This is a genomic window from Rhodococcus sp. ACS1, from assembly GCF_002300155.1.
GTDB lineage: Bacteria > Actinomycetota > Actinomycetes > Mycobacteriales > Mycobacteriaceae > Rhodococcus_F > Rhodococcus_F koreensis.
The window spans coordinates 392,836-621,023 of record NZ_NSDZ01000007.1 but is presented as its reverse complement, the minus strand read 5'-3'; the positions used below and the strand labels follow the sequence as shown (position 1 = coordinate 621,023).

Below are 228,188 nucleotides of genomic sequence, written 5' to 3'. Positions count from 1 at the left end.
CGCACACCCTCGTCATCGAGGGCCCGCCCTACCGGCAACGCACCCGTCTGGGCATGGCGTGGTTGACAGTTCAGAAGGCGAGGTCGATGCTCGATGCCACCTTCGGGTGGTCCCATGCTCGTGGCAACGAGGTGGTCCCATCACCCTGACAAGCGACACCAGGATCGCCCGCGGCGCCCTCGGCGGGACCTCCCGCCGACAGAAAACGTCACCGCAACCAGATCATCCGCGGTGAACCGATCCGACTCCCCCCACCCGGTCGCCGGTGCTCGACCAGGAATCGAAATGTGCACCGACATAGGCGCCTTCGCCCATATGGGGGCCAACTCGCGGCGACGGAACTCCCGCCCCCACACCGAGACCACCGAGCCGAGTCCACCGATCGAGCCCTCGGTACCGCCACGCCACCGCGGCAGGATCAGGCGGCCGTTGAGCCGTTGCGTTCGAGCCTCTCGGCGATCCACACCTTGATCAGCGACTGCCGGGTAACCCCGAGACGAGTCGCCTCACGATCCAACTCTGCGATCATCCACGCCGGGAAGTCGACGTTGACACGCCGCTGCTCCTCGCCCGGGCGCCGGGCCCTGGCCGTATCGAGCGCGAACGTCACGTCCTCGCCGGCATCAAAACGCTCGTCGAACTCGTCAGCTCTCATAAAGCGCCACCTCTCCATCACGTGAGCGCCGAACCGAGATGATCCGGGTCCGGTCCGCACGATAGGTCACCACCGCGGACCACCATTTTCCGTCAATCACACCGATCACCAGCCACCTCGGCTCATCCGTAGTTCTCGCGGGCACCTCGAGCCGGTGCGGATCTCGCCACAGTGCCTGCGCCGACAGAAAATCGATGCCGTGCTTGGCCAGGTTCGCTTCGCTCTTGTTCGGATCGAACTCAAACCCAGAAATGTATAGAAACTATACCATTTTGGCTGGATGAATTCCCCGCTTTCCCACGCCAGCTCAGGCCGGAAACTAAAACGTACGACTCGACACCGGCGCCGTCGGAACCAGAGCTGATCCAACGAATGGAGCCTCGATCGATCAGTGACCTCCCCCGGCGCACCCGTCACTTCGCGCTGGAGCGGACCGCGGGGTGGGTCCGGGTCCTGACGTTTCCAGTCGCCTGCCGCCGCCACCGCGGGCGGACTGGTAGACAGACCAGGTGTGGTGGAACGCTCAGATCAGGAGGCCTCGATGCCGCGACCATCATCGTGGGTGAGCACCACGGCGTCCACCCTCGGCGAGGAGCTGGCACGCATCGGTCTGACCGTCCCCACCGACCGACTCGAGGCCCTGCTCACCGACCGAGTCGCCGCCGTAGCGGAACAGATGCGCATCACCGAACGCACCGCCCGCCAGTACTTCGACCACGACACACTGCGCACCCTCGCCCGCGAACTGGCCCTGAGCATCAAAGAAGAGGCACCCGGCGCCGACCTGCTGACACTGCCCCGCACCATACCCATGCCCCTGCCCACCCTCGGTGCGACGATCGCCGCCCTCGTCGAGGCGGCCGCCCTCGCCGGCGTCGACAAGGATCCCCACGAGCCGGCACCAGCGATGGCACTGATCTCCACCCTCGGCGTCCTGACCCGAGAGCACGCCGGCGACCTCCCCACCGTCCGAGTGCCGGAGCCCCTCCTCACGCGAGCGGCGCGGCTCATCGAGAACACCGCCGCCCTCGTACACCACGGCTGCCCACTACCACCAGACGTCGCCGAGGACGTCCGCCCCCACCTGCAGAAAGCACTGCGCGACGACGCCGCCCGGCTCCGGGCACTGATCCCCGACACCGGCCGACGGTCCGGCTCGGGTCTCTGGGCGGTTCCCGACGACCCACCATGACCACCGTGGCCGTCCCGGGGTGCATTCGTGTCGCAGAAACGATCGAATGAGAGACAAGTCGAGCCACCGCACAACCAGGCAATCGACAGACTACGGAGATCGACGCAAGCACAGAGAGCGGCGTTGGCTGTTGCTCGGCTCACGGCCCATGGAGTCGGGCGTTCCCCCCGGCGTCGGGTGTGTTCGTGACAATCACATCGGTCCCACGGCCACCGAGACGTGGAAGTTCCCCGCACCCACGGACCGCTCGAGGGTCGCAATGACGGCAGCCGGATTGTCGTAGGGCCCGTTGAGGTAGAACGGCCGACCATCCCTCCCGAACTCGATCCGACCCGGCCCGTCCCACTCACCCAGGAACGCGGCGGCCTCCTCATCGAAGGCGCCGGCGGGCTCGAAACCGAGCCCCCGCGCATACGCCGCCGCCCCCAGGATCAGTTCGCGGCCGAGTTCGATCGGAATCTCCACCGCAGGACGGTCGAACGCCGCGTAGTACGTGCGGATGGCGGTGGGGATCCTGCCCGCGTCCATGGTTTCGGGGTCACGGGCGTTCTTCACCCCCAGGCAGTGCACGTCGGCCAGGTAGCCCCGCAGCGTCGCCCGACCACGCCGTCCCTCTCGTGCCACCAGCACCTGCGCGAAGCCTTCGGCCTCACCGGCGGGAGCATCCAGCTTCGCCCACTCCGGACGACCCCCGAGGCCCAGCCCGGCACTCCAGCCACAATTGACCCAGCACCCCAGCACCCGGCCCAAGCCTCGGGACACTTCGGCCTCGGCAGCGATTCGTCGCACCACCGGCGTCACCACCGACGGCCGCACACCCAGAGCACGCGCGATCACCTTCGGCGGGACACCCTGCTCCCAACGCCGCCGCACCTGCTCGACCAACTCCACATCGTCCATGGCACCCCATTCTGCTTCACCGATCGGGAAGCTTCCGCGTCTGCACCTATCCGCTCGCGCCGCTGATCGAGCGATCACTGCACCCCACGAGCAGCAGGACCACACCCCCGCATCACGCACGCAGGCCACGGCAGCATCTCCACCATGCCGCCGATACTGCCGTGCCGGTTCCCGGTCCAGGTTCTGCCTGCTCCCGGAGTCCCGATCATGACCGGATCGGGGCCGGATCAGGAACCGGGTGGGCTCGCCGCTGGGGGCGTGCCTGGGAGCTGGACACGGCCCTGTGGGCGTGCCGGGACCCACGCCCGCCAGGAAGAACGGGCAGACGCCAACGCGCGCAGGCCCATACCTGGGCGTGACCTATTCGGTTTCCTTCGGGTGGCCGGGTTCGCAGCGTTCGAGCAGGACCCGGCCCGCGATCTTGGCGCCCTTCTGTGCAGGATCGACAAAGAACCAGATCCGCCCACCATCGGTCACCTTGTACTGGTATCGGGCGTAGTTCTGCCCGTTGTACGTCCCGTAGGCGTAGTCGCCTTTGAGTTGATACAGCCGCCGCGTCTCTACCGTCGGTTCTCGGGTGAGGGTGTCCCACGCATCGACCGTGGCGTTGCGTGCAGTGGCCAGCAGATCGGTCCAGCCCTTCTCCGCGTCACGCGTGGCGAACACGATCTGCCACTCGGCGCGTTTGATTGGGCGGGAAACCGCGCCGCCTTTCCTGCTCACGCGTCGAGATCCGGCGCCGCGACCACCTCAGGGACCTCGAGGTACTCCAGGTCGGAACCGTCGGCGGTCAGGCGCGGGTCGGCGTACGCCTCCGCGGTGGCCTGCCACGCTTCCAGCAAGATCGCGAGTCGGTCGAAGCGGGCCACCGCGATGCAGGCACGGGCAGTGTCCTGGAACGCTGCGACGAACTCGGCGTGCAATGCGGTCGGCAGCATCCCGATCCACGGCAATGCGACGGCGAGGCGGGAGGCGACGCGATCGAGGGCCGCCTCGTCGAGAGAGGCGGCGAAGAGCTGCCCGACGACGCCGAGAGTGCTCAATTCGGCGCGGCTCGTCGACTCTTGGGTCAGCCGCAGAGCCGGGGCATTCCGGCGCGTGAGCACGACCTCACCGTTGTCCTCGAGCGCGCCGAGAACATCATTCGGTGCCCGTAAGAAATCGGAGAACGTGGCGGTGGCGGTCGACTTGCTCATACCCACCATTACATCAGAACTAGTTCAGATATTCCAGAGGTCGGTGATCTCCGGACAGAACCGCTGACAAACTCTGTGTCGAAGACATCAGCGGCGAGAGCGGATCACAGAGTTCAGGCGAGCTCGAGAGCCTCGACGACCGGGTACACAGTCTGATCCAGCTGTTGAAGCACGAGCTGTCAACACATCACTTTGCTCTGCCGACACCTTCAACGCGATGCGACCAGCACGCTCGTCGCTCGCCAGGGGGTCGGCCGCGTCCATGGGCGCCGAGGCCCGGGCATGGACGCAGCTCAGCTCGTTCGTGTCGATCGCTACGATCTCGGCGTGTACTCCTAGCGACTCGCCATACCGGTCGGCCGAGGTGAGTCGGCTCGAAGGCGCCTGCCGTCCACCCATGCCTGCGTACATTTCGACGGGCCAACCCGGATGCTGAAACTACCTACTATCGATTGCACGAGAGGCTTGTGAAATGCCGCGTTTCTACACCGTCGATCGACGGGGAACCCTGCACAAGGGACAAACCCTCGGACTCACCCGGTACGACGATGTGAACCCCTCACATCTGCAACGACACCTCGACGTGCTGTTCCCGGACGGCGTTGCAGCCCACGGTGAAAACAACTTCGTCAACGGGGATGTTCTCTTTCAGGTCACCGACCACTCAATCGAGCTGATCTGGGAAAATGTGCGTCGTGCGCACTATCCGACCGCGCCCTCTCGCTTCCAATCCGCCTTCGCCGTGGACACACTGGAACAAGCCCACGCCTTCCGTACCGCATTCGACCCAGCGGGCACCGCGACCATCTGGCAAGTGGAGACCGCTCACGACGGGTTCCGGGCAAACATGGATCTGCTTCGTACACACGGCACCGCTCTGATGACGTCGTACCACGCCCACTGCTATTGGTCCCAGCAGAGCCCCGACCACGAGGTACCCGTGACGTGGGAGATCCTGCTACCCCCGCCTGTCCACGTAACTGGTCCAGCAGAGTAGTCAGAATCTGTTATCTATCAAGAATTTCACACGAAGGTTCAAAAGTGAGCTGCCGACGCCGAGAACTCGGCAATGTCGACCGAGAGGTCTATCCAGGTGCGCCTGCTCGTTCTTGTTCGCGGCCATAGTTGGTGGCCGGCCGCAGACACGGCCACCCGGGACCGACCACGGATGATCCGGCGTTCGCTCTGCTCGACTCGTTCGACGACTCCATCGACACGACGTGCCAGAACGAGATAGTTTCCCGGTCGTTTCGATGGACTCCGAAGGCCCGCAGGTCAGCGGCGGAAGTTCGACTGCTCGTCGGTCTGCATCGCCACAACCGCGGCGAACGCGGTCAGCAACAACATCATCAGCAACAGCACATTCACGGTGTCTCCCCCTCGTTTCTAGCGTGCGACCGACGAGCCGACCGGACGGCGGTCGGCGAACATGGCCTCGATCCTCGACTTGATCTCCGCGGTGCTCATCGACCCACCACCGCGGGGCGGGCGTGCGGCGATCGGGGTAGTCCGGAGGGTCGAGGCTGTCGGCACTGCGTCCTCTTTCGTCGAAGGTCACCGGCGAGGGGAACAGTCACGGCGTGATACCCGTACCCCGTCACAGATGATGTGAACTGCTTCACATTGACTGGCTCATGAAGTTGTACACCATAACGGAGAACTGCGCCAATCCACCTGTCCGTCAGTATCTTCGGCAACTGCCGACTACTTGCCGGTAGGTACGTCCGGCGGGGCCAGACGATCGACGCCGAGGAAGAAGTCCAGCAAGATCAGCGCCTCGGCGGGGGTACCGCCGCCGCACCGGATCGAGCCCCACCACCTGCGCCAGCTGCTCCGCCGAGATCGGGGCGTCGGCCAGAACGCCGCCGCGGTCCGCAGCACCCACTCCCCCTCCTCCGACGCGGACAACTCGACCAATGCCATGTCGCCCCGTTCCCACTCGGACCTGCACGCCCGCCAGACGCCCCCACTGCCTCCCGGTACGGGGCGGTCGGTGTTCACTCCCGGTATGCCGAATCGGCGAAATGAACGTGCGCCTGCCTGTCGGTTCAGCTCGCGTGCGCGTGCCGACGTTCGGGGAGCTGGGTCAGTCGCTGCTCCCGTTCGTCGAACCGGACGGCGTCCGGGGTGCGCCGACGGGGCGGGGATCGCTCAGATCCTCACCGACCTCGCATCCCTGCCCATCAGCGAGATGCGCGAGCACCACCAGACGCGAACTCGCCCACAGGCCCACCCCAGACCCCGCCCACCGCATCCCCATCCGCCTCAACGACAACCGAATACACTCGCACTCACACCGACGCCCTCGACACCGAACAACCCGAATGGCAAGTTCAGTCGGGGGTGAAGAACGGCTCTATCGACATGAAGATCCACGCCACCATTGCCGCCATCAGCACGAACGCGCACTACCAACGGCACAGCGAACTACCGGGCGGGCCGCCACGAAACCGTCACCAATCCGAACACCACAACCAGCACCGCCCGTGCCGCCCAACTCACCCAATACCCGGCCGGCGGCGGATCCGACCCGAACGACGTAAACGAACCATGCGGATACACCCGAGGTCGCGGAACAACGAAAAAAGTGCTGCCACACCATCACCGCCGGCACATAACAGAAGAACCCACCAGCAGACCCGCACACACGCCCAGCGAAATCCGCCAACCCCGCCCCGACCCCGCCGGTGGTGGTTACCTCGTCCACACCCACCATCATCGGCCGTGCCGACCTCCGGACCGGGTTCAGATGTGTTTGGGCGGTGCAGATTCCGCCGTTGGGGTTGCCCACAAGTCCGACCCGAAATCTCCGTACAGCCCTCGGGTCAGGCCTCCGGTGCTACGCGGCCGCCCTCACCGTCATATCGACGTGGAGTCCAGCGGCCGAGACCATGTTGACCAAAGCATCCAGACTGAACAGGTCGATCTTGCCGCGAATCAGATCCGACACCCGCGGCTGCGTCACACCAAGCCGGGCGGCCGCGTTTTTCTGGGTCCATCCTTCGGTCTCGATGCGCCGAGACAGCGCGATCAGCAGATTCGACCGCAGTCGCATGTTCTCCGCCTCCTGCGGAGTGTCCTCGATGGCATCCCATACGCTGCCATAGATTTCATCGCTCATCAGTGCTCACCATTCCTGTCGTCCGCTATCACCTGCTGGTACCGCTTCGTCGCGAGAGCCAAGTCCGCCGCCGACGTTTTCTGAGTCTTCTTCTGGAAGCAGTGCAGGAAACCACCCGGTCTGCGAATTTCGCCACGTAGATGACGCGGAAAGCTCCCGATCGATCGCGTACCCGTATCTCCTGCACACCAGAACCCACACTCACCATCGGTTTCCAGTCCGTCGGCGCGAGCCCCTGCTGAACGCGGTCGAGTTGATAACCGCACCGACGACGAACCGCAGCGGGGAATCCACGAAGATCCTCCAGCGCGGACCCAGGAACTGGATCTTCTTCCACCACCAATATACAAGATTTTGTATGACTCGGCACCCGGCCAAGCCATTAAACCCGTCACCTCTGCAATGAACCCGCACCGAAGACCGGCGATACCGACTCGGGAGAAAGCCACGTCGGATCGACGGTGACGTAGCGGTCGGACGACACTCTCGGACCATCGACCAAGGCGCCGTACGGCAGCACCCCGGCCACACCGGAGGACATCAACACCAACTCCTCACGCACACGGGTCGCGATCGTGCGGGAGCGGCCCTGCTCCTCCGACATCGGGTACCAGGCGTACAGGAACTCGAACCACTGCCGATCCGACACCGCCCTCGAGGACAGGCGCCGCAGCGTCTCGGTGAACTCGCCTGATCACAGGCCTTGACGCACCAGATGCCATTCAAGCAACAGGGGTGTTACTTGAACGAAAACGCCCCTCATTCAAGTTTCCGTGAGCGCAACCTGCACCGAGAATGAACTTCGCGACCTTCGCTCCGCCGCCCGTGGTCGACAGGTCCACCTCCGACGTCAACGCGAGGAACGAGCGCGGCGCGATCGTCGAGTTCCCCAAGCGACTGCACCAGGTTCTACCATCCCCTCGGCCCTACCAGTAATCCAATCAGATCCAGTTCAGCTCGAGCCGGGAGATTCCAGCCCCGTGTGCTTTCGAAGCGACCAGGTCGAGGTGGCGCACTGCCAGTTCGACCGCAATCGATCCCCAGAATCAGCGCCTCCCGCCGATCCTGCGCCCCCTTCCCGCGACACGGTGACCGGGCTACCACGGCAGGTTTAACCGCCGCCCCAGCGGTCATTACTGAACTGGCGGGCCTCGCCGGGACGCCAGGCGCGAACATGTCCTATTCGGTGCCGCTGCACGTCCGGCACTGTCTGTCGGGCGGCCGCCGCGGCACGTCCGGCACTGCCTCTCGGGCGGCCGCCGCCGGAGGGGCGGCAATGACGGGGATCGGCCGAAGGAAAGGATCGCTCATGCAATATCCACCGTCAAGTGCGGCCAGGGGGCATCGCCCCGATTCGTCCCGGATCGCCGTGGTGGTGGCCGGCGCCGGAGCGCGCGGGGCATACGAGGCAGGCGTGCTGTCGGTCGTCGTGCCATTCCTGCGATCCGCCGGCCACGAACCGGATCTGTTCATCGGGACCAGCGCCGGAGCAATCAATGCGACCCTGTTCGCCGCGGGCGCGCACCTTCCGGCGGACGAGCAAGCCGACACCGCGCTCGCGGTGTGGCGCAGCGTTCAGATCGACGACGTGTTCCGGCCGTTGTTGCGGACCGGGCCCGGCACCATCGCCCGGTGGGCCGGTCAGCTCTGCCGAATACCGGGGATGCGGCTGACGAGCCTGGTCGACACCGCACCGCTGGCCCGGACCGCGCACCGGTTGGTCGATTGGACACAGCTCGCCGCCAACCTCGACGGCGGCAAGGCGTCGCTGGCGGTGGTGACGACCTCCGCCGCGACCAACCGGACGGTGATCTTCGTCGACGGGAACCGTGCCGACCCGCTACCGCCGTCGGACACCACCCGTCCGATCGACTACCTCGGAGTGCGAATCACCGCCGAGCACGTCCGCGCCTCCGCCGCGATTCCTGCATTGTTCCCCGCGGTCGAGGTCTCCACCCCCGACACTGCACGCGGCTGGTACGCGGACGGCGGGATCCGGCTGAACGCTCCCCTCAAACCGGCGTTGTCTCTGGGCTGCGGACGGCTGATCGTGGTCGCGACCCACCCCGCGGTGTACCCCGCATCCCCGGCCACCGGCGGGGAGCAGGGACCACCGGATGTGGACGACATGATGGTGCGGGTGCTGGACGCCGCCCTGGTCGACCGCATGGTCGAAGACCTCCGCACGCTCGGCAAGATCAACGAACTCGTCGCGGACGGACGCCGCACCGGCGCCAGCCAACGCCGCTATGTCGATGTGCCATACCGGTTCTTCGGCCCCGAGGAACGCGGTACCCTCGGCGCCCTCGCCGCAACCTCGTTTGATGACCGATACCGCTGGCCGGGCGGTGCACTGCGCACCATCCGGAACCCGGACCTGCCGTTGCTGGGACGGCTCCTCGGCGGTGACGGGGCCCGCCGAGGAGACCTTCTCAGCTACCTGCTCTTCGACGGCGCCTTTATCGACGCCGCAATCGGCCTCGGACAACGGGATGCGCAACTGCTCCTGGCGGACGGGGACGGCACATCCTGGCTCACAGCGGCTCCGAAGCACGTCGCTCCCGACCGGATCTCGGTGCGCGCCGCGAAACAGGCGCACGGCGAAGCGCTGCGACACTCATCGTGAGCGAGGAGAGCCGCCACTGCGATCACGCTGCCCGGGCACACCACAGCATCGACGCTGGCGGTCTGCACCCGCCCGAACGCGCCGCTCATCGCCAACACCGTCACCGACATCGGTCCTCGACATCGGTCCTCGACGGGTTGTCACGGACCTCCCAGACCCGGGGCCCGGGCGAGAAGAGAAAAAGAGTCGAGAGCGCTGCGCCTCTCGCGGACTTCTCCGAGTTCACCGTGGGCAGGGCCGCGCGGCGGGATCGGAACGGCCGCCACGAAAGTGCGACGGGTGCCCACCTGATGAACCCGTCAGACCGACCGCAGGGATGCGACTCAGTGCAGATCGAGATGCAGCCGCAGAGCCTCGTCGAGCGCGGTACGCGTTCTCGTCGAGAGCTTCCCGACCGGGTCACCGTCGAGACGACGCACCGAAACCGAACGCACCTGTTCCGCTTGAGCCTTCGACTCACGCGGCATACCCGATTCGTCAGGTTCGACGAGAACCTGAAACGCGAACACATGTGCCGTGTTACTCGTCAACGGCACCACAGTGACCACCCCCTGACCGAGCCGCTCCGCCGTCGCGTTGGCGCGATCATTACTGACCACAACAGCGGGTCGACGCTTGGCCGCTTCGCTACCCTGCGCCGGATCAAGATCAACCCAGTGCACCTGACCCCGGCGGATCATTCCTCATCTGCCGAAGTGACGTCCCAGTCGTCGTCGACACCACCCTCGACGAAAGCCGCCGCGTAATCGCGCTCGAGACCCACCTCTCCGAGCATCCGAACCGCGGCTCGAATCCCCGCCGACCGGCCACCCAGACCGTGGTCGCGAACGTACGCGTCGAGGACGCGAGCGTCCTCGTCGGGCAAACTGATCGTGAACCTCGTCGTCATACTGCAATCATACTCCAGTATGAACGGGCAGCCCGAAACCGACGCCGGCATCTCCGGCAACCACCCCTCCGATCACAGCGGGCCCGATCTGCTCGACCACCGGGTCCACGATGCTCGCCGCCGACATCGAGATGGCATCGCAGGCCCGGTCGATCCCCTCATGCGGGATCTCCACCTCCGGGACATCCCGCGCGACCTCGCCGGCTGCATCGATCTCTCTCACCGGTGATCATCGACGTACCCCTGCGCCTGGCGGATCTGACACCGCTGCTCCAGGGTGAGTCCGGCGTTGTACTGCAGGTTCATCTGACCTCCCAGCCCCGTAGATGGGTCCTTCCACCGACGAGCTGTGTCGATCACGCAAAACGACAACACTGGAACGCAACTCACAATTCTGTGCCCGGCCCGACCCGGGGATGGCCTGGCGAGTCGAACCGCACCCGTCGACGACGGGGCCGTCAGACGGTCGGCTCCCACGGGTCGACGCAGCGGACACCGAACGTCTCGACGTACTTGGTATTACGTGTCACCACCGTCATCTCGGCGGCCTGCGCGACGGCGGCGATGAGAGCGTCGCCGAACGGCGCATGCTCTAGCACCCGGTAGGTGGCCAGCACCCGTACGGCCGGCACATCGAACGGCAACACACGGTCGGCGCAGACCGGCAGCACCCGCTCCTCGAACCACCGGCGCAGGACCCCTCCCTGCGCCGGGTCGAAATCGCTCCTTTGCGCTGGGCGGCCACGGCGGCGTCGCGGCGCAGCGGGACCGGGACGATCACTGCGTGCGCGGCCGTGATCGCCCACCGCCAGCTCTCGGCGTGGCTGGCGTTGCCGGTGTCGGCGACCAGGACGTCGCGGTGCCGGCCGAGGATCGCCCCGAGCGCTGCGGCGTCGTCGTAGCGCAGGGGTGAGTCGGCCCCGGCCCGGCCGGCGATGATGTCGGAGCCGGCCGGCTGGCGGGTCAGGAACCGCGCGAGCCTGGACGGCCGGGCGTCGGTGGTCGTGGGGTCGATGCCGGCCAGGCTGGCCGCGTCCTGGCCGGCGGCCGGGGGAACGGCCACGCGATCGGCGAAGCTGGCGCCGACGTCGCCGAGGTCCAGGCACGTGACGGTGGCGGGGCCTCGGTGCTCGGCCAGCGTCTCGGCCAGGCTGATCGACATCGGGGTCTTGCCGACGCCGCCCTTGAGGTTGGCGACGGTGACCACGGCGTCCTCGGGGAGCGGGCGGGCGATCGTGGTCTGCGCGTCGCGCAGTCGCATCTCGAGCGAGTCCGACTTGGGTGCGAGCGCGAGTCCGAGGAGGGCGTTGAGTCGACCACGCACCCCGCGCCGGGCTGGGTCGCTCGCCGCGGGGTCCGCGCGGGGCGCGGACAGCTGCCCGAGCACGTCCAGCGGGCCCGTGACCGGCTCTGTCGGAGCGGCCCGTGCGGGCGCCGCGGGTTGCGGGGCCGCCGCGTAGGCGATCTGCTCGGCCCCAACTACCACCGGCCCGCCGGGCGGGGTGGAGACCGGCTCCGCCACGACTTGTTCGGGTGCCGTCGGCACGGCGATCGGCAGGGGCATGCTCGGGGCGCGTTCCGCGGCCGTCCCGTCCGGTCCGACGGTCAGGAACCGAGTGTCCTTCGCCGTCCGATAGACGACCTCGACGTCGGCGCCCTGGGCCTGCGCCATGTTGTGCAGGAACTCGTGCACGACAGTGGACAGGGTCTTGCTCTCGGTCGCCTCCAGATCCATCGGAGGCACGTCGGCATCCGCCAGGGTGGCCGATGCCGTGGTTTTGGAGGTGATCTCGACATCAACAGTGGGCGTCATCGTCAGCTGACCCCGAAGGCGCCGGCGCCGGCCAGTGCGGTGTCCATGTCGTCGACGACGGCCTCGGCCGTCTCCAGCTCGGCCAGGGCCGTGTCGCGGGCGCCTCCGTCGGGCAGCGCTTCGATGACGACGCGACGCTTGGACGAGGCATCGCGGATTTCCGCGAGCCGCTCGCGGGTCAGCTCCTGCTCCTCGCTGAGCTTGGCCAGCCACGCGGGGACCGAGTCCTTGAAGTAGTCCCGCAGCGCCTTGATCACGGGGTCGTTCGCACCCTTGGCGACGAACGGTCCGCGCAGCGCGGCGACATCCTCGGTGGTCGGGGTGATCGACTGGGAAATGCGGCGGCTCATGGTGTTCCTTTTCGGTGGTGGCGGTTCGGGCAAATGAGGGGTCACGCCGGCGCTGCAACGAGGTCGGGTTCGGGGAGGACGACGACGCCGGTGGGGTCGAAGGTGATGCGGGTCTTCACGCGGCCGGTGCCGACGGTGAGGACGGTCTCGGTGACATCGCCCGTGGCGGTGCGGCGGACGTCGACCGAGTCGACGGTGACGGTGACGAGTTCGCCGTGGTCGTCGTCGACGAGGACGGTCTGGCCGGCCTGGACTGCGGAGGCCGGAATGACGTCCGAGAAGTCGTCATCGCCGGTGGGCGCGCCGTTAACAGTCGGCGACTCGGTGGACGTGTCACTGTCGGTGGCGGCGGTCGCGCCGATGACGATCGGCGCGGGAGCGCGGCCGTGCCTGCGTGCCCGCGTGGCCAGGGCGCGCTCGGACTCGATGAACGAGGCCAGCTCCCGCGAGTAGCAGGTGAACTGCGGGGCCTCGGTGGGCAGGAGGCCGTCGATGATCGCCCTCTCGCTCTCGGCGAGCTGGTTCCACTTGTTGGGGTGGCGGTCGACGTTCGGGGTCCACCACATCTGCGCGTCGACGGGGTTGCCGTCGTCACCGAGCGCGATGCCGCGGCCCTTGACGGAGGTGTCGACCTCGCGGCCGACGGTGGAATCGCCCCACATCATCAGCGCACCGTCCTGCGAGAGGTTGCCGAGGCTGATGCGGGTACCGAAGTTGTCGCGCGCGTTACCCGAGGCACCGCCGAACAAACTGGCGTCGGGGCGCTGCACCCCGAGCAGCAGCCGGATACCCGCCGAACGGGCGAGCACGGCGAGGTCGGCCCACGCCCCGAGCGGGTCGAGTTCCTTGAGCTGTGCGCGGGTCTCGTCGTCGCCGGTCTTGGCCAGGCGCTGCCACTTGCCGGAGAGGATGAAGAACTCGTCGAGCACCGCGATCATCAGCGGCAGCTGCGAGCCCTCGATCTTCATCTGGTGGTTGTAGGCGTTGCGGGCCATCATCTCGGTGTGCAGCGCGCGCACGAACATCGCCGCACGCAGCGCGTCGTAGATGATCGCGCCGCAGCCGGGGTAGCCCTCGAGGCCGTCGAGTTCGATCATCTTCGGATCGACGCCGACGAACGGAACTCCGCGGCGTGCGGCCTCGGTCAGCAGGGTGCGGATCACCGACGTCTTGCCGCCCCCGGTCGGGCCGACGATCAGGCAGTGCGGCTTGTTGGAGCTGGTGGAGACGTCCCAGTACATGATTCGGTCCGCGGCACCGGTCGCATACGGCAGGTGCCGCAGGTTCTCGTCGACCAATGCGAGCGGGTGGTCGACGCGCGAGGGCATCGCGGTGACCAGACGCATCACCAGGTGGCCCTGGTCGGGGTACCAGTCGGTGGTCCAGTTGCGGCCGGACTCGTGCTGCCCAGCCAGGGAGGCGAGGGCTTCCTCGACTTTGAGCTGGAAGCCCCTGGCGCCGGCGTTCATCGACACCCTCGGGTCGGTGAACATCGAGGCCGCATCGAGTGCGGACTGGAGTGTCCGCTGACGGATGGAGCGGGTGTCCGGGGTGATCGACTCTCGGGTGATGACGATGCGGTCGCGGTGCGCCACATGCCGCACCGTGGTCTCGCTCTGTGCGGTGGCGGGGAAGGCGGCCTCGATCGTGCGGGAGAGCTCCTCGAACTGTTTGGGCCGAATGACGGTGCCACGGTGCAATGTGATCCTCGCGCGGCGGATCACACGCCACCCGGACGGAAACGAGACCACGATCTTCGTCGGCAGGTGCCCGGTGGCCTGCCGGACCACCGATTCGAGCATCTGCGACCACCTGTGCATGCGGTGGCGCAGGACGTCGACGATGACGAGCAGGGCAGCGGCGGCAACGAGCAGCACCCGATAGCCGTGCAGCTTCGCCAGCACCTCGGACGACCGTCTCGTTGCCGACGGCCGCCGACACCACACACAGGGAGTACACGGCAACGCCCGCGGCGGCGACGGCGATCGGCGAGAGCGGGGTAAACCGGCGGATGCGCGTCGGCTGACCGTCCGCGCCGACCCGGCCGGCGCGACCGCCGCCGGAATCGCCGAAGGTATCGCGCCACGTCGCGACCAACCAGTCCTCGAGTGGGTCGTGATGTCCGCTCACCGCCTGTGCCTTTCGATCGTTTCGAGCCTGAACGCCGTCCGGGGCGTCGTTGAGCACAGTGACAGAAACCCGCGATTTTCCTCAACGGGGTGTCCCCCTCGTCTGGCGGACCCAGGCCGGGACGACGAATACCCCTCTCGTGCACGATCTGCAGGCCGGATTTCCCGAACCTTCACCGCGTTCGGCTGGCACCCTGACGGGCGCTCTGTTCACCGCCCGCGTGCACGGTGGTTGCATCGGGCCGTCGACCGCTGCGCCGGGTGCTCTGCCGAGTGCTGTTCGGCACGCTCGTTCGAGCGCTGTTCGGCACGCTCGTTCGAGCGCTGTTCGGCACGCTCGTTGGAGCGCTCTACGGGGCGTGCACCGAGTGCTCTACGGGGCACTGTGAGGCGCTGTTTTCAGCGCTCGCGGCAGTGCTCTGTCGAGCGCTTCGCCGCGCGCCTCTGTGGGCGGTTCCGCATGCTCGATCGAGCGGTGTTGTGAGCGCTGCGGAACGCGTGGACACCCGTGGCGGTGAGTGCTCGCCGCGGCACTGCTTCGAGCACCGCGTATAGCGTTCTACATGGGCGCTTTCGAATAGCGTTGGCGCTGAGCGTAATTCTGGATTACACTCCCCCCAAGGAACGCCGGGGGGAGTGACCCCCGGAGGGGGTGGGCGTGGGAGCCGTATTTTCGGGCGGTCGAATCCACCGCCGAAATCCATAGCCGAATCCGGCGCCGTTTTCACCGCGCATCTGAGCGCTTTCTCCACGCACCGGTTCACTGGGTGCTTGATCCGCTCGCTGCGGACCTGCCGCGACAGCCCGTCTGGGCGCAGTCTCCGACGCCGCCGTCTGCACCGCGTGCGCACACCGCCCGACCTCACGCTTGTAGAGCCCGTGTACGTACCCATAGCCTCGACGCTCGACGGCGCCTATACGCGAGCACACCACTGCGCCCCATAGGGTCCTGATCACCGCGCCGACACACGGGCCGCCCCGTCGTGCGAATCACCGCGGGAATCCCCTCACCCGCCTGGTTACCGGCTGACCATCGAGTCGTGCCGGTCGCGGCGCGTCGCTGCTGCGCGCCCGCCGCTGGAAAACGAGATTCCCGATGCCGCACAGCTCCGTTGGCCTGCGTCGATGACCCGATCCCGGCGCGGACACCCCGTTGAGATGAAAAGCGACATCGACTTACGGTCGTGCGCATCCACATTCAGGTGCACCTACCGAACTCAGCGATGGAGTGTGCTCATGTCCCTTTCGTCCGCAGTCGTCGACCTTGCGATTACCCCGCCCGGAAGCGTCGACGTACTCGCCCAACAGACAGAGGTCTCCACGGGCGGGCTGCGCGCGTGGATCGGCGACAACATCATCTTCACGATCCTCGCCCTGATCGCGTGCGTCGTCCTCCTCGGTGGCCTGCGCGGCAACCTGTCGAAGGTCTTCACCGTCGGCGGCCTGTCGCTCGTCGGTATCGCGTTCTTCTCCCTCGCGAGCAGTGAGAGCGCCACGACCGGCATCGGCCGCTGGATTCTGAGCCTCTTCGGCATCGAGGTCTGACCTGCCGTGCCCGATCACCAATCGACGATCGACGGGAGCCGACTGTGATCGACAGCGACGACCTGCTGCACCGGGTGGATCAGCACTACCTCGGCCCGACCGGGTTCACCCTGCCGGTCCGGATTCGGTACGCGGCGCTCGGGCTCGGGGCCGCATTCATGGTCACCGTCTTCGTCGTCGCCCGCGCCGTCGTCCACGTGCCACTGGGGTTCAAGTCCCTCGTCGTGATGATCGTCATCACCATCGCGCTCACCGCGCGGGTGACGAAGTTCGTCAACGCCGATCGCCCGGTCCGTTCGGTGATCCGGGCCGCGTGGAACGACCTGAACGCACCGCGCCCACCGAAGCCCGGCCAGACCGTCACGGTCCGCATTCCCCCCATTTCCCGCGCCGCCGGCAGCGCGCAGGCCCTCACGCCGACCGAAGGTGAGTCCGCCCGATGACTGTGCAGCCCGACAACGAGATCGCCGCACTGTTCGATCCGAACTTCGACGAGCCCGAGCCGGCCATCGTTGCGCCCGGTGCGTTGCCGCCGTCGTGGGCGGCGGCAATGGCAGCGAACCGGGCCGCCCCCACCCCGCACCCGGCGCGGAGCCAGAACCCACCGCACAGGGCACCCGGCGCGGAAAAAAGCGCGGCGGCCGCAGCGACCCGGAGGCGGAGTTCACCCGGCAGGCCGCGGCGGCGAAAAACCGCGCCGACCGTGAACGCAAGGCGATGCGTCTCGCGCTGGTCGGGGTGGAGGGCAACGTCACCCGCACGCGCCGGCATGGTTCGTGCAGCCGCCGGGGCCGTGGAACATGCGTCCGGTCGGCAAACAGCGCCGCTACATCCAGAACGAGGCCCTGGTCGTGGCGAACCTCGCCGAATCCGGTGTGACGGGGCTACACCGGCGGCTGGTGCGCACACCGTGGCCGGTGCGACAGTGGGCGCAGGCGCATGACGGGTGGGCCGATCCGATCCCGGACGTGCCGGGTGCGTTGTCGTGGGCGGACTACCTGCGCGGGCAACAGCACGCGATGCTGTGGGCAACCCGACCCAGAAAGGCCGCTACTGGGGCGTGGAGCTGCCGCCGCGCTCGGTAATGGCTCAGGGGCTCGACACGGTCGGGCAGTGGCTGCTCCCCGTCGTCGACTGGCCACTGCTGGGCAAGTTCGCTCAGCTGGTGCGCAGGTGGGCGCGCGCTGCGTTCCTCGGCGAGCAGAAGGCGATCGCCGATCACCTCGCCACGTCGGCCAGGACGCACCCACCCTGCTGCCGCTGCGGGGCGCGACGTCCTCGTCGTCAACGCCTCCCGCGCCACGGTAGGCGCACATCCGACCTTCACCGAGGTCGAACAGGCGTTCTCCGAGAACGCCGCTGCGCAGCGGCACAGTCGGGCGGTGCCGATCCCCGGGGTCCGCGGCCAGCGTTCGAGCAACGGCTCGATCGGTCCGACGGCGAACGAGAACGGCATCGACGCACTGTGCGAATCCTCGAGAGCCCACCGTCGCTGCGTCCGCGAAACCTTCGACAGGCACCTGTGGTGGGCGCCGGATGTGCACCCCATCATCGAAGGTCGGCTCGACGGCAACCACGTCGCCCTGCGAGCGCAGGCACTCGGGCAGTCAGCGCCGGCTTGCGTCGACCTCGCCCGCAAAGACCGGTGGCCGGTCGGGCCCAGCTGCTCCATACCGCCTGGACACCTCTCAGGCCTCTCAGCTTTGGCGGATCGAATGTTTCTCGGCCGTAAATATCTCGGCCAGAGCTTGTGCGATCTGTGATCACATCCTAAGGTATTGAACGAGACGCACATCACAGCTCAGCCCAGCCAGCCCGAACGGCAGCGGCTTCGGAATCGGAGCATGAGCACCGCCGTCGATACCACTGTCAGCTAGGAGCTCGATATGACAACCAATCCGTTGGACGACGCACCACTGTCCAGCTTCCACAAGAAGCTCGCGGTGTTCTCCTCGGGAGGGCCGTTCCTCGATGGTTACGTGCTGTCCATCATCGGTGTCGCGATGGTGCAGTTCGCCGATCAACTGAGTCTGTCCTCGATCGAACAGGGCCTGGTGGGCGCATCGTCGCTGGTCGGGATCCTGCTCGGTGCCTATGCCGGCGGATGGCTGACCGACAAGTTCGGCCGAGAGATCCTGTTCACGATCGACCTGATCGCCATCATCGTGTTCTCGGTGGCCCAGTTCTTCGTCCAGGACGTGGTCTGGTTGATCATCCTGCGACTGCTGATCGGTATGGCCGTGGGCGCGGACTATCCCATCGCGACTTCGCTGCTCACCGAGTTCACGCCCCGTAAATACCGCGGCCCGTTCCTCGGCGCATTCGTCGCGATGTGGTTCGTCGGCGCGGCAGCTGCCTACGTCGCCGGTGAAATCCTGGCGCAAATCGGAAACGACGATGCATGGCGCTGGATGCTCGCCAGTGCAGCGGTACCGGCGATTTTGATCGTCGTCGCCCGAGTCGGCACACCGGAGTCCCCCCGCTGGCTCATCAGCAAGGGAAGAATCGACGAGGCGAACGAGGTCCTGCGCAAAGTCTTCGGACCGCACGTCAGCATCGCCGACCTGCCCGAGGAAGAGGGATCGAACGTCAGCGTCAAGGATCTGCTGCGATCGGGTTACGGCAAGCGGATGGCCTTCATCACCTTGTTCTGGACATGTTCGATCGTCCCCCTGTTCGCCGTCTATGCCTTTGCCCCCGCCATTCTCGGTGCACTCAAGCTCGAGGGCGACGCAGCGCACTTCGGATCGGCGTTCATCACCGTCCTGTTCCTCGTCGGCTGCGTCGTTGCGCTGCTGCTGGTGAACCGGATGGGCAGGCGGCCTCTCCTCATTCACAGCTTCCTCTGGTCCGGGATCGCCCTGTTGATCCTCGGATTCTTCCCCGAGGCGCCGTCGACGATCATCATGGCCCTGTTCGCGGTGTACGCAGTAGTCATCGGCGGCAGTCAGATCCTGCAGTGGGTGTACCCGAACGAGCTGTTCCCCACCGAGATTCGTGGTTCGGCTGTGGGTATGGCGTCCTCGCTCAGCCGCATCGGAGCGGCCGTCGGAACCTTCCTGGTGCCGCTGTCACTCACCGGACTGGGGATCGGACCCACCATGCTGATCGCCGCAGCTATCACCCTCATCGGCGCAGTTCTCTCGCATTTCATGGCACCTGAGACCCGCGGGCTCACTCTCGCGCAGAGCGCCGGCTTGACCTTCGAGGCCGAAGCCAAGGTAGCTACGCCCTCGAAGACCGCGACGTCGCGCAGCTAGAAGGTAAACCGGTCCTCAGGTCGCACAAGGAGATGTCCCGTGGGCATCGTCAAGAATGACGATCGGAAGTTCAAGCTGCGGAATGCACTCGTACACGCTCCACCTGAATGGCTATGGTGAGAGCTGGGGATTCAAACAGGATTACGCGTTCGAGAAGAAGATCGACCTGTATCAGATGATGGACCTTGCGGTGGAGTGGGGATTGGACGTCCTGCACATCACCTTGGTCGATCTCGACAACGACGTCAGCGCCGAACATCTCGCCGAGGTCAGTGCAGCCGCACGCAGTCGCGACCTCGAACTCGAGCTGAATGTCTCGATCAACGCACCCTGCGATCCGCGTGTGGACGCCTCGGTCGAAGCGGCATTGCACATCGGCCATGCCATCGGTGCGCCACTGCTGAAGTTCAGCTTGGACATCGAGCGTCCCAAACCGATCTACGGTTCCTGCATGCATCCCGACGTGGTCGTTCAGCTGGCGGATCGCCTCCGTGAGTTCCAGAAGAACATTCCACTCATCGAGAAGTACGGAATGAAGATTGCGCTCGAAAATCACTGCGATCTGTTCGCCGACGAGGTCATCTGGGTCGTCGAGCAGTTGCACCACCCCCTGATCGGCGCGTGCCTCGACACCATGAACTCGCTGGTGCTGATGGAGGGTATCGAAGAATGCGTGAAGAAGATGGCACCGTATGCCTACTGCTGTCACTTCTGTGACATCGAAATCGTGGTCGACGCGGACGGTACTCACTCCATTGGCACAGCGATCGGGCAGGGCGACATCGATTGCGTGAAACTGATCCAGGAATTACGTGCGAACGCACCCCAGGCCCTCGACACGATCATCTTCGAGATCGAACTTCCGATGAACGGTCGACCCATCGAGGAAGGACGCGAACTCGAATTGAGGGCCACCAAGGAGAGCATCGACTACATGCGGAACGTATTGAACGTCGGATTGAAGCAATGTGGCGGGGATATCGTGCGTTGGGATGCCCATCTCCGCACCGGTCAGACAGTTACCACCTCCCCTGTTCCATGAGCCGTCCAGGTCATGTGAGCGATGGTGTCGGGTCGGCGTTAACGAGGACGAAACTGAGACTGCCCCCTTGGGGTGGACACCCCGACAATGGATCGTGAGAGTTTCGGGAAGGGATGCCGAGGTGGGACGTCAGTCGCCGCATCCGGAGGAGTTCCGGAGGGATGCTGTCGTGTGATACCGCGCAGCCGACGGTAAAACGCACCTCCGACGGGCGCTGTCACAGCGACAGCCCGAAACCAGTCAAACGCTCCCACAGGCCAGAGCGGCTCGCTACCGTCAGCGGGTGGCCGAGCGCGTGGGACTCGTCGTCTCGGGTGGCGGCGCCCGCGGCGCCTACGAGGCCGGCGCCATCACCTCGCCGCTGCCCCGACTCGGCCGTCCGCCGACGATTCTGGTCGGTACCAGCGCCGGTGCACTGACCGTGACCGGTCTCGCCGCCGATGCCGATCTGGGCCTCGACCAGGCCGCCGAACACGTGGTGTCCCGGTGGAGTTCGGTGGCGCTCGACGACGTGTTCGGAGTGGTCAGCAGCATCGCCGGCGGCGGCCTGCGGTATCTGGGGCAGCTCGCGGGGCTGCACGTGCGACTGTCGAGCCCGTTCGACACCACCCGGATGACCGAGACCATCACCAAGCTGGTGCCGTTCGAGCGGGTGCACGAAAACATCGAGCGGGGGATCGTCGAGGCGGTCGCCGTCGCCGCCACCTCGGTCGCGACCGGCGGCACCGTGGTCTTCGTCGAGAAGCACCCCTCGATCGAGCTGCCCCGGTATGACGCGAACCGCAACATCAGCTACGTGGAGACCGAGCTGCGGCCCGAGCACGTGCTCGCGTCCGCGGCGGTGCCGGGGCTGTTCCGGCCCATCCACATCGGAACCCCGCCGGCGTGGGCCGGCTGGTACGTCGACGGCGGATTGCGGCTGAACATGCCGCTCAAGCCGGCCGTCCAGATGGGCGCCGACCGTCTGGGCATGGTCTCCACCCGGCCCCGCCACTGGCCGACCGGGTTGCCGTCGCAGCAACACACCGGCACCGGCGAACCGGACATTTTCAACGCCGCCGGGGTGATCCTGCGGGCCATGCTCGCCGATCGGATGGTCGAAGACCTGCACCGTCTCGAGTCCCGCAACGCACCAGGCACACGCCGACCCGGGCGGCGCGCCCTTCCGGCCCATCGATGTCGAATTCGCCGGTCCGCCGCTCGAGCGGGCGGATGCGCTCGTCCTGGCGGACGAGGTGTTCCGCCAACGGTATCGCGGGCTGCGGCGGCTGCGGCATCCGCAACTGAGCGTGCTGGCCCGGTTCATCGGCGGCGAGGCCACCGACCGCGGGGGCCTGCTCAGCTTCCTGTTCTTCGACCCGGCATTCACGGTGCCCGCGGCGGCGCTGGGTCGGGCCGACGGTCGGCTCCGACTTCACCGACCCCGAACCACCGGGCGCAACGCGTAGCGTGTGACCCGCGCCCGCCGCCGCGGGGAACCGACCGGATGCTCGAGTGGAGGCCGACCCTCCCGGTAGGTGGTCGGTGTTTTCCGGTCGGTATCCGGTGTCTATCGGATCGGACGTCGCGGTGGCCGAGCATGCCCGCAGGCACGGCTGGCCGTCGACGTTTCGGCATTCCGGGACGGGTGCATCGACGGGCGCGTGGCTCGGACCGGTGAGGAACGCCAGGGCTGAAAGTGGTGGTGGCGGTTCGAGATCAGCTTCTCAGGAGTGCTGTGGTGCGGCGGGCAGGGTGACGACCTGGGCGGCGTAGGTCAGGCCGGCGCCGAACCCGACGAGCAGTGCAGTGTCTCCGGCGTGCGAATCCCCGGTGCGGAGCAAGGTTTCCATGGCGAGCGGCACGGAGGCGGCGGAGGTGTTGCCCGCCTCGACGATGTCCCGTGCGACAACCGTGGCGGGTTTCAGCTTCAGTCGCTTGGTGATCGCTTCGGTGATCCGCAGGTTCGCCTGATGTGGGATGAAGGCATCGACTTGGTCGATCGCGACACCTGCCCGGTCGAGGGCAGATCGGCTGACTTTTTCCATCTCGGACACCGCCCATCGGAATATCGCGGGCCCGTCCATCCTCACGGTGGGCGGTGGGCCCATCGGATTGTCGCGGAACGTCGTCAGCGACGGATGTTGAGTGAGGGCGTGCGCCTGGGATCCGTCCGAACCCCATTCCACCGGTCCGATGCCCGGTTCGTCGGAGGGACCGACCACCACAGCGCCCGCGCCGTCGGAGAAAATGAACGCGGTGGACTTGTCCGTGAAGTCGACAAACTCGCTGAGACGCTCGACGCCGATGACCAGCACATGGCTGGCGGTGCGCCCGCGCACGACATCGGAGGCCAGTGCGAGTGCAAGGCAGAAACCGGCGCACCCGGCGGAGACGTCGAATGCGCTTCCGGTGATCCCTAGCTTGAGTTTCCCCGCTATCTGATTGGTCGGCGTGTCTTCGACTGTGGTGCTTGCCTTTCGGTGCCATCGGCTGTATTACCTAGATATGGCTTCGATCGTGGGGAAGCGGCAGGGCGGGAAGACGTACTACTACCTGGTCGAATCGGCCCGTGTGGACGGCAAGCCGCGGATCGTCTCGCAGCAGTATTTGGGCAGCGCGGACGAGGTGATGGCGAAGCTGACCGGCGCCGAGCAGGGGCAGCCGGTCCGCACCCAGCACAAGGGGTTCGGGGATGTGGCGGCGGCATGGTCGATCCTCGACCGGCTCGGAGTGGCCGAGGTGATCGACGCGGTCGCGCCGCGCCGCTCGGATGCGGCGGTGTCGGTGGGCACCTACCTGGCGTTGGCCACCGTCAACCGGGTGGTGGCACCGCGATCGAAGGCGGCGTTCGCGCAGTGGTGGGCGGGCACCGCGGGCTCCCGGTGGGTCAAGGCGCCCGCCGCCGCGCTCGATCACCGCCGCTTCTGGAAGGCGATGGACCGCCTCGGCGAGGACGAACTCCGCCGGGTCGAGACCGAACTCGGCCGCCGCATGGTCACCGAGTTCGGGCTGGACCTGTCCGGGCTGGCCCTGGACATGACCAACTTCGCCACGTTCATCGACTCGGCCAACGAGGCGGCGCCGATCGCACAACGCGGCAGGGCCAAACAGAAACGCGTGGACCTGCGGCTGGTCGGGCTGGCGTTGGTGATCACCCGCGACGGCGGAGTCCCGATCGTCTCGCACCCGTACCCGGGCGATCGACCCGACGTCACCCAGTTCTCCGACGTCCTCGACGCACTGGTGACCCGCTACCGGGACCTGACCAACACGGTCGACTCGCTGACCGTGGTCTACGACGCCGGCCAGAACTCGACCGCCAACCACGCCCGCGTCGAGGACTCGGGCATCGGCTTCGTGGGCTCGCTGCCCCCGAGTGATCATCCCGAGCTGCTGGCCCTGGGCAAATCCCGCTACATCAGCGTCGACGAGGACCGCTATCCCGGCCTGACCTGTGTCGACACCGAAGTCCGCGCCCTCGGTGTCACCCGGCGGGCCGTGGTGACCCATTCGCCGAACCTGCACGCCAAACAATCCCGCGGATTCGACCAGACCCTGGCCAAGGTCCGCCGACAACTCGCCGAACTGCAGGCCACCCTCGCGCGCGGACGCACGCGCCGCGAGAAGGCCGCCGTGCAGGACGCGATCGACCGGATCTGCCGGCCCCGCTGGGTGCGCGAGGTACTCACCACCACCCTGACTGGGGACACTCCCGGCAGCCTGCGGCTGTCCTGGCGCACCGACACCAAGTCCCGGAAACGACTCGAACACCGGATCTTCGGCAAACGCATCCTGTTCACCAACCGTGAGCACTGGACCGCCGCCGAGGTCGTCGCCGCCTACCGGTCCCAATCCGAAGTCGAATCCGGCTTCCGGCAACTCAAAGATCCCGCCGTCGTCTCGTTCTCCCCGATGCACCACTGGACCGACTCCAAGATCCGCGTCCACGTCTTCTACTGCGTCCTCGCCCTCGCCGTGGCACACCTGATGCGCCGCCAGGCCGAACACGCCGGCCTGCACCTGTCCGTGCGCGCCCTGCTCACCGAACTCGCCGGCATCGAAGAAACCGTGCTGCTCTACCACGACGGCGGCAAGGGACGACCCCGCGCCAGCCGCATGCTCACCGACATGAACGACACCCAACACCGCCTCTACGAGGTGTTCGCACTCGACCGCTACGCCCCCACCCGATGATCCGAGACGACAGTTAGGTAATACAGCCACACCACCCCAAAATCCCTACTGGCCAGCACAAACGCCACCCAGGCGCGAGACAGCGGGGAAACTCCGGCTAGCTGGTGCGCGATCTGCGGGCCGGCTGCGGGCGTCTGGTAGGGGAAGGTCGAGGTTGCCACGATCACGCACCCGATCTGGTCCGGGGGCACCGCGGACGAGCGCAGGGCGTCTCGACCGGCGCGCACGGCCATGTCGATCAAGGTCTCGTCGGGTCCGGCGAAGCGCCGAACCCGAATTCCCGATCGGACCCGAATCCATTCGTCGGTGGAGTCGATCTGACGGCAGATGTCGTCGTTGGTGACCACCCGAGAGGGTCGATACACCCCCAGTCCGAGGATCGAACTGTTTTGGATTTCCTGGCTGTTCGTGATCGGAATTGCCACGGGCGCACTCCGTTGGTCGACCGGCAGCACTCGCCGTCCGCGTCTGCTGGGTGGGTTGTGTCCTCCAGTGTCGTGACCGCCGCCGACGAAGGGCAGCCCCCCTAGGGTGAGGTCGCCACCACCTTGTTTCGCTCCCGTCGGCCCTGATTGGTTTCTTCCGGGTGAGACCGTTCGACGGCACGCACTCGAAAAACAAAAGTACCTATATGGATTCAGGGCGGCCGCGAGCGCGGATACTGCGCGGCGGCGGTCAGGTGAGCACCTATTGATTGACGACCATCACTTCGTCGGACGTCGTGAACACCCACTCGACCCGTCCAGCGGCATGCCGACTACTGGCAAATTCTGCGTGGTGGCCATCGACGACCGTGGCAGACCTTGTTCAACTCGTGCACTGCCATCGCGCTGGAGCCACGACCCCTACCTGCAGTGGCGCGCGGACACCGCCGTGCAATGGCTACCGTGACGACAGCCGCCGGCACCGCGAACAAATCCGCCGGGATCGTCGCCGCTCCCGATCATTGAATGTGCAGACACTTCGCGGTCGCCCACGCATACTGCAGCGCGGCATCGACATGCGCGAGCGCAGCCCGTGCGTCCCGAATCTGAGCCGCGACGACCGCTGCCAAGGCATCCGGATCGGTCGTCGAACCCTGCCCGTCACTCCGCAGACCATGGCGGGCGTCCGGCCAATCCTCGATCTCCGCCCGCACCCGCAGGAGCCGGTCCCGGAGCGCCAACACCAACTTCTCAGTGTCCCGCGCATTCTCCCGGTAGGTGCTCGTCGGATCGGCCATGCCCTTTATCCTCCTCTTCCCCTACCCCGGCCGAGACGATCGTTGGCCAGGTCGTCCAGGTAGCACTCCAGCATGAGTTGATCGACGCCTGTGACGTCGCCGGTGGGGTAAGTGAGGAACCGGATGCAACGGGTCACCGTTTGGGATGTCGCCGTTGGTGTGGATCGAGCTGCGTCCGATGCTCAACCACCAGCGGACGAACCGTCTGGAGTTCGAGAGTCCTCCGCACTGATAATCAGCTGGGCGACCGCGGTGACCTGCCGACGGCATTCGCCGAGCGCCTCCGGGGGTGACCCTGGCGGCGTCAAGCCGGTCGAGGTTACCGGTATCGGCGGTTCGATTCGCCGTCGATCAAGCGGTAGATGACGTACAGGGAGAACCACGTGATGAGCACAGCCGCGAGAACCAGCAACACCTCGAAAACAATGACCACCGTCACATTCTAGAGCGCTGGGCGGCGGCGATACGTGGGAGGCACCGTCTGGGGCACGAAGGACGGCAGCATCGGTTCTCCGGCGTGGAACGGTGTTGTGGGCGGGTGGGCGTTCGGCTCGTTGCGGGGCGGGAGCATATCGATTGCCAGGATGCCGCGCTGGCGGCGTGTTTCGATCCTCACCGGGTCGCATCCTCAAGCGCGGACAAGCGGGGGTGGCGGGAGCGCGGTGGAACGGCAACGCGGCCAGTGCCGGGGGTGCGGGCAACCACGCCGATGTACCGATCTCGTCGAAGTGTGCGGTCAGCGCGCCGCAGTAGGGTTTCGCCAGGTGGCGAGACGATCAGCAATCGGCAGGTTTGCTCCGCCGCCCTCCTCGCAACAGGCGATTCCTCACCATGCATGGAGGCTTGCGCCTCAGTCCGACTGCCGGGACCTACCACCGTTCGCCCAATGGTCGGTTACCGCGGTTTACCGTTACGCTGATCGAGTTCCTGTCAGGCTCAATGGTTTTGGCATCTGGTGTCCGCCTGTTCATCCTGATCGGCATGGTGCTGCTGCTGTTCCGGCCCTTCGCGTACTCCCTGTTTCGCCCTGAGAGAACATCTACCGCCGCAGCGGCTCGTCGGCCTCCGCCTCGACCCCCACCTGCTCGGTCTCCACAAGCGACGCCGGCGCGACCAGGAGCAGGCCTCCGACGGATCCCGCTGCCGGGGCGCCCCCTCACGCGCATGTGCTCCGGAAGACGCGGTGACACAGGGGCACTGGCTGACTCGGCGACCGACTGTCGGTCGTCTCAACTCAGCGACAGGCTGCTGGTGGCGCGGTGTTGGTGTGTGTGCGGGGACGAGGACCACCGGGCGGCGGCCGTGGTGGATCAGGTGCGAGGACGGTCGCCGACTCGGATACCAGTGGCTATGCGCGGGTGCGCGAACGTCAGGTGGACGATCGAGCGTGATGACTCGACGCCCCGGCGGGTTCCCGGACGGTGGTGGTACGGCGGCCGGGTGATCTGGTCGCGGGGGGTGGAGAGACGGCGGGCGGGCGATGTCGTTTTCCGGGGTGGACGTTCCGGCACGGATCGGGTGAGGCTCATCGAGAGGTTGGCCGCCAGGATGTGATAAATCTGTGGCCGGACGAGGCCAGGTGGCCGCAGGACATCGGTGTGGTGGCCCTGCTCGAGGTGACCTCGTCGACACGGGGCGGTTCCTGCTCGAGGTGACCTCGTCGACACGGGGCGGTTCCTGCTCGAGGTTGTCCGGACGTCGGAGGACCCACTAGGTGATGGGCCCTGTCAGCAGGCTGACCGCGCCGTCAACCACCAGGAGGGCGCCGCCCCAATCCACATCATCGCGTTCATGGCTTCCTGCTGGGCCGTGATTCGCGCGCCGGGGTGGGCCCTCGGGTTGCGGATCAGCGGTTCGGTCGGGACACGAGACTCGCGAGGCCTATCGAGGGCTGTCTCCCCCGTCGATGGTGGCCCGCCGGAAGCGCGCAGGATGTCGGTCTGGCTCGACGCCCGCCACTGGCGGGACTGGCCACCGCTGCACCCATTTCCCCCAGTGGGCGCCACCCGACGACGGGCGTTTGCTGCAGCATGATCTCGCTCACAGGATGTGTCGGGCGGTCACACACCCTCACGACGCCGCGGGAGATTCCAGGCCTCCGACTCGCACCGGCTGATCGGCACGAGGCGTCGCCCGTCACTTCTCCTCACACGTCCCGTCGGCGAGGCGCGAACCGGAGTTTCCGTCGCCGTAATGTTCCCGCCGAGCAGCCGCAACAGGGCGGGTGCACGATAACCGCATGCCCCACTCCAACCCGGTTGCCGCGTGGAAAACCCTCCGCCAGGGTAACGAGCGCTTCGTCAGCGGAGTCTCGATCCACCCCGGTCAGGGAATCGCCGACCGCGCGCAGCTCGACGCCGAGCAGCACCTCACCGCGGTGGTGTTCGGATGCGGAGACTCACGTGTCGCTGCGGAGATCATCTTCGACCAGGGACTCGGTGACATGTTCGTCGTCCGAACGGCCGGCCACGTCCTCGACGACGCCGTGCTCGGTTCCATCGAATACGCGGTGCAGGCCCTCGACGCGCCCTTGATCGTCGTGCTGGGTCATGACGGTTGCGGCGCCGTGAAGTCCACGCTCGACGCGCTGGACAAGGGCAAGGTTCCGGACGGCTTCATCCGCAGCATCGTCGAACGGGTGGCGCCGTCGATCATGGTGGGTCGCAAAGAGGGCCTCACCACCGTCGACGAACTCGAAGGCCGCCACGTCGTGGAGACCGGGGCTCTGCTCATGCAGCGTTCGCGCATCATCGCCGATCGCGTCGGAAGTGGTGCCTGCGCTATTGCCGGCGTCACCTACAAGCTGTCCGACGGCCGGATGCACCTGCAGGGAGGGGTCGGAGACATCGGCGAGCTCCGCGACTGACGCGACACACCGAGCCCGCTGATCCGCTGATCCACCGGTCCATCCGGAGACCCGACGCGGTGAACGGAACGCACGGGCAGATCGCGAACCGGCCGATCTCCGCGGCCCCCGAGGTCACCGCGGAGGAGACCCGGAAGGTCCTCGCCAGGACGGCGAGCATTGCGACTCGATCGATTCCCCACGTGCCGACGCATCGGGACACCGCGTGCCCGCTGCGGTGATCGCCCGGGCGCACGCACGACGAAGATCGAGTAGCTCACTTCTGCGGCTGTGGCCCCCTCTCGGCCACCTGACGCACCGCCGCCGCGACCGCCGGCGCGACACCCGCGTCGAACACGCTCGGCACGATGTAGGTGGCATTGAGCTCGGACGGCGACACCCTGTCGGCGATCGCGCGGGCCGCGGCGATCAGCATCTCGTCGGTGATATCGACCGCGTGCGCGTCGAGCAGACCGCGGAACACCCCCGGGGAAGGCGAGGACGTTGTTGATCTGGTTCGGAAAGTCCGACCGGCCGGTGGCCACCACGGCGGCATGTTCGCCGGCGACGACGGGATCGACCTCCGGGACCGGATTGGCGAGTGCGAACACGATCGAGTCGTTGGCCATCGCCGCGATGTCCTCGCCCGTGAGAATGTTCGGCGCGGAGACCCCGATGAACACGTCCGCCCCGACCAGCGCGTCCCGCAGTGATCCCGTCCGAGCCTCCGGATTGGTGTGCTCGGCGATCCAGGTACGAAATTCGTCGGCGGTGTCGTCCGGGGACAGAATTCCCTTCCGCCCGCAACCGATGATGTTCGTGCCGCCCTGGGCGACGAGCAACCGGATGACGGCGTGCCCGGCGGCGCCGACACCCGAGACCACGATCCGAGCCCGGTCGAGCGTCTTGCCGACCACGCGCAGCGCGTTGGTCAGGGCGGCCAGGACCACGATCGCGGTGCCGTGCTGGTCGTCGTGGAACACCGGAATGTCCAACATGTCGCGGAGCCGGGCCTCGATCTCGAAACACCGTGGGGCGGAGATGTCTTCGAGGTTGATCCCGCCGTAGACGGGCGCCAGGGCGCGGACGATCTCGACGATGGCATCCGGGTCCTGGGTGTCCAGGCACACCGGCCAGGCGTCGACACCGCCGAACCGTTTGAACAGTGCCGCCTTGCCCTCCATCACCGGGATCGACGCCGCGGCACCGATGTTGCCCAATCCCAGGACCGCGGACCCGTCGGTGACCACGGCGACGGTGTTGCGTTTGATCGTCAGGCGGCGCACGTCCTCGGGGTGTTCGGCGATCGCGGTACACACCCGGGCGACGCCGGGGGTGTAGGCGCGGGAGAGGTCGTCGCGGTGTGTCAGCGGAACCGTCGGGACCACCTCGAGCTTGCCACCCAGATGCAGCAGGAAGGTGCGGTCACTGACCTTGCCGACGATCACCCCCGGCACCTCGGCGATCGCGGTCGCGATCTGGTCGGCGTGCGCGACGTCCGAGGCGTCACAGGTGAGGTCGATGACCATGTGGTCGGGGTGGCTCTCGGCCACATCGAGCGCCGTCATGGCACCCTTCACCGACGCGATGGCCGCCGCCAACGTGGACGTGGTGCCGGCGCCGACCGGTGCATGGACGCGGACGGTGATCGAATAACCGGGGCTGGGACTGGGCATGGGAACTCCTGATCGAGTGACGAGCAGCAGGCGCCTACAGGGGGCGTGACCCGATCGGCCCGCACGGCCGGCGCTTCCGCCGCAACATCTTCAGTCTGCGCGGCCAGCGCCGATCCGGACAAGACGAGTTCGGCTGATTCCGCGCGCGAAACGCTGCCCCGCGTCGCCGGGCCGCGGAGCAGGATGGAAGACACCCGCGGCGACCAGCCACCAGGCGCGAACACAGAACACCGCCGCTGCGGCGCCCAACCGCGAGAGACAAACCGGAAAGAGCAGGAGCCGTCATGACGGCACACAAGAATCCACCGGTCGGGCCCACCACCGATCACGAACGAATCCGCTGTTGGATCCAGCACCATCACGGGGCGCCCGCAACGACCACCCGGCTCCCGGCCCGCCCCGCGTCGGCGACGACAACGCTGCTGGTCGACTTCGCCGGTCTGCGCCCGGGATCGGGTCTCGAGCACATTCCTGGATGCAATAGTTCGCCCTGTTCGACGCGCAGGCCCTCGCGTTCCGATTCCCCGGCACCGAGGACAGTCTCGCGTTCGAGCTGATACCACGCACCACCGGAAGACCAGCCGGGCGGCACCAGACCACACCCGACCGGCACCGGAATGAGAACTGCCGAAAACATGATGGCCGGGGAATTCGGCGCCGCGCCGATATCGTCGAGTCGGGCCCGCCCCGGCGACGAAGGTGGTTTCGAGCCGGCGCACACCCCGGCACCGTTCCGTGTTTCCCTCTGCAACGTTTCCCTCCGCACCGGCGGCTCGTGCCATAGGCTCAGCCGATGCTGGGACCGATCGTCCTTCCCAAGGCTGTTGCACGAATCAACTACCGGCTGGTGCACAACCCGTTGCAGCTGATCGAGGACGTCGCAATCTCCCAGCTCGACGAGGCCGCACCCACCCGGCTCGCCTACGAACAGTTCCTGATCGGATGCGACCGCACCGCGGCCCATCTCCTCGGCGACCCCGGCGCCACCGCCCGCGCCGCCGCCGTGCACGCGCACACCGCTGCCGTCCGGCTGATCCTCGCCCGGCCGGCATCGAGCCCACCGGGCGGACGTCATCCCCCTCGACTTCCGCCGTGCACGATCCCGCCGCCGACCCTAGCCGTTACTGTCGTCGGGACTTCGTGTCCCGGAACGGAAGGCTCGCCGCGAAACTGTGTGAACCGGTCCCGACCCGGGTACGCGGACAACAGGAAGCAAGGCGCACCGGGCGGGCAGGTGGGAGTAGGTCGAGGAGATGTCCCGCAGGATGGCGAAATACGGTGAGCCGGTGCGGCTCCGCGTCCCGGCGGACTTCGACCAGTTGCCGGTGGTGCGGGCGCTGACACGCACCCTAGCGGTTCGCGCAGACTTCACCCGCGACGAGATCGCCGACATCACCCTCGCCGCCGACGAGGTCTGCACCCAGCTGATCGCCTCGGCTCCGACCTACACTGCACCGTCACCCCCGCCGAATACGGATTACGGATCACGATCGCTGCCCGCGTGGACACCCCGGGGTGCCGAGGCGGCAGGGCATCGGGTGGCACGTCCTCGACACCCTGACCGACTCGCTGTCGGTATCGGAGAACCCCGCCGAAACCGATCCGGCCGGGTGGGACGTGGTCGTCGACTTCGTCAAACACCGCGCAATCGAGATCGGGCTCGCCGAAGACCGCGGTCACCCGGCCCTGACGTGCCCAAGCGCATCCCGGTCGGCAAGCCCCGGTACGTGCACCGGGTGAGGGGTCGTGTGTCGCGCACGGACACACCGCACACGACCCGGACGCAGCCGACGTGCCGGCACACCGTCCGTACCGGTGCCGGAACGACCCGAACACGGTGAATCTCAAGGCGGGGCAGAGCCGAAACGGCGCACCAGCGCAGACCGCGAGAACGCGCCGCGGCAGGACGCCGAGCCGATCGCCGCGCCGGGATCGGTGACGGCAGGGGAAACTCCGCCGGAGACCGTAGGGCGGATCCCGGCGGGGTTTGGGCACCGACTCCCATCGGGGGTCGATCCAGAGTTTTCGGGCCCGGTTTCTCTGTCGGGCTGGGTAAGCGGCGCCGGTGGTCGGCGCTCCGGCTCTGATCAGAGGACTCTGCGCGCGGTGGACGGCGGCGACTGGGCCGGACTCTCGGCGCAGGGAGCCGGGCCGTCTCGCCGCGTCCCTACTTCCGTCGTTCCGTACTCCTCGTTCCCTCGACCTCCAGCTCCTCGCCGTCGCGGAAGACCAGCTGTCCTTCGTCGAGGAGCACCGCCCAGCGGCGCGGAAGAGCCCAATCCCGCCCGTACGGCCGGGTCACCGAGTCGATCACCTCGCCGTGATCTTCGACGATCACCCCGCTCTTCTGCGGCCTTTGATCCGCGGCGAGCGCCGGATCGGGCGAGTGGTGTGTCGTCACCCGAGCGCCCACCGACCACGAGGGCCGTATCGCGGTCTTCTTCTGGGGCTTCATCGGCCCATGGTGGCGCATCACGCCGTCGACTCCCACTCGTTCCACCGTTCGACGTGATTGGTTACCGCAAGTTAATCCGGTGAGAGTATCCGCTTCGCGGGTCTGCTCCGGATCGGCCGACAGTCGCCCCCTGGTCGATCGGCGGTGGGGCGCCTAGCTTTCCAGCCCGTACGGGCCGGCGGCGTCGGTCGGGTCGGTGGGGCTGTTCCTGAAGGCGTAGGCGGCGAGGGTCGCGGCCCCCGCGGCGACCCAGAGGGCGCCGAACCCGAGCACCCGGTACGTCACCGCGCCAGCAGCCGCCCCCACCGCGACCGCAGCCCAGAGCCGCAGGTATCGAACCCATCGATGGGGTCCCCGGCCGAACAGGCGATCGGTCAGGGACCGCGCCGCCTCGGCGAGCAGGCCGCCGATCTCGAGCAGGGTGGCTTCGGCTCCCATGGCCAGGGCGAGGGCGAATCCGATCGGGGGTGCGGTGGTGGTGACCGCGTGGAGGGCGCCGGCCGCCGCGAGGAGAACCGCCGCGAGCAGCAGAACCCGCGGCACCCGCTGGCGTGGCCACATCCGGCCGACCACCGCGGCCAGGACGACACCGACGACGAACCCGGCAAGGATGGCCCCTCCGAGTCCGAGGACGAACCACGAACTGCTGCCGAGGGCGACGCCGGTCCGGGTAGTGGTGGCATCGATCGAGGAGACGAAGAACCCGCCGAGGAGGACGAACCCGAAGGCGTCGACGAACCCGAGGTGCATCGCGACGATCGTCTCCACCGGTCGCCGGGACCGCGGTCGCGCTGTCATCTCTGCATCGGTTGTGCTCATCGGCTCTCTCACCACCGGTAGGTCGCCGGCATCGGACAGGGTGGGGATCGTGGACCAGCGCGGTCGGCCCGGTCCTCCCCTCGGTGGCGAGGCGCCTGCCGCGACACGGTTTTACGGGCGCCCGGGTTTCCGGATGCGGGGCCGGAAGGGGCCCTGCAGCGCGAATTCTAGCAAATTGCTAAGATTCGCAAGTAACGCAACATAGACGGAGTTATTAGGTTGCAGGCGAGGCAACAGACCCGGCGCCGCGGCGAGGGCGACACGCACCTCGCCGCCGCTGGCTCGACCCGGACGACAGGAGGAGCCATGGCCGCGAACTCGCGCCAACCGCTGTACCAGATGAAGGCGGACTTCTTCAAAACGTTGGGGCACCCGGCGCGCATCCGGGTCCTCGAGCTGCTCAGCGAACGCGAACACGCCGTGTCCGAGATGTTGCCCGAGGTGGGCATCGAGCCGGCGAACCTGTCCCAGCAGCTGTCGATCCTGCGCCGGGCCGGTCTGGTCACCGCCCGCCGCGAGGGCCTGTCGGTGTCCTACGCGCTGACCTCGCCGCGCATCGCCGAGCTACTGCGGGTCGCGCGGGGGATCTTGACGGGGGTGGTGGCCGGGCAGGCCGAGGTGCTCGAGGACGTGCCCGAATCTCCTGCCTTGGTGGGTGAAACCGGGGGCTGACGGGGGCTCACCAAGGCAGGAATCCCTCCATTGCATTAGTTGGTTGCGAATTTTCTTAAGTGCTTACATCGTGTGATCGGGTGGCGTGGGAGAACTCGCTTTCGACCGGAAACCGAGAAAGGAGAAGTGGGCGGTGACGAACAATGACGACGGTGGTGCCAGTGGTCCGTCCGACGGCGGTCCGGTCTTGACGGGAGTCAGCGTTGCCGTCGTCGCGGTGTCCACCACCGGCTCGGGCGCGGCCGGGTCGGCGCGGACCCGGTCGCCGTGGGTCGCGATGGAGGATTATGCGGCGCTCATCCGGGAGCGGACCCCGATGCGCGCGCTGTGCCTTCCGGTGACCACGGGCGACCCGCACGTGCTGACCGAGCGCATCCTGGGTCTCCCGACGGGGGTGTCCGCGGTGTTCGTGGTCGGGGTGGGGCACCGGGAGTCCGCGGCGGTGGCGCGTGAGGTGACCGAGCGCGGCGGGCCCGTGGTCCTGACCGAACTGGACGTGCTGACGGCGGCGGTGGCGGCCGCGACGATCACCACCCTGCGCCGCCGCGGCGTCCCGCCACGCGCCGGCCGGGTCGTCATCACCGGCGCGTCGTGGGCGCCGTTGCTGGCGCCGGTGTTGATCGCCTCCGGGGTCGGGGATCTGAGCAGCTGGCACGAGCGCGATGCCGAGGCGTTCCCGCTGCGCCGGTTGATGGACCACAACGATGTCCTGGTCGATCTCGCCGGCTGCGCCCCCGACGGTGCGGCAGTCGGGCGCACGGTGACGGTCCCCGCCGACGGCTTCGTCCATGGCGCGCTGGTGCTGCCGGGGCTGCTCGCCGCGCTGTGTGGGCACGGCGTGCGGACCGTGACGGTCGAGGCGGTGGCCGCATGTGTGCGGGCGTTGGCGCTGATCACCCCCGCCGATCGGATGCTGCCGTCTCTCGATGATCGGCTGCTGGTCTCCGCGGTCGCCCGCCACGTGAGCCGGGCCCTCGGCCATCCCGTCCCGTATCGCGATCCACATCGGTGATCCAGCGCACCGCACCGCACGCAGCACATTCTGTCGGATTCTTGTGAGGAGAACACCCGTGAGCACCCCCACCGCCCCCGGCGCTGCCGGCGCTGCCGGCGCCGGCACTGCCCCGACCGCGCATCCCGCCGTCGTGTCCTGGGTAGACGAGGTCGCCGACCTCACGGCACCGGACGAAGTGGTGTGGTGCGACGGCAGCGCCGACGAATGGGACCGGCTGACCACCCAATTGGTGGACAAGGGCACCTTCGTGCGGCTCGAGCGCAAACCGAACTCCTTCTGGTGCGCCTCCGACCCCGACGACGTGGCCCGGGTCGAGGACCGCACGTTCATCTGCTCCCGGTTCCAGGCCGACGCGGGTCCGACGAACAACTGGATGGACCCGGTCGACATGAAGACGGTGATGACCGAGCATTACCGCGGGGCGATGGCCGGGCGCACGATGTACGTCATCGCGTTCTGCATGGGGCCCCTCGATGCGGCCGAGCCGAAGTTCGGGGTCCAGATCACCGACTCGGAGTACGTGGCGGTGTCGATGCAGATCATGACCCGCTCCGGCACCGCGGTGTGGGACAGGCTCACCGCGGGCACCGAATTCGTCCGATGCCTGCATTCGGTCGGCGCCCCGCTGTACCCGGGGCAGGTGGACGTGCCGTGGCCGTGTGATCACACCAAATACATCTCCCACTTCCCCGAGGAGCGCACCATCTGGAGTTACGGCTCCGGCTACGGCGGCAACGCCCTGCTCGGCAAGAAGTGCTACTCGCTGCGGATCGCGTCGAAGATGGCCAAGGACGAGGGCTGGCTCGCCGAGCACATGCTCATCCTCAAACTCACCTCACCCGAGCAGACGGTGCACTACATCGCGGCGGCGTTCCCGTCGGCCTGCGGCAAGACCAACCTCGCGATGCTCGACCCCACCCTCGAGGGATGGACCGCCGAAACCATCGGCGACGACATCGCCTGGCTGCGGTTCGGCGCCGACGGCCGGCTCTATGCGGTCAACCCGGAGGCCGGGTTCTTCGGTGTCGCCCCCGGCACCGGCGTCCACACCAACCCGCACGCGATGGCCACCATCGAGCGGGGTAACTCGATCTTCACCAACGTCGCCCTCACCGACGACGGCGACATCTGGTGGGAAGGGATGACGGACACGCCGCCGGCGCATCTGACGGACTGGAAACGACGGGACTGGACCCCGACCTCCGGGGAGCCTGCCGCGCACCCGAACTCGCGGTACTGCACCCCGATCGCCCAGTGCCCGACCGTCGCCCCCGAATGGGACGATCCGGCCGGGGTGCCGATCTCGGCGATCCTCTTCGGCGGCCGCCGCGCCACCACCATCCCGCTGGTCACCGAATCATTGAGTTGGCGGCACGGGGTGTTCCTGGCCGCCACCCTGTCGTCGGAGACGACCGCCGCCGCGGCCGGGCGGGTCGGTGTGGTGCGCCGCGACCCGATGGCGATGCTGCCGTTCCTCGGCTACCACGTCGGGGACTACTTCCAGCACTGGCTCGACATCGGCGAGAAGACCAGCCCGGAGCTGTTGCCGAAGATCTTCTACGTCAACTGGTTCCGCCGCGGCGATGACGACGAATTCCTCTGGCCCGGCTTCGGAGAGAACTCCCGGATCCTCGAGTGGGCGCTGGGTCGCATCGAGGGCCACGGACGGGCGGAGGCGACCCCGCTCGGCAATCTGCCCACCCCGGGCGACCTCGACCTGACCGGTCTGAAGTTCGACCACACCAAGATCGCCGCCGCGCTGCGGGTGGACCCCACCGAATGGGTCACCGAACTTCGGCTGATCGACCAGTGGTTCGCCACCATCGGCGGCAACAGGCTGCCCGACGTCCTGCGCGAGGAACTCGCGACCCTCCGGCAGCGGCTCGCCGCGGCCGCGTCCCGCCACGCCGCCACCACCGATCCCCGACTCGACCTAGCGCCCGGAGGCGGGGAATCCCGGTGGTCGCAGCCCCGCTTCTGACACCGTCCACCGGTGCGCGCCCCGGCCGTCGGGCGCGCGGGGGTCAGCCCGAATGCCGTTCGGGCGCAAACCATTGTCCGGTGCCGGCGACGAGCAGGCCGCAGCGCTCACATCCCGGGCAGCGGTCCTCGCCGGCCCGCAGCGCCGACACCCGGCACCACCGCCCACAGTCGGTGCAGCGCAGAATCCGCCCCCGCAGGGCGTGATCGAGGTTACCCGCCTCACCCAACTTTCCATGATGATTACTTGCTAACATTAGCAATTATAGAGGATTTGGCCCGCTGGCCGTCACTACCGAGGAACGTCGATGACCGAACTAACCCCCACCGGCCCCGCCGACGCGACCGGAAGCACCCTCGTGCGGGTGGCACGGTCGGCGACCGCGCTGCTGCCGCGCTGGGGTGAGTGGAAACCCGCGACCGGTGCCCCGGGCGCGGACCTACTCGCCGGGCTGATCGTCGCGCTGGTGGCGCTGCCGCTGGCGTTGGGGTTCGGCATCAGTTCCGGCCTCGGCGCCGCCGCCGGACTGACCACCGCCGTCATCGCCGGGGCGGTGGCGGCCGTGTTCGGCGGGTCCCGCTTCCAGGTGTCGGGCCCGACCGGGGCGATGACCGTCGTGCTGGTGCCGATCGTCGGCCAGTACGGGCCGACCGGGGTCCTCGCGGTCGGGCTGATCGCCGGAATGGTGCTGGTCGTCCTGGCGTTCGCCGGCGTGGGCCGGGCCGTGCGGTACATGCCGGCCCCGGTGATCGAGGGCTTCACCGCCGGGATCGCCGTGGTCATCGCGTTGCAGCAGGTTCCCGCCGCGCTGGGCATCACCGGCGCCGCCGGGGAGAAGGTGTGGCAGAGCGCCGCCGACGCCGTCCATCAGTTCGCGCAGGCCCCCACCCTGCTGACCCCGGCGACCGCACTGGCGGTGGCCGCGGTCATCCTCCTCGGCGGCCGCTCCCTCCCCCGCGTCCCGTTCTCCCTGATCGCGGTCACTGCCGCCACCCTGATCGCGCAACTCTTTCACCTCGACATCGCCCGGATCGGCACCATTCCGGCCGGATTCGCCGCACCCACCCTGAGTTTCCTGCACCTCGGCGAACTGACCTCCCTGATCGCGCCCGCCCTCGCGGTCGCCGCACTGGCCGCACTCGAGTCCCTGCTCTCGGCGACCGCCGCCGACTCGATGGCCGTCGGGGCCCGCCACAACCCGGACCGGGAACTATTCGGGCAGGGGCTGGCGAACATCGCCGCCCCGCTGTTCGGCGGGGTGCCGGCCACCGGGGCGATCGCCCGCACCGCGGTCAACGTGCGCTCCGGCGCCCGCACCCGGCTCGCCGCCCTCACCCACGCACTCCTCCTCGCGGCGATCGTGTATTCGGCGGCCGGGCTCGTCGCGCAGATCCCGCTCGCCGCCCTGGCCGGGGTGCTGCTGGCGACCACGGCGCGGATGGTCGAGACCGCCTCGATCCTGGCGATCACCCGAGCCACCCGCGCCGACACGATCGTCATGGTCGCCACCTTCCTGGTCACCGTCGTCTTCGACCTGGTCACCGCGGTCGCCGTCGGGGTCGGATTCGCCGCCGTCCTCGCCCTCCGCGCGGTCGCGAAATCCGCCCGCATCGAACAGGTCCCGCTCGAAACCGACGACCACCTCGCCGAGGAACACGACCTGCTCCGCGAGCACATCGTCGCGTACCGGATCGACGGCGCCCTGTTCTTCGCCGCCGCCCACCGGTTCCTACTCGAACTCGCCGACGTCTCCGACGTGAAGGTGGTGATCCTGCGGATGTCGCGGATCACCGCCATCGACGCCACCGGCGCGATCGTCCTCAAGGACGTCATCACCAAACTCGAGCACCGGCACATCACCGTGCTGATCTCCGGAGCCAAACCCGAACACCTCCGCCCCCTGAAAGCACTCGGGGTGTTCACCACCACCGACAGCGAGAGCCGGCACCTCTTCGACACCACCCCGCGCCTCTTCGACACCACCCCGCGCGCCATCGCCTACGCCCGCACGCTCGTCCTACCCCAACACCACTACACCTCCACCACGAACGAGGACCGACCATGACCGAGAACCCCGCAGCCACTCCCACCCCCACGCCCACTGCGCGGCAACGCCTCGGCTACGTCCTGGGCAGAACCCTGCCCGCCGAGCTGCACGACTGGGTCGTGGCGGACACCACCGGCCCCGGCGCCACCCGCCGCTACGCCACCCGCTGCCTCATCCCGCTGATCCCGATCCTCGCCGGGCTCCTGCTCATCCCCGGCCCCTGGATCATCCGCACCGGCATGGTCCTGCTGCTGTTCCTGCCGTTCGTGTACTTCCTTCTCGCCCTGAAGAACATCTACCTCCGCCACCGCCTCGTCAGCCACGGCCTCGACCCCCGCCTCCTCAACGCCACCAAACAACGCCGACTCGACCAGGAGCAGGCCTCCTACGAATCCCGCTACCGCTCCGCCCCCTGAACCCGCAAACAACCGGGGCGCACCCCAGATCCTGGGGTCCACCCAGTTCACTACCAACCGATTAATTGCTAATCTTCGTAAGTAGAAAAAATGGAATGGACGATGAACTGGGCGGGGTATGCGCGCCTCCCGGATCGAGCGACGCGGAACCGGGGCTCGGCGAAACCACCCAGGCTGGATCGGCACGCATGTGAGTGGCGGCGCCCCATATCCGTCCGGCGGTGCGCCCGATCACCGGCCACGCCCGCGAGGGAGGAAGGTCATGCCACATTTCCGATACGTCGGCACCCACGAGAGAATCCATCTCGGCGCTGCGACCCGGATGATCAACTACGGCGACATCGTCGCGGCGCGAACCAATCCCGACCCGCGCTACTTCGAGCGGGTGGAACCGGACCAGATCACCGAACGGCTGAGCCACCAAACCATGGGAGCGCCGGAACGCGAATAGGTCCCACGCCTGAACCTTGGGCCGATAGCCTTCTCCCTCGCATCCCCGTGCCCGACCCTCGCCCCCCGGCGCGTCGCCGACGCGACGGCACCGGAACCACCACCCATGCTCGCCGACATCGCCGACCGCAGAAACCAGCCACCACCCCGAACAGAAGCCAGGACCCGATGACAACCCGCACCATCCACGCCGCCGATCTGCAGTGGAACTCACTCGCCCACTGGATTCTCGAGTGGGAAGGCGTCGACAACCCCGAACCGACCCTGAGCGAGTGGAGCACCGAACTCGCCGCCGCGGCCACCGGGATCGACCGCCGAATCAGCTGGAACCCCACCCAGAACACCGCCACCGCCCCCGAAGACGTCGACCTGCCCCAGATCGAACACACCCTCCGCGGCGCCGTACGCCGCCTCGCCCACGGCTGACCCCATCTGGGTGAATAGCGGACTCACGGGCGTCCGGTGGTCGGTGCGGGTCACCCCGGACCTCGCTGCGGCAACTCATTCAGCGCCCCGCAGTCGGTGGCGCGGTGCCTATGTGTTCGGGCACCAGGACCACCGGACGGCGGCCGTGGTGGGTCAGATGCGAGGACACCGACTCCCCCAACGCCCGCTCGAGGACGGACACCAGCCCACCCCGTGAGCTGCCGATAATGATCATCAGGGCGTCATTCGCGTCGGCGATCGTCGCCAACAGGTGCGCCGGGTTGCCCTCGTGGGAGTAGTAGCTCCAATTCCCGGGCAGCGACGCGAGCATGGTGCACGCCTCCGCCCGTTCCCGCTCGACCGTCTCGACGATGCGCCGTTCCCAATCGTCCCGGTCCGGTTCGACCGGAAAATCGTCGAGGTCGACGACGTGGGCGACATGCAGATACGCACGGAGCGGGACCGCGAGGCCCATGGCGAAGGACAGCGCCTGATGGCTGGCGGGATACCGGTCGAACCCCACCACCAGATGGCACGCCGGCTCGGTCGCGGCCGCGGGTCCGTCCACGCGCACCGGTTTCCGCCAGTCCCGCACGCCGTCCCGGTCGGGGTGCTTCTTCTTGATCATCTGCTCCTCCTCACCACCGGCGACCAGGGCAGGCCGGCCTCCTGGAGCGCCGATGGTCACCGCCGCGGCGCCCAGCGCGCTCGCCGCACCGGCAGAGGTACGTCCGGGGTGCTCGATCGCGCACGGGCTCGACTCCCATGGCGGCTGAAGGTGGTGTACCCACAACAGCACCTGGCACCCCCGATCAGCCGAATCACCGCGGAACGCCTACCGTCATCGAGTTTGCAGACGTGAATATGGTCGATCGTCGGCATGATGACGGACGCATCTGGGCACGGTAAGACAGGACCGGACGGTTCTGTCAGCCGCTGCGGGGTGGGGACAGCAGGTGTCCCTGTGTGTAGATCCCGATCAGGTCCCACGGTGGATCGGGGAACCCGAAGCGGCGACGATCCTCGACCGCGGCCGCCGCCAGGACGCACGGCGCGTCTCCGAGCGGATTCCCGACGAACCGGATGGTGACGAACGCCTCGCGGGCGACGAGGGCCAGCCGCTCGGTGCCCCGGCGATGCAGCCACTGCACATGCTCACCGGCAGCGCGGCGTAGCCAGCGGCGCATGGTCGATTCCGGGCGCCCCATCCGCTCGGCGATGCTCCGGAATCCCGGGCCGTTCGCCTTGTGGGCCAGCGCAGTTCCGATCACTTCGGTGGTGTCGGCCCGGCGTACCTGCAGGGCGGTGGGCAGCAGGATGTGCGTGGCGCCGCCGTCGCGGCAGCGCACCCGTTGTGGGCGCACGGTCAGGGTCGTCGCGCCCACCGAGCGGACGGTGCGGGCACGCCCGTGTCCCCACCTGGCCACCGTGCCCCGGTACTGCGGGCATCGCATGGTGCCGGCGTCGAGGAAGGTGTCGGCCTCCTCGGGCCGGCGTATGACGATCACAGCCGATGATTCCGCTCATGGTGGGACCAGTGTCGACGACTACATGCAATCGCACCAGGGGCCAGTTCGTGTTGGTAGCAGCGCTTCTCGCGGCACGCCGTCACCCCGGATGCCGACGAAGTCGCCGCCGTCACCGCGCGGTCGTGTCCGCCCGATCCGGCAGCGCTCATCACGGCTGTTCTCGTTCCTCGGCACGGTGACGATGCAGACGATCGGCCCGCTGCCCGGAGCCCATCCGCATCACGGGTGACAGTTGGTGGCGCCGTGGTCGCAGAGACGCTCAACTCACCCCCAGGCGGGAACGACACCCAGATCCGGCCGCTGCCCGGCACCGGCCATCCCGACCCCGACGACACCGTGAGCACTTCGCAGACCGCGAAGAGGTGGCGAGTGTGCGATCGACGACAACCTCGGGGATGAGAGGCATGTTCAAGCGTCGAAGTCGCTCTTGGAGACACAACCCAGAGACCGCACGGAGGTCGCTCAGGTTCGTCCCAGTTGCTCCCCAGGCTCGTCTTCCTGTGGCGGTGTCGTGAACTCGATGGAGTCGGTGAATGCCTGGAGAAGCGATTCGGCGACGTAGACCCACCTGGGCACGCCATTGTTGACGGCGTCGGCAGCCGACTGCGCCCAGGCGCGGTCGAGAAATCGCAGGCCGGTGTCGCACCTTCCCCAGAAAGTGGCCGTGTTGTGTCGAGGTGAGTTGGCGGACGAGGCGCAATTCCCGGCTGCAATCCCGCCTGGGGCGAAGGTCCGCTGGGTGCCTCACCTGAGTTGACCCCAGCTGGGTTGATCGCCGCACGAATTCTGGTCCCGGCTTGGGATGTCAGTGAATCCCTGCCGCTGACCTGACCCGCGCCGTTGGAGCTCGTTCTCGGTGTGGGGTGGGTTATCGAGCTTCGACGACGCCCATCATGCCGAGGTCTTCGTGGTCGAGGATGTGGCAGTGGTAGACGGTGCGGCCGGGGTAGTCGTCGAACGCCACGCGGACCGTCACCCGGCTGCGGGCGGGAAGGTTGACCACGTCTTGGCGGATGATCTCGGTGACCTCTCGCCCGCCGGTGCGCAGCAGTTGCATCGGCCACACGTGCAGATGCAGCGAGTGATCCATGGGGGAATTGTTGACGAGGGTCCATTCCTCGACGGTGCCCATCCGTACCGTGTGGTCGGTGCGGTCGGGATCGAATTCTCGGCCGTCGATCGTGAACCGCATCCCACCGGCACCCATGCCCACGCCCATTCCCATTCCCACGTCGAGGGTGAACGTCGCGGTGGCGGCGACGGTTTCGCCTCTGAGGTCGCGTGGTGTGGGCTGCGGGGGTAGCGGTGCAGGTTGTGGGCCGGCAATACCCGAGATCTCCAGGGCGGCGAGGATCGTCTCGGTCGCGTCCTGGCCGCGCGGCGGGTTATCGCGCATGTCGGCGTTTCCCATGCCCATCATGTCCATGGCGCCCCGGTCGATGGGCAGCGTCAGCAGCTGCGCAGATCCTGGCGTGGTGGACACCACCAGGTCGGCGCGGTTCCCACCGGCCAGCACGATCTCCTCGACCGGCCGCGGCGCGGTGAAGCGGCCCGAGTCCAGTCCGAGCAACTGCAACTGTTGCCCGTCCAGTCGAAGCCGGAGGTAGCGGCTGACGCAGGCGTTGACGATGCGCCACCGCTCCCGCGTGCCGGGTGCGGCAGTGATGGTCGGACGGTGCTGGCCGTTGACCAACACCAGATTGCCTTCCCGGCCGAGCATCCGGTCCATCATCGAGACGGGAGCGATCCGCCCGGCACCGTCGAGAGTCAGATCGGAGATCACCAGCACCCGCTCCCGGGTGACCGGCATCGGCTCGGTGTCGTCGACGATGATGGCCCCGTACAGGCCGCCGAAGATCTGATCGGCGACGAGGCCGTGGTGGTGCGGGTGGTACCAGTACACCCCGGGCGGGTGCGTGTCGGGCAGCCGGTACTCGTAATCGAAGTCCTGGCCCGGCTCGATCCGCAGGAACGGGTTGTCGCCGTTGCCTGCCGGGGAGACGTGCAGCCCGTGCAGGTGCAGGTTGGTCGGTTCGGTCAAGCGGTTGCGCAGCGTCACCCGGAGCCGGTCACCGGGCCGGATGCGCAGGGTGGGGCCGGGTACGCCGCCGTTGAACCCGAGGACCCCTGCCCGGCCCCCGGCAACCGGGAGGTTCCCCTCGGCCGCCTCGAGGGCGAGCGCGAGTTCTCCGCCGGTGCTCGAGAGCACGCTCGGTTCGGACAGTTCCGCACCCGCCGCCGCGTCGAATCGGGTGCCGCGGCTACCCTGCCAGACCAATCCGAGCGCGCCGGTCAGCACGCCGGCCAGGCCCAGGCCGCCGAGTTGCAGTGCGCGGCGGCGGCTGATCGGTTCCATCAATCGCCGCCGTCGAGCATGCGTCGCCGGTCACGGAACTCCTCGGCGTCGATCTCACCTCGGGCGAAACGCTCCTCGAGGATCTCGCGGGCCCGGCCCTGCGCCGGCGGCGCGGGGTGCCGGCCGGTGCGGTCCGTGATGTGGCTGTCGGGTCGAGATGTTGCGCGATACAACAGCAGTCCTCCGACCACGATCAGCAGCACCAGCCCAGCCACCAGCAAAGCGCCGAACAGCCACACCCAGCTGCCACCCATCCCTCCACAGTTGTCGTAACGCATTTGCCGCCTCATTTACTTCCGGGGCACCTGTTCGGGCAGTGACATGCGCGCCTGCCGCCCTCGTCACAACCAACGATAGGCCGGGGGTCGGGTGCGCACGTGCGACTGACCGATCGGCGTCTCAAGCGCCCGGGTTGGTCACGCCTATACGGCGAGGGCTTCGGCGAGGTCGGCGTGAATCGGCACGGGTGTCATCAGGCCGGCGCGGGTCCGGTATTGCCTTCCGGGTAACAGCCGAGAGCGGACCCCGGGCTGCGACTATGATCCGTACCACCTGGCCAAGGGCTTCTCGGCGGTCGTGTTGGCGCAGGGCGAGCACGAGCATGGCGGCGTGGTTGCGGGTGTGCGGCCACGGGTAGGGCTGGGACAGGATGTGCGCGCGCTCGAGGTGCGACCACCAGAGATGACCGAGGACACGGTCCGCATCATCCGCGAGCAGGGATTCACCGCCGGTGTGCTCGCCGAACGTGCAGGCATCGAGTTCGGCTACATGGCCGCCGAACTCGACACCCTCAACGACGGCTTCGCCACCGGGTGGCAGATGGCACGGCAGGCGGACGGCGCCGCCGATACCCCGGCCCCTCGCTGACGAGGAACCACCCGGAAAACAAGAGAACACCGGGCAGCAACTATCTGCCCGGTGTTCTCGCCCGAGACAGTACAGGAGAAGGACATCATGACCGCAACACAGCAACCGGTGGGCGTTGAGCTGATCGAGGTCGACCCGCGCGGGCGTCGGCGACCTGGTCTTCGTTCTCGCCGATCAGGGTTCGGGGTGCACCATGACTCGTACCTTCCTGACATATTCTCTGGTGTTCATATACCCGGGAGGGCATAGGTGAAACGGTGCTGCGGTCGGCCGTCGCGTCAGCGGAGGAGAATCGTGTCGACCAGCACATACGCGGCGACGACGAAAACGAGATAGGCGAACCAGCGCTGCAGTCGGTCCGTGTCGACCTTGGTGCCGAAATGACCGGCGATCAGGGACCCGGCGATAGCGGTGCCCGCGAACGCGGCGGTGATCACCCAGTCGATGCTCGCCCCGCTCAGGTGCGAGAGCAGGCCGGCCGCCGAGTTCGCGACGATGATGACCAGCGAGGTACCGATCGCGACCGACATCTCCAGGCCGAGCATCAGCACCAGGGCGGGGATGATCAGAAAGCCGCCGCCGACACCGAACAGGCCGGTCAGAAAGCCCACTGTGGCTCCGGCTGGGATGGACCGGGGGGCGCAGCGGCGCCAGTCGATCCCCGAGTCCCCGACCTCGCAGGCGGTGCCGGTGTCCCCCCGGTCCATCAGCATCCGGACCCCGGCGGCGACCATCACGGCGGCGAAACCGACCATGACCACCGCTTGCGGCAGCAGGCGCCCGACCGCGCTGCCGGCGAAGGTGGCGGGAATGCCGCAGGCGGCGAATACCCCGGCCATGCGCCAATTCACCTGGTGCTCGCGAATTTTCGGGATGGCTCCGACGAGAGAAGCGACACCGATCACCAGTAGGGAGATCGGAATGGCCTGTTCGAGGTCGAGACCGAGGCCGAAGACCAGGGCCGGGACGGCGAGGATTGATCCGCCGCCGCCGAGGAGTCCGAGCAGGACACCGATGATCGCCCCGAGCGCGAGTGCGACCGTTATGTCCACATAACTCCTTACGCCACCAACCTATGTGTGCAGGGTCGGGTCTGGTTACCGGTTGCCGCTGTCCCGGGAGAGGGTTTCGATGGCGGCCTGCAACGCGGCGGTGGCGTCGTCGGCGACCGCTCCGAGGCCGGGTTGGTCGGCGACCTGGATCATCACCTGCGGGTTCATCGCGTCGATCAGCACCGTGCCCGGATCGGTGGGGTCGGCGCGGACGACGACGTTGCAGGGCAACAGCAGTCCGATCTGCCGGTCCACGGTGACCGCCCGGTGCGCGAGCGGCGGATTGCAGGCACCGAGGATCAGATAGTCCTCCATGTCTTCACCGAGTTTCGCCTTCAGGGTGGCCTTCATGTCGATCTCGGTGAGGATCCCGAAACCCTGATCGGCCAGGGCTTGACGGGTGCGGTCCACCGCGTCGGCAAATGAGGTGTGCAGGGTGGTCGACAATGCGAGCGTCATGAGCGTGCTCTGCCTTTCTCTCGGAGAAGACCGATGGGATCGGTCGGTTAGCTGCGCCGGTCATCGCCCCGATGGGGCGGGACCCGGCGCAGCGAGGCGCGGTACGCCGAGGCGGTGCAGCAGCAGGCTTGCCGGGCACCATCCCACCGCACCGAACAGCAGCAGGTTGGCGCCGACGAAGGCGGTGAGCAACAGCCACCACGACGAGAACGCCAGTGTGGGCGCGATGCTCGCGAGCACCATGACTCCGGCCAGCAACGGGACCACCCGCTCGACCGTCCAGCTGCGAGCATGGAGTGTGTCGGTCATGGTCGCCTTTCCTGTCGGTTGATCGGTTTCTCAGGCGAGGGCGAGGAAGAGCTTCTCGAGTTCGCCTTCGGTCATCGGTTCCTTGCCCTCGGCGGTGTCGCCGGTGAGGCATTCGCGCAGGCCGGTCGCGACGATCTTGAACCCCGCCTTGTCCAGGGCCCGGGAGACCGCGGCGAGCTGAGTGACGACGTCCTTGCAGTCGCGTCCCTGCTCGATCATGGCGATCACCCCCGCGAGCTGCCCGTGTGCACGGCGGAGCCGATTGAGTACCAACGCAATGCTGTCTTCGTCGCCGACCATGGCGGGTTCCTTTCCTAGACCTCTCACCACTTTACCCCCGGGGGTATCTTCGGGCGGGTAGTGGCGTGTGCGCTTTGGCCCCCAGGTACGTGCCCGTCGACGTACTCCCACCGGCTCGCGCACATCCACGACGGGAACTCCGTCGGGCCCAGCGCACGGCGAATTTCACCGAGGTCTGTCTCACGCATCCTCAACTCCTTGATGCCCTAGGGGGTATATCCCCTTCGCCGACTACTGTACCCCCGGGGGTATGTCGGGACGCAAGCTCCTCTCCTCCAAGGCTGGGGGCAGCGGGGCGCCGAGGGGCCGAGGGGCCGAGGGGCCGAGGGGCCGAGGGACCGAGGGACCGAGGGGCCGAGGGCCGACTGAAAATGGGCGTTGCCGTGGGTGTCTCACGCAGGCGGCCGGACGGGAGCGGGTGGGGAGTTGAACCGGGGATCGGGCCTGAGTCGGGTGGCGACTTCCGCCGTCGAATAACTCCACGGACAGAGGTGCCGAGATCGGATAGATACCCCAGGGGGTACTTGACATACCCTGGGGGGTATATGGCAAGGTTGTTCTTGCCGAGGACGACATCGACCCGATGGAGGAACGCATGATTCTCGAGCAGTACTACATCGAGTGCCTGTCGCACGCGTCATACCTGATCGGTGACGAGAGCACCGGCCGAGCAGTGGTGGTCGATCCGCGCCGGGACATCGGCGAGTACCTGGACGACGCCGGCAAGCACGGGTTGCGCATCGAGGGTGTGATCAACACCCACTTCCACGCGGACTTCGTCTCCGGCCACCTCGAATTGGTCGAGGCAACCGGGGCGTGGATCGGGTTCGGCGAGGCCGCCGAGACCGACTACCCGATCCGCCGCCTACGCGACGGCGAGCAGATCCGCCTCGGCGAGGTCGAGCTTGAGATCCTGTCGACCCCGGGACACACCTGGGAGTCGATCTCGGTGCTGGTGCGCGAGCGGGCGGGAGTGACCCCGACCGCGGTGCTGACCGGCGACTCGTTGTTCATCGGCGACGTGGGCCGGCCGGACCTGGTCAACCTCGGCCACGGATCCACCACCGACCTGGCCCGAGCGATGTACCGCACGGTGCACGAGAAGCTGCTGACCCTGCCCGACCAGGTCACCGTCATGCCCGCCCACGGCGCCGGCTCGTCCTGCGGGAAGAACCTCTCGACCGAGCTGACCTCCACTATCGGGGAGCAGCGCGCCACCAATCCGTCGGTGCAGCCGATGAGCGAGGACGCCTTCGTCGCGCTGGTCACCGAAGGCCAACCCGCGGCGCCGTCCTACTTCTCGGTCGACGCCGCGATGAACAAGCGGGTCCACCCTCTCCTCGCCCAAGACCGGGCCATCCCCGAACTCTCGCCGGAGCGGGTGCGCGCCGAACTCGTCGCCGGCACCCGGCTGGTCGACGCGCGCAGCGTGGACGACTTCGCAGCCGGGCATCTGCACGGCTCGGTCAATGTCGGGTTCGACGGCCGGTTCGCCGAAACCGGCGGGATGGTCGCCGAAGTGGGCGAGAAGCTGGTGCTGATCACCTACCCGGGCGAGGAGCAGGACGCGGCGGTGCGGCTGGCGCGGATCGGCTCGGACGATACGCTCGGTTACCTCACCGTCGGCCGCGACGGACTTTTTCCCGCCGAGCTGGCGGATCTCGTGCAGGTGGCGCGTCGCACTACCGTCGACGAGCTCGACGCGCTGCTCCCCGCCGATGCGGTGACCCTGGTCGACATCCGCAATCCGGGCGAGCGGGAATTCGGGACGATTCCGGGGGCCGTGCCGATTCCGTTGGCACAGTTGCGCACCCGGCTGGAGCAGGTACCCACCGGCAAGCCGATCGTGGTGCACTGCGCCGGTGGCTGGCGGTCGAGTGTGGCCGCGTCGCTGCTGCGGGCGCAGGGCTTCGAGAACGTGTCCGACCTGCTCGGCGGCTACAACGCCTGGGCCGAGGCTCACGTCCCCGCCTGATCGTTCAGGCCACACGCAGTCCCGATCGACAAGGAGCCCAACCGATGGCAACGAAAAATCTCACCCTCGTGGACTTCGAGTACACGATCGCCGACAGCGACATCGTGCTTGTCGACTTCTGGGCCTCCTGGTGCGGACCCTGCCGCGCCTTCGCCCCGGTGTTCGAGAAGTCCTCGGCTATGCATCCAGATATCGTGCACGCGAAGGTCGACACCGAAGCCGAGCACCAACTCGCCGCCATGGCGAACATCCGGTCGATCCCCACCATCGTGGCCTTCCGCGAAGGCGTGCTCGTCTACTCCCAGCCAGGCATGCTGCCTGCGCCCGCCCTCGACGACCTGATTGGCCAGGTGAAGGCCCTCGACATGGCTCGGGTCCACGCGACGGTCGCCGAACGACGCGCAGTTGCCGGCGCCTGACCAGACCCGTTTACCCGAGCCCCGTACTCGTACCCAGGAGGATCCCCGTGTGTTACCCCGTCACCTGCCCGAACTGCGGCAACACCGGCTGGGGCGGCTGCGGCCGACACGTAGACGCTGTCATGCGCTCTGTGCCTACCGCCGATCGCTGCACCTGCGGTCAGGACACCGCCCCGGTCCAGGAACAGCGTCGCACCCTGCGTTCATTCTTCAGCCGCTGACCGCGGGCCGAACGGTCGGCTGGGTGAGTCGCGGCAGAGGTTGTCGTTCTCGATGGTCAGCACGTGCAACGCGCGAGCGAACGTTTCGCTGGTCCAGGCGGCAGCGGTCCCGTTCGTCTCGCAGCGACTGGTTGGTCTTCTGCAGGGCGGCGATCTGCTCGCGGAGCTTGACCTCGTTGTCGGGGACGCCGTCGCGGGTTCGTCGCTGCGTGTAGAAGAGATCCTTGAGGTCGGTGTGCTTGCGGGTCAGCTTGTTTCGTTTCACCCCGGCTTCTTGCGCGAGGCTGACGATGTCGAGCTTGCCGGACGAGCGCAGCGGTGTTCCGGCGAACAGTCGTTGCATGGCCGCGGTGATGGCACGCCGGTCGTCATCGGTCAACGTCGGTCTCCTCGCGGTTCGTGATACGGGTCCGCTCGTGCTGCTCGAGAGCTTGTCCAGGTTGGGCTGCTCGTTGACCGAGGCGTTCGCGCAGCGGCATCGGGGTGGCCGGCTCGACGATTTCTTCGCGGAGCCGGGCGATCTCGCTGCGCAGTGCGGCGATGTGGGTGTCGGTGCGCGCGATGTTCGCGCAGGCCGGATCGCACCGGTCGATCGCCGGGGATTTCGATCGCCCTGCTGGATGGGTACGGTCCGGGTGGCAGAGCGCTTTGGCTGGATCGTAGTTGCAGGCGAGGAACGCCTCCGGGTTGTCGTAGACGTGGAATTGCGGGACGGCGAGCAGTGCGCGCGCCTGCTTGGGTGTCAGGAACATGCCCTCGAATCGGTTCCGGGCTCCGGTGGCGGCGCTGATCAGGCGGCGGGCGGCGGGTCCGGAGACGTGTTCGCCGCGGTGGAGGCGGTCGGCGACGGTGTCGAGGTAGTCGGCCATGGCGCGGGCGGTTTCGATGTCGAGGATCCGGCGTAGTCCGTCGCGGGCTCGTCCGGCGTAGCCGTCGGTGACCGTGGAGGCGCGCAGGTGTCCGTACTGCACCGCGAGCGCGACGCGGCCGCCGGGCAGGCGGGCGATGTGCCAGGCGAGGGTGCGCCGGAAGCGGTTGACGTGAACCGGGTCGTCGGGGATGCGTTCGTCGGGGCGGGTGCGGGCCGTGTAGTCGTTCAGCCATGTGGTGAAGGCCGAGATCCGCGCGTTGGCGCCCTGACAGGTCAGTGCCTCTCCACGCCGCTTCCGGGAGCCCGACGTGGTCGAGGCCCAGGCAGTTTTCACGGGGAACAACAACGGCCCATCCGCCATTCGCTCGAGCACGCGTACCGCGCGGACCACCGGCGCGATCGCGGTCCAGGGCGTGTCCCGGGGAAGCCCACCGACCACATGCTTGCCGTCGCCGTCGCGGGCGCCCTTGAAGTAGTTGCCGTGGATTTGGTAGCCGTGGGGGCGCGGGTCGTCGGGTCCGGGTTCCGGGCAACACCCGACCCGCAGTTCGAGCGCTTCACCGGGTCTCATCCCGGTCAGGTACAAGATGACGATCAGGCAGGCGGTGGACAGTCGGTGCATGAGCTGCGGGGCCTCGTGGAAGGTGATGTGCTCGAGCCACGCTCGCCCGTCCAGGCGCCCCCGAATGGGGCTGTCCAGCGGTGCCTCGCCTGCCACGGGCAGGTGCGGTCCGTAGGCCCGAACGGCGGAGCTGGCCTGCTCCTTGCTGGCGTTCGCACGTCCCGCGAGGTAGGAGACCGCGAGCATCGGGCGAACCGGGATACGGAGTCGGCGTCGTAGGTGTCGGGCAGTCGATGCGGATCGAGGAAGGGATCGGCGTCGTGTACCAGCCGGGGTTCGATGCGTCCGCGGTGGTCATGCGTCGAAGGTCCTGCGGAGCAGCCGGTCGATGGTCGTGCGGTCTGCATCGGTGACCCGGGCGCGGGCGTCGGATCGTTCGACTGCGGTGGTGTGGGTGTCCAACAGCGCGGAGATCCGCTCGAAGTGCTGCTGCCACTGCCGGTCCCATACGGTGGTGTCCAGGACGGCGTGCAGTTCGGTCATCCCGTCGTGCAGGTGGACCAGGCGCGGCAGATGCCGTCGGGTGGCGACCGCGTTCGGGCAGGCCAAGCACAGTAGGAACGACGCGGTGCACGGTAGGCCGGGGTCGTTGTGTGGGCTGTGGGTGAAATCGGCGCAGGCCGCGGTGGCGGTGTCGAGGTCGCCTCGTTGGATGGCAGCCGCGAGTTCGGGATCGTCGGACAACTCGACCAAGGTCTCGGCGTCGGTGCCGAGGACGAGCCGCATCGCACCGAGGAGGTGGGCGTGCTCGGCGGCGTCGGTGAGTCCCTGGGTGATCGTCTCGCCGGCGGCGTCTCGGCTGGCCGGATCCCGCAGCATGTAGACCGTGTCGTGTGTCTGGTGGGCGTTCTGGGCGGGTTCCTTGCGGATCAGCACCTGCACTGTGCGCCGCAACCGGCGCAGGCTCACCGATTCGGTCCCGACCTCCACGTTTTTGGCGATGCCGAACGCGAATTCCTGTCCGCGGCGGGACGGACACGCGGTGCGGTAGAACAGCAGCTGGTCAGTGGGCCGGCCGAGTACCGCCAGGGTCTGCCGGGCCGGTTCGGTGGCTTCGATGACGTTGCGCAGCAGCCGTCCCGGACTGCCCGGGCCGTTGTCGACGAGATTGGCCGCATCGAGGAAGGGGAATGGGTGGTGGACCTGCGTGAGCGCACCGCCTTCGCCGCTGGCCACCTCGGCGGCACCCTCGGCTTCGAGCTGTCGGACTCGTTCGTCACCTACCTCGGCTGGCTCTACCGGTGGGGTGCACCCTTGACCCTGATCGGCGAGAACGAAAACCAGGTCACCGACGCCCGCCGCGAATTGGTCCGCATCGGGATCGACGACCTCACCGGCGCTGCGGTCGGCGAAATCCGCACCCTCGTCGCCGGCACCGAACTGCGCTCCCACCGGGTGGCCGACTTCCCCGGCCTCGCGAAGGCACTACGCGAGAAGGACATCACCGTGCTCGACGTCCGCCAACGCAACGAGCACGCCGAGAGCCACATCGACGGAGCGATCAACATTCCCCTCCACGAACTCCTCGGCCGTATGGGCGAGATACCTACCGGTGAGGTCTGGGTGCACTGCGCCTCCGGCTACCGCGCCTCCGTCGCCGCGTCGATGATCGACCGGCCCGAACGCACCACCCTGCTGATCAACGACGACTACGACAACGCGAAGGACACCGACATCATCAGGCCTTAGGCATCCGAATATCAAGGGGTGCTGAGCGTTTTCGGAAGACCGGAGGCCACTTCCATCTTCACCCGTGGAATCGGGGCTCGGAACGCTGGAAGCAACTCCTGGCGACCACGCCCTGATGCGCGCCGACCATACATACACCGGTGACAACCGTCCCGTGTGCACGTGGGGGCCTGCCTCGGTACATATGGACCTTCGCCGCACTGACCGCCTCGCCCACGCCAGAGCGCGCTACGACCGCCGCCGCGACGCCGGAGACGGGCACGCCGCAGCCCTACGCAACCTGTTCAGCAAATTCCTCGGACAACTACACCACTGCCTGGCCACCTGCCAACGCTACGACCCCAACCACGCCCGGGATCGGTGGCGGTGATGGACGTGGTGCACCCGCGATGCGCGGGAATCGACATCTCCAAGAAGGACGCGAAGGTGTGCGTGCGGATCCAGGGCCGCGGCAACAGACGCACCTCCTCCACGGTGACGACGTGGGGCGCGATGACCAACCAGATCCTCGCCCTGCGCGAGCACCTACTCGAGCGGAAGGTCACCTGCGTGGTGATGGAAGCCACCAGCAACTACTGGCGCCCGTTCTACTACCTGCTCGAGGAACTCCTCGAGGTGATGCTGGTCAACGCCCGTGACGTCAGGACCGTGCCGGGCCGCAAGAGCGATGTCTCCGATGCCGCCTGGCTGGCCGATCTCGGGGCGCACGGGTTGGTCAGGGCCTCGTTCGTGCCACCGGAACCGATTCGTGTGCTGCGCGATCTCACCCGCGCCCGCACCATGATCACCCACGAGCGGACCCGGGAGATCCAACGACTCGAAAAGCTGCTCGAGGACACGGGGATCAAACTGTCTTCCGTCGCCACCGATGTCACCGGGGTCTCCGGGCGGTTGATGCTCGAGGCGCTCATCGACGGCCGTAACGATCCGGTCCAACTTTCCCAGTTGGCCAAGGGACGACTGCGGTCGAAGATTCCGGTGTTGACCGAGGCCCTGACCGGGCATTTCAGCGCCCATCACGCGTTCATGACCCGGCTGTTCCCAGGCCGGATCGACGCCCACACCGCCGACATCGACAAGCTGTCGGCCCGCATCGACGAGGCTATGGCACCTTTTCGGCCGGCCCGGGACCTGCTGATCAGCATCCCGGGCTTCTCGACGACCGTCGCCGAGATATTCATCGCCGAGACCGGCGGTGACATGCGGGTGTTCCCCACCGCCGGGCATCTGGCGTCGTGGGCGGGCGCCGCACCGGGGTCCAACGAGTCGGCCGGTCGGGTGAAATCCACGAAGACCCGGCCCGGAAACCGGTATCTCAAGGGCGCCCTCGCCCGCCGCCGCCCTCGCCGTCTCCCGCTCCAAGGGAACCTATTTCTCGGCGAAGTTTCGGCGCATCGCCGCGCATCGGGGGCCGATGAAGGCAGTCGTGGCGGTGGAGCACGCGATGCTCGTCGCCGCCTGGAACATGCTCACCCACGGTGACTTCTACCGTGATTACGCCGAGGTTTTCGTTAAGCCGAGGGGTCCGGGTTGAGTCTGGTCAGTTGCCTGTTTCTGTTGGATTCTTCGGCTTAACGATTCAGGTTCATCGCAGGCTGTAGAGGGCCTGCAGTGTGTCTTCGGTGAGGTGGTGTTCGGCGGGGTCGCCGGGTGTTGGGGTGGCGGCGTCGATGGCGGCGCGCATCATGTCGATGGTGGCGAATGCGTAGAAGGCCGCGGTTGTCGAGACGTTTTCTGGTAGAGGTCCATGGCCTTGGTTTTGCGCAGCATGTGGCAGTGGATCCTGGCCGGCATTGTGGGGCAGGTTGTTCGGGCGGTCTCTGCGGCTTGTTTGAGGACTGCCGCGATGGTGTCGGCCGATAGGGCGACGGGATGGCCGTCGCGGAAGCTGTAGAACAGCGGACGGGTCGCGGGCTGGCTCGCGGTGTTCGGGTGGAATTCTTTCTGATAGACGCGTAGGTGCTCGATCGTCTTGTCGGTCAGGGGCACGATTCGGGTCTTGTCACGTTTCCCGGTGAGCGTGAGGTGCCCTGGCTTGGTCAGCGACAGGTCGGCCAGTGTGAGAGTGGTGATTTCGCTGACCCGGGCGGCGGTGTCGTAGAGCAGGATCAGGAGCATCCGGTTGCGGCGTGATTTTGCGGTGCGCCCGGTGAATGCGGCCAGGATGGCACGCGTCTGGTTTTCGGTGAGATATTCGATCGGTATTTTCGGGGCTGCAGGCGCCTTGAGGGTTCGTGCCGCCTGGTTCAGTGCCATGAGGCTGACGTCCTCGGCGGCGGCATAGGCGAGAAACGCCTTGACGGCGCTGATCCGCAGGGTGACGGTCCGCGCTGAATATTGTTTGTCGTCGGCGAGCCAGATCATCCAAGCTTTCAGATGTGTTCGGTCGAAGTGATCGAAGCTGACACGTGCGCGGTCGATGTGTTCGTGGTCAGTGAGGAAGGTAAGGAAGCATTCCAAGCTGATCCGATAGGCCTCGACTGTTTTCGGTGAGAGTCTGCGGACTGTGGGCATGTATGTGTGCAGGAAGCCACGCGCGAATGTGTAGAAGTCCGGCGCACCGGTTGTGGTGTTGTGTTTCATTCGAATCCGACCTCCGGGAGCAGCGAGCCGGCGCCATCGGTGAGGTGCCCGTAGGCGTCCATGAAGTCGGGCGAGGTGTGAATGTAGTAGTAGGTCGACTCGACCGTTGCGTGACCCATGTAGGTCGACAGATAAGGCAACATCGCGCCGACGTCGATGCCGTCGGCCATCCATCGTTCGATGTTGGCGTAGGCGAAATAGTGCCGGAAATCGTAGGGCCGGGGACGCTGTCCGCTCGCCGGTCGCGGCAGGCCGGCGCCGTCCCAGATCCGGTTGAACATCACCCCGACCGTAGCGGCGGTGACCGGATGACCGGTCGAGGAGGTGAAGAACGTTTCCCGCCCGGCACCAATAGTCGATCTCGAGGCGTCGTCGCACGCGGCCAGCACGTCGGCGACATCGCTGGTGATCGGCAGTCTGCGGCTGCGTCTGCCTTTGGACCAGATCACGTCGATGTGCCGGCCCGGCAGGTCCACCTGCTCGACCAGCAAGCGGCGGACCTCGCAGGTGCGCAGCCCCGACGAGTGCATCAGAGTGAAGAATGCGCTCGCCTGCCACCGCCACGGCGATGCCGTGTTCAGCCGTACCGCGGCGGTGAAGAACGCGTCGATCTCCTCGGCAGTGAGCAGGTAGGGACGGGCGGGCACGACCGCGGCCTTCCATCTGTCGGAGAGTACGTAGGCGTCTGTGTTCCCATTGGCGCGCAGAAAGCGGCCGAGGTCGCGGATGTATGACATCCACGACCGGTACCGACCTGAGGTGGCCAATTGCGCTGTCACCCAAGCCTCGACGGTCTCCTGGTCGAATGAGGTCCGCGCGTGCTCGGCGCAATAAGAGTCGAACTTCTTCAGATACCAGATCCGCGAGGAACCGTCGAAGCCCATAGCTCTTTTGAACTCGATGTACTCGGCCAACTGCATAGCGAACACGCTGGTGAATCCGTGGCCGTTCATGGCCGTGCGCTTTGCGGCACCGGCAGCACGCACCGGAGCAGCCGTTCGTCATCGATATTCATGTACTGCTTGGTCGATTCCTCGCTGGCGTGACCGAGCACCGCGGCGATGGTAGGCAACGGGGTCGCGGCCCGCAGCATCCGAGACGCGGCGTTATGCCGCAGAAGACGGGTTCCACCCTTGACATCGGTCACCTCGGCAGCGGTGAACACCGCCGCAGTCACCCGGTGGATCGAGGCGTGATCACGAAGCCGAACATGCGGCGCCACCCGGCGCACGAACAGGTGATCGTCTTGTGTTTCGGGCCGCTCGTGCACAACATAGTCGGCGAGCATCGAGGTGAGAACGTCGATCAGCGGGACGGTGAGCGGATTGCCCGTCTTTTGCTGCACGAGCCGGATCGTCTGCCCCTGCCAGTCGATATCGCCCAGTCGCAACGCAATGATGTCGCAAGCCCGAAGCCCGGTCGACAGTGCCAGCAAGGTGATTGCGGCATCGCGAACGCCCACGCCGCCGGACGTGCACGCGGCGATGATCCGCCGATGATCGTCGTCATCGAGGACCGGCACTATCGGATGGGGTCGTTTCACTCCCGCCAGATTGACCGCGTCGATCAGATCTTCCCGGCCCAGGAAGGTCAGGAACGGGCGAAGGTTCGACACCGCACAGAACAGCGACGTTTTCGCCCACCTCGGTGACAACGAACCCAGGAACTCCAAAACGGTGCCACCGTCGGCATCATCGAGATCGACGGTCCCTCTCGATTCGAGAAAGCACAGGTAGCTGCGGGACATCCGGCCATAGGCCTCACGCGTTGCCGCAGCCAAACCGCGTTCAGCCATGTCCGATTCCCACGAATCAGTAAGCACCACAAACTTACCCGATGTCGGCCGCGGACCACCACCGCCGCGACTACGCATCGACAGGTCGACCCGTCCGGTGGTCACGTAGGAGTCGAACAGGGCCACCAGTCGTTGGTAGTCGAACCTGCGTTGCGCGCTGAACCGTCCCGTGCGCGGGCTGGTCGTCATCGACGCGAAGCCGGCACCCAACGCTGGCGTGTAGACATTTGCGCCGCGTCGCCTCGCATATTCGGTGAGCGCCTTGATGGACTTTCCGTACTGCCCTATCGTCGATTCCATGTAGCCGACCGAACGCAACTCGGCAACAACAACCGCACCGATCCTGGTGATCGTCGTATCCATCGCCGTCTCCTTCCCATAGGGGCATGGACACGACAAACGTAAGCCAGGTGAGCATTCGTTAAACCGAAGGAATATTCATAACATCTAAGCAGCTCAGACAGACTCACAATTCCTCGGCTTAACGAGAACCTCGGCATAATCGGAGTGGAAAATTGCCCCATCGAGCCCTGCGGCGCCGCGACAGGCCGCCGCCGCCCGCAACGCATCGGTGACCAACTCGGTACGCATGTGATCGGCGATCGACCACCCCGCCAACCGGCGCGAGCCCAGGTCCAGCACCGTCGCCAGATACAGAAATTCACCGTCACCCACCGGGAGGTAGGTGATGTCGCCGACGTATTTGGTGTTCGGGGCGCTCGCGGTGAAATCCCGCCGAATCAGGTCCGGCACCGCCGCCGCATCCGGGGCGGGGATAGTGGTGCGGACCGGTTTGCGCAGATGCACCCCGACGATCCCGTGCTCACGCATCACCCGCTCGACCCGCTTGTGATTGACCTCGATCCCGGCATCGCGCAGTTCAGCGGTCACCCGCGGGGCACCGTAGGTGCCGTCGGAATCGGCATGGATGGCGCGGATCCGCTCGGCCAGCTCCTGATCGGAGTGGGCGCGGGCGGCCCGGGCCGGTCCGGAGGCCCGCCACCGGTAGAAACCCGAGCGGGAGACCTCGAGAATCTGGCACAGCCACTTCACCGGAAAGGTGTCGCAGTGGTCGTCAACGAATTGGAAGTGGCTGCTCACCAAGACGTCTCGCCCGCGAAATACTTTGCTGCCCTCCGCAGGATCTCCCGCTCGGTTTCGAGCTTCCGGATTTGGGCCTTGAGCTGCCTGTTCTCTTCCTCCAACACGGACTCGGACGATACCTCGCCCGGCGATACCGCCCGCTCCGCCCCGCCGGACCGGAGCTCGGCCGTGGAGGTACCGGTGCGTTTGCGTTCGGCCCGCACCCAGTTGCGCAGGGTCTCGCGGCTGACTCCCAGGTCGTTGCCGATGCCCTCGAACGTGTGGCTCGGATCGGACAGGTACAACGCGACGGCATCGGCCTTGAACTCCGCCGAGTACGCCTTCATGACCATCAGTGACATCTCTTCCTCTGGACCTTCACGATCCAGTGTTCACGATGTCCACACTCGAGGGGGAACCCCCGACTTCGAGTGATCTTCCACAATCGCACGAGACAAGGCCACGCGATGACCTTCGCCCATGATATCGCCTGCACCAGTTCCTGACCGACCCCTCACCATCTTGCAGGAGCCGTCGCGGCGGCCACGATGACTCTCACACCATCGGCGTCGACCGAGATCGGGTGGCGGCGAGGCCTCACCCCCCTCAGGGCCTGCCCTGACGCTCGAGCACAACAGGGCGGCTACTGAGCTGCACCTTTTCCATATCCGTCGGCGCCGAAGCTGAAAGAACGCTGAGAGCCTGTCTCGTGCTGGGAGTTCATCAGTGACACTCGATCACATGAATAGCCTCATGGTGGAACCGGACTGCGTTGCAGTGGTGCGTGTGGTCCGCTGGTGGGGGCGGCACGGGAGTGTGACGAGACGGCACGCCCGCCGGACGAGGTGGCGTTCCTCGTCAGGTCAACGATGCCGAGCGAAGAGACCTCGCTCATGGCGCACGCTTTGATGCCACACCGTACCGTCTACTGCGAGGCGTTGTCGTCTCGGAACCGCGCGGAGGAGTCCTAGATGCTGTTGCGGCTGCCCGGTGTCTACCCGGTGTCTACCCGCCCCAGGCCGACACGGAGCTTCTCGCACGAGCACTGGCATCGGAAGATCTCGGACCGACATCGCAGGTGCTGGACCTGTGCACCGGAATAGGTCGCCTGAGTCTTCAGGCCGCCGCTCTCGGTGCGGGCCACGTGACCGCAGTCGATCTGTCACGCCGTGCAGTCTTTAGCACCTGGATCAATGCCACAATGCACCGGGACTCAATCCGGGTGCTCTACGGAGACCTCACTGCCCCCGTCAAAGGAGAGCAGTTCGACCTGGTGATCTCCAATCCGCCCTATGTCCCCGCCCAAGACGACACACTTCCGAACCGGGGACCGCAACGCGCGTGGGACGCCGGACGGAACGGGCGGGCCCTGCTCGATCGCATCTGTGCCGAGGCCCCCGCGGTCCTCGCCTCAGGCGGAGTCCTGCTGCTCACCCAGTCCTCGCTCAGTGGGATCGAGCAGACCCGGAGCCGACTCGAGGACCAGGGGCTGAGCATCGACATCGCCGCACGCTTCGAGATCCACTTCGGACCGGTCCTGTCATCACGCCGGACCATGCTCGAAACGCGCGGCCTCATCACGACCGGTCAAACCACCGAGGAACTCGTCGTCATCCGGGCGGTCAAATGACGCCGCCCCACACCAACTGTCGTGCCGGCGAACGGACAGAAGCGGCCACCAAGGCAGTGCGCAGCACGCGGCAGTTCCTTCCGCTGACGGCCGCGCAGAAGGCGATCTGGTTCGCCCAACTCCTTTCCCCTGACGTACCTTTCGCCATCGCCCAGTACATAGAACTTCACGGTCACGTGGATCTTCCGCTGCTGACTGCCGCTACCCAACGCGCTCATCGCGAACTCGGCGTCGGGTCGGTCCGACTGGTGACTGGCGACGAGGAGCCCCGACTGCTGGCCACCGAGGCGGTGACCGTGCCCGTTGCGGTCCACGACCTGCGGGACGCGCACAATCCGGTGGAGGCGGCGGCCGAATGGATGCGAGCCGACACCGAAAGTGCGTTCGACATCCACGATGACCACCTGGTGCGCTCATCCATCCTGCGACTTTCCGACGAGAACACCTACTGGTACTCGCGGGCCCACCACATCGCTCTCGACGGCTACGGAGCGATGCAGTTGATCAGCCGGACCGCGGAACTGTACGTCGCGGCCGTTGAGGGGCGTGAACCACCCGAGCGTTCCGCGGTCACTGCCCGCCAACTGCTCGGCGAGGACCTGCGTTACGCGCGGTCCACGCGCCGAGAGCGCGATCGGTCCTTCTGGCTCGGCGAGATCACCGATCTACCGCACCCGGCATCACTCGGCGGTGGAAGCGCCCCACCCGGCGTCGCCTCGCACCGGGTCGGCGCCCCTGTCGCACGCCGTGACGGCGCCCGCTTCAACCAGGGTGGCCTGCGATCGGCGGCGGAGATCATTGCGGCGTTCGCTGCCTTCCTCGCACTCATGACCGGCTCCGACGACATCCTGCTGACCCTGCCGGTTTCCGCGAGAACCTCTGCGCTGCTGCGCCATTCCGCCGGATCGGTGTCGAACGTGCTGCCGCTACGACTTCGGAAGGTCCGAACCGGCACGGTCGAAACACTACTGCGCAACACCCAGGCCGCTCTCACGGCCGCCCTGCGGCGCCAGCGGTACCGCCGGGAGGACATCGGCCGCGACCTCGGTACAGGTTCACACGATCCGGCACAGTTCGGCCCGGTGATCAATCTGATGATGTTCACACAGCAGATCTCCCTCGGCGACGTCGCCGGATCGGTGCACGTGCTCTCCACCGGGCCGACCGCCGACCTGTCGGTCAACATCTACCCCGGATCAGCAGAGTCAGTGCCGCGGATCGACTTCGAAGGCAACAGTGCCGTGTACGGCGAAGCGGAACTGACCGCGCACCACCGACGATTCATGGCGTTCCTGCGCACGTTCACCACCGCAGACCCGTCGACCGCGGTCGCGGACCTGAACCTCTTCCATCCCGGCGAGCGCACCGACTGCGCACCGGCACGAGGCGCCGCAGATCGCCCGCCCACCACACTCGACCAACTGCTCACCACGGCAGCGGTACGGTCACCCGACGCGGTGGCGTTGCGCACCCCGGATCGGGCGCTGACCTACGGGGCACTGGACCGATGGTCCAACCGGGTAGCTCGTGCCCTCATCGCCCGCGGCGCCGGCCCCGAAACCCCCGTCGCGGTCGCCCTCCCGCGGTCCGCCGAATCGATGGTGGCGCTGTGGGCGGTCGCCAAGACCGGCGCCGCATACGTCCCGATCGATCCCTCTCACCCCACCGACCGCATCGCGTTCACACTCGCCGATTCCGGCGCCGCCCTCGGCCTGACGATGCCGCAATCGCAATCGCAATCGCGACCGCGCCTCCCGGAGGCGGTGCACTGGCTGCCACTCGACAACCTGGCGGCCGACGACCAGTGCCGGGCAACGAAATCGGGTCCCATCGGTGACGGCGAACGCACTGCGGCGCTGCACACCGCTCACCCGGCGTATCTCATCTACACCTCCGGCTCCACCGGCACGCCGAAAGGCGTCGTCGTCACCCACACCGGTCTCGCGAACCTCGCGCAGGAAATTCGCGACAAGTACGATGTCACCTCGACCTCCCGCGTCCTGCATCTCGCATCACCAACGTTCGACACCGCCCTCGTCGAAGTGCTGGCGGCCGCCATCCACGGCGCCACCCTTGTGATTGCCCCGGCCACCGCGTTCGGCGGGCAGGAACTCGCCGCATACCTGCGCGAGAACCGTGTGACGCACCTGCTCGCGACACCGTCCGCGCTGGCCACCGTCGACCCGGACGACCTCGACACGGTCGAGTTGGTGCTCGTCGGCGGCGAACCGTGCCCGCCGACGCTCGTTCGACGGTGGGCCGGCGGACGGGCGATGCGCAACGCCTACGGCCCCACCGAAACGACGTGCAGTGTCACCCTCACCGAACCGCTGCAGCCGCAGTCGCCCATCACGCTCGGCCCGCCGATGCGCGGTGTCCGCGCCGCGGTCCTCGACCAGAATCTGCACCCGTTGCCCGCCGGCGCCGCCGGTGAGCTGTACTTGGCCGGGCCCGCCCTGGCCCGCGGCTATCACGAACGACCCGCCCTGACCGCGACGAAATTCGTCGCCGACCCTCTCGGCGAACCCGGCTCCCGCATGTTCCGCAGCGGCGACCAGGCCCGCTGGACGATCGAACACGAACTCGAATTCCTCGGCCGGGCAGACGATCAGGTCAAGATTCGGGGCCTGCGGATCGAACTCGGCGAAATCGACACAGTCCTGTCCGGCGATCCCACTGTAACGTTCGCCGCCACCGTGGTGCACCGGTCACCAGCCGGTGATCCCGTCCTCGCGGCCTACGTCGCCGCCGCGGAGGCGGCCACCGTCGACATTGACGCCCTCCGCGCGCGAGCACACCGATTCCTTCCGAACTACATGGTTCCCGCGGCCATCACGATCGTCGAATCGGTTCCTCTCACCCCGACCGGAAAACTGGATCGCGCGGCGCTGCCGGAGCCCGACCTCGGCGGACCCGTTCCCCACCGAAATCCCGGCACCCCGGCGGAGCGCGATGTCGCCGAGGTGTTCGCCGACGTACTAGAGCGTGTCTGCTATTTGCGGACGCGGTGATGGATGACGAAGGCGGCGAGGAGTACGCCACCGAGATAGGTGGTGGCGTACTTGTCGTAGCGAGTGGCGATGCCACGCCACTGCTTCAGACGCCCGAAGCCCCGCTCGACGGTATTGCGTTCGCGGTACCGGTCCTTATCGAATGCCGGCGGTCGACCCCCGGCCGATCCTTTCGCCTTGCGACGTCGGATCTGGTCGCGGCGTTCGGGGATGGTGTGCGAGATTCTGCGTTCCCGCAGTTTCTTTCGGGTGCTCGGGTGCGAGTACGCCTTGTCGGCCAGCAGCCGGAACGCTTCGGTGTCGTGGACGCGGTGCGCGTCGAGCAGCGGCACCAGGTAGGGGTTGTCACCTGCCTGTCCCGGCGAGAGCAGCAACGTCAACGGGCAGCACAAGGTGTCGGTGAGAGCGTGGATCTTGGTGCTCAAACCGCCGCGGGAGCGGCCGAGTGCGTGGTCGGCGGGTTCGTTGGCCAGATTCTTGTCATTCGACCGAGCCCCCTGTGTGCGCATCGGTCAGGGCGCCGGCGGAGTGCTGGTGGGCGCGGACGATGGTGGAGTCGATCGACAGCAGACGTTCGAGCTGTCCTTCTCGTTCGGGGGCCGCCGCCCGCACCGCGGCGAACATCCGCACGTAGGTGCCGTCGTCCGACCAGCGGCGATGACGCTCCCAGATCGACTGCCACGGGCCGAAGCATTCGGGCAGATCGCGCCACGGTGACCCGGTACGGAATCGCCAGACGATTCCCTCCAGCGTCAACCGATGATCGTTCCACGGACGTCCCCTCCGTCCCGCCAGAGAAGGAAGGACGGGTTCGATCACAGCCCACAGGGCATCGGAAATCTCGTTGGCACGCAACACAGGGACAGTCTCGAGCATCCAACCACCAATATTTGGCAGACACGCTCTAGGCGCAGCCGGGATCGGTGCAGACCACTCCTTCTTCGACCTCGGCGGCGATTCCCTTTCCGCGACAAGGGTAGTGGCACGGATCAATGATCGGTGGGGCACCGGGCTCGGGGTTCGCGACGTCTTCGACGCCCCCACGGTTGCTGCGCTGGCAGCACGGATCGAGGAGCCATCCCCTGACGACGCCCGACCGAGACTCGGTCAGATCGAGCTACCCGAGAAGATCCCGCTCGCCCCAGCCCAGGCCCATATCGACCGAACCGCCACCGCGCCAGCCCTGTACAGTATTCCGTGCACAATCCGGGTCCGTGGCCGGTTCGACCGCGCCGCGTTCGAACAGGCCGTGGGGGACGTGCTCGAACGCCACCGTGCGCTGCGAACCATCTACCCCGACGGACCGGCCGGCCCCTACCAACACCTGCTCGACGTCGCCGACGCCTTTCCCGATCTGACACCGACCCCGCGGGAGGACGCCGCCGTCATCGATGCCGTCCTTGCGGACCCCTTCGATGTTCGCGCCCAACCGCCGCTGCGAATCCGGGTGTTCGAGCACGGCCGGAACGAGCACCTGATCGCCTGCGTGTTCCACCACATCAGCGTCGATGGGTGGTCGTTTGCCACCCTCGCCGGCGACCTCACCCTGGCCTACGCCGCGAGGGCGTCCGGTACGGCGCCGCAGTGGCCGGCTCGTGCGGTGGAGTACGCGGACTACACCGTGTGGCGACACGCCGTGTTGGGGGACGAGCACGACCCCGCCAGCAGCGCGTCGACGCAGATCGACTTCTGGGAAACCGAACTGGCAGGATTGCGCGGCGATCTGCACTTGCCCTGTGACCGCCCACGACCGACGCGCTGGTCCTACCGGGCCGCACGTCTGGCCTTCTCCCTCGACCCCACCGTGCACACCGCACTACTCGCATCAGCGCACATCCATCACGCCACCCTGTTCACGACACTGCGGGCGGCGGTGTCGATCCTGCTCGCCCGAGTGAGCGGCCACACCGACATCGCCATCGGAGCACCGATCGCCGGACGCGGACATCCCCACCTCGATCACGTGGTGGGAATGTTCGTCAACACGGTGGTCCTGCGCACCCGGGTCACACCGAACATGACCTTCCACGAGGTGGTGGCCGCGGCGCGCGAGTGTGAGCTACGGGCCTTCGCGCATACGGAATTGCAATTCGAGCGGCTGGTCGAAATCCTCGACCCCCCGCGGTCGCCGTCTCTGCACCCGTTCTTCCAGGTCGCGCTGTCGCTGGAGAACTTCACCGCCGCCGAGGTCGACATCGACGGAGCAAACATCGAGATCACCCCACGCCCGCTCGACGTCGCCAAGTGCGATCTGCACTTCTACTTCACCGAACGCCGCGATGACACCGGCGCACCAGGCGGCATCGACGCCGAAATCCTGTACTCCACCGAACTCTTCGACGAATCGACGATCACTAACTTCGTGAAAGGACTGCGCGACGTCCTCGCCCGGGCACACCGCGGTACCCGAACATCCCTTAGCCAAACCGATCGACGGGGATACTGAGGTCAAACAGCAGAGGACATCCCATGGACCGGCGTCGATGACCTACTCTGCCGGCAGGGTGAAATGCGCGCCAGCCTCCACGCACCGGCGGCGGCGTCATCCCAGGATGATCAGCACACCGACGAACGTGATTGCACTGAGCGAGGCGACAACACAGATCGTCCACGCCCGGATCGCGTCCCGGTGCCAATCCCGCCCTTCTTGCAGTGACTCGGCTGTGAGCACCCGTGATTGCAGGTCGGATGCCGCCTGATCGGTTCGTTCCGACAGCTGCTTGCGGGACGCCACGTCGGCGGTGATCGCTGCGGCGAAAGACGCGGCGATCACGGTCAGCGTGGCAGCTAGCACCGTGACCGTCCAGAACATATTCATACCGGGTTCTCGACTTTTCCTTGTTTGCTGGGTGTCCTCCGCTGACGCGATCGGTCGACCCTTGTCGGCCCCGCCCCACGGGTGTATCGCTCCGACGGCGCATTGTGTTGCACGCGGCAGCAAAGGCGTGTCCGATCGCGGGAGCGGATCTGGCACCCACGGTCCCGCATGCTAGAACCAGTGACGACGGCCGCCGACGGCGCGGCCGGTGCCGCCGAGCAGCGCGAGGATGATCCCGATGACCAGCAGGATGATCCCGATGGTCGAGAGGATCGAGATGTGCGCCACGAATCCGATCACGAGCAGAATCAGTCCGAGAATGATCACTATCAGCCTCGTTTCGCCAATGTGCGCCATTGGCTGTTCGCCCCGTAATCCTGGATTACCCCGTAGGGGTTGTCGGAAACGACGGTGCAGGCGTCGTCGTTTGCGGGATCGTCCCCAGTGCCGAGCCCCTGGTCTGCTCGCCATCGACCGCTCGACGGACAGAGAGCGGTCATGCTTGTGCTCCGGAAACACCGCCGAGTGAGTCGGAGGTTCGATACACAGGCCCGAGAAGAGTGACAAGAAGCCAAAGCCTCGAACCTTGACAGTGGGAACCCGGGTGCTGGCCCTGAGACGGTTCGGACAAGCCGCGACCGGCGTGATCGTCTAGGGCTACACCGAACTGACCGATACGGCCGAATGCAGGCATGATCCTGAATTCCACCGACCTCTTCGACGAATCGACGGAGGCTCTTTTCGTCGCAAGCCTGCGCGACGTCTTCGCCCGAGGCACACCGGTGGCACATGGACACCGTCGCGGCCGTCCGAGCTGAACCTTCAGTGGTTTCTCAGCGTCGTCCCCGAATACTTGGATCATGTCCACTGTCAGCGGGTTGCCCGCCCATGTACTGTTTGTCCATTTCATCGTGGTGTTGGCGCCGCTGACCGCACTTCTGGTCGTCCTGTGCAGCGTGTGGCCCGCGGCCAGACGTCGATTGGTATGGCTCGCTCTCGCGCTCGCGGCGGTGACCGCAGTTCTGACCCCGCTGACCGCCGACGCCGGCGAGTGGCTCGAGAAACAGGTCGCCCGGTCAGCTTCCGTGCACACCCACACCGAACTCGGCGACACCATGATCTACTTCTCCGTCGCGCTTCTGCTCGCCGCATTGGCCGTCGCCCTGGTCCAGCTTCGCGAACGAAAGTCGGAACCCTCACGGCCGCTCACGCTGATCGTTGCCCTTCTCGCGATCGCGGTGGCAGTGGGAACGGTGGTTCAGGTCTACCGCATCGGCGAGTCCGGGTCGCGTGCCACCTGGGGCGATGTCGCCACCTCGAACGCAGCGCCGTGACACCGTCCCGAACTCGAACCGGCGGATTTCCGCACCGCGACGCCGGAAGGTTCTGGTCCCCCGCTTGCCGCACCCGTTCTTCCGGTCGGTTGTCTGTGAGCAACTTCACCGCCGCACAGTGGACGTGGTGACCCGGCCGGGATCGGCGGCGAACTGGTGTACACGGCCAACTTCTTCGTCTAACTCCACCGCCGGATTCCGTCCCCTCTGCTGCGCACCATCCTTGCCGTGGCCACGCATGAACTCCGACACCGAGTCGGCGGACGCAGTGTCGGTCAGACTGAACACCATGGACCGCCGCAGCCTGCACCCCCAACGCTGGAATGTGCGGGTGCGGTCCACCGCGGCTGCGGTCCTCGCCGTCACGGTGTGCCTGCTTCTGGCCAGCGGTGCACTCCTGTTCGTGTTGTACCGCGCGCTCGAACACTCCGCCCGCGTCGCCGCCGACTCGCGGGCCCACCAGATCATCGAGCAACTCCACACTCAGCCGCCTCAGGAACTCGACGCATCCTTGCTCGCGACCGACGGTCAGATCGGAGCCATCCAGATCCTTGACACCCAGGGAAACGTGCTCGCCACCTCGGTCGGGATTCCGTCATCACCGGTCTTCGCCTCCCCGCTCCCACCTGGTGAGTCCGCTTACCTGGGAAACCTCCACTTCGGGCACGACCGCGATTACTGGGTGGCCGCTATCGGCACCACGTCCCCGAACGGGCCGGTCACCGTGGTCACCGGCGCCGACCGCGAACTGGTCGAAGGTGTCCTGGCCACCGTCGCGGCGCTGCTCGCGATCGGGGCCCCGCTCGTCATCGGGTTCGCCTCCGCCACCACCTACCGACTCATCGGCACTGCCCTTCGCCCCGTGGAGAGGATCCGCGCCCACGTGGCGGCAATCTCCACCGCTCAACTCGACGAACGGGTCCCCGTGCCCGCGGCGCGAGACGAAATCGGCGATCTAGCAGTCACCATGAACAGCATGCTCGCGCGGCTCGAGGCCGGGCACCTTGCTCAGCAACGCTTCGTTAGCGACGCCTCCCACGAACTGCGCAGCCCGCTGGCAACCATCACCGCCGCGCTCGAACTCGCACAGTCCCGGCCCGACCTGATCGACACCGCCCTGGTGGACGAGTCGTTGCTTCCCGAGGCCCGGCGGATGCATGCGTTGCTCGAAGATCTCCTCCTGCTCGCGCGCGCCGACGAAGACTCATTATCCCGAATCCGCGTCGATGTCGATATCGACGATCTGATCCTCGCCGAACGCGCCCGTCTCCGAGGTCGTTCGGCCGTCACAGTCACCGCCACCGTTCACCCCATCCGGGTGGCAGGCGATCCACAGCAGCTGACCCGGCTGGTCCGCAATCTCGTCGACAACGCCGTCCGCCATGCACGCACCCGAATCGCCCTCACATGCCGAAGGGGCGGGGAGGGCGCCGTGATCGAGGTGAGCGACGACGGACCGGGTATCGCCCCGACGGACCGGGCCCGCATCTTCGATCGGTTCGTCCGTCTCGACACTCCTCGAACCCGCGCATCCGGTGGTTCCGGACTCGGGCTCGCCATCGCCGCGGAAATCGTCGCCGCACACCATGGATCGATCGACATCCTCGACCGGGCCGGTGGGGGTGCGCACTTCGTCGTCACGCTCCCAATCGGCGACGATACTTACCCCTCCGCCCGCATCGAATAGCCCACGCCCCGGACCGTTTCGATGCTCGTCGTGCCGAATGGGGCATCGATCTTGCGCCGAAGATAGCCGATGTAGACTTCCACGATGTTGTCGTCACCCTCGTAGTTGGAGTCCCAAACCGATTGCAGAATATCGTGTTTGGTGACGACCGAACCTGCGTGGCGCATCAGGAACTTGAGCACGCTGTGCTCGCGGGGCGTGAGGTGAAGGCGGGTCTCACCGCGGGTGACCCGCCGCGAGGCCGGGTCCAACTCGAGTCCGGCAGCGCTGAGGACCGGGGGCCGCGGCGGTGCCCCCGTCGCACCAGCGCCCGCAACCTCGCCACCAGCACCACGAACGAAAAAGGTTTGACCAAGTAGTCGTCGGCACCGAGGTCGAAGGCATCAGCGAGGTCGTATTCGCCGTCCTTGGCCGACAGCATCAGGACCGGCGTCCACAACTGCCGTTGACGCATCTCCCGGACTACGTCGTATCCGTGTTTGCCGGGCAACATGATGTCGAGGACCACCACGTCGAAGCCGCCACGCGACGCAGCCGCCAACCCGGCGACGCCATCGTGTTCGACCTGCACGGTGCAGCCCTCGGCCGTCAGGCCACGCCGTACCGTCTCGGCCAGACGGGTTTCATCCTCGACCAGCAACACCCGCACCGCAGCCTCCTCCATCGCAACTTCACAACCAGGAGACCAACGGTACGGTGCTCATCGCAATCACCCGCGCTGCCGGACCCGAACGACTACCGGTCAGAGCAAGCAATCTCAAAGCAGTTGCGAAGCCGACGGGACATTGAGCATCGAGATTTCGTCGAAAGAGTTAGTGCCGGAACGACTCCAATGCGGTGAACTCGTCCGTCGACCTGAGCCACCCTCACCCGCTACCACCAGCACTTTCGTCTGCACAGTAGCCATGCTGTTCATGTCCGCACCTGGGTCAGGGCCGCCCCTTGCCCCTGACCTGGGCGAAATCGTTCAAGGCTGCATTGGGCGTCTGCCGAACTCGGCATCCCTGCCAGCGCGAGCACCATCGGTCGCGGTGGAAGGTGCAGCTACGCCGCTCGCCGACGGAGATGGCTCACCATGCGCGCCTGCGCGAATCGACTGTTCTGCTGGCGGAGTATGGACCTTGGCCTCTGCGGCGCCGATCAAGTCTGCGCGACGATGGTTGTGGTGACTGGATGATCCGCGTGAACCCGAGGCGAGATCATGACCGACCACCGGCCGATCGTAGTCGGAGTCGACGGATCGCAGTCGTCCTTGCAGGCCGTGGTGTGCGCGGCGGAGGAAGCTGCGCTGCGGAGGACGCCGCTCACGTTGGCCACCACCGTGTTCGTCCCCGGCGCGCGTGGTGTACCGAGCGCCGGCCTCAAACCTTCGTCACCAAGCTCTGGTTCGCTCCTGCCGTCCGAGTGGCCGTTCGACCGGAACGCTCAGCCGGCGAGGGTCTTGAAGACGTCGTAGACCATCCAGGCCGGCCACAGTAGCCCCTGGACGATCGCGAGGACGTAGTCCCAGAACGCGTCCGCCTGCTGCCAGAACCACACCCAGGCTCCGAAGATGCCCAGGGCGTAGATCGCCCCACCTCCCGCAGCACCGGTGTTGCGATCACTCACAGTCCGATCCCTTCCCCGAGAACGGTCCGCCGGCGACCGCCGACGGTCGCGAAGGATTCCGTCCGTTCTCGGAAATGTCGGAATGAATCCCGATCAACCGGATACCGCCGGGCCGATACCCGGTATATGTGATCTCGCGGGGTGCGATTGCATCCATTGTCTCAGTGTCGTCACCGCCGGTCTGCGGTGCCAGAGCCCTTGGTCACCTCCCGGGCTGCCGCTTTGCTGACGCACGGCTTGCGGAATCGCGGGTCGCGAGCCGCCCGTTCCGAGACACCCAAGTCCTTGGTCGTCGGGCTTGTGACCTTCTCCCCTACGGGGGTCACACGCGGGCCGCAACGATGAGTACCAAAGGCAGAAATTCGGCGCCAGCAACCCCGAGGAGTGCACCATGTCCGGCCACCGCCCGATCGTCGTAGGAATCGACGGCTCACCATCATCGTTGCAGGCTGTTTCGTGGGCGGCCAGGGAAGCCGCGCTCCGCGCCACGCCCCTGTCGCTGATCACGACGGCGTTCGTTCCGGGCACGTACGGAGTCCCGATCGGCATGCCCGCCAGCTTTTTCCAAGACGAAGAACGCGACGGTCAGGAGAGGTTAAACCGTGCGGCGCAGGCCGCCCGTGATGCAGTGCCCGGCCACAACATTGAGATCGTCACCACACTCTGCACCGGAACTCCCGCCGGTGAACTACTTGCACGGTCCGCCGATGCTTCGATGCTCGTGGTCGGTGCCAACCGACGGGGAATCATCGAACGCACCGTCCTGGGATCGGTCAGTTCGGCGGTGGCTACCCACGCCACATGCCCGGTGGCCGTGATCCGCGGAATACCCGATCGCGACATAAACGGCCACCCCAGACCGGTTGTTGTCGGCGTCGACGGTACTCAACACAGCGAACCAGCTATCTCGATGGCCTTCGAGGAAGCAGCTCAGCGGCAGTCGGAACTCGTTGCCGTCCACGCATGGTCCGATATTGTTCTGGAACTCTCCTTGGACGGCGGCACCGATGCCGAGTGGGAGCGGGATGCGGCCAACGAAACCGCGTTGTTGTCCGAGAATCTCGCCGGCTACGCGGATAACTTCCCGGACGTGAAGGTGCGCACCATCGTGGTCAGGGATCGGCCCATCCGACACCTGCGTGAGCAAGCCGAACACGCGCAACTTCTCGTTGTCGGGAGTCGAGGGAGAGGGGGATTTTCCAGTATGCTGCTTGGGTCGACCAGTAGGGCGTTGATGCATTCGGTCGTCTGCCCACTCCTCATCGTTCGATAGCTATATCTGTCGAGACAGCGGGGTGTGATTCGGCCTCGAAACTACCTCCAGGAGGTCCATCGTGGTGGACGACTCCGGTCTCACCTCGAGTCTGATCGAAGCCCAGCTGCCGACGTATGAACAACGCATTCTCCGCACGCAAGTCATATATGCATCTGCCTCGGAGATCTTCTCAGCCATCCGCAGCGTCGACTTCTTCCAGTCGCCTGTGGTCGCGTTGCCGAACCGAGCCCGTATCGCGATCGACGCACTCCGTTCACGCCGGTGTGCACACGTCCCGAGCGGGTCGCAGTTTCGTTTCGACCAACTGCTGGAACCCGACGGCGGGTTCCATCTTCTTGCGGAGGAGCCCGAACACGCGATCGTACTCGGGTTCATCGGACGCTGGTGGGAGAAAGGCTACGGTCGCGTCGAGTGGGAGCCGGAAGACTTCCGCACGTTCTCCCTTCCCGGATATGGTATCGGTGCTTGGAGTTTCACGGCTCTGGCATACGACACTCGTACGTCCATCCTGGCCACCGAGGTCCGAGTCCACGGCACCGATGCAGGGGCGCGGCGGACGTTTCGCAGGTATTGGACGGTCGTGGGTCCATTCGTCACGGCGATGAGCGGGCCGCTACTGCGACTGATCCGTGATGAGGCCGAGGTTGCCTCTGCAGTCATTCGGTAGCCGTCCGGAATTGTTGTTGCAGAGCCTCGGCGAGGGTGTGAATCTCCGGCACGACATCGGGGTCGACAATGATCGTGACCGTCAGGGTGTCTGCGTAGGACAGTGCCGCAAAGGCGGCGCCGATGTTCCCCGCAGTGGCGGTAATCGGCACGATGCTTGTGATCGGGGTTTCAGCGATGGCGAGTTGTCGGGGTGGGCCGGCCAGGTCGGTCAGAAACGAGTTGACGAGTTGCTGACGGTCGAGGAACCACCGAAACAACCGTACGGCGGCCAGGAGCCGAAGGATAGGTCCGATCAACGCCGAGGAGGTACCGCGGGTTCGGGTCTTCTGGGCGCGGGTACGACCTGCAACGATGGTGAGCCGCTCGTCGAAGGTTCCTGCGAGCGGTACGCGGACCGGCATCACACCGACCCGGTTTCCCAGGTGCCCACTTGTCGTCGATCGCCGGGCTGAGACGGGCACCGAAACCACCAACTCCAGGGGGAACTCGTTTCTCTCACGCAGAAGTGCGGCCAAAGCCCCTGTGGCGGCGACTAATAGGACATCGTTGACGGTGGCCCCCAGCCGATGGCCTACTGCCCGCACCTCGTCGAGGTGGACGTCGAGGGACACCACCTTGCGGCGGAAGCCGGTGGCGACATTCAGGGAACACCTCGGTGCACGCCTGCCGCGGCCGCGGCCGAGTTCCGACCAGCCACCCCGCATACGTGCGACGGCGCCCGGTAGTCGGCGCAGCGTGTCGAGGCGTTCGGCAACGCAGTCGTACAGGAGGTCACTCGGTCGGGGCGCCGAAGACGGGGCTGCGACACCGTGTGGCGGCTCCGTCGCGTCCGTGCCGTCGACGAGGCGCGCGAGGACGGCGAGGCCGCCGATTCCGTCGGCCAGGACATGGTGCATCACCATCACCAGACCGATCTGACCACCGACGAGATCGGTGATGATCGCCGACCGCCACAATGGCCGCGTCCACGGCAACGGCCTGGTAACCGCGTCCACAGCGCAGGCGAGGGCAGTGTCACGATCCCCCGGGCTCGGGCAGTGCACCCGGGACACATGGACCCCGACCTCGAATCTGTCGTCGTCGACCCAATACGGTCGGCCCAAGCCCCACGGCGCCCTGACCAGACGCTGCCGCAAGCGTCGAATCTCTTCGATCCGCTGCGTGAACGTGGCCTCGACGGCAGAAATGTCCACGCCGTTCTCAGCGGCCACGAAGAGTATCGCGCCGACATTCAGGGGCACCGGTCCGACATCCGAGACGAGCTCGATCACATCGCCTGGGCCGATGCGATCGACACTGTGATGCCGGGAAGACCGGTGAACGGGTGAGGGGTCAGGCACCATATGCTCCTCATCGACGGTGGGTCGAATTGATTGGTATGTCAACCTCGATGCTTTTCACCGCTGCCAACCGGGTCTTCGGGACCGCCTTCATTCGGTTGCTGCATCGGCGGCGCGTGCCGAGGAGAGAAGGGTCAGTACCCCTCGTTCGATCGAGGTGGAGAGGTCGGTGAGGTCCGGTGTGGTGTCGTAGTCGCCGGTGAGACCGAAGGCGAGATGGTCGCCGTAGCTGAGGATCGCGATCCCGATCCGCAGCCGCAGGGCGATCGGGACATACGGGAAGATCTCCAGGATCATCCGCCCCATCATATGGCGTGTGGCCTTCGGTCCGGGGACATTGGTTGCGACGGCGACGACGCTGTGTTGAGGGAACCGGGTGGCGAGCCGTACGGCCCAGGCCATGGGCATGAAGAGACCGTACTGGGCCACCGCAGTGAACGCCTTGCCCCCTTCGGCCTCCTTACTCGCCTTGTGTGCTGTGAGCCGGTTATGGACGGCGACCAACTGCTCGACCGGGTCTTCGATGTCGACGGGCAGGAAGGGCAGCATGAGCGAGACCTGATTGTGGATCGCCCGTTCCTCGGCGGTGGAGCGGACGGAGACGGGAACAAGCGTACGGACCGTGTGCGGTTCGGGACGCTCGCCCCGATTCACGAGCAGCTGCCGTAGACCGGTGGTGATCGCGGCGAGTGCGACATCGTTCACAGTAACCTGGTACGTGCTGCAGATTTCTCGTACGTCGTGCATCCGGACTCGCGCGGCGCAATAGCGGCGTTGGCGCCCGATCGATCCGATCAGCGAAGTGTCCGTAGACGAGGTCAGCATCTCGGACAGCAAGTGCGTCAGGCCGGTTGCGACGCCGATGCCGGCGGCTGTGAGTCGGCGCGGAACGGCCAATGTCTCGGAGACGAGCCGTAGTTGCCGCGCCGGGGAAAGGAACTCGATTGTCGAGTGTGCGAGGCTCTCGACTCTCTCGAGGCGTGTGCCGCCGGTCGGCACCACTTCGGTGTCGGTGTCGGTGTCGGACTGTGCAGCGCTCGACGTTTCGGCCACGACTTCGTCACACATCGCTTCGAACAGTTTCGTCCCGGTGATTCCATCCGCCATGCAGTGATGAATCTTGGTCAGCACGGCCCAGCGGTCGCAGGTGAGGCCTTCTACGACCCAGCATTCCCACAAGGGGCGGTCGCGGTCGAGTCGGTGTGCCATGACCCGGGCGACGAAGCCGAACAAGTCCTCCTCCTCCCCTGGCTCCGGGAGCGCGACCCTCCGCAGGTGATGACCGAGGTCGAAATGGGGGTCCGGTGACCATGAGGGTGCGCTGAAGTCCAGGGGGACGGTGTGAACCCTGTCTCGGGCGTGCGGGAGCTTCGCGAAACGTGCGGCCACGGTGTCACGAAACTCGTCGTGCCCGGGAACGGGTCCCTCCATGATGGCGAGGGCTCCGATGGTCAGGCTCGCGTGTGGGTCGGAGTCCTCCGTTTCGAGGAAACCCGCGTCCAGGAAGCTCAGGTTGTCGTCCACGTGCCTTCGGCCTCGCCCTTCCCTATCATCGTCTTCTTCTGTCCGGCATCAGCGGTGGTCTCACCCCGGATCTTCGGCCTGCCGCGCCGCGCCGTGTGATGGTTGTCAGCTGACGGGCCATCCTGGGGCTTTCCCGAGGTTCCTCCACTCCCGGTCCCACTGTGACAGACGGTATCTCGCTTCTGCCCAGCGAATTCCCATCAGCACCGCGAGGCAGGCCGTCGCACTGATCGTCCATAGGGCGAGTGCGGCGCCTACGGCCTCCAACCCGTTCTCCGTGCCTGTCTTCGGCGCGTCGGCGAGGTTGCCGTCTGGGTCGATCCAGATGCTGATCGTTTGTCCTGCCTTCGTTTCCGGTCCAGTCTGCACTACTCCGGTGTGTGTGGTGCCATTCGCGGCCCACTGGGCCGGGGCCTGTCCCGTGGCACCCGTTGCCGGGGTGGTATCCGCCAGGTTCACGGTGGCGTCCGCGAGGAGCACTGCCGCTATCTGATGTCGAGTTTCTCGGTCGGCGCGGGACTGGTCATTGAGGCGTGTGTTGGTGGCGGTACCGAAGGCCGCGGCGAGGGGCACCAAGATCAGGATCAGGGCGACGACGAAGAGGACGAGCATGGATTCGAGGCGGTCGCTTCCCCGCATCAGGCGGTTCCCGCTCCACGGCCTCAATCGCCACATTCGCACCACCAGCGTCTGTTCCTCGATCATGACGGCCTCCTGCGATTGCTCCTTCGAGTGTCGCGCCGGACCGGGGTGCAGATGTAGGGCCCAAGGTCATCGCCCTTGTTCGCGCTGTCCTCGATCTTCGGGACGGCGGTCCGCGATCCGATGGTTGGCGAACGTATTGACCATTATTTGCTAGTGCACGGCCTGGCAATCAGAAGCGGACACGGAGTGATGTGCATCAAGGCCGCGCTGGTCGAGCCGAGCGTCATCCCGGGGAAGCCGCCCCGTCCTCGGCTGCCGACGACGATCATCTGGGCGTCGTCGGCCATTTCGAGGAGATGGCGCACCGGGCGGTCTCGAACGAGTTTCTGCCGCACCGAGACGTCAGGGAACCGTTCACACCATCCGCCCACGCTGGTCTCGAGCACTGACTGCTCCAGGGTCTGCTCGACACCGACCGGGAGCGTCGACAGGTCTTGGTCGGACCAGGCGTGCAGTGCGATCAGTTGCGCGTGGTGAAGGGAACTCTCTTCGAACGCCAGACCGAGGGCTCGTTGACTGTTCGGCGATCCGTCGACACCGACGACGACGGGTCCTCTGCCGTCCGCGACTCTCGACCAGCCGTCGATCAGTGCTACCGGGCACTGTGCATGCTGGGCCACGGCTGAACTCACGGAGCCGATCAGCCCGCCGGTGAACTCGCCGAGTCCCCGGCGGCCGAGCACGACCATTATTGCACCGGCGGATCGGTCGACGAGGGAGCCCGGAGCGTACTGGTGGGACACCTCGGCCCGGATGTCGATGCCGGCATCGGTGGATGCCGCGCGTGCGGCCTCGAGCGCTTCTGAAATGGCCCGCTCGGCTCGGGCATGGAGCTCTTCGACGAGACGCGGTCCATCTTTCGTGCCTCGATAGGTGCTGCAGGACAATAATATTAGCGGATCGCCACGAACTGTAGCCTCTCGGGTGGCCCACCGCACCGCATCCAGCGACGATCGGGATCCGTCCACTCCTACAATGATCGCCGGATCGACCATGGGTGACCTCCTCTGCGATGTCCGATCATTGCCTGGGCTTCGATCATGTCAACGGTGTGCCTCGCGTCGTTGGGCTGACAGCTACGTCGTTGGGCTGACAGCTACACTGTGCGGAGGGTTTCCGCCCGCAGCTACTCACCATGCGCGTTGCTCGGAGCCGGCCGCTCGCGAACCAAGACCTCCGATAACGGGCGTCTGGGCGTGGTCGGTGGCGTCGGAGCTCTGGTACTCGCTCCCACCCTGATCAGGACCTGCGGCATCCCCGCCCCCGACGACAGCTCTCGCAACATTGTGCGGGTCGAAGCACGTTCGGTCAGATGGGTGACAGGACAGGTGGCGAGCCCACGATCCGTGCATGCAAGGAGGACGGACGAGAGCGCTTCGCCGCTCCGCAGCCAATCAAGTCGCGAGTCTGCGGATGTGGAGAGCAGCAGGATCGCGGATCGGTCTTCCGATGGGCTTCCGTCGGGTGTGCTCGCGCGGCCGGGCGGAAACTCTCGCGAGAGGTGCACCGCGTGTTGCTGCCGGTCGGATGGGCGCGCCTGTTCCGGCACACCGTCCGGAAACAGTCCACGCCCCGACCACCACCGCAGTTCGGCTTGATAGGTAGGGTCGTCGTGCCGTAAGCCGGTCATTCGGCGTGATGCTTCCTCGAGTGCGGGGCGGCTTCGCTCGCCCAAGTCTTCGAGGTCGACGCCTGTGCCCGCCGTGATGCGCACCAACTGTTCAAGTGTCTCCCGCCACGCGGGCGGCGCATCCAGGGGCAGTCGTTCCGTTCGTCGTCGTTCGATCGCTGCCGCCATTCGGGCGACGAAATCTGTCGGGTTCGGGGCCGGGGCGAAGCCGATTGTCGACAACAGTTGCCGGTTGGATGAGCGCGGCAGTCGTTCGATCAGAGGGCGCCAATGATGTGCCGCGAATGCGTACTCGAGATGATTCAACGCTGCACCGCAGGAGATCACCATCTGACGACCGAAGCCGTCGGTGGCAGGTAACAGTCGGTCGGGATCGCTGTAGAGCCGCAGCTCGGTTGCGCTCATCACCCAATGCCACGGCTGGCTGTTGTGCAGGGATGGGGCACGGCACGCCCGCGCCACAGTTACTTCGACGGTGCGCCGGTCGGGTACCACGGGGGCCGCTCGCGTGTTCACAACGCGCCCGTCGGTCTATCTTGTACTCCGCCGATCATCGTGTCTCCTGCGTCGTCGTAGTTTCGAGTGTTGCGCCCGCTGCCCGATGCCTCTAGGGCCGTAGGTCATCGACACCCCGGGGCGCAACGACCGCACCGGCGCACCTCGGCCGATCACCGAACGAGCACGACCCACACGGTCAGTGCCGTCACAGCGACCGGTGGGGCCAGCCACACCGCCAGCGTGACGGCGAACCGGAACGAACCGGCGACGGCGGCGAGAACCAGCTTGGTGAGCAGGTTCGTTCCGACGGCAACCACTGCAGCCGCCGTCGCGGTGCCGACGGTGATCTCGGCGCCTGCGGCGGACGCAGCGGCGAGCGACGAGGAATGTGCGTCAGCGAATCCGCCGACGGCCGATGCGGCGATCACACCGCCACCACCGAACATGTCGGCGGCGCCCTTCGTCATGATGAGGAGAACGAGCAGGATCCCTGCCAGTGAGAGGGTTGTCGGCACCGAGATCGGGCGGTCGAGCAAGCCCGTCGCCGGCTGTGCCTGCTCGCCGCCGCTGGCCGGCGTCCTGTCGTGCGATCCACGAAGCACGAGAACGGCGGTCTCCGCGACAACCAGTGCGGCGGCTCCACCGAATATCAGTGCCAGTTGTGCCGATACCTCGGCATTGACGACCCAGGTGATGCCGACGACGAGCACGATGGTGGACAGATTCACAATAAGAGCCGCAGGTAGGGCATCAGGCGAATCGTGTTCTCGGCGCGCTGTCCGTGCCATCACGGCGGTGGTCGCAGCGCCGGAGACGAATCCCCCACCGAAGCCGACGATCAGCAGTCCCCACCGGGGGCCGAGGATCCGGGTGGCTACGTAGCCCATCCAGCCGATCAGGCTCAGCATGAGCAGCAGTCGGCCGATCGTCGCGGGGTTCAACGCACCGTAGGGTCCGACGTCGCGGTCCGGAAGTAGTGGTAGGACGAGGAAGGCGATTGCGAGCAGTACGCAGAAGTCCGTGATGTCGCGCTCGTCGATCATGCGCTCCGCGAACTGGTGCATGGGATATTTGACGGACAGAAGGACGAGCACGATCACTCCGAGCGCGACGGCAAGTGACGGATAGTGCCAGGCGAGAGCGCCGAGCAAGAAGGCCACCAGGGCAGCGAACGCGGTGGTGGTCCCGACGTCCGGTCGTGGCGGGATATGGGTGCGCACCCAGTACCACCCTACGATGAGGGCCGCGATCCCCACGAAAGCCGCAGTGACTACTTCGGTGCCGAGATGCGTCGCGATGGCGCCGGCAAGGGCGATGAGCGGAAAGGTACGGGCTCCCGGCAATTCCCACGATCCCGGGTCTTCACCGTCTGGTGGGGTCCGTGCCGTGTGTTCCCGCTCGATTCCCAGCCCGAGCCCGATCAGCAGGGCGGCGGCGTAGCCGTAGGCGTGGAACTCAGCGATGTCCACGACTACCGAATTCCACTGTCCCGTCATGCACCGTTGGCGGCGTCACGGTCAACCTTACTGATCATGACCGGACACCGAGCCCGGTGAAGCATGTCCTGACTCGTCGACCCGAGGACCGCACGACCAAGCGCGCCGTGCCCGTGGCTTCCGACGATGAGAAGCTGCGCGTCCGTACACCAGCGGAGCAATACCTCGCCTGCGCCGCCGCACTCGACGACTTCTCGCACGACCACGTCCGGATATCGTTCGCCCCAACCAGCGAGGCTTTCCGCCAGAACTGCCCGTTCCCGTTGCCAGACTGCGACCTCGTCGGCTTCGTTCTCTGCGGGGTGTGGAAAACCTGACCCCCACGAGTGCACTGCCACCAGCGGCGCGTCGAATCGCGCCGTGAAATCGAAGCCATCGGCTACGGCGGCGACACTGCACCGGCTGCCGTCCACACCGACGACGACCGTGCGACGATCGGGGACCGCGTGTTTTTCGGTTCCCCGCCATACCACGACCGGGGATCGGGAGTGATGAGCAAGTCGCAATGCCGTCGCATTCAGGTATCCCTGCACCGGGCCGGTTGCCGTCGACCCGATCACCACCATCGACGCCGAGTTCGCCAACGGCAGCAGGACGTCGGCCGCCGTCGAGCCGGTCAGCAGGGAGCACTCCACCGATAGCGCATGCCGGTCGGACCTGATGCTGCGCAACGCGCCCGCCAGCAACGTCTCTCCCGCAATGCGATTGTCGTCGTACGACGGCAGAGGACGAGGTTCCGCGTAGAAGGCGGGGGCCCGGGGGAGCACGTGAACCAGGTGCAGCGTCGTTCCCATCTGCTCCGCGACCGCCCCGGCCCAGCGCGCGGCCGCTCTCGCTGCTGCGGTGTTGTCGACTCCGACGACGACCGGCTCGAGAGGAGGTGTCCACGTCGACGTCACGGCTACCGCATCACGTCGCGATGGGCGAACCCGACGAGCGCGATCCCGAGCAACACCACAACCGTCAACGCGGACACCGCTGCTGCCGCAGGCGAGAACCCGTGGCGCAACGGGTCATGGGCGGCATATTGATAGAACGGGGAATATCGTTGCCACGGCGCCAACCACGACACCACGGGACCGAGGCCGTTCAGTACGTATGCCAGGATCGCGACTACGGCAGGAACCGAGCGACTCAGCGCGGGGTGGCCAGTGACGGCGCCGATCGCCAAGGCGAGTGCGCCGAAGACCAGCGCCAGAAGCGCCAGGTGCACCATTGCCGCCGCGACGTTTCCCACCGGAAGATCCATGTCGGCGAGTATCCCCTCCCCGAGCAGAGCGAGGCCCATGACCGCCGAGAGCGCCACCGTGCCCGCGGTGAGGGCACCGAATTTCTCCGTGAGGATTCGCCCGCGACTGAGCGGTGTGGCGAGCAACTGATCGAGCGTTCCCCGCTCCTCCTCTCCGGCAATCGCCGCCGCACCCGCCCCGACCGCATAGATCAGGAGCAGCATCGGGCCCATGAACGACAGCAGTTCGATCTGGATGTATCCGACGGGGGTGGACATGTCGGCACCGGCCATCGCGAAGAGTGCACGGAATGCCTCCGGCATCTGATCGAGGAATTGATTCATCGACGGCTGGTCGCGGACACTCGGCCAGATCGCCACGTACATCGCCACGAGCAGCGCGAGCCCGGCAACCCATGCAGGGAACGCTCGCCGCTGGTCGTACAACGTCTTGGTCAGTACGCTATGCAGCATTTCGGGCCCCGATCTCGTAGAACGCCATGAACGTCTCGTCGAGGTCGGCCTCGGCGCATGCGAAATCAACGATGCGGAATTGCGAGATCCGCCTGATAAGGGCGTCCAGCGCAGACTGGGGGGCGCTGCACGTCAGCGTGGCGCCGTTGATGGTGAGGTCACGGATGCCGGCCAACTCGCGAAAGTCCGATTCCTGAATCGGCGCCGCGAACTCGGCGGTGACGTGGTGCAGCGACTTCTGGCGTAGTTCGTGAAGGCTTTCGACGGCGATGAGGCGACCCTCCCGCAGTACACCGACGCGGTCGGCCACCTGCTGAACTTCACTGAGTATGTGAGATGACAACAAGACTGTTCCGCCGGCCGCGGTGTGCTCACGCATCATTGCATGAAACTCGTGTTGCACGAGTGGATCGAGCCCACCGGTAGGTTCGTCGAGAATAAGCAGCTGTGGGCTGGACATCAGTGCGAGGACCAGTGCGAGCTTCTGGCGGTTTCCTTTCGACATCGTCCGGACGGGCCGATCGAGATCGAGGTCGAGCCGATCGGCGATCACCGTTGCCGCTTTGTCGTCGGGCCGGCCACGCAGGTGCCCGAAGAACGTGATGTGCTGGCGGCTGGTCAGGCGGTCGTAGAGTGCCAATTCGCCCGGGACATAGCCGATCAGGCGATGAACTGCGGGTGCCGACGACCATGGGTCGAGGCCGAAGACTCGCGCCGATCCCGCAGTCGGACGTAGCAACCCCACGAGCAGACGCAGCGTGGTCGACTTCCCGGCGCCGTTGGGGCCGAGATAGCCGAAGATCTCACCCTCGACGATGTTCAGCTCCACCGAGTCCAGGGCCAACAGGGTGCCGAACCGCTTGGTGAGGTCGAGCGTGCGAATGGCGATGCCGCTGGACATGTTCTCAGGCTTGCAGCGCACAGTTGTCGCCAGTAGGGTCTTCCGACCCGAATCGACGGCGATGTCCTGGCAGTGACCATCGGCCCTTACTCCCGTTCGGCGGGTGGCGAATACTGGTTGCACGCACCGATTGTCCGCCCCAGACCCCGGCGGAGCGCGCATCAGTGAGGAGCCGATCATGGACAGCACCCTTCCCGACGAAAACGTCATCCGCATCGCCGTAGACCTCGCCTGCCGTGCACCGTCGGTACACAACAGCCAGCCGTGGCAGTGGACGTACGCCGACGGTCAACTCGACCTCTACACCGAACGCGGCCGGCTTCTGGCGTCGGCGGACCCGTCGGGCCGGCAATTGGTGATCAGTTGCGGTGCGGCGCTGAACCATCTCCAGACCGCAATGACTGGGCTGAGATGGTCCGCGGACATCCAGCGAACCCCCGACGGCCCGCACTCCGCGCACCTGGCGACGATTCGATTCCGCCACGGCGCGCGACCTCAGTCGCACGAATTCGACCTGCTGGCGGCGATCCGGCACCGATATTCCGACCGCAGGCCGTTCGGCCCGGTCAGCGTGAAGACCCCCATGCCTGCCACCTTGCCCGACATGGTGCGCAGCAGGGGCGTCCACTTGACGGTACTGGGGCAGGACGCCCGCCCGGCACTTGCGAAGGCGACCGAAATGACGGCGGCAGCGCGGAAATACGACTCCGCCTACCAGGCCGAGCTCCATTGGTGGGCGGGTCATTCCCTTCGACAGGGTGGTATACCAGTGGATTCCCTCGCGACCGCGCAGAACCGTGACCGCGTCGACATCGGGCGCCGCTTCCCCGCCGGCCGCGACAACGACTCGGCCGCGGAGATCGATCGCTCGACTGTTCTGGTGTTGAGCACCGACACCGACGGTCGCGATGCGTGGCTCCGGGCCGGTGAGGCCCTGTCCTCGGTGCTTCTGGAGGCTACCGTCGGCGGTCTCGCCACGTGTCCGCTGACCCACATGACCGAACTCCATCAGAGCCGGGAAATGATCCGCGAACTGCTCCCCGCCCGCGGCTTTCCGCAAACCCTGATCCGGATAGGTACGACTGAGAAGAAGGTTCCGCCGCGTCAGACACCGCGACGTCCCCTCGAGTCGGTGTTCTCGATCCGCCGCCCACACTCCCGTAGTTGACGAACAGATCGCCCCCACGGACGTTCACACCACTCGCTCGGACGGCGCACCGATCTCCGACAGCACCGCCGAGACCACCGCATCGACAGCGCGGCCCACCGCGGGTGAAAGCCCGCGACCATCATCCAGATCAGCGATTTCCACAGCCAGGATGACCATCCTGCGCGGAAGCCGATCCAGCACCGCACCGAGCCGCACCGCGTCGTTGAGGGAGATTCCGTGTGTGCTGAACATCCCCGCCCGCATTGCGTCGAGTTCGGCCGGAGTGAGCCGGTGTACGACGCCGGGTCGGGGCGGGTCGCAGATGACGGCATCGACGATCACCGTGAGATCCGCGCCGGCCCACAGCTCCAGGAGCGCCACGGGGTCACCTCCGGAGGCGACGGTCTGGACGTCTGGGCCGACCTTCGGAGCCACTGCTCGCGCGACCGTCGGTCCGATTCCGTCGTCGCGGCGAAGATCGTTTCCCAGACCGATCACCACGATCGTCATCGGCCGTCGATCGTCAGTGTCAGGAAGTGTGTGGCGCAGGAGATGCACGGATCGTAGTTGCGGATGGTTCGTTCGCACAGCGCTGTCAGCTCGTTGTCTGCCAGCGTGAGGTTCGCGTCTACCGTGCGCCGTAGGTCGTGCTCGATGGCGGCCTGATTCTGCGAGGTCGGAGGAATGATGGTGGCGGCGCGGATCAGTCCGGTGGGGTCGAACTCGTATCGGTGATACAGCAGCCCGCGGGGCGCCTCGCTGACCCCGTGTCCGACCGTGCGTATCGGTGGCCCGGCGGTAAACGGCCGAGCGGGGCGCTGGTATCGGTCGATGATCCGCAACGCTTCCTCGACGGCGTAGACGACCTCGACGGCGCGGACAACGATGCTGCGAAACGGATTTCGGCACTGCCCGCCCAGCCCTACGGCAGCGGCAGCGTCCGCTGCCGCACCACCGAGCTGACACGAGTTGAGCGAGTACCGAGCCAGCGGTCCGGTGAGATACCGGCGGCCGTCGAGCTCGGCGTGCAACGCGGTCGAGTACGGCACCTGATGCTCGACCATGTGATCCGGGAATTCGTCGGCGGTGCAGTGCAGCCCGGTCGACGACCAGATCTCGCCGTCCTCGATGGCGTAGCGGGAGTCGTGATGCAGTGCGAGGAGGTCGTGCTCGAGTTCGACGTTGGGGAAGGCGAACGACGACACCCATTCCACGGTCGCGACGGCGTGATCGAGTGCCGACCGCAGTTGGTCAGACAGAGAAACCAGCTCGGCCTTCGTGGGCACCCGATAGAATCCGCCGATTCGGACATTGACCGGGTGGATCGGCCTGCCACCGATCGCATCGAGGATCGCGTTTCCCGCCTTCTTGAGCGCCAGTCCCCGCTCGACGGCCTGCCGCTCACGCTGGGCGAGGGCAACCGTATCCGGGAGCCCCAGAAAGTCGGGTGCGTGCAGGAAGTAGATGTGCAGCACGTGGCTCGCGATCCACTCGCCGCAGTACAGCAGTCGCCGCAGATCCATCACCGCGCCGTCGAGCTCGAGTTCGCATGCCTGCTCGATGGCATTGCAGGCGCTCACCTGATAGGCAACCGGGCAGATGCCGCAGATACGCGAGGTGATGTCCGGGGGCTCGAGAAAGTGGCGGCCGCGGAGAAAGCTCTCGAAGAAGCGGGGCGGCTCGTAGATGTTGAGTTCGACGCGTTCTGCTCTCCCCTCGCGCACGGTCACGTCGACGCGGCCCTCGCCCTCGACCCTGGCGAGGGCGCGTACGACCAGTTCCCTACTTCGCGGCGCCACGGTCGTGCCCTTCCGATCCGTAGGCCGCCACGTTGAACGTGGCGAAAATGCGGTCTATGGCGTCCTCGTTCATCCCGCACCTGCGTAGCCACCCGCTCATCGCGGCGAGGTTCGGGTCGGTGGTGGGGCCGAAGCAGCCGTAGCAACCACGGGAGACCGACGGGCACAGCGCACCGCACCCGGAATGGGTGACCGGGCCGAGGCACGGTGTGCCGTCGGCTACCATCACACACGTCAGTCCGCGTCGCTTGCACTCGGTGCACACGGAGGTGTTCGGGATGTTCGGCCGCCGGCCCGCCAGGTACCCGGTGATGACCTCGAGGAGCTGGCGCCGGTCGATCGGGCAACCACGCAGCTCGAAGTCGACGGGGACGTGCGCCGAGATCGCGGTCGAGGTGGCGAGGGTGTCGATGTACTCAGGTCTCGCGTAGACCACCGCCAAGAAGTCGTCGATATCGGCGAAGTTGCGTAGCGCTTGGATGCCGCCAGCCGTCGCGCAGGCCCCGATGGTGACCAGGTACCGGGACTGCGACCGCACCGCGCGGATGCGGTCCCGGTCGGCGATCGTGGTGATCGCCCCCTCGACCAGCGACAGATCGTACGGGCCCGCGGTGATCGTGTCGGACAACTCCAGGAAGTGCGAGATTTCCACGGCCTCGGACAGTGCGAGCAGCTCGTCCTCGCAGTCGAGCAGGGTGAGTTGACAGCCGTCACAGGAGGCGAACTTCCAGACGGCGAGTTTCGGTTTGGTGATCGGTGGTGCGCTCATCACAGCTCCGGTACCCGTAGGAGTGGTTCGGCGGTGGCGTAGTCGACGACGGGACCGTCCCGGCACAGCAGCAGTTCGCCGAGTTGGCAGTGTCCGCAGGCCCCGATGCCGCACTGCATGTTCCGTTCCACGGACACCTGAATGTCGTGCGGACTGACGAGGCGGTCGGTCAGTGCCCGGGCGCAGAACCGCATCATCGGCTCCGGTCCGCACAGCAGTGCGGTGGTGCGTTCGGGGTCGAGGTCCACTCGGTGCAGGGCTTCGGTGACGAAGCCGACGCCGCCCGTCCATCCCGCGATCGGCTGGTCGATCGTCAACTCCACCGCGAGGTCCGTGCGGGCCCGCCATGTCTCGAGTTCGGCACGGTAGAGGATATCCGCCGGGGTGCGGGCGCCGACGACGAGAGTGAGCCGGCGGAGCTTCTCCCTGGTGGCCAGCGCGGCGAGGATTACCGGGCGCAGGGGCGCCAATCCCACTCCCCCGGCGACGATCACGAGGTCGCGATCCGGGCCTCCGGCCATTTTCCAGCCCCGCCCGAAGGGGCCCCGCACACCGATGATCGTGCCGAGCGGGGCATCGTGGAGTGCTCGGCTCACGGCCCCGACATCCCGGATCGTGTGGACCAGGGTTCCGTCCGTGGCCGACGGGTCACCGGACACCGAGATCGCGACCTCGCCGACCCCGTAGGCGTACAGCATCATGAACTGGCCGGGGGTGAACTGCGCGAGCGGCGTCGGAGGTGTGGTGGCCGGGGCGAGTGTCATGGTGACCGAGTCGCGTGTCTCCACCGATCGGGACACGACCCGGTATCTGGTCGGCAGCGCGCGGTCGTCCGCCATTGCGGTCACCGGTCCCCCCGGTTCGCGTAGAGGTCGAGGAGTCGCGCGCGAGTGGACTGCAACCGGGCTATGAGCACCCCGGACATCGCGCGGGTGACGGCATATCCGAAGTCGGGACGGCTGAGCGCCATCTGCTCGAGCGCGGCGATGTCCACCTCTGCAGCGACTGTGGTTACCGTGGCCCGTGCATCGAACTGCCACACCTGCCGGGCGCCGAGCCAGGACCAGCCGAGAACGTCACCACCGTGCAGGGTTTCGAGTGCGACGGTGCCCCGGCCGGGTACCAGGGTGGTCAGGACGACACTTCCGGTGCCGAGCAGCCAGCACCGCGTCGCCGGCTCGTCCTCGCGGAAGACATACTCTCCCTCGGCGAAGCGAACCGGGGTGCTGAGTTCCGCGAGCCGGAGCCGGTGTTCGCGGCTGAGGTGGCCGAGGGCACGTGGCAGCGTCGATATTTCGGCGTTCACGGCTCCTCCCGGTCATCCTTCGGCCGGTACGCCGGCATGATCTCGATCAGCCGCGCGGCCTCTGCGGTGATGTCGATACCGACGGGGCACCAGTCGATGCACCGTCCGCATCCCACACAACCGGAGCTGCCGAACTGGTCGAACCAGGTGCCGAGTTTGTGGGACATCCACTGCCGGTACCGGCTTTCCCCCGATGTCCGGACGTTCCCGCCGTGCACATAGCTGAAGTCGGGTTCGAAGCACGACGACCAGTGCAGCCACCGCTCGGCGTGCTCCCCCGTCAGATCGGTGACGTCCTCACTGGTGGTGCAGAAGCAGGTAGGGCACACCATGGTGCAGTTGCCGCAGGTCAGGCACCGGCTGGCAACGTCCTCCCAGACGTCGGCACCGCGTGCATCGCGGAGCAACGTACGAAGATCGACCTCGGGCATGGCCCGTCCCATCCGGCCGGCTGCGGTGCTCACAGCGTGCCGGGCGTCGTCGACCTCTGCGGTCGCGGCGGCGCGGTGGGCGATCCCGGCCAGAACGTCGGCACCGGACTCTGTGCCGACCTCGACGACGAACCGATGACCGTCGTCGTCGATGCGCTCGGTCAGCGCCAGGTCGTACCCAGGGCCGGCCGCCGGGCCGGTGCCCATCGAGGCGCAGAAACAGACCTCACCGGGCTCGGTGCAATGGGCGGCCACGATGAACAGTCGCCGGAACCTGCGGGCTGTGGCGCTGTCGGAATCGGGGTCCGGACACAGCACCCGGCGCAGGGCCGAGATCGCCGCGAGATCACAGCCGCGGACCCCCACGAATGCGTAGGGCCGCTCGTTGTGGCCCGGTCCGGTGAAGGCACCGTCCCGGTCGAGGGACCACTGCTGCTGCCGGGGCGGATGAAGGAATCGTTTCCACGACTGCGGACCCGCCGAGTGACCGAAGACCGCGGTGTCGTCTCGCCGACGCAGCCGATACGTCCCGGCCCCGGTTGTCACACCCCAGCCGGACGGCAGCTGCACACCGGATTCGAGTTCGACGAGAACGATGGCCGAATCCTCCACGGTGGGACCGACGACGCAATAGCCGCGGGCGCGAAGCACCTCGATCAGGTGGTCGAGGCCGAGACGATTCAAGACACTCGCACCGGTGTTCGCGGTAGGTTGCCCTTCCATGCGCTGACTCCTTTACCGACCCTGCGGGGCCGATTATTCGGTGAGATGGACGCGGCTGTGCGTGGCCGCTTCCACGTCGGCCGCGGTGAGCTCGATCAATTGGTGGGCGAGGTCGGCCAACGCACGTGCCGTGGCCAGTTCGTCCCCGATCTCGGGGATCTCGGTGTCCGCGGGATTCCGGCGTGCGAGCCCGACCCCGACCAGGGTGTGGGTGTCGCGGGTTCGGAGCCGGGCCTGCGCCCGGGTTCTGGAGCCGCCTTCGTCGGCGTCGTGCTCGTCGATGACGATCTCCACAGACCACTTCTTCTCGTTCATGTTCATCGGCCTCCGTTCGGTGCGGACGCAGTGTCGCGTCCTCGACGTGGTTGTCGGGTACGTGGGGGTGCCGCGATCACGAGGCCACGACCACGCTCGTATCGGTTGACTTCGCGCACAACCCGAGAACGGCGCGAAACCCATCTGCTATCGAATCGGTCAAGGCGGCGAGATCGGGGACGGCGTCGGTGTCGGCGTTGATCCCGACACAGCATTGCGTGGTGTAGGACATCAGGGTGACGTTGAACGCCGATCCGAGCGTGGGGCTGAACGCGTAGTAGTGCAGGATCTCCGAGCCGGCAATAAACAGTGGCACCGGAGATCCGACGACGTTCGAGGCGACGAAGTCGACGTGTTTGAGCATGTTTCCGAGTGTCACGGCCGGGAGCAGGTTCAAAGCCCCGGCGATCATCGGAGACAGCGAAATCGCGGGCTCGTGGCGCCAGGTATCGACTGTGGCGTGCACGCGGCGGATCAACTCGGCAGGGTCGCTGACATCGGTGGGTAGCGCAAAGCGCGCCAGGCTGATCCGGTTGCCACCCACCGGGTCCGTCTCGGTGCGCAGGCTGATCGGTAGCGTCATCCGTAGTTCGCTGATCTCGGTGCCGTGAAGTCGGTGATACTTCGCCATTCCCCGGAGGATTGCAGCGAGAAACGCGTCATTGAGCGAGCCGCCGCCGGTCGTGCCTGCCTGAGCGAGTGCCTCTAACGGGACGTCGAGCACCGCACAGTGGCGCCGTGTGCTGCGTTGCGTCATCACAGGCGACAGCGTGGAGAGGACGGGACGCACGAGGCGCATGGTGGAGCCGGCGACGGCAGCCGCCTGACGCCCGGCCTCTCTCGGGGCTCGAACTGCTCGTATACCGTTGCGACCCAGTGCATTCGTTGCCCGATGGGCCACATCCGCCGCCGTGTCCCGGTACCAGGTGAGACGGCCAGGCGAAACGGCCGCTTCACCGTTTGGCGTGGTATCCCGAAGATCAGGACTTGACCTCGGGGTCCCTTCCCGGGCGAAATCTACGATCTCCCGGGCGATCTGCATGCCTCCCACTCCATCGGTGAGGGAGTGATGCACCTTCATCACGAAGGCGGATTTGCCGTCATCCAGTCCGTCGAGGACCGTGAACTCCCAGAGCGGGCGACACTTGTCGAACGCGGTCATCTCGGCGGTCCGGGCGAACCGGAGTACCGCGTCCCACGTTCGGGGTTCGGTGAGGGTGTAGCGGCGCAGGTGCCAGGTCAGATCGAAATCCCGGTCCTCCGCCCACCGCGGCGGGGTCAGGCCCCTGGGATCTTCGATCACTTTCTGCCGGAAGATGGGTACCATCTCGATCGCCCGGCGCATCATGTCGACGAATCGGGTCTGATCCGGGCCACGGTCGAGGAGCGCGACAGCGACGATGGTCGAGCGGAGGATCGGGTCTTCCTCCATTCGCCATGACATGAAATCCGTCTGGGTCATGTATCGCTGGTTGGTCGTGCTCATAGCGGTCAACTCGCCCTTCGATCGGCCCGGGTATCGGCCTCCGGGGAGTCGATCCTTCGGCTCCCTGGCGACGGAGTCACATCGGCATCATGTGCATGGGGGGCAGAATGCCCATGCTGTGCAGCCACATCATGAACATGTGGAACATCTGCATCGCATCCATCACAATTACCTCCTCTCGGTGGTGGGCGTCAGGGTGTTTTCCCTGCGCGGAGAATGCTCAGGCGACTGTTGTATTCCGTCTCGTCTGTATTCCGTCTCGTCGATTTCCCCGCGTGCGAACCGCTCGGCAAGAACCGCTTCGGCGCTGCGAAGTGCAGGCGACGCGCCTGGCGACGCCGGGAAGGAGTGGCTCGTATAGCGGATCACCAAGAAGATCCCGAGAATCAGCAGCCCCCAGAAGAGCGCCATCCCGACGAACATCAGGGCATACCCCCAACCACCGGAATAGTCGTCATACATCACGGTGCGGCCCTCCTACAGACAGTTCGGCGGTGTTCGTCCGGAATGGATCTACCGTCCTTCTGCCTCCAGTGTCCGACTACCGGAGGTGGTCTTCACAGGGTCTTTCGGCCGTTTCATGAGTACCACCGGAGGAATGAACACCACGTATACGGTGTTTGTATACACAAGATGGTGGTGGCGCCAGGCGACCGCTGGAAGGTAGAAGACGTGCATCATGACCAGCTCTCGTGAATCGGCGAAGAGGTCGGCGACCGATAGTGCGGTGGCCCGGGCACAGTTGCCCGCGCCTCGCATGATGCTCGTCGACCCTCGTTTCGGCGGGCTGGCGGGACAGTTCTTCCGGCTCTTCGGGCGGCCCAGCGACGGGGGCGGGGCCCTCGCGCTCTACCTTCACGGCGAGCCTGTGGTCGATATCTGGTCGGGGTGGGCTACCCCGGACACGCGCTGGCAAGCTGACACCGTATCGGTGTCCTTTTCGACCGGAAAGGGCGTTGCAAGCACGGTGCTGCACCGTCTCGTGGACCGCGGACTGATTATTTACGACGCGCCCGTCGCCGAGTACTGGCCCGAGTTCGCGAGCGCCGGAAAAGAGTTGGTAACGGTGCGCGAGCTGTTGACGCACCGAGCCGGGCTGCAACAGGTGCGCGGTCTGGTACCGGGCCCGTCGGCTCTGTTCGATCACGACAGCGTCGTCGGCGCGCTCGCATCCGCGACGCCGGATCGGCGCCGCGCCGTCATGCCGGGCTATCACGCCGTCACGTTCGGTTCGTTGGTTGCGGAGCTCACCACGCGGGCAACCGGGTCGTCGTTCACCGACCTCGTCCGCACCGAAATCGCCGAACCCCTCGGAGTCGGAGAGTTTTGGTTCCAGGTGCCTGCGGAGGAACGTCACCGCATCGCGAAGCTGTTCCCCCGGATCAATCCGTTTGGAGTGCCGTGGGAAACGGCGTCGTTCGCGCTGTCCTGCCTGCCCGTCCTTCGGAACATCGCCAACGCAGGCATGCCGGAAGGATTCGACGAGCTTGTACGAAATCCAGCGATTCACGACTATGTGATGCCCGGATGGAACGGTGTCTTCAGCGCCCGCGCTCTCGCCCGGATGTATGCGGCGATCGCGAACCGCGGCGTTGTGGGTGGTAACCGATTCCTCAGCGAGGAGACTCTCGCGCAAGTCGGTGAGGTACAGACGACGGCGCGAGACTACGTGCTCGGAATTCGGATGAACTGGCGGCTGGGCTATCACTCGGCGTTCGTCGCCAGCCGCAACCAGTCTCCACACGCGTTCGGGCACTACGGGCTCGGTGGGTCAGGCGCGTTCGCCGATCCAGAAACCGGATTGTCGGTCGCATTCGTGACGAACCGGATGGGTGGTGCACTGACCCCGTTCGCCGACCTGCGTCTGGCGAAACTGGGCGCGCAGGCGGAATCGATCGCCCGGCGATTATGAATGCGATGTGGCAGCATGCCCGTCGGCACGGCCGAGTCATCGCGGACGTCAGTTCGTCTGGCGACAGATCATGAGCGGGCAGGCAACGTGATGGAGCAGGTTCTGGCTCGTCGAGCCCATAAGAGCACCGGCCAGTCGGTTGTGGCCGTGGCTGCCGACTACGACGAGTTGGGCGTCGCGAGCATACTCGAGGATCAGCTCCGCCGGGTTTGCCTGCTCGATGATGGTGGTCAATTGCAGATCCGGGAATTTCTCCCGCCAGCCCGCAAGATTTTCTGCCATCAGAACGGATTGTTCTTCCTCGACGACCGCCCAGTTCACCATCTTCAAGGCCGTGTCGCGCCCCGCAATATCACCGGCACCCCAGCCGTGTATCGCCAGGAGTGGGACCTCGAAGGTCGCCGCGAACTCGACGGCCGTGTTGATTGCGAGTGAGCTTAGTTCACTTCCGTCGACCCCGACGACGACGGGACGGTGGTCGGGCACCGTGGACGAGGACTCGGATCGGAACACCACGACGGGACAGTGCGCACGGTTGACCACCTGCATGACCGTGGACCCGGTGACGAGGGACGCCATCGCTCCCGCACCCGTTGATCCCACCACTACCAGCTCGGCATGCGTGCTCAATCCCGCGAGTGCCGGTCCGGCCGGTCCTGGCAGCGTGCTGGTCGACACCGTGACGTCAGGAAACGCGCTCGCCACTCGCCGACCTGCCCGATCCAGGATTTCGTGGGCAGAGCGCTCGACCTCCTCGGCGAACTCGTTCTGATAGAGCAGGGCCGCCTCGCTGTAGTGGTATCCCGGACTCGGCAGGACATGGGCCAGCAGCAATGGAACAGACTTCTGCCGGGCGACCGCCGCCGCCCACACCGCGGCTCGCATCGCACGTTCCGAACCGTCTACACCGACAATGATGGACTGGTGTTGTGCGAGAACGCTCATCCTTCTCAACTCCTTGCTCGGGCGGACGGCCGCGTTGGCGAAGTGTCCATGTTCGGCTGCCGATTGCGCTGGGTCGCACCCCGCTACCGCCACGGTCGCACCGGCGGGAGTGCAGTCACTAGGGGCATTGGTCACCGCACTCACGCTCCAACGGACCGGAAAGTGACGGTAGACCCTACTCGGTGGACGACATCGTTGGTTGAATCCGAAGGACCACGACACCTGGAGTTCGCCATGAATCCCACACCCCACCGTCACCAAAGGGGGCATCCGCCGACGACGGGGGTCCGATCACAGACGGCGACGACCGACGCTCCCCGCTCGAGGGTGCAGTACTCATCGCAGCCTGCGCCGATCATGAGCGAAGACCGAATTGTTTGGCCCGATCCGAGCCCGTTGACCGAATGGTGGACGCGCGTGATGTTCGGCGCACACACGTCGAACTAGCAACACGATTGCCCGGAACATGTTTGTGTACAGTCTTTTTCCTACTCATCCCACCAACCGCCCACTCCCGAGGAGTCAACATGCGAACACTCGTGGTCTACGAGTCGATGTTCGGAAATACCCGACACGTGGCCGAAGCAATCGCCCGAGGTCTCGAGGACGCCGGAACCGTGGCAACGGTCCCGGTTGCCCGAGTCGGCGATGAGGACTTGTCCAGTTACGACCTTGTAATGGTGGGCGGCCCGACGCATGTCCACGGGATGAGTCGCGATTCGACCCGCCACGGGGCGGCAGTGACAGCGCACAAGCCGGACAGCTCTGTCACATTGGAGCCCGATGCAGAAAGCGAGGGACTCCGCGAATGGCTCGACGGACTGCCACCATCGCACGGGAAAGCGGTGGCGTTCGACACCCGTGCCGGCGGTCCTGCCCTCCTGACCGGCAGAGCATCGAAAGGCATCTGCCGGAAACTGCGTCTGCGCGGATTCGATCTCGTCGCCGAGTCCGAGAGCTTCCTCGTCGACAAGGAGTCGCGACTGGAGGAAGGTGAGGAGACGCGTGCCGAGCAATGGGGCCGCACACTCGCCCAGCAGACCAGTTCCTCTCGGAAGTAACGACTCTTGGCCCAGCGCCAACCGCATGGTGGCCCCGCTGAGCCTTCCACGTGTCCATCAACCGGAGGTTGACCTATGTCGACGCCCGCGATCGACCTGCGGCGACATGACGCGGTGATCTTCGACCTCGACAATGTGTTGCCCGACATCTCGACAGCACCGGACCTCCTGTCGCAGGACTCGTTCGACAGCGCCCCCATTCGGTGCGGAAACCTGGACAGCACAGACCTGTTCCACCAGAAAGTCGCACATGGCTCCGTTGTTCCCGTCGACTCCACGGTGACTCTGCTCCGCCAACTGCGGAGCCTCGGGGTGGCGACAGCGGCCTTCTCGTCTCATCGACATGTTCAACAGGTCCTCGACGCCGCAGGGATCGCCGATTTGTTCGCTGTGCGGGCCGACGGTGCATCGCCCGTCGACGCCGCCAATCGACTCGGTATCCGACCTGACGGTGCGGTCATCGTCACGGCATCAGGAGCAACGACAACCGCGGCTCGCAGCGACGGTTTCGGTCTAGTAGTCGGGGTCGGCCGTGACCGCCATGCTGACGAACTGCGAAAATGCGGGGCAGATATGGTCGTGGCCGACGCCTCCGAGATACAGATCCGTGCAGTCGATCCCCGCCTGTCCGAGATTCCCGACGCTCTCACGTCTCGTCACGAGCTCACCGCCCTCCTCCGCGTCCGCCGCCCCGCCGTGTTTCTCGACTTCGACGGCACGCTGTCCGAGATCGTGTCAGATCCGCCGAAGGCCGTCCTCATGGACGGGGTGGCCACCGAGTTGACCAGACTGACGCGTGAATGCCCTGTAGCCGTCATCAGTGGACGCGACCTCGAGGACGTGCAAGCACGGGTCGGCCTGAAGGAGATCTGGTACGCGGGCAGCCACGGATACGAGTTGGCCGGACCGCAGGGGCAGTACTACCAGAACCCTGACGCGCTCGCCGCGGTGCCGGCACTGGCGCAGGCGACTCGCGCGCTCACCAGTCGGCTGCGCGAGGTGCCAGGTGTGGTGATCGAACCCAAGAAGTTCACCGTCGCCGTGCACTACCGCAACGTCGCCACCGACCGGTTGGACGAGGTCCTCGCCACCGTCCGTGACGTCGCCACTTCCGGAGACGTCAGGCTGCGAGTTACCGGTGGCCGCAAAGTCGTCGAACTCCGTCCTGATGTCGACTGGGACAAGGGCCGCGCGCTGAACTGGGTACTCGAGCACCTTCTCGACGCGAAGTCCCTGCTTCCGATCTACGTCGGTGACGACCTCACCGACGAGGACGCATTCGACGCCGTCGCAGATACCGGAGTAGGGATAGTCGTCCGCAGCAGAGAGATCGGGAATCGACGGTCGGCGGCGCGATTCGCCGTGAACGATCCGGTTCAGGTCCGTGAACTGTTGCAGCGGCTCGCCGACCTCCTCGGCCGCGACCCGGAAACCGCTGCCGCGGCCGATACGTGGATGTTGTTCTTCGACGGCTACGACCCGGCGACCGAGAAGCTACGAGAGGCAATCTGCACGTTGGGGAATGGCTACTTCGGCACTCGTGGTTGCGCACCGGAATCAACCGCCGACACGATCCACTACCCAGGTACGTATCTTGCGGGTGTGTACAACCGTCTGCACGACGATCGCGCAGGGATGTCGGTTGTCAACGAAAGCATGGTCAATGCACCGAACTGGCTGACCACCACGTTCCGGGTCGAGGGTGGACCGTGGTTCGACATCGATGCCGTCGAGTTGCTCGAGTATCGTCAATACCTCAATCTTCGTCGCGCCGTGCTCACCCGCCGATTTCGATACCACGACGCCGGCGGTCGAACCACGTCGGTCATCCAACGACGGTTCGTCGCCATGCACCTCCCCCACGTGTGCGCGCTGCAGACGACAATTATCGCGGAGGACTGGTCCGGATCCCTCGAATTTCGTTCGGCTCTCGATGGTTCGGTCCGAAACACTCTCGTCGACCGATACCGAGATCTCGCCGACGATCATCTCGAACTCATCGATTCGGGCGCCTTGGGGGAAGACTCTGTTGTGTTGACGGTGCAAACCAATCAGTCGCGTATTCCTGTGGCCATGGCTGCGCGCACCACACTGTCCTCGCGAGGCCGACGCCACGAGCCCACGTTCCGGCTGCTCGAGGGCGACCACAGAGTCGGGCACGACATCACAGTCGACCTGAAGACCGGTGACTCGGTGACGTTCGAGAAGGTGGTGACGGTCTTCACCGGGCGTGATCACGCGATGTCCGAGCCGGCTGACGAAGCGGCGCGGTGGCTTTCGTGCATCGGCGCGTTCGACGACGTGCTCGATGGTCACGTTCTGGCGTGGGAGCACCTGTGGGACCGTGTCGGAATCACACTCGGAAATTATGAGGACGCTCGGCGCATCACACGGTTTCATCAGATGCAACTCCTGCAGACCGTCTCGCCGAACACCGCCGATCTCGACGTCGGCGTGCCCGCCCGGGGACTTCACGGCGAAGCCTATCGAGGGCACATCTTCTGGGACGAACTGTTCGTCTTCCCGGTCCTGAACCTGCGAGTGCCGGCCTTGACCCGTTCGTTGCTCCGTTACCGATACCGCCGGCTACCGGAGGCGCGCCGGGCGGCGCATGCGGCCGGCTACCGTGGCGCGATGTTCCCGTGGCAGTCGGGTAGCGACGGCCGGGAGGAAAGTCAGCAGGTGCACCTCAACCCGCAGTCCGGCCGCTGGCTCCCGGACCCGAGTTGGCGCCAACATCACATCGGCATCGCGATCGCCTACAACGTATGGCAGTACTACCAGGTCACTGGCGACATCGAGTTTCTCAGTGATTTCGGCGCCGAAATGCTGATAGAGATAGCTCGATTCTTCGCCAGCCTCTCCTCCTATGAGCGATCCCGCGGGCGTTACACGATCCGTGGCGTGATGGGCCCGGACGAGTTTCACTCCGGCTACCCCGAGGCTCCATACGAGGGAGTCGACAACAACGCCTACACCAATGTGATGGCTGTATGGGTAATCCTCCGGGCGATCGAGGCGCTCGACGCGATTCCGGCCGCGAACCGATCCGAACTCGTCGACTCTCGGAGCCTGGATGCGCACGAGTTGGCGCGCTGGGCGGACGTGAGCCGTCGGATGTTCATTCCGTTCCACGATCGAGTCATCAGCCAGTTCGAGGGCTATGAAGCGTTGACGGAACTGGACTGGGACCGCTACCGGGCGCGGTATGCCGATATTCAACGACTCGACCGGATCCTCGAGGCCGAAGGTGATGACGTCAACCGGTACCGCGCCTCGAAGCAGGCCGACGTATTGATGATGTTCTATCTGCTGTCCGCCGACGAATTGCGAGATCTGTTCGAACGACTCGGATATCAGCTCGAGCCGGAAACTATACCGAGAACCATCGACTACTACCTCGCGCGGACCTCACATGGTTCGACGCTGAGCGCCGTCGTGCATTCCTGGGTGCTGGCTCGCGCCAACCGTGACAAAGCCATGGAATTCTTCGACAGGGTTCTTGCGTCCGACATCACCGACATTCAGGGGGGCACGACCTCTGAGGGGATCCATCTGGCGGCCATGGCAGGAAGTATCGACCTACTTCAGCGCTGTTTCACCGGACTGGAAACTCGTGGCGATCGCCTCGTCTTCGGCCCGGAGTGGCCGGAAGCGCTCGGCGTCCTGGAATTTCCGATCGTCTATCGAGGACACCAGTTGTGGCTGACGATCAGCGGCCGGTGTGTTCAGGTCAGCGCGGGCGCGGGAAATCAACGCGCGATCGAGATCGCGTGTCGTGACCAGGTAGTTCGACTGGAACCGGGGTGCACGGTCAGTCTGGGCTAGGGACACGTCCGGTGCGTGCGCCACCGCTCCCGGACCGGTAGTGCACGTCAACTGACCGGCCATCCGGGTGTTCGGCCGAAATCTTTCCATTCCTGATCCCAGTGACGCATCTGGCTTCGCCTGTTCATCCACCGCACCCCCATGTACAGCACGAAGGAGCAGACCGCCGCCACCGACCACGCGGACAATGCTGCGCTCACCGCGATCTCCGCATTCCCCACTCCCGACCGTGGCTCGTCGACCACGTTGCCGTCTCTATCGACCCACACATCGACGGTGTCCCCACGGTGCATGCCAGGCTTGGTGTCCACGACGGTCGAGCGCAGAGCACCGTCCGGTGCAGTCCACTGAGCCGTCGCACGATCTTGCGTTTCCGGGGACCGACTGGGCGCGCGACCGATGATCACCAGTCGCGGATCGTCGATGAGCACAGCAGATTGTGCATGTCTGGTCTGGAGTTCGGAATGCGACTGCTCGTTCAGACCCGTGTATGTCGCGGTGCCGAGGGCGGCCGCGAACGGGACCGCAATCAGGATGAGGGTGATCATGACGACCGCGGCGACAGAGTCGAAGCGATCCGTGGCCCGCATGAGAGGATTCCGACTCCAGGGCGCCAGACGCCACAGCCGCAGAGCCTGATCGGCGTTCATCTCGAGCCTCCTCTGACGTCCCTTCTCGTTCAGAGTCTTACGCTCACGAGGTCAGCGTCCTAGAGCACAAGGTCATTGGCGAGGGCGCAGCATGGACCGTCGTCCGAACAGTCCAGGGCGGCGCAGTCGGAGGCGCGCCGCACCGGCATCGCGTCGGCGATCGCTTTCCTGTGCCCTGCAAAGCGTTTCGGTGATCGCCGCCGATAGCGGCGGGCCTTCGCCGTGTACCGGGAGGCGGCCACAGTCCACGCATTCCATGACAGGGTCTGGCACGAGCACAGCCTCTTCTGAAACGGTGGCCGACCGTCACAGATGTCGCTCCGCCCTAACCGCCGGACCCCAACAACAGTGACCTTCGGCCCTGGAATCCCGCGCGCAGTTGTCGCACCGTTGTGGATGAGGCCGGCGCACGATATCGAAACCACTTCGTCGGCAAGGGAATGAGGGAAGAATGTTCGAGCGTGGCTCCGTAGTATTGCGGCCGCGCGACGACGAGCCCGGGGACTACCTGTATGCGCATCCGGCGGGGCTCGCGCTCGCGGTTGCGTCAGGGGTAGCTACCGCGGGGTTGGTGGTTCTGCTCGGCGCCTGGCTCGCGACTCCCCTCGTAGGCGTCGGTGCTGCGGCGACACTCGTCGCCACCGTCGGTCTGGCGGTGGCGATGTTGATGCCACACCGGCCGCGGCGTCGCGGAATCCGCTCCGTCCGGCCGCACGGTGAAGACCGCACGCTCCGTCAACAAAGAAGCCACTGATGTATCTATTGTTGGCGTAATCTGAGGTCCGGAACGTGACGCAGCCAGGAACTGGAGGTTGCCAGTGATCAGAGTCTTTCTGGTGGACGATCATGAGGTCGTCCGGCGCGGCATCGCCGATCTCCTCACCTCGGATCCGGATCTGACGGTGGTCGGTGAAGCGGCCTCCTATGCGCAGGCGCTGGCGCGGGTGCCGGCGGTGAAACCGGAGGTGGCCGTCCTCGACGTGCGCCTACCCGACGGTAACGGCATCGAGTTGTGCCGGGAACTGCACTCGATGATGCCGGAGCTGCATTGCCTCATCCTGACGTCGTTCACGGACGACCAGGCGATGCTCGACGCGATTCTCGCCGGGGCCAGCGGGTACGTCGTGAAGGACATCCGGGGTATGGAACTGACCCGGGCGGTCCACGACGTCGGTGCAGGGAAATCACTCCTCGACAGTCGCGCTGCCGGCGCACTGATGGCAAGAATTCGGGCAGACGCCCACAATAAGGACGGAATCTTCGGGCATTTGACCAATCAGGAGCGGACGTTGCTCGCCCTGCTCGGTGAAGGGTTGACCAACCGGCAGATCGCCGAACGGATGTTCCTGGCGGAGAAGACCGTCAAGAATTACGTGTCGCGGCTGCTGACCAAACTGGGGGTGGAGCGCAGGACGCAGGCGGCGGTGCTGGCCACGAAGATGCAGTCGCGACCGTCCGACACCTGACGAGGTAAGCCCCGCCCCGACGTGCGCGCCGTAGTAGTTCCGACTCCTCACGATGCCACAAGGTGGGACAATGAATCTCGTGACCGGGCAATCGGATGAGCGCGACCACAGTCCTCTGCTGGGTAGCCTATCCCAACTCCGGCTCCGGGAATTGTTGACCGAGGTGCAGGAGCGTATCGCGCAGATCGTCGATGTCCGCGATCACGTCGACGGACTCCTCGATGCGATGCTGTCGGTCGCGTCGGGGCTCGACCTTGACCGCACGCTTCGCACCATCGTGCACGCCGCGATCAATTTGGTCGATGCCCGGTACGGTGCGCTGGGGGTGCTCGCCCCGGGTGGGGGCTTGAGTGAGTTCGTCTTCGAGGGCATCGACGAGGAGACATGCGAGCGTATCGGTGACCTGCCGCGTGGGCGTGGGGTCCTCGGTTTCCTCATCACGGATCCGAAGCCGGTCCGGTTGGAGGACCTGTCTCATCACGCGGCGTCGGTGGGGTTCCCGGACCACCATCCGCCGATGAAATCGTTTCTGGGAGTGCCTATTCAGATCCGAGATAAGGTGTTCGGGAATCTGTATCTCACGGAGAAGGCGAACGGTGGACAGTTCACCGAGGACGACGAGGTGCTTCTCCGTGCGCTGGCGGCGGCCGCGGGGATCGCGATCGAGAACGCCCGCCTGTACGAGGTGTCCCGGACGCGGCAGGCGTGGCTGGAGGCGACACGGGAGATCGCGACCGAGTTGCTGGCGGGCAGTGACACCGCGGAGGTGCTGCAGGTGATCGCCGACGACGCGCTGGCCCTGACCGCCGCCGACAGTGCCTTTCTCGCGGTGCCGGACGATCCTGACCTCCCGTCGGACGAGGTGACCGAGCTCGTGGTCACCGCGTCGGCCGGGACGGTGCCGGATCGGATCATCGGCCGGGCGATCCCGGTCGAGCGGTCGACGTCCGGTGAGGCGTTCCGGGAGCGGACCCCGCTTCGTGTCACCGCGCTGGCGTTCGATCCCGGGTTCGAGACGGGGGCCCGGTTCGGTCCTGCGCTGGCGCTGCCCCTGCGTGCCGCGCAATCGGTGTCCGGGGTGCTGGTGACACTCCGCACCGCCGACGCGCCGCCGTTCACGGACGACCAGCTGGCGTTGATGTCAGGATTCGCCGACCAGGCGGCGGTCGCACTGCAGCTCGCCAACAGCCAGCGCCGGATGCACGAACTGGACGTGTTGTCCGACCGCGATCGGATCGCCCGCGACCTCCACGACCACGTCATCCAACGGCTCTTCGCGGTCGGTCTGTCGCTGCAGAGCACCCTGCAACGGACCAAATCGCCCGGGGTCAAGCAGCGGCTCGTACAGTCGGTCGACGACCTGCACGACATCGTGCGGGACATCCGCACCGCCATCTTCGACCTGCACGGCGGTTCGGGTGGGATGACCCAGTTCCGGCGGCGGCTGCACGAGATCGTCGCCGAGGTGACCGCGGATTCCGGGCTCCGCACCACCGTGCACTTCTCCGGGCCACTGTCGGTCATCGACTCCACGCTCGCCGAGCATGCGGAGGCGGTTCTGCGTGAGGCGTTGAGCAACGTGGTCCGGCACGCAGGAGCCGACATGGTCACGGTCAGCATCTCTGTGTACGACGATCTCACCATCGAAGTGGCGGACAACGGGACCGGCATTCCGGAAAACGCTCCCCGGAGCGGCTTGGAGAATTTGACTGACAGAGCTCGGGACGTAAACGGGCACTTCACCATCGATACAACACCTGGTGGCGGAACAACCCTCCATTGGTCCGCCCCGCTACCCTGAGTGGGCTCGGGGTGTGCCCGCTCACCAAGCTGGGGACCTTCTCCCCTACGCCGACAACGGGCGCACAGTAACGATAGAGAGGGAGACCCAGACTTCGCGATTTCTGAGGAGAACATCATGACTGCCCGCCGACCGATCGTTGTCGGAACAGATGGTTCGTCCTCGTCCTTGCAGGCAGTCGCATGGGCCGCGCAGGCGGCAGCGCTGCGACGGTGTCCGCTTTCCGTGATCGCGACGACGTTCGTCGCCGGCGCCTACGGTGTCCCGATCGGCATGCCGACGAGCTTCTTCGAGGACGAGGAACGCAACGGCAAGAATCGGCTGGCTGCCGCAGCGGAGGCCGCCACTCGAGCGGTACCTGGTTACTCCCTCGACATTCACACCACCCTCTGTACCGGAACCCCGGCCGGTGAACTTCTCGAGCGATCGAACACGGCAGCGATGATCGTCGTCGGCTCGAGTCGGAGGGGAATCGTCGAGCGCGGCTTCCTGGGATCGGTCAGCTCCGCCGTCGCAGCCCACGCACGGTGCCCGGTAGCGGTGGTCCGCAGCATTCCCGATACCGACGTCACCCAACTCGAGGGGTCTGTCGTGGTCGGAGTGGACGGTTCCGCACACAGTGAGCCCGCCATTTCGATGGCCTTCGAAGAGGCGGCACTGCGGCAGTGCGAACTGGTGGCCGTTCACGCCTGGTCCGACATCGACCTTCCCGTGCACTTCGAAGGCGGGAGCGTTTCCGGGTGGAAACAGATCGTCACCCAGGAAACGGCCCTGCTGTCGGAGAGTCTCGCCGGACGCGCCGAAGATTTCCCGGACGTCAAGGTCCGGACGATGGTCGTCATGGACCGACCAGTACGCAACCTGCGCGAACAGGCCGACAACGCAAGACTTCTCGTCGTGGGTAGCCGCGGACGCGGTGGATTCACCAGCATGCTGTTGGGATCGACGAGCCGGGCCCTGATGCATTCGGTTCGCTGTCCGCTGCTCATCGTGCGATAGTGCCGACGACTGTCAGTGCTCGTCCTCGACTCTCGGGGCGAGCGCGAAATAGTCCTCTTCCTCCTGCGCGAAATGCAGACGCAGGACGGCATATAGCCCGTACAGACACGCAAGAAGATCGTTCCGCTGATCTGGCTGGACTCCACCGTGCGCCTCAGCCGTGCCGAGGTGAGTGTCCAACCGCCGGATGAGTCGGTCGATCTCCGCATGAGCGCGGCTCATCGGAGCAGTCGCTTCGACGGTCCCGAATGCATCGGCCAGCGCCGGATACAGTTGGGTCTCCTCGGCACGTTCATGTGGCAGGACACGCTCCACCAGAACGGTGTGTGCCCTGCGTACCGCTGCGAGAGCGTCGGGTCCGGTTTCGGCGCTCATCTGTTCCGCCGCGTCACGGATCAGAGCCAACGCTCCCCGCAGATCGTCGTGCTCACGATCGAATCGCTGCAACAGCAGCCCGGTTTCCCGGTTGACCGCGAGCTCTCGGGAGCGGCCGCCGCGAAGGGCGCGCAGAGCGTTGAGGATGACCGCCACATCGATCCCCTCCTGCAGCAGGGCACCGGGCGCGGGAGCGATCCACCCGACCGCCGCGGCGACCATCGCCAGCAGCGACAGTGTCATACCGATGCCGGCGCTCTGGACGGCGATCCTCCTCGACCGCCGGGCGATCTCCATGGCGTCCGCCACCCGGGCGAGGTGGTCGGTTGTCAGCACGATATCGGCGGCTTCGGAACTGGCTGTGGCTCCGCGCGCGCCCATCGCGACTCCGACCGACGCGGCCGCCAGGGCCGGTGCATCGTTGATCCCGTCCCCCACCATGATCGTGACGGCCCTGCGCTTCTCCTCTTGTACTGCCGCCACTTTGTCCACGGGAGTTTGCTCCGCGAGCACGGCGTCCAGTCCGACGATCGATCCGATCTCGAGGGCAGGCGCTCGGCGGTCACCGGTCAGCATGATCAGTCGGTCCAGCCCGGCCGCCCGCAAGCGGCGCAACGTGCGAGGTGCGTCTCGTCGGAGCGGGTCCCGCAACAGAATCGCCCCGACCAACGTGCCGTCGACCTGTACCCAGGCCACCGCCGCGCCGTCCAGGGCTGATCGGGTCGAGACGCCCTCCGCCCAGTCCGGCAATACGCCGTGGTCCGCACCGACCTTGACGGCACGACCGTTCACGATGCCACTGACCCCGGTCCCGGCCTGCTCGCTGACGTCGGTGGGCAGTGGCAGTGCGCAGCCTCGCGCCTTCGCGAAGTGCACGATCGACTCGGCGAGAACATGGGGAGACAACTGGTCGACGGCAGCGGCGAGTTGGAGTACCTCGTCGGGGGTATGACCGGGGGCGGTTGCGACGTCGAGTCCGGATGGCCTGCCGGTCGTCAGAGTTCCTGTCTTGTCCATTACCAGGGTCTGCGCTCGACCGAGTGTTTCCAACGCTCCACCGCCGCGGATGACGACACCGATCCGGGAAGCGCGAGACAGCCCCGACACGATGGCAACAGGGGCGGCGAGCAGCAGCGGGCACGGTGTCGCAACGACGAGGACTGCGACCGCGCGCACGGCTGAACCGCTCAGCCACCACGCGAGAGACGACACCAGCAGGGTCAGGGGAAGGAACCAGACGGCGAAGCGGTCGGCGATCCGCACGATCGGTGCCTTGTCGTTTGCTGCTGCCTGAGCCAGTCGGACGATGCCGGAATAGGTGCTGTCCGCCGCGTTCGCGGTGGCACGCAGTTCGATCGTCGATCCTACGTTCACCACCCCGCTGCGCACCGATTCCCCGACCCGTCGTTCGACGTGAAGTGACTCCCCGGTGAGCGCGGACTCGTCGAGGACCGCCGGTCGGTCGGCGACGACGCCGTCGACGGGGACCACCTCGCCAGAGGCGACAACCAGCAGATCGGTGGGCTCGACGTCGTCAAGGGGTACGAGGACGACGTTCTCGCCGATCCGTTTGTGTGCTCTTTGTGGTGCGCGTTCGAGGAGGGCACGCAGATCGCGTGACGCGCGTCGTTCGGCCGCGGATTCGAGCGTCCGTCCCGTCGCGAGCATGAACCCGATGAGTGCACCTGCCAGGTATTCGCCGACCGTGAGTGTTCCCAGGAGGGCGAGCACGGCGATGAGGTCGACACCAGCCGTGCGCTGAAGGAGTGACACGACGACCCATCCCACAGCAGGTATCAGGGATACCACAGTGCCGACCGCCCAACACACGTCCGCAACGCTAGGACGACCCAGCGAACTGGCCACAATGCCGGACACGAGCGCCACCGAGGTGACTGCCAGCAGGGTGGGGGCCGGCAGCCTCGCGAGGTGCGATTTCCACGTTGTGTGGGTTCGTGTGTCGTGCATGGACCTTCCCTCGTCGAGGGTCGACGCGTGAGGACGCGTGTCTCCATCGTTGCAGCCCGAACCCGGTTAAGGCGGCGTGCGATGGCAAGTGAGGACCAAGGTCCCTTTCCTCGCGACCATCGGTGGCGCACCGTCGGAGAAGAACTCCGCCGGCCCGTCCCACCTCATCCGTGCTGGAATGGCCCGACGACCAGGAGCGCGATGGTGACAGCGACCGAAACTGCGCAGGTGGACCCTCAGGAGTCGACTGACCGGCTTCTGCGTGACCTCCGCACCAGACGGGACGGCCTGTCCCGGAGAGAAGCGGAGCGGCGAACACTCGTTTACGGGACCAATGAACTGATACGGCATCACGGTCGCGCCTGGCCCCGACAACTAGTGCGCCAGTTCACGCATCCGCTGGCGCTGCTCTTGTGGATGGCTGCCGTTCTCGCCGGTATCAGCGGTTCGGCACCGCTGGGTGTCGCGATTGTCATCGTGATCCTGCTCAACGCCGCCTTTGCGTTCGTGCAGGAACGGCACGCCGAGCAGGCGGTCGAGGCGCTGGCGGCGTTTCTGCCGGCCAGGGCGCGCGTCGCCCGTCAGGGAACGACGGAGACGGTCGACGTGCGGTCACTGGTGCCGGGTGACGTGATCTTCCTGTCCGAAGGCGACCGGGTGTCTGCCGATGCGCGACTTCTGTCGGGATCGGTCGAGGTCGATCTGTCGACACTCACCGGTGAGTCCGTGCCGGTTCTGATCCGCTTCGACGCCGGGTCGACCACGGGACCGTTGATCGAGGCGCCGGACATCGTCTTCAGCGGCACCAACGTTGTGGGCGGCGATGCCACCGCGGTCGTGTTCGCCACCGGAATGCATACCGAACTCGGACGCATCGCTGCGCTGTCACAACGCGTGGGCCACGAGGAAAGCCCCCTCGAGAAACAGGTGAAGCGCGTGGCCTGGCTGATCGCGGCGGTTGCGGTAGCGATGGGTCTGGCGTTCATCCCGCTGGGGACGCTCATGGCGGGATTGTCGCTCGACGATTCGGTCAATTTCGCCATCGGTCTGCTTGTCGCGAACGTGCCCGAGGGATTGCTGCCCACGATCACCTTGGCTCTCGCGGTGGGCGTGCGCACTCTCGCCCGACAGGGCGCCCTCGTGAAACGCCTGTCGGCCGTGGAGACTCTCGGTTCCACCAGCGTCATCTGTACCGACAAGACCGGCACCCTGACGATGAACCGGATGCGCACCACCAAGTTGTGGACCCCCGACGGTGTCGTGACATTCGATGGCTCCGTCGCCGTTCCGGCACCGGATGCTCCGGCAGGTCGGGCGGCCCGGGCCGTCGTCGCGTGCTGTAGCGCGGAGATCCGCCGCCCGAGTTCCGGTGTCGAACCCGGTGATCCGACGGAGGTGGCGTTGCTGCACGCCGCGCTGTCCTTGGGAGTCACAGGTGAGGCCGCTGGCGCAATCCGGTTGTCGCAGTTCCATTTCGACCCAGAGTTGCGCAGGATGTCCACCGTCGATCGTATCGGCGACAGGCTGCACGTTCACGTCAAGGGAGCGCCCGAAGAGATTCTGGACCGGTGTACCCGCATCGCCTGTCCGGCGGGTGCGGACAGGGTCTTCACCGGTTCCGATCGGGAGTTCACCGCGAACCTCATACGCGACTGGGCGCGAGAAGGTCTGCGTCTGCTCGCCGTCGCCGAGCGCGACCTCGACGCGGCCACCCACCCGGGACTGACGCGGGGGGAGGCGGAGAGCGACCTCACCCTCCTCGGAATCGCGGCGATGCTCGATCCTCCGCGCCCGGAAGTGGCGACGGCCGTCGCCAGGTGTCATTCGGCGGGAATTCGGATCATCGTCGTCACCGGTGATCACGGCCTCACCGCACGAGGGATCGCACGGAGCGTGGGGATTGGGCACGCCGGTCTGCGGGTCGTCACCGGCGCGGAACTCGAGCAGATGCCCGAACCCGATCTGGACAGGTTGCTCGCCACCGACGTCGAGTTGATCTTCGCTCGCAGTTCCCCCGAGGCGAAGTTACGGATCACCGACGCCCTGCGCGACAGCGGGCAGGTCGTCGCCATGACCGGTGACGGCGTCAACGACGCTCCCGCGTTGCGACGGTCCGATATCGGTGTGGCGATGGGGCGGTCGGGCACCGATGTCGCGCGGGAGGCCGCGACGATGGTCCTCACCGATGACAATTTCGCGACCATCGTCAGCGCCGTCGAGGCGGGCCGGAGGGTCTACGACAACGTCCGCAAATTCATCGTCTACATTTTCGCGCACGCCACCCCCGAGGTGGTGCCGTTCCTCGTCTACGCGCTCTCCGGCGGACAGGTTCCCCTCCCCCTAACGGTGATGCAGATCCTCGCCATCGACCTGGGCACCGAGACCTTGCCGGCGCTGGCGTTGGGTCGGGAGAAGGCGGAACCGGGCCTGATGGATCGGCGTCCGCGCACGCGCACCCAGAACGTGGTCGACCGGGGAATCCTCGTCCGGTCGTGGGGCCTGCTCGGAGGTGTGTCGGCAGTATTGGTGATGGCACTGTTCTTCACGACACTTCTCGAAGGCGGCTGGTATGTGGGTGCCGATGTGGGTGCCGGAAACCTGCACCACACCTGGCAATCGGCGACGACAATGAGCTTCCTCGGTATCGTTGCCTGTCAGATCGGCACTGCGTTCGCCGCGCGCACCGAACACGCGTCGCTCACCGAGGTAGGGGTCAATTCCAATCCCTTGTTGCTGTGGGGCATCGCCTTCGAGGTGTGTTTTGCCGCGCTGGTCGTCACAGTGCCGGTGCTTCGACAGGTTTTCGGCACCGTACCCCCACAGTGGAACCAGGTGCTGTGGCTCCTTCCGCTACCATTCGTCGTCTGGGGATGTGACGAACTGTGGCGATGGCACCGGCGACGAACACCGCGCAGCACCGCCACCCGAGCGGCGGCCGAGATCGCGCCGTAGTCGCTCGTTCGTCAGGCGTGTGTATGCGACGAAATGTATTCGACGATGTCCTCCACGGTCACCAGCGTCGCGTAGTCGGATTCCGGGATATCGACGTCGAACACGGCATGCAGGCGCACCAGGAAGTTCAGCCAGTCCATCGAGTCCAGATCGACCTGATCGCGCAACGGCACGTCCGGAGACACCTCCTCGTCCTCGATCTCCGGAGCGATATCCCGCAATGCGTGCAAAACTTTCGAGTCGATCGATTCAGCGTTCATCGTCGTCCTCACCACGTGTCCGGCTGTTGGAGCAATTCGTTGATTCGGCTCAGGAACTGTGCACCCCGTGTTCCGTCGCTGGCACGATGATCGGCGGCGAGGGTGGCGGTCACCACCGTCGCGACCTGCAGTTCACCCTCGAACACCCAGGGGCGTTCACTGGGTTTCCCGAAACCCACCAGCGCCACCTGCGGCGGATAGATCACACCGAATACCGTGGTGACCCCGTGTTCGCCGAGGTTCGTCACGGTCAACGTCGGGTCCGACATCTCGGAACTGCGCAGCGAGCCGGCGCGGGCGCGGGTCACCAGATCGTTAAGTTCCACCATCAGCTGGGAGAGGGGTTTGTCGGCGGTGTCGTGGATCGCGGGAGCGACCAGACCGCCTCCTCTCAGCGAGATCGCCACCCCGAGGTGGATGTGGGGTGCCGGCCGGAACTCGCCGTCCAGCCAGAACCCGTTGAGGTCCGGGAACTGCTGGGCAGCGAGCGCTACTGCCTTGAGTTGCACGGCGGCGAGGAGGACTCGTTCGGTGATCGGGCGGGCGGCATTTTCGGTGCGCAACCAGTCCGTCGCCGTCCGAAGTGGAATCTCGTCCATCAGGTAGTAGTGTGGGATCTCCCGCTTGGAGCGGCTCATGGACGCGGCGATGGCGCCGCGCATGTCGCGGGTCTTGGCCTCGGCCGGTCCGTGCTCGACGCCATGGGCTGCCGCGCGCTGGACGTCGTCGAGCGTGACCGCAGCGTCGGCGCCTGTCCCGGTGACACCGGCGAGATCGATTCCTGCTCTTTCCGCTTCCCTGCGCGCCCTGGGCGAGACCTTGCGTCGCGGTGCCGGTTCCGGTGCGGGGGCGGCCGCAGTGGTGCCGGGCACCGCATCGGCCGTAGGTCGCTCCGGTGGTGGTGATTCTCCGGGGCTGATCAGGGTTGCCAACGGGGTTCCGACCGACACGGTCGTTCCGGGCTCGACGAGGAGTCGGTGAACGGTGCCGCTCTGCCAGATCTCCACGTCCACGGCCGCTTTCACGGTGTCGACCGTCGCGATCGCCTGACCGCGCTCGACCGCGTCCCCGGGTTTGACCAACCAGTCCGTCAACGTTCCTTCGTCCATGTCGGCGCCCAGGGAAGGCAGCGTGAAATCGAACATGACAGTGCCTCGTTCCTACCGATCGCCGATCACATTCCATGCCGTGGACACAATGGTTTCGACCTGAGGGAGGGTCGCGTATTCGAGATGCTTGGCGTAGGGCACCGGGACCTCGGCGCTGCACACGCGGCGAGGTGGCGCGTCGAGCTCGTAGAATTCGCGTTCGACGATCTGCGCCATGACTTCCGCCGCGAGACTGCCGGTGCGCCAGCCCTCGTCGACCACCACGGCGCGGTGTGTCTTTCGGACCGATGCAGCGATGGTATCGGTGTCGAGGGGGCGCAGCACCCGAAGGTCGACGACCTCGGCGGCGATTCCCTTCTCCGCCAGGACGTCGGCGGCGGCGAGGACCTTGGGCAGCGAACCACCGTAGGTGATCAGGCTGATGTGGCTTCCCTCCCGGCGTACCGCTGCCGAGTCGATGTTCACCGGGACGGGTCCCTCGAGGTCTTCCGACGAGTTGTACAGCTGGGTGTGTTCGAAGATGATCACCGGATCGGGGTCCGCGAGGGCGGGTCGGAGCATGCCGCGCGCGTCCGCCACCGTCGCGGGCGCCAGGACCCGGATGCCGGGGATGTGGGCATACCAGTTCTCGAGGCTGTGCGAATGCTGGGCGGCGAGTTGCCTGCCGGCGCCGGTCGCCATGCGCACCACCACTGGGACGGAGAATTGTCCGCCCGACATGTGCCGGAGCGATGCCGCGGTGTTCACGATCTGGTCGAGAGCGAGCAGGCTGAAGTTGACGGTCATCACCTCGATGATCGGGCGCATCCCGCCCACGGCCGCCCCGATACCGATGCCCACGAAACCCAACTCCGAGAGCGGGGTGTCGCGGATCCTCTCCTCCCCGAATTCAGTGAGCAGGCCCTTGGACACCGCGTATGTACCGCCGTAGCGTCCCACGTCTTCCCCCATGAGAAACACCCGCGGATCGGAGTGCATTGCCTCACGGATCGCTTCCCGCATCGCATCTCGGAAGGTGATTTTCACGACGCCTCCTCGGTTTGCGCCGGTGTGAGTACGTCGCGCAGGAGATCCTCCGGCGCCTCCCAGGTACCGGCCTCGGCGAAGGTCACCGCAGCATCGACCTCCGACATGACGCGGTCGTCGATACGGAGGAACTCCTCCTCCGAGAACAACTGGAGCGCTTTGAGCCGTGCCGAGAAGGTGTGGATCGGGCCCCTCTCCTTCCACGACTCCACTTCCGCCTTGTCGCGATACAGTTCTGGGTCGAACATCGAATGGGCACGAAATCGGTACGTCTGGAACTCGATGAAGAAGGGGCCTCCGGTCGTGCGGACGTGGGCGGCACCGGAGCGGGCCGCGTGCAATGAGGCGATCACATCCATCCCGTCCGCCTTGAGCGTCGGGACGTCGAACGACGCGGCTTTGACGCACAGATCCGTTTGCGATTCCGAACGGGACAAGGCTGTTCCCATGGCGTACAGGTTGTTTTCACAGCAGAACAGCACCGGTAACTGCCACAGGGATGCGAGATTCATGGTCTCGTGAAAGGCGCCCTCCGCCATGGCACCTTCGCCGAAGAAGCAGGCCGTCACCCGGCGCTTGCCCTGCATCTTGTCTGCCATCGCCAGGCCGGCCGCGAGTGGTAGGCCGCCGGCGACGATCGCATTGCCCCCGTAGAAGCGGGTGGCGGCGTCGAAGAGGTGCATCGATCCGCCTCGGCCCCTCGAACAGCCTTCGCGTTTCCCGAACATCTCGGCCATGATCGCGTTCATCGGGACACCGTGCACGAGCGCGTGGCCGTGTTCGCGGTAGGTCGCGACCACCGCGTCGCCCGGAGACAACGCATGCAGGGCCCCGACCGCGACCGCTTCCTCCCCCACGTACAGATGCAGGAAGCCGCGGATCTTCTGGGCACCGTACAGTTCTGCTGCCTTCTCCTCGAAGCGGCGGATGCGCAGCATGTCCGTCAGCAACTCGACCGCGAACGTCTTGTCGTAGGGAAAGTCCGGGGCAGTCATCCGCCTACCTCCAGGGTCGATGTGTCTCCCTCCGGTAGACCGAGTTCGCGTGCCTTCAGCAGCCTGCGCATGATCTTGCCGCTCCGTGTGTGCGGGAGGACGTCCACGAATTCGATCTCTTTGGGGGCGACCGCAGCGCCGAGCTTCTTGCGGGAGTGCCCGAGAAGTTCGCGGCGCAGGGCGTCGTCCGGGTTCTGGCCCTTCTTCACGGACACGAAGGCCTTGACCACGGCCCCCACGATCGGGTCCGGTTTACCGATGACTCCGGCTTCGGCGACCGCGGGGTGTTCCATGAGGACGTTCTCGACCTCGAAAGGGCCGATGAGATGACCCGCCGATTTGATGACGTCGTCCGCGCGGCCGACGAACCAGTAGTAGCCGTCTGCGTCGCGCTTGGCCAGGTCGCCGGTCAGATACCAGTCGCCGGCGAATGCACGCCGGTACCGGTCGTCGTTGTTCAGATAGCCGCGGAACATCGAGGGCCAGCCGCGTCGTATCGCGAGTTCCCCCTCCACATTCGGTGTTTCGACGGGTGCGGTCCCGCCATCGTCTGTGCGCCGGACGATGCACGCGTCGATGCCGGGAAGCGGTCGACCCATCGATCCCGGTTTGATGGCGAAGCCGGGTGTGTTGGCGATCATGATGCCGCCCGTCTCGGTTTGCCACCAGTTGTCGTGGATGGGCCGTCCGAGCACATCTCGTCCCCACAACACGGCGTCGGGGTTGAGCGGTTCGCCGACGCTCGCGATGAACCGCAGGTTCGGGTGGGAGTACTTGTGCGCCAGCTCCGGACCGGACTTCATCAGCATGCGGATCGCGGTCGGCGCGGTGTACCAGACCGTGACGGCCTGCTCTTCGAGGATGCGGTACCACCGTTCGGCGTCGAATTCGTTGCTGTCGACGATCGACGTGACGCCGTGCAACAGCGGTGTGATCACCCCGTACGACGTGCCGGTGACCCAGCCCGGATCGGCCGTGCACCAGAACACGTCCGAGGGATGCAGGTCGAGGGCGTACAGTCCGGTTGCATAATGTGTGGCCACGGCGCCGTGGACGTGGATCGCACCCTTCGGGGTACCGGTGGTTCCACTGGTGAAATGCAGCAGGGCAGCATCGTCGGCGGAGGTCGGGGTGATGTCGCAGTCCCCGTCGGCGTCCGCCATCGCACTGTGGAAGTCGAGCGTGTCCGGAATGTCGGTGGTCGATCCGGAATCCCCCACCACCAGAATGTGTCGGAGGGAGGGCAGCGAGCCGCGGATCTTCTCCACCCGTCGCCGGTACAGCTGCTCGGTGGTTACCAGTACGTGAGCGTCGCCGAGTCGAATTCTCGTGGCCAGCGGCTCGGGGCCGAAGGCGGAGAACAACGGCGACACGATATTTCCGTTGCGCAACGCGCCGAGGATGCTGACGTACAGCTCCGGGATCCGGCCGGTGAATACGACGACGGGGTCGCCTTTGCCGACGCCGAGTTCGCGGAGCACATCGGTGAACTTGCGGACTTGGAGTGCGAATTCCCCGAAAGTCATCTCCGTGGTGGCTAGCTCGCCGACATCGTTGGTGTTCGGCCCCACGAATCGGAAGGCGATCTCGTTCCGGTGCGAATCGCAGTCGTGGCGGTCGACTGCATAGTAGGCGATGTTGCAGCCGCCGGGGGCGGGCCCGAGCTGACGCTCGATGTCAGACCACGAGAACCGGGTGCGTTCACCGTCGTAGTCGGTGAAGTTCGGTTTCACCGAGTTCGTGGACGGCGATGTGGGAATGATGGTCATGACGGTTGCTCACAGCCCACATCCGGTTTCGCGAGCCCTGTGCCCGTGGGCGCACGCAGCCGCGTCGTCGGTGGCTGCCAGCTCGAACAGTTGGTGCGCCAGGTCAGTCAAGGCACGTGCGGCGGCCATCTGGCGACTGACCTGGACTGTGTCGGCGTGTCGGGAACGGCAACCGGCCTCGCCCTGTCCTTCGATGGTCTCATCGCGAGTGTGCAGGCGCGCCGTGGCCCGTGAGCAGGTGGGCTCCGCGTCGGTTTCTCGTATCTCGATCTCCACGGGCCAACTGGTTGCGGGGATCGGTCGGCTCATCGCGGGTCGGCACCCCTGCGATTCGTGATCTTGCCACGGCATTGTCATGGCCCCTCCACTTCGGTCGGTGTGTGGTGCTCGGTCGCCGGACCCACTTCCGCCAGGCCGTAGGGCACCGTGCCGGCGGTCGGAGTGATGACTGCCCATGTGTTCGGCGCCGACTCGTAGCGAAGGGACAGCACCGATTCCGGGTGAAGTTCCAGAGCCGTGAAGAGTCGCTGCCGCGCAACCCGCTCGGCAAGCTCCGGTAGGTCTTCGATCGGAACCCCCGCAAGGTCCGCAATACTGCCCGCAACCGTGCGAACAATCGCGTCTTGGGTGAAGTACGCACCGAACTCGGAAGTCAGCCGCTCCGCCGAGAGTTGCGCATGCGGCAACGGGTTGTCGTCCGTGTCACTGTTCGTCATGGTCATAGCGTTATGACGTCCTTCGATGCAAAATTGCGCGGTCCTGGTTCCCTCAGCATCGCGACCAGCCCGAGCCGGCAATAGAGCCGAAGGACCGTAGTCGAGGACCAAAGGCTCTGACGTGTCTGGCCGTACACGCGATTGAATGAAGTTCCACGACGACGGGCAGGTGACGCGTATGAATGCCATTCGGCCACCCTCAGTCACGGATGGTGTCGTCGTGCGCTACCTCGACTCGACCGATGGTGCCGCTGTGCAGGATTTGCACGAGCGGATGGATCAGCACGATTCCTACATGAGGTTCTTCGGCGCCCGTCCGAAGCATTTCGAGGATTTGGCCGAGTCCCTGTGCCGACAGGATCGCGAACATTGCGCACTCGGCGCCTTCGTCGGCGGCACTCTGGTGGGAGTCGCGAACTACGTGCGTCCGGCCGATCAGGCCGGCGCCGACGCCCCTCTGGTCGAATTCGCAATGGTCGTCGATCACGACTACCAATCGCACGGCATCGGAACGATGCTTCTCGATCATCTCGTCGATGCGGCGCGTGCGCATGGGATCAAGCGGATGACGGCCGAGGTGCTGGCGGTGAACACGTTGATGCTCGAAGTGATCCGCGACCACGGGTGGGCCCACGCGCTACGTTGCGACAGGACCACACTTCACCTAGACCTCGGTCTCGATGCTGACGACACGAGTGCCACCGCACCGACGGCACTTCGCCGATAGCGTGATGAAGTCCCATGTCGACGTCCGGGAGAGTGCACGGGGGTTCGCGGGTATCGACCGTCGGCGAACTCGACGTCAACGGCGTCGAGACGCACACCGCCTATCTCGTTATGGTCGGTGACGTCGTCTTCAAAGCGAAAAAGCCGATTCGGACGGCGTTCGCCGATTTCAGTACCGCCGCCAAGCGGCGTGTGGCCTGCCACCGTGAAGTGGCGTTGAACCAACGGCTGTGTCCCGATGTCTACCTCGGAGTCGCCGAATTGACCAACCCTGCGGGAGGGGAAACCGAATCGTTGGTAAAGATGCGCCGGATGCCGTCGGATCTTCGGCTGGCCAATCTGGTCGGCACCGGCGCGGATCCGACCTCGCATCTGGATGCTCTCGCCGCCGCCATCGCCCGGTTCCATGCCCGGGCGGAGCAGAGTGTGGAGATAGATCGTGACGCGACCTCTGACGCCATAGCAGCGCGGTGGCGCGCCAACGTCTCCGAGGTGACGAGCTACCGGTGCGATGTCCTGCCGGCAGCGGACGCTGACGAGGTCGGTCGTCGGGCTCTCCGGTATCTGCAGGGACGGAAACCGCTGTTCGAAAGCCGCATTCGGGAAGGCCGGATCGTCGATGGTCACGGAGATCTTCTCGCGGACGACATTTTCTGTCTCGCCGACGGGCCGCGCATCCTCGACTGCCTCGACTTCGACGACCACCTCCGACACGTCGATCGCGTCGACGATGCAGCATGCCTGGCCATGGATCTCGAGTACTTGGGGCGTGAAGATCTGGCATCGCGGTTTCTCGATCGGTATTGCGCCGAGGCCTGTGACCAGCCACCGGCATCTCTCTGGCATCACTACATTGCGTATCGCGCGTTCGTCCGCGCGAAGGTCGCCGGCTTGCGGTACACGCAGGGTTCGGACACTGCCCGCGAGGATGCCCGGGCGCACTGCAGCCTCGCGTTGCGGCATCTGCGTGCCGGAACCGTGCGAATGGCACTGGTCGGTGGGCTGCCCGGCACCGGAAAGTCGACACTCTCGAACGGATTGACTGACGTCACCGACTCCGTCGTCATCTCCAGCGACCGCGTCCGCAAAGAACTCGCCGGGCTCGATCCGCATTCCCGGCAGGTATCCGGATTCGGTGAGGGCTTGTACAGCGGCACCATGACCGACCGCACCTACGCCGAGATGCTGCGGCGCGCTCGCGACAACCTCGAGGCAGGAAGATCGGTCGTCCTGGATGCGTCGTGGACCCAATCGATCTTCCGTGAGCGCGCCGCCCTCATTGCTTCCTGCACCCATAGCGATCTTGTCGAACTCGAATGCAGGGCAACGCGCGGCGTGGCGATCGCGAGAATCGGCAGTCGCCCATCCGGCGACTCGGACGCCACCCCCGCGGTATACGACGCGATGGCCGCGCGTGCCGCGGAGTGGACGTCGGCCACCGCGGTCGACACGGACACCGCCCCCGAGGACAGCCTGCAGGCGGCAGAGCGGATCTGGCATTCGACATCGGGGTGGCGAGATGACTAGTCACAGCGGCCCATCCCCCCGGGCACGGGCCCGGCTCGCCCGACGACAGGAGTTCTCATGCCCGACATCGTGACGTTGACGATGAATCCCGCGCTCGACATCACCACAAGCACCAACCGGGTGGTCCCCACCGACAAGGTTCGCTGCGGCGCGCCTCGCCGCGATCCCGGCGGCGGCGGACTGAACGTCGCCCGAGTCCTGCATGTTCTCGGCACCCCCGCGACTGCGGTATTTCCTTCAGGCGGCCACACCGGCCGAGCCCTCGAGTGAGGTTCCCCCCGAACGGTGGACAAGGGGGTTGCGTGCCTCAGGCGACTTCCACCTGAAGCAACTTCTCGTAGCTGTCGGGACTGTGCATCCCCACCGTAGAGTTCCGTCGAACAGTGTTGTAGAAGACAATCCAGTTGTCAACGCCAGCAACGAGATCAGCCTTCGTTGCATAGACGTGCCGATAGTATTCTTCATGCTTGAAGATCGACCAAAACGATTCGGATGGACTGTTGTCCCAACAAATCCCGGTCGCACCCATCGACCGACGCAACCCGTGCTGCACACACGACGCCGCGGTCAGGTGGGCAGTGTATTCCCCACCCCGGTCCGAATGCAGGATCGTCTCGCGACACCGCCCACCGCGCGTGGCCACGGCTCGATCGATGGCGGTGGTGACCATCTCGGCGCTGATGTGATTAGCAATGCTGTATCCCAACACCTTCCGTGAATGACCGTCCCGGATCGCACACAAGAACATGTCCCCCTCACCGCACGTGAGGTAGGTGATGTCGGTAAACCAGACCGCATCGAGCCGGCCCCGATCGAAGTGCCGCTCGATCAGATCCGGCGGGAACGACGCCTGCGGATCGACCACCGTGGTCTTGACCTTGAACGTGCGCGGGCTGATGCCCTCCACACCGAGCGAGGCCATGATCTTGGCCACGGTCTTGGCGTTCACCACCTCACCACGCGCCCGCAACTCGGCCGTGACCCGCGGCGACCCGTAGGTACCCTTCGATTCCCGGTGGATCTCGACGATCTTGACTTCGAGGTCGGCGCGACGCTGTTGCCTCGGCGTCAACACCGTGGCGACTCTGCGCTTGACGTACTGGTAGTAGCCCGATGTGGACACCTCCAGCAGTCTCGCCATCCGCAGGATCGAGAACCGTTCACCTTCCGGCGCGGCGGTGCCGGCGGTCTCTTCGATGTTGTCGGGGCCGGCGTACTTGGCCATCAGATCGAACCGGGTCGGTTCTTCTGCATCGCGGCAAAGTACGCCGAAGCTTTTACCAGGAAAGCGTTGTCCTTCTCGAGTTCGCTTACCTGCCTTCGCAATCGGAGTAGCTCGGCGTGTTCGGCCGCGTCCAAAGGCTTCTCTCCGTGGGACTCTGCGGCGGCGATTCTGCGCCGCTCGAGTTTGACCCATTCACCCAACAGACTCTCGTTGAGGCCGAGTTCTCGGGCGACCTCTGCGATGGTGCGACCGGAGTCGATCACCCGGTGGGCAGCCTCGACCTTGTACTCGGTCGTGAACGACCGACGCTTGCGAGGGGGCATACGGACATCCTTCCAGCGGGACCGGTGTCCCGCCAAGTCGGTGTCCACTTTCCGGGGGGAACCTCAGAGGACCTCGTCGCGACCGAAGGCGTTCCCATCCGGAGTCTGACGATCCGTGGCTCTACACGGGAGAGCCTGACGATCAACGAGAACGAGACGGGTCTGCAGTACCGATTCGTCCTGCCGGGACCGACGGTGACCACGAGAGAACAGAGAGCCTGTCTCGACCTTCTTATCGAGGTCGCCTCGGGAGCCGACTATGTGGTGGTGAGCGGGAGTCTGCCACCGGATGTACCTGCCGACTTCTACCAGCATGTTGCGGGCGCCGTCGGTGACCTCGGTGCACGAGTGATCGTGGATACGTCCGGTCCCGCGTTGAGGCAACTTCGAGGCCGTGTCTTTCTCGTCAAGCCCAGCATCCGCGAACTTCGTGACTGGACGGGCCGCGAATTGTCGGCGATCGACGACCAGGTGGCCGCGACGCGGGAGGTCATCGACCGGGGGGTCTGCGACGTCGTCGTCCTCTCGCTCGGCGCCGAAGGCGCACTGTTGGTCACTCAGGATCGCGACGAATACTTCCCGTCGGTCGAAGTCCCCGTCGTCAGCGGTGTCGGTGCCGGCGACAGCATGGTCGCAGGCGTGGTGAGCGGCCTGGCGCGCGGTCGGTCGTTGAGCGACTCGGTGCGGTACGGGATCGCCGCCGGGGCGGCCATGCTGCAGACACCGGGCACCGCCCTGTGCCGACGAACCGACGTCGAACGGTTCTATACACTGCTCACAGAGGGGTCTGCTGCAGACACGACCGTCGGATAGTCACGCATGCGCGAGACACAGACCGGCCACGCGCAACTCCGCGCATCCCGGATCGTATCGGGCCTCATCCACAGCGGTTTGGCGGTTGATGGCACATACGCCTGTGGGTCTCCGGTAAGACTTGTGGGTCTCCGGTAAGACTGGCACGCTCACGCGGCCGCGTGAGCTTGCCACCTCGACTGGAGTGACCCGGCGAACCGGGGCCCTATCGACCTCCACGGCTGAGAGCGGACCCCTCGCGCAGCACGGTTCATTGCCGTCACGGTGCGCGGTGACGTAGTCGCCGCCACTGCTGATCGGTATCGCGACAGGCTCACTCACCGGGTTGCACCTCGCCGGTCCCCGTTCGCGGACATCCGCAGATCGGACCTCGCTCGGTCGAGCAGAATCCTGCGTTCCGCAGCCGAAACATTGTGACGGGTAACGGCGGCAACGTCCGGTGCCACGGACACCGAGGTAATACCTTTGCGCACGAGATGTTCCGCGAGAGCGGGATTGGTCGACACCGCCTGTCCGCACAGGGATGTGGTGAGCCCGGCACGTGTGGCACGCTCGATGATGACGTCGATGGCGTCGAGTACGGCAGGGTCCATGGTGTCGAACAGATCTCGGCAGATCTCGGAATCCCGATCGACGCCGAGCACCAGTTGGGTGAGGTCGTTGGTGCCGATGGAGACACCGTCGATGCCGAGTGCCGCGTACTCCGGGATCCAGTAGGCGACGGAGGGCACCTCCGCCATGATCCACCGGTGCATGCGGCGATCCGCGCCCAGCGGATGGGAATCGAGGTCCGCAAGGCACTGTGCGAGCTCCCATCGGGTGCGAATGAACGGGATCATCAGATGCACGTTCGGGTAACGCTTCCGGACGGTGAACAGCACGTCGAGGTCGAGGCGGAACAGTTCGGGTTCGCGCACGTAGCGGAAACAGCCGCGGTAACCGATCATCGGATTGTCTTCGTGAGGCTCCACGTCGCCACCGGACAGGTCGGCAAATTCGTTGGTGCGTAGATCGATCGCCCGATAGATGACCGGACGCGGGGCGAACGCAGCGGCGATACGTTCGACCGCCGCCGACATCTTGGCCACGTACTCGTTGCGGCGTCCTTGCGCGATCATGGCTGCCGGGTGCGTCCCGGCCAGTGCGTCCATGATCATGAACTCGGCGCGCAGCAAGCCCACTCCGTCGACGTCGGATGCGGCCACACGTTCGGCGGCGTCCGGTGTCGCGAGGTTGACGTACACGGAGGTGGCCGTCACCTCCGGCGTCGGTAACCCACCGACCCGGTCAGTCGCCGGTCGCGGTGAGGAAGCGGAAACGGCCCCTCTCTCGGGTGTGCTCGATACGGATGCAGCTACCGCGCCGTCGTAGACCACCCCCGAGTCTCCGTCGACGGTGACGATCGCCCCGTCCACCAGTTCGCTCGTTGCGGTCCGGGTCCCGACCACTACCGGACGTCCCAGTTCGCGGCCGACGATGGCGGCGTGACAGGTGATCCCGCCGCCGTCCGTGATGATCGCCGCTGCACGGCGCAGCACCGGGAGCCAGTCGGGGCGTGTCATGGGTGCCACCAAGATCTCTCCCTCGGACAGCCGGTGAGCATCGGATACGGACCGCAGAATGCGGACGCGGCCGGTCGCCGTTCCAGGACCTGCGCCGAGGCCGTGGACGAGGACCTTGTTCGTCGATTGGGGGGGCTGCTCCGTGTGGGTCCGGGGCTTGTCCAGTGTCGTGATGGGTCGTGTCTGGACGATCCACAGCCGATCGGCGTCGAAGACGAACTCGAGATCCTGGGGAACGTGGTAGTGGTCTTCGACAGCGACGGCGAGCAACGCCAATCGTTCGAGCTGCTGGTCGGTGAGAACGCGCCGGCCCCGTGCGGTGGCGGGAATCTCCACCGAATGTTGCCCTTCCGCATCCGCGGTGATCGAGAACGACTGTGACCCGATGTGGGCATCGATCACAGCGAAGCCCGACTTCGCCACCACGTAGGTGTCCGGCTCCACCTGTCCTCCGACTACCACCTCACCGAGTCCGGTCGCGGCTTCGACGACGATACGGTCCCGTGCGCCTGTTCTGGGATCCGCGGTGAAGACGACGCCCGACTGGTCGGCGCCCACCATCAACTGGACGACGACCGCGATCGACGGCTCCTCGGTCACCCCCTGCACACTGCGATAGGTGAGTGCACGCTCGGACCACAGCGACGCCCAGCATTTGGTGACCGCCTCGATGAGCGCGTCGTCACCGGATACCCCGATGAAGCTGTCGTGGATACCCGCGAACGACGTATCCGCGGCGTCTTCGGCGGGCGCTGAGGAGCGCACCGCCAGCCTCGGCGAGCCGGCGCCGAATTCGCGATATGAACCGAGAATTTCTGCGCGCAAGGCAGCGGGCATCAAGACGCCGAGCACGGTCGCGCGCAACTGCTGCGACGCTGCGGTCAAGACGCTGTCATCGGCCCCGGCGGGCGGCAAGGCGTGGTCACGCAAGGTGTCGCGCACTCCCGCCTTCTCCATCGCCTCCAGGTAGCCTTCGGCGGTGACGGCAAATCCGGGGGGCACCGGATAACGCGCGCGCGTCAGCTCACCGAGATTGGCCGCCTTGCCCCCAACTGATGGTGCGTCCGCCAATCCGAGTTGATCGATCGGCTTGACCCAACGGTGTTCGACCACCGCCTGTTGCACATTCATGAGGTCTCCTCGTCGTCATGATCCAGCGAACACCGTCGAGTTCGGACCGCACAGGGTCCAAAGTCACCGTCACCTCGCGCAGCGGGCCGAAGCACCCTGTCCGTCTCCGGCCTGCCGGTTCGATGATGGAACGACCCTCTACCGACAGGAGGCGCCGACGTGACCCGCTCGACCGTCATCACGCAGACCATTGGCGGCGCGGCGCTGATCGCGGTGCACGTGATCCTGACGAAACCGCTACGCCGATGGCGCACGAGGTGGGGTGCAACCGCAACGGAGGCGGCGGCAACGTTGCCGGGAGAGAGCTGATCGCGAACCGCACCTGGCGTTACATGCCTGCCGTCGCGGTCGACGCGCCGCCGGAAGTGTTGTGGCCCTAGATCATCCAGCTGGGACAGGGTCGCGGAGGCTTCTACAGTTACGTCGGACTCGAGAACCTGATCGGCTGCCGCGTGCGCAACACCGAGAAGCTACTTCGCGACTACCAAACCCTGGGCACCGGTGACGAGGTGCAGCTGCACCCGAAGACACCCCCGCTGACCGTCGCGGCTGTCGAACCGAATGCACGCCTGGTTCTCCATGCCCGCGACCCCCGCACCGGTGACGCCTTCACCTGGGCATTCATCTCCTTCCCGACCAGGCTGGGCGCACTCGGCTGATCGAGCGGGGTCGCAGCACCTGCGGTCCCGGAATCGTCAGCCGTCTGTGTTTCGGGCCGTTACTGATGGAGCCGATCGGCTTCGTCATGAGCCGGAAAATGCTCCTCACACTCCAAGCTCTCGCATCGGCCGACGGTACCGCAGCTACGCAACCGTAAGAACATCACGGCACCCACACGAAGACTTGAACGAATAACATTGTTGTACAACATCTCCCATTCAGAATGTTCAGACTTCGGCGACAAACCTCGAAGCATCGCGGCCACTACCGAAAACTGAGGCCTTTTGATCCTTGTCGGCGCGTCTGCCGCCGGACGAGCATCGAGAGCAGGCCGCCTACCCAGAACCGGCGACACCGCAGAGGAGTGCCTCATGAGTGAAGATAACGCGCTGGTCCTCGTCGCCGGCTATCAGGACCTCGATCGTGCACGGCAGGACTTCGACGCGCTCGCCGTTCAGGTGCGCGGTAAGCAGATCACGCTTCGGGGTGCGGTCCTGGTTGCGAAGGACGCGGACGAGAACCTGACGGTGATTGACACGGGCGACCATCTGGGCCGGAAAGGCGCCGGGTGGGGTGCGGGCGTCGGCCTGGTGGTGGAGTTGTTCGCCCCGCCGATGCTGGCTGCAGCCGCGGTCGGCGCCGGTGCCGGCGCGCTTGCAGGCAAGTTCACCTCGCACCGTATCAAGAGCGGTCTCGAGGCCAAGGTCGGTGAGGCGCTGGCCTCCGGGACGTGTGTGGTGATCGCAGTCCTGCCGTCGGGCAGCCGGCTCCCGGTGGAGCAGGCGCTCAGCGGTGCCCCACTGAAGTCGGTCGCGGAACTGGATGGTTCGGGTTTGAGGGACCTGGAGGCGTCCCTGGCCGAGGCGATGGGGAAATTCGATCCGGATCGCACGCGGCTACCGATCCCCGACCGAACCTTCGGGGGTACCATCGGCCGCACGGTGCAGGAATCCGTACCGGATTGGACGATCGTGCCCGGGCCGAAGCCACCGGACGGTGCTCCGAACGTGTTGATCGTGCTGATCGACGACGCCGGTTTCGGCGGCCCGGACACCTTCGGCGGTGCGATCCGCACCCCCACACTGAGCCGGGTTCAGCAACAGGGATTGACGTACAACCGCTTTCACGTGACGGCGGTGTGCTCACCAACCCGGGCGGGGCTTCTCACCGGCCGCAATCACCACCGCGTGGGATTCGGCTCGATTGCCGAGTACCCGGGCCCGTTCCCCGGATACACGGCGGTGCGGCCGAGGAGTTGCACCGCACTTCCCCGGATTCTCAGCGAGAACGGGTACGTGACCGGTGGGTTCGGTAAGTGGCATCTCACCCCGGACAACGTGCAGGGCGCCGCGGGGCCGTTCGACAACTGGCCCCCGGGGTGGGGATTCGACCATTGGTGGGGCTTCCTCAGTGGTGCGGCCGGACAATACGACCCGATCGTCACCCAGGACAACTCGATCCTCGGCGTCCCGGAGGGCGAAGACGGTCACGGCTACTACTTCCCCGACGACCTCACCGACAAGGCAGTGCAGTGGCTCCACGGTGTCCGGGCCCAGGACCCACAGAAGCCGTGGTTCATGTATTACTCCACTGGGTGCAGTCACGCCCCGCACCATGTGGCCAGGGCATGGGCGGACAAGTACACGGGGCAATTCGACGACGGCTGGGATGTCTACCGCGAGAGAACGCTCGCGCGTCAGAAGCAACTCGGGATCGTTCCCGCGGACACCGAACTGACCGAGCGACCGGATCTGTTCCCCGCCTGGGATACGTTGTCCGACTCTCAGAAGAAGCTCTACGCCCGACAGATGGAGGTGTTCGCCGGATACTCCGAGAACGCCGACTGGAACGTCGGACGGCTGCTCGACTCGATCGAGGACCTGGGCGACCTCGACAACACCCTCGTCGTCTACATCTGGGGTGACAACGGCGCCAGCATGGAAGGCACCGTCACCGGCTCGTTCAACGAGATGACCTTCCTCAACGGGGTGGTACTCGACGCCGAACACCAGCTGAGGCTGATCGACGAATACGGCGGGATCGAGGCGCTCGGCGGCGACCATACCGCTCCGCACTTCGCCGCCGCCTGGGCGCACGCGAACAACACTCCGTTCCAGTGGGGCAAGCAGATGGCCAGCCACCTCGGCGGGGACCGCGACCCGATGGTCGTCGCGTGGCCGAACCGAATCACCCCCGACGCACAGGTGCGCGGGCAGTTCACCCACTGCATCGACATCACCCCCACCGTCCTGGCGGCGATCGGGCTGCCCGAACCGACCACCGTCGACGGGATCGACCAGGAGCCCATGGACGGAACGAGCTTTCTCCCCACATTCGACGACGCCGCCGCCCCCGAGCAGCACACGGTGCAGTACTTCGAGATGTTCGGCAGCCGCGCCATCTATCAGGACGGCTGGTGGGCGTGCACCCGCCTGGACAAAGCCCCCTGGGACTTCTCCCCGGAGACCATCCAACGGTTCGCACCGGGTGTCTACGACCCGGACGACGATGTCTGGGAGCTCTACTACCTGCCCGACGACTTCTCCCAGGCCCGGGACGTCGCGGCCGATCACCCCGAGAAGCTCGACGCCCTGAAGGAGCTGTGGTGGCGCGAGGCGGAACGCAACCGGGCGCTCCCCTTGCTCGGAGGGCTGTCGATCTTCTTCGGCCTGCTGCCTCCGATGCCGACGACGACCCGATTTACCTTCAAGGGCGACGTCCAGAACGTGCAGCGCGGCATGGTTCCCCGAGTGGCAGGACGCTCGTACGCCATCGAAGCGCACCTCCACGTGCCCGATGACGGCGCCGAGGGTGTCATCGTCGCCAACGCCGACTTCATCGGCGGGTTCGCACTGTGGGTCGACCACACCGGCATCCTCCACCACACCTATTCCTTCCTCGGTGTGGAGACCTACAGGCAGACGTCCGAGCGGCCGATTCCGACCGGTGACGTCACCGTGAAGATGCTGTTCGAGACCGACGAGCCCAAGCCGGGGAGCGGTGGGCACGTGTCCCTGTGGGCGAACGACGAACTGATCGGCGAGGGGGACATGCCCCGAACGGTGCCGGTCGCCTTCACTTCGTACGCGGGAATGGACGTGGGCCGCGACAACGGCCTGGTCGTCGACCTCGATTACGAGAACAACGCCCCGTACCGGTTCACCGGAACCGTCCACGAAGTCGTGTTCGATCTCCAACCGGCAGACCACGACGCCGAACTCGCGCTGCACGAGCACGCGGCGATGCAGGGCGTGGGGCACGGCGCGGCCGGCTGACCGACGCCGCCCTCGCCCGGAATCAGGGGCGTTCGCGGTACAGCGCGGCGCCGGCTGTGACCCCGGCACCCGCGGCGATGATCAGGACTCGATTCCCGACCGGGATGCCACCGGTCCGGCGGTCCAGGGCTGCCACGAGGGACGCGGTATGCATCCGTTCGTCATCCGCGACCACAATCCGCGGCACGGGCACACCCAGGTGCTCGGCGAGCGCCGCACGGAACTTCCGCCGGGCGGGGGCGGCCACGATCAGATCGACATCCGCGAGCTCAACGGACGATGCCTCCAGGCATTCTCGTGCCGCCCGCGCTCCGGCGGCCGCGAACCGCTCGTCCATCGACTCCGATTCCCGGAACCGAAGTACGTTCCGGGAGTCCTCGAGTCCGACCGTGGCGCAGAAGCTTTCACCGGCGTCGGAGCGGTTCACCCAGTGGACGGGTCCCAGGCCGTATTCGTCGTCGGTCCAGCGGCAGAGGATCGCTCCCCCGGTCGGCGCGAACGGAAAGTGCTCACTCATCCCACGTCCGGGATCGGCGTCACTGGCAACCACCAGCGCCCAGTCGATCGTGTGCGACCGCAGGAATCCGTCGACGATCTGCAGACCGTTGAGAGCCCCACAGGATCCGTTCGCGACATCGAAGGAAAAGGTCCCGTGCGTGTCGTCGTGGGGGTCCTCCGGGTGGGCACCGATGTCTTCCTGGATGAGCGCCGCGAGGGCGGGCTCGCCCAGATTCCGGTCGCGGTACAACCCGACGTTGACGAGCAGGTCCAGGTCGTCGGCCCGACGGCCGGCCCGTTCGAGGCAGGTCTGGGCGGCCGACACCGCCAGATGCAATGCACTGTGGCGGGTACGCCAGCCGCCGCGTGTGACATCGAGCCGATCAATGACTGTGCCCATAGTGTGCCACCAATTCCTCGTCCAGCGTCAACAGAACGACACCGATCTCCAAACCCGAGGCGAGCGCGATCAACGCCACGGTTTCACCCGCGCGGATGCGGCCTGCTTCGAGTTCCTCGACGAGCGCGACGGTGTGCGTCGTCGAGGCCGTATTTCCGTAACGGTCGACGGTGATGACGGCGTCGTGCCGCGGAGAATCGCCGAGCGTGGCGGTCACCTCGGCCATCCCTTTACGGATCGCCCGCGCCGAGGTTTGGTGTGTGATCACGTGATCGATGTCGTGGAGGGAGATACCGGCGGCATCGAGCACCTCGTGCAACAACAGCGGGGTGTCCGCGATCGCCGCCCGCTGGATCCCCCGCGAATTGGTGAACATCCGGGCGCCGGGGTCGCCGCCCTTGGGGTAGGCGAGACAGAGCCGACTGTAGTCGGCGACGGTGGTGAATCCGGCCAGACCGATCCCTGCCGACCCGGCGGGGGCGCGTTCGAGGAGTAGAGCGGCGCCGGCGTCGCCGAGGGTGAGGCACGCGAGCTCCTTGCTCATGATGTTCCGGATGTGTTGGGCAGCATTCTGTCCGAGCTGCGAAATGTACTCACCGCTGACGACAAGTGCCCGTTCGACGATTCCCTGACGGATCCAGTTATTCATCACCGTCACACCGGTCAACATCCCGGCGCACGCGTTCGAGAGATCGAAAGTCATCGCCGCCGGTGCGCCGATCGCCTGCGCGACAGCACTACTCATCGTCGGCTCCAGCCATTGGGTGAGCCCGCCGTGAAACTTGGTGATGCTGCAACTGACCACCACATCGATCGACGCGGCGTCCCGGTTCGACCGTTCCAGGCAATCCAGGGCCGCCGAGATCGCCAATGTGTAGGAGTCCTCGTCCCCCACCGATACCCGGCGCTCACGGATTCCGGTGAGCCGCTCGAGGTCGATGTGCGTCGAGTGCCGGGTGGTCGACATCAGGTCCGTGGTAGTGAGATGCGTCGAGGGTAGATGCCTCCCGGCCCCGGCGAGGCGGGATGCGAACGGCATTCGCACGCCGTCGTGCTCGGTCTCCATGACCAGCCAACGCTTGACCATCCATCTCACCTCCGTGCTCACTTTCACCATCGCGCACCGGCGATCTCGTCACCAGGGCATTTGGACCCTTCCGGGGAACCTTCCTCCGCTCACCGACGAATCCGCGGAGGTGAGGTCCTAGGACCCTTGTCCTGAGGCAGCCGGCACGCCGACGCTGAAGAAGCAACGAGAGGAGTCGTCATGCAGGCACGACACGTCATGAGCAGCCCGGTCACCACCGTGGATCGGTCGACCTCGGTCGACGAATGCCTCCGAGTGGTCGGCACGTCGGGTTTCACAGTGCTCCCGGTCGTCGACGAGCAGAAACATCTCGTCGGCATCGTGTCCGAGGGGGATCTTCTCCGTGCACGATTCCGTGAGCTCGGCGGGGCCGAACCGACGGCCACGACGCAGGATGAGGCGACCGCGGGCGATGTCATGTCCAGTCCCGTCGTGGCGATGACCGCGGACGCGGAGGTCAGCGAACTCGCGTCCGCCATGCTGCGATCGCGGCTGCGCGGCATCCCCATCGTGCACGATCACGACATCCTCGGGATCGTCACCCGTCCCGATCTCATCGCCATCCTCACGACGGACGACGATCAGATCGCAAAGGAAGTGCAACACCGCCTCGATATCTACGGCGGAGCCGGCCGATGGCGCGTCAACGTTGCCCACGGCTCCGCCACGATCTTCGGGGCCACGCCGGAGGACCCGGAACGAAATGTCATCGCCGCGCTGGCCGAAACCGTACCCGGCATCACCGAGGTGCACATCCCTCCGGACTAGCCAATAGCCCTCAGTCGACCCCGATCTTCGACCTTGCCCGACTGGAGGTGGCAGTGCAGACCAAGTATCTCGACGCCCGAGACCTCCGATGGCCCTGGATCGCCGCCGCCACCCTCGTGGGGGTCGGCGCACTGTCGGTGACGTCTCCCCTCACCGTTCTCGGTGGCGCAGCCGCGGTGGTCTTCGTCGGGCTCGGCGTCTTCCGCAATCCGCGCCACCGCGTCACCGGCGCCACGATTGTGTCCGTTGGTGTCGGACTGATGGTCCCGGGTTTACCCACCCTACTTCTACAGGGCGTCAACTCGCTGTGATCGGCCGCTCGTCGGTCCGGAGATTGGCTTGTGCCCTATTCGGGCGATCTTGGGAGTGAACATTCGCGGCGGGTCGCCCGAACTGAAACGAGGCTTTGCGATGAAGACAGAGTCACCGATTGTCGCCGGTGTGGACGGATCGGCGCAGTCGCTCGAGGCCGTACGTTGGGCCGCCGACGCAGCTGTCCGCCATCGTGTTCCGCTACTTCTGGTGTCCGCCCTCCCGGCTGCTCATGGTACGTTCGGCGACGCCGTCAACCTGTCCGCGGGCGTGTTCACCGGCATCGAGTACGTGGGTACCCAGAGGCTTGCCACAGCCGCGGAACTCGCCCGACGCAGCGTTCGCGACAACCACCTCACCCTCCGGACGGTGCTGCAACACGGCTCGGCCGTACCGGCCCTGCTCGAGGTGGCGAAGTCGGCTCGCATGCTGGTCGTCGGTTCCCGCGGGCTCGGAGAGTTCACCGGCGGCCTGGTGGGGTCGGTCAGCTCCGCAGTAGCCAGTCACGCAGCCTGCCCGGTGGCGGTGGTCCGCGGAATGCCCGAAATGGATGCGCCTCCATTGGACGGGCCTGTAGTCATCGGTGTCGACGGCTCATCGAACAGCGAACCGGCCATCGCGGCGGCATTCGAGGAGGCCGCTCTGCGCGACGTCGATCTGGTTGCGGTGCACGCGTGGAGTGACTTCAGCCTGTTGACAATCGCGCCTGCCGATCTCAGTGACAACGAACTTGCCTGGTCGGCAGCCGAACCAGCGGAACAGGCCCTCCTGTCGGAGAGCCTCGCCGGATGGAAGGACAAGTACCCGGACGTCGTCGTCCGCAAAGTAGTCGTCCGGGACCGGCCAGTTCATCATCTGCTCCAGCAATCGGAGGCTGCGCAGTTGGTCGTGACCGGCAGCCGTGGGCGCGGCGGATTCGCGTCGCTGTTGCTCGGATCGACCAGCCGGGCACTCCTCCACGCCGTCAGCCGCCCGCTGCTGATCGTGCGTCGCTGACCTCAATTGATTGATATTTCGACTGCCCGAGATCTGCGCCGAGACAGCCTGGGGTGCATTGCTCTTTGCAGAGCATTACTAATGGTGACGGGCAGGTGCTACACCTCCATCTGTGTCCGTGAACAGGTGACCGGAACCCACGAGGTAATCACCACGACCGTGACGCCGGACGTCGAAAGGATGGAGCCGTCATGCATACACGTCACATCATGAGCAGCCCGGTCACCACCGTGAGTCCGTCGACCGCCGTCGACGAATGTCTCCGCATCATCGCGAGGACAGGGTTCACCGTCCTACCCGTCGTCGACGAGTCCCAGCACTTGGTGGGAATCGTCTCGGAGGGAGACCTGCTCCGCGCAAAGTTCCACTCGCTCCCCAGAGCCGACTTGTCAGTGTCCGAGACGATGACCACCCCGGTCGTTGCGATGACACCGGACACCGACATCAGCGACCTCGCGTCGGCGATGCTGCGCTCGGGTCTACGCGGAATTCCCATCGTCCACGAACACGATGTCATCGGAATCGTCACCCGGCGTGATCTTCTCGCGCTCCTGACAATGGACGACACCCGCATAGCGAAGGACGTGCAGCATCGTCTCGACGTTTACGCAGGATCGCGGCGGTGGACGGTCGAGATCACAGACGGCACGGTGGCGATCACCGGGCTCGCGCTCGACGATCCGGAACGAGAGGTGGTGACGGCCCTCGCCGCGGGCGTACCGGGCGTCGCGGACGTTCAGTTCACCCAGTCCTGAGGCTTCTCAGGCACCCCCGTGGCCGGTTCGGAGACTCCGCTGTTCGGGGTGTGGTTGGCCGGCAATAGCGTCTTGTATCGCGGAGATTCGTTGTCGTTCGCGACGGTCTTCCTCGACCTTCTCGGCGGCTGTCACCACGTGCGCGTCCGGGCCGGGAAATACCAGTGCCTCGTGACCGTCACGTATCCACCTGACAAGGTACGGAGGCTCGCCGTCCGCGTGGCGAACCTCGACGATCTGACCGACCTCGTCGGGGCTGTCCACGACTGTGCCTTTCACAACCAGCCAGTCCCCTGGTTCTGCGTGCATGTCGATCTCCATCCATGGCAACCTATCGAGCGACGCGCACATATGTCGTGGTTCGGTTGTGCCAGTTCGTGTGCTGCCGTATGGCGAGTGAGGTAGTGGTTGCTGCCCCTTCCCAGTTCACTCGTCATTGGATACCGGCAGTAGGGCCGAGGGTCCTCAATCGAGGGACCCCGGGGTGCTCTGTGAGGGAACATCGAGCCAAGACCTGCACAATCGACGGGCCCGGAACTGTCATGTTCCGTCGATCCCCGCTGCGCGCGGTGAACGCGGCAGGGTGAAGACGGTTCCCGCTCCCCGACAGGCGGCCGACGGTCGCGAGGTTCGCGACCCAGATCGAGTCACGGTGGGCGGATCCCGATCGGTGACTTTGTGCCCTGTACAGCAATCCCGTCGCGAGGTGAGAACCATCCGGCTTCCGCCCGCCCGGACTTCCCCCGTGTTCGTTGACAGTCAGGCCCCGACAGGGGCCTCACACTGCCCACTGATCGCGTTCCGTGCCGTGCCGTGCCGTGCCGTGAATGGTGACAGGAGACCCTACTGACCGCCGTCTTTCCGATGTTCACTCGAACTGTGAGAAGTGTTTCGGCGCACACGAGTCGTGTCGCGCGGAGTGATCCGCTCTCGACTACTCCGCACCGGCATCCCGCTCAACGAACACCGAGAGAAGGGCGCGAGAATGTCCGAGGATACGTTGGTCAAGCAGAATGTCGCGGCTGGCACCGCCACGGGCGCGGCCGTCGTCTTGGTCACAGTGGGGATACTGCAGCTTCTCCAGGGCATCGCCGCTGTTGCGAAGGACGAGGTGTTCGTCGTCGGCATCAACTACACGTACAAGATCGACCTCACCACCTGGGGATGGATCCACCTTGTCCTGGGTGCGGTCGTCGCACTCGTCGGCTGCGCGTTGTTCACCGGTGCCACCTGGTCTCGTGTGGCCGCAGTGATCATCGCGGCAGTCTCCATACTCGCGAACTTCCTCTGGCTGCCGTACTACCCGCTGTGGGCGATCCTGATCATCGGGCTCGATGTGGTCGTCATCTGGGCGGTATCGACCTGGAAACCCGACGAGGCATATCCGGACGCCACACGGCAACGGTAATACCGCGATCGAATGCCGGTGCACCCGCGGCGAACCTGTACCGGACGGGGCGGCATCACGTCAGCACAGACAGACCGCCACGCTGCCGGGGAGCTGGATCTGTAACGAGGAGCCTCGCATGACGAACCACGAACACCTTTCATGGTGCCGCGAAAACAGTGACCGGCTCCTGCCTGGAGATTGAGTCGGACGGCACACGCATACTGGTGGACTGCGGACTGTTCCAGGGCTCACGGAGCCTGGAGACACTGAATCACGGTGCCTTCGCCTTCGCGCCGGAGGGGATTGATGCGGTCGTACTCACCCACGCCCATATCGATCATTGTGGCCTGCTGCCCAAGCTGGTGGCCCGCGGCTTCGAAGGGCCAATCTTCTGCACCGACGAGACCTCCGAGCTCCTGCAATACATGCTCGCCGACGCGGGAAGGATTCAGGAGTTCGAGGCGCAGCGACGAAATCAACGGCGAGATCGCGCCGGCGAGGGGACATTCGAACCGCTCTATACCGAACAGGATGGGTTGACGGCGTGGAGGCAGACCCGCCCCGTCCCCTTGGAGGAATGGTTCCAACCCACCCCCGGGTTTCGAGCACGATTGTGGAATGCCGGACACATTTTGGGTGCGACGTCAGCGGAGGTCGACGCTGGAGGGGTGAGTCTGCTCTGTTCCGGCGACCTCGGTCCACAATACAAGGCGTTCCACGCCGACCCGGAAGGCCCTTCGGGCCTGGACTACGTTATTTGCGAGGCGACCTACGGCAGCCGGTCCCGCGCGAAGCTGACCATCAGCGAGCGACGGGACCTGTTGGAAGGAGAGATCAACAGGGCCATCTCACGTGGTGGCAACCTGGTGATCCCTGCCTTCGCGCTGGAACGCACGCAGGAGTTGTTACTCGACATTGCGTACCTCGCCGATGAGAACCGCATCCCCAACGTGCCGGTCTTCGTCGACTCGCCGCTGGCCAACCGGGCTACGAGCGTCTTCGCCAGGCATGCCGCCGAACTCGAGGATCTCAAGGGCAAGGACATCTTCCACCATCCGGCGATTCACTATGTCGATGATGCTGCAGTCTCCATGCGGATCAACACGATGTCGGGGGTCATCATCATTGCGGCCTCGGGAATGTGTGAGGCGGGACGGGTTCGCCATCATCTCGCACACAATCTGCATCGCCGGGATTCGACGATCTTGTTCGTCGGGTTCCAAGCTCAAGGATCGCTCGGTCGCATAATTCTCGAAGGTGCAAAACAAGTTCGTATTTCGGGCTCGGACGTCAATGTTCGCGCCCACATCCGGCGGATCGACAGCTACTCTGCCCATGCAGATCAGGCCGAACTGCTGGACTGGATCAAGGCGCGGAATCCTATTTCCGGAAGCCTGTTCTTGACCCATGGTGAGCCGGGAGCGATCGCGGCGCTGACCGAACTGGTATCCGACGACGACCCTTCGCTTTCCATCGTCACCCCGAAGATCGGCGAATGCTACCAACTGCAGTCCGGCACCCCCGCGAAGCTGGCGGGTACCGCCCGGACGGACGCGGCGCAACTGATCGGTCGGGACTGGCAGAACGACTACGCGGATTTTGCCGTGAGCCTCAAGCGTCAACTCGCCCGGATCTCCGAGACCGGGAACCGCCAGAAGGCCATAACGGAGATGCGCAGAGTCCTGGAACGGTATTCCGACGTCCACGACTCGCAGACGGAGCCGGTGCGCGATTGATCCGAGGACTCTGGGTGCCTGCGATGCAGTGGCCGCTGACGTCAGCAGTTGCCCTATCGGAGCTGGACCGGGGCCGTCCCCCGCGGTATCCCAAGTGTGTCCTGTGTAACTCTGAGGGTTGGGACATCGAGGCCGCATTGCGTCGCCCAGCCTTGTTCCGCCCCAAAGATCTTCCGTGGTGATCGGAAGCATCAGTATGTCCTTCGCGAAAAAATCGACATGCCACGCCGCGGAGATGCCGACGGTGCAGGTCGTCCGATCAACAGGGTGCCGACACCGATAAGATGCTCACCCTCGACGGCGCCGAGGGCACGATGTGCGTAAGACTGTCGGCAGAGTGGGGCACCGAACTCACCGAGGTGTTTCGGGCGTCGAGCGAAGATCAGAGTGAAGCGTTATCGGCCGACATCCGCTGGCGCAGGGGCACGACCACGTCTACTCGTCCGGTTGAGGTGCCGGATGGGTGAGGCCGGCGATCGCAGTGCCAGTCGCTGGTGCCGCGCGTGTTCGCATGCAGCCTGGGCGCCCTAGCGCCCGGCATCGCACCGCCGCAAGGCCCGCGGAGCTATACCTGATGTTCGGAGAGTGATGTGGAGAATCAGGCGAAAGGTTCAGCGCGAGATCGCTGGTACCCGGAATCAACACCCCTCGAGGCGGAGAGAAACGATCGACCATCCCCGAGTCATGGTGCGGTGAGTGCCCGTACAGAGATCGCGGTTGAGGTTCTCTGCAGGACCGGTGTGGAGGGCCCCGGCCCTCCACACCGCGCGGGTCATTGGCTGGGAAGTGCTTTCGGGGCACAGATGGCTTCGACGAACGACCCGACTGCATGCTCGGGAAGATGACGGGCGATGTCAGCTTCGCTGATCATCCCAACCAGTCGATGATCGTCGAGAACCGGCAGCCGGCGGATCTGGTGCTCCTCCATCACGGTGACCACCACTTCGACGCTCGCTCCGGCATCGACATGGTAAGGGCTGCCCTGCGCGAGATCGCCCGCGGTCATCGTGGCCGGGTCCTGTCCGGCAGCAACGCATTTGAGTACGATGTCTCGGTCGGTGATGATGCCGTGCAGGCGGTCGTCGTCGCCACAGATCGGCAGCGCCCCGACGTCCAATTCCCGCATACGTTGGGCGGCAGTGGTCAGGGTGTCGTGCTCGCCGATGCAGGTCGCCCCCGCGTGCATGATGTCACTTGCTGTGGTCATGATTGGTGATCTCCAAGGGTCTGTCGAATAAGCGGTTTCAGATGGTGGCGTGTGGCCACGTCAGCGGTTCCCTGGCCCGGTGACCGCAGACGCCAGCAGGTAGGTGCCCAGCACGACGGCGGCAAGGACGGCGATCGCGAAGGCGATGGTGCTCCAAGCACCGATCACCGCCAGAATGACCCACAACGTCGCGATAACCGGGATGATCGTCTTCGGCATACTGTCCCCGTTCAGGAAGGAGGCCTGGGTGAGCGGGTCCCCGTGTTCCGCGGTTCTCTGCCGCGGCAACCGGTCTGCCATCCGGGCGCCGATCCTCATCGCGTTCCACCCCGGCACAAGGCGGCGGTCAGGTGACTTTGCCGCCACTGGGCGTCGCCTTGATTTCGACGTGCTTCTCCGGTGTCGAGGATTCGGTTACCGGTACCGTCACAGTCAGGATCCCATCGGTGTAGGAGGCGTCGATGTCGTCTTCCTTCGCCCCGGCGGGCAGCGGCATGGACCGGTAGAAGCTGCCGTAGTGGAATTCCGACCGGGTGCCTTCCTTGTGTTGTTCGGTGCGTTCGGCCTTGATGGTCAACTGCCCGTCCCGGACGCTGATGTCGACGTCCTTTTCCGGGTCCATCCCGGGCAGTTCGGCGCGTAGGGTGTAACGGCCTTCGTCGAGATGTTCCTCGACACGGATCATGTGCCCCTCGAGGGACGTCCACGGCGGCATCGCCTCGAACCTGGCCATCAGATCCGACCAGTCCGGCAATGACGGCCACGCCGGCAGCAGTGCCTGGTGTGGGCGGCGGGGCGAGAGAATGCTCATGGCTGACTCCAGAATCGGGAGGTGTTACCTGACCCCTCCGAGTCCACTCCCCCTCAGGGGAAGACAGTAGGGCCAACAGTCCTCAGTTCGAGGGCTCACGTCACCGGCGGCAACTTTCATCCCGACCCTCCCTGAGTTGCCACGGTTCGCGACACCGGAAGACTGAGACCTCGAATCGAATCTGTTGGCCCTCTCGTGAATCCGGGTCTTATCGGTGTGCGCTGCGGCGCAGAGGTGGCAGTGTGGACGGCAGGTAGGTGGTGAACCACTCGCGGGCCAGTACCCCAACTTGCTCGAGGGTTCCGGGCTCTTCGAACAGATGGGTGGCACCGGAAACGATCTCGATCCGGCACTCGGCGGGGATCGCAGCTTGCGCGCGGCGGTTGAGCTCGAGAACGGTGTCGTCGCGGGAACCGACGATCAACAGCGTAGGGGCGCGCACTTCGGTCAGATGCTCACCAGCGAGATCGGGTCGGCCGCCACGGGAGACAATCGCCCTGATGTCGACGTGAGAGTAGGTGCCGGCAGACAACGCTGCGGCGGCGCCGGTGCTGGCCCCAAAATACCCCACCGGCAGGTCGGCGGTGTCGGGTTGGTTTTTCAGCCACAACGTGACCGCGACGAGCCGTTCCGCGAGGAGGTCTATGTCGAATACCAGGCCACGGTTGCCTTCTTCGGCGGCGGTGAGGAGATCGAACAACATCGTAGCCAGACCGGCCTGGTGCAGAATTTGAGCGACATAGCGGTTTCGCGGGCTGTGGCGGCTGCTGCCGCTGCCGTGGGCAAAGACGACTATCCCGATCGGGTTTTGCGGGATGGTGAGATGGCCCAGGCAGCGGACCCCGCCGGCGGAGACTTCAATGTCTTCGTCGCGAATCGGCGGATCAACTCCGGCGTCCGCCGACGCGTGTTCGCGGACGCCGCTGCGTGCACACCGCAAGAGTTCAGCTACCTCTTCGTCCGTGGTCTGGGAAAAATCCCGATAGCCCTGTCCTACCGCGAAGAATCCTCTCGGGGTCTGCATACACACGACCTCGTCGGCGTCTTCGGCAAGGTTGTCGATTTGCCGTGGCGACCCGATCGGGACAGCGATAACCACCCGCGCGGCGCCCTGTGCACGGGCGACCTGGCACGCGGCCCGGGCGGTCGAGCCTGTCGCCACTCCATCGTCGACGATCAGCGCGATCCGTCCCCTGATCGGGACCTGGTCGAACATGCCGCGTAAGCGTTCAGCGCGGTCACGAAGCTCGGCCGACTGGGTGCGTTCGACGGCGGCGATGTCGGTGACGGTGAGCGCGGCCCGTGATACGACGTCGGGATTGATCACCCGTACGCCGCCCTCACCGATGGCGCCGAAGGCCAGCTCGGGTTGGTACGGGACCCCGAGCTTGCGGACCATGATCACGTCGAGGGGGGCGTGGAGCGCCTTGGCGACTTCGAAGGCGACCGGCACGCCACCTCTGGGGAGTCCCAGCACCACGACGTCCTGTCCTTGGAATGTGCGTAGGCGTCTGGCCAGCCGCCTTCCTGCGTCGGCGCGATCGACGAATCCCATCAGAACCCTCCTCTGGCCAGAACAATTTCTCAGGCCTGTTCCGAACCTACGTCCGCCGGTGCACGCGTCACAGGGCCATAGGTCGCAAACTTGGAAGTTTGCTACCGATGGTCGGCGTGCACTCGAATGGTGGCGAATTCCTGGTGAAAACTGTTGTACACCAGTATGTTCTATTGTCGATTCGACCGGGACTGGTGTTCGACCCGGATATCTGTCAGGAGCGCGTCGGTGATGCTCCGACCAGTGTGAGCCACTCGGTGGCCCCCTGCGTGCCGGAACCGCTCCGAAACCCGATGTATCCGTCGGGGCGGACGATCACGGTGCCGGTGCCCGGCCAGCTGCGAACTCGGTGAACCCGTAGCCGCCCGTTGGGGATGAGCGGCACTTCCCAACTCGTGTCCCGCTGCAGGAGCATGTGAATTGCCGGTGTCGCAATCAGATGGTGTAGCTGCTGCCGGGCACCGTTGACGGTCACTTCCTCGTCCGGGATCCGCTCACCCGCTGGGGCTGCGACGGCGGTGGAACCCCTGGCGTCCTCGACCGTCAGCGGGCTGTGTCGATAGTGCCGGCGAAGTTGGGCGAGCAGCTGTACTGCGTACGTGAGGAGCCGACGACGTCGTAGCAGCAGCGGGACCAGCGGCGCCCCTGCCGACGAGAAGGCGATGCGGAGGAGTGACGGCACCGGACCGCGGCCTGCCTCGGCCCAGAACAACAGGTGGGTCAGCAGCAACACTTGCTGGGCGACAGGCCGTCGCTCGGCGGCGTAGGACCGCAGGAGGGTGGCGTTGCTGCGGCCCGGAAGGCGTGCCGCGAACGCGAGTTTCCATCCCAGGCCGGCAGCGTCCTGGATGCCGGTGTTCATGCCTTGGCCACCCGCTGGGGAGAAGGTATGCGCGGCGTCGCCTGCGAGAAATACCGGTCCGCGGCGATACCGTGACGCGATGCGGTGCTGGACTCGTACCCGTTCCGACCACGGGATACCGGTGATGTGGGCGTGCAGATGTGCCCGGTCGAAGAGGTGCTGCAGGTGGTGGCGGTCGGTTGGGGTGTGCGTGCGGTTCGGTGGTTGGGCGGTGAGCACGCGCCATTGAGCGGCTTCGCCCGTGGGGAGCAGGAACAGCAGTCCCTGGCGGTGGAGCCCGATGTGTGCGATGCCGGGCTGGACGTCACCGTCGAGTTCGACGTCGGCGAGGAGAATCTCACGCGGGTACGCGGCCCCGTCCCAGGAGATTCCTGCGGTCGCGCGCACTGTGCTCGTGCTGCCGTCGCACCCGATGAGGAACCGGGCCGCGATCTGCCGGCGGACGCCGTGATGGGTCACCTCGCAGACAACTCCTTTGTCTGCACGGTACGACGTGAACTGTGACTCCCACTCCACCTCGACGCCGCGGTTGCGGAGTGCTCGTCGCAGGACGGCTTCCACGTCGGCTTGCCGAACGAGCAAGAAATTGGGAAATGCGGTGTTCGGCAGCCGGAGTTCGCCCGGGCGGACGGGCACACAGCGACGGCGCAGGTGCAGGTGGACCTGCGGGCTGGGATCTCCGAGCGCCAGGAGTTCATCGATCACACCGTGTGGTCGGAGTACTTCGAGGGTCCGGGGCTGGACGAGGAAAGCCCGTGAGAATCGGGGCGCGTCGGGTCTGCGGTCAATGATCCGCACGTGGGCGCCGTAGTCGTGGGCGAACAGGGCCGCGGCGAGTCCGGTCGTGCCCGCACCGACGATGAGCACGTCGAGAGGCTCACCGTCCGGCGCGATCATGTTGATCCTGTCTCCGTCCGGACCAGCCGCCACCACGCCTGGTCGGGCGGTGCGGACCACTCTTCTGATCGGGCGCCTTCGAGGACGTCGTCGCGAAGCTGACCGGGCAGGATGCAGTAGCGGATCGAGTGGCGATGGCTCACCAGCGCGAGAGCCCACCACAATGCCCGGACGTAGTCCTCGGCCGGGCGTGTACCGTCCCACTGGTAGAAGCCGCGGTAGCGGTCCAGGTCGTCCGCGGTGAGCCACAACTTTGATACGAATCCGGGGAAGCCCGCGAATAGTGGTGTGTTGAGCAGCCTTTCGGCTTGGAACAATGCGTGACCCCATCCGTGGGCTCCCCGCAACCGGAAGGATACGACGAGGACTGATGGATCGCGTGGAGACTCGTCGCAGGCGACGGTCTCGCGGTAGACGACTCCGGTGGTGCCGTCAGCGAACGTCATTCGCCGGCCCATGTTCCGTTCCGGTTGGTGAAGACGGTGGCGGGCCAGGAGGTTCATCGTGCGCGCGGCGCACCGGGCCAGCCGCGGTGCCGCCACGCGCAAGGGCAGTGGTCGCGGTTCGCAGTCACGGATGGATCGCTCTGCCACAGGGTCAGCCCTCGCCTGCGCCGCGTTCTCGGGTGTCGCATCCAGGCGCTCGGCGCAGGGCACGAATACCTCGGTGCGGGGTGCCGCGACACCAGGCCCGTCCAGGTAGGACTCCCACGGGTCTCCTGATGGGACGTAGCCGTGCTCCGTGATCCAGTGGACGGCGGCGTCGTACGCTGCACCGATTCCGCTGTAGTCACCGGCATGGATCGTGGTGGCAGCGCGACCCGCCGGTTGTGACGTCGGCTCGACACGACCGCGGGCGGCGATGCCGCCGCTGAGGGGGAAGCCGACCTCGACGTCCAACCTGTCGTCTGCGGTGTGGCGGTACCGCGCGGATGGAGCACCGGTGATGCGCCGGCCCTGCCGTTCGGCAACGGTTACCACCTCGCCGAAGGCCTGCCCGAGAAAGTCTTGCATGTGGTCGAGGCCGATGCGGCCTCGACCACAGCGGCCGGGTGTGCATCGATCTCGACGAGTTCGATTTCGTATCCCATACCTCTACCATCGGCGTCGCCTGTAGGCGACGCGAGGGCCGAAGGTCCCCCGGCAGCCATTTTCTCGAAACCCTCGAACCGATCGTTCCGCCCTGCCGGCACCCCGCATCACGTACCGCAACTCGCGCTACACGTCCACGACATGTCACAGGACACCGAGATGCCGATCGTCCGGACTGTTGCTGGTGCGGTCGTCTCCAGGACAGGCCTCCTCGCGGAGGGCATCCAGGACGACGGAGCCGTCCACGGTTTCCCTGGCCTCCAGCAGCACAGTGAGGCGATCGAGTGCGGCGTGATGACTTGTCAGGAGATCGGTCGCCCGTGTTTCCGCCGCCCTGAGCAGCCTCGCCACCTCCTCGTCCACGACGCGCTGCGTGTGCTCCGAGTAGGGTCTGGCCAACATGTTTGCTTGGGTGTCGGCATGTAGGGAGTCAGGGTTTTCGGAGGCATAGCCGACTGGGCCCAAGGCCTTCGACAGGCCGAACTCGCGCACCATTCGAGTGGCGATGGCGGTTGCGCCGATCAGATCGTTCGCGGCGCCGGTCGACCCCTCGCCGAACACCACGAGTTCCGCGGCTCGCCCCGCCACCCGCACCGCGAGCAGATCGGCGAGATAGCTCTCGCTGTAGAGATGCCGTTCGACCTCGGGGAGTTGCTCGGTGGTGCCCAACGCCATTCCGGCGGGCAGGATCGTCACCTTCGCCACCGGATCCGCGTGCGGGCACAATGCGGCGAGCAGGGCGTGGCCGGATTCGTGGACTGCCACCGAGTGCCGTTCTTCCGGCAGCAGCGCATTTGTGGTGTCGCGCCGCCCGAGGAGCACCCGATCGCGTGCGGCGGCCAGATCCTGCGCCGAAATGACTGTGCGATCTCCCCGCACGGCGTTGATCGCGGCCTCGTTCACGACGTTCGCGAGATCGGCGCCGGAGAAGCCCGGTGTGGCCCGGGCGACGATGGTGAGATCGGCATCCGGGCCGAGATGTTTCTCCCGGGCGTGGACCGCGAGGATCGATGCCCGCTCCGTCTGATTGGGGAGCGGAATCGTCACCCGACGGTCGAATCGGCCGGGCCTCAGCAGGGCGGGATCCAGGGATTCGGGCCGGTTGGTGGCGGCGAGGACCACGATTCCCACGCTCTGGTCGAATCCGTCCATTTCTGCGAGTAGCTGGTTGAGGGTCTGTTCGCGTTCCTCGTTTCCACCGAAACCGGCTCTCCCGCGCCGGCTTCCGATGGCATCGATCTCGTCGATGAAGACGATGGAGGGTGGACTCTTGCGGGCTTGCGCGAACAGGTCGCGGACGCGGGAGGCGCCGACACCGACGAACATCTCCACGAATTCGGACCCGGTGACCGACAGGAACCGGACGCTCGCCTCCCCCGCGACTGCGCGCGCCATCAAGGTCTTGCCTGTTCCGGGCGGCCCGATCATGAGCACTCCCCGGGGGCCCTGTGCTCCGGCGGCGGCGTACTTCGCCGGATCTCGGAGGAAGTCGACGACCTCGCTGACTTCCTGTTTGACGCCTTCGTAGCCGGCGACGTCGGCGAAGCGGGTGGTGGGACGCTTCGCTTCGATCACCCGAGCCTTGGAGCGGCCGAAGGCGCCAGCACCGCCGATACCTCCGCTGAAAGCGTGCTGTGCCCGCCGGGTGACCCAGAGGAAGAGTGCGCCGAGAAGTACAAGCGGCAAAAGACTTCCCAGTAGTGTCCCCCACACGTTTCCGGTCGCCTTCTTCGCCGTGATTTGGATGTTCTTGGATTACAGGCGCTGGTCGAGGCCGCTCACGTTCAGGGCCGTCGGGAGTTGGGTGACGAAGGCCGAGCCGTCGGTGAGTGTTCCGTCGATCCCGCCGTCGCCGTCGATGGTCACTGACTTGACCGATTCGGAGTCGATCCTGCCCAGGAAATCGCTGTACGACAGTGTCTGGCTGTCCGTGCCGGCCAGAGTGGCCACCAGGATCACCGCGAGCAGCATCCCGAAGAAGGCGAGCATCGGCCACCATGAGCCCGGCGACGGAGGCTGGGGCGGACTGGGATCCGGTGGTGGCCCCGATCGCGCCGAGCGGGAGAGATACCGGCGCGAGAACCGCAATCTGGTGATCACGGCTGGCCCCATGGTTGCGCGAGCGAGCGGGCGGGTCGACGACCAGATCCGATCAGGTGCATGCCGGACCCCTTGTTCGAATTCCCATTCTCGGTGTCTATTCAGCGTCGCCGGAACGCGGCGGGGAAGACAGGGCCGAATGTCATCTCACCCGGGAGACGTCCAGGTCGGCAGACCGCGGCGGGGGCCACGAGTCGGTGCCCTGCGGCCCCTCCGCGAGGGACCAAATCCTCTCGGGCACCCCGCGCGAACAGCGTTCGATGGAACATAGACACGGGATGAGACGCACGACCTCTCCCGACCGGGTGATACCGGATTCTGGAGGACCGCGCCCCGGTCGACTCCCGCGCACAGCGACCCGGAACAGATCTTCGTCGCTCGGCTCGGCCGAAGGGTACCGGAGAGATGCTGCTATTGAACCTACTCGGCGGATTGACCGAGGAGGAAGTCGACCTCGTCGTCGCAGAGGAACTCGAACTCCCCTGATGCCTCATCTGAACTGGACCGCGTTCACGCCAGTGAACCCGCACGCGATCGACACGGACTGTACGGTTCCTGACACGGTTGGTGCGGGGTGTGCACCCCGTGTCAGGTCGGCCGGCCTTGTTGCCCTGCACGGCCTGCCCGGGGGGCGACCCGGGCGAGGTGCTAGAGCGCCGAGGGATAGGTTTCCGGTGTTTCGCCTTCCACCCAGAGACTTGTGCGTTCGAGGGGCTCGACCGCCCTGGTCGTGTCGATATGGATCACCGCATCGAATTGCTCGGAGATCCGGGTGTGGAAGTAGTGGCTCTGCCGCTCGGTCTCAGGTCGGTAAATCACCCCAATCGCCCGCTGGAGTCTCGCGGCACGCAATGTCTTCGCAACAGTGTTTTCCTCATCGGTGCGCACGAGGAAGGATTGCTCGCCGAGCTCATGGAAGAGCGCCTCGACGCTACCGGGCAATGCCGGGCGCACGTCCTTGCGTTCGGCCGGGCCGCCCCACTGACTCGCCGCGGTGACGGTGCCGGAAAATGTGGTGAAGCCGATCAGCAGGCAGTCGCCGGGATGCGTTTCGCGCACCAGCTGCCCGACGGTCACCTCGCCGCGGCTTCCGGCCTCGGTTGCTCGCGCATCGCCGACATGTGAGTTGTACGCCCACAACACGATTCGAGATGTCGTGCCGCACTGTCGGTCGAGATGTTCGATGAGCGCCTCGAGTGTGCGGACCATATGACGGTCGCGTAGATTCCACGAGAGCATGCACCCACTGAACATCGTTCGGTAGTAACCTTCGGCATCACACACGCCCACGGCGTTGCGTTCTGCGTAGAACTGCTCGTCCTCGGCGCCCATCCCGTCCCGCCGCACGTAGTCCAGGGAGTGGCGTTGCAGCTCGACGAGTTGTTCGACAACCTTCTGTTCGCACCACTCTCCAGCACCGAATGCCGCTGCATAACCATATGATTGACTATCGTCACCACCGCGGTTATCGAAGCAGGAGTAGCGGTCACGGGCACGCTGGGCGGCGGCGGGGTCTACCCGATCGAGATAGTCCACGACCTCGCGCGTGGATCGGTGCAGGCTGCACAGATCGAGACCGTAGAACCCGGTGGGGGTCCGACCGGGCGCCCTGCAGCGTTCATTGTGTTCCTTCAGCCATCCGACGAAGTCCCGTACCGGGGCGTTCCGCCACATCCAGGCCGGGAACCTCTCGAATCCGCGCAGTGCTTCTTCTGCGGTCGCGTCGGGACCATCCCGCGCACGTAACGGGTGACGCGGTAGGCGTCCGACCAGTCGGCCTCGGCAGCGACCGCCGAGAATCCTTTCTCCTCGATGAGCCGTTTGGTGATTTCTGCGCGCGCCGCATAGAACTCGTGGGTGCCGTGGGAGCTTTCGCCGATCACCACGATCCGGGCGTCGTCCACCAGATCGAGAAGCACGTTGAGTGAGGGAACACCGTGTGGGGCATCAAGTGCCGCGGCGCGCAGTGCTGCCGCCGAGCTGAATTCGAACGCCTTCGCATCACCAGCTGTCCCGGCGACAGTGGGCGTGCCCAGAAGCGTCAGGACCTCGCGGTCGGTCACCTGCGCGAAATTCCAGAACGATTCACTGACTGCGTGGAAGGGGAACGGCATTGTCGCGCATACCACGTCGTCGACCATGGCGGCGAGGTCGCGGCATGTGGACTCGGTGCGTCGACGGCGGCGAACATGCTCGCGCCGGTGGCGAGGCCGTCGTCGACGAGGATGACGATCTTGTCGGCGACGTCGGGAGGCGGTCGGTTCTCGCGGTAGACAGCTTCCCGTCGCGATAGTTCCCGGCCCTCGCGATCGAGCTCTCGGCGTATTTGTTCCGGGGAGATTTGCAGGTCTCGGATCACGTCGTCGTTGACCACCACGGTGCCGCCGCTGGCCAGTGCGCCCAGCGCGAACTGGGCGTGGCCCGGTACTCCGAGCTTCCGTACGACGAACGCGTCGAGTGGGGCGCCCAGCGACGCTGCCACCTCCCCTGCCATGGGTATCCCGCCCCGCGCCATGCCGAGCGCAGTGACCCTGGGATTGCCACGGAACCCCTCGAGGAGTCCGGCCAGGACCCGTCCGGCATCTCGGCGGTCTTGAAAGACTTGTTCCGGCCGTCCCGCCGGCATTGCGGTGGTTGCACTCATGTCACCCTGCTTCTTCAAGGTCCGGACGCGTGGGTATTGCGTGCCCCTATTCGATCCTTCTTGCTCTGATACCCAGGGAACGGGGTCAAAGTGCCTTTTCCGCACTGGGTGCGGTGTTCCGGTCGGAGGGCGGGACGCGCCACGGTCACGGGCGCGCCACCTTCGGGGACCAGCCTCAACTAGTGACTGTCGACCCTACTGTCATGCCTGCCAGGCGACTTCGATGAGGATGTACTTTCGTCGACGTCGGAGCCCTCATGTCTGCCGTGATCATCCTTGCCGTAGTCGTCACACTCGGGCTCCTGCTCGCCCTGTCCATACGTGTCGTGAACCAGTACGAGCGCGGTGTACATTTCCGGCTCGGCAAGATCATCGGGGTGCGCGAGCCCATTCTGACGCTGATTGTCCCGGTCGTCGATCAACTGTCCAAAATGTCCATGCGGATCGTGACGCTGCCCATCCATTCTCGAGGAATCATCACCCGTGACAACGTCAGCGTCGACATTGCAGCGGTGGCCTATCTCCGCGTCGTCGACGCGAGGAAGTCGGTGGTCGTAATGGGAAACGTCGGAAGTGCGATCAATCAGATTACCCACACCACCCTCCGCTACGTCGTCGGACAGCATTCTGTCGACGAGACGCTCTCCGGCACCACAGTCATCAACGGCAGCATTCGGCAGATTCTCGACACGACCACCCTCGAGTGGGGTATTCAGGTCACCCTGGTCGAGCTCAAAGACATTCAGCTTGCCGACAGCATGAAGTGGGCGATGCCCCGGGGGGCGGAGCGGGAGAAGAGAGCAGAGATCATTGCGGCGGAGGGGGAAGCGAAGGCTGCCGCCGCGCTCGGCACGGCTTCCGACTCCATGATCGCCCACCCACTCGCATGGCAGCTACGGAACTTGCAGACAGCCGCGGAGTTAGGCGTCGAGAAGGACACTACCGGCGTCTTCCCTGCCCCGCTGATGAGTGCTAGCGGTGAGCTCGGGTCGTTCCTTTCCCGCGAGAGCACAGCCGCATCGCCGGTAGTAGATCCTCAAGCCGTGTGGACGGACTGCGCCCCCACCCCCTTGGCCATGTCGGCATGAGTTCGCTCGCAACCCGATCACGGAGAACGGAACAGCGAAATGAGTGGCCCCTCCGATCATCGTCACATCGTCGTCGGAATCGACGGTTCCCGCGGTGCACTCAACGCCGCTGCGTGGGCAACAGAAATCGCTGCCCTTCATCGTGTTCCACTGCGACTGCTCTGCGTGCACGACCCCTCCGAACACGAGCGAGAGGTCGAGCCGCACCACGGGGAGCACGAGCGCCAACGCGCCCAGGACGCGCACAGGCACCTCACCGAGGCCGCAGACGTCGCCCGCCACGTTGCTGCCTCGGCACCGACACGTCCCGGGAACACCGAGATCAGGATGGAAATGCGGGCAGGAACGTCCTTCACCACACTGCTCGAGGCCGCAGATGCGGCCGACCTTCTGGTCCTCGGTGCCCGAAACGGTTCGTCCTCCGGCAGCGAATCACTGGTGACGACCGCGGCGCTGATCGCACGCGCAGCCTGCCCCGTTGCGGTGGTCCGGGCAGGATTTCGCCGTACTGGAGGGCCGGTCGTGACAGGAGTTCGATCGGAGTGCGAACCGGACGTTCTCCACTACGCCTTTCGCTACGCGCACCGGCGCGGGACCTTACTGCGTGCTGTTCATTGCGTCCTAGCCGGTCCGGGTTCATCGGAACCGGGAACCGAGCACGCCGCGGGTTCGAACGAGGCTCGCGATCTTCTCGATACATGGTTGGAGCCGGACGAGGCCCGCTTCCCCGATGTCGTGGTGGACCCGATCACCACCGAGACACCCGCGGATGTGGCGTTGGTCCGCTACTCGTCGTCGGCCGAGTTGGTGGTGGTCGGGCGCGGCGCCCCCCATCCACCCCGCGGAATCCTCGGCCGCACGGCCACGGGCGTTTTTATGCACGCGATGTGCCCCGTCATCTTTGTCGGTCCACACCGGCGCGATCGGTATCCGAGGGCGTGAGCCAGGCCCCTGCGGCGGAGCGGTTGGGTAGACGGCGATGAGTCCGCTTCTGAGGATCGGCCGCGCACTCGGTGCCTTCGTGTTCGTCGTCGTCGCTGGGACGCTCGGGTATGTCGTCCTGGGCTTCGGGATATTGGATGCGCTGTATCAAACTGTCACCACCATCAGCACGGTCGGCTTCCGTGAAGTTCACCCGCTCAGTGCGGTGGGCCAGTTGTTCACGATCCTTCTCATCCTGGCAGGTGCCGGTACGGCGCTGTACACCTTTGGGGTCATCCTCGAAGCACTCATCGAAGGTCATCTACGTCAGCACATGGAGCGTCGACGAATGGACAAACACATCAGCCGGATGACCGGACACGCGATCGTCTGCGGTTTCGGCCGGGTCGGACGCGCCGGAGTGCAGTACCTGACCTCGCTCGGGATGCCGGTCGTCGTCGTCGACCGAGATCCGGAGCGCCTCACCGAACTCGATGTTCCGACAGTGGTCGGGGATGTCACCGACGACCACGTCCTCGAAGCGGCGGGAATCGGCCGGGCCCACGCTCTCATCACGGCGCTCGACACCGACGCCGACAATGTCTACGTCACACTGTCGAGCCGCGCACTGAGCCCGGACCTGATCATCATTGCCCGCGCACGCAACGACGGTTCGACATCCAAGCTGATTCGGGCAGGAGCAAACCGCGTCGTCAACCCGCAACTCATCGGGGGGCGCCGGATGGGCGCCTTCGCGCTCCAACCACATGTCGCCGAGTTCCTGGACGTCGTGATGCACGAGGACACACTGGACTACCGGATCGAGGAGGTCGCGGTGTCAGCTGATTCGCCGCTGGCCGGGCGCACGCTGGCCGAATCGGCCCTCGCGGCGGTCACCGGTTCCCTGCTGATGGCCCTACGGTCACCGACGGGGCAGTTCGTCGCCAATCCCCCGCCGGAGCGGCGTCTCGACCCGGGCACCATTCTCATTGCGCTGGGAACCGCGCCGCAGCTCGAGGCGCTTCGCCGCGAGCTCAAACAGAGTGAGGGAGTCGACTCACCGTGAACAATTCCTTCCCGTCACTGCAACTCGGCCGGGGTGCGGCGAGCCCACCTAAAGTACGCGATCGGTCCGAGGAAGTTCACGGCGATCACAGCGGCCCATGTCGTTCTGCTGCCCTTGATGTCGCGTGGATCACGTGTCGCCAGATCTGCCCAGGCAGCCACGGCCAACCCCAATTGCACCGCCGCCGCCACGACCAGCGCAGCGCGCTGCAGCGATGTCAGGCTCGACCACCTCACGCGCGTCTTCGACGAACTCATACTGCTCCTCCGATGTCATCTCGCGCCGGCCCGGCAACGCAACGAGTAGGACCTCCTCGGTGCCGACCGCCAAATCTAAGACCGCGGCTCCGTATCCCGGGTCGATTCGGCGGCGATGATGCCTGCCCATGCGCACACGTCCGACCAGTCTCGGGCGTCGCCGTAGTGCCCACCCATGAGCACAAAGACGACCCGTCCGAAGCCGGGCCAGTCACCCGGGGCAATCGCCCCGGCAAAGAATCGGTGGTCCCGCACATCGGCCGCGTCCCGCAGCATCTGCACCGCCCGAGGCTCCGGTGTCACGCGACGCAGAAAACGCGCCAACCGTCTCGACAGGGTCGTGCTGGTGACCCCCACCGACGACACCGAAAACGCCCAAACACGCTTTCCCTCCAACTGGGACCGCAGCCGCTCGACAGCGTCGGATGCCTCGACGAGCCACTGCCCGTCATGGATCGCACTCCCGAGAACAATCACGTCGTAGGAGTGCACCTGAGACACATCCGCCGCCGACCGCACATCGACCGCCCGCCCGGAACCCTCGATACACGACCCGAGTCGCTCCGCTATTCCGCGAGTCGAGCCCTTCGCGGTCGCGTACGCCACCAATACCTTCATGTGCGGGGCCCTTCTCGGGAGGTGTCGGCGCCAGAATTGTCTCCGTCCGCGCCTGCCGTGGACTCATGCGGCTCGAATGGTCCCTGATCGAGACGGAACGGTGGGTACTCGTCTCGCATCAGTGTCGCGTACGCCGCAACGCGAAACGCCCAGCGATTGATGCCCATCACGAAGTCGAACAAACCGTGTGGGTACCGTCCGGTGACGAGCAGCGACATCGCCGAGAAAATCACCACGAGACCGAGCACGGAACTGAAAAACCACGGCTGCCCGTAGTGCGCACCGGCGGTGACGGACACTCCGGCACGCCAACTCCCGAACCAGCCTCCCGCGAGTAACGCCAGGATCAGGTAGTGCGGGAGCGCCAACAACCACCACTTCACGACGACCAACCCACGAGAGAGCCGGGCAGGGTAGTCGACGTCGAAGTCCGCCGGATAATCGGTACGTTTCAGGGTGAAGGGTGGGTAGCGGTCCGTGGCCAGCGCCGAGTAGGCGTAGAACTGCACTCGCCACATCCACCGGAGAACACCGACATTGAAGTCGAAGAAGGCCCGCGGGTACCGTGCCGTGAACAGGATCGCGAATCCGGACACCAGGGTAGTGACGACGAACGCGACAGCGAGGAAGACGAGTACGAAGAAGTGCGGGATCGCCAGGAGCCATTTCGCCAGCCACATCCATCGCGACAGTGGCGCGTCGAGTTCACCCACGAGACGAACGGGATAGACCGTCGACGGACCCTGTGCGTCACTGGGGTCGCCGGCGTCCCTGTCGTCGGCCCCGACGGGATGTGGTTGCGGCGGACCGTGCCGGCCCAGGCCGATTGCTCCTGCCACGATCAACGGAATTCCGATGACCAGAAGGGCGACTGCGCCGATCAAGACACCCAGAGCGAGCGGGCCGAGAAACGCTAGATGTGCACCGGCTTGAATGTCGGCGGACACCCCTGGGGTCGCGTCGGCATTCATCACGACAGCCGTCCAGGCCCCCTGCCGTAGCTCCCATCGCACTTCCTGCATGCCGGGCCCTGATGAAGAAGCCGACCAAAATGGCTGTTCCCCGGGCAATGCTGCCTGCCGTGCGCCGGGAATCTGCCGATAGGTCGGCCGGAACGGATCGAACTGCACCGCCGTCACCTCGGTGTGAGCAACATCGGTGAAGTACTTGTCGACCTCATCGCGGGGACCGATCCCGATGAAAATATCTCGATCGGGATCACGGGAGGTGGCTCGCAGAAGAACCCGGCCGAGGTCCTCGGAACTGAAGCCTTCGGGCAGGTCCGCACCGGCGAACAGGTCGACCTTTTCCGACACGAGCGCGCTTTCACTCGTCTCGTAACGCGCACTCGGGGAGGTGAAATGCCCACCGTCGCGTTGCATGAAGTAGGCCCACCCGAGAAACACCGCGGCAGTGAGAAGCGCGAATCCGGTCAGGGCGCTCAGACAGCCCAAGACGAGAACAGCCACTCTGCCGGTTCGCACAGGCAATTCCTCCCGGTCCGCGGTCCCCGAAGTCTCAGTGTGAGTCCTGCCTCCAGCCGCACGTCAGGGTCATTGGTCACTTCCTCCCGTGCACCGGAAGCCACACCTGCCCCGCCGCCCCAGAATACGAAGCCGCCACCTTTCCTCGATCTGATGTGCATCCTGAGGCTGCGAAGGATCGCAGACCAGGCCCCAGTACACCGGCCAAGGGGCCGACACATAATGGACGAAGCGGCCGAAGCCGCCGCGCCGACTCTCGCCGGGCCGGTATAGGCCGGGTGTGGCGGATGTACCACGGCATACCGCTGGCGTCGACCGTTGTCCTGCTTCTACACGGACTAGTCCCGAGGTCAGCGGACGTGTTGCAATCCACACCTATTCCGAGGGTGAGCGTCGCACGTTCGAGAGGGGAGTCCGCCAAACGGCCGGGTCGACGACCGGAAACCGGCGGCCGGTCACCAGTGTGGGAACGAGTCTGATGAAAAGATTCTTCGCCCCTTTCTGCCATGGAAAGAGCGGCAAATCCACGGTGTCCATCAACTCATCGATCTCACGGATCCCCTCGGCGCGCCCCTTGACTACAACACTCCACGCTTCGTGCGCCGGCGCCTCGTAGCCGTCGACTTCCAGCGCAACCGGCGCATCCGACAGCGCAGCGGACACCTTGGTGCCTCTCCCGGACCTGAACACGATGGTTCCATGATCGACCGCATAGTTGAGAGGGAAAATATCCGGGTGGTCGTCCACCCACACGGCAAGGCGGCCAACGCTCTCGGTACGGAGCAGTGCCCAGCATTCGTTGACGGCAAGTTCCTTGGCGCTTGGGTCGTCGCTTCCCATCGTCTTCGCCTCCTGTCGTTGCATTCAGTCTGGTGCCGTCCATCTTCCATCGCGGCTATCCGCCTCACGAGAATCCCCGTCGCTGGTTCGGCTTTGCGCGAGGTAAGCGCCCTATCCACTGTCGGACACTCAGCCGTGAGTTGCGGGAATAGTTGGCGAATCCGAATACCACCGGTGTCGCATACACCAGCAGCATGATCGCGCCGTGCATCGTGAACAACTGGCTGGACTGCTCGACAGGAAATAGACCCGACACTGCCGACTCGGCTCAGCATTGCTATCAGTCCGCCGATCATGACGATGCGAAGGCGGTGACGAGATTCATCTCGTCGGGGTTCTTTGGGTCGGTCGTGGTGATCGGGGGAAGAGTGGCACTCTCGCGGCAATACCGAGTCGGGTAAGGCCTCCTGAGCGGACCTGTGGCCATCATGAACTCCCGATTCGACACCTGAATCGACTCCTCTGGAGAAGGGTAGACCCGCGCCGCTGCGCGTACAGCGGGAAGCGCAGATCGACACCGAGCGCCCCTACCGCCGGCGGCAGTGAGGCATCAGCTTGCCCAACGTGCTGACAATGACGGCATTCGGATGCCATCATCAGACATGGGCAATGGCACGGATGAGGCAGCCGGGCAACCGATCACCGAGTTGACCGCGCAGGAGAGCTGGCAACTGCTCAGCTCGAAAGAGCTGGGGCGGCTCGCCTTGAGCGTGACCGGCCGGGTCGACATCTTTCCCGTCAACTACGTCGTCCATCAGCGCAAGGTGTACTTCCGAACCGCGGAGGGAACCAAGCTCGTCGAACTCACCATCAACCGGGACGTCGCCTTCGAGGTGGACGAGCTAGCCGAGAAATCGGGGTGGAGCGTCATCGTCCACGGCACCGCGCGGCGGCTTCAGAAGCTCGACGAGGTCGCCGCAGCCGACGAGTTGCCGTTGCGGTCATGGCTGGCCACCCCCAAGTTCAATTACGTCGAGATCACGCCCACCGAAATCACCGGCCGCCGACTCGTCTTCAGCGACGGACCGGACCGGTAACCGCCCGAGCTGCCTCGGGCTTCCTTCGCCGGGCCATTCCGACCGACCCTGTAGTGACGACCGCGGTGCCAGGTAGGCGGCCGCGAGCGCGAAGAAGGGAATGGGAGGCGCCAGCAACCTTCGTAGGAGGCGCCGGAGAGTCGTGTTGGGAGCGGGCCAGGCGTTTCCTCTCGTTACCCGATCCGAGATCGGTGAGCAGCCTCGTCACTGGGGCCGCCCTCTCGTCAAGTGCCGCGCGGAGACCGTGGTGGGCGGCGTGGGGATTCTCTGCTCACCGCAGTGGAGCGCAGGGTGCAGGTCTGCAAAGTGGTTTCGCTGCATCAGCAGTCTCAGTGTGAATCGTTACTCCAGGCGCGCATCGGGGTGTCGGCTACCAGCTTCCGCGAGCTGGAAACCACATGTACCGCGCGTCCCGGATTCGGGACCTCCATCATTTACATTTACCTCCGCCTGACCCGTGTGGTGTGGCAGCGAAGGATCGCAGACGAAAGGCCCTAGTACATCCGCCGACGGATCAGCGACAGTTGACGAAGATCGGCGCCCGAAAGTCCGAAAGCCGCACCGGCCAGGGAAGTGGTTGCAGACCTGCGAGGAGCACGACGGAGGCGGACATGCAACACATCATAGAAGTGCACGGCCTGCACAAGCACTTCGGTCATGTTCACGCCTTGGACGGCCTGGCCCTCACCGTCGACGCCGGCGAGATCCACGGCTTCCTCGGGCCCAACGGCTCCGGAAAGTCCACGACCATCCGCGTACTTCTCGGGATCCTGCGCGCCACAGCCGGTCAGGCCCGGTTGCTCGGTCGCGATCCGTGGTCCGAGGGTTCGCGCTGCACCGTGAAGTGGCTTACGTGCCGGGCGATGTCACGCTGTGGGCGTCCCTGTCCGGTGGCGAAACAATCGACCTGTTGGCACGACTGCGCGGCGGGCTCGATGAACACCGCCGCGACGAGTTGATCGAACGGTTCGACCTGGACCCGCGGAAGAAGGCGCGCAGCTACTCCAAGGGGAACCGGCAGAAGGTCGCCCTGGTGTCGGCTCTGCTCGTCACACGCCCGGGTTCTGCTCCTCGACGAACCCACCTCCGGCCTGGACCCGTTGATGGAGCAAAATTTCCGTGAGTGCGCCCGCGAAGCCGTCGAGCGCGGCGCCACCATCCTGCTGTCGAGCCACATTCTCTCCGAGGTCGAGGCGCTCTGCCATCGGGTGACGATCATCCGCGACGGCAAGACAGTCGACAGCGGCGCCGTCGACTCGATGCGTCACCTCAGCCACACGTCGATCACCGCCGAGCTACTCGGCGATCCGGCGACCTGCACCGCATACCCGGAGTCGCGGACATCACGATCAACGGCAGCACTCTGCGCTGTCAGGTCGATAGCGTCGGCCTCGGCCAGCTGATCCGGGTACTCGGGGACACGGGCGTCCGGAGCCTGGTCAGCACACCACCCACGTTGGAGGAGTTGTTCCTTCGGCATTGTCGGGGGGACGGCACCCCGGACGAACCGATCGCGAACAGGGTGAAGGAACGGACATGATCACCACGTCCGCGACCAGTTCCGCGAATGCTGGGACGCGCGCGGATCTCACCGCAGACTTCACCGGAACACTTCACCTTCTGCGACTGTGCCTGCGCCGCGACCGGGACGTGCTTCCGATGTGGGCCCTGATCATCGGCGTGCTGATGCCGATCACATATGCCGGCAGCATCGAATCGGTCTACCCAACGGCCGCCGATCTGGCAAAGTTCGCGGCGGCGACCGCGGCCAGCCACGCCCAAATCGCTATGTAAAGGGCCCATTTTCAACTCCAGTCCCGGCGTGGTGGCGACCTGGAAAGCCGGGGCGCTGTACACCGTGATCGCCGTCGCGGTGATCCTGACCGTGATCCGGCACACCCGGGCCGAAGAGGAATCCGGGCGCGCCGAGCTGATCGATTCGACCTCGGTCGGCCGGTACGCCGCACTGACGGCCGCCATTGTCGTCGCCACCGGCGCGTCGATCGTGACGGGAACCGCGTTCGGCGCCGTGTTACGTATATTCGACCTGCCACTGGCGGGCTCGGTCGGCTACGGAGCCGCGCTGGCCGCAAGTGGTCTCGTGTTCACCGGCATAGCCGCCGGCGCCGCGCAGCTGACCCGCTCGGCGCGAACGGCCCGCGGCATCGCGTTGGGCACACTCGGAGTGTTCTTTGCACTCCGCGCCGTCGGTGATGCCGGTTCCGGGACGCTGTCGTGGGTGTCGCCGCCAGGGTGGTCGTTGCAGCTGCGCCCCTTCGCCGAGGAGCGCTGGTGGGTACTCCTTCTGCATGTGGCAGCGACCACAGTGTTGATCACCACCGCCTACACCCTGCTTCGCCGCCGCGACATCGGCGGCGGTCTCATCGCCGAACGATCCGGCGCCGAGACCGCCGGGCCGACTCTCTCGGGGCCCGTCGGTCTGGCCTGGCGGATGCACCGCGGAACACTGCTCGCGTGGACCGTCGCCCTGCTCCTGTACGGACTGTTGTTCGGTAGCGCCCCAACGGACTCGGCAACCAACTCGGCGACAGCCAGACGATCAACGATTTCCTCGTCCGCATAGGCGGCGATGCAACGGTGGAAGACATCTTCGTCGCGTTCGCACTCACCATGCTCGGGATCGCCGCATCGGCCTACGCGATTTCCGCCACACTCCGGCTCCACTACGAGGAAACCGCGCAACGCGGCGAGCCAGTAATCGCAGCAGCTGTCAGCCGCGTCCAGTGGGCACTGAGCCACCTGCTGTTCGCGATGCTCGGCCCGGCCGTCGCCATCGTCGTCGCCCGTATCGCCGTCGGAGTAACATACGGCGCGTCCGTCGGTGACATCGCGGACAAGCTCCCCGCGACAGTCGGCGGCGCGCTGGTCCAACTTCCCGCGATCTGGATATCGGCCGGAGTAACCGTTGCGCTGTTCGGACTGCTGCCCCGCTTCACGCCTACCGCGTGGGCCGTCTACGTGATGTTCATCCTGATCTTCACGGTCGGCTCTCTCGCCGGTCTCCCGGCCTGGGTCCTCGACCTGGAACCGTTCAGTCACCTTCCGAAATTGCCTGGTGGACAATTCGACCCGACGTCGGCGGTTTGGGAGGCGGTCATCACGGCCGCGCTGGTCACAGTCGGATTGATGGCCTTCCGCCGACGCGACCTGAAGTGACGGCGGATCTCGATCCGGGGTCTCGTGCAACGCCGACACCCCATCGTCGGGAAACTATATTGGGATGAGAGAAACCGCGCACGCTCCGCGGTGCGTTCGTGCGTCTCCGAACCGGGGATGCGTTCGGACCGGAGGCTAACCAGTGCTTCCGCGGGCCGCTCGTTCGACGTTGCGCTTGAGTACGGCCAACATCCGTGCCTGCATGATCCAGACAACCGGGGGAAAGAGCCAGTAGAACACGAAACGTCCAAGCCATCGAGGGCGGAAGACTTGATAACCGCCGATCACCAGACGTGTGCGCCCGCCAGGCAACTCATTCAACAGGAAGCCCCAGAGTCCTTCCGTGTAGGCCGACGGCCGTGGCTGCTTGGGATCAAGATTGCGACCTCGAAGATCGCTCAACCCGCGCAGTCCCAGGAACCGATTCGGTTCAAGCGCTGCAACCTCCCACGCGTCCACCGGGCCGTGGCGGCGTGTCCAGTACTTCACGTAGTCGCCAAGGGCGATGTGCTGCCACTCGGGGTGGACTCTGTGGGCACTTGGACGACCGCCGTTGTCCAGGTGATCCCAGGAGTACCATCCCCCACGATCCCCGCCCAGCTGGACGAGCCACGGCCAGACCCGATCCGGCGGGGCGTCGATCGTGACGGCCATCGCCCCGCCCCTCTCACCGTCGGGAACCAGATCGGCACCGGGATACGGTCCAGCGATTTCCTCATCCGTCGCGCCCCAGCGCACGAGCCGAGGGCGTACCCAGGCTACGTAGACGACAGCTGCCGTCCCGGCGACACCGACGATCTTGCGTCCGACTGCCATACGACAAGCATCGGAGGCTCTGCACCACCTCACAAGGGACCAAAGTCACGGACGCTGTGCTCACGGCGGCCCGGCCGCAGCCGACAGGAGTGGGACACGAGCACAGAAGATCGGTGCTGCTGAGGCAAGCGCGGGTTGCGTCCATGAAGATCTTTTACGAACTGGATCCGAACCTGACCGCCTTGAGGTTCAACTGGGGCCGTCGAGCAGTTCGGGAAACAGCTCACGGGCAGCAGGAGAGGGCGTCCTCGATTGAGCGTGCATGCCGTTCACAGCGCTCCTTCAGTCGTCCCAGCGCCAGCGTCATACCGTGACTACCTCGCTGATGGCGTCGTACGTGGCGCGTAGGTACTGCTCACTACGAGTCGTAGACGATGATGCCTGGCCCCATCTTGTTCATCATGTAGGTGAACGTCATTCGGCGGACGAGGTCCATCTCCGTCATCGATCCACCCCACCCACCCCAGAAGCAGATCCGACCGTCCGGGATGCCCGGCACGGTGCCGAGGCGCGGCAGTGCGTATCCGATGCCCCGCCGAAACGGCACACCGAGGACAAGGTCGACGTCGTTGTTCTGCTCGTCGAAGATCATGTCGATCGATGCGCTGTTGAGTAGGCGGACACCCTTGCTCTCACCGCCGAGCGCAATGGTCGAGAGGATCCGGGCGAGGGAGCGTGCGTTGCCGTGGCCGTTGAGGGCTCCCATGTCGGCGTGCCCCGATGCTGTCGATGGCACGGCGACGGCCCTCACCACGTTGACGGCATACTCGGTCGCACTGACGGCCGGAGCCAGGGCGGATTCACCGGGTTGTGTCGACACCCCTGGTTGACGCCCGGGCCTGAACCGACTGGGCGGCAAGCCGCCCAATTCGTGGCCCTACGCCGGGTCGATGCGATCGAGGTGCGGTGGTACGCGACGGTGCGGGCCTGTTCGGTGCCGTCGAAGACCAGCCCGAGTGCCCGGGAACCGAGACCGGCGACCAGAGTGGCACCCGCCTGCAGCGCGTCGGCCTGCGTCCGGTAGACCCCGACATCGAGGCGACCGCAGCCGCTGTAGCCGCGGTGCGCGAGCGTCCACACCGCGGGATCACGTGTGGTTTCGACCGTTCCGTCCAGGCGGTAGAGCGTCGAGGAGACCACCTGCTTGACGAAACCGGCTGTACGGGCCGCCGTCCGATCCTAGCTCCAAGTCGAGCGTAGTCGCCGGCTGACGAGGTCCCCGGAGATGAAGGACCGCACCACAACCCGCGCGAACCACCCTCGATTCCGGCTGCCACCCAGACATGAGTCACGGACAAAGCGGATGACGATGATCGTCTTGCCATACGGGTCTGTACCTGGGCCTTGTCAGACGTGTGCATCCCAGCGGGTCTACACGCTGCGGGAACGGACGCGACGATTCCCTCGTGCCGCGGCGCGCCGCGGCCGCATCGAGCAATCAGCTCAGTCTTGGTCGCGGATGAACTGGTGGAAGCCGGGAACCGTGAAGGCGAGGACGCCGCGTTCGGGCGCGTAGACCAGACCCTTCTTGATCAGTTCGTCGCGCGGCACGGACAGCGCCGACGCGCTGGGCTTGCCCATCGCCCTGGCCAGGTCCCGGACGACGACACCATCGCCTTCGCCTTCCTCCGCCAGGGCCCGCAGCAAGTCCTTCTGCGCCGGTGTCGCACGGTCCCACCGCGACTGGTAGAGACCGGCATTGACTTCCTCTCGCGCGACGTCGGTGCCGACCCGCGCATCCTCTACGGTGAAGACTCTCCCTAAGGCGTTGTTCCACACCGCCTTCCCCACCTCCTGCAGGAAATAGGGGTAACCGTTGGCTGCGTCCAGCGCCAGCCGCAGTGCCGCCTCGTCCCATTCAGCGTCCCGCTCGATGACCGGTTGCACGAGCGCCGCCCGCGAGTCCAGCTCGCTCAGGGTCGACAACGCCCGGAACTGATACAGCCGCTCGGCGTAACTGTTGGCCGTGGCCAACTGCGACGGCAGCGACGGCAAACCCGCGCCGACCAGGAACAACGGCAACACCGGCGAGGTCTGACTGATCTGATGGATGGCGGTGCTGACCGCCGCCATCTCCTCGGCAGTCGCCTCCTGCAGCTCATCGATCAGGATGAGCGCACCGACACCCAGCTCACGCGCGGTCTCACCGAGAACAACGAACAGGTCGGTCAGGTCGGTGGACAACCGGCCGGTGTCGGCGAACCCGGCAGCCGGGTCGATATCGACACCGAGGGTGACCACACCCACGTTCAGCGACACCGTGAACGAGGTGAACACGCCCAACAGTTGGGTGAGCTTGTGTGGGTCGAATCGCCGCCTCGCGCCCCGCAGGCTGGTGGCGAGCGTGGTGGCGAGTTCCTCGGCCATGGAATGACCCTTGCGGACCTCCAGCTTGGCGACAATCCAGCCCCCGTTGATCGCGGTGCGCGCGAGTTCCCCGATCAACACGGTCTTGCCGACCCCGCGCAGTCCGGTGAGAATCCAGCTGCGGTCCCCCTCGCCCAGTTCGGTGATCCGCCGGCGGACGATGTCGAAGTCCCCGAACAGGGTGTCGCGACCAGCAAGGATGGGCGGGCGCAGACCGGCACCGGGCTTGAACGGGTTGAGGACCGGATCCATTCATCAGACATTATCAGCCTTTATAAGAAGTTCCTTTATAAAGACCGATAGGATGGCACCTCGCGTGCACCCACTGCACCGTCCACTCGGGTCCCGGCCGGTACTCGCACCCGGCCGGGCCTGAGTGGTCGGAGACGGAACCACCGACCAAACCAGCCTGGTGATGCACGTGACGCCAGTGCCACCCGAACCGCCGACCGACGTACGTGATGTGATTCGGTCCACGATCCCGGAGGTTCTAAGCCCCGCCGGCACGGAAGTGGAGGACCGAGATGACCGGAGTCGACCACCTCGACGTTCTCGGGGCACAGTCCGTGCTCGAGGTCGCCGAAGTGGTCGCCGCGGTACTCGGGGCCCGGATGGAGATGGGCGGCGAACCGGGCCGCATCGTGGTCACCGGGGCACCCGACCCCGCTCTTCGGGTGGTCATCGAACTGGCCATCCACGACCGCGGGCTACCCGAAAGTTGGACCCGGCGAATCACGATCACCCACGACCGCAGTAGCGACGAACGCCGCCGCTGGACCCAGCACTTGCACCGCGCCCTCACCGAACGCCGCGACTGGACACTCACCTCGGCATGACGATCGGGTCCAGATGTCACCAGCTCGCGCGACGAACCCGCGGGATTTCCCAGAGGTCGGTCACGAAACACGTCTCGGAGTTCCTGCAGTGCCGAAAAGCCATGACGTCAGACCGGCCACGTGGTCGTCTTTCATGGTGCGCCACAGTCGTTTCGCGACCTGCCGCTTCGAGCAGCGCATCGCCTCCTGTGGGTTTTGTCATCCTCGATCGTGCCTCGGTAGTACCCGGGGGTGCGAGCCTGGGCCACGGCAACGGCACATGGCGGGATTGAGTGTTCAAACGCCGGCATGGGAAAGCCAGTGCCGTTGTTTGTCGGCGCTGGCCACCTCCATCGGTGCGGTACCGGTGTAGGTGGCGCAGGCGCGGCCTCGCTGGTGAACCGGGTCGGGGTGCACGTGCGGGCCGCGGTGAACGGGCGCCACAGGCGTGACAGACCCTAAAACGGTCCCTGTGGAGTTCTCAGGGACCGTTCTAGGGTCTGCCTCCCCACCTACATGAGGGCGTGCGGGTCCCGGTCTTGGATGATCTGGTCGGCCAGCCGGTAGACCGCCAGCTCGTCGGGGATGCCGATCTTGGTGGCGTGTTCGCGGGCCGCGATGAACGCCCGGACCTCGTCATCCCCTGATGTGCGGTCTCGCTTCAGGAACGCCTGGCGTGCGTCGGCGAGGTCTTCGAGCACCCACCATTGGAAGCGGTCGAGACCGGCGGCGATCCCGGCGATCCGCGCCCGCTCCGACTGGCGGGTGCGCCAGCGGTCCGCCAGGTCGTATCCCGCGAGCAGTACGCCGAAAACCATGGCGCAGACCGCGGTGATCACTGCGTGCCCCGTCGCGCGGCCGCGGACTTTGCCGGCTGATTGGTGATTGCGACCAAGGCACAGGTCGCCGCGATCGCAACCACGAGAGTGATCAGCAAGGGCAGCGAGAGTTCGGACGTGGTCACAGCCCCCACTGCGGTGGCCACGAAGGCCAACACGGCGACTACCCAGCGGGCGCGGGCCGCCCACTGCCTGATGCTTGAGCTGGGCGGCCGAGCCGCCGACGACCAGCAGGGCGCCGATCCAGAGGGTCCAGGGGATCATGCGGCGCGGGTCCTCCCAACGGTCGGCGGGTGTGAAGTCTCGTCACAGGGTGTCATGCCGCCGTCCGCCGAGCAGTCCGGCGGATCCCGGTGGGCGGGTCGGTGATCGCGCCGCACTCCTGGAAAGGCCGTCGGACCTGGGTACATGGGCGGGCAATCGGCCCATGCGGTTGATTGCGCCCGATGCTGGCCATGGACGGGCGACCGGGCGACGGAAATGAAGTGCGACAGCTGCCGACTCTAGGCCGCGGTCGGCCGACCGACCGACCGGCGTTGTCGTCCCGCAACCTCGATGTCGTCACCTCTTCTACCCGGAGGTGACCGAGTCGCTGGCGGAGATATTCGGCGGCCACGGCCGCATCGTCTTCGACGGTGGCAGCCCTCGCGCAAGCCGGCCGTCGTCTGCCCGGTGATGGTTCGACCCGGTCGTTGTCGTGGACGTCGCGCACTCACTGATCGGTTCTGAACCGTTTGTCGAAAAACGACGAGCCCGGCGCCCGGCGGAGTGCACGATGATGATGCATATGCGGATGAAGTTTCACGAGCAGCTCGACGCACTGACCGATCGATTGGCACTGATGTGCCGCCTGGCCGGGGAAGCCATCGAGACGGCCACCGACGCCCTCGTCAATGCCGACCTTCCGATGGCTGAGCGGGTGTTCGACCTCAACGAACGGATCGAGGAGTTACGCGGTCCGTGCGAGGAGCAGGCGATGGCGCTGCTGGCGCTGCAGGCCCCCGTCGCCCGGGATCTGCGCCAGGTCGTTACCGGTGTGCACCTGGTGACGGATCTGAGCCGGATGGGCGGGCTGGTGCAGCATGTGGCCGAAAGCGTGCGCCGTCGGCACCCCGAGCACGTCGCCTCCGGGGAGGCGGAGGAATTGCTCTCCCGGATGGGGCGAGTGGCGGCCGAACTAGCCGGCCTCGCCGAACGGGTCCTGCGCACGCACGATCCCGAACTGGCCGCCGAGATCGGCAGACGCGACGACGAGCTCGACGACCTGCACCGACGACTGCTCACCCTGATCCAGGACCCGTCCTGGATCGGCAGCATCCCGGCCGCTGTAGACATCACCCTGCTCGGCCGCTTCTACGAACGCTTCGGCGACCACACCGTCGTGGTCGGGCGGCGGGTGATCTTCCTGGTGACCGGCGAACAGTTGAACCCATAGATCAGCGGCCACCCGGGCGGCGGCAAACCGGCTCGGCCTGGCCGCAATTGCGATGGTGGCTCTCCGCACCGCATCGCGTCGGCGGTCATCGCGCCCGCGATGGTCTTCGCGGGCGGTACCGCCGCCGCGGTACCGGCGCTGAGCGCCGGGGCGTCCGGTGAAGTGGTGGTGACGGTACCTGCCGGTGAGTGCTGGACCTGCTTCGGATTCGACTCCGGCTTCGACGTCGAGACCGGTGCGTTCGAGCCCGGGGTTGCGGGAAAGCTCAGCGGTTTCGCGACGGGAAACGCGACCGTCTTCTGTTTCGGTGGCACGGCGCCGTTCTTCATCACCGGCAGCGTGGCGGTGAAACAACCCTGGTCAGTCGCCCGGGGACATGGTCTCGGGCTGGTTCGTCCACCGGCCGGGGTCGGTCTATCCGGAGGATCCTGGCGTGCTCGGGTCGGCGGTGAGGTCGTCGGTGTCGGCGAAGACCAGGCGCCCGTCGTCGAGGGCGATAGCCCACCGGTGCACCGGCGCCCAGGCGTGCCCGCGCTCCTCGGTGTCGGTCAGCTCGGCGTAATCCTCGATGATCCGACCGGTCTGTGCCGACTCGGACGGCCGGCGCACCAGCACCCGCGCGCCCGCGCCGAATGGACCGGGTTCGGGTCTCGGACTGCGATCCTTCTTCTCGGGCATCGGTCTGCGCCTTCCGCTCGGCTACACGTCTGGATCATAAGCACTGATGACGCGCCGCTGCGGTGCTGCTGCACGGCTTCCCGGACACCGCGCCGATCTGGCGCCACCTCGGCACTGGCCGCCGAGGGCTGGCGGGCGGTCGCGCCGTTGCCCGGGGGCTACGCCCTCATCCTCGTCACCGGCGAACAGCACCTGTGACGAGTCGATGCGTGGCATTGCGGTGGGCCGCTGAGCGCGCGTAAATTAGGATTCGCGGATCGAGAGAGTAATCGGTAACGGTGAAAGACTCGAGAAGCAGAGATCCGGCCGAGAATGTGAAAACATTCCCGGCCGAACCCCTGTCTGGGGCATGTCCCGTGACTTCCCGGTGTCAGCCCCCGGGGACGTTCACCACCCCTTCCGTCGAGCGAGCCTCCGCCGTCGGTGCGACGCCTGCGGGCTCGTACTGGGAGGGGTGGGAGGGTTCATCGCATCGGGATCGGGTACGCCCGCTCCATGGTCACCGAACAGCAACCCCTCCGGCATCCACCGCGGTCGAGCGAGTTCCCCGACCCCCGGGCGACGGATGCTCGGGAGGAGGAGCTACAGCAAACCCTGGTGCGGGTGGTGAAGCTCCTCTCGGCCACGGGGATCCGGTTCGCCGTGGCCGGCGACTGCGCCGCACACCTGCTCGGCGGGCCACCCGCCGAGCAGGACGTGACCATCGTCCTCACACGAGACGATGCGCGGCGCGCAGCCGAGGCCTTGGCCACCGCCGGAATGCGGGCCGCCGGGCGACGCGAGGACCGGCTGAACACGGTCTATGACGGCGACACCCCGGTTCAGCTGGTGTTCGGGCGCCCGAACTCCGTCGCGGTCACCGGGCGTCTGCTGGACCGGGCCTCATCGGTGCAGATCGGGAGCGCCGCGGCTCCGGTGATCGCTGCCACCGATCTGATGACCGACAAACTTCACGAACTCGGCACGCACCGGTGCGACTTCGTGCCGATGGTGCAGCTCGCCCGGGTCCTGGGCGAACGAGTCGACTGGCCGGCCGTCGCCGACACCACCGCCGACTCCCCCGATGCACGCGCCTTCCTCGGGCTCGTCGCGGATCTGTCGATCGCGGCGGCGACACCCGCCACCGCGGGTGGAGGCGCGCGGTCGTATCCGACGACCCGACCCTCGGGCCCCGGGCCGGAACCACCGGTCCGATGAGCAGCGCGGGCCACGGGGAGGGGGTGCAATGGTGTTCGAGTCGCAGGGCCCCGACCTGTGGCGGTCGGTGTTCGAGCGGGCCACGGACCTGGTGATGGTGTCGGACTTCGCCTCCGGCCGCATCCTGTCTCTCAACCCGGCGGGAATCCGGTTGGTGGGCCTGCGCGACGACGTGGACGCCCGCGCCCGGACCACCGCCGAATTCCTCACCGACGCCGGGCTGGCCCAGACCCCCGCGGTGGAGGCCGCTCTGACCCGCGACGGGCACTGGGAGGGGATCAGCGAGCTGCGGCACTTCGGCACCGGGGCGCCGATCCCGGTGTCCGTCTCCACCTTCACCGTGCGCACCGGGGAGGCCGGCCCCGCGGTGATCGCCATCATCGCGCGCGACCGCCGAGGTCGCCGAACCCAGGATCGCCGATTCCGGAAGGCACTCGATGAGACCGCGCACCGGGCCCGCGAACAACACGCCCTGGCCGAGCTCGGTCAGCTCGCCGTCGACGCCGACCTCGACACCCTGCTGCCCGCCGCCGCCGGTGCGGCCGCCACCCTGATCGGGGCGGGGTGTGCCTCGATCGCCCGGCTCACCGACACCGGCGACGCGCTCGACATCGTCGCCTACCGCGGACAACCCCCGACCCCGCGCAGCTTCGCCGCCGGGCCGGCAACCCAACCGGGATACGCCCTGGCCACCGGTGACGTGGTGGTCTGCCCGAACAGGGAGCACGAAACCCGGTTCGCCACCACCACGATGGCCGGGCGCGGGCTGCGCAGCGGCATCAGCGTGCCGATCAGCGACGGAACCCCGTGGGGGGTGCTCACCGTGCACAGCGCCCACCCCCGCGACTACACCGACCGCGACATCGCGTTCCTGCGGGCGGTCGCCGCCGTGCTGTCCGCCGCGATCGGCCGGATCGACACCGAAACCCGGGTGCGGCAGCAGAGCAGCCGCGACCCGCTCACCGGGCTGCCGAACCGCACCGCCGCATACCGGCGGATCACCGCCGCCCTCCACACCGCCCACCAGGACCACACCCCTCTCGCTCTGCTGCTGGTCGATGTCGACGACTTCAAGGTCGTCAACGACAGCCTCGGCCACGCCCACGGCGACGCAGCGCTGATCCGGCTGGCGGAGCGACTGGTCGGGGCGGTCCGCCCCACCGACACCGTCGCCCGCCTCGGCGGCGACGAATTCGTCATCGTCTGCGAGGACATCGGCACCGCGGACACCGCGGTCGACCTCGCTACCCGGATCACCACCGCGCTACGCACCCCGGACCACTCCACCGGAACCCCGGTGCCGCTGCGCGCCAGCATCGGCATCGCCGTCTCCGACCCCACCTGCACCACCGAAGAACTGATCCGGCGGGCCGACCTGGCGATGTACCGGGCCAAGAGCGCCGGCGCCGGCGGTCACGCGCTCTACCACCCGGGCGAGGGCGGCAGCTACGACGCCGACCGGGTGCTGCGAATGTCCACCGACCTGCGCACCGCACTCGACCGCGACCAGCTGACCCTGCTCTACCAGCCGATCGTCGACCTACGATGCGGCGCCGTCGTCGCGGTCGAGGCCCTGGTCCGGTGGGCCCATCCCACCCTCGGGATTATCAGTCGCACCGAGTTCGTCGCCGTCGCGGAACGGACCGGCCTGATCGGCCCTCTCGGCTCCTGGGGGCTGCGCACCGCCTGCCGGCACGGTGCCGCCTGGCCGGCGCACGATGGGACCGACGTCCGCGTCCACGTCAATGTCAGCACCGTGCAACTGCGCGACCCCCTCTTCGCCGACCAGGTCGCCGACATCCTTGCCGACACCGGGCTGCCCGCGCACCGCCTGGGCCTCGAGATCAGCGAGACCGCGTCGGCGTCGGTGACCGCCCGAACCGTCGACACCCTGACCGCGCTGCACGAACTGGGAGTCGTGCTGCTGCTCGATCATCTCGGCACCGGACACGGCCCACTCGGATATCTCATCCGATACCCGATCTTCGACTCCCTCAAGATCGACAGGTCCTACATCACCGCCCTCCCCGGGCCACGCCCCGAGTCCGTCGTCACCGCCTTCGTCACCATCGCCCGCGCCTACGGCGCCACCGTCGTCGGCAACGGAGTGCAAACCCAGACCCAACTCGACACCCTCCACGCCTGCGGCTGCGACCTCGCCCAAGGCTCCTACCTCGCCGAACCCGCCCCCGCCGACGCCATCCCCGCACTGCAGGCAGACCAGCCGGCCGGCACCGACGGACCGAACTCGGCACCCCCACCCGCCCACTGACACCCTGCAAAAGACCGAGCTGCGCCGGGTGTACGTCACCGCCACCGGCGAAAACCGCCTGGTCATCCTCGACGAAGACAGCGCCGCCGTGCTCGGACAGGCACCCACCGGTGACTACCCGGACGGGATCGTCTACGACCCGACACGCCGTGCGGTATGGACCACCAAGAATCCGGCGGCACCGAAACGGTCATCGACGCCACCACCGCCCAGGTACGCGGCACCGCCGATCTCGGCGGCGCCGTCGGCAACGTCGCCTACGACCCAGTCGCCGACCAGATGCTGGTCGCCGTGCAAGGGAAGGGCGATCTCGCCGCCATCGACCCCGACACCCTGAACGTCACCCGCAGTCTCCCGCCGCCCGGCTGCAGCGGCGGCCACGGCCTCGCCCTCGACCCACCGGCGCGGCTCGCGTTCGTCGCCTGCGAGGACAACGCCACCCTGCTCACCGTCGACCTGGCGACCTGGCAGAGCACCGGCACCGCCGTCGTCGGCACGCAACCCCGACGTCCTCGCCTACGACCCAGGTGCGCACCGCCTCTACGTCGCCGCCGCGAGCGGCACCGTCACCGTGTTCGACCAGACGGGCGGACACCTCACCGAAATCGGATCCGGACACCTCGCCGCCAGCGCACACGTCGTGGCGGTCGACCCGAACACCCACACCTACTACCCGATTCCCGACGGAACCGGCGGCCGTCCCCCCTCCTCGAACAGGCTCCGAATCCCTGATCCCACACCACCGTGAGTGATCACGACGCAGACGTGCACTGGTTGGTGACGAGCAGCGCGTAGATCTCCTGCTCGACCCCGCGTGGGGCGCGGGCGCGCAGCACCCGGCCACCGAGGATCGTCGATTTCAGCTCCAGGAACGCGGTCTCGATCCCCCACCGGTCTTGGTCGAGGCGGACGATTTTGGTTGCGGGACAGTCGGGATCGAGGAGGGTGGTCACCAGCTTGTAGGTCTCGCTGCGAGCCCCCGCGCTGGTTGTGATGGTGATCTCGCAGCACAGGACACGGACCTCGACCGAGCCCATCCGGGACAGGTAGGAGCCGTCGGGCAGGCGGGCGCAGACCGGGAGGGTGCGGCTGTTCTTGACCCGGACCAGCAGGTGCGCACCGGTGTCGCGGACCGCGGCGAGCAACGCCTGCGAGGCGAAGTTGCGGTCGGCCAGCACGATCATCCCGCGGCGCATCCCCCGGAGTAGGTCGAGGGCGTAGGTGATCTCCCCGACGCTGCCGGCACCGAACGTCGCGTCGATCACGGTGCAGGTGCCGCACGCCACCAGGGCGAGAAGGCGCACCATCGGATACCCGGTGCCGCCGTGAAAACCCGCCGCCGCGATGGAAGACCTGCACATTCGCCACGTCGTCCGGGCAGCACATCATGACGGGCGTCGATGGCTGTGACCAGTGCCGTCCCCGCCAACTACACGAATTTGCGGCCAGCCGACCGGAACCGGCGCACCTCGGCGCGGCGCACCTCGAGTTCGCGGTGCAGCCGACGATCGTCCAGCGCGAGGGCCGTCGCGGCGCGGACGGCCGCGATCAGCCGCGGCTGATCGGCCACAGCCTTGTCGTAGACCAACGCCCCCACCAGGACACCGTCGCGTTTCAATGCTGTCGCCGCCCGGGGATCGTCCCGATGCGGCAGAACCTGCGGACGTCCCTGTGCGTCGACGTACCCGTCCCGGGTGCGCGAGAACACCCACACGTCGAGGCCGGGGTCGCGCAGCGCGCGCCGAATGGTGTCGACGAAGCCGTCACCGACCGGGGCGGCACCGATCTCGATCATCAGCTCGCGCACCTCCACTCGGGCGACCCGGTACCGCCACAGTCCGACCAACACCGCGAGGGGAATCAGCGCGGTCGAGGGATACCGCAGCAGCAGGGTCCACGCGTACTGCGGGCCGTGCACCCAGACCGACGCGAGCGGCGTCCAGAATGTGGCCGCCGTGCCGATCAGGACCGCAAACCACAACGGTGCGACCGCGGCCCGATACGCCGGCGAACCCGACCGCCACCGGACGGCCACGACACCGATCAGAACGACGCTCATCACGACCCCCACCACACCCCACCCCACCTGCAGCGCCCGGAACACCGCCGGATCGTCGCGCACCAGCAGCAGGTTCAACGTCGCCGGGCGGGGCGGTGTGAGCGAGCCCGGGCCGAGGAACGCCAGCTCAGACACCACCGACAATGCGGAATACACGTAGCAGCCGCCGACGAACCGTCGTTCCCATCGGTGATGCAACCGCCCCCAGGGAAAACTGAGCACCAGCTGAATCAGAACCGGCACATACATGTTCGTGAGAAGCACGCCGCCGGTGAAGAGCACGGGAACGCCCGCGAGCCGAAATCCCTTCGTCAGCCACAGCACCCCAGCCACCACCAGCAACCAGCCGAGGCTGTCCTGCGGCCGATGCCAGCCCGCGACGAGCCCTGCCCCGACGAACACCGCACCGACCATCAAGAAGAGCCCGAACTCCACCGGACTGACCGCGTCCTCGACCACCTGCCAGTCGACGGACACCGCCACCACGGCCGCCAGAACAGTGGCGGCCGAGGCGCCGAGCGTCATCGACCCTCGCATCATTGGATGCCACCTCGATCCTCGACCGGGCCCATACCCGCACCGCATGCGGAAAGCGGAGGCCCTCCGCCCGCACTCTGGAACGGTCCGCGGCACATCTGTGTCGCTGTCGATTCGCTGTACAAGAGTTCATGATTCGCTTCGTGCGGCCGTCGCCGCGTGACTCGGCATTCCACAGTGGACACAGCCCATCCTCGTCACCACCAGCACACGACGCCACCACCCTCGGGTGCCCGCATCCGAGCCCCGGGTGTCTCGATTCGCCACCTCCGGTGGGTACCGGCCCCCGCGGGGACGCATCACCGGGAGGGCGCGGAGCAGTTGCGAGGCGGTGCGCCACACACAAAGGAGCACGCCGAGTTCGCGGCGCCGCTCCTCGGGCAACCGCCGATGCTGCGGGCACCGACGGGCCGACCTAGGCTGATGCTCGTGGAAACGGCCGGTCCCGTGATACGCCCCGCGGGTATCAGTGATGCTTCCGCGATCGCCGCCGTGCAAGTCGCCGCCTGGCGCGCCGCCTACACCACTCTCATGGATCCGGCGTATCTGGCGGGATTCACCCATCACGCGTCGACACGTCGGTGGCGAGAGATCCTCGCAGCCGGCCATCCGGACAGTCGGGTGCTCGTCGTCGTCGAGGACGGCGCGGTAACCGGATTCTCCGCGGTGGGGCGCCCCCACGATGCCGTACCCACCGGCGTCGGCCAGCTCTACGCGATCAATGTGCACCCCGACCGGTGGGGCGCCGGACTCGGTACCCAACTACTCACCCAGTCGCAGCATCCACGCTCTAGCGGGCCGGGTTGAGGAGCGACGCTGACCGTTACCGCATCCGAGTGCAAGGAAACAGTCCTGGCCGAGCGTCACGGCGGCGTGCTGGTCCTGACCCTGAACAGGCCCGACCGGCTGAACGCCTGGAACAACACGCTGGAGGCCCGCTACTTTGAACTGCTCGACGAGGCCGAGGCTGACCCAGAGGTGCGTGTCGTTGTCCTGACTGGGGCGGGTCGAGGGTTCTGCGCAGGGGCGGACATGGACGACTTGGCCGTTGTTCGCGAGGTCGACGAGGTCATTATCTCGGACGCGCCGGTGCCGCCGTATCGTCCGCTCATGTTCCGAAAGCCGCTGATCGGAGCGATCAATGGTGCGGCTTCCGGGCTTGGCTTCGTTCACGCGATGTATTGCGATGTCAGATTCACAACTCCGGAGGCGAAGTTCACGACATCTTTCTCGCGCCGGGGTCTCGTAGCGGAATACGGAGTGTCGTGGCTCCTTCCTCGTCTCCTGCACACCAGCATCTGCCCGTTACCCCGCTCCCGGTGGCGGGCGCGGAGAAGCCACGGGCGCCAAACCCCGACAGCCGGGAGCACGACGCCACGTAAGCAGTCGAATCCGTCGTGGAGCACACTGCCCCTTCGGTCACCCATTGGACACCGCAGTAATCCTTCCGAGAAGCAACCACCTGATATGTACACCGGTTTGTCAAGGGCGCAGGGCGAGGCGGCGTCCAGGACCGTCGTCGTGGGCGCCGCCTCTGTGGGTCCGGTCGATCTGGGGTGGTGGCGAGCGTGTCTGTTTCGACGCGTGGTCAACTCTGATATGCGCGGGTTGGGTACCGCAGGACGGTTGTTCGGCTGGAGTGGATCGCTGGTCTAATGTCGAGCGTGATCCCAACGTACAGTTAAGGATTGCTCAATAGGTGGCTCGCGGATCACTCCCTGGCGCTGCCGTCACCACCGCATGATTCGCCCGGACGCTGTGGGGTCCCCGTTCCCCCGGTCCTTGCCTCACCGGTCGTCGGCGACGAGGGGGCAAAGGTGGAGTCCCCGCAGCGCAGCGAGGAGAACCGACCTTGCCGCCCGACCGAGTCGACGACCACACTCGCAACCGGGATGCGGGACGGGGACCGGGTTTTCAGGTGTCCAGCACGGCCAGCGACCAGCACCAGCCGGCGAGTTCGCGGGCGATCGCGGTATTCGCCAGTGCCGGGCGTTTGTTGCGGACGTCGAACCCGGCCCAGCGGGCGTGCAGGCGCCGGTTTGCTTGCTGTCCGCGGGCCCGAGCCGCGGGACTGGCATGGTCCCAACGTCGCCGCAGCTCGACTCCGGCGCGATACGGGGGACGGTGGTGCCAGGCGGCCTCGATCAGCAGCCGGCGGGCGTGGCAGTTGCCGGTCTTGGTGATCGACCCCTGCGAGCGTGTCGCGCCGGACGAGTGTTCGGTGGGCACCAGCCCGAGGTAGGCGCCGATCGAGCGTCCGGTCAGGCGCTGCCAGTCGCCGATCTCCACGGCCAGCCCGAACGCGGTCAGCGTGGACACGCCGCGCAGGCAACCGAGCCGCGTCACCACCGGGGTGTAGTCGCTGTCGGTGGCCATCGCAGCGATCGCCACATCCAGCCGATCCCGCCGGTCCACCGCCGCCAGCATGGTGTCATAGGCGGTCTCGTACGCCAGCTGCAGACCGGGCGCATCGAAGTGCTGGGCGCGCAACCAGGTGTCATGCACCTTCGTCCACGCGTGGCCGCCGTAGTAGACAATCCCCTGCCGCAGTAGCAGTTTCGACACTCGATGGCGGGCCGACATCAGATCGCCACGACAGTCCTCGCGGGCGCGGACCAGATCCCGGGCCGCCTCCTGCTCGACACTCGGCACCGACACCTCGACGATCTGTCCGAGGTGCAACAGACGAGCCAGATGCCGCGCATCGCGCGCGTCGTTCTTGACCCGATCTCCGGGCGGGCGCTGCAGCTTCGACGGTGCCGCCACCAGACACTCGATGCCCGCCGCTGTCAGACACCGCGCGAGCCCGAATCCGGTCGGCCCGGCCTCGTACGTCACCGCCACCGGTTCCGGCAGCATCCGGATCCACTCGAGGATCTCGCCCTGATCGGGTGTCAGTCGGCGTTCGAAGAGTTCACACGTCTGCCCGTCGAGGCCGCAGGCGACCACCGATCGTGCGTGTACATCCAAACCGATACTTGTACGCTGATTCATCGCTGGGGCCTCCCACATCTTGTGGCTCTACCGGCCAGGACCCGTTTCCTGCCGGCAACCCACGTTCACATGTGAGTGAGGTCCCAGCCCAGCCCCTCATATCGTCTAATCGGTACATCTGCCCGTGTGGGGCACATACTGAGAAGGCCAACTCACACGGATCCCCGTGCGGGCTCCTCTGGAGGCGACCGACGACCGAGACACACTCGGCGACGCCGCGCGAGCGCCCCACACCGTCCGGCCATGAAACAGCGCCCAGACGACGTGGCGGCCGGTCCCGGTGGTACTGCCGCAACCCGCACCGGAGGGCAAGGAGTCGATCATGCACACCCGCACACACCGCGCACGGTTCCATCAGCGCGCGCCTCGGTGGCGGCAGGTTCTCACGGTCGCCGCGACCGCCCTGGCGCTCGTGTGCGCCAGCGCACCGGCCGACGCGCACACCCCAGTCCTCCTCGGCCCCGACGACACCGCCCAAACGCTCGACACCAGCCCGCTGGCCCCCACCGGAACCACCTCGTTCGCCTTCTACACTCGCACCGACGCAGTCGGCGACACCCGCGCCGTCCGGATTCAGATGGCCCAAGGCCAGCCCTTCCACGCCCAACTCCTCATCCCCGAGCTCACCCCCGAAACTGCACTTCCGGCGTCGCAACTGCCCCGCCTGTCGATCATCAGCCCCGACGGGCAGCTCACCACGCTCGACAACACCGGACGGACCCCGTTCTTCGAACCGTTCACCCAAACCTCCTATTTGACCCTCACCGACACCGCCGCCCCCGCACAGCCGGGCACCTACGCCCTCATCGTCACCGGCGCCGCCCCCGCCCGGTTCGTCATCGCCACCGGCGATGACGAACAATTCGACGCACCACTCGTCGGTGCCACGATCGCCACCACCACCGACGTCCAGAATTGGTACCGCACACCCCCCACCCCCGGCACCGGATACAACACGACGCCCACCAACCACGACCAGACCCAGCGTCACCGCGAGCCGCACCACCCGCCGGTGCGACACAGCCCACGGAAGGACTTCACCCCCCATCGTCGGCGGAAGGGACCGTCGGCTCCCCTCGACCTGCCTACCGCGTTTCACGCCAAGCCAAATTTCGTGTCCGGCGAGCAAGGCGAACGGGCACGCACGAGTGGAGAACCCGCACCATGACCCCTGAATCTTTCGACCACACCGACCGCGCCGCCCTCCTCAAGCAGGAACCGGCCACCGCTGTCACGCGACCAACTCAGAAACACCGTCGCCTGTGTCGTCGGGCCAGGGCTTCCTCATCGGCGATCTCGCCCGTCCCGCAAGCTAACCGAATCGACTTCCCAGGTACCGGATTCTGGATGCTGTTGGTCACCAGCGGATTTCGAGCAAGTGTCACACACTCGGGAAGTTTCGGCCTGCGCCGCGGATACTTGACCGCGATACGAAAGGCCAGGTCGATCGACTACGGATCGGTGATGTCTCCTTCGCCCGCACCCGCTGCGCGGGTGGGGAATCCGGCCAGGCCCGCGCATCGCAGTGTTCTTACTGGACGGCCCGTTCAGTCGAGGATCTTGATGCTGAGGGAGAAGTTGTTCTGCTTGAGTGCCTACCCGAGGATCAGCAGTCCTGCCCCTCCCAGCCAGTGCGCGAATTTCAGGTCACCGGCGTCGAGGGAGCGCAGTCCGATGCTGTCGACGAACGAGGACACCGCGTTCTTGGCGTCGGTGTCGCCGCCGGCGAGGAAGACATCGACGGGGCGGCCCGCGACCTCACCGGCCGCGAGGACCCCGGAAAACAGTGTGTTGAACGCCTTGACGACATGCGTACCGGCGGGGGCGGCGTTGGCGATCTCCTGCGCGGCGGAACTATCCGCCGGGGTCGCGAGCCCGGAGGGCGTGGTCGGGTCGAAGGGGTTGGTGATGTCGACGATCACCTTGCCGGTCAGCGCATCACCGAAGCGGCGGACAATCGGTGCGGCATCGGCGTAGGGCACCGCTAGGATGACGATGTCCCCGGTCAGAGGTGTGTCACCGATCGTCCCGGCGGTCGCGCTGCCGCCGAGGGCGCCGGCCAGGGCGGCCGCCATGGCCGCGTCACGACCGAGGACCTGAACCGAGTTGCCGCCGGCGACTGCGCGGGCGCCGAGGACACCGGCCATGGTTCCGGCGCCGATGATGGTGACATTGCTGCTGCTGGCGCTGTCACGTTGCTGAACGCGGCAAACTGGGAGCTGCGAGAATGTGGCGTGACCACCCCAATGCCTTCGTACAAAAGCCACCGCTACCCGGTCGAGATCATCAACCACTGCGTGTGGTTGTACTTCCGGTTCCCGCTCAGCTTCCGTGAAGTCGAGGAGATGATGCTCGAACGCGGTGTCGTGATCAGCTACGAGACGATCCGGCGGTGGTGCGCCAAGTTCGGGCAGGCCTACGCGACCCAGCTGCGCCGACGGCGGACGCGGCCCGGTGACAAGTGGCACCTCGACGAGCATCAACGGCACCCAGCGCTACCTGTGGCGCGCGGTCGACCAGGTCGGCAACGTGCTCGACGTGCTGGTCCAGTCCAGCCGAAACGCTGTGGCGGCCAGGCGGTTTTTCCGCAAGTTGCTCAAGGGTCTGCGATACGTGCCGCGGGTGATCATCACCGACAAGCTCGCCAGCTACCAGGTGGCGCACCGCGAGGTGCTGGCCTCGGTGGAGCATCGCCGGTGGAAGTATTTGAACAATCGAGCCGAGAACTCGCATCAACCTACAAGGCAGCGGGAACGTGCGATGAAGCGCTTCACATCGCCCGGGCACGCGCAACGATTCCTGTCCGCTTTCTCGGGCATTTCACCGCATTTCCGACCCCGTAGGCACAGACTCTCGGCGACCGAATGGCGTGCCGAGATGACCGACCGCTTCGCGGTCTGGCAGGAAGTCACCGCGATCGACTCCGCCGCCTGAGAGTGAACGGCCCGGCGGTGTCCCCGTAACAGCTTGCCCCAAACCAACTGCGCCGCTGTACTTTTCTATTAACGTGACAGTGCCACTCTGATGCACCACAGCTCCTCAGAGGTGCGCGATGAACACCTGCCCACCGTGTCGCCCGCGACTTGCCCCACCGTGCCCACGGTGTCGTCAGCGAGGTCGCCAGCCATACCCGCGGTGTCCTCGGCGACATCTCCGGCCGTGCCCACGGCGCCTTCGACGACATCTCCGACCGTGCCGACGGTGTCCTCGGTGACGTCCCCGGCCATACCGACGGTGTCCTCGACCAGGTCCGCGGCGGCCTCGAGGACCTCGTCGCTGCCGAGAGCAGCCGGTTGTTGAGCCCATCGACCCGGGCGGTGACAGCGGTCATGGCCGCCACCTTCACCTGCCGACAAACTGACGCAGGTATCTCGCAGGTCGCGTCAGGAAAGTGCTTCTGATGGGCACGGTCGACGTTACAACTCCCGGGCGAAGTTTCAGGCTGACCGCGTCGACTGCAACGACAAACCGACATGAGTGCGGACCCGTTAACGAGGCCCCGCTCATTCGACGGTGATCGCGTCCAGCGTCCAGACCCGGTCACCGATACCCGCACTGGATCGGGCACTGGTGACGAACTATCTTCGCGCGAGACATCATTCGCGATCGCGCAGCAGCGCTACAGCATCGTCCATGCCGTACCGGGTCACCAACTGATCGAGAATCTCGTCCACGGTCATAGGTGGCCGCGCCAGGCGGGTCGCGAGCATCTCCACCGCCCGCGCCGCCGCGGCCGGGGACACCGACACCGTGTCGGCCGCGAACTCCGCCGGCGAGATCACCTGGATGTGCCGGGGAACTCGTTCTCGTGGAAAGTCTTTCCGATTCAGTGTGACGATCACCCCGGCCCCGCCGACGACGGCGGCCGCAACGACATGCTCGTCGTCGGGATCGGGCAGCGAAAACGTACCCTCGAGTGGCTCCCAGCCGGTCACCAGGGCGTCGTCGAAGTACTCGCGCATCGTTCCCACCAGCCGCGCACCAGCCGCGTGGGCGGTCGCCGCACCGTGCCCGCGTCGTTCGAGCTTGGCGGCCTCGTGGAATTCGAGTTCGTCGAGAATCACCTCCGACCACAACGGCCGGTACAAGCCCTCGACGGCCATCGACAGCAGGAAATCCCGCTGCAGACTCGGCCAGAGAACGCACGTGTCGAGAACTGCTGCGAACACCCCGGGCGGCCTATCGACCACCCGCCGCGGCCTATCGACCACCCGCCGCGGCCGACCGGTCCGCGCCGCGGGTGCGTCGGCGCTCCGCGACCGCCTTCCGGGCGGCCTTCAGCTGCTCCGCGACGGCCGCCGGATCGTCCTCGTCGTCGATCTCGACAGCGGTCTGGGTGAGTGCGTCGTATTGGCGGGCCCGGCGCTGCTGCTGATACTCGAGCACATCGCGCAACAACAGCCGATGCCGCGTGCCGACTTTCTCCGCCGGCAACTCCCCCACGTCGATCAACCGGCGCACCGTCGGCCGGCTCACTCCCAGCAGATCCGCGGCCTGCTGCGTTGTCAACATCGTCGCCTGCGGTGCCACCGTCACCGCACGACCGGCCTGCAGCGCGGCCACGACCTGCTTGAGCGCCGCATGCACCTCCGCCGGCAACTCCACCTGGTCGTGCTCCCCGGCACCGACCAACAGATACCGCGGCTCCACCCGGTCACCGCGGCGCCGCTCGTGCGCGTCGAGGAAACCGACCACCTCCGCCAATCCCGCACCCTCCGCCGCCTGCGGCAGGTACGTGTGCTGATCCAACGCCTGCGCACCCATCCCGAACCCCTTCCATTCGAAAGAATCGTAACACCTTTCGAATCTTTCGAATAGGAGCGTGGAGTGAACACGCACTAGAGCAGCCCGCGGTGCACGGCAGCACAGAAGGCGCCGACCTCTACCATCGTCCCAGGTCAGCAAAGTTCCGCGACAATGTGCCGCACGATCCATTCACGGCGAGAAGACACGCGAGAACAGTTGCGAGGTTCGCCAGCGTCTGCGCCGACTGGACTCGTTCGACCTGCTCGGCGACCAGGAGGTCGGTGCGGGCACTCAACGCCGCGAGCGTGGATGCCGGAAACCCAGGGAGGTCAGCGCGAGGCCCAGACCGAACACACGCTGGACGGTCACATCGTGGAGATCAGCAGCCATCCGGCTCTGTTCGTCATGGCGGGCGCCGGCCCGCTCCACCGCCGGGAGTTGTTCGTTCGTGGCCAACAGGCTGGTCCGCATCGTGTCGACCGCGCCGGCGATGATCGCCACCTCCCGGGGCCCGTCGGTGGTGATCTCCCGCCCGTAGTCGCCGCCGGCCACCGCGCTGATATCGGCGAGAAGATGATCGATCGGCCGTGTCAGCAACCGCCGCGTCAGATACATAGCGGTTCCGACGACCGCGACAGGTAAGGAGTTGTTCGACGGCCTGCGTGCACCAATCCGAGCCTCCGGATCGCACTGAACGAGTGCGCACTGTCCCCGACGAGGGAGAGCAGCAACTATCCGGTGGATTCTGGCCCCGGTCGCTGCACCCCGGCACCGTGCCGGTCAGCGGGAAATCGTCCACACCGCGGTACCGGCGAGCGCCACCACGACCACGACCATCACGACGTTGACGACCTGTTCGTGGTCGGCGAGAAGTTGCTGCATGGCGAGCGCCTCCCGGTCCCCTACTCCGGATGTCGTGAGACTGAGTTCGAACCAAACCAGCTGACCCTAGACGATTTCCGCGGTGCATCAGTCGAAGAACCGCGGTTCTTCGCACGAGGCGCGTACCAGAGTGTCGGTTCAGCTCGCGTGCGCGTGCCGGTGCGGCAGTTGGGTGAGCAGCTGCTCCCACTCGTCGAACCGGACGGCGTCCGGAGTCCGCCGGCGGTTCGGGGATCCGGTGGCGAGGTCGACCAGATTCCGGGCGGCCCCGATCACGGTCAGGTGGTGACGGCGGGAGACGTCGAGGAGTTCGTCGAACGCCTGGGCGTCGCTGCAACCGCGGGCGGCCATCAGGATGCCCTTCGCGGTCGCGAGAAGTTCGCGACCGTCCGGGCGTCGGCGGGGAACCAGGCGCGTCGGGGCCGGAACCGGGATCAGGGGTGATGCTGCGGTGTCCTCGATCATGTGATGGGTCCTTTGCTCTCGTGCACCGACCGGGACGTGCCGGGGTGCCGGCAACCATCCCGAGCGGACGTGAATGTGAGCCACGTCACCGGTGATGCGGGGATAGTTCCACCACACCGGAACCAGCCGGCGATCTGAGCACGTCCAGATACCGACCTCCGCCCCACCCCGGACCGGCGCTGCCCACCTGCGATGTAACGGAATGACGGGGATGTGCGCGCCGCCTGTCAGGTGGGCAGGGAGGAGAGAAGAGTCAGTGCGCTCAGGGCCAGGGTGACGATCAGACCCCCGGCGATGGCCCCGCCACTGCCTGTGCCGAGAACCAGGACCTCGTTGTCATGGGGAGCGTTCCGCGGAATGTCGGCCATCGGTTCTCCTAGCGCGCCTGACTCGCCGCAGCGAGTTTATCTGTGTCGAAGAAGGTAGATTTTGTTTTACAGCGAGGAGATGAAAAGTTCAAGCCCGACATCGCCGAACAAGGCACCCGCCGCATTGCACCGGGCCGCGACGGCCACGTCTCCACCCCACTCCACCGCAACGCTGTCGGCCGCTAGGACCCACCACACCCCGACGCTCGGGGTCATATGTCCGAATGACACCGGCACCCACGGGCCAGCGAGAAGGCGCAACCTGACAAGACTGGAGACGCACTGAGGTGCGGCTGACCTGCCGCCGTTGAACGGGTTACCGATCCTCCCCGGCAGGTCACATCCCGTACCAGAGAACGAGAATCGGAGACAGGCACCACGCAACCGAGCGTGCTCACGATCCCCCACCGGGCCAGGAGCTTCGTCCACAGCACACGGTGCCCGGGAGCGTGAGACGCCATCGGCCAGCGGGTCCGCACCCCGAAGCATGAGGAAACGATCAGTCATGGCCACCGTCTACGACGCACCACGAGTCACCGAATCCGACGAGACGGACACCTCCCTCGAACAGCTGACCGGCAGCCGGAAAGACACCCAGTCCCCCGCCGTGGACGTCGAGGACGCCGACACCACCGAGTCCTTCGAACTGCCCGGCGCCGACCTCTCCGGTGAAGAATTCACCGTCCACGTCACCTTGAAGCAGTCGGACGAATTCACCTGCACTTGACCTGGATCGCACCCCTGCCCGACGTATCAGGAGCCCGCTGAGTTGGGCGTTCGCTATCGGTGACCGCTATCAACTCTTCGGGCCTAGCGACAGGTCAGGAACCGTCGCAGCCAGTCTGGTGCGAGCGAGAATCGGGCACCGAGGTATAGCGTGGTCAGCTAGGCCGACGATCATGTCCGGACACGATCCTTGGCCAGGCGCGTCAGTTGAGATCCGACAGCTGGCGGGCCGTCCCACCGCGCGTCTCGGCCACAGTGCAGCCGGGGTTTCACGAGCAGCCGCGGTTTCTCACGACCTCAGCACCGCGCCCCTCGCGATCGCCACTCCTTCCCAGTTATATTGGGCAACAATGGTTTACCGGTCACTGGTCGACGGTCACCGACCGCATCAGGTCGGCGGCGACATCGGCCAGTTTGGTGTTGGTGCGCTGCGAACGCTCCACCAGCCGGTGGAAGGCCTCATCGCTGGTGATCCGATGCAACGCCATCAGCACCCCCTTGGCCTGATCGATCACCGAACGGGACACCAGCGCCGTCTCGAGTTGCCCGACCGTTTCCGCTGCCGCCCGCCAACGGCGGGCGTTGCCGATCGCGGCCGAGGCCGCGGTGGTCAACAACCGCATCAACTTCTCGTCGAACGGATCGAAGGCCTCCGCCCGATAGCTGTAGACATTGAACGACCCCACCAGCTCCTGCGGGTCCGCACCCTCGACGATCAGGGGAACCGACAGATACGCCCGGATCCCCGCCTGTTCGGCGGCCGCGGTGAATTCCGGCCACACCGCAGCATGGTCCCCGACCACGGCCCGCACCGGTTCCCGCGCCCGCCCCGCCTCCAGGCACGGTCCCCGATCCGCGGCGTACTGCTGCTCGTCGATCCTGGTCGCCGCCTCCGTGGTAGCGACGATGGTGCGGGCCTCGGTGGCGTCGAGCTGTGTCACACTGACCGCGTCGGCATCGGGCAGGGCGAAGACCGCGGTCTCGGCGAGCCGCCCCAGCACCGCCTCGACGGGTTCGACGCCCACGGTCGCCGACCGCAGCCCCTCCAACGCGCCGGTGACCGTGTCCAACGCGGCACCCACCTTCGCCACCACCGCCGGTGGGGTGGGCACCTCGGCAGTCTCACCCATCAGCAGCACTTCTCGCAGGTCATCCGCTCAGTGTCCCACGAGAGACCCGTGGACCTCCGCACACAATCACATGGTCACCGGCGGCGCGGCCTCTTCCAACGACGACCTGGCTCGAACGTCGCGAATGGACCGCAACTCCAGAACTCGTCTGCGGCAACCACAACAGGCGACGACGACTCGATACCTGTGACTCCCAGCGCTATCTGGCACGGTTTTACCGACGCTGCTATTTGGCTCGGTCGGTTGACGCGCCGCCGGCGGGGACCGCCGCGCTCAGGTGCCGGTAGATGGTCGGACGGGTCACCCGGAACTCGGCGGCGATCTGCGCGACGGTGTACCGGCGTTTGCCGTCGTCGCCGGTCTCCTCGTACATCGCCCGCGCCAGGGCGACCTGACGCGGGCCGAGCTTCGGCTTCTGGCCACCGCATGCTCGAACTCCGAGATCGCCCCGAGGATCGAGAAGAACATCCGCCCCGCCGTCGAGGTGTCCACCCCCTGATCGAGGACCGCCAGGTCGATCCCGCGCTCCTGAAGCAGCGCGGACAACTCACCCGGATGCCGAACTGGTCGAACCGGGTTCCGAGGTTATTTCCCCGGTGGTCTGACCCTCTGGTGGCGAGTTCGTCGAGTTGACCGGTGAAGACGGTGAAGGCTTTTCTCCCCTCTCGACGAGGTGTTATCGCGCCGGCCTGCGGGCGGCGGAGCGGTCCAACTGCCGCTGCAGGGCGCGCATCGCCGTCGGGCGCATCAGCCGGATGAACGGCCCGGCCGCTTGCCAGTAGCGCCGGAACCGGCGCCGGCTGTCCTCGTCGGTCATCACCACGCGGCTCTCCATGGTCAGCACGCATCCCCCGACGCCGTACGGGGTGACCACGGTGCTCTCCGCAAGCTTGGCGAACCCTGGTTCGGCGAAGGCCGCGAAGGTCTCGGCAGTTACCGGGGGCTCCGGCGGCGAACCACCCGTTCCCTTCCATGGCTGGCCGACCGCGCCGTAGACCAGTTCGCTGCCGGGGCGCTCGCCGAGCGGGATCCAGCCGCGGGCCGGCAGGTCGCGCACGCGGAAGGTTGGCGGCTCCGGCACGACCGTCTCGCCGCGGCGCTGGGCCGCCGCGCTGGCGAGGCGGCTGGGCAGGCCGCGGGCCTCGAGCAGTATCCGGGCCACCGGGACGCGGAACAGGTCGAGGTTCGTGACCGCGTCGAAGACCTCGGCCGGTGGTGCGCGGAAGAGTTGGGACATGGAGATCTCGTGGTCCCAGGTCGGCAGGAACTGGTCGAGGAGCAGCGGATCGGTCATGGTCGCCTCCTTCGTCTCAACGCCACGCCAGGGAGCCCCGCAAAGCGCCCGTCGCAGCGCTAGACCTGCGCTAGACCCATCGCCCACCCCGTCCGCGGCGACCTGACCCGAACCCTTCTACCGCATCCTCGCCCGCCCGGTCGCCGCGAACAAGCCCCCTCGTGAATCGCGTGCACCCGCTGACGAGCCGGGCGAACACGCCGGGCGTGACCAGGCCTCGCTACCTGACCCGAACGTCCAGACGTCCAGCAAGTCGGGAAGCGGCAGGTGCACACGAGAAGGGTCCTGCGACCCTGTCCGTCCGCGGGCTCCTGACGGAAACTCGAAGCATGGGTCGCCTCGGCCCCGGTTGGGATGCACTCATGAGGCCTCAGGATTACTCCGCGCGGACCGCCTACCGGCCGCCGGCTGCCTGGTATCGGCGGCTGAACTGGCTCGGTGTGCTGCTCACTTCCATCGGGCTGGCGCCGCGTGATGCCGTGACTCTCGAAGTGCGCGGCCGGACGTCCGGAAGGATCCGGCGGGTGCCGATCCTGCGAACCCGCTATCGGGGTGCGGAATACCTGGTCGCTCTTGCCGGCGAGTCGCAGTGGGCACGCAACGTCCGAGCGGCTCGAGGGCGGGCGGTGATCCGGCGCCGACGAGCGCGATCCGTCTTGCTCGACGAACTGCCACCCGTGGAGCGTCCCGGGGTGATCGCCGAGTACCTGCGCGCCGCCCGCAATCGCAGCGGCGCCGAGGCGGGGGACAACCAGGCCCGGTTCTACTTCGGGCTCGATCCCGACGCCTCCCTCGATGACATCGGCCGTATCGTCGACGGGTATCCCGTGTTCCGCGTCCGCTACGTGGACTCGGTGCGGGGATCAGCATGGTCCGGCCGGCGACGCCATCCATCGGCGAGGATCGAGGGCGAGATCACGATCGGCCGTCCCATGGACGTGGTGTTCGACTACGTCGCGGACCAGACCAACGAGCCGCTCTACAACCCCAGCATGGTGCGTGCGGAGAAGATCACGGCCGGGCCGATCGGCGAGGGAACCCAGTTCAGGTCGGCGGTCCGGTCAGCCGGACGAACCGCCGAGATGCTCATCGAGTGCACCGACTACGACCGGCCGCGGCTCTTCGTCTCGACTACGACGATGAAACAGGCGGACATCGACTACACGCTGAGATTCGACCCGGTCCGGGCGGGCACCCTCATGCGGTGGTGCGGCCACGTAGAGCCAAAGGGTCCTCTCCGACTGCTTTGGCCGTTGATCACCTGGATGGGAGTACGCCAGGAGCAGCGGATCTGGTCGAACCTGAAGAGGCACCTGGAAGCCACGCCGGATGCTGGCGGGTAGCCGACGATGCAGCTTGATTCCTGGGCTGGTGGCGCTGCGGTCCTCGCAAGCATGACCCTCCCTGTCCGGGGCCACGGCCCCGGCCACCCACAACCCACGGGGCCGTCCCCGGCTCGTCATCCTGCTCGGCATCAACGCCGGGGTACGGCGACGTCTCGCATGACTCGGTGCGGGCGGTCCAACCCGTCGACGTCCTGCTGCCTCTCCTGGCCGGGGTGACCTACGCGGGATTCTGGCCGGGCCCGGCGCCAGCCCACGTGTAGTGGATGGTCCGTGCGATCGCTCAGCCGCTCCTCGACATCGCAATCCTGTTGATCACCCGCCTCGCGGGCCGCTCGGACCTGATGGGTGGTGCTCCGGTTCTATCGATACTTGCGGTCATCGCAGGCGCATGGACCGCCATCGGATGGGCTGGGAGTGACTGCGAGCGTGCTCCTCCTGGTGGGCGACTTCGGAGCGACCGAACCTCCTCACCGGCTGTTGGTCCCGGTCCTCGCCGTCGGCTACGGAGGGTTGACCATCTGGCGGTCGCAGCCCTCTTGTGCGCGTATGCCGGGGACTGAGGCCGCCTGCCGCCGACGGGCAGACACGCCGCGTCCCCAGACGTGGCGCGAGGACCGCAAACCCCGAGGAGGTCCACGCACAACCGTCGGAATTCGCAGCTGTCGGCCTCTTCAGGTCGGCATCACCGGCGCCAACCGCCACCTCAAAGATCAGCACGCATCGACCAGCTAGCATCGGGAGCAGCGTGCTCACGGGTGTCCGACCGACGTCCCTCGCGGCGAGGACGTCGGCCTCGACCCGCAGGCGAAGGGCGCTTCCCGGGCATCGAGGCACGCAGCGATCGTGACTAAAGCCAGACGAGCGTCACCGGGTGCGAGTCGGGAGGGGCCACCATGTGGACCACCAGGACCGGCGCGTTCGGGCATGGCCGCGCCAATGGCGGCCCGGGGGGCGTCGTCGTGAGCACCACCGCGCGCCTCGGCGTCGGGGTGTTGCTGCTGGCCCACGGGCTGGTGCACCTGCTCTACCTAGCTCGGGACGTCGATGCCTTCTCCTTGGATTCCACGTGGCTTCCGGAGATGCTGCGACGTCCAGTTGCCCTCGTGCTGCTGACGGCCACGGTGCTGTCGTTCGCGCTGGTGGCGCTCGGTACCTGGGGAGTGCCCGGCTTGTCGAGTGCGTGGCCGGTGCTGACGGTCTTCGCCGCAGCGGTCTCGACGCTGCTGCTTCTTCTCTTCTGGGACTGGCAGCTGATCTTTGGGCTCGTAATCGACGCCGCACTCGTTACGTTGGCGCTGTGGCAGCCGGTGTGGCTCCAGCACCTCATCTGGGGCACGGCATGACCCAGCGCGTCTGGGACCACGGCGCATCAAGCCCCGACACCTGGTATCCCCTCGTCGTGGGTCGGTAACTCTGGCCGCGTTCCGGTCAATGCACCCCCGTCGACGAACCGCTATCGGAGCGCATGACGCCCACCATGGTGGGTGTACAGGGGCGACAAGCCCTCGGTTGCGGTTCGGGCGGCTGCGAGTACCGGTGAGAGCGCCACTCCGGCACCGTCGAGGTCGAGGCACACGTACTCCGGCGTCCAGACCTGGCGAGTCTGCACCGTATTCGCGTGCCGGTGCCCCTCGCACGGGGTGACGTCGGGGTGGTTCTCGGTGGACCAGTCCATCTCCTCGCCGTCGACTTCCTCGCCGCTCTCAGTGTCGAAGTAGCGTTCGTCCTTGCTCAGCCACACCGCCCACCGGACCGGGTCGGCCTCGGTGTGGGTTGCGGTGACCTCGCTGCCGTCGTCGGCGACCAGGTCGGCCAGCAGGACGTCTGTTCCGTACCGGGTTCTTCGGCGAGGATCCTGTATCCCTTGTCGAGGTACGGCTGGGCGGCGGCGCGTTCGGCCTTCTCCGTGCGGTCGTCGAGCAGCCGTTGCGCGATGTAGCGGAACTGATACCGGCCAGCGGTCATCAGCTTTTCGACGGCCTCGGTGTCTCCTTCCGCTTCGATTATGTGGACAACCTCTGTAGGTCAAGCTGGCCAGCCATGACCTCGTCATCAGCATTCGTTTGTGTATTCCGGTGGGCGCGGGGCGTGGGAGCGGTTCTGAACCCGCCAGGTGATTGGCTCCGTTCGCCGCGGTCGGCCACCCTGGCAGTTTCCCGGTTCGCATGCGTCACGGGCGTAAAAACCGTTGGCGGTGATCGTCGTTCCGAGCGCTTCACGGGAGACCCGCCACGTGTTCAGTCTCGGAGCCGTCGTGGAGTTGGACTGCCCGGTGCCACAGCTGTAGCAGCGAGTCCTGCTCGGAGAAGTAAGGCAGCGTCGATCTGCCGATTGTCACGGCACGGTTCGGTAGCCCGGAGCCTGGTCAGCGTATCGATGGCTGCCGAGGGTAGTCGGCCGTCAGGCGCTCTGGTGCTCCGGATCACGAGATGCGTTCGGGCCGCACCGGTTCAGCAACCCGAGCCGGTGCGGCCGCCGCACGTCCAGTACCTGTGCGTATCGGCAGGAACGTCGTGATGATCCATCCGACGTCACCGTCTCGCACTCCGCTCGGAGCCCACTGCCCGCCGACGTTTTCACTGTGTGTCGGGATGCCGGCGGCCATGCTGACTCCGGTGTGGCCAACAGAGATTTTCTATACCGATACCCACATATTCTGTGGAATAATGTACTCGATTCACCGCAAGGGATTGGATGTTCGGGACCCGGGCGAAGGGGGTCGACGCGATGACGGACGAGACGCGTGTTGCGCTGAAGAACTACGAATATCTGCTCCGCGAGTACCCCGGGGAGAACGTCGAACTCGTCTGGCACACCGACTCGGTGGTCTACGGATCCGACGGATGCTCGGATATCGACCTGCTTGTCCGCCCGGGGTTCACTCCCGCCACGGAGTGCTTCACCCGAACGAACGACTAGGCGAGCACGATCCTGCTGCATCGGCATCGGCATCGGCGGCAGGAGTTGTGGCCTGAGCGGGCTCGATGGTCTGGGAGGGGAGTCGGTGATGAACTACGGCACCGATATTGCAGACTGCAGTGACTACGTCGCCGCTGTCGCGAGGGCGCTGCGCGCCGAGACGGTGCGAGGGTGGGATGGGTTCACCTTCGATGCCATCATCACGATGCCGACAGGATTTCTGCACTACTGCGGCCGGAACGTGGTCGTGGCGTGGAACCATCACTTCGGGTGGGCGTGGGGAATCGAGGGGCACTCGGTCGAATCGGTTCTGATCATCGAGAGCCTCGGTCTCGGTCGCACTCCCGGGCCAGCCCGGTGCGCCGATCGGGTCGACGAGGCGATCGTCGAGCTCCGGCGGCTCGATCTCGCGGTGCCGGACTCCTTCCCGGTTCCGGTCAGGGTTCTGCGCCTGCCTCAGGAGTATGTACCACCGAATCTGCGCCCCCGACAGTGTGCCTGGTGACGTCCTGCCGCCACTGGGCCGGGGGCGGTCCGGGAATGCGGAGGCCCGCGGTCGTGGACGGCTATCCGACGAACGTGCCGATGGGGCCACACCGCGTTGTGATGAGGCTCAGGTGGAGAGCCAGAGTCGCTTGCGAACAACGGCTTTCATTGTCTCGACCACCTCCTCCGAAGCGGCGCCGGCGGAGGGCCGAGGTGATCGGTGAGTCGGCGAAAGTACTCGGCGCTACTCATCTCGAAGCGGCGTCGATCCCGCGCGCAGGGCCGCCGCCATGGGCTGACCATCGCATCGCGAATTCAATATCCGATCGGGGACGGCGCCGTTGTCATGTTCGCCCTTTCGCGCTCGCGCGGAGTTCGGGTGGGTTTTCGTGTCACCTGTGACTGTGTGGCCTCACCCGGTATGCGGGCGTGCCGTGGTGCCCCACGGGGGCGGCCGAGGGTGCCGCCCACCGGCGCCCCGTGGCGGCGGTGTTGTGTCGGTGGTGTCGGTGATCGATCGAACCTTTCCCATTGGCCCGCGCACGGGCGGCGACTCCGGCCGCCGGTGAGGCACCCGGAGCCGCCAGGCGGGGCGCCGCCGACCCCACATGGACCGCACATGGGCGGCGCGGCGACGCCCGGGCTGGTGCCGAACGGGCCCCGTCCGACGGGCCCGTTGCGATCAACGTTGCCTGACGGCAGTGCGCCGATGCCGTCGCAACCGCTGCGGCACCGGCTGCTTCCGCTGACTGTGCACCCCTCAGGGGATCTCAGGAGTGGATGGCCTTTTTCCCGTTCGAACTGCTGCTGATCTCGATCTTGCGGGCCTTCGCCTTCTCCGCGACCGGGATCGTGAGCCGCAGCACCCCGGCGTCGTAGTTCGCCTCGATGTTGTCCGTGTCGAGGCTGTCGCCGAGGATCAGCTGCCGGCTGAACACGCCCCGGGGACGCTCCGCCGAGACCATCTCCCGGTTCGGGTCCAGCGCCGCCCGTTCGGCGTGGACGGTGAGGACGTTGCGCTCGACGTCGAGATCCAGCGAATCGATATCGACCCCGGGCAGGTCGAACTCGACGACGAAGGTCTCCCCCTCCCTCCATGCATCGAGCGGCATCACCGTCGGACGCGACGCGGTACCGAGGAGCTGCTGGGTCAACCGGTCGAGGTCGCGGAACGGATCCGTACGCATCAACATCGTGTCCACCTCCAAGAAGCCTTCCATATCCAGAATCTACGGCAGGATACCTACACCATCTACCGTAGATAAATGATGGCATCGCGTCATATCGTGAGGCAAGAGGAATCTTCGAAAAACCCTGGGGAGAAGCAGATGTCGAGCGAACCGGGCCGGGTGGCCGGAGATCGGACTCGAGCCGTACTTGCCCGCGACGAGTCAGGTCGGATGACCGTTTTCCAGGGGAGGCGCACGTCATCGGTGCCAACGCACCGGGCTCACCCACAACCCGGTCGCGGGTGGGCGCCGCGGTGGCGGAGTGCCGAGCACGACGACATGGATGCGGATCGGTCCCGCCGGCTGGGTCGGAGCCCGAGGCGGTCGCCGAGGTTCGGCCTCGGATTCTGCCTCGGGTTCGGCCGCGGCCGGGTCGGCGGCGGCCCGGTCGTGGGCGGCGCGGTGTTGGGGGTCGCGCAGCCGGGCGTAGGCGGACAGAATGCGTTGCAGGTCCTCGTCTGCCGCCGGGTCGGGGGTTTGGTGGTGGGTTCGGGTGTCGGGGTGGTGTTCGCGCAGCAACCGCCGGTAGGCACTGGTGATCTCGGCCTGGGACGCCGCCGAGGACAGTCCCAGCACCCGATACGGATCCCGTTCGGTGGCCATACTTCGTCCCATGTGCACGAGAAGGGTGGTTCCGGGCGTTCGGGGTGCCGGAACCACCAGGATGGGGCGGGCAGGACCTGCACGAAGGGCCCGCCCCCGCTGTTCACGGTTCGCGTGAAGTCTGGAGTGGGCACAACCCGCCCGGGACCGGCCGGCGACTGCCCGTCTGCCACTGCACCGGCCGTGCGCCCCAGGCGATCCCTGGCCCCGGTTAACGCCGGGTGAGGGATGCGGTCGTCGCCGTCGCTGACTCCTCGGTTGATCGGCGGCGGACGGGCGGTGTGCCCCCGGGTTCGCCGCGCCGCGTACGAAGGATGACAGGTGACGGAGGCGGCCGCGGGCGAACCCTTTCAGGTGGTGCACTCGTCTGGTTCATCACCCCCTTTCTCGACCTTCACTCACGAGATGTGTTCTTGCGACTGGTCTTTTCCGGTTCTCGGAGGTGAGCGCTGGGTGGCCCGGATCTCCGGGGCCGGGGGCGCCGACACCGTCCACGACATCGACGCGGGAGGGGATGGGCACGCCGGACCGGCCGGTGCGGTGGCCAACCGTGCGAGCAGTACGACGGCCTGCGGCGTGAGCGCGTCGGCGAGGATGCGGTCCGAATCGGCCTCGAGCAGGGTGTAGTCGAGCTCGTGCCACGGCCACACCACCTCGCGGTCGGTGCGCTCCGGAGTCACGGTGGCGTTCACCTCGGTGACCATGTTCGCCAATGTCATGATGTTCTCCCCCTCCCGAGCCTTGTCGGCCTCGGTCGAGCGTCGACGGTCCCCCTTCTGCGCCTCGCTTCAGGTGTCGACCTCGCCTCAGGCGGTGACCGCCTTCTTCTCGGAATGTCCACTGCTGATCTCGATCTTGCGGGGCTTGGCCTTCTCCGCGACCGGAATCGTCAACCGCAGCACCCCGGCGTCGTAGCTGGCTTCGATATTGTCCGCGTCGAGGTTCTCCCCGAGGAACAGCTGCCGGCTGAACACCCCGCGCGGACGCTCGGCCGCGACCATCTCCTGGTTCTCGCTCAGTGCGGGCCGTTCGGCGTGCACCGTCAGCGTGTTCTTGTCGACGTCCAGATCCAGCGAGTCGGCGTTCACGCCGGGCAGATCGAACTCCACCACGAACCGATCCTCCTCGCGCCAGGCGTCCATCGGCATCACTGCCGGACGGGCCGTCGTGCCGAGGATCTGCTGCGTCAGACGGTCGAGGTCGCGGAACGGATCCGTACGCATCAACATCATGTCCACCTCCTGAAACCCTCTTCATTCCACCAGGTAAACTCCAGCAAATGCTGTAGGTTCGGTATAGCATCTGTCGTAGACTATGACAAGAGGTTGTGCAAGAAAAATCCCGATCGGAGCACAGAATGCCCGAAAGATCCGGCCGGTACGACCCCGAATCACCGTCGCTGCGCGGAGTGTACGGCATCTCGGTGGCCGCCGAACTGTCCGGGTTCGGGATCGCGGCGCTGCGGTTGTACGAGGACTACGGTCTGGTCACCCCGGGCCGCACCAGTGGCGGCACCCGCCGCTACAGCGACTACGACCTGGCCCGGCTGCGGCGCATCGCCGAACTCATCGACGCCGGCGTCAACCTGGTCGGTATCGGCCGGGTCCTCGACCTCGAGCACCGCACCGACGAACTCGAACGCGACAACCGCCGCCTGGAAGCGGACAACGCGCAACTACGCGCCGAGCAGAATTCCGAGACCATCGCAGACCACACTGGTGCCGCCCGTGCCCCGGCAGTCGAGGACGACGCGGACCGGACCCGGCCCGCACGGGCCCGACGGGGATCGGATTCCGCGCAACGTCCCCGCCTACGGGACGGCCCGACCCGCGGGCGCGGTGTCGGCGAACGAGAACACCGCTAAAACACCGTCACCCCCGCCGGCGCAGGACTGCCCCGCACGTCGTCATCGCGGCCAGAGCCGGTCACCGAGGTCGATGGTTGCTCGCCCCACCCCCGGATCTGCGCAGCAGCAGTGCCCCAGCCCGAGCCGAGTTCGGCGGAGTGCCCGGGGACCGGCGCCGCGCGGACGACCGGTGCCGGAGGTGCGGCTCGGGGTTCCGCACAGCACGCACCGGTGAGCACGCCTCGTGGGGACCTGATCGTAAGGACGCACGGAGGCCTCTGTCGATGACCACTTCACCTCACATCACCACCGATTACGACGAGATCCGCCGATGGATTCAGGCCCATCACGGGGCACCGGCACGCGATGCGACGGGCGCTCTGCGGATCGACTTCCTCGGTGTCGCGTCCGGGCTCGAGCACCCGTCCTGGAACGACTGGTTCGCCACCCTCGACAGGCAAACCTGGCCCTGTGTTATCCGGAACCCCACATTCGCGGCGGCACCAGCGCCTGGTTCCCAGCTGGTGCCGCCGCTCACGCGCAATCGCCAGCGCCGGCCCGGGCGAGATAGGCGACGACGCGGTCACCGTCTCGGCCGGGACAGTCCAGCGCGCAGAAGGTGACGGTTTCGGGACCGTCACCCCCTGATGGACCGCTCCGCAGGATGCGACCACCCCGCGGTCGTGGCGTTCGCGAAGAACGGCGAGGTGCTGGTCGGCCAGCCCGCCAAGAACCAGGCAGTCAGCAACGTGGACCGCACGGTCCGGTCGGTCAAACGCGAGATCGGCACCGACTGGCATGTGGCAATCGACGACAAGAACCGAGCGGCTCGGAGTCGGGCAGAACCGCGTGTCCAACATCGAGCATGGCGACCTCGAGCGTGTGCAGATCGGCACATTGCGCCGGTATGTCGAGGCCGTCGGCGGTGCACTACGCATCGAAGTCGAACTCGGCGACGAGCGCTTCCAGATCACGTAATACCGACACCCCACGCGGCAGCCGTCGGCCGTCCGGCCGGCCCGGAAAGCTCATCGTCCGTTCCGGACATCGGCGGGCCCGGTGGGATCCTCGGAGCGGCGGCCGTCTCGGACTGGTAGACAGACCAGAGGTGGTGGAACGCCCCGATCAGGAGGCCCGAATGCCGCGACCATCGTCATCGTTGAGCACGACCGCGTCCACGCTCGGTGGAGAACTGGCACGCATCGGGCTGACCGTCCCCACCGACCAACTTGAGGTCCTGCTCACCGAACGAGTAGCTGCCGCAGCGGAGCAGATGCACATCACCAAACGCACCGCCCGCCAGTACTTCGACCACGACACACTGCACGCCCTCGCCCATGAAATGGCCCTGATCATCAAAGATGAGGCGCCGGCGCCGACCTGCTGACCCTGCCCCACACCACCGCCATGCCTCTGGCCACCCTCGGTGCGACGATCGCCGCCCTCGTCGAAGTCACCGCCCTCGGCGGAGCCGACAAAGATACCAACGAGCCTGTGGCGGCGATGGCTCTGATCTCCACGCTCGGCGTCCTGACCAGAGACCACGACGGGGACCTCCCCGCCGTCCGGGTGCCCGAGCCGCTCCTCCTGCGAGCAGCGCGGCTGATCGAGAACACCGCCGACCTCGTACACCACGGCTGCCCACTACCACCAGACGTCGCCGAAGACGTCCGACCCCACCTGCAGAAGACACTCCGCGAAGACGCCGCCCGGCTCCGGGCACTGATCCCCGACACCGGAGGACGGTCCGGCTCCGGCCTGTGGGCGGTTCCCGACGATCCATCGTGACGGGCGCGGGCGCATTCGTGCCAGCAGAAACACGCCTCGGCACCAGCGCGAACGAGCTGGGCCCCGCGCTCCGACCAGATCTGCGTACCTCGATTTCTTGGTCGAACGTCAGTGGGCCTCGTGCAGCCAGTCCATCGTCTGTCGCCGGCGGTTCGGCCACCCGGTCGATCGTGGAATTGGCACCGAGATTGCCCGGTGCCGCAACCGCCGGGCCGTGGGGGCCATCCGATTCGGCCCCAGCGCCGAATCCCTCGATGGCACCGCTGACCGGCGATGTCTTGCCTGCTCGTGCGGTACGCGTGACGCAGCCGGAGCTGCAGGCAACCGAAGACACACGAGGAAGTGACAACGTGCACACTCAAAATCCGCGGCACCTCTCGATTCTGATCGGCGCCTGCGCCATCGCCGGCGGAGCAGTCCTTCTCGCGCCCACCGCGAACGCGGCACCGGTGGCCGAATGCCGGGCACCCGGCGCCGCCAGCGCGGCCATGGCCATGAACACCTCGCAATGCTCGGCCGACAGCGTCGGCGGCAGTGCCGCCGCCGCATACGGGATCGACGGCACCGCCACCGCCACCGCCGGGCCGCAAGCCCTCGCACTGGCGATCGCGAACGGCGGCGGCACCGCCACGTCGACAGCCCGTGGCCTCTCCGGACCCGCGGCCATCGCCCTCGGCCCGGGCGCCACCGTCAACGCCCAGGGAGTCCGGCCCGGCCTGTCGATCGGCATCGCCGGCGCCGGCGCGCAGGTGACGATCGACGGCACCGCCGGCCCGACCTGCACCCGCGGACCCGCATTCGCCGGCGACTTCCAAACCCTGCGGGGCTGCCTCTCGACCCAATAGGACCGACCTCCGTACGCGCTGACAGGCCCACAGGGTAAATCAGCCTCCGCGCCGCTGCCTCGGCGAGATCCACGAAATCCACCGCCCGGCTGAACTGTTCGTGCACTCCTGCCGGTCGACCGGAAGACCCGACGCTGTCCGTCCGCACTCCGCACACTGCCGAGAAAGGAATTAATGGTGAGCCGGTCCGAACTCGATGCCGCCGGAGTACAGGATCCACGCCTGCGCGTGGCGTACCGCCGGTGCCGCGACCTCAACGCCCGCCACGGGCGCACCTTCTTCCTCGCCACCCGGCTCCTGTCCCCCGCGCAGCGACCCCCCGTGCACGCCCTCTACGGATTTGCCCGCCGCGCCGACGACATCCTCGACGACCTCGACCCGCACCTGACGCCCGCCCTGCGCGCCATCCGGCTCGACCTGCTCGCCCACCAACTCACCGACACCGACCCCCACGGTGAGTGGGATCCGGTGATCGAGGCGGTCCGGCACACCGCCCACACCTACCGGATCGACGGCGAACTGTTCGAGGACTTCCTGCACTCGATGCGGATGGACCTGACGGTCACCGACTACCCCGACCGCGCCGCGCTCGATGAGTACATGCACGGGTCCGCGGAGGTCATCGGACTGCAACTGCTGCCGGTGCTGGGCACCCTCGGCCCGAACCAGGACGCCGCCCCCTACGCCGCCGCGCTCGGGACGGCGTTCCAGCTGACCAACTTCCTGCGCGATATCGCAGAAGACCTCGACCGGGGCCGGGTCTACCTCCCCGCCGACGAGCTCGCCGCTTTCGGGGTCGACCGGGACCTGCTGGGCTGGTGCCGGACCCACCGGTGCACCGACCCCCGGGTACGCGCCGCGCTGGCAGCCCAGCACCAGCACACCCGAGACGTGTACCGCCGGGCCGGCAAGGGAATTGAGTTGCTGCACCCGCGGTCCCGTCCCTGCGTGCGGACCGCCCTGATCCTGTACTCCGACATCCTCACCCGCATCGAGGACAGCGACTTCGCCGTGTTCACCCACCGCGCCACCGTGAGCACCGCCCGGCGACTACACATCGCGGCACCGGGCTGCTGCAGGCCTGGTGGGCACGCCGACCCCACCCCGGCACACGACGACGCCCCGGACCCGGCACCCCGATCGCCGGTAGTTCGCCGCCTCCTGGCACTCGGCACGTGTCAGACATCTCGGATCCTTCATGACCTCGCCGCACGACCGGACAACCGCCGCAACACTTCCCGCCTTCCGCCCGGGTAGCCCGACACGGCGCGTTACGCCAGTCCTACCGTTGGCAACGGATCTTTCTACCGGAGAGTGGTGGCCATGAACAGATCGACCGAACCATCCCGTCACGATCATGCCCGGGTGCTCGTCGTGATCGTCTCCGCGGCAGTGGCCATCGTGGGCTCCTTCATCGGCTCCGGGGCGCTGATCGGAACCCCGATCGCACAGGCCGCCGACCGGGCCCTCGCCGCGGACGCCACCGCCGTCGCCCCGGGCGGACCCGCGTTCTCGATCTGGACCCTGATCTATGTCGGGTTCATTGCCTACGCGATCTGGCAGGCACTACCCGCCCACCGCGACGACGTCCGGCAACGACGACTCGGATGGTGGTTCGCCGCCTCGATGATCCTGAACGCGGCCTGGATCGCCTGCGTGCAGTTCGAACGGCTCTGGCTCAGTGTCCTGGTCATCATCGCGCTCCTCGCCGTGCTGCTCGTCGTGTTCGCGGTCCTAACCACCGAAAAACCCTCGGGCCGTGTCGAGGCCGTCGTCGTCGACTCCACCGCGTACGTCTACCTCGGCTGGGTGTGCGTCGCCGTGGCCGCCAACATCGCCGCGACCCTGGCTGCCGCCGACATCGATCCATTCGGACTCGGCCCCAACACCTGGGCGGTGCTCGTCCTCGCCCTGGTCGCCGCGGTCGCCATTCTGCTCGCCGTCGCCGGCCGCGGCCGGGTCACCGTCACGGCCGCGATCGTGTGGGGCCTTGCCTGGATCGCGTTTGCCCGAACCACCGACAACGGCCTCACATCGCGGCCGGCCGCCATCGCCGCGGCCGCGGCCGCCGCGGTGGCCATCGTTACGACCGCCGTCGTCCGCTCACGTCGGTCACCGTCCTCCAACCCGAGCACCGGAAAGCTTGCGTAGAGGTAGCACTTTGTTTCCACTGTTCGGCCAGCAACGGTCAAACGCCGCACGCGTGCCCCTACTGCGACAGGCGCGGGGCCCAGTTGCCAGCCACCGGCACCACCGACGACGTCCCGGAGCCGGTGCGGGACCGGCTCACCCAGAACGGCTGGTATGTGGATTCAGATCTGTTGTGTCCCAACCATTCCCGAGCCTCACTGGGTCTCGCCGCGCGAGTGGCACATCCATCCCGCTAACACACCGCCTCCGAGCACCCGCGAAGGCAGCTTCGTGTCGGTTCCCACCCCCTACCCTCACCAGTAACAGCACCAATGAGCAGCGAGCAGAGGGGGAAACCATGCTCACCGCCGCCGCCAGCGCACCGATGATGCCCGCCTCCCCGGCGGTCTCTGAGACCGAACCGCTCGCCCTGATCGGGCCAGCCGCAGCCGATCCGGGTCCCCCGAACGGCTGTGGCGGTCCTGGCTCGACGACCCCGCCGCCGTGGCCGCGATTCGAAGCGAAGACCTACCGACGCCCAGGTGGCCGGTGCACTGTGTGGCTCAGGAGTTGTCTCATCCACCGGGCACGGCCCTTCCGCACGGCCGGCCTGCCCGGACCGTCCCGGCGCGGCACCGTGCCCGCGCATTCGTTCGCCTACCAACTCGAGTACGGAGTGATCCCGAGACTGGGGTGGTCCGGTGCCGACGACGCCATGCTGTGTCACCAGTGCGACTTCGCCGGCTGCGTCAACCCACACCACATGCGCCTGGGCACCAACGTTCTCAACCGCACCGAATACAACCTGCGGCGCCGGAACCTCGCCAGCCCGCTCACCGACATCCGCGGCCCCGCCGGACGCACCCGCGCCATCGCCGCCGCCATCCGTACCGGTTTCGCCCGCGGCGACGACACCGATTGCATCGAGGAACGGATCCGGTGCGCCGAAGCGGCTGGCCTCCCCTCACCCTCTGGTAAGGCTGGCAGCCGTCTCCGTCTCCGCCGTTGCGGCCGGGCGGGTTTCGGCTCTGCCGTGTGTGCCCTACTTTCTCAGGGGATCGATCCGCCACCGCCCGTCATCTGGTCGAGGATCGCCTGCTGTGCCTGCATTTCTTCCTCCTCGGTGATCTCACCGCGTTCCCGGGCCTCCTCGAGTTCCTCGAGCGCCCGGCGGGCGCGCGCCGGATCGTGCAACTCCTGCTCGACCTGCCGCTGGATCAACTCCGCCAGCGAGATCACCCCCTTGACCGGTTGCAGCGGCAAGGTGACGATGAACGAGAACAGACCCATGCCTCAGCCCTGCCCCTCCGGCTTCGCGGTGACCACGAAGTCGTACGCCGCCTGCGGTCCGAGCAGTTTCATCTCCACCCGCCCGTCCCAGTCCTGGGCCAGCTCGCTGAGCACCCGTTCGAGTTCGTCCTGACGCTCGACGTCGGCGAGGATCGCCACCTGCACAGCCTCCTCCTCGTGCGTGGGTTCGCGCACGTTCACCGAAGCGGCGAGGTCGTCGAGCGCCTCGACGGCCCTGCGGGTGTCCTGTTCGCGTTTGGCGGCGATCGCGTTGCTCACCAATTCCCCCAGGGCCATCCGTGCGTCGCGACTGGCGTCCTCCGACTGGTCGCGGATCTCCTCGCGCAGCGCCGCCGCCCGCTCGTCCTCGTCGAGGATCTCCCGCAGGATCGCCTTCTCCACGTACCGGCCCTTCACGATGTACTGGGCCTTGCCCTCCAATTTCTCGAGAGCAGTACCGAACTCGTCCGCGTGCGCCGAGAGCAGTTCCTCCTGCACGGCGTCGGCGTCGCTGAGCACCGCGCCGAACCGCAGGGCAGCACCGGCGCCACCCCGGCCACCCCGTCCAGCAGGTCCGCATGCGCCCGCAGGTCCCCGGGTGCGCCGAGCGCCCGGTCCACCGACAGTCCGCTCACCAGGGCGGCAATGTCGCCCTGCGTGACCACCTCGAAGGTGCCGTCCGCGACGCCGGTCGCACCCTCGGCGACCTCGACGTCGGCCGGGACGATGCCGTAGACATACACCCCGGTCGTCTGCTTCGTCTGCTCCGAGGTGGCCATCACCGGTCACCTCGAGTCGATTTGCGCGAGACTCGTTCCCGCTCCGGTTCTTCCTCTTCCTCCCCACCCCCGAAGAGGCCGCCGAGCTTGTCGCCCGCCGATTCGAGCGCACCCTTCGTCTTGTGCTTGGCAGCGCCCTCAGTGGCGCCCGAGACGATCTCGGACAGTCCCTTCGGTTCGCTGCCGATCTCGAGCCGGTTCACCGCCTCCGCGAACCGCAGGTAGGTGTCCACGCTCGCGACCACGACCCGGGCGTCGATGGTCAGCAGTTCGATGCCGACCAGCGAGACCCGCACGTACGCGTCGATCACGAGGCCCTTGTCGAGGATGGTGTCGATGACGTCGGCGAGACTACTCGAGCTCGGTCCACCTGCCGTGGTCATGCGCGTGCTCCTGTCCTACGCCGCGGCGATGCCTTCTTCGCTGCAGCCTTCTTCGCTGCAGCCTTCTTCGCGGGGGCCTTCCTAGCGGGGGCCTTCTTCGCGGGCGTTTTCTTTGCTGCAGCCTTCTTCGCGGGGGCCTTCTTTGCTGCGGTCGTCCGGGGACGACGCCGGCGCGGCTCGGGTTCGTCCTCCGCGGGCTCCTCCTCCGCCTCGGCGGTGTCCTCCTCCGGCTCCTCCTCCTCGTACTCGCCGGACTCCTCCTCCGGCTCCTCCTCGGGCTCCTCCTCCTCGTACTCGCCGGACTCCTCCTCGGGTTCCTCCTCCTCGTACTCGCCGGTCTCGTCCTCCGGCTCCTCGTCCTCGTACTCGCCGGTCTCGTCGTCCTGGGCCTGTGGCTCTTCGTCTTCGGTCGGTTCTTCGTTGTTGTCCTCGGACTCCTCGGGTTCGACAACCTTGCCGTCCCGAATTTCTCCGCGCCACCCCTCTATCTCGTCAGGGTGGAGAACGGACTGGGTCATGACGTGGCGTCCGAAGTGCTTCAACTCCAAGCGTGCTCGCCGACCCTGTGCGCGCCACAGGTTTCCCGTCCTCTCGAACAAGCCCTTCGGGTGATACTCGAGGATCAGAACGATGCGGGTGAGATCGGGAGTCACCTCGTGGAACGTCACCGCACCGTCGATGAACCCCTTGGCCCCCTTCGAACGCCACACGATCCGCTCATCCGGGACCTGCTCGAGGATCGACGCTTCCCAGGTGCGGTGCGACAAGAAGATCTGCGCCTTCCACTCCAGCTTCTCGTGCGCCTCCTGCTCCACCCGCTCGACCTTCTTCATGAACGACGGAAAGTCGGCGAACTGGGTCCATTGGTTATACGCCAGTTGGACCGGCACACCGACATCGATCGATTCGACGATGTTGGTCAACTTGAGCTTCTTGCCCTTACCGCCACCACCGCCACCAGTGACCGCGTCCTTCACATCCGACGCCGTCTCCTTCACCTTGTCGGTCAGCCCGGAGAACAGTGACTTGCCATCGCCCTTCTCGTCCCCGTTGCCGTCACCCTGCTGCTCTTTGCCGGTGACCGCAGACAGCAGGCTGCCGCCGCCGCCCTCGGCATAGTCGGTGAGCCTGCCGGCGGCACCCTGCACCTTGTCGGAGACGGTGGATAACGCCTTGTCGGTCACGGTGCCGAGCAGGCCCTGCGCCGCCTTCTGCAGGGGTGAGACCGATGCGGCCTTGCCGGACGCACCGGAGACGTTCTCGCGCAGCTTCTTCGCCGCGCTGTCGAGATTCGAGGTCATCGCTGATCACTTCCGGGTGCGTCGAAGTACGGGTACGGAATCGGTCGTCGCCCTGGCGCGCGTCCTGCGGGCCCTGGCTCGGGCCAGATCGTCTTCCTCGTCGTCGTTGTTCGTCGACGAGCGGGACCGTGACCGGGTGGGCCGGGAACTACCTCCACTCGAGGACCGGCGGCGCGGGGCCGGCCGCCGCCGGGCGCGGGGCGCCTCCTCGGACTCATCGTCACCGGTCTCGTCGTCGCTCTCGTCCTCGTTGTCCGCGTACTCCTCGTCCTCGTACTCGGGTTCCTCGTCCCGGGCCCGCTTCGACTTCTTCTTCCCGCCCGCAGCCTCGCCGAGGCCGCCGAGGAGGTCCTCACCCGACTGCAGCCGGGTGTTGAGCGAGTCGATGCGCTGGCTGGCCGCGGTCACCGCGGCCGCCTTCGCGGCATTCATCAATTCCTTGCGGACCGTCGCACCGAGCTTGGCGACCTCGGGGGAATCGGCGAGCAGTTTGCGGCCCTCGTTGAGAACACCCAGCGACCCGCTGGGAAACCGTCTGCTGGCTCCGAACCCGGCGAGCATCAGCGCCAGCTTCATCTTGTGCGTGCGGCCCAGCATGTACCCGGCACCTACGGCCATGGCCATCTGGCCCTTGCTTGTCATCGCCCAACCCCTTCGTCGAGTGGATGTTGTGGTGCACCTCGGCGCCGGCGGCGGTCTGAAATCGGATCCTCACCCGGTGGGGGCGCATTTCCGCCGACTACCCCAGGGCCGCGCCACTCAATCCGCCGCAACCGGGGACAGTCACCGAACGAAACCAGGCCAGGGCCTGGGTCGATCGCATGTCTGCAACGTCGAACGGTTCATCGGCGGGCGCCATGCACCCAACCGGGCGCGCCGCCACCGCGCCCGATCGTCAGCCCTGCGGCTTCGGTGTGACCACGAAGTCGTAGGGGGCCATGGGGCCGAGGATGCGCATGGTGACCCGGTTGTCCCACCGCTCGGCGAGCGCGCCGATGGCATGTTCGAGTTCGTCTTGCCGGTCGACCTCGAACAGGACCGCGGTCTGGACGGCGTCCTGGTCGTGGGTGGGTTCGCGGACAGTGACGGTGTCGGTCAGCGGCGACAGTGCGTCGAGGGTGGTGCGGGTGTCGGTGTCGCGTTTGGCCTCGAGGGCGTGGCCGATGATCTCCCCCAGGGCCATTCTGGCGTCCTGGGTGAGTTCCTCGGGCTGGCTGCGGATCGTTTCGAGGAGTGTGGTGGCCTTCGGGCTCTCGTCGATGATCTCGCGGAGGATGGTTTCCTCGACGTAGCGGCCCTTGATCATGTACTGGGCGAAGCCCTCGAGTTGGTCGAGGGCAGAGGTGAACTCGTCCTCGTGTTCGGCGAGCAGTTCGTTGACAACGGCGTCGCGGTCGGACACGACGGCGCCGAACCGCAGCGGCAGCACCGGGGCGACGTGCGAGGTGCCGTCGAGGATGTGGGCGTGGGCCTGCAGGTCCGCGGGGGTGCCGAGTCGTTGGTCCGGGTCGATCTCGCTGACCAACGCCGCGATGTCGCCGTGCGTGACGATCTCGATCGGGGCGTCGTGGATGCCGGTGGCGTCCTCTTCCGGTTGCACGTCCGCGGGCACGATGCCATACACATCGATCACGGTCGCCGGAGCAGCCTCGTCGGTGTCGTCGCCGGTGTCGTCGCCTGTGTAGTCGGTGTCGTCTGCGTTGGTCATTTCCGCCTCCGCCGGGGTGCAGGTTCGCGTTCGCTTCCGGATCCGCCGAGCAGCTCACCGAGCGTCTCCCCCACACCCTCGAGGACACCCTTGGTCTTGGATTTCGTGCTGCCGCTGCCCTTGACGTCGGAGACGAGGTCGGTCAGACCCTTGGGTTCGCTGCCGATCGCCAGCCGGTTCGCCGCCTCGGCGAACCGCAGATAGGTGTCGACGCTGGCGACCACGACGCGGGCGTCGATGGTGAGCAGTTCGATACCGACCAGCGAGACCCGCACGTAGGCGTCGATGACCAGTCCCTTGTCCAAGATGGTGTCGATGACGTCGGCGAGACTACTGGAACTGGGTCCGCCTGCCGTGGTCATGCTCGTCGCTCCTTGCTTGTGTTCGCCCACTGCGCGGCAGCACCGCCCGCCCGGCAGGTTGCACTGCGCCGACGGTCCCGGACGGCCGCACAGCTGCCTCGCCCGCCCAGAGGGTGCACGCGGGGTCGGCTAGCGGACTACCCTGAACGGGCAGAGTTCAATCGGTCAAAGACGGGAGAGGACTGCGCAATTCGGGCCAAGGAACAGTCCATACGGTCGGATCCTCCGGCGTCGTCCACGAAAGGGTGTGCCGAGTTTCCGTGGACCGTGGAGGGGGTACGCCCCTGGTATGGCGCGGGAAGGCGTAGTCGGCTCGGCCCTCCTGGGACGGACCGGCATAGGGAACCGGGCCGGTGCGGGCATCGGGCGTGGTCTTCGGCAGGCGGCCGGTGCACACCCCAGGAGGGGTACGCCGGACTCGGTGCTGGGGTTTGCGACGCCGGCTGGTGTGATCGCCGGTGAGGTCGGCCCCGGCCATGTGTCACGATCGGTCGACGCAGCCGCCCAATGGCTGAAACCCCACCTTCACCACCTCCTCGACCACCCACTCCTCGGCGAGCTCGAGGACCGAGGTGCCGTGCGGAAGAGCCTCGACCACTGGCTGGACACCGTCGCCGAATCCGTCGCCCATGGTGTACCGAGCACCACTGCCGCCCTACGGGCGATCGACTCCACCCTCAATGGCAAGAACCTGGTATGGGCGGCGATCAAGGGCCTGGTGTCCGGGTTGAGCCGCACCGTGCAGGTCGCCCTCGTCCTGCTCATTCTCCTCGGGCTGGTGCTGGGGCCGATTCTGCTGGTGCTCGCGCTGCTGGTCCTGCTCGTGGCCGGGCTCGTCGCGGCCGTCCGCGCCGCCACACGGTGACCGCTCCACTTGCGGGGCATCCAGCGTAGCCAGCCGCGATCCGGGTACCCGCACAGTAGGTTGTCCCGGGCTCGCACACCTGCCGGGGCAGTCAGCCCCGGCTCCGGTCGCCAACCCCTTCGGCCGCGGGGCGCCCGACGTCGTACGCGTCGAGGCCGAGTGTTCGCCCACCCCGCCCCGGCCGCGTGCGGCCCTCCCGTAACCTCACGAACCACTGCCACACACACCTCTCACTCGAGGAACAGACCCGGCCTCATCAGGTCTGATGACCTGCGTATCGTGAATAGATGAAGACGAAATCACCTCCGAACGAGCTCGCCCGCCGGTTGGCCGAGCGGGAAGAAGTGGAAGTCGGCATTCTCGAACTCGAGGGCCTGCTGGCGAAGGCCAGACGCCGCCTCGACGAGGTGTCCGCCGAGATCGATTCCCTCCAGGAGCATCGAGCACCACCGAGCTAAGGGGCGATCACACCCCACCCCGAGTTCGGACCTCGCCGCCCAGATCACCGTCGAACCTCCACGATGCCGTATTCGGCGCCGGCCCGGCCCGGGGGGATACCGCGTGGGGAGTGCACACCTGGCAGGTGTCCGCCCAATGGAGCTACGACGCCGGCGGCGCCACCGCGCGGGCACCGCTCCCGGACCCGCCGCCCGGCGGGTCGGGAATCCAACGAACCCTTTCCGGCACCGTCCTGCGAACCTGTTTGACCCACAACGTGGTTCATACTTTCCGGTCGTGGTGGCTACGGTCGTGGCGCGCTGATATTGGGGTTGCCGGGCGCTCGGACACCGCGCGGTTGCGAACCCGGGTGCGGTGCGGTCACCGACGGGGGAGGTCCTTCTCCGGCGGGGGTATCTCTTCCGGGCACCGAGTCGTCGGCGGGGCCGGGGCTGATCGGTACGGTGTGGTCAGGAGCCTGCCCAGAGGCGTCGGCGAGCGACGGCCTTCATCGTCTCGACCAGTTTCGGTTGCAGTGGTGTCGGGGGGGTCGAGTTCGAGGTTGGTGTGCAGTTCCCGGAAGAATTCGGTGGGGCTCATCCCGAAGTCCGCCAGGATTGTCTCTTCCGGGCCGCCGCCGTGGCTGTACCAGCGCAGTTCGAAGGACACCATCCGGCTCATCGGTGCAGCACTCATTTGGCCACCCCTTTCCCGTCTCGTCGTTCGTGTGTTCGTGTGTTCGTGTGCTTGGTGGGAGGTGTCATGCAGCGCGGGGGTCAGTGACGTACCGCTCTTGTGGACGAAGCCCACGAATTGTGCCCACCACATCTCATTTCCGACCCCCTCGAATATGTCAACCTCGCAATTCGGTCAATTGGCGCGCAGGCGGCCGACATTTCGGCTTCAGCGAAAATTTCGGCTTCACGCGAACAATTTTCTCGGGCCCTGTCTCCGGACGTTTGCTGACCGTCCGGGATAAGCGCCCTCGTCGACGGAAACCGGGCCCCACACCAGCATGGACTGCTCGGGTCGGTCCGGCCGCTCCCCGACGGTCGGTGCGACACCGAATCGCCGACGAGGCGGCGCGCATGCAGTTTACGCAGTTCAGCGCGGTGCTCGGCTCACCTGTTGGTGAGCCGAGCACACTGTTTCTCGTCCTACGCTGTGGTGTTCCGGGCGATTCGGGCGGTCAGCCGATGCCGCCGCCGATGCCGAAGCTCACCTGAAGCCAATGGAGGAACGCCTCGAGAGCGACGTTGAAATCGATTCCTGCAGAACCCATGCAGATTTCACTCCTTCTGCTGTGGTCGGTGATCCACGCGATCGTTGTTTCGCGCTTATTTTCTTTATCGGACGGACCCGTCATCCGCGTTTCGAATAAATACGGATTTCCCAGTCTGTGAAATTAAACAACCGCCCAGATTGATTCGCCCACGACGGATTCACGCTCACCGGCACCGGTCTGACCTGCGGATGCGGCAGAGGGCGGCGGTGGAGGATGCGTGTACCGCACCTCGATCACCGGCCGCGGCCGCCGGGGTGGTCCGGGTCGATTCCGCCGACGCGCTGCGGTACCTGGCCCGGTCGACCACCCGACGATCGCCTTGCCTGCAGCGATCCGCTTCCGGCGGATACACATCCAGAGGTTCCGTGCTGGTGGGTCATACGCACGCAGAGGGCTGTGACGCCGCCACTCGGTGGCTGCGGGGTCCGGCGGAACCCTTCGGAACCGCCGGTCGGTGCGGGTGCGGTCCTCTACGGTGAGTTGATGGCGGAGCGGGGTGCACGTCCCAAGGTTCCCAAGGCGCGGAGACAGTTCCTGCGCGTGGTCCGGCATCTATTCAGCCCGTTGCGGCCGGACGACTACCTGGAGTTGATCAACCCGCTGTGGACCACGCGGGAGTTGCGCGGGCGGGTGGAGCGGATCGAGCCGGCCGGCGAGTCCGCGGCCACGGTTCCCCCGCACGCGGTGCCAGCACCCGGCCGGCCTCCCCGACCTTGAGGGTGTACTTCCGCCTCGCCCCCTCCGCGAGCCCCAGCCGCCCCCACCCGTCGATCCAGCACCAAGCCATCATCGTCGTCTGTTGTGTGGGTTCTCGTTTGATCTGGCGGGGTCGATCCGACCGTCCGATACCGGATGAGCGTCTCGACGACCCACGACCGATGCTGGAACTCACCCTCGCGCTGGGCTGGCAGTGTGAGGCAACGCAATTCGGCTCCTGGCCGTCGCACCTGCATCGTGATGGTCGGCATACGGTTGGGGCTACCGCGGGTCGACGCCCACCGCCTTCTGCATCGTGTCGAAGGCGCCGTCGGCGTCCGTCATGGGTGCGATGACCAGCAGCTCCCACCGCCGACCGTCGGTACCGAAGACGTACATGATGTCCGGTGGCTGGTCCGGCAGGGGCCCGGACACGCGCACCCCGTCGGGACGGTCGATGCCCCGTTGCGAGACGCTCATCGAGTTCCAGTCGAAGCTGACTTGCTCGGTGGTGCCCACCCGATCGGCGAGCACACTGATCAGGTCGTGAAGTTCGGTGGTCAGGTTGGTGGTTCGTGGCCACCACGCCCCGTCCACGCCGGCCGAATGGTCGTCGCGCGCGCGGAGCAGCAGTCGCGGGGTCCGGGTGGGCTCGTCGAAGGGTTGCGCGCCGTCGGAGGTCGGGTGGAACAGGCCTAGGCCGCGCCCGGAGTAGGTGGGGTTCGTCTCGTGTTTCATCGTCAACGCTCCTGCCGGCCGCTCAGACGGCTGCCGCATCATCACGTGCATCGGTAGCTCGGGGAGGGTTCGGTCGTGTTGTAGCGTCATGAGGACGCTCCCGCCGTGCCCGCGTGGCGGCCACTGTCATTACCGGCGGTGACACGATCGTGGACGGTCGTGTGCAAAAATTCCTCCGACAACCTCATGCTACGCGCAGGGGGTACCCCACCCGGTGGCGCCTGCGGACGAATCGCGACCGTGCTCCCGCACGACCGAGCGCGCCACCCACGCACCTATCGGTCGACGGATTTCGCCGAGCTGTCCGGTGCACTCCCGGGGCGCCGTCAGACCCGACTTGCTCGGAGCCGACAGCGACGCCCGGTGGTGTCACCTGCAGGACGATCCTGCTGCCGTCGACACCGAGGACAGACATCGTGTTGAACAGCTCGAAGGGGCAGGCATCGAGCCGGACCCGCGGCGACCGACCGCCCGGGCACCGCGGCCCAGCCCGCGGGGTCGTAGACGGCCCGACCGTTGGGGCCGAGCCGAACCGTCAACACTGCCAGTAACTCCGGAAGTTCCTCGCTGAGGTTGCGGGTGCGGGGCGACCAGACACCGTCGATAGAGCCGGCACACCGATCTTTCGGTTTCACCCCTCGGCCGCTGCGCGTGTTCGGCTGATATCTGGTGTCGGGGACGATCGCGGGATGCTGCCTGCTGCGGCATGGGCGGCCGCTCCTGTCCCGGCTGCGAAATCGGCCGGATATGTCAGATCAGGGCGCGACCATGGACAGTCAGTGCACGAAATGCCTCCGATAGGGGTGCGAGTCTCGCCGTTGGACCCTTCCATCGCGCACCCAGGTCCTCCCGTCCGCGATAGCGAACCTGGACTCGATGACTCGGACGCGGCGGACCTATGTCCGGTCGCTCTCGCGATGGATCGCGTCCAGGTCCGCGGTCGCGGCCCGGATTCGGGCGTCCGCGGTGCGATCGGCTCGGTCCTTGCGCCGCGCCAGCTGCGCGCCGGCGCGGTCACCGGCCCGCATCGTCTCCTCGACCGCGGTGTTCTCGGCCTCCGTCACCGCCGCGTCGGTCGCGTGCCGGACCGCCGCCGTGTGTCGGGCGGCCTCGTCGAGCCGGTCGGGGAGCTGCTCTGCGGCATCGGCCCGGATGCGTTTGGCCCTGTCGCCGAGCACTGCCGCACGAGTCAGCATGTCGGCGTGCCGGCGAATCCGATGACCGCGAGCGATCAGGTCATGGTCACCGAGGAGCGCGCCGACGACGCCGTCGAGTCCGCCGAGCGCCCGTTCGTAGGCGCGCCGCACCGGAGCCTGCGCGCCCCACCGCTGCACTACTCGCCGGTCGATCACCGCGAGCGGCAGCCGGACCACGGCGTACTGCACCCGCAGTACCGTTCGGAGCGAGGACAGGTTCACCGCGCGACGTCCACGGTCGTTCTCGACCTCTGACCGCACCGTATCGGCGGCATCGTCGAGCATTCGGGCCCTCTGCTGGGCGCGCGCGTCGTCGTCTCGAGCGTCGACGACGTCCCCGGCCGTGCGCAGGTCCTCGACACGGCGTTTCTTTTCGGCGTCGTGCACGCGCGCACGCGCGCGTTCCTCAGCGGCGAGACGGCCCTTCTCCGCTCCTCGCGTCGCCTCCTGCTCGGCCGCATCGTGTTCGCGCCGCCGATCGCTCTGCGCCGCTGTTATTTTGGCGTCGGCTTCGTCCGCGGCTGCCCTGTCATCGCCCCTGACGGGGTCGAGAACGTGCTGTCGCGGCTCCGGCCGTGTTCCCTCTCCCGCAGTCAACGGATTTCTCCTGTGCCGGATTCGTGCGCGATACGGTCGCGCGGCGGGGAGGCGAGGTGCGGCCGCCGCGGCCCGCGACGCGAGGCGGCCCGAGCCGTGCCGATGCCGATGCCGATGCCGAGATGGTTCGCGATGGTGCGAAGGTTGCTGTGCGTCATATGTGACGCTCCCGCCTTGGCCGGGAACCGGCCAGGTACTGTCCAGTCGACGACGACGCGACCCGATTGCCCGCGTACGAAGTATCTCCGACACTTCGACTATACGGCGCCACAATCCCCGGAACCTCTGACCACCGCGGTGCTCGACGTTCCGGCCGCACCGAACTGTCTCGACGCCCGCGGTGCTCGACGTTCCGGCCGCACCGAACTGTCTCGACGCCCGCGGCGAGCCGGCTCCGCGCAACTGCCGACCGGAGGTGCCACCCTCACAGGCCGATGCACAGCGTGGTGGGCCTTGCCGCGCCGAGATACTCAAAATGGATCGGCGCAGGCGCCGGTGTTCGGGTCCCGCCCGGGGGCGATGTCAGAGTCCCCCGCGATCGCGAAGTGCTGTCGACAGCCCACGGCGTCTGCCCGTGACCGGGTCGAACTGTGGCCTCGGATCGGTGAACCTGCGTTCCGACGCGGTCTCGGGCGCGTCGTCGGCGGTCGCCTGCAGGAACTTGTTCGGCAACGCCAGCTTGGCGATGGTGCGCCACGACTTCAGGTACTGCACCGGCAGCGAGCCGGTCGTGTAGGGCAGGTCGTACCTCTTGCACAGCGCACGCACGCGCACGGAAATCTCGCGCAACCGGTTGCTCGGCAGATCGGGGAACAGGTGATGCTCGATCTGGTAGCAGAGGTTGCCGCTCATGAATTCCATCACCGGCCCCGCCTGAAAATTCGCGCTGCCGAGCATCTGCCGCAGGTACCACTGCCCCCGCGTTTCGTCCTCCAGCTCGGCCTCGGTGAACTTCTCCGCGCCGTCGGGGAAATGCCCGCAGAAGATGACCATGTTGGTCCAGACGTTGCGGATCATGTTCGCCGTCAGGTTCGCGGTCAACGTGGGCAGGAACGCCGGGCCGGTCAGCGCCGGGTAGAGAACATAGTCCTTGGCGATCTGCTTACCGACCTTCCCGGCCACCTCACGGCATCGGCGCGCGAACTCGACACGATCGACACCTCCCCTGGCCACCCTGCCCAGCTCCAAGTGCTGGAGGGCCACCCCGTACTCGAAGAACAGCTGCAACAGCAGGTTGTAGACCGGATTGCCGACGCTCAACGGCGTCCACCGCTGATCGCGGGTGACCCGCAACAGGTCGTAGCCCACGTCGTCGTCCATCCCGAGCACGTTGGTGTACTTGTGATGGATGTGGTTGTGGGTCTGCTTCCAATGCGCCGACAGGCCGGCGAGATCCCACTCCCACGTCGACGAGTGGATCTCCGGATCGTTCATCCAATCCCACTGACCGTGCAGGACGTTGTGGCCGAGCTCCATGTTCTCGACGATCTTGGCGGTGCCGAGCATCGTCGTGCCGGCAAGCCAGGCCGGCGGGAACAGGCTCGCGAACAAGACCGCGCGACCGCCGATTTCGAGGGACCGCTGCAGCCGGATCGCGGTGCGGATGTACCGGGCATCACGCTCGCCACGCGAGGCTTCGATATCACGCCGGATCGCGTCGAACTCGACGCACAGCGCCTCGACATCCGCCCCGGTCAGGTGGGCGTACTCCGTGACATCCGAAATCGCCATGAATTTACGCTAGCGCAGGTTACGCAACCGTAGGTTACGTCCAGGTGAGACGTGAGTGAGCGAGGACGGTATTCCTACCTAATCGTCGGCGACCGAGTCCGGCCTCCCAGTGGTCGCGCAGCGTCGTCCTGTTGTCGAGGGCGGCGACCGAGTCGAAGTACGTAGGCCGCATCTACCTGGGAGTGGTGCTTGATCAGGGTGAGGTCGGCGGTGATGTGCTCAATCGCGAGGTCGCGCGATGACCGACCGTATTTTACTGTTGCTTTAACTGGAGATGCGGCGTAGACCGGAGGTACGGATCCACGACAGACCAAGGTCGGACCGGAAGAGAAGATTCCACCTCTCGGTTGTGGCGCCCAGCACGAGCTGTAGGCACCCACGCAAAGCAAAGCCCCCACAGTGGGCTCAGCACGGTGGGCTTGCGTCAGGCGGGAAATGTCTCCTGACGCCGAGGCCACATTTCACCGCGCAACCATGCACGCCTGGTAACCGAGTGGTCAGTGCTCGCGGGCGGGTCCCCCTTTGGGTCAGGGGCGCCCGCCCGACGTGTGTATGCGGAACCCCAGGGTCCGGCTCCGTCATCGATCGCGAGCAGCATTCGGACCCGGCCCAGGACCGAATGTGCCGATGTGCCCGCACGTGACCGGTTACGGGCACAAGAGCGTTGACATGCAATCGACCTCCGCGATCGCGGGGCGGCTCCGGGGAAGACGCCCGACGAGAGGGAGGGTCATGGCCACCGACTACGACGCACCCAGAGTTACCAACACCGACGACGAGCCATCCGAGAACTCGCTCGACCAGCTGAAGGCCGGAAGGAACGAATCGCAGTCGGCCGTCGCCGACGTCGAGGAGACGGACACCGCGGAGTCATTCGAGCTGCCCGGGGCCGACCTGTCCGGCGAGGAATTCACGGTCCGGGTGATACCCAAGAAGGCGGACGAATTCACCTGCACCAGTTGTTTCCTCGTCCATCACCGCAGCCGCCTCGTCGACACGGCCGGTGGACAGATGATCTGCCTGGACTGCGCCGGCTGAGCACATCCCAGCACAGACGAGGGTGTGCGGCGCTGGGAACCGCGGCGGAGGCGAGCACCTGCCCGGCATCGCGCCTGCTCTCGACGCATGAGGTGATGTCGCGGCCCGCATCGTCGGGCGGCACCGGAAGCGATGCGCCGGGGCCGGCCTGCAACCCGGGCTGCTGGGGTGGGGTCACGACAGCTTCGCGACCGTCAACAGGACCGCCGAGTCCACCAACGCTTCGAGGCTGTGCCGTGCGTCGGGAACGATGAGCAGATCACCCGCCCTCCCCTCCCACGACAGATCGCCGGTCGAGAGCCTGACCCGACCGGACAAGACCTGCACCGTCGCCTCACCCGGGTTCGAATGCTCCCCGAGGACCGCGCCCTCAATCATGCCGATCACCGTCTGCCGCAACACTTTCTCATGCCCGCCGTAGACGGTGTCGGCGGTGTGACCACCACCCGCGGTGGCCGCCTGTTTCAGCTGCTGACGAGCCAAGGCCTCGAGAGAAACCCGCTGCATGTCAGTAGTGTATCCAACCCCGCACACGGAGCAGCACGGCGAAAGTCTGCTCCGCCGCAGAGCCACGATCACCCGACCGGCGCGGCCGGGTTGTTCTCGCTGGCACCAGGGGAAAGTGGTGGTGGACGACGAAACCCCAGCCCTCCCGGCCCGCACCCGGCGGGGTCTGGGCCGTGGTTATCGGTGGCCTGAACGCAGCGGGCAGCACCTGTCCACGAAACACTTGCGGCCTCGGTCGGAAATCCTTGCATCCGCCGGAACCGGGCGTCGAGCGCACCTGGCGCCCGCACAGGTGCAGTGCAAAACTAGAAGGAGCGCAGCCAGCCGACACCCGTCGCGATGGCGAGGTGCGGCCACCAACATGTAGGAGGTGGTTGCTGTGCTTCATCCCGACCCATTCCGTGACATCGACAGACTCACCGAGCAGCTGCTCGGCACGTCGGCCGGATCCGCCCGGGCCCCACGGTTCATGCCGATGGACCTCTACCGCTCCGGCGATCACTACGTCCTCCACGCCGACCTCCCGGGCGTGGACCCCGGCTCGGTCGACGTCAGCGTCGACGGCGGCATCCTCACCGTGAAAGCCCAACGCAGCGAACGCACCGAACACGACGTGCAGTGGCTGACCTCCGAGCGCTTCACCGGCAGCTACCTGCGTCAGCTGGCCCTCGGCCAGGACATCGACGCCGACCACATCGCCGCCACCTACGAGAACGGGGTGCTGACGGTCACCCTCCCCGTGGCAGAAAGGGCCAAGCCGCGCCGCATCGAAATCACCCCCGGGGCACGTGAGGAAACCAAGGTCATCGAGCCCAGCGACTCACCCGACCAGACCACCACGACCTGACCTCTCCACCGGACACGGTCCCGGCAGGTCACGCCGCCGGGACCCGGGTCACGTCGGCTTCGGGATGGCGTATCGATCGAACAGCACACCTGTAGTTTCATTGCGTATGCGCGAGACCGGGATGCAACTGGGCGAGATCGCCGAGATCCTCGGTGTCGGGCGCACCACCTTGTACCGGCATCCCCTCGAGCGGAGCTGATCGGCACCCGCCTCTGGGTACACGGCGGGCGCTACCAGGGGCTGCGCTCACTTCGGTGCGTGAGGTGGGGGCCGGCAGCCCCCGTCCGAGCAGATCGCTTCGCTCCGCCGTGCTCCTCACGCAGTGGACCAGTCCGCCCGGCGCTCAGCCACCGGGTGTTCCTGGGTGCTCGCCCGTTCGCGCCGCTGTAAAACCCCCGAAACAGCGGTCGGGCCGGGGGCGTGACTTCGCACCCTCGGCCTAATCTCTGCTTCACAAGGGTGTGATCATTACCAATCTTTTTCCTTGATCCGCATCTACTACGATACGCCCTCCGCAATGGTTCTGACCTGCGGATTGCAGGAATTCCGACCGAGGCCACACATCACCGCTGAGGGGCAAGTGCCGGCCGATACGGTCCGAACCATCGCGGCCACGCGCTCGGTCGTGCCGCAGACTGGGTTTCGGTCGCGAGCATCCGGTCGAGCGGCGGACAGCTTGCCAGTCACCCGAGGATCGGCTCGACTCGCGTACGGGGACCGAGCTCGCTGAACAATCCGCTGCTCGCCCGTAAGCCCTTGGTGAGCGGCAGGTCCGTACAATCGATGATGTACTGGCGAATCGCCGCGGCGGCGAAGGGCAGATCGCAAATATTCCTGGCGACAACCTCGCCGAAGCGGCGAAAGTCATCCCTGCCGACACCGCAAGCGGCCACCACCGGAAAGCTGTCCTCGAACTGATCGAACGTCACGACCCTCACGGTGGGCACAGCAGCTTCCATCGGGTGATCATCCTCCATCCCTCCCGGGTGGCCGGCAGGGGAATGTCGCATACGTACAGCACAAGAGCCAAGGCCCCCGGGGCGGGAGCCATGACACGGGCATCACCCCGATCGAAGGCCACACCGACACCGTTACCGCCGAGGATTGGACACTCGACCGACGCAACCCGATACCCCCGACACATCGACAACACAGAAATCAGTTTCCTGCGTCCGGATCTGCCCCACAGGTCCCCGCGTTCGGGAACGAAAGGAACCGCATTGCTCCGCGCAGGGACCCCACCCACGCCGACCCACCAGGTCACCAGCGGACCCGAAGGATGGTGGGACAGCGCCGCGTGCCGCGGTCTCGAACCGTCCATGTTCTTCTCCCCCGACAACGAACGCGGTACCGCCCGAGGTCACCGCGAATCACGGGCCCGGCAGATCTGCCAGGACTGCCCCGTACTCACCCAGTGCCGCGAGTACGCCCTGACGGCGGGCGAACAGTACGGAATCTGGGGCGGCATGACCGAAAACGACCGCAAAAGACACACCAACCGAGCTCGCCGCGGCGCGCAACGACCCCTCGCGCCCCCGCAGCCGGCACCGGCCACCGCCGACGCCCCGCACCTGAGCTCCGCCCGATAACGAGGGCGTCCAGCGCGGCATCCCGACCGCCCCCACCACCCGACGGAGAACCCCGGTTCGGCACCCGAATACGAACCAGATCAACGATTTTGGAGAACCCAATGCGCTGATTGCCGAGAAAGGGTTCAACCCTGGAAAAGGTGCCAGACAGCGGTGGCCGGCCACGCCGGCCCCGAGCACTCGCCTGTCAAGGTAATCGCCACAGGCGACCGTAGACCTGCCGCCGGAGGACCAGGTTCGTGAATGTCAACACGATTCGGCAGGGACCGCACAATACGGGATCACCGGGATGCTCGTGTACAAGGCTGCAGCCGCACGAACCGGATCGCACGCCACCCCACCTGAAAGTCGGCGGCAAGGCCATCCACCACGAACGCCACGACTGTCACGTCGAACAACGTGATTGGGATATTCGGCCCCACAGTGAGAGTTGGCGGACCATCTCGGCGCGGCCCGGCGCCAGGAACTGGGCGTCGGTGTGAACGGCATTGATCGCGGTGATGCGCCGACGTTGGGTACCGTCCGCCGCGGGGTGGTCGGCGAGGAATTCCGCCAGCACCGACGGGTGCGCGGGCAGCGCGCAGTGCTCGCAGGCGTCGCACCAGTCGACGAAGAGCGCCCAATCATGCGCATACCGTCGCGCCACCACGCCGGCACCGTCGGTTCATGGAGCCCGATCCTCGGCGAAACCTGTGCCACATCCGGACACGCTATGTGGCGGTTGCGCCGTGGGGTTGATCGTCGGCGTCGGGTAAGGGGCGTCGGCAGATTTCGTGGGCTTCGTCGGCCGGGAGGCCGAACATCCGCAACAGGTCCTCGGTGACTTGGTCGGTGTCCTCCGCGTCGTCACGTTCGGGGTGGTCGTGCAGCAGTTGCCCGAGGCACAGTGCGGCCCCCGCCGTGATTGTCAGGGCCAGTTCGGGGTCGCGCACGCTGAACCGGCCCGCACGGGCAGCGGCCTCGATGTCGCGGCGAGCTCTCGGCGCCAGGCCTTTGTCCGAGCTGACCAGACTCGGCCCGTCGCGGAGCAGAACTTTGCTCAGTTCGGGATTTCGGCGATGCAGGCGTCCGGTCAGTCGGAAGCTCTGCGCAAAGACCTGGGCAGGGTCGTCCAGATCGGCGGTCAGTTCGTCGAGTATCGCGCCGTGGCGGTCGAGGGCCTCCTCCACGGCGGCGTGGAAGAGCTCCTCCTTCGTCTGAAAGTGGTTGTAGAACGACCCCATTCCGACATCAGCGGCCTGGGTGATCTCGAGAATCGGGGCGGTCAGTTTCCCCGCCGCCATGAAGGACTGGGCTGCGCGTACGAGTGCGGCGCGGGTGCGCGCCTTGCGCCGTTCCAGACGGTTCGGTGCATCGGTGATCTGCTCGGTCATGCCTGGGTGCCCTTCTCCTGATCCGTCTGACCTCGCCCTACCCTACCCGCGTGTCATCAATATTGACGAATTCCTCACACTTGGCAGCTGCTCCAGTCGGCAAGCAGCAGCCACACGGCCTGACCTAATGGGCGAGGATCTTGATGCCGACCACAAGTACGCCCACACCGACCAAACCCGTGATGGTGAACAGCTGTTGCCACCACCGTAAGTGGGCCATTCGCACGGCAAGCAGAGCAATGACGCCGAGTTCGACAACGAGGATCCACATCGCGATCCACATCGCTGTGGATGTGCTCAGTAGTCCGACGGCGGCTGCGACCAATACCAGCAGGGGCAAGACCGCGGCCTCCACAATCTGGCCGGAGGCCTGCAGCATCCGCAGCGCCGCCCGTCCGCGCGGAGCACTGTGGAACGCGCCGAGATGTGCTACCCAGTCGGCCAGCAGGCTCGCTACCCAGAGCCCGCCGGTGGCCACCGCGACATCGAGGACCCGAGCCCAGGGGCTCGTCTCGGGAGCCGTATAGGGGACGAGGACGGCGAGCGTCGCCAAACACGTCATCGCGCCGTACACACGCTCCCGCAGGAGCGCGACAACCTGCCCTACGGGAATCTCTTCCCGATTCGTCTCGCCGGCCGCGCCAGTCACTTCGGTCACCACGCGAATCGGTTCGAATCTGCCTTGTCCGAGCAACCGCTGCACCAATCCCATTCCAGCCATTAGTATCCCGTCGACAACGCGCCCGCCCCTGACGGTCCGGCGTGCGGTGAGCGCGGCTGCGGCTGCGGCTGCGGGCCACGCTCGGTCCGCCACTCGGATGCGGTCCACCATTCTCCTGGCGTCGTCGAAGTAGTCGGCGTCGACGTGAACGGTGTAACCGACAGTGCGCATACAAGTGCGGCGTGGGGACGCGCCTTACGCCGGTCCAGGCGGTTCGTGCATCGGTGATCCGCTCGGCCATGCCTGCGTGCCCATCTCCTACTCCGCCCGAGCTGGCCCCACCCTACCGCGTGTCATCAATATTGACGAATTCCTCAAAATCTCTTGACTGACGATATCCGCGTGAGTGACGATATCCTCATAATCTGAAGGGAGTGGTCAATGACTGCCCACCACGACCCGCATGCCGGTCTGCACAGTCAGCAGGGCGCACTGGCGGGCGAACACCGCGGGCGGGCCGCCGAGCCGATCATCAAGGTCCATGACCTCGCATGGCTGGAGTTCGAAAAGCCCAACCTCGATCGGGCGGAGGCGTTCGCCCATGCCTTCGGTTTTGCGACGGCCCTTCGCACCGCACACGAACTGCAGTTGCGCGGGACGGACCCCGGATCGCCCTGCGTGCTCATCCGCCGTGGGGTTGCGTCCACGATGATGGTGTACGAGCCGGGATCTCGATCCGATGACCCGGCGTGTCGTAACCGGACGAGAGACGGTCACCGCGTGATTCTTCGAGAGAGCTACCAACTCGACTCGATGAAGGAGCACGCGATGACCACTGCCCACGATATCGACCTGCAGCAGATCCTGACCGACCGACTCACCGGTGCGAGCCCCGACCTGCTGCGCGAGCTGCTGACGATGTTCATCCATGCCCTGATGGGCGCCGAGGTCGACGCGCTGTGCGGCGCCGACTACGGGCAACGCTCCGATGAGCGCACCAATAGCAGGAACGGGTACCGGCACCGCGACTTCGATACCCGCGTCGGCACCGTCGACGTGGCGATCCCGAAACTGCGGTCCGGTTCGTATTTCCCCGACTGGTTGCTCGAGCGTCGCAAGCGCGCTGAGAAGGCACTGACCACCGTGGTTGCGACGTGCTACCTGCTCGGCGTCTCTACCCGGCGGATGGATCGGCTCGTCGGCACGTTGGGCATCACCTCGCTGTCCAAGTCGCAGGTGTCGGTGATGGCGAAGGACCTCGACACCCAGGTCGAGGCGTTCCGCAGCCGGCCGCTCGATGCCGGGCCGTACACCTTCGTCGCCGCCGACGCGCTCGTGCTCAAGGTTCGGGAGAACGGGCGGGTAGTCAACGTGCACACCCTGGTCGCGGTCGGCGTCAACGCCGAGGGGTACCGCGAGATCCTGGGCGTGGATGTGACCTCGTCCGAGGACGGTGCAGGCTGGCTCGCATTCTTCCGCTCCCTCGTTGCCCGCGGCCTGTCCGGGGTGCGGTTGGTGACCTCCGATGCGCACGCCGGGCTGGTGGCGGCGATCGGCGCGACCCTGCCGGGCGCTTCGTGGCAGAGGTGCCGAACGCACTATTCGACGAACCTGATGGCGGTGACCCCGAAGGCGTCGTGGCCTTGGGTGAAGACGTTGCTGCACTCGGTGTACGACCAGCCGGACGCGGATTCTGTTCATGCCCAGTATGATCGGGTCATCAACGCACTCGCCGAGAAGCTACCGAGGGTTGCCGACCACCTCGACGCGGCACGGCCGGACCTGTTGGCGTTCACCGCATTTCCGAAGCAGATTTGGAAACAGATCTGGAGTAACAATCCGCAGGAGCGCCTCAATAAGGAAATCCGCAGGAGAACCGATGTGGTCGGGATCTTCCCGGATCGTACCGCCCTGATCCGGCTCGTCGGGGCGGTTCTCGCCGAACAGCACGACGAGTGGATCGAGGGGCGCCGCTATCTCGGTCTGGACGTGCTGGCCCGCTCCCGCACCGACAACACCACCGACAGCAGCACCGAGTCCACCGAGGAGGTGACACCGGCCTTGACTGCCTGACTTACCCGACGAGGAGTCACGCGACGACGTCGTACACCACGCCCTGGGACTTGACCCGCCGAGGTCCACGGTCGCGGTTCGTCGGTCCCGCCTTCCGGGCGGCCGACGCGACCGACGTGCTGCGACTGGCGGACGCGGTCGGGGGTGCGGTCGTGCCCCTTCCCGAGAGTCTGGGCGGGATCACGGTCGATCTCACCGATCCCAGCGCTCTGGGAGTGCGGGTCGTGTCCGACACGTTCGAGTTGCCGGCGTTGTCCGACCAGGCCCCGCTCCCCCTGAATTTCGGACACGACGGCGGGCGGGTGAACGCCCCTCAGCGCCCGCCCCGCGCGCCGGCCACCGTGCAACGACTCGGCCACGTCGTGCTCCAGACGACGACGTACCTCGAAACGCTCAACTGGTACCTCGAGCACCTCGGACTGATCGTCAGCGACTTCCTCTACTACCCGGGGCAACGGGCCGGGGGTCCGATCATGAGCTTCATCCGCTGCGACCGCGGCGCCACGCCCACCGACCATCACACCCTCGCGATGGTTCTCGGCCCGGCCAACCGCTATGTGCATTCGGCGTATCAGGTCGCCGACCTCGACGGCCTCGCCGCGGGAGGCGAATACCTGCTCGACCGGGGCTACCGCCGGTCCTGGGGCATCGGCCGACACATCCAGGGCAGCCAGATCTTCGACTACTGGCGCGACCCCGACGGATTCATGGTCGAGCACTTCACGGACGGCGATCTCTTCGACGACACCCTCGAGGCGGGCTGGGCACCGATGACCGCGTCCGGACTGTCCCAGTGGGGGCCGCCCGCCACCAAAGACTTCCTCGGAGTGAATCCCGGCCGGGAATCACTCCAGGAACTGCGCGCCATTGTCCACGCGCTGCGCGCCGACAACGAATTCGACCTCCACCGCCTCCGCGGCCTTCTGAAAGTTGCCAGCTCATGACCATTTCCGTCCTCCGCACCGCCGACGCCTGGTGGGTCGACACACCCACCGGCGCCGCACGGGTAGACACCGCGGCCACCACCACCGCCCAACTGCTGACCGACCGACCGGCCGTCGAGGCAGCGGCGTCCAGCAAGGGCGCCGTGCCCGTCGCGACCCTCCGGTTGCCCTCCCCGGTCACCGCCCCGTGCCGGGTGGTCGCACAGATGACGAACTTCGCCTCGCACGTCAAGGACGCCGGGATGAACCCCGACACCACTCCGTTGACCTTCTTCCGCAAGGCATCCGGATCGATCAGCGGCCCCACCGACGACGTGATCCGTCCTGCCCATGTCCGGCTACTGGACTACGAGGTGGAGATCGGGCTCGTCCTCGCCCGCGACATCCCGGTCGGGACCGAGATCACCGCAGACACTCTCGCCGATCACGTGGCCGGCCTGGTCGTCACCAACGACATCTCCGCGCGCGACATCCAGCTTCCGAAAACGCAGTTCTACGAAGCCAAGTCATATCCGACGTTCACCCCGGTCGGCCCCGCCCTCGTACTGCTCGACGGCGACGAGCTGAAGCGGTTCACCGACCTGCGCCTGCGGCTCTGGGTCAACGGTGAGCCGCGCCAGAACATGACCGTTGCCGACATGATCTACCAGCCGACCGAGACTCTGCAGGCGCTGACCCGGTTTCAACGCCTCGACGCCGGGGACTTGCTGCTGACCGGAACACCGGTCGGGACGGCACTGAGCGCCCCACCGAAGCCGATCGCAACCCTCTCCTCCCTGCTGCCGCCCGCAGTCAAATGGAAGCTCTTCTTCGCGGGCCAGGCCAAGAATCCGAACTACCTGCAGGACGGCGACCTCATCGAAGCCACCGTCGCCACCGACGACGGGACCATCGACTTGGGGCGCCAACGCACGGTGGTGAGGTACGCGCGATGACCACCGACCTCCTGTGGCCGCGTTACGCGACGCCCACGGATCTCACCACGATCGAGGCCGTGCCGCTGCGCGATCGGGGGCTTCCCGAGTCCACCTACGCGTTGCTCACCCGCGCGGCCCGGATGTGGCCAGATCGGCTCGCGCTCACCGTCCTACCGGACGGTGCACGGTGGCGGGAGCCGGTGCAGCGCACCTTCTCCGAACTACGCGACGATGTTCATCGATACGCGAACCTGCTCCATCGTCTGGGCGTGCGACGCCACGACGCGGTCGCCGTGATGGCGCCCAACTGCGCCGAGTTGATCCCCGCCACTCTCGCCGCACAACTCGCCGGCATCGCTGCTCCCATCAACGCCGCGCAGTCGCCGCAGCACATCGGTGAATTGCTGCGCCGCTCAGGTGCCCGGGTACTCGTCGCGGCCGGACCGGAACTTGCGCCGCAGACATGGGAGGCCGCGCACCAGATTGCCGTGAGCGGGACGGTGGATGCCGTGTTGGCCGTGCGGCCCACCGGAGCCGCCGGCGCGCCTGCGGACCTGCCCGAGGTCGACGGAGTGCGGATCGGCTATCTCAGTGCGCTGTCGGCCGATATCGATTCCTCCGACTTCGTCGGTGATCCCCCCTGTGGGTTCGACGTGGCCGCACTGTTTCACACCGGTGGTACCACTGGTGTTCCGAAGCTGGCCGCCCACACCCACGACAACGAGGTCGCCGATGCCTGGATGCTGGCCGCGAACTCGTCGTGGGACTCGGACGCCGTCGTCTTCGCTGCCCTGCCGCTGTTCCATGTCAATGCCTTGATGGTCACGCTGCTGGCGCCGCTGTTCAAGGGCCAGGGTGTGGTGTGGGCCGGCCCGCTCGGCTATCGCGACCCGATGCTGTTCAACGAATTCTGGAAGATCGTCGAGCACTACCGCATCGCGTCGATGAGCGCGGTGCCCACCGTCTACGCAGCGCTCGCGCAGCGCCCGGTCGACGCCGACATCAGTGGTCTGCGCTTCGCCATGGTGGGAGCGTCGCCTCTGCCGACCGCGGTCGCCACGACGTTTCAGGACCACACGGGTGTGCCCCTGCTCGAAGGCTACGGACTGACGGAGGCAACCTGCGCGAGTGCCCGCAGCTTTCCCGACGCGCCACGACCTGGCTCGGTCGGGGTACGGATGCCCTATCAGCAGGTCAAGGTGATACGCGTCCGCAAAGACGGCACCTGGGACGACCTGCCCACCGGAGCGACCGGAGTGCTGGCGATCAGCGGTCCGACGGTGTTCGCCGGTTATGTTTCCGGCCACGACGAACACGGACCCGTTCTCAACGGTATGGGCAAACTGGTCGACGGTTGGCTCGACACCGGCGACCTGGCGCGCATCGACAGCGACGGTTTCATCCACCTGGTCGGACGCGCGAAGGACGTCATCATCCGGGGCGGGCACAACATCGATCCGGCGGTCATCGAAGACGTCCTCCTTGACCATCCGCAGGTCACCGCGGTCAGCGCGGTGGGACGCCCCGATGCCCACGCCGGCGAAGTGCCCGTTGCCTACGTCACCGTTGCCGCCGACGCCGACATCACCGCACACGAACTGCAAGCCTGGGCGGGCGAGCGCGTCCCCGAACGGGCCGCGGCACCCAAGGCGGTCACCATCCTCCCGGCGCTGCCGGTCACGGCGGTAGGCAAGCTCTACAAACTCGCACTGCGCGCCGACGCGACACGGGCCGAGCTCGAGCACGCCCTCGCCACCGTCGCAGGCATCGGAAGCGTCCAGGCGTCCGTCGAGGACGGTTCGATCCTCGCCACCGTTGAGATCGACGGACCTGCCGGCGAACCGACGGTCACGGCGATCCTGAACCGATACGCGATCAATTGGAAGGTCACGGTGCGCACATGATCACCGCATCACTAGTTCTGGCGCTCTGCCTGGCAGTGTTCTACCTCCTGCTCGGCGTCGGCAAAATAGCGGCAACCTCCCCGATGCGGGAACGGGCAGCCCACGTCGGTATGCCCGTCAGCACGTATCGGGGCATCGGTGCTCTCGAGGTCGCCGGTGCCGTCGGTCTCCTGATCGGCGGAGTTGTGCCGGCACTCGGCGCCGCCGCCGGCATCGGGCTGCTACTCCTGATGGTCGGTGCCGTCGTCACACACGTACGCAACGGTGACGGACTGCGGGAGATGGCACCCGCCATCGTCGTCGGCGCAGCGATCGTGGCCTACCTCGTCGTCCTGCTCGGATCGATCCGATGAGCGAACGAATCGTCCCGGTCGTCATCGTCGGTGCCGGACCCACCGGACTGACCGCCGCCACACTGCTGGCCCGGTACGGTGTCGAGTGCCTGCTACTCGAGCGCTGGGAGGGCGTCTATGCGCAGCCGCGGGCGGTCCACCTCGACGGTGAGATCCACCGGATCGTGGCGCACCTCGGGATCGCCGAGGAGTTCGCGGCGATCTCCCGGCCGTGCCTCGGGTTGCGGCTTGTCGACCGGAACATGCGCGTTCTCACCGAGTTCCACCGAAACCCCGGTCCCGGCGTCCACGGCTACCCCGAGGCCAACATGTTCGACCAGCCGCAGTTCGAGGAGATCCTGCGCGCCAACCTGACACGGCACCCGAAGGCCTCTCTCCGCGGCAACGTCGAGGTCACCGGGCTGGCCGACGACCAGGCCGGCAGCGTTCGTGTCGACTTCACCGACCGAAGCACCGGTGTGCAGGAATCGGTGCAGGCCGGATACGTCCTCGGCTGCGACGGCGCCAACAGCCTGGTCAGAAACCAGATTCAGGCAACGATGCGGGACCTGAAGTTCGACCAACGCTGGCTGGTCGTCGACGTCGCGACCACCGCGGACCTCGGCGCGTGGGAGGGCGCCCACCAGGTGTGTGACCCGGTGCGCGCGGCAACATACATGCGGATCGGACACACCCGCTACCGCTGGGAGTTCCGGCTCGAACCCGGCGAGAGCGCCGAGGACTATCGCGACATGGCTCGTCTGCATCCTCTCATCTCGCCGTGGACACGGAACACCCCGGTCGACGACCTGACACTGGTCCGCGTGGCCGAGTACACCTTCAAAGCCCAAATCGCGGACCGATGGCGCGACCGCCGGGTGTTCCTACTCGGCGACGCCGCCCATCTCACGCCGCCGTTCATCGGACAGGGGATGGGCGCAGGGATCCGCGACGCGATGAACCTCGCCTGGAAACTTGCCGGCGTCCTCACCGGAGATCTGCCCGAACGCGCACTCGACACCTACGAGATCGAACGCAAGCCCCACGCGCTCGCACTGATCCGGCGCGCCAAGCTCGTCGGAATGGCCATGACCGAAGGCGGCGAACTCGGCAACCTCATCCGTCGCATCGTCCTACCACTGCTGCACCGCATCCCGGGCCTCGGCGACACGATCATGGACGGCGAAACCCCGGCCCTGCACCGCTCCACTCTGATAGCACGACCTCGACTACGCCGAAGCCGAGCGGGCCGCCTGATCCCGAATCCAGACCTCGACCAGGGCCGCCGATTCGCCGAGGTCGTCGCCGGCCGGTTCGCGGTAGTCACCTCCCTCTCCCCGACCACGACACAACGCACCGACATCGAACAACGCGGTGGCACAGTCCTGCTGGCTCGACCCGGCACCGATCTGCACCACTGGCTACGCCGCGGCCGCGCCCGCGCCGCCATCATCCGACCCGACGGCACCGTCCTCAGCACCGGCAACGACCTGTCCGCCCTCGCCGCCGCCCTCCCCCGCTTCCACACCGACCACGTGCCGACGTCCTCACCCAGTGACCCACCCCCGACGAAGCCTCCACTGCGCACGCATGCCGACGCTGTGCGGTACCGGCCCGACGCGTGACCCTCGCATTCCGACCGGGCCCGCGGCGATACGACCGCCCGCGCTGTCCTGCAGGACGGTGCGGGCGGCTGTCCACATCGCCGCAGGCCCAAGAACGCGGTTATCGCTCGTCCAGTGCACCACTGCACATCGAAAATCGCTGCGTACCAGCCGAAGTGATTCGCACCATAAAATACTCGCCCGTAACCTACGGGGCCGTAAGTTACGGTACCGTAGGCGCATGGCGATATCGGACATCAAGGAATACGCGCACCTGACGGACGCCGACGTCGAGGCCATCGGCCGCGACCTGGATGCGATCCGCCGGGATATCGAGAAATCCCGGGGTGCACGCGACGCCCGGTACCTCCGCAACACCATCCGGCTGCAACGCGGCCTGGAACTCGGCGGCCGCGCGGTACTCTTCGGCTCCCGCAAGCGCACGCTGTGGATGCTGGGCACCGGGATGCTCTCGTTATCGAAGATCATCGAGAACATGGAGCTCGGGCACAACGTGATGCACGGGCAGTGGGACTGGATGAACGACCCCGAAGTGCACTCCGTGAACTGGGAATGGGACAACGCCGATCCGTCGGCACACTGGAAGATCACCCACAACTACGCGCACCACAAGTACACCAACGTCCTCGGCATGGACGACGACGTAGGATTCGGCCTGCTCCGCGTCACCCGCGACCAGCGCTGGAAGCCGTTCTACCTCGGCAACCTCGCCTACAACGCGATCCTCGCGGCGCTGTTCCAATACGGCCTCGCCATCCAATTGCTCGAGCTGGGCAAAGTGACCCGCGGCCGGGACGACCGCGAACTCACCAAGACGCGCGGCAAGGAAGTGCTCGCGAAGCTCGGCCGGCAGACCCTCAAGGACTATGTCGTGTACCCGGCACTGACCGGCACGGCATGGAAGTCCACCACCAAGGCGAACGCGACCGCCAACCTCGTCCGCAACCTGTGGACCAACGCCGTGATCTTCTGCGGCCACTTCCCCGACGGCGCCGAGAAATTCACCAAGACCGACGTCGACAACGAGACGCACCCCCAGTGGTACCTGCGGCAGATGCTCGGCTCCGCGAACATCTCGGGCGGCCCCGTCATGGACTTCATGACCGGCAACCTGAGCTATCAGATCGAGCACCATCTCTTCCCGGACCTGCCGTCCAACCGCTACCACGAGATCTCGGTCCGCGTGAAGCAGCTGTGCGACAAGTACGACCTGCCGTACACGACCGGCCCACTCGCAGTGCAGTACTGGAAATCATGGCGCACCATCGCGAAACTCTCACTCCCCGACAAGTACCTCACCGACACCCGCGACGCCGCACCCGAAACCGCCTCCGAAGCCGGGTTCGGCGGTCCCCCCGCCACCGACCCACTCACCGGCCGCCGCATCGGCCTGGCCACGACGATCAAGACAACACGCACACGCGGACCCGTCCGCCGACTCCTCGGAATGCGCTGACCAACAACTATTCCGGGGATGCTGCGGACAACGCTCGGTTAATCGTCACGGAGCTGTCGATCAGCCGAACAGTTCCGCTCCTTCCGGGATGGGCAGCGGTGAGAATGGTCCGATGCCGTCGCCCAGATTCACTGGCTACCAGCCCCGACTGAGGGAGACGGGCGCGGTTCCCCTCGTCAATACGCGTCAATGGACTCCGCCCACCAACGACCACCCGACCTGACACCAGGCGGTTCGGCTTGTGGTTGCGCCTCCGAAAGGTTCCCCGCGAGCAGATCGCCCAGCGGGATAGCCAGGAGTCGTAGCACCCGAGACTTCGTCGCCCTGCTGGTCGAACCGGCCGCAATCAGCAGCTGGGGGGTTGCGGCGTGTTTTCGTGCGTCACTCACCACGTCTGTCGTGAGCGGGGACAGCAGATCGCGAGGCCCGGGAGCGGGGCACCGGTGTCGGCGGCCGTCCACCACACCCGGGCTGGTGTGATCTTATCCTTCGATAAGACCGGGGAGGCCGACTACGAAGGTGGGGGTGCATGCCGTCGCCCCCGCTCATCCGGGGTCGGCGTCGACGAACTCGTGTCCGAGCCGGGCCCTACGATCCGCGCGGGCGCGGTCCCCTCCGCCCGGCCCGCCCGGCACCGCAGAAACCTGCCCTTCCGGCATAACGACATCGTCGGATACAGCGGTGTGGACAATTTCTGCCCACTCCGGTGTGGGTGCTCGGCATACTGTGGCAGTGGTGTCCGAGGCGAGGTGGGTGAGCCGCAAGGGCGGCAGGTGGAGCTGTGGACAGTGATGAGCTCCTCGGCTCGACTGCACCCCCACAGGGCGGAAGTTTCCGGTTCTACCTCGACGGCCAGCGCTGGGAATGGTCGGATCCCGTTGCCCGGATGCACGGCTACCAACCGGGCGAGATCACCCCCACCACCGAACTCCTGCTCTCGCACAAGCATCCAGACGACCAAGCTCAGGTCGCTGCACTCTTCGACAAGATGATCCATGCCGGTGCGCCGTTCAGCAGCAAGCATCGCATCATCGACACCGACCGCCGCATCCACCACGTCATCGTGGTCGGCGATCGGATGCTCGACGAGAATGACAACGTGATCGGGACGTCCGGGTACTACATCGACGTCACCGAAACGTTGGAGACCGACCCTCGCGAATTCAACGCGGCGCTCACCGAGGCCGTCGCCGAACTCGAACAGTCGCGGGCGGTGATCGAGCAGGCGAAGGGTGCGCTCATGCTCGTCTACGGCATCACCTCCGAACGGGCCTTCGGCATCCTCACCTGGCGCTCACAGCAGACCAACACCAAACTCCGCGTCCTCGCCCAACGCTTCGTCGACGTCCTCACCGCCGAGACGGCACTGCCCGCGTCGTCTCGCGCCCGGTTCGACCACCTACTCCTCACCGCCCACGAGCACCCCGACACACGGCCGGAGGCGCAGGACTAAAATTGGCGGTCCCACCCGCGGAGAACTCAGCCCTCGCAGCCCGGGGCGAGATCACCCGCAGCCGGGAACTCCGGCGTCGGAACCCGCCTCCCCGACCCGGCATATCTCGCTATGCGGGGTGATGACGTCGGTCTATGTGGTGATGACGTCGGGTGGGTCGGGAAGATCGACATCGAGAAGAAAGTCGAGCCAGATGAGGGCGTCGGCCAGAGTCTCCGCCCGCATGGTGATGTCGAATTGCTGCTCGGCGGCGGTGAGCGACCGCACCTCGTTCGCGAGATCCCCGCCGAGTAGAGCCGACACCGTCCGCAGGACCCAACGCCCCGATTCCGGCAAGTCGTCGACATCGGCGTATCCCCCATCGATGAAACGGAGATCGAGAATGAATCTCTCGCCCCGACCCGCCGGGCCTAGGCGCGCGATGATCACGTCGACGATCGCATCGACCACCCACGCGAGCACCTCGCCGTATTCCGACCGGCCGTCGGTGGGGTGCGCGGCGCACACCCGGGATACCTCGCACGAGAACCGGGCGGCGTCACGGTCACCGGCCAGTTGCACCAGCCGGCCCGAGAGCTGCGGCCGGCGAGCTGGTGGGCGGCCTGCGTTTGATCCCATACTCGGGGAGTGCCCGACCCTGGGCACCACGACACTGCCCAATTGGCGCTCGCGGGCCGACACCTACCCGGCCGAACTTCCGCAGGCGTCATTCGACAGCATCACCACCTTTTGGACCCGCTACCTGAGGGGAGCCGATCGGGGCTCAGCGAATGAGCCGCCCGCGGCACCGCATGGTCGACCCCGACCAGGGTCTTGCCGCCACGTCCCACGGTAGGCGCAGCGGCCGTGCGCGGCGTCGCCCTCGATCGGCTGCCCTCGCACCTCAAGCCGCCAGACGTCACCGCTCCACCACTGCATGTCTCCCCGCGCGCCAACCACAGGAAAACGACGCGAATCTTGCCCCGATGCGCGGGCGTCAGATGGGCCGCACGTTCTGGGTCTGCGGATCCCTCTGCCCCTGGCCAACCCATATTCGACGTGCTGGCCACGAAACAGTCCGGTTCGGCGCGGGGTTATACCAGGGTTGGGTTGGTTGACGTTGAATGGACCCGCATGACGACTGTGGCCGCAGAGGATCTCGGTGCAGCCAAAGATCAGGCACCTCGACGATCGCAATGAGAACAGTGCGCGGCGGCCAACCCGATGGGAGCAGCGATGTTCGAAAAATTCACCGACCCTGCACGCCGCGTCCTCATCCTGGCCACCGACGAAGCCCAGACCCGCAACTGCGACCATGTCGGGACCGAGCACATCCTGATCGGCCTGATCACCGAAGGTGACGGGGTCGCAGCGAAAACACTGGAATCGATCGGCATCTCTGCCGACGTTATCGGCAACCGGCTACCCGACATGGGCCACCACCAGCCGCACCGGCCTGGGCACATCCCGTTCACCCCGCGCGCCGAGAAGGTACTCGAACAGAGCCTGCGCGAAACCTCCCTGCTCGGCCACGACCACATCGACACCGAACACCTCCTGCTAGCCCCAATACCGTTCAGTTAGTGAACAAGGATGGTGCATTTCGGCGGCTGGGTGGGTTGTGGATGGTGTTGATGGTGTGCGCGTTTGGCTGCCCACTTGAGGACTTTGCGTTTGACGACCCGGGGGTTGGCGCGGTGGCGGCGTGCGGGGTTGATTCGGCGCAATAGTTTGTCGATGCCGTGGTTCCACAATCTCGTGGCAGCGTTGTGGTTATGAGGGGGAAAAAGAGCTGTGGGACAGGGATCGTCGGGCGATCCGCAAGGCGGCGACGAAGGAGACCCGGTCGGGGTCGTGACCGCCGGCGGTCGCGGCATCGAGCATGAGCGTGCGGATGGCGTAGTGGCAGCACAGGTGCCCCCAGATTTCCTGCTGCACCAATGGTGGGGATTTCGACCGCAGCACGGCGCGTGGTCCGCGCTGATGGGTTTTCAGTTCGTCGAGGGTGTTCTCGATTTCCCAGCGTTGGGCGTAGGCGAGGGCCAACTCTTCGGCAGGTGCATCGGAGGGGTCGAGGATCGTGGTCAGCAGCCGGTACTGCTCGGGGTTCTCCCGCCCGTCGTCGAGGGTGTAGTCGATGACGCGCACCGTGAGCGGTGTTCGTTGCCGCCGATTCTTTCCGGAGGTGGGGATGATCTGCGCCAGCCAGGATCCGTCGTCGAGGGTCTCGAGGTGCCGAGGCGAGAGGGTCGATTTGACCCTCCACAGCAGGTCGGCGCCGGTGGCGGCGGCCCGGGTCCACATGTCGAATCCGTACAGGCCGCGGTCGGCGAGCAGCAGCATCCCGGGTTCGAGGGTGTCCATCAGATCGTGCGCCAGCTCCCGCTCGGAGGTGCGGCACGATCCGATCGCGGCGTCGAAGACCGCGTGGGTGCCGCACTCGGCGACCGCCACCAACCGCGCCTGCGGGAACGCGGACTGCTCGCCGCGACTCGATCCCGGCCGCCCGAAATGCTCGGCGTTGGCCGGGGTGTCGGGCAGGTCGAGGCAGGTCCCGTCGAGGGCCACCAACCGGCGCCCGGCGAGCCAGGATCCTGGTGTACCCGTGTCGGCGAGAGGTCGTGCGACACGGCGGAACAGCTCCCGCACCGGTTCGTATCCCAGACGTGAACGGGCCTGAAATATGGCCGATTTCGTCGGCGACGACCAGGACTGTGACCATCCCGACGACCACGACAAACCGTCGGTGAGCTGCTCGAAGACCTCCTCGTAGGAGCCTTGCGAATTCAATGCCATGCCGATCGAGAAGTACGCCGTCACGCGAGCGGTCAACGTGCGACTTCGCTGCTCCCTGCGACCGCATTCCGCGATCACCTCATCGACCAAGGACGCGGGAAACACCCTGGTCAGCAACCCCACCGACACCACATCCGACAACCGCCGATCCGAGACCGGCTTCACCCATCCACTCCGAGGCACACCTCATCGTATCGCAACCATCACTAACTGAACGGTATTGCTGCTAGCCCTCCTCCACGACAGCGAAGCAACCGGCGCTCGGCTACTCGTCGAGAACGGATCGATGGACGTCGACCAACTGCGCCAGCACATCCTTCGGCGCACCGCCGCGTCCCAGCGGGCACCGGAGACGGTAGGACCGACGAATCTCACCAGCATCAGGTTGACCGACACCGAACACACGTCGTGCGCAGTCGCGGCCGCCAAGGCCGGCCAACGCATCGATGTATGGATGCGCGAGAAGGTCCTCGACGCCGCACGGGAACACCCCACCGACACCGAATAGAACGAGACGTCACCCTCTCGACAGTGGCGGGTGCACCCGCGGCCAGCGCTTTGTCAGTAGGAACCGAGAAACGTTGTGCGGTCTGCACACTAAGCTCACTCTTTACGAAATTGGGACGCCCGAAATACCGGCTGGGACGTCCGACTTCATCTGCACTGCCCGACGATGGTGGTGGCGCGGATTTCGGCATGATCGCCGAACGCACCGACTCCGGCGCTTCCTGGCCGCCGGTGTCGCCACCGTCGTGACCATCGACCACATCGCGGCGGAATCAGGCACGCGGCGCGGTACCGCCTCGCCCCCACGCTGGCGAGAGCGCTCGTCGACCCGGTTCCACCTCGATTCCACTTCGTCGGTTGGGACACCACTCCCGCGCAGCCCGGAAGGGGTATGCGGGCAGCGCAGAAGCGGCTGCTGTCGATGGCCACTCCGCGACGGAGGGTGTTTTGAGATGTGATGTACCGGGTGCATAAAACCG

Annotated in this window: 220 protein-coding genes and 26 pseudogenes (1 of these 246 running past the window's edge); 107 read left to right on the top strand and 139 right to left on the bottom strand. The window is 66.4% G+C overall.

Translation table 11 applies throughout. From position 1 onward, the window contains the following. Positions 1-149, top strand: a pseudogene (locus tag CJ179_RS34365) (ATP-binding protein) (its annotated part extends 184 nt beyond the left edge of the window); the annotation flags it as partial. Positions 150-418: 269 nt separating this feature from the next. Here CJ179_RS34365 and brnA read toward each other — a convergent pair. Together brnA and CJ179_RS54160 are read right to left on the bottom strand one after the other, a co-directional pair. Further along, a complete protein-coding gene (gene brnA / locus CJ179_RS34360) occupies positions 419-655 on the bottom strand; it encodes a type II toxin-antitoxin system BrnA family antitoxin (RefSeq protein WP_072950616.1) in 237 nt (78 codons plus the stop codon). After that, positions 645-842 carry a BrnT family toxin gene (locus CJ179_RS54160; protein ID WP_373560171.1) on the bottom strand — a complete coding sequence of 66 codons (198 nt, stop codon included), beginning with the start codon at positions 840-842 and terminating at the stop codon, positions 645-647. Before CJ179_RS54160 ends, brnA begins: the two co-directional genes overlap by 11 nt. A 354-nt stretch (positions 843-1,196) precedes the next feature. Between CJ179_RS54160 and CJ179_RS34350 the strand changes: the two genes are divergently transcribed. Then, the gene (locus tag CJ179_RS34350; protein ID WP_257015918.1) at positions 1,197-1,847 is read left to right on the top strand and encodes a hypothetical protein; all 651 of its coding nucleotides are present in this window, start codon (positions 1,197-1,199) and stop codon (positions 1,845-1,847) included. 192 nt (positions 1,848-2,039) lie between these two features. Here CJ179_RS34350 and CJ179_RS34345 read toward each other — a convergent pair whose 3' ends face one another. The 3 genes from CJ179_RS34345 to CJ179_RS34335 form a co-directional block, all read right to left on the bottom strand. Continuing rightward, positions 2,040-2,747 (bottom strand): hypothetical protein, encoded by a 708-nt coding sequence (locus CJ179_RS34345; protein ID WP_095864317.1) that lies wholly within the window; start codon positions 2,745-2,747, stop codon positions 2,040-2,042. Between the two features lie 360 nt (positions 2,748-3,107). Beyond that, positions 3,108-3,470, bottom strand: coding sequence for a hypothetical protein (locus CJ179_RS34340; protein ID WP_095864316.1), 363 nt, complete (start codon positions 3,468-3,470; stop codon positions 3,108-3,110). Next, entirely contained in the window at positions 3,467-3,943 is a 477-nt protein-coding gene (locus CJ179_RS34335) for a hypothetical protein (protein ID WP_095864315.1), read from the bottom strand. The genes CJ179_RS34340 and CJ179_RS34335 overlap by 4 nt, the downstream gene beginning before the upstream one ends. A gap of 472 nt (positions 3,944-4,415) precedes the next feature. On the opposite strand from CJ179_RS34335, the gene CJ179_RS34330 reads away from it, so the two are divergent. Beyond that, a complete protein-coding gene (locus tag CJ179_RS34330) occupies positions 4,416-4,940 on the top strand; it encodes a DUF2441 domain-containing protein (protein ID WP_095864314.1) in 525 nt (174 codons plus the stop codon). Positions 4,941-5,329: 389 nt separating this feature from the next. Here the strand turns inward: CJ179_RS34330 and CJ179_RS51605 are convergent, their stop codons facing one another. The 5 genes and pseudogenes from CJ179_RS51605 to CJ179_RS34295 all read right to left on the bottom strand — a co-directional run bounded on the left by CJ179_RS51605 (position 5,330) and on the right by CJ179_RS34295 (position 7,713). Then, the gene (locus CJ179_RS51605) at positions 5,330-5,476 is read right to left on the bottom strand and encodes a hypothetical protein (RefSeq protein ID WP_179377730.1); all 147 of its coding nucleotides are present in this window, start codon (positions 5,474-5,476) and stop codon (positions 5,330-5,332) included. Positions 5,477-5,647: 171 nt separating this feature from the next. Then, a complete protein-coding gene (locus CJ179_RS34325; protein ID WP_095864313.1) occupies positions 5,648-5,866 on the bottom strand; it encodes a hypothetical protein in 219 nt (72 codons plus the stop codon). Positions 5,867-6,782: 916 nt separating this feature from the next. Then, positions 6,783-7,064, bottom strand: coding sequence for a helix-turn-helix domain-containing protein (locus CJ179_RS34305; RefSeq protein ID WP_072950595.1), 282 nt, complete (start codon positions 7,062-7,064; stop codon positions 6,783-6,785). Next, positions 7,064-7,401 (bottom strand): annotated as a pseudogene (locus CJ179_RS34300) (type II toxin-antitoxin system RelE/ParE family toxin). Before CJ179_RS34300 ends, CJ179_RS34305 begins: the two are co-directional and overlap by 1 nt. Before the next feature lie 54 nt (positions 7,402-7,455). After that, the gene (locus CJ179_RS34295) at positions 7,456-7,713 is read right to left on the bottom strand and encodes a hypothetical protein (RefSeq protein WP_095864312.1); all 258 of its coding nucleotides are present in this window, start codon (positions 7,711-7,713) and stop codon (positions 7,456-7,458) included. A gap of 660 nt (positions 7,714-8,373) precedes the next feature. On the opposite strand from CJ179_RS34295, the gene CJ179_RS34290 reads away from it, so the two are divergent. Beyond that, positions 8,374-9,690, top strand: a complete 1,317-nt coding sequence (locus CJ179_RS34290; RefSeq protein ID WP_095864311.1) for a patatin-like phospholipase family protein — start codon at positions 8,374-8,376, stop codon at positions 9,688-9,690. A 323-nt stretch (positions 9,691-10,013) separates the two neighbouring features. Here the strand turns inward: CJ179_RS34290 and CJ179_RS34285 are convergent, their stop codons facing one another. The 7 genes and pseudogenes from CJ179_RS34285 to CJ179_RS34255 form a co-directional block, all read right to left on the bottom strand. Then, complete coding sequence (locus CJ179_RS34285; protein ID WP_095864310.1) at positions 10,014-10,370, bottom strand: type II toxin-antitoxin system PemK/MazF family toxin; 357 nt, start codon at positions 10,368-10,370, stop codon at positions 10,014-10,016. Then, the gene (locus CJ179_RS34280; RefSeq protein WP_095864309.1) at positions 10,367-10,579 is read right to left on the bottom strand and encodes a ribbon-helix-helix domain-containing protein; all 213 of its coding nucleotides are present in this window, start codon (positions 10,577-10,579) and stop codon (positions 10,367-10,369) included. Before CJ179_RS34280 ends, CJ179_RS34285 begins: the two co-directional genes overlap by 4 nt. 7 nt (positions 10,580-10,586) lie before the next feature. Further along, positions 10,587-10,802, bottom strand: a complete 216-nt coding sequence (locus CJ179_RS34275; protein WP_095864308.1) for a hypothetical protein — start codon at positions 10,800-10,802, stop codon at positions 10,587-10,589. Positions 10,803-11,037: 235 nt separating this feature from the next. Continuing rightward, positions 11,038-11,196 (bottom strand): hypothetical protein, encoded by a 159-nt coding sequence (locus CJ179_RS53145; protein WP_257015917.1) that lies wholly within the window; start codon positions 11,194-11,196, stop codon positions 11,038-11,040. Further along, complete coding sequence (locus CJ179_RS34265; RefSeq protein ID WP_257015916.1) at positions 11,172-12,392, bottom strand: ParA family protein; 1,221 nt, start codon at positions 12,390-12,392, stop codon at positions 11,172-11,174. The genes CJ179_RS53145 and CJ179_RS34265 overlap by 25 nt, the downstream gene beginning before the upstream one ends. 2 nt (positions 12,393-12,394) lie before the next feature. Next, a complete protein-coding gene (locus tag CJ179_RS34260; RefSeq protein ID WP_095864307.1) occupies positions 12,395-12,742 on the bottom strand; it encodes a hypothetical protein in 348 nt (115 codons plus the stop codon). A 41-nt stretch (positions 12,743-12,783) separates the two neighbouring features. After that, a pseudogene (locus CJ179_RS34255) lies at positions 12,784-14,872 on the bottom strand (type IV secretory system conjugative DNA transfer family protein). 1,235 nt (positions 14,873-16,107) lie between these two features. Here CJ179_RS34255 and CJ179_RS34250 point away from each other — a divergent pair. Then, positions 16,108-16,416, top strand: a complete 309-nt coding sequence (locus CJ179_RS34250; RefSeq protein ID WP_095864370.1) for a hypothetical protein — start codon at positions 16,108-16,110, stop codon at positions 16,414-16,416. A gap of 44 nt (positions 16,417-16,460) precedes the next feature. Continuing rightward, positions 16,461-16,859, top strand: coding sequence for a hypothetical protein (locus CJ179_RS34245; protein ID WP_095864306.1), 399 nt, complete (start codon positions 16,461-16,463; stop codon positions 16,857-16,859). Here the strand turns inward: CJ179_RS34245 and CJ179_RS53140 are convergent. After that, positions 16,828-17,187 (bottom strand): hypothetical protein, encoded by a 360-nt coding sequence (locus tag CJ179_RS53140; RefSeq protein ID WP_257015915.1) that lies wholly within the window; start codon positions 17,185-17,187, stop codon positions 16,828-16,830. The genes CJ179_RS34245 and CJ179_RS53140 overlap by 32 nt on opposite strands. A gap of 5 nt (positions 17,188-17,192) precedes the next feature. Here CJ179_RS53140 and CJ179_RS53135 point away from each other — a divergent pair, with 5 nt between their 5' ends. The 4 genes from CJ179_RS53135 (at position 17,193) to CJ179_RS34225 (ending at position 22,378) form a co-directional block, all read left to right on the top strand. Beyond that, positions 17,193-17,501 (top strand): hypothetical protein, encoded by a 309-nt coding sequence (locus tag CJ179_RS53135; RefSeq protein ID WP_257015914.1) that lies wholly within the window; start codon positions 17,193-17,195, stop codon positions 17,499-17,501. A gap of 801 nt (positions 17,502-18,302) precedes the next feature. After that, positions 18,303-19,676, top strand: a complete 1,374-nt coding sequence (locus tag CJ179_RS34235; protein WP_095864305.1) for an MFS transporter — start codon at positions 18,303-18,305, stop codon at positions 19,674-19,676. 55 nt (positions 19,677-19,731) lie between these two features. Continuing rightward, the gene (locus CJ179_RS34230) at positions 19,732-20,718 is read left to right on the top strand and encodes a sugar phosphate isomerase/epimerase (protein WP_218834857.1); all 987 of its coding nucleotides are present in this window, start codon (positions 19,732-19,734) and stop codon (positions 20,716-20,718) included. A 283-nt stretch (positions 20,719-21,001) separates the two neighbouring features. After that, positions 21,002-22,378 (top strand): patatin-like phospholipase family protein, encoded by a 1,377-nt coding sequence (locus CJ179_RS34225; protein ID WP_306454260.1) that lies wholly within the window; start codon positions 21,002-21,004, stop codon positions 22,376-22,378. A 46-nt stretch (positions 22,379-22,424) separates the two neighbouring features. Here CJ179_RS34225 and CJ179_RS34220 read toward each other — a convergent pair whose 3' ends face one another. Beyond that, positions 22,425-23,114 (bottom strand): 3-oxoacyl-[acyl-carrier-protein] synthase III C-terminal domain-containing protein, encoded by a 690-nt coding sequence (locus CJ179_RS34220; protein WP_373560170.1) that lies wholly within the window; start codon positions 23,112-23,114, stop codon positions 22,425-22,427. A gap of 91 nt (positions 23,115-23,205) precedes the next feature. Between CJ179_RS34220 and CJ179_RS34215 the strand changes: the two genes are divergently transcribed. Next, positions 23,206-24,894 (top strand): IS1634 family transposase, encoded by a 1,689-nt coding sequence (locus CJ179_RS34215; RefSeq protein ID WP_095864304.1) that lies wholly within the window; start codon positions 23,206-23,208, stop codon positions 24,892-24,894. Here CJ179_RS34215 and CJ179_RS54155 read toward each other — a convergent pair. After that, entirely contained in the window at positions 24,876-25,319 is a 444-nt protein-coding gene (locus tag CJ179_RS54155) for a hypothetical protein (RefSeq protein WP_179377729.1), read from the bottom strand. The genes CJ179_RS34215 and CJ179_RS54155 overlap by 19 nt on opposite strands. Positions 25,320-25,837: 518 nt before the next feature. Continuing rightward, positions 25,838-26,116, bottom strand: a complete 279-nt coding sequence (locus tag CJ179_RS34205; protein WP_095864303.1) for a hypothetical protein — start codon at positions 26,114-26,116, stop codon at positions 25,838-25,840. A gap of 2,239 nt (positions 26,117-28,355) precedes the next feature. On the opposite strand from CJ179_RS34205, the gene CJ179_RS34200 reads away from it, so the two are divergent. Both CJ179_RS34200 and CJ179_RS51600 read left to right on the top strand, forming a co-directional pair. After that, positions 28,356-28,982, top strand: coding sequence for a carbonic anhydrase (locus CJ179_RS34200; protein ID WP_095864302.1), 627 nt, complete (start codon positions 28,356-28,358; stop codon positions 28,980-28,982). A gap of 59 nt (positions 28,983-29,041) precedes the next feature. Beyond that, a complete protein-coding gene (locus tag CJ179_RS51600) occupies positions 29,042-29,203 on the top strand; it encodes a hypothetical protein (RefSeq protein WP_179377728.1) in 162 nt (53 codons plus the stop codon). Between the two features lie 35 nt (positions 29,204-29,238). Here CJ179_RS51600 and CJ179_RS34195 read toward each other — a convergent pair. After that, positions 29,239-30,637: pseudogene (locus CJ179_RS34195) on the bottom strand (NAD-dependent malic enzyme). 358 nt (positions 30,638-30,995) lie between these two features. After that, on the bottom strand, positions 30,996-31,274 hold the full coding sequence (locus tag CJ179_RS52260; protein ID WP_167372261.1) for a hypothetical protein: 279 nt from the start codon (positions 31,272-31,274) through the stop codon (positions 30,996-30,998). Between the two features lie 156 nt (positions 31,275-31,430). Between CJ179_RS52260 and CJ179_RS34185 the strand changes: the two genes are divergently transcribed. Together CJ179_RS34185 and CJ179_RS51595 are read left to right on the top strand one after the other, a co-directional pair. Beyond that, positions 31,431-31,919, top strand: coding sequence for a hypothetical protein (locus tag CJ179_RS34185; protein ID WP_306454259.1), 489 nt, complete (start codon positions 31,431-31,433; stop codon positions 31,917-31,919). A gap of 233 nt (positions 31,920-32,152) precedes the next feature. Next, entirely contained in the window at positions 32,153-32,377 is a 225-nt protein-coding gene (locus CJ179_RS51595) for a hypothetical protein (protein WP_179377727.1), read from the top strand. 427 nt (positions 32,378-32,804) lie between these two features. Here the strand turns inward: CJ179_RS51595 and CJ179_RS34175 are convergent, their stop codons facing one another. Both CJ179_RS34175 and CJ179_RS34170 read right to left on the bottom strand, forming a co-directional pair. Then, entirely contained in the window at positions 32,805-33,092 is a 288-nt protein-coding gene (locus tag CJ179_RS34175; protein WP_095864369.1) for a hypothetical protein, read from the bottom strand. A 153-nt stretch (positions 33,093-33,245) separates the two neighbouring features. After that, the gene (locus tag CJ179_RS34170; RefSeq protein ID WP_244163944.1) at positions 33,246-33,911 is read right to left on the bottom strand and encodes a DUF1275 family protein; all 666 of its coding nucleotides are present in this window, start codon (positions 33,909-33,911) and stop codon (positions 33,246-33,248) included. 306 nt (positions 33,912-34,217) lie between these two features. On the opposite strand from CJ179_RS34170, the gene CJ179_RS34165 reads away from it, so the two are divergent. The 3 genes from CJ179_RS34165 to CJ179_RS34155 all read left to right on the top strand — a co-directional run bounded on the left by CJ179_RS34165 (position 34,218) and on the right by CJ179_RS34155 (position 37,579). Beyond that, positions 34,218-34,583, top strand: a complete 366-nt coding sequence (locus CJ179_RS34165) for a helix-turn-helix transcriptional regulator (RefSeq protein ID WP_095864301.1) — start codon at positions 34,218-34,220, stop codon at positions 34,581-34,583. A gap of 133 nt (positions 34,584-34,716) precedes the next feature. Continuing rightward, complete coding sequence (locus tag CJ179_RS34160) at positions 34,717-35,595, top strand: hypothetical protein (RefSeq protein WP_095864368.1); 879 nt, start codon at positions 34,717-34,719, stop codon at positions 35,593-35,595. A gap of 58 nt (positions 35,596-35,653) precedes the next feature. After that, entirely contained in the window at positions 35,654-37,579 is a 1,926-nt protein-coding gene (locus CJ179_RS34155) for a phosphoenolpyruvate carboxykinase (GTP) (RefSeq protein WP_095864300.1), read from the top strand. 43 nt (positions 37,580-37,622) lie between these two features. Here CJ179_RS34155 and CJ179_RS52255 read toward each other — a convergent pair whose 3' ends face one another. After that, complete coding sequence (locus tag CJ179_RS52255) at positions 37,623-37,808, bottom strand: hypothetical protein (protein WP_143051535.1); 186 nt, start codon at positions 37,806-37,808, stop codon at positions 37,623-37,625. Positions 37,809-37,886: 78 nt separating this feature from the next. Between CJ179_RS52255 and CJ179_RS34150 the strand changes: the two genes are divergently transcribed. From CJ179_RS34150 to CJ179_RS34135, 4 genes are all read left to right on the top strand, one after another. Continuing rightward, positions 37,887-39,644 (top strand): SulP family inorganic anion transporter, encoded by a 1,758-nt coding sequence (locus tag CJ179_RS34150; RefSeq protein ID WP_095864299.1) that lies wholly within the window; start codon positions 37,887-37,889, stop codon positions 39,642-39,644. Beyond that, positions 39,641-40,042, top strand: a complete 402-nt coding sequence (locus CJ179_RS34145) for a DUF5313 family protein (RefSeq protein WP_095864298.1) — start codon at positions 39,641-39,643, stop codon at positions 40,040-40,042. Before CJ179_RS34150 ends, CJ179_RS34145 begins: the two co-directional genes overlap by 4 nt. 262 nt (positions 40,043-40,304) lie before the next feature. Next, on the top strand, positions 40,305-40,493 hold the full coding sequence (locus tag CJ179_RS34140) for a hypothetical protein (protein ID WP_072949846.1): 189 nt from the start codon (positions 40,305-40,307) through the stop codon (positions 40,491-40,493). 167 nt (positions 40,494-40,660) lie between these two features. After that, positions 40,661-40,918, top strand: a complete 258-nt coding sequence (locus CJ179_RS34135) for a hypothetical protein (RefSeq protein ID WP_072949844.1) — start codon at positions 40,661-40,663, stop codon at positions 40,916-40,918. Between the two features lie 79 nt (positions 40,919-40,997). Here the strand turns inward: CJ179_RS34135 and CJ179_RS34130 are convergent, their stop codons facing one another. The 5 genes and pseudogenes from CJ179_RS34130 to CJ179_RS34105 all read right to left on the bottom strand — a co-directional run bounded on the left by CJ179_RS34130 (position 40,998) and on the right by CJ179_RS34105 (position 45,520). Beyond that, entirely contained in the window at positions 40,998-41,546 is a 549-nt protein-coding gene (locus CJ179_RS34130; protein ID WP_072949842.1) for a universal stress protein, read from the bottom strand. Positions 41,547-41,847: 301 nt separating this feature from the next. Next, positions 41,848-42,426, bottom strand: coding sequence for an RNA polymerase subunit sigma-70 (locus CJ179_RS34125; protein WP_072949840.1), 579 nt, complete (start codon positions 42,424-42,426; stop codon positions 41,848-41,850). 889 nt (positions 42,427-43,315) lie between these two features. Next, entirely contained in the window at positions 43,316-44,803 is a 1,488-nt protein-coding gene (locus CJ179_RS34115) for a multicopper oxidase family protein (protein WP_072949838.1), read from the bottom strand. Continuing rightward, positions 44,803-45,081: a hypothetical protein gene (locus CJ179_RS34110; protein WP_072949836.1), complete on the bottom strand. Its 279-nt coding sequence runs from the start codon at positions 45,079-45,081 to the stop codon at positions 44,803-44,805. The genes CJ179_RS34115 and CJ179_RS34110 overlap by 1 nt, the downstream gene beginning before the upstream one ends. A 144-nt stretch (positions 45,082-45,225) precedes the next feature. Next, positions 45,226-45,520, bottom strand: a pseudogene (locus CJ179_RS34105) (DUF3703 domain-containing protein). Between CJ179_RS34105 and CJ179_RS34100 the strand changes: the two are divergent. Next, positions 45,485-45,670 (top strand): hypothetical protein, encoded by a 186-nt coding sequence (locus CJ179_RS34100; RefSeq protein ID WP_072949834.1) that lies wholly within the window; start codon positions 45,485-45,487, stop codon positions 45,668-45,670. The pseudogene CJ179_RS34105 and the gene CJ179_RS34100 overlap by 36 nt on opposite strands. Positions 45,671-45,948: 278 nt before the next feature. Here CJ179_RS34100 and CJ179_RS34095 read toward each other — a convergent pair whose 3' ends face one another. The 4 genes from CJ179_RS34095 to CJ179_RS34080 are packed head-to-tail and all read right to left on the bottom strand — an operon-like array spanning position 45,949 to position 47,790. Further along, on the bottom strand, positions 45,949-46,722 hold the full coding sequence (locus CJ179_RS34095) for a sulfite exporter TauE/SafE family protein (protein ID WP_072949832.1): 774 nt from the start codon (positions 46,720-46,722) through the stop codon (positions 45,949-45,951). A 45-nt stretch (positions 46,723-46,767) separates the two neighbouring features. Next, positions 46,768-47,181: a DUF302 domain-containing protein gene (locus tag CJ179_RS34090; RefSeq protein WP_072949831.1), complete on the bottom strand. Its 414-nt coding sequence runs from the start codon at positions 47,179-47,181 to the stop codon at positions 46,768-46,770. A 60-nt stretch (positions 47,182-47,241) separates the two neighbouring features. Continuing rightward, the gene (locus CJ179_RS34085) at positions 47,242-47,490 is read right to left on the bottom strand and encodes a DUF2892 domain-containing protein (RefSeq protein ID WP_072949829.1); all 249 of its coding nucleotides are present in this window, start codon (positions 47,488-47,490) and stop codon (positions 47,242-47,244) included. 30 nt (positions 47,491-47,520) lie between these two features. Then, the gene (locus CJ179_RS34080) at positions 47,521-47,790 is read right to left on the bottom strand and encodes a metal-sensitive transcriptional regulator (protein ID WP_072949827.1); all 270 of its coding nucleotides are present in this window, start codon (positions 47,788-47,790) and stop codon (positions 47,521-47,523) included. A 595-nt stretch (positions 47,791-48,385) separates the two neighbouring features. Here CJ179_RS34080 and CJ179_RS34075 point away from each other — a divergent pair. Together CJ179_RS34075 and trxA are read left to right on the top strand one after the other, a co-directional pair. Then, positions 48,386-49,765 (top strand): rhodanese-like domain-containing protein, encoded by a 1,380-nt coding sequence (locus CJ179_RS34075; protein WP_072949900.1) that lies wholly within the window; start codon positions 48,386-48,388, stop codon positions 49,763-49,765. Between the two features lie 44 nt (positions 49,766-49,809). Continuing rightward, positions 49,810-50,184: a thioredoxin gene (gene trxA, locus CJ179_RS34070; protein WP_095864297.1), complete on the top strand. Its 375-nt coding sequence runs from the start codon at positions 49,810-49,812 to the stop codon at positions 50,182-50,184. Between the two features lie 210 nt (positions 50,185-50,394). Here trxA and CJ179_RS34065 read toward each other — a convergent pair whose 3' ends face one another. From CJ179_RS34065 to CJ179_RS34055, 3 genes are all read right to left on the bottom strand, one after another. After that, positions 50,395-50,784: a hypothetical protein gene (locus CJ179_RS34065; RefSeq protein WP_083395997.1), complete on the bottom strand. Its 390-nt coding sequence runs from the start codon at positions 50,782-50,784 to the stop codon at positions 50,395-50,397. After that, the gene (locus tag CJ179_RS34060) at positions 50,774-52,084 is read right to left on the bottom strand and encodes an integrase (protein WP_095864296.1); all 1,311 of its coding nucleotides are present in this window, start codon (positions 52,082-52,084) and stop codon (positions 50,774-50,776) included. Before CJ179_RS34060 ends, CJ179_RS34065 begins: the two co-directional genes overlap by 11 nt. A gap of 108 nt (positions 52,085-52,192) precedes the next feature. Then, a complete protein-coding gene (locus CJ179_RS34055; protein ID WP_167372259.1) occupies positions 52,193-53,074 on the bottom strand; it encodes a hypothetical protein in 882 nt (293 codons plus the stop codon). Here CJ179_RS34055 and CJ179_RS34050 point away from each other — a divergent pair. From CJ179_RS34050 to CJ179_RS34040, 3 pseudogenes are all read left to right on the top strand, one after another. After that, positions 53,012-53,587 (top strand): annotated as a pseudogene (locus CJ179_RS34050) (rhodanese-like domain-containing protein); the annotation flags it as partial. The gene CJ179_RS34055 and the pseudogene CJ179_RS34050 sit on opposite strands and share 63 nt — an antisense overlap. A gap of 179 nt (positions 53,588-53,766) precedes the next feature. Continuing rightward, positions 53,767-53,957, top strand: a pseudogene (locus CJ179_RS53125) (IS110 family transposase); the annotation flags it as partial. Then, positions 53,957-55,082, top strand: a pseudogene (locus tag CJ179_RS34040) (IS110 family transposase); the annotation flags it as partial. The pseudogenes CJ179_RS53125 and CJ179_RS34040, both read left to right, overlap by 1 nt. Before the next feature lie 188 nt (positions 55,083-55,270). On the opposite strand, the gene CJ179_RS34035 reads toward CJ179_RS34040, so the two are convergent. The 4 genes and pseudogenes from CJ179_RS34035 to CJ179_RS34020 form a co-directional block, all read right to left on the bottom strand. Then, positions 55,271-56,170: a tyrosine-type recombinase/integrase gene (locus CJ179_RS34035; RefSeq protein ID WP_244163946.1), complete on the bottom strand. Its 900-nt coding sequence runs from the start codon at positions 56,168-56,170 to the stop codon at positions 55,271-55,273. Then, complete coding sequence (locus CJ179_RS34030; protein ID WP_072951715.1) at positions 56,167-57,123, bottom strand: tyrosine-type recombinase/integrase; 957 nt, start codon at positions 57,121-57,123, stop codon at positions 56,167-56,169. The genes CJ179_RS34035 and CJ179_RS34030 overlap by 4 nt, the downstream gene beginning before the upstream one ends. Continuing rightward, complete coding sequence (locus CJ179_RS34025; protein WP_072951713.1) at positions 57,120-58,328, bottom strand: site-specific integrase; 1,209 nt, start codon at positions 58,326-58,328, stop codon at positions 57,120-57,122. The genes CJ179_RS34030 and CJ179_RS34025 overlap by 4 nt, the downstream gene beginning before the upstream one ends. A 138-nt stretch (positions 58,329-58,466) precedes the next feature. Further along, positions 58,467-59,401: pseudogene (locus tag CJ179_RS34020) on the bottom strand (IS3 family transposase); the annotation flags it as partial. 575 nt (positions 59,402-59,976) lie between these two features. Between CJ179_RS34020 and CJ179_RS34015 the strand changes: the two are divergent. Together CJ179_RS34015 and CJ179_RS34010 are read left to right on the top strand one after the other, a co-directional pair. Continuing rightward, positions 59,977-60,678, top strand: coding sequence for a HemK2/MTQ2 family protein methyltransferase (locus CJ179_RS34015; RefSeq protein ID WP_095864294.1), 702 nt, complete (start codon positions 59,977-59,979; stop codon positions 60,676-60,678). Then, a complete protein-coding gene (locus CJ179_RS34010; RefSeq protein ID WP_095864293.1) occupies positions 60,675-63,689 on the top strand; it encodes an amino acid adenylation domain-containing protein in 3,015 nt (1,004 codons plus the stop codon). The genes CJ179_RS34015 and CJ179_RS34010 overlap by 4 nt, the downstream gene beginning before the upstream one ends. Here CJ179_RS34010 and CJ179_RS34005 read toward each other — a convergent pair. Beyond that, positions 63,671-64,547, bottom strand: a protein-coding gene (locus CJ179_RS34005) for an IS5 family transposase (RefSeq protein WP_373560169.1) whose coding sequence is annotated in 2 segments (ribosomal slippage) — positions 63,671-64,201 and positions 64,203-64,547 — 876 coding nt in all. Because the reading frame shifts where the segments join, the coding sequence is not laid out codon by codon here. The two genes, CJ179_RS34010 and CJ179_RS34005, sit on opposite strands and share 19 nt — an antisense overlap. Between CJ179_RS34005 and CJ179_RS34000 the strand changes: the two genes are divergently transcribed. Continuing rightward, positions 64,534-66,135 carry a condensation domain-containing protein gene (locus CJ179_RS34000; RefSeq protein ID WP_257015913.1) on the top strand — a complete coding sequence of 534 codons (1,602 nt, stop codon included), beginning with the start codon at positions 64,534-64,536 and terminating at the stop codon, positions 66,133-66,135. The genes CJ179_RS34005 and CJ179_RS34000 overlap by 14 nt on opposite strands. 96 nt (positions 66,136-66,231) lie before the next feature. Here the strand turns inward: CJ179_RS34000 and CJ179_RS33995 are convergent, their stop codons facing one another. Next, a complete protein-coding gene (locus CJ179_RS33995; RefSeq protein WP_072950014.1) occupies positions 66,232-66,507 on the bottom strand; it encodes a hypothetical protein in 276 nt (91 codons plus the stop codon). A gap of 171 nt (positions 66,508-66,678) precedes the next feature. Further along, on the bottom strand, positions 66,679-66,834 hold the full coding sequence (locus tag CJ179_RS51590) for a DUF6131 family protein (protein ID WP_095864291.1): 156 nt from the start codon (positions 66,832-66,834) through the stop codon (positions 66,679-66,681). A 533-nt stretch (positions 66,835-67,367) separates the two neighbouring features. Between CJ179_RS51590 and CJ179_RS33985 the strand changes: the two genes are divergently transcribed. Together CJ179_RS33985 and CJ179_RS33980 are read left to right on the top strand one after the other, a co-directional pair. Then, a complete protein-coding gene (locus tag CJ179_RS33985) occupies positions 67,368-67,841 on the top strand; it encodes a DUF2231 domain-containing protein (RefSeq protein WP_095864290.1) in 474 nt (157 codons plus the stop codon). A 268-nt stretch (positions 67,842-68,109) separates the two neighbouring features. Next, positions 68,110-69,528, top strand: coding sequence for a cell wall metabolism sensor histidine kinase WalK (locus CJ179_RS33980; RefSeq protein WP_083396000.1), 1,419 nt, complete (start codon positions 68,110-68,112; stop codon positions 69,526-69,528). Here the strand turns inward: CJ179_RS33980 and CJ179_RS33975 are convergent. Further along, a pseudogene (locus CJ179_RS33975) lies at positions 69,504-70,177 on the bottom strand (response regulator transcription factor). The gene CJ179_RS33980 and the pseudogene CJ179_RS33975 overlap by 25 nt on opposite strands. A 552-nt stretch (positions 70,178-70,729) precedes the next feature. Between CJ179_RS33975 and CJ179_RS53120 the strand changes: the two are divergent. After that, positions 70,730-70,879, top strand: a pseudogene (locus tag CJ179_RS53120) (universal stress protein); the annotation flags it as partial. Between the two features lie 74 nt (positions 70,880-70,953). Here the strand turns inward: CJ179_RS53120 and CJ179_RS33965 are convergent. Further along, complete coding sequence (locus tag CJ179_RS33965) at positions 70,954-71,136, bottom strand: hypothetical protein (protein WP_072950020.1); 183 nt, start codon at positions 71,134-71,136, stop codon at positions 70,954-70,956. A gap of 391 nt (positions 71,137-71,527) precedes the next feature. Between CJ179_RS33965 and CJ179_RS33960 the strand changes: the two genes are divergently transcribed. Both CJ179_RS33960 and CJ179_RS33955 read left to right on the top strand, forming a co-directional pair. Next, the gene (locus CJ179_RS33960) at positions 71,528-72,409 is read left to right on the top strand and encodes a universal stress protein (RefSeq protein WP_072950022.1); all 882 of its coding nucleotides are present in this window, start codon (positions 71,528-71,530) and stop codon (positions 72,407-72,409) included. 64 nt (positions 72,410-72,473) lie between these two features. Further along, positions 72,474-73,079: a hypothetical protein gene (locus tag CJ179_RS33955; protein ID WP_072950024.1), complete on the top strand. Its 606-nt coding sequence runs from the start codon at positions 72,474-72,476 to the stop codon at positions 73,077-73,079. On the opposite strand, the gene CJ179_RS33950 is transcribed toward CJ179_RS33955, so the two are convergent. The 8 genes from CJ179_RS33950 to CJ179_RS33910 form a co-directional block, all read right to left on the bottom strand. Then, entirely contained in the window at positions 73,069-74,424 is a 1,356-nt protein-coding gene (locus CJ179_RS33950) for a wax ester/triacylglycerol synthase domain-containing protein (RefSeq protein WP_095864289.1), read from the bottom strand. The two genes, CJ179_RS33955 and CJ179_RS33950, sit on opposite strands and share 11 nt — an antisense overlap. 87 nt (positions 74,425-74,511) lie before the next feature. After that, a complete protein-coding gene (locus tag CJ179_RS33945; RefSeq protein ID WP_072950029.1) occupies positions 74,512-75,945 on the bottom strand; it encodes a wax ester/triacylglycerol synthase family O-acyltransferase in 1,434 nt (477 codons plus the stop codon). 105 nt (positions 75,946-76,050) lie between these two features. After that, on the bottom strand, positions 76,051-76,650 hold the full coding sequence (locus tag CJ179_RS33940; protein ID WP_072950031.1) for a hypothetical protein: 600 nt from the start codon (positions 76,648-76,650) through the stop codon (positions 76,051-76,053). A 143-nt stretch (positions 76,651-76,793) separates the two neighbouring features. After that, positions 76,794-77,645, bottom strand: coding sequence for a universal stress protein (locus CJ179_RS33935; protein WP_072950033.1), 852 nt, complete (start codon positions 77,643-77,645; stop codon positions 76,794-76,796). Between the two features lie 1,303 nt (positions 77,646-78,948). Next, positions 78,949-80,247 carry a DUF4010 domain-containing protein gene (locus CJ179_RS33925; protein ID WP_083395998.1) on the bottom strand — a complete coding sequence of 433 codons (1,299 nt, stop codon included), beginning with the start codon at positions 80,245-80,247 and terminating at the stop codon, positions 78,949-78,951. Between the two features lie 23 nt (positions 80,248-80,270). Further along, entirely contained in the window at positions 80,271-81,173 is a 903-nt protein-coding gene (locus CJ179_RS33920) for a universal stress protein (RefSeq protein WP_072950040.1), read from the bottom strand. Between the two features lie 2 nt (positions 81,174-81,175). Next, positions 81,176-81,976, bottom strand: a complete 801-nt coding sequence (locus CJ179_RS33915) for an ABC transporter permease subunit (protein ID WP_072950042.1) — start codon at positions 81,974-81,976, stop codon at positions 81,176-81,178. Next, the gene (locus CJ179_RS33910) at positions 81,966-82,877 is read right to left on the bottom strand and encodes an ABC transporter ATP-binding protein (protein ID WP_072950079.1); all 912 of its coding nucleotides are present in this window, start codon (positions 82,875-82,877) and stop codon (positions 81,966-81,968) included. Before CJ179_RS33910 ends, CJ179_RS33915 begins: the two co-directional genes overlap by 11 nt. Before the next feature lie 178 nt (positions 82,878-83,055). Here CJ179_RS33910 and CJ179_RS33905 point away from each other — a divergent pair, with 178 nt between their 5' ends. Further along, positions 83,056-84,045 (top strand): nitroreductase family protein, encoded by a 990-nt coding sequence (locus tag CJ179_RS33905; protein ID WP_072950044.1) that lies wholly within the window; start codon positions 83,056-83,058, stop codon positions 84,043-84,045. A 24-nt stretch (positions 84,046-84,069) separates the two neighbouring features. On the opposite strand, the gene CJ179_RS33900 is transcribed toward CJ179_RS33905, so the two are convergent. The 9 genes from CJ179_RS33900 to CJ179_RS33860 all read right to left on the bottom strand — a co-directional run bounded on the left by CJ179_RS33900 (position 84,070) and on the right by CJ179_RS33860 (position 91,318). Beyond that, positions 84,070-84,537: a hydrogenase maturation protease gene (locus CJ179_RS33900; RefSeq protein WP_072950046.1), complete on the bottom strand. Its 468-nt coding sequence runs from the start codon at positions 84,535-84,537 to the stop codon at positions 84,070-84,072. Next, the gene (locus CJ179_RS33895; RefSeq protein WP_072950048.1) at positions 84,534-85,826 is read right to left on the bottom strand and encodes a Ni/Fe hydrogenase subunit alpha; all 1,293 of its coding nucleotides are present in this window, start codon (positions 85,824-85,826) and stop codon (positions 84,534-84,536) included. The genes CJ179_RS33900 and CJ179_RS33895 overlap by 4 nt, the downstream gene beginning before the upstream one ends. Next, positions 85,810-86,595, bottom strand: coding sequence for an oxidoreductase (locus CJ179_RS33890; RefSeq protein ID WP_095864288.1), 786 nt, complete (start codon positions 86,593-86,595; stop codon positions 85,810-85,812). Before CJ179_RS33890 ends, CJ179_RS33895 begins: the two co-directional genes overlap by 17 nt. Beyond that, complete coding sequence (locus CJ179_RS33885) at positions 86,595-87,434, bottom strand: FAD/NAD(P)-binding protein (protein ID WP_371851615.1); 840 nt, start codon at positions 87,432-87,434, stop codon at positions 86,595-86,597. Before CJ179_RS33885 ends, CJ179_RS33890 begins: the two co-directional genes overlap by 1 nt. Positions 87,435-87,439: 5 nt before the next feature. Further along, positions 87,440-87,901, bottom strand: coding sequence for a cyclic nucleotide-binding domain-containing protein (locus tag CJ179_RS33880; protein WP_072950053.1), 462 nt, complete (start codon positions 87,899-87,901; stop codon positions 87,440-87,442). Further along, the gene (locus tag CJ179_RS33875; protein WP_072950055.1) at positions 87,898-89,055 is read right to left on the bottom strand and encodes a 4Fe-4S dicluster domain-containing protein; all 1,158 of its coding nucleotides are present in this window, start codon (positions 89,053-89,055) and stop codon (positions 87,898-87,900) included. Before CJ179_RS33875 ends, CJ179_RS33880 begins: the two co-directional genes overlap by 4 nt. 33 nt (positions 89,056-89,088) lie before the next feature. Further along, complete coding sequence (locus tag CJ179_RS33870) at positions 89,089-89,376, bottom strand: DUF1876 domain-containing protein (protein WP_072950058.1); 288 nt, start codon at positions 89,374-89,376, stop codon at positions 89,089-89,091. A gap of 70 nt (positions 89,377-89,446) precedes the next feature. Next, positions 89,447-90,865: a wax ester/triacylglycerol synthase domain-containing protein gene (locus CJ179_RS33865; RefSeq protein ID WP_072950061.1), complete on the bottom strand. Its 1,419-nt coding sequence runs from the start codon at positions 90,863-90,865 to the stop codon at positions 89,447-89,449. A 159-nt stretch (positions 90,866-91,024) separates the two neighbouring features. Continuing rightward, positions 91,025-91,318 (bottom strand): hypothetical protein, encoded by a 294-nt coding sequence (locus tag CJ179_RS33860; protein WP_072950082.1) that lies wholly within the window; start codon positions 91,316-91,318, stop codon positions 91,025-91,027. A gap of 217 nt (positions 91,319-91,535) precedes the next feature. Here CJ179_RS33860 and CJ179_RS33855 point away from each other — a divergent pair, with 217 nt between their 5' ends. Then, complete coding sequence (locus tag CJ179_RS33855; protein ID WP_072950063.1) at positions 91,536-92,768, top strand: serine hydrolase domain-containing protein; 1,233 nt, start codon at positions 91,536-91,538, stop codon at positions 92,766-92,768. 48 nt (positions 92,769-92,816) lie between these two features. Here CJ179_RS33855 and CJ179_RS33850 read toward each other — a convergent pair whose 3' ends face one another. Beyond that, positions 92,817-93,713, bottom strand: coding sequence for a universal stress protein (locus CJ179_RS33850; protein ID WP_095864287.1), 897 nt, complete (start codon positions 93,711-93,713; stop codon positions 92,817-92,819). 527 nt (positions 93,714-94,240) lie between these two features. On the opposite strand from CJ179_RS33850, the gene CJ179_RS33845 reads away from it, so the two are divergent. Together CJ179_RS33845 and otsB are read left to right on the top strand one after the other, a co-directional pair. Then, positions 94,241-94,774, top strand: coding sequence for a flavodoxin domain-containing protein (locus tag CJ179_RS33845; RefSeq protein ID WP_072950066.1), 534 nt, complete (start codon positions 94,241-94,243; stop codon positions 94,772-94,774). Positions 94,775-94,849: 75 nt separating this feature from the next. Next, on the top strand, positions 94,850-98,602 hold the full coding sequence (otsB, locus tag CJ179_RS33840) for a trehalose-phosphatase (RefSeq protein WP_244163950.1): 3,753 nt from the start codon (positions 94,850-94,852) through the stop codon (positions 98,600-98,602). Positions 98,603-98,649: 47 nt separating this feature from the next. Here the strand turns inward: otsB and CJ179_RS33835 are convergent, their stop codons facing one another. Then, positions 98,650-99,252 carry a hypothetical protein gene (locus CJ179_RS33835; protein WP_095864286.1) on the bottom strand — a complete coding sequence of 201 codons (603 nt, stop codon included), beginning with the start codon at positions 99,250-99,252 and terminating at the stop codon, positions 98,650-98,652. Between the two features lie 451 nt (positions 99,253-99,703). Between CJ179_RS33835 and CJ179_RS33830 the strand changes: the two genes are divergently transcribed. The 4 genes from CJ179_RS33830 (at position 99,704) to CJ179_RS33815 (ending at position 103,518) form a co-directional block, all read left to right on the top strand. Beyond that, the gene (locus tag CJ179_RS33830; RefSeq protein ID WP_072950072.1) at positions 99,704-100,006 is read left to right on the top strand and encodes a hypothetical protein; all 303 of its coding nucleotides are present in this window, start codon (positions 99,704-99,706) and stop codon (positions 100,004-100,006) included. 64 nt (positions 100,007-100,070) lie between these two features. After that, the gene (locus CJ179_RS33825; RefSeq protein ID WP_072950075.1) at positions 100,071-100,718 is read left to right on the top strand and encodes a response regulator transcription factor; all 648 of its coding nucleotides are present in this window, start codon (positions 100,071-100,073) and stop codon (positions 100,716-100,718) included. Between the two features lie 70 nt (positions 100,719-100,788). Further along, positions 100,789-102,519, top strand: coding sequence for a GAF domain-containing sensor histidine kinase (locus CJ179_RS33820; RefSeq protein ID WP_095864285.1), 1,731 nt, complete (start codon positions 100,789-100,791; stop codon positions 102,517-102,519). 117 nt (positions 102,520-102,636) lie between these two features. Further along, positions 102,637-103,518: a universal stress protein gene (locus CJ179_RS33815; RefSeq protein WP_072951329.1), complete on the top strand. Its 882-nt coding sequence runs from the start codon at positions 102,637-102,639 to the stop codon at positions 103,516-103,518. A gap of 12 nt (positions 103,519-103,530) precedes the next feature. On the opposite strand, the gene CJ179_RS33810 is transcribed toward CJ179_RS33815, so the two are convergent. Further along, positions 103,531-105,861: a heavy metal translocating P-type ATPase gene (locus CJ179_RS33810; RefSeq protein WP_072951326.1), complete on the bottom strand. Its 2,331-nt coding sequence runs from the start codon at positions 105,859-105,861 to the stop codon at positions 103,531-103,533. A 201-nt stretch (positions 105,862-106,062) separates the two neighbouring features. On the opposite strand from CJ179_RS33810, the gene CJ179_RS33805 reads away from it, so the two are divergent. Continuing rightward, on the top strand, positions 106,063-108,813 hold the full coding sequence (locus tag CJ179_RS33805) for a cation-transporting P-type ATPase (protein WP_095864284.1): 2,751 nt from the start codon (positions 106,063-106,065) through the stop codon (positions 108,811-108,813). Positions 108,814-108,824: 11 nt separating this feature from the next. Here the strand turns inward: CJ179_RS33805 and CJ179_RS33800 are convergent, their stop codons facing one another. The 7 genes from CJ179_RS33800 to CJ179_RS33770 are packed head-to-tail and all read right to left on the bottom strand — an operon-like array spanning position 108,825 to position 114,688. Then, entirely contained in the window at positions 108,825-109,073 is a 249-nt protein-coding gene (locus CJ179_RS33800; RefSeq protein WP_072951331.1) for an acyl carrier protein, read from the bottom strand. 8 nt (positions 109,074-109,081) lie between these two features. Next, positions 109,082-110,218, bottom strand: a complete 1,137-nt coding sequence (locus CJ179_RS33795; protein WP_072951321.1) for a dihydrolipoamide acetyltransferase family protein — start codon at positions 110,216-110,218, stop codon at positions 109,082-109,084. Positions 110,219-110,233: 15 nt separating this feature from the next. Beyond that, positions 110,234-111,208 carry an alpha-ketoacid dehydrogenase subunit beta gene (locus CJ179_RS33790; RefSeq protein WP_072951319.1) on the bottom strand — a complete coding sequence of 325 codons (975 nt, stop codon included), beginning with the start codon at positions 111,206-111,208 and terminating at the stop codon, positions 110,234-110,236. Beyond that, positions 111,205-112,203, bottom strand: coding sequence for a pyruvate dehydrogenase (acetyl-transferring) E1 component subunit alpha (gene pdhA, locus CJ179_RS33785; RefSeq protein WP_072951317.1), 999 nt, complete (start codon positions 112,201-112,203; stop codon positions 111,205-111,207). The genes CJ179_RS33790 and pdhA overlap by 4 nt, the downstream gene beginning before the upstream one ends. After that, entirely contained in the window at positions 112,200-113,972 is a 1,773-nt protein-coding gene (gene acsA, locus CJ179_RS33780) for an acetate--CoA ligase (protein ID WP_072951315.1), read from the bottom strand. Before acsA ends, pdhA begins: the two co-directional genes overlap by 4 nt. Positions 113,973-113,981: 9 nt before the next feature. Further along, positions 113,982-114,281: a dsRBD fold-containing protein gene (locus CJ179_RS33775; protein ID WP_072951313.1), complete on the bottom strand. Its 300-nt coding sequence runs from the start codon at positions 114,279-114,281 to the stop codon at positions 113,982-113,984. A 44-nt stretch (positions 114,282-114,325) separates the two neighbouring features. Beyond that, positions 114,326-114,688, bottom strand: coding sequence for a three-helix bundle dimerization domain-containing protein (locus tag CJ179_RS33770; protein ID WP_257015912.1), 363 nt, complete (start codon positions 114,686-114,688; stop codon positions 114,326-114,328). Positions 114,689-114,866: 178 nt separating this feature from the next. On the opposite strand from CJ179_RS33770, the gene CJ179_RS33765 reads away from it, so the two are divergent. From CJ179_RS33765 to CJ179_RS33755, 3 genes and pseudogenes are all read left to right on the top strand, one after another. Further along, on the top strand, positions 114,867-115,415 hold the full coding sequence (locus CJ179_RS33765; protein WP_072950857.1) for a GNAT family N-acetyltransferase: 549 nt from the start codon (positions 114,867-114,869) through the stop codon (positions 115,413-115,415). Between the two features lie 14 nt (positions 115,416-115,429). Beyond that, on the top strand, positions 115,430-116,941 hold the full coding sequence (locus CJ179_RS33760; protein ID WP_072950847.1) for a bifunctional aminoglycoside phosphotransferase/ATP-binding protein: 1,512 nt from the start codon (positions 115,430-115,432) through the stop codon (positions 116,939-116,941). A gap of 57 nt (positions 116,942-116,998) precedes the next feature. Further along, positions 116,999-117,205 (top strand): annotated as a pseudogene (locus tag CJ179_RS33755) (PfkB family carbohydrate kinase); the annotation flags it as partial. Positions 117,206-117,248: 43 nt separating this feature from the next. Here CJ179_RS33755 and CJ179_RS33750 read toward each other — a convergent pair. Further along, on the bottom strand, positions 117,249-118,166 hold the full coding sequence (locus CJ179_RS33750) for an IS3 family transposase (protein ID WP_095864282.1): 918 nt from the start codon (positions 118,164-118,166) through the stop codon (positions 117,249-117,251). Further along, entirely contained in the window at positions 118,166-118,489 is a 324-nt protein-coding gene (locus CJ179_RS54150) for a transposase (protein WP_072951788.1), read from the bottom strand. Before CJ179_RS54150 ends, CJ179_RS33750 begins: the two co-directional genes overlap by 1 nt. Between CJ179_RS54150 and CJ179_RS33740 the strand changes: the two genes are divergently transcribed. Further along, positions 118,433-119,302, top strand: coding sequence for a 1-phosphofructokinase family hexose kinase (locus CJ179_RS33740; RefSeq protein ID WP_373560168.1), 870 nt, complete (start codon positions 118,433-118,435; stop codon positions 119,300-119,302). The genes CJ179_RS54150 and CJ179_RS33740 overlap by 57 nt on opposite strands. 317 nt (positions 119,303-119,619) lie before the next feature. On the opposite strand, the gene ppsA is transcribed toward CJ179_RS33740, so the two are convergent. Beyond that, positions 119,620-121,995 (bottom strand): phosphoenolpyruvate synthase, encoded by a 2,376-nt coding sequence (gene ppsA / locus CJ179_RS33735; RefSeq protein ID WP_072950841.1) that lies wholly within the window; start codon positions 121,993-121,995, stop codon positions 119,620-119,622. Positions 121,996-122,154: 159 nt separating this feature from the next. Between ppsA and CJ179_RS53115 the strand changes: the two genes are divergently transcribed. The 3 genes from CJ179_RS53115 (at position 122,155) to CJ179_RS33725 (ending at position 125,930) form a co-directional block, all read left to right on the top strand. Beyond that, on the top strand, positions 122,155-122,304 hold the full coding sequence (locus tag CJ179_RS53115) for a hypothetical protein (RefSeq protein ID WP_244163418.1): 150 nt from the start codon (positions 122,155-122,157) through the stop codon (positions 122,302-122,304). A gap of 143 nt (positions 122,305-122,447) precedes the next feature. Continuing rightward, positions 122,448-122,654, top strand: a complete 207-nt coding sequence (locus CJ179_RS53110) for a hypothetical protein (RefSeq protein ID WP_244163417.1) — start codon at positions 122,448-122,450, stop codon at positions 122,652-122,654. A 372-nt stretch (positions 122,655-123,026) separates the two neighbouring features. Continuing rightward, entirely contained in the window at positions 123,027-125,930 is a 2,904-nt protein-coding gene (locus tag CJ179_RS33725) for an arylsulfatase (RefSeq protein WP_095864281.1), read from the top strand. Positions 125,931-125,952: 22 nt separating this feature from the next. On the opposite strand, the gene CJ179_RS33720 is transcribed toward CJ179_RS33725, so the two are convergent. After that, a complete protein-coding gene (locus CJ179_RS33720) occupies positions 125,953-126,828 on the bottom strand; it encodes a 3-oxoacyl-[acyl-carrier-protein] synthase III C-terminal domain-containing protein (protein ID WP_072950839.1) in 876 nt (291 codons plus the stop codon). Further along, positions 126,812-127,915, bottom strand: coding sequence for a 3-oxoacyl-ACP synthase III family protein (locus CJ179_RS33715; RefSeq protein WP_083395428.1), 1,104 nt, complete (start codon positions 127,913-127,915; stop codon positions 126,812-126,814). The genes CJ179_RS33720 and CJ179_RS33715 overlap by 17 nt, the downstream gene beginning before the upstream one ends. A 180-nt stretch (positions 127,916-128,095) precedes the next feature. On the opposite strand from CJ179_RS33715, the gene CJ179_RS33710 reads away from it, so the two are divergent. The 4 genes from CJ179_RS33710 (at position 128,096) to CJ179_RS33695 (ending at position 130,746) form a co-directional block, all read left to right on the top strand. Next, complete coding sequence (locus CJ179_RS33710; protein ID WP_072950838.1) at positions 128,096-128,683, top strand: CBS domain-containing protein; 588 nt, start codon at positions 128,096-128,098, stop codon at positions 128,681-128,683. Positions 128,684-128,736: 53 nt separating this feature from the next. Further along, a complete protein-coding gene (locus CJ179_RS33705) occupies positions 128,737-128,994 on the top strand; it encodes a hypothetical protein (RefSeq protein WP_072950837.1) in 258 nt (85 codons plus the stop codon). Positions 128,995-129,094: 100 nt separating this feature from the next. After that, complete coding sequence (locus CJ179_RS33700; protein ID WP_095864280.1) at positions 129,095-129,991, top strand: universal stress protein; 897 nt, start codon at positions 129,095-129,097, stop codon at positions 129,989-129,991. 191 nt (positions 129,992-130,182) lie between these two features. Then, entirely contained in the window at positions 130,183-130,746 is a 564-nt protein-coding gene (locus CJ179_RS33695) for a CBS domain-containing protein (RefSeq protein ID WP_072950835.1), read from the top strand. Between the two features lie 6 nt (positions 130,747-130,752). On the opposite strand, the gene CJ179_RS33690 is transcribed toward CJ179_RS33695, so the two are convergent. Continuing rightward, positions 130,753-131,067, bottom strand: a complete 315-nt coding sequence (locus tag CJ179_RS33690; RefSeq protein WP_072950852.1) for a DUF1918 domain-containing protein — start codon at positions 131,065-131,067, stop codon at positions 130,753-130,755. A gap of 664 nt (positions 131,068-131,731) precedes the next feature. On the opposite strand from CJ179_RS33690, the gene CJ179_RS33685 reads away from it, so the two are divergent. From CJ179_RS33685 to CJ179_RS52250, 3 genes are all read left to right on the top strand, one after another. Further along, entirely contained in the window at positions 131,732-132,154 is a 423-nt protein-coding gene (locus CJ179_RS33685; RefSeq protein WP_072950833.1) for a hypothetical protein, read from the top strand. A 158-nt stretch (positions 132,155-132,312) separates the two neighbouring features. Further along, positions 132,313-133,872, top strand: coding sequence for an MBL fold metallo-hydrolase RNA specificity domain-containing protein (locus CJ179_RS33680; protein WP_095864279.1), 1,560 nt, complete (start codon positions 132,313-132,315; stop codon positions 133,870-133,872). A gap of 284 nt (positions 133,873-134,156) precedes the next feature. Beyond that, positions 134,157-134,339, top strand: coding sequence for a hypothetical protein (locus CJ179_RS52250; RefSeq protein WP_072950828.1), 183 nt, complete (start codon positions 134,157-134,159; stop codon positions 134,337-134,339). Positions 134,340-134,644: 305 nt separating this feature from the next. Here the strand turns inward: CJ179_RS52250 and CJ179_RS33670 are convergent, their stop codons facing one another. The 9 genes and pseudogenes from CJ179_RS33670 to CJ179_RS33635 form a co-directional block, all read right to left on the bottom strand. Then, positions 134,645-135,079, bottom strand: a complete 435-nt coding sequence (locus CJ179_RS33670) for a CBS domain-containing protein (protein WP_095864278.1) — start codon at positions 135,077-135,079, stop codon at positions 134,645-134,647. A 60-nt stretch (positions 135,080-135,139) separates the two neighbouring features. Then, entirely contained in the window at positions 135,140-135,379 is a 240-nt protein-coding gene (locus CJ179_RS33665; protein ID WP_143051311.1) for a hypothetical protein, read from the bottom strand. Positions 135,380-135,425: 46 nt separating this feature from the next. Further along, positions 135,426-135,890, bottom strand: a complete 465-nt coding sequence (locus CJ179_RS33660; RefSeq protein ID WP_072950820.1) for an Hsp20/alpha crystallin family protein — start codon at positions 135,888-135,890, stop codon at positions 135,426-135,428. 208 nt (positions 135,891-136,098) lie between these two features. Continuing rightward, positions 136,099-137,445, bottom strand: a complete 1,347-nt coding sequence (locus CJ179_RS33655) for an alpha/beta family hydrolase (RefSeq protein ID WP_072950817.1) — start codon at positions 137,443-137,445, stop codon at positions 136,099-136,101. 214 nt (positions 137,446-137,659) lie between these two features. After that, a complete protein-coding gene (locus tag CJ179_RS33650) occupies positions 137,660-139,204 on the bottom strand; it encodes an FAD-dependent monooxygenase (RefSeq protein WP_095864277.1) in 1,545 nt (514 codons plus the stop codon). After that, positions 139,201-140,217, bottom strand: coding sequence for a GyrI-like domain-containing protein (locus CJ179_RS50790; protein WP_143548949.1), 1,017 nt, complete (start codon positions 140,215-140,217; stop codon positions 139,201-139,203). The genes CJ179_RS33650 and CJ179_RS50790 overlap by 4 nt, the downstream gene beginning before the upstream one ends. A 222-nt stretch (positions 140,218-140,439) precedes the next feature. Next, a complete protein-coding gene (ftsH, locus tag CJ179_RS33640; protein WP_257015925.1) occupies positions 140,440-142,035 on the bottom strand; it encodes an ATP-dependent zinc metalloprotease FtsH in 1,596 nt (531 codons plus the stop codon). A gap of 15 nt (positions 142,036-142,050) precedes the next feature. After that, positions 142,051-142,284: an ATP-dependent metallopeptidase FtsH/Yme1/Tma family protein gene (locus CJ179_RS53105; RefSeq protein ID WP_244163415.1), complete on the bottom strand. Its 234-nt coding sequence runs from the start codon at positions 142,282-142,284 to the stop codon at positions 142,051-142,053. 759 nt (positions 142,285-143,043) lie between these two features. Continuing rightward, positions 143,044-145,039, bottom strand: a pseudogene (locus CJ179_RS33635) (erythromycin esterase family protein). A 257-nt stretch (positions 145,040-145,296) separates the two neighbouring features. Here CJ179_RS33635 and CJ179_RS33630 point away from each other — a divergent pair. From CJ179_RS33630 to CJ179_RS33620, 3 genes are read left to right on the top strand one after another with little or no spacing between them, the layout of a single operon-like run. Beyond that, complete coding sequence (locus CJ179_RS33630) at positions 145,297-146,127, top strand: SPFH domain-containing protein (protein ID WP_095864276.1); 831 nt, start codon at positions 145,297-145,299, stop codon at positions 146,125-146,127. Between the two features lie 39 nt (positions 146,128-146,166). Beyond that, the gene (locus CJ179_RS33625) at positions 146,167-147,069 is read left to right on the top strand and encodes a universal stress protein (protein WP_095864275.1); all 903 of its coding nucleotides are present in this window, start codon (positions 146,167-146,169) and stop codon (positions 147,067-147,069) included. A gap of 37 nt (positions 147,070-147,106) precedes the next feature. Then, entirely contained in the window at positions 147,107-148,114 is a 1,008-nt protein-coding gene (locus CJ179_RS33620) for a TrkA family potassium uptake protein (RefSeq protein ID WP_072951266.1), read from the top strand. 14 nt (positions 148,115-148,128) lie between these two features. On the opposite strand, the gene CJ179_RS33615 is transcribed toward CJ179_RS33620, so the two are convergent. The 4 genes from CJ179_RS33615 to CJ179_RS33600 all read right to left on the bottom strand — a co-directional run bounded on the left by CJ179_RS33615 (position 148,129) and on the right by CJ179_RS33600 (position 151,313). Then, on the bottom strand, positions 148,129-148,371 hold the full coding sequence (locus tag CJ179_RS33615; protein WP_072951268.1) for a PLDc N-terminal domain-containing protein: 243 nt from the start codon (positions 148,369-148,371) through the stop codon (positions 148,129-148,131). Positions 148,372-148,446: 75 nt separating this feature from the next. After that, complete coding sequence (locus CJ179_RS33610; protein ID WP_095864274.1) at positions 148,447-148,989, bottom strand: flavodoxin domain-containing protein; 543 nt, start codon at positions 148,987-148,989, stop codon at positions 148,447-148,449. Further along, on the bottom strand, positions 148,986-150,473 hold the full coding sequence (locus CJ179_RS33605) for a DUF4389 domain-containing protein (protein ID WP_095864273.1): 1,488 nt from the start codon (positions 150,471-150,473) through the stop codon (positions 148,986-148,988). The genes CJ179_RS33610 and CJ179_RS33605 overlap by 4 nt, the downstream gene beginning before the upstream one ends. Positions 150,474-150,848: 375 nt before the next feature. Beyond that, on the bottom strand, positions 150,849-151,313 hold the full coding sequence (locus CJ179_RS33600) for a pyridoxamine 5'-phosphate oxidase family protein (protein ID WP_095864367.1): 465 nt from the start codon (positions 151,311-151,313) through the stop codon (positions 150,849-150,851). A gap of 602 nt (positions 151,314-151,915) precedes the next feature. Here CJ179_RS33600 and CJ179_RS33595 point away from each other — a divergent pair. The 3 genes and pseudogenes from CJ179_RS33595 to CJ179_RS33580 all read left to right on the top strand — a co-directional run bounded on the left by CJ179_RS33595 (position 151,916) and on the right by CJ179_RS33580 (position 155,527). Beyond that, the gene (locus tag CJ179_RS33595; RefSeq protein WP_095864272.1) at positions 151,916-152,350 is read left to right on the top strand and encodes a pyridoxamine 5'-phosphate oxidase family protein; all 435 of its coding nucleotides are present in this window, start codon (positions 151,916-151,918) and stop codon (positions 152,348-152,350) included. Positions 152,351-152,961: 611 nt separating this feature from the next. Beyond that, positions 152,962-153,890 (top strand): annotated as a pseudogene (locus CJ179_RS33585) (ATP-binding cassette domain-containing protein). Then, a pseudogene (locus CJ179_RS33580) lies at positions 153,887-155,527 on the top strand (ABC transporter permease). The pseudogenes CJ179_RS33585 and CJ179_RS33580 overlap by 4 nt, the downstream one beginning before the upstream one ends. 135 nt (positions 155,528-155,662) lie before the next feature. On the opposite strand, the gene CJ179_RS33575 reads toward CJ179_RS33580, so the two are convergent. The 4 genes from CJ179_RS33575 to CJ179_RS33560 all read right to left on the bottom strand — a co-directional run bounded on the left by CJ179_RS33575 (position 155,663) and on the right by CJ179_RS33560 (position 158,962). After that, complete coding sequence (locus CJ179_RS33575; protein WP_095864271.1) at positions 155,663-156,343, bottom strand: hypothetical protein; 681 nt, start codon at positions 156,341-156,343, stop codon at positions 155,663-155,665. A 358-nt stretch (positions 156,344-156,701) separates the two neighbouring features. Further along, positions 156,702-157,079 (bottom strand): hypothetical protein, encoded by a 378-nt coding sequence (locus tag CJ179_RS33570; protein ID WP_371851618.1) that lies wholly within the window; start codon positions 157,077-157,079, stop codon positions 156,702-156,704. Between the two features lie 11 nt (positions 157,080-157,090). Beyond that, positions 157,091-157,483 (bottom strand): hypothetical protein, encoded by a 393-nt coding sequence (locus tag CJ179_RS52245; RefSeq protein WP_095864270.1) that lies wholly within the window; start codon positions 157,481-157,483, stop codon positions 157,091-157,093. Between the two features lie 303 nt (positions 157,484-157,786). Further along, on the bottom strand, positions 157,787-158,962 hold the full coding sequence (locus tag CJ179_RS33560; protein ID WP_095864269.1) for an AAA family ATPase: 1,176 nt from the start codon (positions 158,960-158,962) through the stop codon (positions 157,787-157,789). A gap of 272 nt (positions 158,963-159,234) precedes the next feature. Between CJ179_RS33560 and CJ179_RS33555 the strand changes: the two genes are divergently transcribed. Further along, a complete protein-coding gene (locus tag CJ179_RS33555; RefSeq protein ID WP_072950957.1) occupies positions 159,235-159,546 on the top strand; it encodes a hypothetical protein in 312 nt (103 codons plus the stop codon). A 491-nt stretch (positions 159,547-160,037) separates the two neighbouring features. On the opposite strand, the gene CJ179_RS33550 is transcribed toward CJ179_RS33555, so the two are convergent. Further along, positions 160,038-160,364 (bottom strand): hypothetical protein, encoded by a 327-nt coding sequence (locus CJ179_RS33550; protein ID WP_095864268.1) that lies wholly within the window; start codon positions 160,362-160,364, stop codon positions 160,038-160,040. Positions 160,365-160,406: 42 nt separating this feature from the next. Here CJ179_RS33550 and CJ179_RS54145 point away from each other — a divergent pair, with 42 nt between their 5' ends. From CJ179_RS54145 to CJ179_RS53090, 3 genes and pseudogenes are all read left to right on the top strand, one after another. Further along, positions 160,407-160,733, top strand: a complete 327-nt coding sequence (locus CJ179_RS54145; RefSeq protein ID WP_179377725.1) for a hypothetical protein — start codon at positions 160,407-160,409, stop codon at positions 160,731-160,733. Positions 160,734-161,151: 418 nt separating this feature from the next. Beyond that, on the top strand, positions 161,152-161,799 hold the full coding sequence (gene phoU / locus CJ179_RS33540) for a phosphate signaling complex protein PhoU (protein ID WP_095864366.1): 648 nt from the start codon (positions 161,152-161,154) through the stop codon (positions 161,797-161,799). Between the two features lie 99 nt (positions 161,800-161,898). Continuing rightward, positions 161,899-162,147: pseudogene (locus CJ179_RS53090) on the top strand (hypothetical protein); the annotation flags it as partial. A gap of 66 nt (positions 162,148-162,213) precedes the next feature. Here the strand turns inward: CJ179_RS53090 and CJ179_RS33530 are convergent. Next, positions 162,214-162,477 (bottom strand): hypothetical protein, encoded by a 264-nt coding sequence (locus CJ179_RS33530; protein WP_095864267.1) that lies wholly within the window; start codon positions 162,475-162,477, stop codon positions 162,214-162,216. A 495-nt stretch (positions 162,478-162,972) separates the two neighbouring features. Here CJ179_RS33530 and CJ179_RS33525 point away from each other — a divergent pair, with 495 nt between their 5' ends. Next, complete coding sequence (locus CJ179_RS33525) at positions 162,973-163,674, top strand: hypothetical protein (protein WP_179377724.1); 702 nt, start codon at positions 162,973-162,975, stop codon at positions 163,672-163,674. 28 nt (positions 163,675-163,702) lie between these two features. Continuing rightward, a complete protein-coding gene (locus CJ179_RS33520) occupies positions 163,703-165,946 on the top strand; it encodes a bifunctional diguanylate cyclase/phosphodiesterase (protein WP_095864266.1) in 2,244 nt (747 codons plus the stop codon). A 132-nt stretch (positions 165,947-166,078) separates the two neighbouring features. On the opposite strand, the gene CJ179_RS51580 is transcribed toward CJ179_RS33520, so the two are convergent. From CJ179_RS51580 to CJ179_RS33505, 3 genes are all read right to left on the bottom strand, one after another. Then, on the bottom strand, positions 166,079-166,447 hold the full coding sequence (locus CJ179_RS51580) for a hypothetical protein (RefSeq protein ID WP_179377723.1): 369 nt from the start codon (positions 166,445-166,447) through the stop codon (positions 166,079-166,081). Positions 166,448-166,698: 251 nt separating this feature from the next. Further along, positions 166,699-167,307, bottom strand: coding sequence for a transposase (locus CJ179_RS33510; protein WP_095864265.1), 609 nt, complete (start codon positions 167,305-167,307; stop codon positions 166,699-166,701). A 68-nt stretch (positions 167,308-167,375) separates the two neighbouring features. Continuing rightward, entirely contained in the window at positions 167,376-168,545 is a 1,170-nt protein-coding gene (locus CJ179_RS33505; protein ID WP_257015910.1) for a hypothetical protein, read from the bottom strand. Between the two features lie 426 nt (positions 168,546-168,971). Between CJ179_RS33505 and CJ179_RS51575 the strand changes: the two genes are divergently transcribed. Further along, positions 168,972-169,349, top strand: a complete 378-nt coding sequence (locus CJ179_RS51575; RefSeq protein WP_179377722.1) for a GNAT family N-acetyltransferase — start codon at positions 168,972-168,974, stop codon at positions 169,347-169,349. Positions 169,350-169,358: 9 nt separating this feature from the next. Further along, positions 169,359-169,838 (top strand): annotated as a pseudogene (locus CJ179_RS54140) (enoyl-CoA hydratase-related protein); the annotation flags it as partial. A 618-nt stretch (positions 169,839-170,456) separates the two neighbouring features. Here the strand turns inward: CJ179_RS54140 and CJ179_RS33490 are convergent. Further along, positions 170,457-171,536: an IS110 family transposase gene (locus CJ179_RS33490; RefSeq protein ID WP_257015341.1), complete on the bottom strand. Its 1,080-nt coding sequence runs from the start codon at positions 171,534-171,536 to the stop codon at positions 170,457-170,459. A 322-nt stretch (positions 171,537-171,858) separates the two neighbouring features. Between CJ179_RS33490 and CJ179_RS33485 the strand changes: the two genes are divergently transcribed. Further along, positions 171,859-172,704 (top strand): hypothetical protein, encoded by an 846-nt coding sequence (locus CJ179_RS33485; RefSeq protein WP_143548947.1) that lies wholly within the window; start codon positions 171,859-171,861, stop codon positions 172,702-172,704. Positions 172,705-173,131: 427 nt separating this feature from the next. On the opposite strand, the gene CJ179_RS33480 is transcribed toward CJ179_RS33485, so the two are convergent. After that, a complete protein-coding gene (locus CJ179_RS33480; protein WP_095864261.1) occupies positions 173,132-173,683 on the bottom strand; it encodes an NADPH-dependent F420 reductase in 552 nt (183 codons plus the stop codon). Between the two features lie 99 nt (positions 173,684-173,782). On the opposite strand from CJ179_RS33480, the pseudogene CJ179_RS33475 reads away from it, so the two are divergent. Continuing rightward, positions 173,783-174,470: pseudogene (locus CJ179_RS33475) on the top strand (IS6 family transposase). Positions 174,471-174,619: 149 nt separating this feature from the next. After that, positions 174,620-174,937, top strand: coding sequence for a hypothetical protein (locus CJ179_RS51570; protein ID WP_179377721.1), 318 nt, complete (start codon positions 174,620-174,622; stop codon positions 174,935-174,937). 195 nt (positions 174,938-175,132) lie between these two features. Here CJ179_RS51570 and CJ179_RS33465 read toward each other — a convergent pair whose 3' ends face one another. From CJ179_RS33465 to CJ179_RS51565, 5 genes are all read right to left on the bottom strand, one after another. After that, positions 175,133-175,705: a PIN domain-containing protein gene (locus CJ179_RS33465; protein ID WP_095864260.1), complete on the bottom strand. Its 573-nt coding sequence runs from the start codon at positions 175,703-175,705 to the stop codon at positions 175,133-175,135. Between the two features lie 31 nt (positions 175,706-175,736). Beyond that, complete coding sequence (locus CJ179_RS33460) at positions 175,737-176,300, bottom strand: helix-turn-helix domain-containing protein (RefSeq protein WP_095864259.1); 564 nt, start codon at positions 176,298-176,300, stop codon at positions 175,737-175,739. 273 nt (positions 176,301-176,573) lie between these two features. Further along, a complete protein-coding gene (locus CJ179_RS33455) occupies positions 176,574-176,897 on the bottom strand; it encodes a HAMP domain-containing protein (RefSeq protein ID WP_257015908.1) in 324 nt (107 codons plus the stop codon). Between the two features lie 405 nt (positions 176,898-177,302). After that, positions 177,303-177,629 carry an ANTAR domain-containing protein gene (locus tag CJ179_RS33450; RefSeq protein ID WP_095864258.1) on the bottom strand — a complete coding sequence of 109 codons (327 nt, stop codon included), beginning with the start codon at positions 177,627-177,629 and terminating at the stop codon, positions 177,303-177,305. Positions 177,630-177,856: 227 nt separating this feature from the next. Continuing rightward, positions 177,857-177,997: a hypothetical protein gene (locus CJ179_RS51565; RefSeq protein WP_179377720.1), complete on the bottom strand. Its 141-nt coding sequence runs from the start codon at positions 177,995-177,997 to the stop codon at positions 177,857-177,859. Positions 177,998-178,502: 505 nt separating this feature from the next. Between CJ179_RS51565 and CJ179_RS33445 the strand changes: the two are divergent. Beyond that, positions 178,503-178,718: pseudogene (locus CJ179_RS33445) on the top strand (DUF4193 family protein); the annotation flags it as partial. 367 nt (positions 178,719-179,085) lie between these two features. Here CJ179_RS33445 and CJ179_RS33440 read toward each other — a convergent pair. From CJ179_RS33440 to CJ179_RS33430, 4 genes and pseudogenes are all read right to left on the bottom strand, one after another. Beyond that, the gene (locus tag CJ179_RS33440) at positions 179,086-179,853 is read right to left on the bottom strand and encodes an ANTAR domain-containing response regulator (protein WP_095864364.1); all 768 of its coding nucleotides are present in this window, start codon (positions 179,851-179,853) and stop codon (positions 179,086-179,088) included. A gap of 226 nt (positions 179,854-180,079) precedes the next feature. Continuing rightward, the gene (locus CJ179_RS52240; RefSeq protein WP_218834860.1) at positions 180,080-180,226 is read right to left on the bottom strand and encodes an ArsR family transcriptional regulator; all 147 of its coding nucleotides are present in this window, start codon (positions 180,224-180,226) and stop codon (positions 180,080-180,082) included. A 38-nt stretch (positions 180,227-180,264) separates the two neighbouring features. Then, positions 180,265-180,411 (bottom strand): annotated as a pseudogene (locus CJ179_RS54135) (recombinase family protein); the annotation flags it as partial. A gap of 118 nt (positions 180,412-180,529) precedes the next feature. Then, complete coding sequence (locus tag CJ179_RS33430) at positions 180,530-181,147, bottom strand: hypothetical protein (RefSeq protein ID WP_095864257.1); 618 nt, start codon at positions 181,145-181,147, stop codon at positions 180,530-180,532. A 362-nt stretch (positions 181,148-181,509) separates the two neighbouring features. Between CJ179_RS33430 and CJ179_RS33425 the strand changes: the two genes are divergently transcribed. Then, positions 181,510-182,490 carry an SRPBCC family protein gene (locus CJ179_RS33425; RefSeq protein WP_095864363.1) on the top strand — a complete coding sequence of 327 codons (981 nt, stop codon included), beginning with the start codon at positions 181,510-181,512 and terminating at the stop codon, positions 182,488-182,490. Positions 182,491-183,386: 896 nt separating this feature from the next. Beyond that, entirely contained in the window at positions 183,387-183,836 is a 450-nt protein-coding gene (locus CJ179_RS33420; protein WP_257015907.1) for a hypothetical protein, read from the top strand. A gap of 110 nt (positions 183,837-183,946) precedes the next feature. On the opposite strand, the gene CJ179_RS33415 is transcribed toward CJ179_RS33420, so the two are convergent. Beyond that, positions 183,947-184,234 carry a hypothetical protein gene (locus CJ179_RS33415; RefSeq protein WP_095864256.1) on the bottom strand — a complete coding sequence of 96 codons (288 nt, stop codon included), beginning with the start codon at positions 184,232-184,234 and terminating at the stop codon, positions 183,947-183,949. After that, the gene (locus CJ179_RS33410) at positions 184,225-184,458 is read right to left on the bottom strand and encodes a hypothetical protein (protein WP_095864255.1); all 234 of its coding nucleotides are present in this window, start codon (positions 184,456-184,458) and stop codon (positions 184,225-184,227) included. Before CJ179_RS33410 ends, CJ179_RS33415 begins: the two co-directional genes overlap by 10 nt. A gap of 729 nt (positions 184,459-185,187) precedes the next feature. Here CJ179_RS33410 and CJ179_RS33405 point away from each other — a divergent pair. Both CJ179_RS33405 and CJ179_RS33400 read left to right on the top strand, forming a co-directional pair. After that, entirely contained in the window at positions 185,188-185,412 is a 225-nt protein-coding gene (locus tag CJ179_RS33405) for a hypothetical protein (protein WP_218834854.1), read from the top strand. 88 nt (positions 185,413-185,500) lie between these two features. Beyond that, complete coding sequence (locus tag CJ179_RS33400) at positions 185,501-185,917, top strand: DUF6292 family protein (RefSeq protein ID WP_095864254.1); 417 nt, start codon at positions 185,501-185,503, stop codon at positions 185,915-185,917. Positions 185,918-186,668: 751 nt separating this feature from the next. On the opposite strand, the gene CJ179_RS33395 is transcribed toward CJ179_RS33400, so the two are convergent. The 4 genes from CJ179_RS33395 to CJ179_RS33380 form a co-directional block, all read right to left on the bottom strand. Further along, positions 186,669-187,091, bottom strand: a complete 423-nt coding sequence (locus tag CJ179_RS33395; protein ID WP_095864360.1) for an Hsp20/alpha crystallin family protein — start codon at positions 187,089-187,091, stop codon at positions 186,669-186,671. Between the two features lie 234 nt (positions 187,092-187,325). After that, entirely contained in the window at positions 187,326-187,730 is a 405-nt protein-coding gene (locus CJ179_RS33390; RefSeq protein WP_095864253.1) for a J domain-containing protein, read from the bottom strand. 398 nt (positions 187,731-188,128) lie between these two features. Then, a complete protein-coding gene (locus tag CJ179_RS33385) occupies positions 188,129-188,449 on the bottom strand; it encodes a hypothetical protein (RefSeq protein WP_095864252.1) in 321 nt (106 codons plus the stop codon). An 87-nt stretch (positions 188,450-188,536) separates the two neighbouring features. Beyond that, positions 188,537-188,959 (bottom strand): Hsp20/alpha crystallin family protein, encoded by a 423-nt coding sequence (locus CJ179_RS33380; RefSeq protein ID WP_095864359.1) that lies wholly within the window; start codon positions 188,957-188,959, stop codon positions 188,537-188,539. Positions 188,960-189,087: 128 nt separating this feature from the next. Here CJ179_RS33380 and CJ179_RS33375 point away from each other — a divergent pair, with 128 nt between their 5' ends. From CJ179_RS33375 to CJ179_RS33345, 9 genes and pseudogenes are all read left to right on the top strand, one after another. Next, complete coding sequence (locus CJ179_RS33375; RefSeq protein WP_095864251.1) at positions 189,088-189,594, top strand: MerR family transcriptional regulator; 507 nt, start codon at positions 189,088-189,090, stop codon at positions 189,592-189,594. A 266-nt stretch (positions 189,595-189,860) separates the two neighbouring features. Next, a pseudogene (locus tag CJ179_RS53085) lies at positions 189,861-190,147 on the top strand (hypothetical protein). Positions 190,148-190,250: 103 nt separating this feature from the next. Beyond that, positions 190,251-190,397: pseudogene (locus CJ179_RS50775) on the top strand (Hsp70 family protein); the annotation flags it as partial. A 28-nt stretch (positions 190,398-190,425) separates the two neighbouring features. Continuing rightward, the gene (locus tag CJ179_RS33365; RefSeq protein ID WP_373560173.1) at positions 190,426-190,554 is read left to right on the top strand and encodes a hypothetical protein; all 129 of its coding nucleotides are present in this window, start codon (positions 190,426-190,428) and stop codon (positions 190,552-190,554) included. A gap of 181 nt (positions 190,555-190,735) precedes the next feature. Next, positions 190,736-190,963, top strand: coding sequence for a hypothetical protein (locus tag CJ179_RS53080; RefSeq protein ID WP_257015906.1), 228 nt, complete (start codon positions 190,736-190,738; stop codon positions 190,961-190,963). A gap of 20 nt (positions 190,964-190,983) precedes the next feature. Beyond that, positions 190,984-191,364: a hypothetical protein gene (locus CJ179_RS53075; RefSeq protein ID WP_257015905.1), complete on the top strand. Its 381-nt coding sequence runs from the start codon at positions 190,984-190,986 to the stop codon at positions 191,362-191,364. A 350-nt stretch (positions 191,365-191,714) separates the two neighbouring features. Next, positions 191,715-192,209 (top strand): DUF6764 family protein, encoded by a 495-nt coding sequence (locus CJ179_RS33355; RefSeq protein ID WP_143548945.1) that lies wholly within the window; start codon positions 191,715-191,717, stop codon positions 192,207-192,209. A gap of 174 nt (positions 192,210-192,383) precedes the next feature. Then, positions 192,384-193,324: pseudogene (locus CJ179_RS33350) on the top strand (phytoene/squalene synthase family protein); the annotation flags it as partial. 208 nt (positions 193,325-193,532) lie between these two features. Next, a complete protein-coding gene (locus tag CJ179_RS33345; RefSeq protein ID WP_095864358.1) occupies positions 193,533-194,360 on the top strand; it encodes a TspO/MBR family protein in 828 nt (275 codons plus the stop codon). A gap of 1,029 nt (positions 194,361-195,389) precedes the next feature. On the opposite strand, the gene CJ179_RS33335 is transcribed toward CJ179_RS33345, so the two are convergent. The 7 genes and pseudogenes from CJ179_RS33335 to gvpJ (CJ179_RS33305) form a co-directional block, all read right to left on the bottom strand. After that, positions 195,390-195,629 (bottom strand): gas vesicle protein GvpG, encoded by a 240-nt coding sequence (locus CJ179_RS33335; RefSeq protein ID WP_095864249.1) that lies wholly within the window; start codon positions 195,627-195,629, stop codon positions 195,390-195,392. 3 nt (positions 195,630-195,632) lie between these two features. After that, positions 195,633-196,408, bottom strand: a pseudogene (locus tag CJ179_RS33330) (GvpL/GvpF family gas vesicle protein). After that, entirely contained in the window at positions 196,408-196,791 is a 384-nt protein-coding gene (gvpJ, locus tag CJ179_RS33325) for a gas vesicle protein GvpJ (protein WP_072951758.1), read from the bottom strand. Before gvpJ (CJ179_RS33325) ends, CJ179_RS33330 begins: the two are co-directional and overlap by 1 nt. After that, positions 196,788-198,092, bottom strand: coding sequence for an SRPBCC family protein (locus CJ179_RS33320; RefSeq protein WP_095864248.1), 1,305 nt, complete (start codon positions 198,090-198,092; stop codon positions 196,788-196,790). The genes gvpJ (CJ179_RS33325) and CJ179_RS33320 overlap by 4 nt, the downstream gene beginning before the upstream one ends. Positions 198,093-198,098: 6 nt before the next feature. After that, the gene (locus CJ179_RS33315; protein WP_095864247.1) at positions 198,099-198,734 is read right to left on the bottom strand and encodes a hypothetical protein; all 636 of its coding nucleotides are present in this window, start codon (positions 198,732-198,734) and stop codon (positions 198,099-198,101) included. Positions 198,735-198,987: 253 nt separating this feature from the next. After that, positions 198,988-199,800 (bottom strand): GvpL/GvpF family gas vesicle protein, encoded by an 813-nt coding sequence (locus tag CJ179_RS33310; protein ID WP_095864246.1) that lies wholly within the window; start codon positions 199,798-199,800, stop codon positions 198,988-198,990. Next, positions 199,797-200,162, bottom strand: coding sequence for a gas vesicle protein GvpJ (gene gvpJ / locus CJ179_RS33305; RefSeq protein ID WP_095864245.1), 366 nt, complete (start codon positions 200,160-200,162; stop codon positions 199,797-199,799). Before gvpJ (CJ179_RS33305) ends, CJ179_RS33310 begins: the two co-directional genes overlap by 4 nt. A 421-nt stretch (positions 200,163-200,583) precedes the next feature. On the opposite strand from gvpJ (CJ179_RS33305), the gene CJ179_RS33300 reads away from it, so the two are divergent. Both CJ179_RS33300 and CJ179_RS51555 read left to right on the top strand, forming a co-directional pair. Further along, complete coding sequence (locus tag CJ179_RS33300) at positions 200,584-201,027, top strand: hypothetical protein (RefSeq protein WP_257015904.1); 444 nt, start codon at positions 200,584-200,586, stop codon at positions 201,025-201,027. Between the two features lie 287 nt (positions 201,028-201,314). Further along, positions 201,315-201,485 carry a hypothetical protein gene (locus CJ179_RS51555; protein ID WP_179377718.1) on the top strand — a complete coding sequence of 57 codons (171 nt, stop codon included), beginning with the start codon at positions 201,315-201,317 and terminating at the stop codon, positions 201,483-201,485. 361 nt (positions 201,486-201,846) lie between these two features. On the opposite strand, the gene CJ179_RS33295 is transcribed toward CJ179_RS51555, so the two are convergent. Continuing rightward, positions 201,847-202,161: a DUF3263 domain-containing protein gene (locus CJ179_RS33295; RefSeq protein WP_257015903.1), complete on the bottom strand. Its 315-nt coding sequence runs from the start codon at positions 202,159-202,161 to the stop codon at positions 201,847-201,849. Between the two features lie 1,072 nt (positions 202,162-203,233). On the opposite strand from CJ179_RS33295, the pseudogene CJ179_RS33290 reads away from it, so the two are divergent. Further along, positions 203,234-203,422: pseudogene (locus CJ179_RS33290) on the top strand (ferredoxin reductase); the annotation flags it as partial. 306 nt (positions 203,423-203,728) lie between these two features. Here CJ179_RS33290 and CJ179_RS33285 read toward each other — a convergent pair. The 5 genes from CJ179_RS33285 to CJ179_RS33275 form a co-directional block, all read right to left on the bottom strand. After that, positions 203,729-204,184, bottom strand: a complete 456-nt coding sequence (locus tag CJ179_RS33285; RefSeq protein ID WP_095864356.1) for a DUF5994 family protein — start codon at positions 204,182-204,184, stop codon at positions 203,729-203,731. 326 nt (positions 204,185-204,510) lie between these two features. Then, positions 204,511-204,819: a DUF5994 family protein gene (locus CJ179_RS53065; protein WP_257015902.1), complete on the bottom strand. Its 309-nt coding sequence runs from the start codon at positions 204,817-204,819 to the stop codon at positions 204,511-204,513. A gap of 261 nt (positions 204,820-205,080) precedes the next feature. Further along, positions 205,081-205,977 carry a hypothetical protein gene (locus tag CJ179_RS33280; protein WP_143548943.1) on the bottom strand — a complete coding sequence of 299 codons (897 nt, stop codon included), beginning with the start codon at positions 205,975-205,977 and terminating at the stop codon, positions 205,081-205,083. Further along, complete coding sequence (locus CJ179_RS52230; RefSeq protein ID WP_218834853.1) at positions 205,974-206,135, bottom strand: hypothetical protein; 162 nt, start codon at positions 206,133-206,135, stop codon at positions 205,974-205,976. Before CJ179_RS52230 ends, CJ179_RS33280 begins: the two co-directional genes overlap by 4 nt. Before the next feature lie 364 nt (positions 206,136-206,499). After that, positions 206,500-207,708 (bottom strand): fatty acid desaturase, encoded by a 1,209-nt coding sequence (locus tag CJ179_RS33275; protein ID WP_095864243.1) that lies wholly within the window; start codon positions 207,706-207,708, stop codon positions 206,500-206,502. A gap of 732 nt (positions 207,709-208,440) precedes the next feature. Here CJ179_RS33275 and CJ179_RS33270 point away from each other — a divergent pair. After that, a complete protein-coding gene (locus CJ179_RS33270; protein ID WP_072947428.1) occupies positions 208,441-208,746 on the top strand; it encodes a DUF4193 domain-containing protein in 306 nt (101 codons plus the stop codon). 174 nt (positions 208,747-208,920) lie between these two features. Here the strand turns inward: CJ179_RS33270 and CJ179_RS33265 are convergent, their stop codons facing one another. Beyond that, positions 208,921-209,253 (bottom strand): cupin domain-containing protein, encoded by a 333-nt coding sequence (locus CJ179_RS33265; protein WP_072947429.1) that lies wholly within the window; start codon positions 209,251-209,253, stop codon positions 208,921-208,923. Positions 209,254-209,632: 379 nt separating this feature from the next. Here CJ179_RS33265 and CJ179_RS33260 point away from each other — a divergent pair, with 379 nt between their 5' ends. Next, on the top strand, positions 209,633-210,100 hold the full coding sequence (locus CJ179_RS33260; RefSeq protein WP_072947430.1) for an Hsp20/alpha crystallin family protein: 468 nt from the start codon (positions 209,633-209,635) through the stop codon (positions 210,098-210,100). A 106-nt stretch (positions 210,101-210,206) separates the two neighbouring features. Next, positions 210,207-210,299, top strand: a complete 93-nt coding sequence (locus tag CJ179_RS50770) for a helix-turn-helix domain-containing protein (protein WP_072947431.1) — start codon at positions 210,207-210,209, stop codon at positions 210,297-210,299. A gap of 484 nt (positions 210,300-210,783) precedes the next feature. On the opposite strand, the gene CJ179_RS33255 is transcribed toward CJ179_RS50770, so the two are convergent. After that, a complete protein-coding gene (locus tag CJ179_RS33255; RefSeq protein ID WP_206012247.1) occupies positions 210,784-211,029 on the bottom strand; it encodes a DUF1931 family protein in 246 nt (81 codons plus the stop codon). 291 nt (positions 211,030-211,320) lie between these two features. Here CJ179_RS33255 and CJ179_RS33250 point away from each other — a divergent pair, with 291 nt between their 5' ends. Next, entirely contained in the window at positions 211,321-211,689 is a 369-nt protein-coding gene (locus tag CJ179_RS33250) for a WhiB family transcriptional regulator (protein ID WP_095864241.1), read from the top strand. 385 nt (positions 211,690-212,074) lie between these two features. Here the strand turns inward: CJ179_RS33250 and CJ179_RS33245 are convergent, their stop codons facing one another. From CJ179_RS33245 to CJ179_RS33235, 3 genes are all read right to left on the bottom strand, one after another. Beyond that, complete coding sequence (locus CJ179_RS33245; protein ID WP_306454257.1) at positions 212,075-212,338, bottom strand: hypothetical protein; 264 nt, start codon at positions 212,336-212,338, stop codon at positions 212,075-212,077. Positions 212,339-212,399: 61 nt separating this feature from the next. Then, complete coding sequence (locus tag CJ179_RS33240; protein ID WP_095864240.1) at positions 212,400-213,062, bottom strand: TetR/AcrR family transcriptional regulator; 663 nt, start codon at positions 213,060-213,062, stop codon at positions 212,400-212,402. A gap of 124 nt (positions 213,063-213,186) precedes the next feature. Next, positions 213,187-213,774, bottom strand: coding sequence for a hypothetical protein (locus tag CJ179_RS33235; protein WP_095864355.1), 588 nt, complete (start codon positions 213,772-213,774; stop codon positions 213,187-213,189). Positions 213,775-214,551: 777 nt separating this feature from the next. On the opposite strand from CJ179_RS33235, the gene CJ179_RS33230 reads away from it, so the two are divergent. From CJ179_RS33230 to CJ179_RS33195, 8 genes and pseudogenes are all read left to right on the top strand, one after another. Beyond that, positions 214,552-215,796, top strand: coding sequence for an IS256 family transposase (locus tag CJ179_RS33230; protein WP_095861004.1), 1,245 nt, complete (start codon positions 214,552-214,554; stop codon positions 215,794-215,796). A gap of 38 nt (positions 215,797-215,834) precedes the next feature. Continuing rightward, a pseudogene (locus CJ179_RS33225) lies at positions 215,835-216,740 on the top strand (VOC family protein); the annotation flags it as partial. After that, positions 216,737-217,675: a fumarylacetoacetate hydrolase family protein gene (locus tag CJ179_RS33220; protein WP_095864239.1), complete on the top strand. Its 939-nt coding sequence runs from the start codon at positions 216,737-216,739 to the stop codon at positions 217,673-217,675. The pseudogene CJ179_RS33225 and the gene CJ179_RS33220, both read left to right, overlap by 4 nt. Beyond that, on the top strand, positions 217,672-219,561 hold the full coding sequence (locus CJ179_RS33215) for an acyl-CoA synthetase (RefSeq protein ID WP_095864238.1): 1,890 nt from the start codon (positions 217,672-217,674) through the stop codon (positions 219,559-219,561). The genes CJ179_RS33220 and CJ179_RS33215 overlap by 4 nt, the downstream gene beginning before the upstream one ends. After that, entirely contained in the window at positions 219,558-219,914 is a 357-nt protein-coding gene (locus CJ179_RS33210) for a DoxX family protein (RefSeq protein WP_095864237.1), read from the top strand. Before CJ179_RS33215 ends, CJ179_RS33210 begins: the two co-directional genes overlap by 4 nt. Next, positions 219,911-221,518, top strand: a complete 1,608-nt coding sequence (locus CJ179_RS33205) for a bifunctional 3-(3-hydroxy-phenyl)propionate/3-hydroxycinnamic acid hydroxylase (RefSeq protein WP_218834852.1) — start codon at positions 219,911-219,913, stop codon at positions 221,516-221,518. Before CJ179_RS33210 ends, CJ179_RS33205 begins: the two co-directional genes overlap by 4 nt. A gap of 220 nt (positions 221,519-221,738) precedes the next feature. Continuing rightward, entirely contained in the window at positions 221,739-222,974 is a 1,236-nt protein-coding gene (locus tag CJ179_RS33200; protein ID WP_095864236.1) for a fatty acid desaturase, read from the top strand. A gap of 781 nt (positions 222,975-223,755) precedes the next feature. After that, positions 223,756-224,427, top strand: a complete 672-nt coding sequence (locus CJ179_RS33195) for a PAS and ANTAR domain-containing protein (protein ID WP_095864235.1) — start codon at positions 223,756-223,758, stop codon at positions 224,425-224,427. A gap of 132 nt (positions 224,428-224,559) precedes the next feature. Here the strand turns inward: CJ179_RS33195 and CJ179_RS33190 are convergent, their stop codons facing one another. Beyond that, on the bottom strand, positions 224,560-225,045 hold the full coding sequence (locus CJ179_RS33190; protein WP_095864234.1) for a hypothetical protein: 486 nt from the start codon (positions 225,043-225,045) through the stop codon (positions 224,560-224,562). A 597-nt stretch (positions 225,046-225,642) separates the two neighbouring features. Between CJ179_RS33190 and CJ179_RS33185 the strand changes: the two genes are divergently transcribed. Next, entirely contained in the window at positions 225,643-225,990 is a 348-nt protein-coding gene (locus CJ179_RS33185; RefSeq protein ID WP_095864354.1) for a Clp protease N-terminal domain-containing protein, read from the top strand. Between the two features lie 189 nt (positions 225,991-226,179). On the opposite strand, the gene CJ179_RS33180 is transcribed toward CJ179_RS33185, so the two are convergent. Beyond that, positions 226,180-227,385 carry an IS4 family transposase gene (locus CJ179_RS33180; protein ID WP_095864201.1) on the bottom strand — a complete coding sequence of 402 codons (1,206 nt, stop codon included), beginning with the start codon at positions 227,383-227,385 and terminating at the stop codon, positions 226,180-226,182. Between the two features lie 37 nt (positions 227,386-227,422). Between CJ179_RS33180 and CJ179_RS33175 the strand changes: the two genes are divergently transcribed. Next, complete coding sequence (locus tag CJ179_RS33175) at positions 227,423-227,710, top strand: hypothetical protein (RefSeq protein ID WP_143548942.1); 288 nt, start codon at positions 227,423-227,425, stop codon at positions 227,708-227,710. The last annotated feature ends 478 nt before the right edge of the window (positions 227,711-228,188 follow it).

Coding starts and splice junctions, on each gene's coding strand:
- CJ179_RS33770 (WP_257015912.1), bottom strand. CDS start 114,688: ATGACGAACAGTGACACGGACGACAACCCGTTGCCGCATGCGCAACTC.
- CJ179_RS34140 (WP_072949846.1), top strand. CDS start 40,305: ATGCCACATTTCCGATACGTCGGCACCCACGAGAGAATCCATCTCGGC.
- CJ179_RS33320 (WP_095864248.1), bottom strand. CDS start 198,092: ATGACCTCGAATCTCGACAGCGCGGCGAAGAAGCTGCGCGAGAACGTC.
- CJ179_RS34010 (WP_095864293.1), top strand. CDS start 60,675: ATGACGCCGCCCCACACCAACTGTCGTGCCGGCGAACGGACAGAAGCG.
- CJ179_RS33205 (WP_218834852.1), top strand. CDS start 219,911: ATGAGCGAACGAATCGTCCCGGTCGTCATCGTCGGTGCCGGACCCACC.
- CJ179_RS33390 (WP_095864253.1), bottom strand. CDS start 187,730: ATGGCCACCGAACGGGATCCGTATCGGGTGCTGGGACTGTCCTCGGCG.
- CJ179_RS34090 (WP_072949831.1), bottom strand. CDS start 47,181: ATGACGCTCGCATTGTCGACCACCCTGCACACCTCATTTGCCGACGCG.
- CJ179_RS34110 (WP_072949836.1), bottom strand. CDS start 45,081: ATGCGTTACGACAACTGTGGAGGGATGGGTGGCAGCTGGGTGTGGCTG.
- CJ179_RS33490 (WP_257015341.1), bottom strand. CDS start 171,536: ATGAATCAGCGTACAAGTATCGGTTTGGATGTACACGCACGATCGGTG.
- CJ179_RS33285 (WP_095864356.1), bottom strand. CDS start 204,184: ATGAAACACGAGACGAACCCCACCTACTCCGGGCGCGGCCTAGGCCTG.
- CJ179_RS34075 (WP_072949900.1), top strand. CDS start 48,386: ATGATTCTCGAGCAGTACTACATCGAGTGCCTGTCGCACGCGTCATAC.
- CJ179_RS33765 (WP_072950857.1), top strand. CDS start 114,867: ATGAATGCCATTCGGCCACCCTCAGTCACGGATGGTGTCGTCGTGCGC.
- CJ179_RS33220 (WP_095864239.1), top strand. CDS start 216,737: ATGACCATTTCCGTCCTCCGCACCGCCGACGCCTGGTGGGTCGACACA.
- CJ179_RS51555 (WP_179377718.1), top strand. CDS start 201,315: ATGAAGACGAAATCACCTCCGAACGAGCTCGCCCGCCGGTTGGCCGAG.
- CJ179_RS33430 (WP_095864257.1), bottom strand. CDS start 181,147: ATGACCGATCCGCTGCTCCTCGACCAGTTCCTGCCGACCTGGGACCAC.
- CJ179_RS33380 (WP_095864359.1), bottom strand. CDS start 188,959: ATGTTGATGCGTACGGATCCGTTCCGCGACCTCGACCGTCTGACGCAG.
- CJ179_RS53105 (WP_244163415.1), bottom strand. CDS start 142,284: ATGCTCGCCTTCTTCGGGATGCTGCTCGCGGTGATCCTGGTGGCCACT.
- CJ179_RS34060 (WP_095864296.1), bottom strand. CDS start 52,084: ATGCTCGCGGTCTCCTACCTCGCGGGACGTGCGAACGCCAGCAAGGAG.
- CJ179_RS33960 (WP_072950022.1), top strand. CDS start 71,528: ATGTCCGGCCACCGCCCGATCGTCGTAGGAATCGACGGCTCACCATCA.
- CJ179_RS33420 (WP_257015907.1), top strand. CDS start 183,387: ATGTGGACCACCAGGACCGGCGCGTTCGGGCATGGCCGCGCCAATGGC.
- trxA (WP_095864297.1), top strand. CDS start 49,810: ATGGCAACGAAAAATCTCACCCTCGTGGACTTCGAGTACACGATCGCC.
- CJ179_RS33875 (WP_072950055.1), bottom strand. CDS start 89,055: ATGGAAGGGCAACCTACCGCGAACACCGGTGCGAGTGTCTTGAATCGT.
- CJ179_RS33805 (WP_095864284.1), top strand. CDS start 106,063: ATGGTGACAGCGACCGAAACTGCGCAGGTGGACCCTCAGGAGTCGACT.
- CJ179_RS33690 (WP_072950852.1), bottom strand. CDS start 131,067: ATGGAGATCGACATGCACGCAGAACCAGGGGACTGGCTGGTTGTGAAA.
- CJ179_RS33830 (WP_072950072.1), top strand. CDS start 99,704: ATGTTCGAGCGTGGCTCCGTAGTATTGCGGCCGCGCGACGACGAGCCC.
- CJ179_RS33850 (WP_095864287.1), bottom strand. CDS start 93,713: ATGAGCGTTCTCGCACAACACCAGTCCATCATTGTCGGTGTAGACGGT.
- CJ179_RS33795 (WP_072951321.1), bottom strand. CDS start 110,218: ATGTTCGATTTCACGCTGCCTTCCCTGGGCGCCGACATGGACGAAGGA.
- CJ179_RS34200 (WP_095864302.1), top strand. CDS start 28,356: ATGCCCCACTCCAACCCGGTTGCCGCGTGGAAAACCCTCCGCCAGGGT.
- CJ179_RS54150 (WP_072951788.1), bottom strand. CDS start 118,489: ATGCCCCCTCGCAAGCGTCGGTCGTTCACGACCGAGTACAAGGTCGAG.
- CJ179_RS33405 (WP_218834854.1), top strand. CDS start 185,188: ATGTTCGGGACCCGGGCGAAGGGGGTCGACGCGATGACGGACGAGACG.
- gvpJ (WP_072951758.1), bottom strand. CDS start 196,791: ATGACCACGGCAGGTGGACCGAGCTCGAGTAGTCTCGCCGACGTCATC.
- CJ179_RS33715 (WP_083395428.1), bottom strand. CDS start 127,915: ATGGTCAAGCGTTGGCTGGTCATGGAGACCGAGCACGACGGCGTGCGA.
- CJ179_RS50770 (WP_072947431.1), top strand. CDS start 210,207: ATGCGCGAGACCGGGATGCAACTGGGCGAGATCGCCGAGATCCTCGGT.
- CJ179_RS33400 (WP_095864254.1), top strand. CDS start 185,501: ATGAACTACGGCACCGATATTGCAGACTGCAGTGACTACGTCGCCGCT.
- CJ179_RS33230 (WP_095861004.1), top strand. CDS start 214,552: ATGACCACTGCCCACGATATCGACCTGCAGCAGATCCTGACCGACCGA.
- CJ179_RS33595 (WP_095864272.1), top strand. CDS start 151,916: ATGGGCAATGGCACGGATGAGGCAGCCGGGCAACCGATCACCGAGTTG.
- CJ179_RS34280 (WP_095864309.1), bottom strand. CDS start 10,579: ATGACGACGAGGTTCACGATCAGTTTGCCCGACGAGGACGCTCGCGTC.
- CJ179_RS33275 (WP_095864243.1), bottom strand. CDS start 207,708: ATGGCGATTTCGGATGTCACGGAGTACGCCCACCTGACCGGGGCGGAT.
- CJ179_RS34035 (WP_244163946.1), bottom strand. CDS start 56,170: ATGAAACACAACACCACAACCGGTGCGCCGGACTTCTACACATTCGCG.
- CJ179_RS33575 (WP_095864271.1), bottom strand. CDS start 156,343: ATGGCAGTCGGACGCAAGATCGTCGGTGTCGCCGGGACGGCAGCTGTC.
- CJ179_RS33710 (WP_072950838.1), top strand. CDS start 128,096: ATGCAGGCACGACACGTCATGAGCAGCCCGGTCACCACCGTGGATCGG.
- CJ179_RS33630 (WP_095864276.1), top strand. CDS start 145,297: ATGTCTGCCGTGATCATCCTTGCCGTAGTCGTCACACTCGGGCTCCTG.
- CJ179_RS33725 (WP_095864281.1), top strand. CDS start 123,027: ATGAGTGAAGATAACGCGCTGGTCCTCGTCGCCGGCTATCAGGACCTC.
- CJ179_RS33655 (WP_072950817.1), bottom strand. CDS start 137,445: ATGGGATTCGTCGATCGCGCCGACGCAGGAAGGCGGCTGGCCAGACGC.
- CJ179_RS52260 (WP_167372261.1), bottom strand. CDS start 31,274: ATGTTTTCGGCAGTTCTCATTCCGGTGCCGGTCGGGTGTGGTCTGGTG.
- CJ179_RS33855 (WP_072950063.1), top strand. CDS start 91,536: ATGACCAGCTCTCGTGAATCGGCGAAGAGGTCGGCGACCGATAGTGCG.
- CJ179_RS33315 (WP_095864247.1), bottom strand. CDS start 198,734: ATGACAAGCAAGGGCCAGATGGCCATGGCCGTAGGTGCCGGGTACATG.
- CJ179_RS34285 (WP_095864310.1), bottom strand. CDS start 10,370: ATGATCCGCCGGGGTCAGGTGCACTGGGTTGATCTTGATCCGGCGCAG.
- CJ179_RS33670 (WP_095864278.1), bottom strand. CDS start 135,079: ATGACCACAGCAAGTGACATCATGCACGCGGGGGCGACCTGCATCGGC.
- CJ179_RS33760 (WP_072950847.1), top strand. CDS start 115,430: ATGTCGACGTCCGGGAGAGTGCACGGGGGTTCGCGGGTATCGACCGTC.
- CJ179_RS33750 (WP_095864282.1), bottom strand. CDS start 118,166: ATGGCCAAGTACGCCGGCCCCGACAACATCGAAGAGACCGCCGGCACC.
- CJ179_RS34290 (WP_095864311.1), top strand. CDS start 8,374: ATGCAATATCCACCGTCAAGTGCGGCCAGGGGGCATCGCCCCGATTCG.
- CJ179_RS33660 (WP_072950820.1), bottom strand. CDS start 135,890: ATGAGCATTCTCTCGCCCCGCCGCCCACACCAGGCACTGCTGCCGGCG.
- CJ179_RS33485 (WP_143548947.1), top strand. CDS start 171,859: ATGCACACCCGCACACACCGCGCACGGTTCCATCAGCGCGCGCCTCGG.
- CJ179_RS34115 (WP_072949838.1), bottom strand. CDS start 44,803: ATGGAACCGATCAGCCGCCGCCGCGCACTGCAACTCGGCGGCCTGGGC.
- CJ179_RS33505 (WP_257015910.1), bottom strand. CDS start 168,545: ATGATGCGAGGGTCGATGACGCTCGGCGCCTCGGCCGCCACTGTTCTG.
- CJ179_RS33835 (WP_095864286.1), bottom strand. CDS start 99,252: ATGAACGCCGATCAGGCTCTGCGGCTGTGGCGTCTGGCGCCCTGGAGT.
- CJ179_RS33870 (WP_072950058.1), bottom strand. CDS start 89,376: ATGAACATGAACGAGAAGAAGTGGTCTGTGGAGATCGTCATCGACGAG.
- CJ179_RS33815 (WP_072951329.1), top strand. CDS start 102,637: ATGACTGCCCGCCGACCGATCGTTGTCGGAACAGATGGTTCGTCCTCG.
- CJ179_RS53075 (WP_257015905.1), top strand. CDS start 190,984: ATGCCTCTGGCCACCCTCGGTGCGACGATCGCCGCCCTCGTCGAAGTC.
- CJ179_RS34265 (WP_257015916.1), bottom strand. CDS start 12,392: ATGACGCCCACTGTTGATGTCGAGATCACCTCCAAAACCACGGCATCG.
- CJ179_RS34100 (WP_072949834.1), top strand. CDS start 45,485: ATGACCGAGGACACGGTCCGCATCATCCGCGAGCAGGGATTCACCGCC.
- CJ179_RS34325 (WP_095864313.1), bottom strand. CDS start 5,866: ATGGCATTGGTCGAGTTGTCCGCGTCGGAGGAGGGGGAGTGGGTGCTG.
- CJ179_RS33510 (WP_095864265.1), bottom strand. CDS start 167,307: ATGTGCAGGTCTTCCATCGCGGCGGCGGGTTTTCACGGCGGCACCGGG.
- CJ179_RS34170 (WP_244163944.1), bottom strand. CDS start 33,911: ATGAGCACAACCGATGCAGAGATGACAGCGCGACCGCGGTCCCGGCGA.
- CJ179_RS33935 (WP_072950033.1), bottom strand. CDS start 77,645: ATGGTCGATCCGGCGATCATTGTAGGAGTGGACGGATCCCGATCGTCG.
- CJ179_RS33460 (WP_095864259.1), bottom strand. CDS start 176,300: ATGGGTGCGCAGGCGTTGGATCAGCACACGTACCTGCCGCAGGCGGCG.
- CJ179_RS33560 (WP_095864269.1), bottom strand. CDS start 158,962: ATGGATCCGGTCCTCAACCCGTTCAAGCCCGGTGCCGGTCTGCGCCCG.
- CJ179_RS33520 (WP_095864266.1), top strand. CDS start 163,703: ATGGTGTTCGAGTCGCAGGGCCCCGACCTGTGGCGGTCGGTGTTCGAG.
- CJ179_RS34230 (WP_218834857.1), top strand. CDS start 19,732: ATGACGATCGGAAGTTCAAGCTGCGGAATGCACTCGTACACGCTCCAC.
- CJ179_RS33385 (WP_095864252.1), bottom strand. CDS start 188,449: ATGACATTGGCGAACATGGTCACCGAGGTGAACGCCACCGTGACTCCG.
- ppsA (WP_072950841.1), bottom strand. CDS start 121,995: ATGAATGTGCAACAGGCGGTGGTCGAACACCGTTGGGTCAAGCCGATC.
- CJ179_RS34130 (WP_072949842.1), bottom strand. CDS start 41,546: ATGATCAAGAAGAAGCACCCCGACCGGGACGGCGTGCGGGACTGGCGG.
- CJ179_RS33480 (WP_095864261.1), bottom strand. CDS start 173,683: ATGGCCGGTGTCCTCGGCGCCCGCGCAGTCGCCGGCGGCAACTCGGTT.
- CJ179_RS33950 (WP_095864289.1), bottom strand. CDS start 74,424: ATGGTGCCTGACCCCTCACCCGTTCACCGGTCTTCCCGGCATCACAGT.
- CJ179_RS33940 (WP_072950031.1), bottom strand. CDS start 76,650: ATGATCGAGGAACAGACGCTGGTGGTGCGAATGTGGCGATTGAGGCCG.
- CJ179_RS34215 (WP_095864304.1), top strand. CDS start 23,206: ATGGCTTCGATCGTGGGGAAGCGGCAGGGCGGGAAGACGTACTACTAC.
- CJ179_RS34260 (WP_095864307.1), bottom strand. CDS start 12,742: ATGAGCCGCCGCATTTCCCAGTCGATCACCCCGACCACCGAGGATGTC.
- CJ179_RS34085 (WP_072949829.1), bottom strand. CDS start 47,490: ATGACCGACACACTCCATGCTCGCAGCTGGACGGTCGAGCGGGTGGTC.
- CJ179_RS33775 (WP_072951313.1), bottom strand. CDS start 114,281: ATGAGCCGACCGATCCCCGCAACCAGTTGGCCCGTGGAGATCGAGATA.
- CJ179_RS34135 (WP_072949844.1), top strand. CDS start 40,661: ATGACAACCCGCACCATCCACGCCGCCGATCTGCAGTGGAACTCACTC.
- CJ179_RS33265 (WP_072947429.1), bottom strand. CDS start 209,253: ATGCAGCGGGTTTCTCTCGAGGCCTTGGCTCGTCAGCAGCTGAAACAG.
- CJ179_RS33800 (WP_072951331.1), bottom strand. CDS start 109,073: ATGAACGCTGAATCGATCGACTCGAAAGTTTTGCACGCATTGCGGGAT.
- CJ179_RS33410 (WP_095864255.1), bottom strand. CDS start 184,458: ATGACCGCTGGCCGGTATCAGTTCCGCTACATCGCGCAACGGCTGCTC.
- CJ179_RS33700 (WP_095864280.1), top strand. CDS start 129,095: ATGAAGACAGAGTCACCGATTGTCGCCGGTGTGGACGGATCGGCGCAG.
- CJ179_RS33240 (WP_095864240.1), bottom strand. CDS start 213,062: ATGACCGAGCAGATCACCGATGCACCGAACCGTCTGGAACGGCGCAAG.
- CJ179_RS52240 (WP_218834860.1), bottom strand. CDS start 180,226: ATGTACGAGGAGACCGGCGACGACGGCAAACGCCGGTACACCGTCGCG.
- CJ179_RS34175 (WP_095864369.1), bottom strand. CDS start 33,092: ATGAAGCCCCAGAAGAAGACCGCGATACGGCCCTCGTGGTCGGTGGGC.
- CJ179_RS50790 (WP_143548949.1), bottom strand. CDS start 140,217: ATGCAAGACTTTCTCGGGCAGGCCTTCGGCGAGGTGGTAACCGTTGCC.
- CJ179_RS33440 (WP_095864364.1), bottom strand. CDS start 179,853: ATGGGTGAGACTGCCGAGGTGCCCACCCCACCGGCGGTGGTGGCGAAG.
- CJ179_RS34080 (WP_072949827.1), bottom strand. CDS start 47,790: ATGGTCGGCGACGAAGACAGCATTGCGTTGGTACTCAATCGGCTCCGC.
- CJ179_RS33600 (WP_095864367.1), bottom strand. CDS start 151,313: ATGGGAAGCGACGACCCAAGCGCCAAGGAACTTGCCGTCAACGAATGC.
- CJ179_RS33615 (WP_072951268.1), bottom strand. CDS start 148,371: ATGAGTTCGTCGAAGACGCGCGTGAGGTGGTCGAGCCTGACATCGCTG.
- CJ179_RS33455 (WP_257015908.1), bottom strand. CDS start 176,897: ATGTATCTGACGCGGCGGTTGCTGACACGGCCGATCGATCATCTTCTC.
- CJ179_RS33185 (WP_095864354.1), top strand. CDS start 225,643: ATGTTCGAAAAATTCACCGACCCTGCACGCCGCGTCCTCATCCTGGCC.
- CJ179_RS33215 (WP_095864238.1), top strand. CDS start 217,672: ATGACCACCGACCTCCTGTGGCCGCGTTACGCGACGCCCACGGATCTC.
- CJ179_RS34030 (WP_072951715.1), bottom strand. CDS start 57,123: ATGAACGGCCACGGATTCACCAGCGTGTTCGCTATGCAGTTGGCCGAG.
- CJ179_RS34185 (WP_306454259.1), top strand. CDS start 31,431: ATGCTGGGACCGATCGTCCTTCCCAAGGCTGTTGCACGAATCAACTAC.
- acsA (WP_072951315.1), bottom strand. CDS start 113,972: ATGACCATCATTCCCACATCGCCGTCCACGAACTCGGTGAAACCGAAC.
- CJ179_RS33685 (WP_072950833.1), top strand. CDS start 131,732: ATGTCCGAGGATACGTTGGTCAAGCAGAATGTCGCGGCTGGCACCGCC.
- CJ179_RS34145 (WP_095864298.1), top strand. CDS start 39,641: ATGACCGAGAACCCCGCAGCCACTCCCACCCCCACGCCCACTGCGCGG.
- CJ179_RS52230 (WP_218834853.1), bottom strand. CDS start 206,135: ATGACGCACAGCAACCTTCGCACCATCGCGAACCATCTCGGCATCGGC.
- CJ179_RS34330 (WP_095864314.1), top strand. CDS start 4,416: ATGCCGCGTTTCTACACCGTCGATCGACGGGGAACCCTGCACAAGGGA.
- CJ179_RS34205 (WP_095864303.1), bottom strand. CDS start 26,116: ATGGCCGATCCGACGAGCACCTACCGGGAGAATGCGCGGGACACTGAG.
- phoU (WP_095864366.1), top strand. CDS start 161,152: ATGCGGATGAAGTTTCACGAGCAGCTCGACGCACTGACCGATCGATTG.
- CJ179_RS33890 (WP_095864288.1), bottom strand. CDS start 86,595: ATGAGCGCACCACCGATCACCAAACCGAAACTCGCCGTCTGGAAGTTC.
- CJ179_RS33270 (WP_072947428.1), top strand. CDS start 208,441: ATGGCCACCGACTACGACGCACCCAGAGTTACCAACACCGACGACGAG.
- CJ179_RS34345 (WP_095864317.1), bottom strand. CDS start 2,747: ATGGACGATGTGGAGTTGGTCGAGCAGGTGCGGCGGCGTTGGGAGCAG.
- CJ179_RS51565 (WP_179377720.1), bottom strand. CDS start 177,997: ATGGCCGACATTCCGCGGAACGCTCCCCATGACAACGAGGTCCTGGTT.
- CJ179_RS33810 (WP_072951326.1), bottom strand. CDS start 105,861: ATGCACGACACACGAACCCACACAACGTGGAAATCGCACCTCGCGAGG.
- CJ179_RS34335 (WP_095864315.1), bottom strand. CDS start 3,943: ATGAGCAAGTCGACCGCCACCGCCACGTTCTCCGATTTCTTACGGGCA.
- CJ179_RS34250 (WP_095864370.1), top strand. CDS start 16,108: ATGTCCCTTTCGTCCGCAGTCGTCGACCTTGCGATTACCCCGCCCGGA.
- CJ179_RS33295 (WP_257015903.1), bottom strand. CDS start 202,161: ATGAGTGCTGCACCGATGAGCCGGATGGTGTCCTTCGAACTGCGCTGG.
- CJ179_RS33530 (WP_095864267.1), bottom strand. CDS start 162,477: ATGCCCGAGAAGAAGGATCGCAGTCCGAGACCCGAACCCGGTCCATTC.
- CJ179_RS33910 (WP_072950079.1), bottom strand. CDS start 82,877: ATGTCCAGCGGCATCGCCATTCGCACGCTCGACCTCACCAAGCGGTTC.
- CJ179_RS33375 (WP_095864251.1), top strand. CDS start 189,088: ATGCCCGAAAGATCCGGCCGGTACGACCCCGAATCACCGTCGCTGCGC.
- CJ179_RS33335 (WP_095864249.1), bottom strand. CDS start 195,629: ATGGGTCTGTTCTCGTTCATCGTCACCTTGCCGCTGCAACCGGTCAAG.
- CJ179_RS33695 (WP_072950835.1), top strand. CDS start 130,183: ATGCATACACGTCACATCATGAGCAGCCCGGTCACCACCGTGAGTCCG.
- gvpJ (WP_095864245.1), bottom strand. CDS start 200,162: ATGACCACGGCAGGCGGACCCAGTTCCAGTAGTCTCGCCGACGTCATC.
- CJ179_RS33425 (WP_095864363.1), top strand. CDS start 181,510: ATGAGGCCTCAGGATTACTCCGCGCGGACCGCCTACCGGCCGCCGGCT.
- CJ179_RS33860 (WP_072950082.1), bottom strand. CDS start 91,318: ATGTATGACGACTATTCCGGTGGTTGGGGGTATGCCCTGATGTTCGTC.
- CJ179_RS34025 (WP_072951713.1), bottom strand. CDS start 58,328: ATGGATACGACGATCACCAGGATCGGTGCGGTTGTTGTTGCCGAGTTG.
- CJ179_RS33210 (WP_095864237.1), top strand. CDS start 219,558: ATGATCACCGCATCACTAGTTCTGGCGCTCTGCCTGGCAGTGTTCTAC.
- CJ179_RS52250 (WP_072950828.1), top strand. CDS start 134,157: ATGCTCACCCTCGACGGCGCCGAGGGCACGATGTGCGTAAGACTGTCG.
- CJ179_RS33310 (WP_095864246.1), bottom strand. CDS start 199,800: ATGACCAACGCAGACGACACCGACTACACAGGCGACGACACCGGCGAC.
- CJ179_RS33555 (WP_072950957.1), top strand. CDS start 159,235: ATGACCGGAGTCGACCACCTCGACGTTCTCGGGGCACAGTCCGTGCTC.
- CJ179_RS33985 (WP_095864290.1), top strand. CDS start 67,368: ATGTCCACTGTCAGCGGGTTGCCCGCCCATGTACTGTTTGTCCATTTC.
- CJ179_RS33200 (WP_095864236.1), top strand. CDS start 221,739: ATGGCGATATCGGACATCAAGGAATACGCGCACCTGACGGACGCCGAC.
- CJ179_RS33235 (WP_095864355.1), bottom strand. CDS start 213,774: ATGGGATTGGTGCAGCGGTTGCTCGGACAAGGCAGATTCGAACCGATT.
- CJ179_RS33525 (WP_179377724.1), top strand. CDS start 162,973: ATGGTCACCGAACAGCAACCCCTCCGGCATCCACCGCGGTCGAGCGAG.
- CJ179_RS34305 (WP_072950595.1), bottom strand. CDS start 7,064: ATGAGCGATGAAATCTATGGCAGCGTATGGGATGCCATCGAGGACACT.
- CJ179_RS33845 (WP_072950066.1), top strand. CDS start 94,241: ATGCGAACACTCGTGGTCTACGAGTCGATGTTCGGAAATACCCGACAC.
- CJ179_RS33905 (WP_072950044.1), top strand. CDS start 83,056: ATGGACAGCACCCTTCCCGACGAAAACGTCATCCGCATCGCCGTAGAC.
- CJ179_RS33395 (WP_095864360.1), bottom strand. CDS start 187,091: ATGTTGATGCGTACGGATCCGTTCCGCGACCTCGACCGGTTGACCCAG.
- CJ179_RS33650 (WP_095864277.1), bottom strand. CDS start 139,204: ATGATCGCGCCGGACGGTGAGCCTCTCGACGTGCTCATCGTCGGTGCG.
- CJ179_RS33915 (WP_072950042.1), bottom strand. CDS start 81,976: ATGCTGCATAGCGTACTGACCAAGACGTTGTACGACCAGCGGCGAGCG.
- CJ179_RS33720 (WP_072950839.1), bottom strand. CDS start 126,828: ATGGGCACAGTCATTGATCGGCTCGATGTCACACGCGGCGGCTGGCGT.
- CJ179_RS34150 (WP_095864299.1), top strand. CDS start 37,887: ATGACCGAACTAACCCCCACCGGCCCCGCCGACGCGACCGGAAGCACC.
- CJ179_RS33190 (WP_095864234.1), bottom strand. CDS start 225,045: ATGGGATCAAACGCAGGCCGCCCACCAGCTCGCCGGCCGCAGCTCTCG.
- CJ179_RS34235 (WP_095864305.1), top strand. CDS start 18,303: ATGACAACCAATCCGTTGGACGACGCACCACTGTCCAGCTTCCACAAG.
- CJ179_RS33885 (WP_371851615.1), bottom strand. CDS start 87,434: ATGGCGGACGACCGCGCGCTGCCGACCAGATACCGGGTCGTGTCCCGA.
- CJ179_RS33450 (WP_095864258.1), bottom strand. CDS start 177,629: ATGATCGAGGACACCGCAGCATCACCCCTGATCCCGGTTCCGGCCCCG.
- CJ179_RS34350 (WP_257015918.1), top strand. CDS start 1,197: ATGCCGCGACCATCATCGTGGGTGAGCACCACGGCGTCCACCCTCGGC.
- CJ179_RS33620 (WP_072951266.1), top strand. CDS start 147,107: ATGAGTCCGCTTCTGAGGATCGGCCGCGCACTCGGTGCCTTCGTGTTC.
- CJ179_RS33345 (WP_095864358.1), top strand. CDS start 193,533: ATGAACAGATCGACCGAACCATCCCGTCACGATCATGCCCGGGTGCTC.
- CJ179_RS33665 (WP_143051311.1), bottom strand. CDS start 135,379: ATGGCAGACCGGTTGCCGCGGCAGAGAACCGCGGAACACGGGGACCCG.
- otsB (WP_244163950.1), top strand. CDS start 94,850: ATGTCGACGCCCGCGATCGACCTGCGGCGACATGACGCGGTGATCTTC.
- pdhA (WP_072951317.1), bottom strand. CDS start 112,203: ATGACTGCCCCGGACTTTCCCTACGACAAGACGTTCGCGGTCGAGTTG.
- CJ179_RS53140 (WP_257015915.1), bottom strand. CDS start 17,187: ATGCCGGCGCGTGCGGGTGACGTTGCCCTCCACCCCGACCAGCGCGAG.
- brnA (WP_072950616.1), bottom strand. CDS start 655: ATGAGAGCTGACGAGTTCGACGAGCGTTTTGATGCCGGCGAGGACGTG.
- CJ179_RS33820 (WP_095864285.1), top strand. CDS start 100,789: ATGAATCTCGTGACCGGGCAATCGGATGAGCGCGACCACAGTCCTCTG.
- CJ179_RS33625 (WP_095864275.1), top strand. CDS start 146,167: ATGAGTGGCCCCTCCGATCATCGTCACATCGTCGTCGGAATCGACGGT.
- CJ179_RS33900 (WP_072950046.1), bottom strand. CDS start 84,537: ATGACGATCGTGGTGATCGGTCTGGGAAACGATCTTCGCCGCGACGAC.
- CJ179_RS34165 (WP_095864301.1), top strand. CDS start 34,218: ATGGCCGCGAACTCGCGCCAACCGCTGTACCAGATGAAGGCGGACTTC.
- CJ179_RS33610 (WP_095864274.1), bottom strand. CDS start 148,989: ATGAAGGTATTGGTGGCGTACGCGACCGCGAAGGGCTCGACTCGCGGA.
- CJ179_RS33995 (WP_072950014.1), bottom strand. CDS start 66,507: ATGAATATGTTCTGGACGGTCACGGTGCTAGCTGCCACGCTGACCGTG.